At 58.7% G+C, this 227,743-nt stretch carries 209 protein-coding genes and 25 pseudogenes (2 of these 234 running past the window's edge); 138 read left to right on the forward strand and 96 right to left on the reverse strand.

Annotated features, from left to right (window positions below; all coding sequences use genetic code 11):
* Together ABIE40_RS29060 and ABIE40_RS29065 are read right to left on the reverse strand one after the other, a co-directional pair.
* Positions 1-987, reverse strand: partial view of a DUF932 domain-containing protein gene (locus ABIE40_RS29060; protein WP_199628464.1) — the 5' portion only. Its footprint begins 204 nt before the window's first position; the window shows 987 of its 1,191 coding nt (coding positions 1-987); the start codon lies at positions 985-987; its stop codon lies beyond the left edge, outside the window.
* Between the two features lie 365 nt (positions 988-1,352).
* Positions 1,353-1,778, reverse strand: a pseudogene (locus ABIE40_RS29065) (ParB/RepB/Spo0J family partition protein); the annotation flags it as partial.
* Between the two features lie 799 nt (positions 1,779-2,577).
* Here ABIE40_RS29065 and ABIE40_RS29070 point away from each other — a divergent pair.
* The gene (locus ABIE40_RS29070) at positions 2,578-2,874 is read left to right on the forward strand and encodes a hypothetical protein (protein ID WP_199628463.1); all 297 of its coding nucleotides are present in this window, start codon (positions 2,578-2,580) and stop codon (positions 2,872-2,874) included.
* A gap of 473 nt (positions 2,875-3,347) precedes the next feature.
* Here ABIE40_RS29070 and ABIE40_RS29075 read toward each other — a convergent pair whose 3' ends face one another.
* Complete coding sequence (locus ABIE40_RS29075; RefSeq protein WP_199628462.1) at positions 3,348-4,250, reverse strand: LysR family transcriptional regulator; 903 nt, start codon at positions 4,248-4,250, stop codon at positions 3,348-3,350.
* 88 nt (positions 4,251-4,338) lie between these two features.
* Here ABIE40_RS29075 and ABIE40_RS29080 point away from each other — a divergent pair, with 88 nt between their 5' ends.
* The 3 genes from ABIE40_RS29080 to ABIE40_RS29090 all read left to right on the forward strand — a co-directional run bounded on the left by ABIE40_RS29080 (position 4,339) and on the right by ABIE40_RS29090 (position 6,565).
* On the forward strand, positions 4,339-5,355 hold the full coding sequence (locus ABIE40_RS29080; protein ID WP_199628461.1) for an NADP-dependent oxidoreductase: 1,017 nt from the start codon (positions 4,339-4,341) through the stop codon (positions 5,353-5,355).
* 68 nt (positions 5,356-5,423) lie between these two features.
* Positions 5,424-5,726: a putative quinol monooxygenase gene (locus ABIE40_RS29085; RefSeq protein WP_199628460.1), complete on the forward strand. Its 303-nt coding sequence runs from the start codon at positions 5,424-5,426 to the stop codon at positions 5,724-5,726.
* Between the two features lie 572 nt (positions 5,727-6,298).
* Positions 6,299-6,565 carry a hypothetical protein gene (locus ABIE40_RS29090; protein WP_199628459.1) on the forward strand — a complete coding sequence of 89 codons (267 nt, stop codon included), beginning with the start codon at positions 6,299-6,301 and terminating at the stop codon, positions 6,563-6,565.
* A gap of 493 nt (positions 6,566-7,058) precedes the next feature.
* Here the strand turns inward: ABIE40_RS29090 and ABIE40_RS29095 are convergent, their stop codons facing one another.
* Both ABIE40_RS29095 and ABIE40_RS29100 read right to left on the reverse strand, forming a co-directional pair.
* Positions 7,059-7,427 (reverse strand): response regulator, encoded by a 369-nt coding sequence (locus tag ABIE40_RS29095; protein ID WP_148194932.1) that lies wholly within the window; start codon positions 7,425-7,427, stop codon positions 7,059-7,061.
* Complete coding sequence (locus tag ABIE40_RS29100; protein WP_199628458.1) at positions 7,420-10,209, reverse strand: PAS domain-containing protein; 2,790 nt, start codon at positions 10,207-10,209, stop codon at positions 7,420-7,422. The genes ABIE40_RS29095 and ABIE40_RS29100 overlap by 8 nt, the downstream gene beginning before the upstream one ends.
* Positions 10,210-11,738: 1,529 nt before the next feature.
* On the opposite strand from ABIE40_RS29100, the gene ABIE40_RS29105 reads away from it, so the two are divergent.
* Both ABIE40_RS29105 and ABIE40_RS29110 read left to right on the forward strand, forming a co-directional pair.
* On the forward strand, positions 11,739-11,999 hold the full coding sequence (locus ABIE40_RS29105; protein WP_148194934.1) for a DUF2188 domain-containing protein: 261 nt from the start codon (positions 11,739-11,741) through the stop codon (positions 11,997-11,999).
* Positions 11,996-12,370: pseudogene (locus ABIE40_RS29110) on the forward strand (GFA family protein). Before ABIE40_RS29105 ends, ABIE40_RS29110 begins: the two are co-directional and overlap by 4 nt.
* A gap of 638 nt (positions 12,371-13,008) precedes the next feature.
* Here the strand turns inward: ABIE40_RS29110 and repC are convergent.
* From repC to ABIE40_RS29150, 7 genes are all read right to left on the reverse strand, one after another.
* Positions 13,009-14,223 carry a plasmid replication protein RepC gene (gene repC / locus ABIE40_RS29120; protein WP_199628457.1) on the reverse strand — a complete coding sequence of 405 codons (1,215 nt, stop codon included), beginning with the start codon at positions 14,221-14,223 and terminating at the stop codon, positions 13,009-13,011.
* A 154-nt stretch (positions 14,224-14,377) separates the two neighbouring features.
* The gene (gene repB / locus ABIE40_RS29125; RefSeq protein WP_199628456.1) at positions 14,378-15,379 is read right to left on the reverse strand and encodes a plasmid partitioning protein RepB; all 1,002 of its coding nucleotides are present in this window, start codon (positions 15,377-15,379) and stop codon (positions 14,378-14,380) included.
* 4 nt (positions 15,380-15,383) lie between these two features.
* Positions 15,384-16,577: a plasmid partitioning protein RepA gene (gene repA, locus ABIE40_RS29130; RefSeq protein WP_112717235.1), complete on the reverse strand. Its 1,194-nt coding sequence runs from the start codon at positions 16,575-16,577 to the stop codon at positions 15,384-15,386.
* Between the two features lie 2,818 nt (positions 16,578-19,395).
* The gene (treZ, locus tag ABIE40_RS29135; RefSeq protein WP_199628455.1) at positions 19,396-21,297 is read right to left on the reverse strand and encodes a malto-oligosyltrehalose trehalohydrolase; all 1,902 of its coding nucleotides are present in this window, start codon (positions 21,295-21,297) and stop codon (positions 19,396-19,398) included.
* 90 nt (positions 21,298-21,387) lie between these two features.
* Positions 21,388-23,046 carry an alpha-glucosidase gene (locus ABIE40_RS29140; RefSeq protein WP_199628454.1) on the reverse strand — a complete coding sequence of 553 codons (1,659 nt, stop codon included), beginning with the start codon at positions 23,044-23,046 and terminating at the stop codon, positions 21,388-21,390.
* Between the two features lie 591 nt (positions 23,047-23,637).
* Positions 23,638-23,982, reverse strand: coding sequence for a hypothetical protein (locus tag ABIE40_RS29145; RefSeq protein ID WP_183794165.1), 345 nt, complete (start codon positions 23,980-23,982; stop codon positions 23,638-23,640).
* Entirely contained in the window at positions 23,982-25,061 is a 1,080-nt protein-coding gene (locus tag ABIE40_RS29150; RefSeq protein WP_199628453.1) for an IS5 family transposase, read from the reverse strand. The genes ABIE40_RS29145 and ABIE40_RS29150 overlap by 1 nt, the downstream gene beginning before the upstream one ends.
* 512 nt (positions 25,062-25,573) lie before the next feature.
* Between ABIE40_RS29150 and ABIE40_RS29155 the strand changes: the two are divergent.
* Both ABIE40_RS29155 and ABIE40_RS29160 read left to right on the forward strand, forming a co-directional pair.
* Positions 25,574-25,812 (forward strand): annotated as a pseudogene (locus ABIE40_RS29155) (BON domain-containing protein).
* Positions 25,813-26,185: 373 nt separating this feature from the next.
* Positions 26,186-26,329, forward strand: coding sequence for a hypothetical protein (locus ABIE40_RS29160; protein ID WP_199628452.1), 144 nt, complete (start codon positions 26,186-26,188; stop codon positions 26,327-26,329).
* 552 nt (positions 26,330-26,881) lie between these two features.
* Here the strand turns inward: ABIE40_RS29160 and ABIE40_RS29165 are convergent.
* The 3 genes from ABIE40_RS29165 to ABIE40_RS29175 are packed head-to-tail and all read right to left on the reverse strand — an operon-like array spanning position 26,882 to position 27,717.
* Entirely contained in the window at positions 26,882-27,109 is a 228-nt protein-coding gene (locus tag ABIE40_RS29165) for a hypothetical protein (protein ID WP_199628451.1), read from the reverse strand.
* 30 nt (positions 27,110-27,139) lie between these two features.
* Positions 27,140-27,454: a type II toxin-antitoxin system RelE/ParE family toxin gene (locus ABIE40_RS29170; protein ID WP_199628450.1), complete on the reverse strand. Its 315-nt coding sequence runs from the start codon at positions 27,452-27,454 to the stop codon at positions 27,140-27,142.
* Positions 27,455-27,456: 2 nt separating this feature from the next.
* Positions 27,457-27,717 carry a type II toxin-antitoxin system ParD family antitoxin gene (locus ABIE40_RS29175; RefSeq protein ID WP_199628449.1) on the reverse strand — a complete coding sequence of 87 codons (261 nt, stop codon included), beginning with the start codon at positions 27,715-27,717 and terminating at the stop codon, positions 27,457-27,459.
* Positions 27,718-28,031: 314 nt separating this feature from the next.
* Between ABIE40_RS29175 and ABIE40_RS29180 the strand changes: the two genes are divergently transcribed.
* The 6 genes from ABIE40_RS29180 to ABIE40_RS29205 all read left to right on the forward strand — a co-directional run bounded on the left by ABIE40_RS29180 (position 28,032) and on the right by ABIE40_RS29205 (position 31,415).
* Positions 28,032-28,244 carry an FAD-dependent oxidoreductase gene (locus ABIE40_RS29180; RefSeq protein ID WP_199628655.1) on the forward strand — a complete coding sequence of 71 codons (213 nt, stop codon included), beginning with the start codon at positions 28,032-28,034 and terminating at the stop codon, positions 28,242-28,244.
* A gap of 175 nt (positions 28,245-28,419) precedes the next feature.
* Positions 28,420-28,584 carry a hypothetical protein gene (locus ABIE40_RS29185; protein WP_199628675.1) on the forward strand — a complete coding sequence of 55 codons (165 nt, stop codon included), beginning with the start codon at positions 28,420-28,422 and terminating at the stop codon, positions 28,582-28,584.
* On the forward strand, positions 28,544-29,638 hold the full coding sequence (locus ABIE40_RS29190) for an ATP-dependent DNA ligase (protein ID WP_502944836.1): 1,095 nt from the start codon (positions 28,544-28,546) through the stop codon (positions 29,636-29,638). Before ABIE40_RS29185 ends, ABIE40_RS29190 begins: the two co-directional genes overlap by 41 nt.
* 93 nt (positions 29,639-29,731) lie before the next feature.
* Positions 29,732-30,322 carry an SOS response-associated peptidase family protein gene (locus tag ABIE40_RS29195; RefSeq protein WP_199628447.1) on the forward strand — a complete coding sequence of 197 codons (591 nt, stop codon included), beginning with the start codon at positions 29,732-29,734 and terminating at the stop codon, positions 30,320-30,322.
* A gap of 4 nt (positions 30,323-30,326) precedes the next feature.
* Entirely contained in the window at positions 30,327-30,854 is a 528-nt protein-coding gene (locus ABIE40_RS29200) for a metallophosphoesterase family protein (RefSeq protein WP_199628446.1), read from the forward strand.
* 69 nt (positions 30,855-30,923) lie between these two features.
* On the forward strand, positions 30,924-31,415 hold the full coding sequence (locus tag ABIE40_RS29205) for an alpha-ketoglutarate-dependent dioxygenase AlkB (protein WP_199628445.1): 492 nt from the start codon (positions 30,924-30,926) through the stop codon (positions 31,413-31,415).
* Between the two features lie 640 nt (positions 31,416-32,055).
* Here ABIE40_RS29205 and ABIE40_RS29210 read toward each other — a convergent pair.
* The 3 genes from ABIE40_RS29210 to ABIE40_RS29220 form a co-directional block, all read right to left on the reverse strand.
* Positions 32,056-32,733: a class I SAM-dependent methyltransferase gene (locus ABIE40_RS29210; protein ID WP_354541223.1), complete on the reverse strand. Its 678-nt coding sequence runs from the start codon at positions 32,731-32,733 to the stop codon at positions 32,056-32,058.
* 15 nt (positions 32,734-32,748) lie between these two features.
* A complete protein-coding gene (locus ABIE40_RS29215) occupies positions 32,749-33,057 on the reverse strand; it encodes a hypothetical protein (RefSeq protein WP_199628443.1) in 309 nt (102 codons plus the stop codon).
* Between the two features lie 139 nt (positions 33,058-33,196).
* Complete coding sequence (locus ABIE40_RS29220; RefSeq protein ID WP_354541224.1) at positions 33,197-34,726, reverse strand: PAS domain-containing hybrid sensor histidine kinase/response regulator family protein; 1,530 nt, start codon at positions 34,724-34,726, stop codon at positions 33,197-33,199.
* 256 nt (positions 34,727-34,982) lie between these two features.
* Between ABIE40_RS29220 and ABIE40_RS29225 the strand changes: the two genes are divergently transcribed.
* On the forward strand, positions 34,983-35,330 hold the full coding sequence (locus tag ABIE40_RS29225) for a hypothetical protein (RefSeq protein WP_199628441.1): 348 nt from the start codon (positions 34,983-34,985) through the stop codon (positions 35,328-35,330).
* A 471-nt stretch (positions 35,331-35,801) separates the two neighbouring features.
* On the opposite strand, the gene ABIE40_RS29230 is transcribed toward ABIE40_RS29225, so the two are convergent.
* Genes ABIE40_RS29230 through ABIE40_RS29240 form a run of 3 tightly spaced genes read right to left on the reverse strand, consistent with a single transcriptional unit; the run spans position 35,802 to position 36,493 of the window.
* A complete protein-coding gene (locus ABIE40_RS29230) occupies positions 35,802-36,077 on the reverse strand; it encodes a GNAT family N-acetyltransferase (protein WP_354541273.1) in 276 nt (91 codons plus the stop codon).
* 3 nt (positions 36,078-36,080) lie between these two features.
* A complete protein-coding gene (locus ABIE40_RS29235; protein ID WP_354541225.1) occupies positions 36,081-36,269 on the reverse strand; it encodes a GNAT family N-acetyltransferase in 189 nt (62 codons plus the stop codon).
* A 20-nt stretch (positions 36,270-36,289) separates the two neighbouring features.
* Positions 36,290-36,493, reverse strand: a complete 204-nt coding sequence (locus tag ABIE40_RS29240; protein ID WP_199628439.1) for a cold-shock protein — start codon at positions 36,491-36,493, stop codon at positions 36,290-36,292.
* Between the two features lie 189 nt (positions 36,494-36,682).
* Here ABIE40_RS29240 and ABIE40_RS29245 point away from each other — a divergent pair, with 189 nt between their 5' ends.
* The 5 genes from ABIE40_RS29245 to ABIE40_RS29265 all read left to right on the forward strand — a co-directional run bounded on the left by ABIE40_RS29245 (position 36,683) and on the right by ABIE40_RS29265 (position 40,604).
* Positions 36,683-36,847: a hypothetical protein gene (locus tag ABIE40_RS29245; RefSeq protein WP_199628438.1), complete on the forward strand. Its 165-nt coding sequence runs from the start codon at positions 36,683-36,685 to the stop codon at positions 36,845-36,847.
* Positions 36,848-36,926: 79 nt separating this feature from the next.
* Positions 36,927-37,550: a TetR/AcrR family transcriptional regulator gene (locus ABIE40_RS29250; RefSeq protein WP_502944837.1), complete on the forward strand. Its 624-nt coding sequence runs from the start codon at positions 36,927-36,929 to the stop codon at positions 37,548-37,550.
* A 77-nt stretch (positions 37,551-37,627) separates the two neighbouring features.
* A complete protein-coding gene (locus tag ABIE40_RS29255; protein ID WP_199628437.1) occupies positions 37,628-39,079 on the forward strand; it encodes an MFS transporter in 1,452 nt (483 codons plus the stop codon).
* A 44-nt stretch (positions 39,080-39,123) separates the two neighbouring features.
* Positions 39,124-39,537, forward strand: a complete 414-nt coding sequence (locus ABIE40_RS29260; protein WP_502944838.1) for an SDR family NAD(P)-dependent oxidoreductase — start codon at positions 39,124-39,126, stop codon at positions 39,535-39,537.
* Between the two features lie 206 nt (positions 39,538-39,743).
* Positions 39,744-40,604: a LysR family transcriptional regulator gene (locus ABIE40_RS29265; RefSeq protein ID WP_199628653.1), complete on the forward strand. Its 861-nt coding sequence runs from the start codon at positions 39,744-39,746 to the stop codon at positions 40,602-40,604.
* A 133-nt stretch (positions 40,605-40,737) separates the two neighbouring features.
* Here the strand turns inward: ABIE40_RS29265 and ABIE40_RS29270 are convergent, their stop codons facing one another.
* Positions 40,738-41,697 (reverse strand): LysR substrate-binding domain-containing protein, encoded by a 960-nt coding sequence (locus ABIE40_RS29270; protein ID WP_354541226.1) that lies wholly within the window; start codon positions 41,695-41,697, stop codon positions 40,738-40,740.
* A 449-nt stretch (positions 41,698-42,146) separates the two neighbouring features.
* Between ABIE40_RS29270 and ABIE40_RS29275 the strand changes: the two genes are divergently transcribed.
* Positions 42,147-43,166, forward strand: coding sequence for a TerC family protein (locus ABIE40_RS29275; protein ID WP_210341154.1), 1,020 nt, complete (start codon positions 42,147-42,149; stop codon positions 43,164-43,166).
* A gap of 487 nt (positions 43,167-43,653) precedes the next feature.
* On the opposite strand, the gene trpB is transcribed toward ABIE40_RS29275, so the two are convergent.
* The 3 genes from trpB to folE form a co-directional block, all read right to left on the reverse strand.
* On the reverse strand, positions 43,654-44,859 hold the full coding sequence (gene trpB, locus ABIE40_RS29280) for a tryptophan synthase subunit beta (protein WP_449099155.1): 1,206 nt from the start codon (positions 44,857-44,859) through the stop codon (positions 43,654-43,656).
* Between the two features lie 74 nt (positions 44,860-44,933).
* Entirely contained in the window at positions 44,934-46,259 is a 1,326-nt protein-coding gene (locus ABIE40_RS29285; RefSeq protein ID WP_199628434.1) for an ABC1 kinase family protein, read from the reverse strand.
* Between the two features lie 222 nt (positions 46,260-46,481).
* Entirely contained in the window at positions 46,482-47,093 is a 612-nt protein-coding gene (gene folE, locus ABIE40_RS29290; RefSeq protein ID WP_199628433.1) for a GTP cyclohydrolase I FolE, read from the reverse strand.
* Between the two features lie 143 nt (positions 47,094-47,236).
* Between folE and ABIE40_RS29295 the strand changes: the two genes are divergently transcribed.
* From ABIE40_RS29295 to ABIE40_RS29310, 4 genes are all read left to right on the forward strand, one after another.
* On the forward strand, positions 47,237-48,229 hold the full coding sequence (locus ABIE40_RS29295) for an NAD(P)/FAD-dependent oxidoreductase (protein WP_199628432.1): 993 nt from the start codon (positions 47,237-47,239) through the stop codon (positions 48,227-48,229).
* On the forward strand, positions 48,195-48,662 hold the full coding sequence (locus tag ABIE40_RS29300; protein ID WP_199628431.1) for a DUF3429 family protein: 468 nt from the start codon (positions 48,195-48,197) through the stop codon (positions 48,660-48,662). Before ABIE40_RS29295 ends, ABIE40_RS29300 begins: the two co-directional genes overlap by 35 nt.
* A gap of 169 nt (positions 48,663-48,831) precedes the next feature.
* Positions 48,832-49,332 (forward strand): fasciclin domain-containing protein, encoded by a 501-nt coding sequence (locus ABIE40_RS29305; protein ID WP_413709037.1) that lies wholly within the window; start codon positions 48,832-48,834, stop codon positions 49,330-49,332.
* A gap of 102 nt (positions 49,333-49,434) precedes the next feature.
* Positions 49,435-49,656 (forward strand): hypothetical protein, encoded by a 222-nt coding sequence (locus ABIE40_RS29310; RefSeq protein ID WP_130279741.1) that lies wholly within the window; start codon positions 49,435-49,437, stop codon positions 49,654-49,656.
* A gap of 269 nt (positions 49,657-49,925) precedes the next feature.
* Here ABIE40_RS29310 and ABIE40_RS29315 read toward each other — a convergent pair whose 3' ends face one another.
* Positions 49,926-51,218, reverse strand: coding sequence for a TadE/TadG family type IV pilus assembly protein (locus ABIE40_RS29315; RefSeq protein ID WP_112717556.1), 1,293 nt, complete (start codon positions 51,216-51,218; stop codon positions 49,926-49,928).
* Between the two features lie 328 nt (positions 51,219-51,546).
* Here ABIE40_RS29315 and ABIE40_RS29320 point away from each other — a divergent pair.
* Positions 51,547-51,973, forward strand: a pseudogene (locus tag ABIE40_RS29320) (aminotransferase class III-fold pyridoxal phosphate-dependent enzyme); the annotation flags it as partial.
* A 353-nt stretch (positions 51,974-52,326) separates the two neighbouring features.
* On the opposite strand, the gene ABIE40_RS29325 reads toward ABIE40_RS29320, so the two are convergent.
* A complete protein-coding gene (locus ABIE40_RS29325; RefSeq protein ID WP_199628429.1) occupies positions 52,327-53,055 on the reverse strand; it encodes an SDR family NAD(P)-dependent oxidoreductase in 729 nt (242 codons plus the stop codon).
* Positions 53,056-53,150: 95 nt separating this feature from the next.
* Between ABIE40_RS29325 and ABIE40_RS29330 the strand changes: the two genes are divergently transcribed.
* On the forward strand, positions 53,151-53,573 hold the full coding sequence (locus ABIE40_RS29330) for a winged helix-turn-helix transcriptional regulator (RefSeq protein ID WP_112717095.1): 423 nt from the start codon (positions 53,151-53,153) through the stop codon (positions 53,571-53,573).
* Between the two features lie 320 nt (positions 53,574-53,893).
* Here ABIE40_RS29330 and ABIE40_RS29335 read toward each other — a convergent pair whose 3' ends face one another.
* Positions 53,894-54,064 carry a hypothetical protein gene (locus ABIE40_RS29335; protein ID WP_354541227.1) on the reverse strand — a complete coding sequence of 57 codons (171 nt, stop codon included), beginning with the start codon at positions 54,062-54,064 and terminating at the stop codon, positions 53,894-53,896.
* A 28-nt stretch (positions 54,065-54,092) separates the two neighbouring features.
* Between ABIE40_RS29335 and ABIE40_RS29340 the strand changes: the two genes are divergently transcribed.
* From ABIE40_RS29340 to ABIE40_RS29350, 3 genes and pseudogenes are all read left to right on the forward strand, one after another.
* The gene (locus ABIE40_RS29340) at positions 54,093-54,929 is read left to right on the forward strand and encodes an alpha/beta fold hydrolase (RefSeq protein WP_354541228.1); all 837 of its coding nucleotides are present in this window, start codon (positions 54,093-54,095) and stop codon (positions 54,927-54,929) included.
* A 95-nt stretch (positions 54,930-55,024) separates the two neighbouring features.
* Positions 55,025-55,474: a Rid family hydrolase gene (locus ABIE40_RS29345; RefSeq protein ID WP_130279731.1), complete on the forward strand. Its 450-nt coding sequence runs from the start codon at positions 55,025-55,027 to the stop codon at positions 55,472-55,474.
* A gap of 73 nt (positions 55,475-55,547) precedes the next feature.
* A pseudogene (locus ABIE40_RS29350) lies at positions 55,548-56,278 on the forward strand (gamma-glutamylcyclotransferase).
* Here ABIE40_RS29350 and ABIE40_RS29355 read toward each other — a convergent pair.
* Positions 56,265-57,164, reverse strand: a complete 900-nt coding sequence (locus ABIE40_RS29355) for a LysR family transcriptional regulator (protein ID WP_199628428.1) — start codon at positions 57,162-57,164, stop codon at positions 56,265-56,267. The pseudogene ABIE40_RS29350 and the gene ABIE40_RS29355 overlap by 14 nt on opposite strands.
* 117 nt (positions 57,165-57,281) lie before the next feature.
* Between ABIE40_RS29355 and ABIE40_RS29360 the strand changes: the two genes are divergently transcribed.
* The 7 genes from ABIE40_RS29360 to ABIE40_RS29390 all read left to right on the forward strand — a co-directional run bounded on the left by ABIE40_RS29360 (position 57,282) and on the right by ABIE40_RS29390 (position 65,093).
* A complete protein-coding gene (locus ABIE40_RS29360; RefSeq protein ID WP_199628427.1) occupies positions 57,282-58,217 on the forward strand; it encodes a VOC family protein in 936 nt (311 codons plus the stop codon).
* Between the two features lie 281 nt (positions 58,218-58,498).
* Positions 58,499-59,188 carry a hydrolase gene (locus ABIE40_RS29365; RefSeq protein WP_199628426.1) on the forward strand — a complete coding sequence of 230 codons (690 nt, stop codon included), beginning with the start codon at positions 58,499-58,501 and terminating at the stop codon, positions 59,186-59,188.
* Between the two features lie 77 nt (positions 59,189-59,265).
* A complete protein-coding gene (locus ABIE40_RS29370) occupies positions 59,266-59,553 on the forward strand; it encodes a XapX domain-containing protein (RefSeq protein ID WP_112717083.1) in 288 nt (95 codons plus the stop codon).
* Between the two features lie 98 nt (positions 59,554-59,651).
* Entirely contained in the window at positions 59,652-61,529 is a 1,878-nt protein-coding gene (locus ABIE40_RS29375; protein ID WP_199628425.1) for an amidohydrolase, read from the forward strand.
* A 220-nt stretch (positions 61,530-61,749) separates the two neighbouring features.
* The gene (locus tag ABIE40_RS29380) at positions 61,750-62,187 is read left to right on the forward strand and encodes a DoxX family protein (RefSeq protein ID WP_199628424.1); all 438 of its coding nucleotides are present in this window, start codon (positions 61,750-61,752) and stop codon (positions 62,185-62,187) included.
* Positions 62,184-63,782, forward strand: coding sequence for an MFS transporter (locus tag ABIE40_RS29385; protein WP_199628423.1), 1,599 nt, complete (start codon positions 62,184-62,186; stop codon positions 63,780-63,782). Before ABIE40_RS29380 ends, ABIE40_RS29385 begins: the two co-directional genes overlap by 4 nt.
* 1,167 nt (positions 63,783-64,949) lie before the next feature.
* Positions 64,950-65,093, forward strand: a complete 144-nt coding sequence (locus tag ABIE40_RS29390) for a hypothetical protein (protein WP_162708699.1) — start codon at positions 64,950-64,952, stop codon at positions 65,091-65,093.
* 469 nt (positions 65,094-65,562) lie between these two features.
* Here ABIE40_RS29390 and ABIE40_RS29395 read toward each other — a convergent pair whose 3' ends face one another.
* The 3 genes from ABIE40_RS29395 to ABIE40_RS29405 form a co-directional block, all read right to left on the reverse strand.
* Positions 65,563-65,772 carry a hypothetical protein gene (locus ABIE40_RS29395; RefSeq protein WP_130279723.1) on the reverse strand — a complete coding sequence of 70 codons (210 nt, stop codon included), beginning with the start codon at positions 65,770-65,772 and terminating at the stop codon, positions 65,563-65,565.
* 513 nt (positions 65,773-66,285) lie between these two features.
* On the reverse strand, positions 66,286-66,690 hold the full coding sequence (locus ABIE40_RS29400) for an HWE histidine kinase domain-containing protein (RefSeq protein ID WP_354541229.1): 405 nt from the start codon (positions 66,688-66,690) through the stop codon (positions 66,286-66,288).
* Between the two features lie 156 nt (positions 66,691-66,846).
* Entirely contained in the window at positions 66,847-68,091 is a 1,245-nt protein-coding gene (locus ABIE40_RS29405) for a PAS domain-containing protein (protein ID WP_354541230.1), read from the reverse strand.
* A 154-nt stretch (positions 68,092-68,245) separates the two neighbouring features.
* Between ABIE40_RS29405 and ABIE40_RS29410 the strand changes: the two genes are divergently transcribed.
* The 3 genes from ABIE40_RS29410 (at position 68,246) to ABIE40_RS29420 (ending at position 72,942) form a co-directional block, all read left to right on the forward strand.
* Complete coding sequence (locus ABIE40_RS29410) at positions 68,246-69,013, forward strand: EAL domain-containing protein (protein WP_112717065.1); 768 nt, start codon at positions 68,246-68,248, stop codon at positions 69,011-69,013.
* Between the two features lie 177 nt (positions 69,014-69,190).
* Positions 69,191-72,358, forward strand: coding sequence for a PAS domain-containing protein (locus ABIE40_RS29415; protein ID WP_199628421.1), 3,168 nt, complete (start codon positions 69,191-69,193; stop codon positions 72,356-72,358).
* A 389-nt stretch (positions 72,359-72,747) separates the two neighbouring features.
* The gene (locus tag ABIE40_RS29420) at positions 72,748-72,942 is read left to right on the forward strand and encodes a hypothetical protein (protein WP_112717061.1); all 195 of its coding nucleotides are present in this window, start codon (positions 72,748-72,750) and stop codon (positions 72,940-72,942) included.
* Positions 72,943-73,007: 65 nt separating this feature from the next.
* Here ABIE40_RS29420 and ABIE40_RS29425 read toward each other — a convergent pair whose 3' ends face one another.
* On the reverse strand, positions 73,008-73,916 hold the full coding sequence (locus ABIE40_RS29425) for a LysR family transcriptional regulator (protein WP_199628420.1): 909 nt from the start codon (positions 73,914-73,916) through the stop codon (positions 73,008-73,010).
* 101 nt (positions 73,917-74,017) lie between these two features.
* Here ABIE40_RS29425 and ABIE40_RS29430 point away from each other — a divergent pair, with 101 nt between their 5' ends.
* Positions 74,018-74,941 (forward strand): SDR family NAD(P)-dependent oxidoreductase, encoded by a 924-nt coding sequence (locus ABIE40_RS29430; protein WP_199628419.1) that lies wholly within the window; start codon positions 74,018-74,020, stop codon positions 74,939-74,941.
* A gap of 67 nt (positions 74,942-75,008) precedes the next feature.
* Here ABIE40_RS29430 and ABIE40_RS29435 read toward each other — a convergent pair whose 3' ends face one another.
* The 4 genes and pseudogenes from ABIE40_RS29435 to ABIE40_RS29450 form a co-directional block, all read right to left on the reverse strand.
* Complete coding sequence (locus ABIE40_RS29435) at positions 75,009-75,449, reverse strand: carboxymuconolactone decarboxylase family protein (RefSeq protein WP_199628418.1); 441 nt, start codon at positions 75,447-75,449, stop codon at positions 75,009-75,011.
* Positions 75,355-75,552: pseudogene (locus tag ABIE40_RS29440) on the reverse strand (transcriptional regulator); the annotation flags it as partial. The gene ABIE40_RS29435 and the pseudogene ABIE40_RS29440, both read right to left, overlap by 95 nt.
* A 397-nt stretch (positions 75,553-75,949) precedes the next feature.
* Positions 75,950-76,156: a helix-turn-helix domain-containing protein gene (locus tag ABIE40_RS29445; RefSeq protein ID WP_148195358.1), complete on the reverse strand. Its 207-nt coding sequence runs from the start codon at positions 76,154-76,156 to the stop codon at positions 75,950-75,952.
* 57 nt (positions 76,157-76,213) lie between these two features.
* Positions 76,214-76,384, reverse strand: a complete 171-nt coding sequence (locus ABIE40_RS29450; protein WP_199628417.1) for a hypothetical protein — start codon at positions 76,382-76,384, stop codon at positions 76,214-76,216.
* 274 nt (positions 76,385-76,658) lie between these two features.
* Here ABIE40_RS29450 and ABIE40_RS29455 point away from each other — a divergent pair, with 274 nt between their 5' ends.
* The 3 genes and pseudogenes from ABIE40_RS29455 to ABIE40_RS29465 all read left to right on the forward strand — a co-directional run bounded on the left by ABIE40_RS29455 (position 76,659) and on the right by ABIE40_RS29465 (position 78,819).
* Positions 76,659-77,255: an alpha/beta hydrolase gene (locus ABIE40_RS29455; RefSeq protein WP_130279711.1), complete on the forward strand. Its 597-nt coding sequence runs from the start codon at positions 76,659-76,661 to the stop codon at positions 77,253-77,255.
* A 183-nt stretch (positions 77,256-77,438) separates the two neighbouring features.
* Positions 77,439-78,017 carry a TetR/AcrR family transcriptional regulator gene (locus tag ABIE40_RS29460; protein WP_199628416.1) on the forward strand — a complete coding sequence of 193 codons (579 nt, stop codon included), beginning with the start codon at positions 77,439-77,441 and terminating at the stop codon, positions 78,015-78,017.
* Positions 78,018-78,086: 69 nt separating this feature from the next.
* Positions 78,087-78,819, forward strand: a pseudogene (locus tag ABIE40_RS29465) (SDR family NAD(P)-dependent oxidoreductase).
* Positions 78,820-79,091: 272 nt separating this feature from the next.
* Here the strand turns inward: ABIE40_RS29465 and ABIE40_RS29470 are convergent.
* Complete coding sequence (locus ABIE40_RS29470) at positions 79,092-79,661, reverse strand: type 1 glutamine amidotransferase domain-containing protein (protein ID WP_199628415.1); 570 nt, start codon at positions 79,659-79,661, stop codon at positions 79,092-79,094.
* A 324-nt stretch (positions 79,662-79,985) separates the two neighbouring features.
* Between ABIE40_RS29470 and ABIE40_RS29475 the strand changes: the two genes are divergently transcribed.
* Positions 79,986-80,195: a hypothetical protein gene (locus tag ABIE40_RS29475; protein ID WP_199628414.1), complete on the forward strand. Its 210-nt coding sequence runs from the start codon at positions 79,986-79,988 to the stop codon at positions 80,193-80,195.
* 218 nt (positions 80,196-80,413) lie between these two features.
* On the opposite strand, the gene ABIE40_RS29480 is transcribed toward ABIE40_RS29475, so the two are convergent.
* The 3 genes from ABIE40_RS29480 to ABIE40_RS29490 all read right to left on the reverse strand — a co-directional run bounded on the left by ABIE40_RS29480 (position 80,414) and on the right by ABIE40_RS29490 (position 82,688).
* Positions 80,414-80,596, reverse strand: a complete 183-nt coding sequence (locus tag ABIE40_RS29480) for a hypothetical protein (protein WP_112717033.1) — start codon at positions 80,594-80,596, stop codon at positions 80,414-80,416.
* Between the two features lie 713 nt (positions 80,597-81,309).
* Positions 81,310-81,552, reverse strand: a complete 243-nt coding sequence (locus ABIE40_RS29485; protein ID WP_112717031.1) for a hypothetical protein — start codon at positions 81,550-81,552, stop codon at positions 81,310-81,312.
* 137 nt (positions 81,553-81,689) lie between these two features.
* Entirely contained in the window at positions 81,690-82,688 is a 999-nt protein-coding gene (locus tag ABIE40_RS29490; protein WP_199628413.1) for an alpha/beta fold hydrolase, read from the reverse strand.
* Between the two features lie 309 nt (positions 82,689-82,997).
* Here ABIE40_RS29490 and ABIE40_RS29495 point away from each other — a divergent pair, with 309 nt between their 5' ends.
* From ABIE40_RS29495 to ABIE40_RS29510, 4 genes are all read left to right on the forward strand, one after another.
* Positions 82,998-83,342: a Rap1a/Tai family immunity protein gene (locus tag ABIE40_RS29495; protein ID WP_148195353.1), complete on the forward strand. Its 345-nt coding sequence runs from the start codon at positions 82,998-83,000 to the stop codon at positions 83,340-83,342.
* Positions 83,343-83,636: 294 nt separating this feature from the next.
* Positions 83,637-83,780 carry a hypothetical protein gene (locus ABIE40_RS29500; protein ID WP_162708697.1) on the forward strand — a complete coding sequence of 48 codons (144 nt, stop codon included), beginning with the start codon at positions 83,637-83,639 and terminating at the stop codon, positions 83,778-83,780.
* A 47-nt stretch (positions 83,781-83,827) separates the two neighbouring features.
* Positions 83,828-84,118, forward strand: a complete 291-nt coding sequence (locus tag ABIE40_RS31085; protein ID WP_148195352.1) for an SDR family oxidoreductase — start codon at positions 83,828-83,830, stop codon at positions 84,116-84,118.
* A 114-nt stretch (positions 84,119-84,232) separates the two neighbouring features.
* Positions 84,233-84,988, forward strand: a complete 756-nt coding sequence (locus tag ABIE40_RS29510; RefSeq protein ID WP_199628412.1) for a sulfite exporter TauE/SafE family protein — start codon at positions 84,233-84,235, stop codon at positions 84,986-84,988.
* Positions 84,989-85,000: 12 nt separating this feature from the next.
* Here the strand turns inward: ABIE40_RS29510 and ABIE40_RS29515 are convergent, their stop codons facing one another.
* From ABIE40_RS29515 to ligD, 3 genes are all read right to left on the reverse strand, one after another.
* Positions 85,001-85,624: a hypothetical protein gene (locus tag ABIE40_RS29515; protein ID WP_199628411.1), complete on the reverse strand. Its 624-nt coding sequence runs from the start codon at positions 85,622-85,624 to the stop codon at positions 85,001-85,003.
* A 290-nt stretch (positions 85,625-85,914) separates the two neighbouring features.
* The gene (locus ABIE40_RS29520) at positions 85,915-86,160 is read right to left on the reverse strand and encodes a hypothetical protein (protein WP_148195349.1); all 246 of its coding nucleotides are present in this window, start codon (positions 86,158-86,160) and stop codon (positions 85,915-85,917) included.
* A gap of 342 nt (positions 86,161-86,502) precedes the next feature.
* Complete coding sequence (ligD, locus tag ABIE40_RS29525) at positions 86,503-89,166, reverse strand: DNA ligase D (protein WP_199628410.1); 2,664 nt, start codon at positions 89,164-89,166, stop codon at positions 86,503-86,505.
* Positions 89,167-89,953: 787 nt separating this feature from the next.
* Between ligD and ABIE40_RS29530 the strand changes: the two genes are divergently transcribed.
* Positions 89,954-90,691, forward strand: coding sequence for a prolyl oligopeptidase family protein (locus tag ABIE40_RS29530; RefSeq protein ID WP_199628409.1), 738 nt, complete (start codon positions 89,954-89,956; stop codon positions 90,689-90,691).
* Here ABIE40_RS29530 and ABIE40_RS29535 read toward each other — a convergent pair.
* Positions 90,618-90,971 carry a EutQ-related cupin domain-containing protein gene (locus ABIE40_RS29535; RefSeq protein WP_199628408.1) on the reverse strand — a complete coding sequence of 118 codons (354 nt, stop codon included), beginning with the start codon at positions 90,969-90,971 and terminating at the stop codon, positions 90,618-90,620. The genes ABIE40_RS29530 and ABIE40_RS29535 overlap by 74 nt on opposite strands.
* A 73-nt stretch (positions 90,972-91,044) precedes the next feature.
* Here ABIE40_RS29535 and ABIE40_RS29540 point away from each other — a divergent pair, with 73 nt between their 5' ends.
* From ABIE40_RS29540 to ABIE40_RS29655, 24 genes are all read left to right on the forward strand, one after another.
* A complete protein-coding gene (locus ABIE40_RS29540) occupies positions 91,045-91,380 on the forward strand; it encodes a hypothetical protein (protein ID WP_199628407.1) in 336 nt (111 codons plus the stop codon).
* A 614-nt stretch (positions 91,381-91,994) separates the two neighbouring features.
* A complete protein-coding gene (locus ABIE40_RS29545) occupies positions 91,995-93,272 on the forward strand; it encodes a GAF domain-containing sensor histidine kinase (RefSeq protein WP_199628406.1) in 1,278 nt (425 codons plus the stop codon).
* Complete coding sequence (locus ABIE40_RS29550; protein ID WP_130279693.1) at positions 93,273-94,013, forward strand: response regulator transcription factor; 741 nt, start codon at positions 93,273-93,275, stop codon at positions 94,011-94,013.
* Positions 94,014-94,124: 111 nt separating this feature from the next.
* A complete protein-coding gene (locus ABIE40_RS29555) occupies positions 94,125-94,340 on the forward strand; it encodes a tautomerase family protein (RefSeq protein WP_354541231.1) in 216 nt (71 codons plus the stop codon).
* A gap of 34 nt (positions 94,341-94,374) precedes the next feature.
* Entirely contained in the window at positions 94,375-95,205 is an 831-nt protein-coding gene (locus ABIE40_RS29560; protein WP_354541232.1) for an SMP-30/gluconolactonase/LRE family protein, read from the forward strand.
* 143 nt (positions 95,206-95,348) lie between these two features.
* Entirely contained in the window at positions 95,349-96,362 is a 1,014-nt protein-coding gene (locus ABIE40_RS29565) for an ABC transporter substrate-binding protein (protein ID WP_112716994.1), read from the forward strand.
* Entirely contained in the window at positions 96,362-97,843 is a 1,482-nt protein-coding gene (locus ABIE40_RS29570; RefSeq protein ID WP_199628650.1) for a sugar ABC transporter ATP-binding protein, read from the forward strand. Before ABIE40_RS29565 ends, ABIE40_RS29570 begins: the two co-directional genes overlap by 1 nt.
* Before the next feature lies 1 nt (position 97,844).
* On the forward strand, positions 97,845-98,822 hold the full coding sequence (locus ABIE40_RS29575) for an ABC transporter permease (protein ID WP_199628405.1): 978 nt from the start codon (positions 97,845-97,847) through the stop codon (positions 98,820-98,822).
* 1 nt (position 98,823) lies between these two features.
* Complete coding sequence (locus ABIE40_RS29580) at positions 98,824-99,771, forward strand: ABC transporter permease (protein WP_199628404.1); 948 nt, start codon at positions 98,824-98,826, stop codon at positions 99,769-99,771.
* Positions 99,772-100,648: 877 nt separating this feature from the next.
* Positions 100,649-101,680, forward strand: a complete 1,032-nt coding sequence (locus ABIE40_RS29585) for a GlxA family transcriptional regulator (protein ID WP_112716984.1) — start codon at positions 100,649-100,651, stop codon at positions 101,678-101,680.
* A 161-nt stretch (positions 101,681-101,841) separates the two neighbouring features.
* Complete coding sequence (locus ABIE40_RS29590) at positions 101,842-103,512, forward strand: ABC transporter substrate-binding protein (RefSeq protein ID WP_112716982.1); 1,671 nt, start codon at positions 101,842-101,844, stop codon at positions 103,510-103,512.
* 66 nt (positions 103,513-103,578) lie between these two features.
* A complete protein-coding gene (locus ABIE40_RS29595; protein ID WP_199628403.1) occupies positions 103,579-104,592 on the forward strand; it encodes an ABC transporter permease in 1,014 nt (337 codons plus the stop codon).
* 2 nt (positions 104,593-104,594) lie between these two features.
* Entirely contained in the window at positions 104,595-105,470 is an 876-nt protein-coding gene (locus ABIE40_RS29600; protein ID WP_199628402.1) for an ABC transporter permease, read from the forward strand.
* Positions 105,467-107,563: an ABC transporter ATP-binding protein gene (locus ABIE40_RS29605; protein ID WP_199628401.1), complete on the forward strand. Its 2,097-nt coding sequence runs from the start codon at positions 105,467-105,469 to the stop codon at positions 107,561-107,563. Before ABIE40_RS29600 ends, ABIE40_RS29605 begins: the two co-directional genes overlap by 4 nt.
* Positions 107,560-108,810, forward strand: a complete 1,251-nt coding sequence (locus ABIE40_RS29610; protein WP_199628400.1) for an MFS transporter — start codon at positions 107,560-107,562, stop codon at positions 108,808-108,810. The genes ABIE40_RS29605 and ABIE40_RS29610 overlap by 4 nt, the downstream gene beginning before the upstream one ends.
* Entirely contained in the window at positions 108,807-110,240 is a 1,434-nt protein-coding gene (gene hydA, locus ABIE40_RS29615; protein WP_112716972.1) for a dihydropyrimidinase, read from the forward strand. Before ABIE40_RS29610 ends, hydA begins: the two co-directional genes overlap by 4 nt.
* Positions 110,237-110,995, forward strand: a complete 759-nt coding sequence (locus ABIE40_RS29620; protein WP_199628399.1) for an SDR family NAD(P)-dependent oxidoreductase — start codon at positions 110,237-110,239, stop codon at positions 110,993-110,995. The genes hydA and ABIE40_RS29620 overlap by 4 nt, the downstream gene beginning before the upstream one ends.
* Before the next feature lie 24 nt (positions 110,996-111,019).
* Entirely contained in the window at positions 111,020-112,057 is a 1,038-nt protein-coding gene (locus ABIE40_RS29625) for an NAD-dependent epimerase/dehydratase family protein (RefSeq protein WP_199628398.1), read from the forward strand.
* Positions 112,057-112,965, forward strand: a complete 909-nt coding sequence (locus ABIE40_RS29630) for an allantoinase PuuE (RefSeq protein ID WP_112716966.1) — start codon at positions 112,057-112,059, stop codon at positions 112,963-112,965. The genes ABIE40_RS29625 and ABIE40_RS29630 overlap by 1 nt, the downstream gene beginning before the upstream one ends.
* A complete protein-coding gene (locus ABIE40_RS29635; protein ID WP_199628397.1) occupies positions 112,958-114,649 on the forward strand; it encodes a thiamine pyrophosphate-requiring protein in 1,692 nt (563 codons plus the stop codon). The genes ABIE40_RS29630 and ABIE40_RS29635 overlap by 8 nt, the downstream gene beginning before the upstream one ends.
* Before the next feature lie 16 nt (positions 114,650-114,665).
* Positions 114,666-116,000 (forward strand): dihydroorotase, encoded by a 1,335-nt coding sequence (locus ABIE40_RS29640; RefSeq protein ID WP_199628396.1) that lies wholly within the window; start codon positions 114,666-114,668, stop codon positions 115,998-116,000.
* Positions 116,001-116,010: 10 nt separating this feature from the next.
* Complete coding sequence (locus ABIE40_RS29645; protein ID WP_112716960.1) at positions 116,011-116,784, forward strand: SDR family NAD(P)-dependent oxidoreductase; 774 nt, start codon at positions 116,011-116,013, stop codon at positions 116,782-116,784.
* A gap of 43 nt (positions 116,785-116,827) precedes the next feature.
* A complete protein-coding gene (locus ABIE40_RS29650) occupies positions 116,828-117,613 on the forward strand; it encodes an SDR family oxidoreductase (protein WP_112716958.1) in 786 nt (261 codons plus the stop codon).
* 555 nt (positions 117,614-118,168) lie between these two features.
* Positions 118,169-118,582, forward strand: a complete 414-nt coding sequence (locus ABIE40_RS29655) for a helix-turn-helix domain-containing protein (RefSeq protein ID WP_162708694.1) — start codon at positions 118,169-118,171, stop codon at positions 118,580-118,582.
* A 153-nt stretch (positions 118,583-118,735) separates the two neighbouring features.
* Here ABIE40_RS29655 and ABIE40_RS29660 read toward each other — a convergent pair whose 3' ends face one another.
* Both ABIE40_RS29660 and ABIE40_RS31090 read right to left on the reverse strand, forming a co-directional pair.
* A complete protein-coding gene (locus ABIE40_RS29660; RefSeq protein ID WP_199628649.1) occupies positions 118,736-119,080 on the reverse strand; it encodes a hypothetical protein in 345 nt (114 codons plus the stop codon).
* Positions 119,080-119,318, reverse strand: a pseudogene (locus ABIE40_RS31090) (hypothetical protein); the annotation flags it as partial. The gene ABIE40_RS29660 and the pseudogene ABIE40_RS31090, both read right to left, overlap by 1 nt.
* A gap of 252 nt (positions 119,319-119,570) precedes the next feature.
* Here ABIE40_RS31090 and ABIE40_RS29670 point away from each other — a divergent pair.
* The 7 genes and pseudogenes from ABIE40_RS29670 to ABIE40_RS29705 all read left to right on the forward strand — a co-directional run.
* Positions 119,571-119,783: pseudogene (locus ABIE40_RS29670) on the forward strand (AraC family transcriptional regulator); the annotation flags it as partial.
* 147 nt (positions 119,784-119,930) lie between these two features.
* Positions 119,931-120,227: a type II toxin-antitoxin system TacA family antitoxin gene (locus ABIE40_RS29675; protein ID WP_112716952.1), complete on the forward strand. Its 297-nt coding sequence runs from the start codon at positions 119,931-119,933 to the stop codon at positions 120,225-120,227.
* Positions 120,224-120,721 (forward strand): GNAT family N-acetyltransferase, encoded by a 498-nt coding sequence (locus ABIE40_RS29680; RefSeq protein WP_199628395.1) that lies wholly within the window; start codon positions 120,224-120,226, stop codon positions 120,719-120,721. The genes ABIE40_RS29675 and ABIE40_RS29680 overlap by 4 nt, the downstream gene beginning before the upstream one ends.
* Before the next feature lie 152 nt (positions 120,722-120,873).
* Positions 120,874-121,110, forward strand: a pseudogene (locus ABIE40_RS29685) (aldo/keto reductase); the annotation flags it as partial.
* 643 nt (positions 121,111-121,753) lie between these two features.
* Positions 121,754-122,308: pseudogene (locus ABIE40_RS29695) on the forward strand (HNH endonuclease); the annotation flags it as partial.
* 149 nt (positions 122,309-122,457) lie between these two features.
* Positions 122,458-122,685, forward strand: coding sequence for a helix-turn-helix domain-containing protein (locus ABIE40_RS29700; RefSeq protein ID WP_112717548.1), 228 nt, complete (start codon positions 122,458-122,460; stop codon positions 122,683-122,685).
* Positions 122,682-123,944 (forward strand): type II toxin-antitoxin system HipA family toxin, encoded by a 1,263-nt coding sequence (locus ABIE40_RS29705; RefSeq protein WP_112716948.1) that lies wholly within the window; start codon positions 122,682-122,684, stop codon positions 123,942-123,944. Before ABIE40_RS29700 ends, ABIE40_RS29705 begins: the two co-directional genes overlap by 4 nt.
* Before the next feature lie 297 nt (positions 123,945-124,241).
* On the opposite strand, the gene ABIE40_RS29710 is transcribed toward ABIE40_RS29705, so the two are convergent.
* The 3 genes from ABIE40_RS29710 to ABIE40_RS29720 all read right to left on the reverse strand — a co-directional run bounded on the left by ABIE40_RS29710 (position 124,242) and on the right by ABIE40_RS29720 (position 127,881).
* Positions 124,242-124,403 carry a hypothetical protein gene (locus ABIE40_RS29710; protein WP_354541234.1) on the reverse strand — a complete coding sequence of 54 codons (162 nt, stop codon included), beginning with the start codon at positions 124,401-124,403 and terminating at the stop codon, positions 124,242-124,244.
* A 643-nt stretch (positions 124,404-125,046) separates the two neighbouring features.
* Positions 125,047-125,169, reverse strand: a complete 123-nt coding sequence (locus ABIE40_RS29715; RefSeq protein ID WP_354541235.1) for a hypothetical protein — start codon at positions 125,167-125,169, stop codon at positions 125,047-125,049.
* A 354-nt stretch (positions 125,170-125,523) separates the two neighbouring features.
* Complete coding sequence (locus ABIE40_RS29720) at positions 125,524-127,881, reverse strand: hypothetical protein (RefSeq protein WP_199628394.1); 2,358 nt, start codon at positions 127,879-127,881, stop codon at positions 125,524-125,526.
* Between the two features lie 207 nt (positions 127,882-128,088).
* Here ABIE40_RS29720 and ABIE40_RS29725 point away from each other — a divergent pair, with 207 nt between their 5' ends.
* The 3 genes and pseudogenes from ABIE40_RS29725 (at position 128,089) to ABIE40_RS29735 (ending at position 130,968) form a co-directional block, all read left to right on the forward strand.
* A complete protein-coding gene (locus tag ABIE40_RS29725; protein WP_112716944.1) occupies positions 128,089-129,195 on the forward strand; it encodes a Fic family protein in 1,107 nt (368 codons plus the stop codon).
* 191 nt (positions 129,196-129,386) lie between these two features.
* Positions 129,387-129,560: a hypothetical protein gene (locus tag ABIE40_RS29730; RefSeq protein WP_199628393.1), complete on the forward strand. Its 174-nt coding sequence runs from the start codon at positions 129,387-129,389 to the stop codon at positions 129,558-129,560.
* A gap of 350 nt (positions 129,561-129,910) precedes the next feature.
* Positions 129,911-130,968: pseudogene (locus tag ABIE40_RS29735) on the forward strand (nucleotidyltransferase family protein).
* 202 nt (positions 130,969-131,170) lie between these two features.
* Here the strand turns inward: ABIE40_RS29735 and ABIE40_RS29740 are convergent.
* Both ABIE40_RS29740 and ABIE40_RS29745 read right to left on the reverse strand, forming a co-directional pair.
* Positions 131,171-131,629, reverse strand: a pseudogene (locus tag ABIE40_RS29740) (hypothetical protein); the annotation flags it as partial.
* Between the two features lie 97 nt (positions 131,630-131,726).
* Positions 131,727-131,993 (reverse strand): annotated as a pseudogene (locus tag ABIE40_RS29745) (Na+/H+ antiporter NhaA); the annotation flags it as partial.
* A 444-nt stretch (positions 131,994-132,437) separates the two neighbouring features.
* Here ABIE40_RS29745 and ABIE40_RS29750 point away from each other — a divergent pair.
* Positions 132,438-132,854: a low affinity iron permease family protein gene (locus tag ABIE40_RS29750; RefSeq protein WP_112716942.1), complete on the forward strand. Its 417-nt coding sequence runs from the start codon at positions 132,438-132,440 to the stop codon at positions 132,852-132,854.
* A 272-nt stretch (positions 132,855-133,126) separates the two neighbouring features.
* Here ABIE40_RS29750 and ku (ABIE40_RS29755) read toward each other — a convergent pair whose 3' ends face one another.
* Entirely contained in the window at positions 133,127-133,936 is an 810-nt protein-coding gene (gene ku, locus ABIE40_RS29755) for a non-homologous end joining protein Ku (protein ID WP_112716940.1), read from the reverse strand.
* An 11-nt stretch (positions 133,937-133,947) separates the two neighbouring features.
* On the reverse strand, positions 133,948-134,865 hold the full coding sequence (ku, locus tag ABIE40_RS29760) for a non-homologous end joining protein Ku (protein ID WP_148195343.1): 918 nt from the start codon (positions 134,863-134,865) through the stop codon (positions 133,948-133,950).
* A 220-nt stretch (positions 134,866-135,085) separates the two neighbouring features.
* Here ku (ABIE40_RS29760) and ABIE40_RS29765 point away from each other — a divergent pair, with 220 nt between their 5' ends.
* The 8 genes and pseudogenes from ABIE40_RS29765 (at position 135,086) to ABIE40_RS31095 (ending at position 140,905) form a co-directional block, all read left to right on the forward strand.
* A complete protein-coding gene (locus tag ABIE40_RS29765) occupies positions 135,086-135,562 on the forward strand; it encodes a tyrosine-type recombinase/integrase (RefSeq protein ID WP_354541236.1) in 477 nt (158 codons plus the stop codon).
* Positions 135,556-136,359, forward strand: coding sequence for a tyrosine-type recombinase/integrase (locus tag ABIE40_RS29770; RefSeq protein ID WP_112716936.1), 804 nt, complete (start codon positions 135,556-135,558; stop codon positions 136,357-136,359). The genes ABIE40_RS29765 and ABIE40_RS29770 overlap by 7 nt, the downstream gene beginning before the upstream one ends.
* 347 nt (positions 136,360-136,706) lie before the next feature.
* Positions 136,707-137,524 (forward strand): annotated as a pseudogene (locus ABIE40_RS29775) (IS66 family transposase); the annotation flags it as partial.
* Positions 137,525-138,172: 648 nt separating this feature from the next.
* Entirely contained in the window at positions 138,173-138,439 is a 267-nt protein-coding gene (locus ABIE40_RS29780) for a hypothetical protein (RefSeq protein ID WP_112716934.1), read from the forward strand.
* Between the two features lie 905 nt (positions 138,440-139,344).
* Positions 139,345-139,704, forward strand: coding sequence for a hypothetical protein (locus ABIE40_RS29785; RefSeq protein ID WP_199628392.1), 360 nt, complete (start codon positions 139,345-139,347; stop codon positions 139,702-139,704).
* 27 nt (positions 139,705-139,731) lie between these two features.
* On the forward strand, positions 139,732-140,163 hold the full coding sequence (locus ABIE40_RS29790) for a pyridoxamine 5'-phosphate oxidase family protein (protein WP_148195380.1): 432 nt from the start codon (positions 139,732-139,734) through the stop codon (positions 140,161-140,163).
* Positions 140,164-140,214: 51 nt separating this feature from the next.
* A pseudogene (locus ABIE40_RS29795) lies at positions 140,215-140,533 on the forward strand (DUF1003 domain-containing protein); the annotation flags it as partial.
* Between the two features lie 33 nt (positions 140,534-140,566).
* Positions 140,567-140,905, forward strand: a complete 339-nt coding sequence (locus ABIE40_RS31095; RefSeq protein ID WP_502944839.1) for a hypothetical protein — start codon at positions 140,567-140,569, stop codon at positions 140,903-140,905.
* Between the two features lie 1,405 nt (positions 140,906-142,310).
* On the opposite strand, the gene ABIE40_RS29805 is transcribed toward ABIE40_RS31095, so the two are convergent.
* Positions 142,311-143,087: an SOS response-associated peptidase gene (locus ABIE40_RS29805; protein ID WP_112720140.1), complete on the reverse strand. Its 777-nt coding sequence runs from the start codon at positions 143,085-143,087 to the stop codon at positions 142,311-142,313.
* Positions 143,088-143,739: 652 nt separating this feature from the next.
* A complete protein-coding gene (locus tag ABIE40_RS29810) occupies positions 143,740-143,862 on the reverse strand; it encodes a hypothetical protein (protein WP_354541238.1) in 123 nt (40 codons plus the stop codon).
* Between the two features lie 899 nt (positions 143,863-144,761).
* Between ABIE40_RS29810 and ABIE40_RS29815 the strand changes: the two genes are divergently transcribed.
* A complete protein-coding gene (locus tag ABIE40_RS29815) occupies positions 144,762-144,992 on the forward strand; it encodes a hypothetical protein (RefSeq protein WP_112720139.1) in 231 nt (76 codons plus the stop codon).
* Positions 144,993-145,356: 364 nt separating this feature from the next.
* On the opposite strand, the gene ABIE40_RS29820 is transcribed toward ABIE40_RS29815, so the two are convergent.
* Complete coding sequence (locus ABIE40_RS29820; RefSeq protein ID WP_112720137.1) at positions 145,357-145,557, reverse strand: hypothetical protein; 201 nt, start codon at positions 145,555-145,557, stop codon at positions 145,357-145,359.
* 402 nt (positions 145,558-145,959) lie between these two features.
* Here ABIE40_RS29820 and ABIE40_RS29825 point away from each other — a divergent pair.
* The 5 genes and pseudogenes from ABIE40_RS29825 to ABIE40_RS29850 form a co-directional block, all read left to right on the forward strand.
* Positions 145,960-147,149, forward strand: a protein-coding gene (locus tag ABIE40_RS29825) for an IS3 family transposase (RefSeq protein ID WP_199630049.1) whose coding sequence is annotated in 2 segments (ribosomal slippage) — positions 145,960-146,212 and positions 146,212-147,149 — 1,191 coding nt in all. Because the reading frame shifts where the segments join, the coding sequence is not laid out codon by codon here.
* Positions 147,150-147,297: 148 nt separating this feature from the next.
* Positions 147,298-147,636: a hypothetical protein gene (locus ABIE40_RS29830; RefSeq protein WP_199629797.1), complete on the forward strand. Its 339-nt coding sequence runs from the start codon at positions 147,298-147,300 to the stop codon at positions 147,634-147,636.
* A 785-nt stretch (positions 147,637-148,421) separates the two neighbouring features.
* Positions 148,422-149,284 (forward strand): annotated as a pseudogene (locus tag ABIE40_RS31100) (IS110 family RNA-guided transposase); the annotation flags it as partial.
* Between the two features lie 110 nt (positions 149,285-149,394).
* Positions 149,395-150,914, forward strand: a pseudogene (locus ABIE40_RS29845) (transposase).
* Positions 150,915-150,984: 70 nt separating this feature from the next.
* Positions 150,985-151,239 (forward strand): annotated as a pseudogene (locus tag ABIE40_RS29850) (IS110 family transposase); the annotation flags it as partial.
* Positions 151,240-151,498: 259 nt separating this feature from the next.
* Here the strand turns inward: ABIE40_RS29850 and ABIE40_RS29855 are convergent.
* The gene (locus tag ABIE40_RS29855) at positions 151,499-151,789 is read right to left on the reverse strand and encodes a hypothetical protein (protein ID WP_354541241.1); all 291 of its coding nucleotides are present in this window, start codon (positions 151,787-151,789) and stop codon (positions 151,499-151,501) included.
* A gap of 1,709 nt (positions 151,790-153,498) precedes the next feature.
* On the opposite strand from ABIE40_RS29855, the gene ABIE40_RS29860 reads away from it, so the two are divergent.
* The 7 genes from ABIE40_RS29860 to ABIE40_RS29890 all read left to right on the forward strand — a co-directional run bounded on the left by ABIE40_RS29860 (position 153,499) and on the right by ABIE40_RS29890 (position 160,912).
* Positions 153,499-153,966: a GFA family protein gene (locus ABIE40_RS29860; RefSeq protein WP_199629808.1), complete on the forward strand. Its 468-nt coding sequence runs from the start codon at positions 153,499-153,501 to the stop codon at positions 153,964-153,966.
* 67 nt (positions 153,967-154,033) lie between these two features.
* A complete protein-coding gene (locus ABIE40_RS29865; RefSeq protein WP_112720128.1) occupies positions 154,034-154,972 on the forward strand; it encodes a FecR family protein in 939 nt (312 codons plus the stop codon).
* A gap of 1,126 nt (positions 154,973-156,098) precedes the next feature.
* Positions 156,099-156,926 carry a transporter substrate-binding domain-containing protein gene (locus ABIE40_RS29870; RefSeq protein WP_112720127.1) on the forward strand — a complete coding sequence of 276 codons (828 nt, stop codon included), beginning with the start codon at positions 156,099-156,101 and terminating at the stop codon, positions 156,924-156,926.
* Positions 156,927-156,995: 69 nt separating this feature from the next.
* On the forward strand, positions 156,996-158,276 hold the full coding sequence (locus ABIE40_RS29875; RefSeq protein ID WP_199629795.1) for an NAD(P)/FAD-dependent oxidoreductase: 1,281 nt from the start codon (positions 156,996-156,998) through the stop codon (positions 158,274-158,276).
* Between the two features lie 26 nt (positions 158,277-158,302).
* Positions 158,303-159,274 (forward strand): amino acid ABC transporter permease, encoded by a 972-nt coding sequence (locus tag ABIE40_RS29880; RefSeq protein WP_112720125.1) that lies wholly within the window; start codon positions 158,303-158,305, stop codon positions 159,272-159,274.
* Positions 159,264-160,148, forward strand: a complete 885-nt coding sequence (locus ABIE40_RS29885; RefSeq protein WP_199629794.1) for a DMT family transporter — start codon at positions 159,264-159,266, stop codon at positions 160,146-160,148. Before ABIE40_RS29880 ends, ABIE40_RS29885 begins: the two co-directional genes overlap by 11 nt.
* Before the next feature lie 17 nt (positions 160,149-160,165).
* Positions 160,166-160,912, forward strand: a complete 747-nt coding sequence (locus tag ABIE40_RS29890) for an amino acid ABC transporter ATP-binding protein (protein WP_199629793.1) — start codon at positions 160,166-160,168, stop codon at positions 160,910-160,912.
* Between the two features lie 66 nt (positions 160,913-160,978).
* Here the strand turns inward: ABIE40_RS29890 and ABIE40_RS29895 are convergent, their stop codons facing one another.
* Together ABIE40_RS29895 and ABIE40_RS29900 are read right to left on the reverse strand one after the other, a co-directional pair.
* Positions 160,979-161,791 carry a PfkB family carbohydrate kinase gene (locus tag ABIE40_RS29895; protein WP_199629792.1) on the reverse strand — a complete coding sequence of 271 codons (813 nt, stop codon included), beginning with the start codon at positions 161,789-161,791 and terminating at the stop codon, positions 160,979-160,981.
* A gap of 84 nt (positions 161,792-161,875) precedes the next feature.
* Positions 161,876-162,889, reverse strand: coding sequence for an SIS domain-containing protein (locus ABIE40_RS29900; protein WP_112720121.1), 1,014 nt, complete (start codon positions 162,887-162,889; stop codon positions 161,876-161,878).
* 225 nt (positions 162,890-163,114) lie between these two features.
* Between ABIE40_RS29900 and ABIE40_RS29905 the strand changes: the two genes are divergently transcribed.
* Positions 163,115-163,846, forward strand: a complete 732-nt coding sequence (locus ABIE40_RS29905; RefSeq protein ID WP_112720120.1) for a GntR family transcriptional regulator — start codon at positions 163,115-163,117, stop codon at positions 163,844-163,846.
* 102 nt (positions 163,847-163,948) lie between these two features.
* Here ABIE40_RS29905 and ABIE40_RS29910 read toward each other — a convergent pair whose 3' ends face one another.
* Positions 163,949-164,284, reverse strand: coding sequence for a hypothetical protein (locus tag ABIE40_RS29910; protein ID WP_130279654.1), 336 nt, complete (start codon positions 164,282-164,284; stop codon positions 163,949-163,951).
* Positions 164,281-164,640: a hypothetical protein gene (locus ABIE40_RS29915; RefSeq protein WP_199629791.1), complete on the reverse strand. Its 360-nt coding sequence runs from the start codon at positions 164,638-164,640 to the stop codon at positions 164,281-164,283. The genes ABIE40_RS29910 and ABIE40_RS29915 overlap by 4 nt, the downstream gene beginning before the upstream one ends.
* Before the next feature lie 500 nt (positions 164,641-165,140).
* On the opposite strand from ABIE40_RS29915, the gene ABIE40_RS29920 reads away from it, so the two are divergent.
* The 3 genes and pseudogenes from ABIE40_RS29920 (at position 165,141) to ABIE40_RS29930 (ending at position 167,186) form a co-directional block, all read left to right on the forward strand.
* Entirely contained in the window at positions 165,141-165,932 is a 792-nt protein-coding gene (locus ABIE40_RS29920; protein WP_199629790.1) for a type IV toxin-antitoxin system AbiEi family antitoxin domain-containing protein, read from the forward strand.
* Positions 165,919-166,836: pseudogene (locus ABIE40_RS29925) on the forward strand (nucleotidyl transferase AbiEii/AbiGii toxin family protein). Before ABIE40_RS29920 ends, ABIE40_RS29925 begins: the two are co-directional and overlap by 14 nt.
* A gap of 158 nt (positions 166,837-166,994) precedes the next feature.
* Complete coding sequence (locus tag ABIE40_RS29930) at positions 166,995-167,186, forward strand: hypothetical protein (RefSeq protein WP_199629809.1); 192 nt, start codon at positions 166,995-166,997, stop codon at positions 167,184-167,186.
* Between the two features lie 416 nt (positions 167,187-167,602).
* Here ABIE40_RS29930 and ABIE40_RS29935 read toward each other — a convergent pair whose 3' ends face one another.
* The 4 genes from ABIE40_RS29935 to ABIE40_RS29950 form a co-directional block, all read right to left on the reverse strand.
* Positions 167,603-169,126, reverse strand: coding sequence for an aldehyde dehydrogenase (NADP(+)) (locus ABIE40_RS29935; protein ID WP_199629789.1), 1,524 nt, complete (start codon positions 169,124-169,126; stop codon positions 167,603-167,605).
* 129 nt (positions 169,127-169,255) lie between these two features.
* Entirely contained in the window at positions 169,256-169,807 is a 552-nt protein-coding gene (locus ABIE40_RS29940) for a 3'-5' exonuclease (RefSeq protein ID WP_199629788.1), read from the reverse strand.
* Between the two features lie 251 nt (positions 169,808-170,058).
* On the reverse strand, positions 170,059-170,274 hold the full coding sequence (locus ABIE40_RS29945; protein ID WP_199629787.1) for a hypothetical protein: 216 nt from the start codon (positions 170,272-170,274) through the stop codon (positions 170,059-170,061).
* 160 nt (positions 170,275-170,434) lie between these two features.
* The gene (locus ABIE40_RS29950) at positions 170,435-170,665 is read right to left on the reverse strand and encodes a hypothetical protein (protein ID WP_112720112.1); all 231 of its coding nucleotides are present in this window, start codon (positions 170,663-170,665) and stop codon (positions 170,435-170,437) included.
* Positions 170,666-170,844: 179 nt separating this feature from the next.
* On the opposite strand from ABIE40_RS29950, the gene ABIE40_RS29955 reads away from it, so the two are divergent.
* The 3 genes and pseudogenes from ABIE40_RS29955 (at position 170,845) to ABIE40_RS29965 (ending at position 172,070) form a co-directional block, all read left to right on the forward strand.
* Positions 170,845-171,411 (forward strand): alpha/beta fold hydrolase, encoded by a 567-nt coding sequence (locus ABIE40_RS29955; protein WP_502944843.1) that lies wholly within the window; start codon positions 170,845-170,847, stop codon positions 171,409-171,411.
* A pseudogene (locus tag ABIE40_RS29960) lies at positions 171,338-171,508 on the forward strand (AraC family transcriptional regulator); the annotation flags it as partial. The gene ABIE40_RS29955 and the pseudogene ABIE40_RS29960, both read left to right, overlap by 74 nt.
* Before the next feature lie 271 nt (positions 171,509-171,779).
* Positions 171,780-172,070 carry a type II toxin-antitoxin system TacA family antitoxin gene (locus ABIE40_RS29965; protein ID WP_199629807.1) on the forward strand — a complete coding sequence of 97 codons (291 nt, stop codon included), beginning with the start codon at positions 171,780-171,782 and terminating at the stop codon, positions 172,068-172,070.
* A 636-nt stretch (positions 172,071-172,706) separates the two neighbouring features.
* On the opposite strand, the gene ABIE40_RS29970 is transcribed toward ABIE40_RS29965, so the two are convergent.
* The 4 genes from ABIE40_RS29970 to ABIE40_RS29985 all read right to left on the reverse strand — a co-directional run bounded on the left by ABIE40_RS29970 (position 172,707) and on the right by ABIE40_RS29985 (position 176,357).
* Positions 172,707-174,305, reverse strand: coding sequence for a DHA2 family efflux MFS transporter permease subunit (locus tag ABIE40_RS29970; protein ID WP_199629786.1), 1,599 nt, complete (start codon positions 174,303-174,305; stop codon positions 172,707-172,709).
* Complete coding sequence (locus tag ABIE40_RS29975; RefSeq protein WP_199629785.1) at positions 174,265-174,771, reverse strand: isoprenylcysteine carboxyl methyltransferase family protein; 507 nt, start codon at positions 174,769-174,771, stop codon at positions 174,265-174,267. Before ABIE40_RS29975 ends, ABIE40_RS29970 begins: the two co-directional genes overlap by 41 nt.
* On the reverse strand, positions 174,768-175,820 hold the full coding sequence (locus tag ABIE40_RS29980; protein ID WP_199629784.1) for a type III polyketide synthase: 1,053 nt from the start codon (positions 175,818-175,820) through the stop codon (positions 174,768-174,770). The genes ABIE40_RS29975 and ABIE40_RS29980 overlap by 4 nt, the downstream gene beginning before the upstream one ends.
* A 192-nt stretch (positions 175,821-176,012) precedes the next feature.
* Positions 176,013-176,357 (reverse strand): DUF2147 domain-containing protein, encoded by a 345-nt coding sequence (locus ABIE40_RS29985; protein ID WP_199629783.1) that lies wholly within the window; start codon positions 176,355-176,357, stop codon positions 176,013-176,015.
* A gap of 646 nt (positions 176,358-177,003) precedes the next feature.
* On the opposite strand from ABIE40_RS29985, the pseudogene ABIE40_RS29990 reads away from it, so the two are divergent.
* Positions 177,004-179,011: pseudogene (locus ABIE40_RS29990) on the forward strand (putative bifunctional diguanylate cyclase/phosphodiesterase).
* 285 nt (positions 179,012-179,296) lie between these two features.
* Here ABIE40_RS29990 and ABIE40_RS29995 read toward each other — a convergent pair.
* Genes ABIE40_RS29995 through ABIE40_RS30015 form a run of 5 tightly spaced genes read right to left on the reverse strand, consistent with a single transcriptional unit; the run spans position 179,297 to position 184,151 of the window.
* Positions 179,297-180,757: an aldo/keto reductase gene (locus ABIE40_RS29995; RefSeq protein ID WP_199629781.1), complete on the reverse strand. Its 1,461-nt coding sequence runs from the start codon at positions 180,755-180,757 to the stop codon at positions 179,297-179,299.
* A gap of 4 nt (positions 180,758-180,761) precedes the next feature.
* A complete protein-coding gene (locus ABIE40_RS30000) occupies positions 180,762-181,733 on the reverse strand; it encodes a branched-chain amino acid ABC transporter permease (protein ID WP_199629780.1) in 972 nt (323 codons plus the stop codon).
* The gene (locus ABIE40_RS30005; RefSeq protein ID WP_199629779.1) at positions 181,730-182,641 is read right to left on the reverse strand and encodes a branched-chain amino acid ABC transporter permease; all 912 of its coding nucleotides are present in this window, start codon (positions 182,639-182,641) and stop codon (positions 181,730-181,732) included. The genes ABIE40_RS30000 and ABIE40_RS30005 overlap by 4 nt, the downstream gene beginning before the upstream one ends.
* Positions 182,638-183,378: an ABC transporter ATP-binding protein gene (locus tag ABIE40_RS30010; RefSeq protein ID WP_148195235.1), complete on the reverse strand. Its 741-nt coding sequence runs from the start codon at positions 183,376-183,378 to the stop codon at positions 182,638-182,640. The genes ABIE40_RS30005 and ABIE40_RS30010 overlap by 4 nt, the downstream gene beginning before the upstream one ends.
* Complete coding sequence (locus ABIE40_RS30015; protein WP_354541243.1) at positions 183,375-184,151, reverse strand: ABC transporter ATP-binding protein; 777 nt, start codon at positions 184,149-184,151, stop codon at positions 183,375-183,377. Before ABIE40_RS30015 ends, ABIE40_RS30010 begins: the two co-directional genes overlap by 4 nt.
* Before the next feature lie 133 nt (positions 184,152-184,284).
* Between ABIE40_RS30015 and ABIE40_RS30020 the strand changes: the two genes are divergently transcribed.
* The 4 genes from ABIE40_RS30020 to ABIE40_RS30035 are packed head-to-tail and all read left to right on the forward strand — an operon-like array spanning position 184,285 to position 187,714.
* Positions 184,285-185,055: a GntR family transcriptional regulator gene (locus tag ABIE40_RS30020; protein WP_502944844.1), complete on the forward strand. Its 771-nt coding sequence runs from the start codon at positions 184,285-184,287 to the stop codon at positions 185,053-185,055.
* Positions 185,048-185,395: a TIGR04076 family protein gene (locus tag ABIE40_RS30025; RefSeq protein ID WP_199629777.1), complete on the forward strand. Its 348-nt coding sequence runs from the start codon at positions 185,048-185,050 to the stop codon at positions 185,393-185,395. The genes ABIE40_RS30020 and ABIE40_RS30025 overlap by 8 nt, the downstream gene beginning before the upstream one ends.
* Before the next feature lie 10 nt (positions 185,396-185,405).
* A complete protein-coding gene (locus ABIE40_RS30030; protein ID WP_199629776.1) occupies positions 185,406-186,458 on the forward strand; it encodes an aldo/keto reductase in 1,053 nt (350 codons plus the stop codon).
* A complete protein-coding gene (locus ABIE40_RS30035; RefSeq protein WP_199629775.1) occupies positions 186,455-187,714 on the forward strand; it encodes an ABC transporter substrate-binding protein in 1,260 nt (419 codons plus the stop codon). Before ABIE40_RS30030 ends, ABIE40_RS30035 begins: the two co-directional genes overlap by 4 nt.
* A 303-nt stretch (positions 187,715-188,017) precedes the next feature.
* Here ABIE40_RS30035 and serA read toward each other — a convergent pair whose 3' ends face one another.
* Positions 188,018-189,256: a phosphoglycerate dehydrogenase gene (gene serA, locus ABIE40_RS30040; protein ID WP_199629774.1), complete on the reverse strand. Its 1,239-nt coding sequence runs from the start codon at positions 189,254-189,256 to the stop codon at positions 188,018-188,020.
* Positions 189,257-191,358: 2,102 nt separating this feature from the next.
* Between serA and ABIE40_RS30045 the strand changes: the two genes are divergently transcribed.
* The 4 genes from ABIE40_RS30045 (at position 191,359) to ABIE40_RS30060 (ending at position 194,541) form a co-directional block, all read left to right on the forward strand.
* The gene (locus ABIE40_RS30045) at positions 191,359-191,706 is read left to right on the forward strand and encodes a hypothetical protein (RefSeq protein ID WP_246777685.1); all 348 of its coding nucleotides are present in this window, start codon (positions 191,359-191,361) and stop codon (positions 191,704-191,706) included.
* Positions 191,707-192,000: 294 nt separating this feature from the next.
* Positions 192,001-192,288 carry a hypothetical protein gene (locus tag ABIE40_RS30050; RefSeq protein ID WP_199629773.1) on the forward strand — a complete coding sequence of 96 codons (288 nt, stop codon included), beginning with the start codon at positions 192,001-192,003 and terminating at the stop codon, positions 192,286-192,288.
* 741 nt (positions 192,289-193,029) lie between these two features.
* On the forward strand, positions 193,030-193,968 hold the full coding sequence (locus ABIE40_RS30055; protein WP_354541245.1) for a CDP-diacylglycerol diphosphatase: 939 nt from the start codon (positions 193,030-193,032) through the stop codon (positions 193,966-193,968).
* A gap of 438 nt (positions 193,969-194,406) precedes the next feature.
* The gene (locus tag ABIE40_RS30060) at positions 194,407-194,541 is read left to right on the forward strand and encodes a hypothetical protein (protein WP_354541246.1); all 135 of its coding nucleotides are present in this window, start codon (positions 194,407-194,409) and stop codon (positions 194,539-194,541) included.
* Positions 194,542-195,833: 1,292 nt separating this feature from the next.
* Here ABIE40_RS30060 and ABIE40_RS30065 read toward each other — a convergent pair.
* The 7 genes from ABIE40_RS30065 to ABIE40_RS30095 all read right to left on the reverse strand — a co-directional run bounded on the left by ABIE40_RS30065 (position 195,834) and on the right by ABIE40_RS30095 (position 202,846).
* A complete protein-coding gene (locus ABIE40_RS30065; protein ID WP_199629802.1) occupies positions 195,834-197,168 on the reverse strand; it encodes a PQQ-dependent sugar dehydrogenase in 1,335 nt (444 codons plus the stop codon).
* Positions 197,169-197,175: 7 nt separating this feature from the next.
* Positions 197,176-197,619 carry a DUF2231 domain-containing protein gene (locus ABIE40_RS30070; RefSeq protein ID WP_199629772.1) on the reverse strand — a complete coding sequence of 148 codons (444 nt, stop codon included), beginning with the start codon at positions 197,617-197,619 and terminating at the stop codon, positions 197,176-197,178.
* 450 nt (positions 197,620-198,069) lie between these two features.
* A complete protein-coding gene (locus tag ABIE40_RS30075; protein WP_199629771.1) occupies positions 198,070-198,222 on the reverse strand; it encodes a hypothetical protein in 153 nt (50 codons plus the stop codon).
* Positions 198,223-198,499: 277 nt separating this feature from the next.
* Positions 198,500-199,987: an alpha-amylase gene (gene amyA, locus ABIE40_RS30080; protein WP_199629770.1), complete on the reverse strand. Its 1,488-nt coding sequence runs from the start codon at positions 199,985-199,987 to the stop codon at positions 198,500-198,502.
* 691 nt (positions 199,988-200,678) lie between these two features.
* A complete protein-coding gene (locus ABIE40_RS30085) occupies positions 200,679-201,005 on the reverse strand; it encodes a hypothetical protein (RefSeq protein WP_199629769.1) in 327 nt (108 codons plus the stop codon).
* Between the two features lie 244 nt (positions 201,006-201,249).
* Complete coding sequence (locus ABIE40_RS30090; protein WP_199629801.1) at positions 201,250-202,572, reverse strand: type II toxin-antitoxin system HipA family toxin; 1,323 nt, start codon at positions 202,570-202,572, stop codon at positions 201,250-201,252.
* Complete coding sequence (locus ABIE40_RS30095; protein ID WP_199629768.1) at positions 202,562-202,846, reverse strand: helix-turn-helix transcriptional regulator; 285 nt, start codon at positions 202,844-202,846, stop codon at positions 202,562-202,564. Before ABIE40_RS30095 ends, ABIE40_RS30090 begins: the two co-directional genes overlap by 11 nt.
* A 961-nt stretch (positions 202,847-203,807) precedes the next feature.
* On the opposite strand from ABIE40_RS30095, the pseudogene ABIE40_RS30100 reads away from it, so the two are divergent.
* The 3 genes and pseudogenes from ABIE40_RS30100 to ABIE40_RS30110 form a co-directional block, all read left to right on the forward strand.
* Positions 203,808-204,004: pseudogene (locus tag ABIE40_RS30100) on the forward strand (glycosyltransferase); the annotation flags it as partial.
* Between the two features lie 27 nt (positions 204,005-204,031).
* On the forward strand, positions 204,032-204,190 hold the full coding sequence (locus ABIE40_RS30105) for a hypothetical protein (RefSeq protein WP_354541276.1): 159 nt from the start codon (positions 204,032-204,034) through the stop codon (positions 204,188-204,190).
* Positions 204,191-204,196: 6 nt separating this feature from the next.
* On the forward strand, positions 204,197-204,682 hold the full coding sequence (locus tag ABIE40_RS30110) for a hypothetical protein (protein ID WP_246777683.1): 486 nt from the start codon (positions 204,197-204,199) through the stop codon (positions 204,680-204,682).
* Positions 204,683-204,869: 187 nt separating this feature from the next.
* On the opposite strand, the pseudogene ABIE40_RS30115 reads toward ABIE40_RS30110, so the two are convergent.
* A pseudogene (locus ABIE40_RS30115) lies at positions 204,870-204,987 on the reverse strand (conjugal transfer protein TraH); the annotation flags it as partial.
* Between the two features lie 27 nt (positions 204,988-205,014).
* Here ABIE40_RS30115 and ABIE40_RS30120 point away from each other — a divergent pair.
* Together ABIE40_RS30120 and ABIE40_RS30125 are read left to right on the forward strand one after the other, a co-directional pair.
* Positions 205,015-205,440: a chemotaxis protein CheW gene (locus ABIE40_RS30120; RefSeq protein ID WP_199629767.1), complete on the forward strand. Its 426-nt coding sequence runs from the start codon at positions 205,015-205,017 to the stop codon at positions 205,438-205,440.
* 258 nt (positions 205,441-205,698) lie between these two features.
* On the forward strand, positions 205,699-205,908 hold the full coding sequence (locus tag ABIE40_RS30125; RefSeq protein ID WP_199629766.1) for a hypothetical protein: 210 nt from the start codon (positions 205,699-205,701) through the stop codon (positions 205,906-205,908).
* A gap of 303 nt (positions 205,909-206,211) precedes the next feature.
* Here ABIE40_RS30125 and ABIE40_RS30130 read toward each other — a convergent pair whose 3' ends face one another.
* From ABIE40_RS30130 to ABIE40_RS30155, 6 genes are all read right to left on the reverse strand, one after another.
* On the reverse strand, positions 206,212-206,814 hold the full coding sequence (locus ABIE40_RS30130; RefSeq protein ID WP_199629765.1) for a hypothetical protein: 603 nt from the start codon (positions 206,812-206,814) through the stop codon (positions 206,212-206,214).
* Positions 206,815-206,932: 118 nt separating this feature from the next.
* Complete coding sequence (locus ABIE40_RS30135; RefSeq protein ID WP_199629764.1) at positions 206,933-207,172, reverse strand: hypothetical protein; 240 nt, start codon at positions 207,170-207,172, stop codon at positions 206,933-206,935.
* A 7-nt stretch (positions 207,173-207,179) separates the two neighbouring features.
* On the reverse strand, positions 207,180-207,539 hold the full coding sequence (locus ABIE40_RS30140; RefSeq protein WP_199629763.1) for a hypothetical protein: 360 nt from the start codon (positions 207,537-207,539) through the stop codon (positions 207,180-207,182).
* A 221-nt stretch (positions 207,540-207,760) separates the two neighbouring features.
* A complete protein-coding gene (locus ABIE40_RS30145) occupies positions 207,761-208,015 on the reverse strand; it encodes a hypothetical protein (protein ID WP_199629762.1) in 255 nt (84 codons plus the stop codon).
* 243 nt (positions 208,016-208,258) lie between these two features.
* Positions 208,259-208,510 (reverse strand): hypothetical protein, encoded by a 252-nt coding sequence (locus tag ABIE40_RS30150; RefSeq protein ID WP_199629761.1) that lies wholly within the window; start codon positions 208,508-208,510, stop codon positions 208,259-208,261.
* Positions 208,507-208,836, reverse strand: coding sequence for a helix-turn-helix transcriptional regulator (locus ABIE40_RS30155; RefSeq protein ID WP_199629800.1), 330 nt, complete (start codon positions 208,834-208,836; stop codon positions 208,507-208,509). The genes ABIE40_RS30150 and ABIE40_RS30155 overlap by 4 nt, the downstream gene beginning before the upstream one ends.
* Before the next feature lie 376 nt (positions 208,837-209,212).
* Between ABIE40_RS30155 and ABIE40_RS30160 the strand changes: the two genes are divergently transcribed.
* The 3 genes from ABIE40_RS30160 to ABIE40_RS30170 all read left to right on the forward strand — a co-directional run bounded on the left by ABIE40_RS30160 (position 209,213) and on the right by ABIE40_RS30170 (position 212,443).
* The gene (locus tag ABIE40_RS30160) at positions 209,213-209,440 is read left to right on the forward strand and encodes a hypothetical protein (RefSeq protein ID WP_199629760.1); all 228 of its coding nucleotides are present in this window, start codon (positions 209,213-209,215) and stop codon (positions 209,438-209,440) included.
* Positions 209,441-211,656: 2,216 nt separating this feature from the next.
* Positions 211,657-212,007: a hypothetical protein gene (locus ABIE40_RS30165; RefSeq protein WP_199629759.1), complete on the forward strand. Its 351-nt coding sequence runs from the start codon at positions 211,657-211,659 to the stop codon at positions 212,005-212,007.
* Between the two features lie 91 nt (positions 212,008-212,098).
* Complete coding sequence (locus tag ABIE40_RS30170) at positions 212,099-212,443, forward strand: gamma-glutamylcyclotransferase family protein (RefSeq protein ID WP_199629758.1); 345 nt, start codon at positions 212,099-212,101, stop codon at positions 212,441-212,443.
* A 498-nt stretch (positions 212,444-212,941) separates the two neighbouring features.
* On the opposite strand, the gene ABIE40_RS30175 is transcribed toward ABIE40_RS30170, so the two are convergent.
* Positions 212,942-213,166 carry a hypothetical protein gene (locus ABIE40_RS30175; protein ID WP_199629757.1) on the reverse strand — a complete coding sequence of 75 codons (225 nt, stop codon included), beginning with the start codon at positions 213,164-213,166 and terminating at the stop codon, positions 212,942-212,944.
* 249 nt (positions 213,167-213,415) lie between these two features.
* Here ABIE40_RS30175 and ABIE40_RS30180 point away from each other — a divergent pair, with 249 nt between their 5' ends.
* Entirely contained in the window at positions 213,416-214,681 is a 1,266-nt protein-coding gene (locus tag ABIE40_RS30180; protein WP_148194569.1) for a metallophosphoesterase family protein, read from the forward strand.
* A 1-nt stretch (position 214,682) separates the two neighbouring features.
* Complete coding sequence (locus ABIE40_RS30185; protein WP_199629756.1) at positions 214,683-218,189, forward strand: AAA family ATPase; 3,507 nt, start codon at positions 214,683-214,685, stop codon at positions 218,187-218,189.
* A gap of 653 nt (positions 218,190-218,842) precedes the next feature.
* Here the strand turns inward: ABIE40_RS30185 and ABIE40_RS30190 are convergent.
* A complete protein-coding gene (locus ABIE40_RS30190) occupies positions 218,843-219,220 on the reverse strand; it encodes a hypothetical protein (RefSeq protein WP_112719030.1) in 378 nt (125 codons plus the stop codon).
* Between the two features lie 83 nt (positions 219,221-219,303).
* Here ABIE40_RS30190 and ABIE40_RS30195 point away from each other — a divergent pair, with 83 nt between their 5' ends.
* Positions 219,304-219,657, forward strand: a complete 354-nt coding sequence (locus tag ABIE40_RS30195; protein ID WP_148194571.1) for a hypothetical protein — start codon at positions 219,304-219,306, stop codon at positions 219,655-219,657.
* Between the two features lie 2,063 nt (positions 219,658-221,720).
* Here the strand turns inward: ABIE40_RS30195 and ABIE40_RS30200 are convergent.
* On the reverse strand, positions 221,721-221,891 hold the full coding sequence (locus ABIE40_RS30200) for a hypothetical protein (RefSeq protein WP_199629755.1): 171 nt from the start codon (positions 221,889-221,891) through the stop codon (positions 221,721-221,723).
* Positions 221,888-222,271, reverse strand: coding sequence for a hypothetical protein (locus ABIE40_RS30205; RefSeq protein ID WP_199629754.1), 384 nt, complete (start codon positions 222,269-222,271; stop codon positions 221,888-221,890). The genes ABIE40_RS30200 and ABIE40_RS30205 overlap by 4 nt, the downstream gene beginning before the upstream one ends.
* Positions 222,272-223,608: 1,337 nt before the next feature.
* Between ABIE40_RS30205 and ABIE40_RS31105 the strand changes: the two are divergent.
* The 3 genes and pseudogenes from ABIE40_RS31105 to ABIE40_RS30225 form a co-directional block, all read left to right on the forward strand.
* Positions 223,609-224,019: pseudogene (locus tag ABIE40_RS31105) on the forward strand (NAD(P)-binding domain-containing protein); the annotation flags it as partial.
* Positions 224,020-224,160: 141 nt separating this feature from the next.
* Positions 224,161-224,655: a DUF1932 domain-containing protein gene (locus ABIE40_RS31110; RefSeq protein WP_502944845.1), complete on the forward strand. Its 495-nt coding sequence runs from the start codon at positions 224,161-224,163 to the stop codon at positions 224,653-224,655.
* A 141-nt stretch (positions 224,656-224,796) separates the two neighbouring features.
* Positions 224,797-225,054 carry a hypothetical protein gene (locus tag ABIE40_RS30225; RefSeq protein ID WP_199629751.1) on the forward strand — a complete coding sequence of 86 codons (258 nt, stop codon included), beginning with the start codon at positions 224,797-224,799 and terminating at the stop codon, positions 225,052-225,054.
* A 190-nt stretch (positions 225,055-225,244) separates the two neighbouring features.
* On the opposite strand, the gene ABIE40_RS30230 is transcribed toward ABIE40_RS30225, so the two are convergent.
* Entirely contained in the window at positions 225,245-225,436 is a 192-nt protein-coding gene (locus tag ABIE40_RS30230; protein ID WP_199629750.1) for a CsbD family protein, read from the reverse strand.
* Between the two features lie 356 nt (positions 225,437-225,792).
* Positions 225,793-226,281, reverse strand: a complete 489-nt coding sequence (locus tag ABIE40_RS30235) for a cupin (RefSeq protein ID WP_199629749.1) — start codon at positions 226,279-226,281, stop codon at positions 225,793-225,795.
* Positions 226,282-226,452: 171 nt separating this feature from the next.
* On the opposite strand from ABIE40_RS30235, the gene ABIE40_RS30240 reads away from it, so the two are divergent.
* Both ABIE40_RS30240 and ABIE40_RS30245 read left to right on the forward strand, forming a co-directional pair.
* The gene (locus ABIE40_RS30240; protein ID WP_199629748.1) at positions 226,453-227,352 is read left to right on the forward strand and encodes an SDR family oxidoreductase; all 900 of its coding nucleotides are present in this window, start codon (positions 226,453-226,455) and stop codon (positions 227,350-227,352) included.
* A protein-coding gene (locus ABIE40_RS30245) for a glycoside hydrolase family 15 protein (RefSeq protein WP_199629747.1) crosses the window boundary here: on the forward strand, positions 227,352-227,743 show its beginning. The gene runs 1,390 nt beyond the window's last position; only the first 392 of its 1,782 coding nucleotides appear in the window; it begins with the start codon at positions 227,352-227,354; the stop codon falls past the right edge of the window. Before ABIE40_RS30240 ends, ABIE40_RS30245 begins: the two co-directional genes overlap by 1 nt.

The following is a 227,743-nucleotide window of genomic DNA, read 5'->3' on the forward strand; positions in this document are numbered from 1 at the left end:
CCGATCCTCGTCCTTGCGCGCGACGATCCGCTCGCGGGCTGACTTGATGCCGGCGATGAAAGGCGCCGGCGAGGAGTTCGCGAAGCTCGTCAACGCAGGTGCCGCCTCATGGGCAAAGCGCTGGGCGGCAAACTTCGAATGGCGAATGGTGATCTCTTCAAAATTCTCAGTTCCCCAGAGGTTGCGGTTGGCGCAGACAGCGCGGAGATAGAATGAAGCAATGCCGAGCGTCTTCGATCCAACCTCGGAGTTCCAGGCGTAGAAGCCGCGGAAGTAGAGATCCGGCTCGCCGTTCGCCAACCGCCCGGCTTCGATCGGATGGGTGTCGTCCACCAAAAACAGGAAGACGTCACGGTCGCTGGCATAGAGCGTCGTCGTATCCCTGGTGATATCGACGAAGGGATTGTGGGTCATCGTCGCCCAATCCAGGACGCCCGGCACTTTCCATATCGTGTCGCCGGTCCCATTGCCGGCGATCTCCATTACCGCCGACACCAGCTCATGGTCCCAGATGCGGCCATAGTCGGGTCCGGTCACCGCTCGCAGTTCCAGCCGGCCATCGTCCATCTCCAGCGTCTTGACGAGCTCGGCGCGGTGATTGAGCAGGCCATGCTGCAAATTGATCGCCGCAAGCGGCGCCGGAAGCTGGCGCATATAGGTAGCGGGCGCGCCAACCAGGCTGCAGAGCTGGCCGAAGCTCCAGTGGGTCGGCGCGATCGGCTGGCGCTGGCCGGGAACAAGAAGCGCAAGCCGCTCAGCATTGTCGCGGGTTGCTTCGACCCGGATCGCAGCGCTTTCGATCGTCCGGGCATGGGCGTGCTCAGCGCGGGATCGAACGGTGTCATAGAGATCGCTCAGCGACAGGAAGCGTTCGTCGTCGGGCCGTGAGAACCATTCCGACGAAACGCGGCCGATCCGCATGCCGCGGGAGATATCGACCTTGAAGGCGGAAGAGGCGGTTTGGATGTTGGAAGGCAGGATGTGCATCGATTTGTCTCCATAAACGTAAAACCCGGCGCGATGGCCGGGCGAGGTTGAGGGGTGTTTTCGAAAAAAGCTTAGCCATGTGCCGGCCGGCGATGCGGCAAGCCGGATCGCCAAAAGCCGCGGCGAATTTTGCGCTGGCGATCATGCTGGAAAACCATCGCTCAGAAGACCCGACCGCACCGCGATCGGGTCAGGCTTTTGTGATGCTGGTGAACCGACTGGGCGGCCGTGAGATTCGCTTTCAAACTCACGTCCCGTATCGCTGGGGTCATCGCCTGACGCTTTCGGCTCGTCTTGGAGGTCGGCTTGCCGGTCGGGAAATTTCGAGACTGTCCAGACTCGTTCCCGCCAATGCAGTCATGGTCGGCAAACTCCTGCTCGCCGAGGCCCTGCTCGAGGCCTGCAAGGCCGGCAAATTGATCGAGCGGATGCAAGGCGATGCGCTGGAGGCCTTCAGCAAGCGGGTCCTCGACCTCCTGGGTGTCGCCTCTGCTGACGATGCAAGGAATGCTGGCGGTTCTGGTCAGTCGCTTCTGTGCCACAAGCGTTCGAAAGCGCGATAGCGCGCCGCCCGGCGGGAATGCGGTAGATGCCGGTCTGGTTGCCATCGCCGTCGAGTGCGGGCCGGACGTTGAGGCTGGTGAGCAATCCGCGATCGCGATGTCTTGCGCCAAGTCTTCGATCGACAGGGCCGCTCTGATCTTGCGGACGGTCTGCTGGCTGGGCACCAGCTTGTTGAAGGGAATATTTCGGGCTGCACTGAGGGTGAACTTCTCGATCGCGTTAGCCATGCCGTTTCTCCGTAGCGAGCCGGCCAGAAACTCTCTCCAGCCTCCCAACCCGCTACAAAACCCCTTCCCTCCTCTCCCTCTGTCACGCGCGGCTGCGAGCACCTTTTTCAGCGCACAACCTGGCCGACCCAGTTGTTGAGCGCCACCGTTCTCTTCGCGCTCCATTCGGCGTGGCTCGCCCATTGTTGATAAGGCCGAGCCCGGGCTTCTCTGCCTGTTGCGGAACGCCGCAGAGGGCAGACGTCGAGCTGGAGTTCAGGGCGTTCGCAAAGGACCGTTTCCTTCGGTAAAGAAGGCGCAGCCCCAAAGATGAACTTTGCGGGAAGACGTTTTCGATCTGCCGCAAGAAAGACCTCGACCAGGACCCTGACTGGATGCTGTCGGACGCGATCGGATGATGGTTGCGGGAAACGCATCGTGGGCAACCTGTCCCTGCACGCGACATGCCTCTGTCGCAACGTCCGTGAAGATGGGTCAGCGACCGGCGCTGGGGGCGCGGTTTTCTAGCCTTCGGCAAGGTCTCGATCGCGGAGTTTCGTCATGGGCTCAGAGGCTTTCAAGCTTTTACGCCGATGCGCTCGACGTCCGTTTCACCAGTTCGGATGTGCGATCCCTCATTATCAAAACTCGTAGCCTGAAAGACCAGCTTAGGATGACGCTCGCCATCCCTGACACATCGCGCCGCCCCTTACCGCTATTGACCCAGCGGGAAGAGGTCGTGATGATGGCGGCCGAAGCACATCACGGCATGTCGAGGGTTGATGATGAAAGACGAGTGTCTGATGGAGGACCATCCGCGGTGACGCTGACAACGCAGATGATTTCGGATTTCGTGCGCGCCGCAAACACCGTCCAGACCCTGACCCTTGCCGAGCGCAAGCGGCTTCTTGAACGCGGCATGACGACGTCAGGGGCGCTGCGCGGCTTATTGCTGAAGACCGGCAAGCCTGCTCCGTCGGACGAGCCGACCGGGCGGGTCATCGAAGACATCGCCCAGCATATCGAGGAGATGTCGGACGAGACTGTGGCGAAGGCGCTTCTCGCCCTGGCAAGCCAGATCCGGACGTTGCGAATCCTGAACCAGGAGCGCGCCTGAGAGCAAGACGGCCTGCTCAAGTTTTATGGTCAAGCTTCCCTTGAACCAGCACCTGCTTCGAACGCGCCACAGATGGTCGTGGCAGGTGAGCGGCGGTACAGTCGCGTTCAATGAGGGTGCGCCATTCCCCGGTCCCGGCATTACCACTCGGATCACCAAGATGCGCCCTTGTGTCCGAAAGCGGAGCGGTGTCTTACCTCGGCTCGGGCGGGGAAATGACCGGGTTTCGGATAGCGGCCGGCTCGCTCGGCGAGCCCGCGACAAACATGAAGCGTATCGGAGCTTTCAGCATCGCGCCGTGCCTCCGGCGCGGGAAAGCGGGAATTCGCGACGCAGGTCGGGCGCGTCGGGGCAGCCGTAGGAGCTTCAGCATAGCGGTCCGCAGGAGAAGCGGGACCGACTGCCCGCGTCCGGCATGCTCCTTGAAGGCCTTGTGCCGGCTTACACCAGATGCAGGCCGGGACTTTTTGGCGTCACGACAGCTCTACGAGAGTATCGAGGAAGGCGCGCACGGCGGGATTGGACCGGCGGCTTTCTGGCCACAGCGCTGTGATATTGTGCCGTTCCACCGCGTGGTCAGCCAGGACAGGGACAAGCGCCCCGCGGCTGACCCAGGCGCCGGCCATGAAGCTGGTTGCCATTCCGATGCCGGCACCGGCCGCGATCGCCGCAAGCACAGCTTCGCTCGCATTGACGATAATGCCGGAGGGCGGCAGGATCTCCACTTCCCTGCCCCCGACGTGAAATGGCCAACGGAACAACTGGCCGCTGTTCTGGTAGCGAAGGTTGACAGTTTCATGTTCTTCCAACTGGTCGGGACGGGTTGGTGGACTGCGCCCCGCCAGGTATTGTGGCGAGGCATAGCAGCACAGCCTGTATGGCAGGAGCCGGCGTGAAAGCAGGCTGGAATCTGGAAGGTCGCCGATGCGGACCGCCAGGTCGAAGCCGCCTTCGACGAGATCGACCATATGATCGCTCAAACGCAAATCGATGGTCACCTTTGGATGGAGCCTGCGAAATTCAGGCAGCGCCGGTGCGATGATGTGCAGGCCAATCGGCAACGAGGCCGCGATCCGCAAAGTGCCGGCAGGCTCGGTGCGTGCTGCTCTTGCCGCCTGCTCGATCTCGTCTGCGTCGTGCAAGAGCTTGAGCGCGCGCTCATGCAGGTCGCGCCCCTCGGCCGTCAGGGTGAGAGAACGGGTTGTGCGCGTAAACAGCGAAACGCCGAACTGCTTCTCCAGCCGCTGGATGCTCTTGCTGACCGCCGAGGGTGAGACCGACAGGGAGCGGGCGGCGGCGGTGTAGCTTCCAAGCGATCCGGCGCGCGCGAAAGCGATCAATCCCGTCAGCCTGTCAATTCCTATTTGTTCCCTCATGGCATGATTAAAGCGAATGATGCCACCATTATCAACCCGCTAAGATGCTCGTATCTTCTTTGCGGAGACAACCACCAGTGAGGCGATGATGACTAAAATGATGAAAGCCGTGCGCATCCACGAGTTCGGGGGACCGGATGTCCTCCTCTATGAGGATGCACCCCGACCGGCGATTTCGGCGGACGACGTGCTCGTTCGCGTCCATTCCGCAAGCATCAACCCGCCGGATCTCTACCTGCGCGACGGCTATCGCGCCCTGCCGCCGCAATGGCGTCCCAGCCCGGCTTTTCCGCTGATCCTGGGCACGGACGTTTCCGGCGTGGTTGCGGCTGTCGGCGAAAACGTGTCGCAGTTCCACTTGGGCGACGCTGTCTACGCGATGGTCCGGTTCCCGCACGACTTGATGACCGGAAGCAGCGCCTACGCAGACTATGTTCGCGTTCCGGCATCGGACCTGGCGCTGAAACCATCCGGGATCGACCATATCCAGGCGGCGGCTGCGCCGATGTCGCTGCTGACAGCCTGGCAGTTTCTGGTCGAGCTTGGTCATGATGCGCCGAACCCTTTTCAGTCCTTCCCCCATGCCCCGGTGCCGCTCGCCGGCAAGACAGTGCTGGTGAACGGCGCCGGAGGCGGCGTCGGTCATCTCGCGGTGCAGGTCGCAAAATGGCAAGGAGCAAAGGTGATTGCCGTTGCTTCCGGCAAACATGAGGCGTTGCTGACCGACCTCGGCGCGGATGGTTTCATCGACTACACGAAGGTGGCCGCCGAAAGGGCAGTGGCGAATGCGGATCTGGTGCTCGATGCCGTCGGTGGCGCGAAGATGGAACGCTTCCTTTCCACCATCAAGCCGGGTGGCGCCCTCTTCCTCGTCAACCCGCTTGGCTTTTCCGGCCATGAGGAAGCTGCCCGGCGCAAGATCACCGTCTCGACGACGCAGGTGCGCTCGAACGGCAAGCAACTGGCCGACGCTGGCCGTCTGCTTGATAAAGGCTCCGTTCGGGTGGTGATCGACAGCACCTATGCCCTGGCCGAGGCATCGGCAGCCCACCGCCGTGCTTCTGCAGGAAGCATCCAGGGCAAGATCGTGCTGGTTGCCACGTGATCATCGCTTGACCAAACACCTGGCCGCCGCGGGCGGCCGGTCGGGTCTTCTTGATGGAGAAAGTTCTCATGCTGATCATTACGGGTTACGCGCATGTCGATCCAGCCGACCTGGCGCAATTCATGGCGGAACTGAATGTACTGGCATCCACCACTCGCGGGCGTCCTGGATGCATCAGCTATGATGCTGCCGTGGTCGGTTCGCGCACTGGGCGACTGCTAATATCGGAACGGTGGGTCGACCAGAATGCGTTGACCGCTCATCTGCTGGCAGCTGATACCATTGCGTTTATCGGCCGGTGGAGCGGCAGGATGCGGGGCGAACTGCAAAAATATGATGGGTGTAACGCACGCGACGTCATGGATTGCTGATGCCGTTCCGGTCCAAAGTCCTGTCTGCTTCACCGAGAGGCAGACGCACGCCACGCCGCCGTCCGCTTTACATCGATAGAACGGCAAGCCTCGCCGCAATTTTCCGATTGTCTCCGACAAGCATCATCTGCCGAGACATCTGCATTGCCTCAAGGCCGGCGACTGAAGTTGCGCTCAGTTTCGATGGGTATCGAATGTTACGCTTCATGGATCGAGGACAACACGGGCTTCTTCAAAATCTGGGATATTGCGGGTTACAACCGCGAGCGCCTCACAACTGGCATCGTGATTCAATTCACGGCTCGTCAAGCGGGTGGTGCCTATAGCTGCCTCCATGCAGAAACATACCCACATGAACATACCACATAAGCGTCCGGGCGTTTCTGACGCCATGGAAGTTAGATGTAATGCTCTGCGGCAGGGCTGAGATGTCGCAGCCGCGAACCGATTTATATGGGATACGCCGGCGCCTGTCGCTGCGCGTCGATGAGCTCTACGAACGCAGGCAACACCGTCTTGTCGTGATAGGAGGTCTCCCTATCTTCCTGGAGACTCATCATCGGGAGGAGGTCATGGTGAATATCATAGACTGGCTTGACGACCGCGTTCAGGAGATTGTCGATCTGTCCGGCCACCACGCAGAAAAATCCGACTTTCGGGACCAGGCGAAAGCTCTGGTCGAAGCGGGCGTGGCCGAAGGTTTCAGCATAGCCGAGATAAAGGACGCCTGTGCGGGCGATGTCGAGCGCTATCTGCTTGATCATCAAAACGCCATGTCAGACGTATTGGCGCAGCAACGGGACGACGGCAGTGCGGGGCGAGGTTATGGCCCGCACTGAACCCGATCGTCCGCGGCAACGGGCTGCGGCTTGCGCGTGATCCTGACGTCGCATTTGTCAATCCGGCGCTGCTGTGACCGCTGACGATAGGGGAACCTGGCGTCAAGTGGCCATACGTCTGATTGTAAGATCCGTATGATGGCGGCCATTGAGCGCGCAGAACCTCGGTGTCGACGCCGTAAAACGCCACTACCAGGCCAGCTCCGTCAATCTTGTCAGGAAACAGACGGACCGGGACTGTGGAATCCAAATGGTCATCACGGACGCGAAATGGTTTTGATGGCGAAAGGTCGATTTCGCCGAATCGACACCGAATAAATCCGGAGTTCGTGCGAGGTTTCATCATCGCCCACGACTTTCAGGGCACAGGCACCGGACCGCCTCAGGCACTCCTAACGACGGTTCCAGGCATGAACATAGCGATGATCTTGCAGGAGCGGTGGCTTGAATATAAAGGTGGAAGGCAAGTTTAGACCCTGCTTCTTTGCGATCATCAGGCTCCTGCCCGCCCCAGGGCACGGATCGCTTCTGCCATGTTTACCGGCTTCATGATACACGGCACGGCGGCATACTCTTGCGGGAGCGCGGACGTCTCGTATCCGGTGACAAAGACGAACGGAATTCCGCTCCGCGCGAGCAGATCCGCGACGGGGTACACCAGCTCGCCACCAAGATTGACGTCCAGGATTGCTCCATCGATAGCGCCACTCTCCTGGATCAGAGCGGTTGCTTGATCGACGGTCGCAACAGGCCCAACGACGACTGCACCCGCGGCCGAAAGCTCGCTGCTCATTTCGGTGGCAAGCATGTACTCGTCCTCAACGACGAGAATCCGGCTGGTTGGCACGCCAAGATCAATCATGCGGATCCTCCAAGCGGTTGGACACCGGAATTGATATGGTGCAGCGGATACCACCGGCGCCGAGGCTGTAGGCCGTCCGCGCACCAAGTTGATAGGGCAGCGCCTTTTCGATCAATTCACGGCCTTGACCTGTCCCCCGCGGCACGCTGCCTGCCGCAGACATGTCTACACCGCTCTCCGCCCAGTTGATGTGGAGCCACCGCCTTCCATCATCTTCGTCGGGATCGAGCGACCACGTGACTGACAATCTCCCGCTGGGCCGCCCGAGAGCACCATACTTGACCGCATTGGTGGCCAGCTCGTGGATGGCCATGGCGAGCGTCTGAACCGTCGAGGATCGAAGCCTTACTCCAGCTGGCCCTTCTACGGTTGTGCGCTCGGAACTTGCACCGACTGCCGAAAGTTCCATATGGATCAGATCATCGAACGTGACGCGATCGACGTCGTCCTTCAGCCGGGATAGAAGACCTTGCACGCGCGCCAAGGCGTCAAGACGGTCGCGATAGCGGACACGGAAGTCAGCCAGATCGATGCTGGATCGGGCTGTATTATCCGCCACCGAGCGGACGACGGCGATGAGATTTCGCGTCCGGTGCTGCAGTTCGGCGACAAGCACCTTCTGGCGTTCCTCCCAGGCGCGTCGCTCAGTGGTCTCGACCATTGCGCCGACCATGCGCAGCGGCCGGCGGGCGTCGTCGTAGAAGAACTTTCCGCGTCCGGACAGCCAGTGGACGGAGCCGTCAGGATGAACGGTTCGAAACTCGTGAGCGAATTCCTCCCGGCCCTCCATCGACCTTCGGACGGCCTCCTCCGCCGCAGACGTGTCATCCGGATGTATGCGCGACACCCATGCATCGTAGCTGGGCGTGATTTCGCCTACCTCGTATCCTTCCATGCGGAAGTGCTCGTCCGACCAGTGAATGGCACCGGTTCGGACGTCCCAGTCCCAGAGGCCGAGCTTTCCGACCTCGACAGCGCTGCTGAGCCTCTCCTCGCTTTGGACGAGCCGCTCTTCGGCAAGCTTGGATTGGGTGACGTCACGCCGGATACCGCCAATCCTCTGCACTCGCCCGTCCGAACTTCGGATCGGAAAGCTGGCGTCGCGCAGCCAGCGTATTTCGCCGTCCGGTCTTCGGATTCTGAAGTCGACGCTTCGTTCATCGCCTGCGCGAACCCGATCGAGATGATCGATGACGCGTTCGCGGTCGCTCTCAACAATCATCTCACGCCAGGTGTCGATGTTGTCGGCTGTGAGCGCCTTTTCGACGGCAATGCCGTACACCGTCTCGAAAGCCGGGCTTAGATACTCCCATTGCAGGGTCTCGGCGTCGCGTATCCATATGACGTCCGACGACGCTTCACCGAACTGACGCAGACGAGCCTCGCTTTCCCGACGTCCGCCTTCCGCCCTCGCCCGATCTATGGCGACGCGGAGGCGTTCGCCGACCTCGCGGATGATGAATTGATCAAGACTACTCCAAGTTCTCGGCGATGCGCTCTGCACACCGAGAACGTTCACGATCGAACCATCGTCGAAAATGACGAGATCGGCGAACGCCGCGACCTGTCTGTTCAGGAGGCTTTCCTTGCCCGCAGCGTTGATACCGGCTTCCGCGGCGACGTCATTGGACGTCACAAGGTTACCCGCCTTGTATCGGCCAAGGAATTCCGCGCCCAAAGAAGTCAGGTGGTGACGGCCGAGGAGCGATCGCACACCGGCAGTATATTCGGCCGAGACGTTCATTTCGCTATCGTTGATGGCACCGTAGATAACGCGATGCGCGTTCAAGACAGGGCCTAGGCGCTGCGCGGCTTCAAGCGCGATTTCCTCGACCGTTGAAAGCGACCGGAGCGAATCCGACAGCTCCAGGAGGAACGCCTGTTGATCTTCATTGCGCTTTCGCTCTGTCTGATCCTGACCGATCTTGTAGTAGCCCTTAAGCGTATCACTCGCGTCGCGAAGAGCGATGGTCTGGCCATCCAGAAAGACTTTCGAGCCGTCCTTGCGAACATGCCAGCGGATGTCGGCGGAGTGCCCGCATTCGCGTGCATTGGCGAGTTCGCGTTCGGGAACCCCGTTGGCCCGGTCGTCCTCCGTGAAGATCATGTCGGCACCCTGCCCCACGGCTTCCGCGGCTGTCCAACCAAGAATTTGCTCGGATCCACCCAGCCAGTCGGTAATCTTGTCATCGGCGTCGCTAACAATCAGGACGTATGCACGTGCGTTGTCCACAACCAGGCGAAGACGCTTGTCGGTGGCCCTGAGCTCTGCCACGGTCTTGAGACGATCGATCACCGGTCCGAGCACCATCGCATATGTCTTCAGGAACTCGATGTCGGCTCTATCGAAGCTGCGGGGATGGCGGGCGTCCACCTGCAGGATGCCGAAAGGCTTGCGGCCGGGGAGGAGAATCGGAACGTTGACCAGCGCCACGACCCCGTGATCACGCAGAAATCTCGGGAATACGAAGCGACCTTCGTCAGAGATGTCGTTGGTGATCACCGGTTCAGATTTCTCGATGGCGTAGGCCTCCGAGGACCGATCGTTAAGGTTTACCCGTGCCCCAATGACGCCGTCGTGCCACCCGACGCCGGCACGCACGATCGCGGTGTTGCTTCCTCGCTCGATCTCCATAATTTTTGCGAGATCTGCTCCAAGCGTCGCGGCGACGAGCCTGCATCCTTCGGTCAAAATCTCGTCGAGATCGTCGTGATCGAGCACAAAGTCTCCGAAGTCGGCAAGCGCCCGCTGGCGGTCATTGCGGTCCGAGTGATCGCCCATCGCGCTCTCCTCCTTGCTTACCGAACCTCCGTCCTGCCCCGAGGTCAAAGGCCGGCGGGCTGCTGACGGCCCGACTACGTCGTGGCAGAGGCCATGCGGAGGACTGAATTCCAACGCATGCATTTGTTCAGCTTGAACAGGTAGAGCACGGCTGCCTTGCGGCAATTGCAATAGGCCGCCTCAAAAAGTGCTAAAAGCGGGCCATGGCATCCGGGAACAATGTGGCACCACCTTGGACGTCAGATCGGTCGTAAGAGGCCCGCCTCCAGGCGCGCTTCTACTTAAGACGCAGGCAATGTCTTCCCTATCGTCCGCGACGAATTCGGGAATAACCCGGATACACTCGCCGACGAATTGAAGGTGATGCTAGGACACACCCGCGGACAGATGATCTGAGATATCATATTACTTTTCAAACGCAGTGCACGGTGCGTGTTCTGTGGATATTTACGGTTCGTGCACCGGCTGTTCGCACGTATTTTGAAAAAGTCTTGTTTAGCACCAGCTTGTTGCTGATGTTCTTATATCGTTCCACAGAAATCGATGGCATCGCGCTTGCGACGCGTTCGCTATCGTTTCTCGCCGCGCCGATGATAAACTCTTGTCGTGCTGCTCGATCAGCATGACATCTGCCCGCTTTTCTCTTTTCTCATGACCTCCCGGCAGCAGCACTGTTCCGGCTTGGCTAACTTGCACGCGGGTAATGGCGGCCCAGGCATCATTTACGAAGACGTCATCGTTTTCTCCCTGCGGTCCGGCGATGACCTCACCTAAGTTTGCGACGTGGCGATTGCAGCCCCGTTACGCGTGGGGGTGCTCGTTTAACCTGACCCTCGCCGGGCAGTCCTCACGTATAAAAAAGCCACCGTGGCGGGCGATGCGACGGTGGCCTTTTTGGCTAATTGCAGTCAGCCTTGAACGTGCGTGCTGGGTTAAAGCGATGACGTTCACGGCACAAACGAGTGTGGGCCTTGTCGGGTTCCATCAAGACGAAAAATTAGCGCCAGTGTTTTCACCCGCGCTAAATTGGATCATCCATTGGCAGTGCCACCCGACATAGGATGCGGGACATGAATGGCGGCCAGCCATACTCGCGACGAGAGAACCTGCGAAGGGCCTTCCTCGTCGAGGGACTGCCCGAGGAGGCGCTGTCTTGACGTCCGTCCACTGTCGTGCTCGACCAGACCCCGAGCCACTTTAGACGCCGCTGAGGAGGACCTTGGAGGATAAAACGGACGAGGGCTCGCATTAGGCTCATCGCCGATATGGGGCTAAAGCGGAACTGGAGGTTATCGGCCGCGTTTCTCGCATATGGAGCACAGAGTGAATCAGATGCGCCCCTATCCCGCAAGGTGCAGAAGAACGACTTGGTGGACGCCTTCGACGCTGCCTTGGGAAGAATTACAGCGTCGAAGACCTGGCAACTGCCACCGCAGCCTTGATAGCGCCGATCAAGGACGCCCATCTGACTACGCTCTTTATGCTGAGCGAACCGAGCGCTTTCTTTGATAGTCTCAAAAGGATGACACATGACCAAGATCACCTATCATGTCGCAGAGCACGACGGAGGTTTCGCGTATCGACTAGGCGAGGTGTGGTCCGAGTCCTTTGCCGACCATGATGAGGCGCTTGCCGCGGCAAGATCTGCTGCAGAGCGACAGCACCTGGAAGGCCGCGACGCCGAGATTTCATATCAGCTTGCGGACGGACGCTGGCAGACCGAGCATGCATCTGGCGGAGACCGTCCGGAGACCGACGTCGTCGATGATGCAGCGGAGAAGTCGGCATGAGAACGCTGGTTGGTTCCTGCTCTTGTGGCGATGTGAAGGTTGCGGTGCGCGGCGAACCCCTGCGCACCGGCGTCTGTCATTGCACTGACTGTCGTCAAGAAAGCGGATCGGCGTTCATGTTCTTCGGCGTGTGAACCGCGAGCAGGTTCGAATTGAAAGGCGAAACACGTGAGTTTCGCGGTCGATCATTTTGCCCAAAATGCGGGTCGCGGCTGTTCTCGGCCAACGAACAGGAGGCCGAGATCAAGCTCGGCATTTTGTCCGACGCGCCGACGCCGCTAAGGCCTGCGTACGAACTTTGGGTAAAACGCCGGGAACCCTGGCTAGCTCCGATCGCGGGGGCAGAGCAATATGACGAAGATCGACCATAACCGGTAGTGTGCGTAGGACAAGGATCGATCATCGTGGCTTCCAGTTGCCGGACAAGATCACTTGTTTTCGGAAGCGAGTTCGCCCGGCTTGAAGCTTCCCGGCTCGTTCGAACGGATTGCGTCCGAGGAAGTCTCGCTTCGGTCCGGCGGTACGACCCCGGCGTCTTGGTCAACGAGCGAATCGATCAGTCCGATTGCGTACTGAGTTTCCCTACTTGCCGAGTTGGATCCACTTTTTGCGGGAATTGCCGAGCTTTACGGCGTCTTTTAAAAACCTTCTTTCTTCGCGTTGTAGTGGACTTCGTGATCCTGTCCGGCGGCTACCTGGGCGCGGCCTCTCGATGTCTTTTCCATGGTCGTCCTCATTACCGCCCAGAAACGACGTCGATTAAAGTTCCCGTTTGTGTCCAGCAAACGTGCCCTATCGCCGGGGTGGAAGCAGCGCGTTGGTTTTCAGGTTGAGGAACCCTCCAGAAATATCTGTATCGTAGGGATAGCCCTCTGAAAACAAAACATATCTTGGCGTGCGGAGAAGTGAAATGGCACTTAGTTTCCGTCATCCCTTCCTCAAGGTATAGGACTGCTTTTTAGTTTGCGTGGGCTTTCACCATCGGGCCCCACGGTCTGCATTGCGACTTTCAACTGTTCTGACGGCTACCTCGCAACAGTGCCTGGAGCATGGGGCCCGGCTGGAAGGAGCGATGCCGCGCTCGAAGGGTGAGGCTGCGCAGGTATCCACCCGGCGAGTTTATCCGCTCTGCGCCTTCAAGAATGCACGCCGTAACGATTGCCGCCCCTTCGGCACCCATAGCGAGGACCGCATCATGATAGGCCGAACGACTGATGCCAAGCATGGTGCGCACGACCTCTGTTGCAGCAGCGAGATCCTGCCAGTTTCGGACGGCTCCGTTCGGGCCATAGGAGTTCACTTGCGGGCATGCCTTCAAGACAGCGCCGAGATTGATGGCTGACGCCGCATCTCCGCCCCCCGTCTGAGTGACGAAGGTCTCCGGACCTGACTGCTGGATTTCTCCGTGGTGATTTGCGGCTTCAATTTCAAAAAGGGATTCTGGATCTGAATCCTGTATGTGGCGCTCACTCTGCGATTCATTGGCGCCTGTATTTTGTGCTTTTACATGATTTTCCAATTGGTTGACGACACCGGAGCGAATATCTTCGAGCTGACGCAATGCAGCCTCGACCTCCAGGAGAGTGGCCTGGCGAGGCAATTCATCGACAACGCGGCGGAACGCCCCAAAAAGCGATGTCCAGTCACCGGGGACTTCCTCAAGCGTAGCTGCAGCAATCAGTTTGCCGATATCACGGCGGCAGATCGAAAGACGTTCCTTGGCAAGGCGCAGGTGTTCCCGCTCGAGGCGCAGACGTTCGGCGACAGCTTCGATCTCATCGGCGCGGGCAAGCAGCGGGGCCAGGTTGAACCCGAAGGCCTCATCGATTTCCCCACCCTTTCCCCGCCGCGCATAGCGCTTTCCATTGGGGCTGTCCTTGCGGGCAATCAGTCCGGCGTCAACGAGCATGGCCAGATGCCGGCGTAGGGTCGCTGGCGTCATGCCCCGGGCCCGGATAGAGAGCTGTACATTTGAGGGAAACACAACGAGGGAGGCACTGCCGGACAGCTCATCATCAGGCAGAAACGTCAGCAAGGCATCAAGAACCGTCAGCGCCCGGTCGCTCACGCAGAGATCACGGCGCGCCTCGCAGACCGATCTGAAGAGCTTCCACTTGTTGCGCCGGTGGTCCTTTTGCAAGGTACCGGCCTTGTGCTGTGCCAACATCATGGCAAGCGTCATCTGTCGCCGCCCAACAGGCGTCGTCACATATGTCGTATCCATTTTTCTTTCACCTACGTTGAGGCAAAAGAAATCCGCTCACCAAAATGGCGCCAAGACTCTTGACTGTGATTCGGGGAAATGCGATTCTTGATTTGCTTAGGATCGAGAAGGGCTTCCACGACGGCGACGTTTGGGGGCCTTTTTCTTTTGCGCGTTACGCTCCTTGTTGCTGTTGGTATTCGGCGAAGAGCTGCGAAAGCCTCTCCTGCACAAATCGGTCGAATCCAGGTGCGGCCTTGTTGTTGAAGACAAAGGTGGCACTCTTTGCTGACGTCTTCAGGGTGACGGGCAGGCCTGGAATTTCTGCCTTGGAAGCGGCCGAAACAGTACGCTGCTCCTTGTTTTGTGCAATTTCGAGAGCTCTCTGGAACCGTTCCGGACTGCTCAAGGCACGCCAGTTGTCCGCGGACAACTCCGTCGCAATGGTCTCGCAAATGCTTGGGATCAGTCTTTCTGCCAGCTCTGCCCAGCGTCGCCGGCCGACATCTGGAGCAGCGCCGATTGCCGTAAGGACGGCCATCGGAACCTGCGAAATGACCGACATCATCTTGGACAGCGCAGCCTTGTCGACGCCGAGAGACGCCATGATCACGTCGCGACCGAAGCCGCGTTCCTCCAGGCGTGCAGCAAACAATGCCCGCTCGATGAATGACAGGTTGGTGCGGGCGCTGTTTTCCTGGCCTTGGCTGACCACCAGCTGTTCGTCGGTCAGTTCGCGAATAACGGCACGGACCTTGATACCGAGCATCCGCGTTGCCGCCAAACGACGATGACCATAGGCGACCTGGTATCTCGATTTGGCCTCGGGATGCGGCCTGAGCAGAACCGGAACCTGCTGCCCGTGTTCGCGAATCTGCTCGACGAGTTGTGCAAGTTCAACGGGATCGATTTCAAGGCGGTCGGCAACGAATGAGGCGTCAACGAGAGCCGGATCGATCTCGACGATTGTCTGTCCCTGTGCCAGCTGCCTTTCAAGGTCGGTGGCGCGCTCCATCTTCTCGGTTATGTTTCCGAGGGTCTTGGTAATGCCCCCGACAGGTGAGCCTGAGCGGACCGTCGGAGCAAGGCCGGCCAATGGCCGGCTGTCACGATGAGGTGCCGGTTCGGGGCGTTCCCCGTTCGGGCTCGAAATCTCAAGCAGGTTCTTTCTCGACATTCACTTACCTCCTTCCCCAGGTCGACCGGATGTGGGCCTCGATTTCGCTGTTGACGAGATTGAGGGAATCCAGTGCACGATCGTAGGTCCCGCGGGTAAATTGCGCGCGGTCCACCTCATAGAGTGTCTGCTTCGTTACGCCGGCATCGGAGACAGCCGTCGATTTGAGCATCGCATTGTGAAGCATGCGATTGCCGAAGATCGCGCGCATGAAACCGGTCATCTGGCTCTGCGGTCCATCATTGGGCTCGAAGCGGGTCACGAGATACCGCATCCAGTCGTAGCTTGTGCGGCCACCTGCCCTTTCGACCACGGACATCAGCTCGCTGGTCATCGTCAGGAACTGCGACATCGACATGACGTCGAGCATCTGGGGGTGAACGGTGATCAATACCGATGTCGCCGCGCAAAGGGCAGACATCGTCAAAAATCCGAGTTGCGGCGGGCAATCGATAATCACCAGATCATAGTGGCTTTCAATGTCCGTCAGTGCTTCGCCGATACGGGCAAAGAACATCGTCTCGGCGTTGCCCGATGCCATGGCGCGCGGCGTCTCGTGCTCGAATTCCATCAGTTCGAGATTGCCCGGAATTAGATGCAGGTTCGGCGTATAGGTCGCGCGCACGATTTCGGCGATTGGCCGTGGATCCTCGTAGCGGATAGCGCCGTGGAGGGTTTCCCCCTCGCCGACGTCCAACTCGGGCTGATGACCAAACAGCGCCGACATCGACGCTTGCGGGTCGAGGTCGATCGCCAGAACACGGTAACCTCGTAGTGCCAGATATTGCGCCAGATGCGCGGCGGTGGTTGTCTTGCCCGATCCGCCCTTGAAGTTCATGACCGAGACCACCTGAAGTTTCTCGGAGGCCTTGCGGGCGGGGATATATTTGGTGTTGCCGTTGCGCTGGTCGAGCGCATGGCGAATACGATCCATGTCCTCGGCGCTGTAGAGGCGGCGGCCATTGGCCAGGGGATCGGGGCCGTGGCCCTCGGCTGCAATCTGGCGCAGGTAGCCCTCGCCGATGCCGATGAAGCTTGCCGCTTCGGCCGGCGAGAAGGTCCGCAGGGTCTTGCGTGCCAGCGGCGAAAAGATCTTCGCCTGGTGCTGCTGAAGCTGGTATGAGAGTTCCTGCGCATCTGTTGCCAGAAGCGAGGGGAGGTGCTCTTGATCATCCTGGAGGGCGAGACTCGGCTGCATAGTGTTTTTCCAATCAACTGCGCAAATGTTCGAATAGGGTGGAAAACTGCGCAGTTAGAGTATGCTCCGATTCGTTACCAATTTACAAACGCTTAACCATGACCTGTGGAGAGCCGATTTGATGGGCCTTTCGGGCCAAGAAACGGTGTTCGCCACGCCCTGATTTGCGAGTTGTCCGCGGACAACTCGGCGGGTTGTCCGCGGCCCCCGTGAAGCGGAAACTCTGCGACAGGTCCGTTCCAGCCGGCGCCAGCGGCGATGCACCCCGTTCATCAATGTTGCGGTGGGCCGCGAGACTCCTGTCCAGTTCGCCCTGCGGAAAGGGCCGGTCCCACACGGGCGGCGAACGCTGGTGCCAGGCATGGCGAGCATGCCAGTCAGGATCAACGATTTTGCCGCTGAGCTTGTAGTCAGTTCTGCCCGGCGGTCGGCAGGAACTTTTCAACTGCATTGGGTTGGTCCTGTCGTGGCCGATGTGTGGCGCTGAGTGCTGTGCGTCGCGACGTCGGCGCGGCGGTGCGGCTCTCACCCGCGGCCTTGTCCCACGAAATTGATAGGCGGCGACAGCACATCGCATCATTCGAACCTGGAGCCTTACAGCTTCAAACGGGCACCGCTCTCGCCGCTCCGTCAATGTTCCGGATTGTGGTGCGCAGTCCAATTTGAGATCCGTCCCAGAAGGGCTTCCAGTGAGACAGTATGACAATGGTTGGTGGCGGCGCCTTGCGTGGGGTAGCCACCTAAAGATGGTGAAGATAAGCCGCGCCAACGATCTCCATCACGCGCTGGATGCAGCAGCGGTCCGTGTCAATCGCCAGCAAGGGATTGGGAGCGACGCATCCCAGCGTCAGGCGATTGCGAACGCGCGACCTTAATGAGACGTCGGTTCGCGTTGGGAGTTTTGTATCGAGGCGGATAGGTGATTGCGCGGCCTGTTTTCTACCAGCCGGCCAACCCGCCCCTGTGGCAAACCTCGGCTAGCGCTCGGAGCTTACTGTAAGAAGGTCACGCTCGAAACGGTCCCAGAACCTTGCGAAGCCGACTTGTCGGGAAGATGGCTCGCCCGTTCCCACCCTTCCGAGCGCTAGTGGACTGTCAGCGCCGATGTCCACCCGCCAAGATGTAAAAGCAGCACAACAGTTGTCCGCGGACAACTCCAGTGCCCCAGTGATTGCGCTCATCTTGCCGATGCGACACCCACAATAGGCCGTGCACACCGGCGCCACTCAGGATACGATCTCTTCCGCGCCGGCGCTTGTCAGGGTCCAGTTGCGATCGCCATGCGCGCCGAAGCTTCTTCCTGTCTCAGTCGCGTCGCCAGAGGCCGTTGACGATCGCGACGCAGCTTTTGCGACTTTCCTGCGTCGCGCCGGAAAACAGAGGGCGCGTGAGACCGGCGAGGGGGCTCCCCTGGCATCGACGCGAGGATCGGTTCGCATCAGACCCGTCCGATGCTCGCAGCTGGATTGGCAGATCCAGAGCCTTCCGGCGGATGCCAATGCCCGTTCGGGGTTGACAAGCTGCGCTGGATGAACATTCAGGGGAGGGGATTTCCTGCGCGGGGGCGTCCGGCCTTGGAATAAGCCGCGATAAGAGATCCTGCGGCGCACCTCCATTGTTTGGCATCCGTGATGCGATCACGGCGTGCAGCGCGGGGGCTGAGGCAGGGTCCCGCGCGCAACGTCCCGCCGCGGCCCCTAAAGGGGTGCCTCGGCAGGGGATCGTGCTCTGCGGCTTAATTCATGCTGCTCCGAACCATCCCACCTCCATCTCCTGGAGCCCGGCAGGCCGCCCCTTCGCCCTTATCCCTGCCCGGTCGGTTCGAATGCCAGGGACATACCGCTTGTCACTGACAATTCCGAGGTCACTTAACTTCCTGCCGACGCTGCCTCACAGGGTTGCCCGCGGGAAACATCTGGCGGACGCTCGATTTTCTTCTTGGAAGGACTCCGGCTTGGTTCGTCGATGACACCGATATCTGCCTTCTTGATCGCAACGCCACCCGGCACCGGCCTTGTTGTTTCCCCCTGTTGATCTGCGCGCAAAGCCAATTCGGGCTAGGACTCTGCCCGGGATCTCGAACCCATTCCTCGCCGGGTCTTCATGGCAGACGCCTGCGGGGAGGTCGCCATAGTCGCTTTGCGTGCCGTTTGAAGACGTCGCCCATCTTTCGCGACCGGCACCTCAATCCTGCTGACGCCATTGGGTCGGGGGCTATCCTTGGCAACGCGTGGATCGGAAATTGCGGACATTGGCCCTCTGTTAGAGGCCTTCGGCTTGATAAATCCGTCGCCAACGGGTATGTTTGCCAGGTGCCAGACTGGTTGGCCACGTGCGCCGCATGCCATGCACAGTACTCTCCAGCGATCGACTTCCAAGGCCCGGACATAGTGGCTACGTAGGCTGTACGGGCAGCGGAAGAAAAGGCCGATATTGCTTCCGGCACGGAAAATAATGTCATTTCTTCAGATGGTTAACAGTAGAATAATCTAGGCGGCGCAGGATGGAAATCCAGCTGTCGTGCAGGCGTGGGCTGAGAACAGCAGATGGGGGATTATGCGGAGCACATTGCACTTTCGCAAAAGACCCCGGGCGGTAATAGTGGCAAGCGAGTTGTGCAAACTTCCCCTGTTCCGGCTGGTTTTTTCCACCCCTTTCGGAGCTTGCCCGCGCTGACGATGGAGTGGAGACAGAGGCGAAGTAGGGCCGTCAGCCGAGACTTCAGGCACAGGGTGAGGAGGGGCGCCCGCACATTCGGTTTTCGCGGGCTCCCTCAGGCGAGAGGTATGCCTCTCGGCTAATAGTACGGTCGGCTGTCTTATCGTGGCGCCGCCGCGACAGGGCGAAACAAAACGGCGCTGTCTGCGCATAAGGTCCAGCGATGAAGCAGGTCGATCGGCCTTCTGCCGGATCCGCCGTAGACAAACTCTTCGCTCGCCCACTCCACTGACCATCGTGTTCCCGAAGGCGCCGCCAAAAGCGGATCTGCACGGCTCATGACTGGGAGATCCTGGCCCAAGTTAACGATCAGCAGTCTCTCGTCCAACGGGTCCGGGGAAAAAAACCGCAACAGGAAAGCCGACTGAGCAAGAACGCTTCCATCGACGTCGCCGTTGCCGGCTATAGCTGGCGTCTGCTGACGCAGAGCAATGAGATCCCTGTGCAACGCTATGACATGCCCGTTGGCGTCGACCTCCGACCAGTTGAGTTTCGAGCGGTCAAATGTGCTCGGTTGAGCCGGATCGGGCATCCATTCGACGAAGCTATCGTCCTGCAAGCTCGGAAACTGTTTGAGGAAGTCGATCCGCCCGTTGCGCACAAGGTTCGCGAGTTCGCCCGACTGGTCGGCGAAGTAAAAGAACGGACTTGAGGAGCCGAACTCCTGGCCCTGAAACAGCATCGGCGTCTGCGGACCCAAAAGGAGCAGCGCCGTCATCGCGCGGACCCTTGCGGGTGACGCAAGCTTGTCCATACGGAGGCCCACGCCGGAATTGGCGATCTGGTCGTGGTTTTGCAGAAAATGGACAAAAGCGCTCGGGCGCAGGTCGAAGCCTGGCTGCCCTCGTGGCGCGTCCTGCCAATCATATCGTTGACCCTGGAAGAGATAGCCGTACTTCGCAGCAGAAACGAATTCTTGTGCGCAGCCCTGATGGTCGTGGTAATAGGCTTCATTGCGTCCGGTCAGCACGACGGTCGCGGAGTGGTGGAAATCGTCATTCCAGAGCGCATCGAGACCGTAACCGCCCTGTTCCAGGCTGCGCACCAGACGGGTCTGCTGAGGCTCGTTCTCCGCCACGAGGTATATCGACTTGCCTTCGCCGGCTCGGCGCGCCTCCCGGGCAATCACCTCCAATATATGCTCGTCGCCTTCATCGAAGAGCGCCTGTGTCGCATCCAATCGCAAACCATCGAAATGAAATTCATCGATCCAATAGGCAGCATTTTTCGCGAAATATTCGCGCGCACCGGCACTGTTGGGACCGTCGAAATTGATCGAGCTGCCCCACTCGTTGGCGTAGCGATCCGTGAAGTAGTCCGGCGAAAAATCCCCAAAACGGTCGCCGGCACCAAAATGGTTATAGACGACATCCAGAATAACCCCCATTCCGTGTTTGTGGGCCGTCTCGACGAAGAAGCGCAAGTCATCGGGCGATCCGTATAGGCGTGTCGGGGCATAGGCCAGAACGCCGTCATAGCCCCATCCGAACGATCCGCAAAATTCATTGACCGGCATCAGTTCTAGGCAGGTGATGCCGAGTTCTTTGAGGAAGGGAAGCTTCTCGGCCGCTGCCCGATAGCTTCCCTCAGCCGTGAACGTTCCAATATGCATTTCATAGAGCACCTGACCGCCCGGGCTGAGGCCCTTCCAATCGTGATCATGCCAGTCAAAGTCTCCCGGATCGACGACCATCGATGGACCGGTGGGCCCGTCGGGTTGAAACCGCGACGCCGGATCTGGGGCAAGTTTCTCACAGCTTCCCAGCTTGAATCGGTAAAGGGCGCCCGGCCTGAGGTTATCGACTTCGATTTGAAAGTAACCGTCATGCTGACGACGCATGTCGAACATCTGTCCCTCGTCAAGCACAATTGTCATGCTGTCCTGTGCCGGTGCCCACACGCGAAAGGACACGCACGCGCCGATCGGTTCAGCGCCGATCGGATATCGTCGGTTTTCACCGATCTTTTCGTTACCTGCCAAGACGACTTGATTGGCGCTCATGTTTCACCCTCCAACAATGGACCACGAGCATCAGACAGCCATGCGCGGGCGTTGGTCGTAACCATGTAGCCCGGTCATTGTTCCATTCGCCTAGGTTCGCATGGCAAGAATGGCAAAGGCCTCATATGGCTGGAGTTCGACGACACCGGCTAAACGTGTGACGGGCGCATAATTGCTGATCAGGCATTGACCGGACACGAGCAGCTCGTCCGGCAGTTCGACGGTTATAATTCGGGCGGAAAAACTGGCGACCACCACCATGAACTCGTCTCCGAGCCTGCGCGAATAGACGAATACATCAGGTTGGTGGTCCAAGTAGGACTGGTAGCGCCCGTGTACGATGACGGGATGGTTTTTCCTAAGCGCGATCAGCTTCCGATAGTGGTTCCAGATGGAGTGTTCATCAGAAATAGCCTGTTCCGCGTTGATCACCGTGTAGTTCTGATTAATTTCAATCCAAGGGATACCAGTGGTGAAGCCGGCATTGGCCTCAGGCGTCCACTGCATCGGCGTGCGGGCATTGTCCCGGCCATTTTCGTTGGCACCCTTGATGAAGTCTTCGGGCGAAAGGCCGGCTTCCAGGTGCAGACGGTGCATGTTGAGGGTTTCGATGTCCCGATACTGTTCGATCTTCGAAAACGGCACGTTGGTCATGCCGATTTCCTCGCCCTGATAGACAAAGGGCGTTCCTTTCATCAGATGCAGAACCGTCGCCAGCATCTTGGCCGATTCGACGGGATAGCCTTTGACGTCTCCATATTTCGACACAGCCCGCGGCAGGTCGTGATTGCCCCAGAAAAGGGAATTCCAACCGTCGTCGGCCAGCGCATATTGCCATTTGTTGAGAACGGATTTCAGCCTGATCAGATCAAACGGCCGCGAGCGCCACTTGCCGTAGACCTCATCCCATTGCTGCGTCACATGCTCGAACTGGAAAACCATCGAAAGTTCATTGCGGTCCCGGCCGGAGTAAAGAAGTGCGGAGCCGGGTGTCGCGCTCCATGCTTCGCCCACAGTCAATATATCGCGCTCCGCAAAGGTCTGGCGGCGCATTTCCTGCAGATAGGTGTGCAAATGCGGTCCGTCTGTGACGACTTCGCGATCCACCTGCTTGCCGATATAATCGATGACGTCCATGCGGAAGCCCGCAATGCCGCGGTCAAGCCACCAGTTCATCATCTTGTAGATCTCGTTACGGACTTGCGGATTTTCCCAGTTCAGGTCGGGCTGCCGCCGTGAGAAGAGATGAAGATAGTATTCGCCGGTTGCGGGATCGAGTGTCCAGGCGGGGCCGCCGAAAGACGAGGTTAGGGAATTCGGAGCGCTGCCATCCGGCCGGGGCTTTCTCCAGATGTAGAAATCACGGAAGCGATTATCGACCGATTTTCTCGCTTCAACAAACCATGGGTGTTCATCAGAGGTGTGGTTGACGACCAGATCCAGTACAATACCGATGCCGCGGCGCCGCGCCTCACTGACGAGCCGGTCGAAATCTGCGAGCGTGCCATATTCCGGGGCGATGTCGGTGTAGTTGGAGATGTCATAGCCGTTGTCGTCCATCGGCGACGTGTAGATCGGGGAAAGCCATATGATCTCGATACCCAGTGTCTTGAGATATTCGAGCTTTGAGATGATGCCGCCGAGGTCGCCGACGCCGTCACCATTACTATCGGCAAAGCTGCGTGGATAAATCTGGTAGATTGTCGAGCGTTCCCACCACCTGTCGGTCCGTTTGCTGTCGTCGGCCATGGAAGATCCCCGCGGTGTCAGAGTGATTGCTGAACAAGGATCAGACGCGAAGAAGGTTCCGGCCACTCCGGCAAAACCTTGCCCATCGCTCTGTCGCCAGCATTCTCTGTGCGCGATCGCATAAGCGGGTCTATCTCAAGAGCCGACGACGGTGGCGCTTTGCGTCTGCAGTTGAATGAAACTTCGCGAGCGATGCCGGGCGGTGAGTTCACGATCGGCCTCGTCGGCGCGGTCCCGCGATTTAGCTCCCCCTGTCTCTTCAAGCAGCAGGCGAAGCTCGCAAGCGCGATTTGAGAAAACTCCCGAGGCTAGCTCCGGCCGCTGCGTCAAGTTTTCCACGACCTCGATGACGAGTGTCCGAAGTGAAGCGTCAACGGTGGAGGTGAAGGCAGACAACAAGGCTTCTGAGGAATGAGAAGCGTCAGAGAACCGTGAGCCTATACTTCACCCAGAGCGGCTACGAATAAAGCGTCGCCAAAAAGCTATTTTAGAGTTGCCGCTAGGCATCTCGCCATCCGGACGAGCCGTATCGGTCTCAGCTTGTTGCCGATCCTGCTCTTTTGTTATGTCTCTAGCAGGGTGTTGAAGAAGTCAATCGCGTTCGCACACGAAGCCGGAATCGTCTCCGTTGTGGATATAGATATGCCCGACAAGGCGTCCAGCGGAGCCAAGTGCTGCCCATCCGCGACCACAGACCGGGTCATTCTCGTCTTGTCCTTCCCACGAGAACTCCGCACAGGCTGATCCACTGCGCGTGCTGTAGCGGACATCGAGAAAGCCCTTAAGAGCAACGAATGCGATTTCGCCGTCGGCCGGGCCCTGGAATGTTAGATGCGCCTCTTCGACGAGATCGAGGGCGTCATTGTCCCAGTTGTCCATCTCGACGATGCGCCAACGACCGGCGAAGGCCTTGGCGAAAGCAGGAACTCTCGCCATCAGCCTGTCTCCGTCATGAGCTTCGGCAGCCGCACCAGATTGTAGGCGGCGGCCGCGAAGGTGAAAGCCCATCCCACCCTGTCGCGACCGCGGAACTTTGTCTTGTCCTGCCCGGCGACGGTTTTGATCCAGCCGAACGCCTCTTCGATACGCTTGCGAATGCGTAGGCTGACCTTATAGCCGGGATGGCGTGTCGTGCGTCCGTCGATAGCCGAGCGGCGACCATTGACGTTCTGTGCCACGTGGGGCGTCACCTTCATCGACCGCAAATCTCTGACGAAGTCTTTCGTGTCATAAGCCTTGTCGGCACCAAGCGTGATTGCCTGTGGCCGGTCGCAGAAGCGTTCAATCATGTGAAGAGCCGCGATGCGTTCGGCATAACCGGTTGCTTTTGTCAGATAAGCGTTGACCAGAAGACCATGGCGGTTCTCCATTAGACCATGCCCCATGAAGGACAGCTTGGCCTCCTTGCCCTTTCCCTTCCTGTACAGCTTTGCATCCGGATCGGTCGTTGATGCATGCGTCTCGTTGGAACGCTTTTCGCCATGGAAGTCTGCTTCTGCGTTGCGACCGCTCTCCGATGGCGGTTCGTCCGAACCGTCCTTCGGCTTGAAGCTCTTCATCGACGCCCAGGCTTCGATCAGTGTGCCATCGACAGAGAAATGCAGCAGCCGCTTTACCTTGGGCTGGGAAAGAATTACACCCAGAAACTTCGCAGCGATGTCACCATCAAGCAATCGGTCGCGGTTCTTCGAAAACACTGAATGGTCCCAGGCGGGATCGTCAATGCCGATGTCGACGAACCAGCGGAAGAGAAGGTCGTATTCCAACCGCTCCATCAGAAGTCGCTCAGAACGGATCGAATAGAAGGCTTGCAGAAGCATGGCGCGCAGAAGCTTTTCTGGCGCGATCGACGGTCGCCCGATCGGTGAATAAAGCGCTGCAAAATCTTGTTCCAATAAAACGAGCGCTTCGTTCACGATCTGCCGGATGGCCCGTAGGGGATGATCTTCTCGAACACGAGCCTCCAGATCCACATAGCTGAAGAGTTCGCCTGTCCTCACATCGCCGCCGCGCATCCATCAGCTCCAAATCGCCATACAGCGAGTGAATCACGACAACAGCATATGTGCCAGCGCCTTTTTCAACGGCCTGCTAGAGGTGCCTTTTTAGGGCCCTTTTTCGCCTGGCTGGTCCAGCGTCTGCCGGTACGGAAACTCGGCCTGAAAGCAGCGTCGCCGCATCAGTGTGGACGCCATCGATTGGCTTCCACCCGATCAAGCTCCCCGCGAATGAGCAACGATGTCAGCGCGATTTCGGATCCCGGTGGCAGTCTGCCGGCGAAGATTTCCTCCAACGCCAAAGTATGTGCACACTGCTTCAGCGTACCACGTTGGTCTGTGCGTCCAGCCTGAGCATCCCTCCCTCTCAAGCTAAAAAAGCGCCGTCAGAATTGCTCCCTTCGACGCACCAGCTATGTGAAGCTCAAAAAACGCCAGATCGCTTTCTGTGCCAGCGCACGAAATGTCGAGCGCGTTGGAAACCAATTATTTCGCTGTCCGAGTGCGACGGATATGTTCTCGGTCGGAAGATCGTCAAGCTGGGCACTGGCTCCGCACACAGTTCAGCGTCGACCATCGCCACCATCCAGGCCGCGCTTGCCGCAGATATCGACAGCAGTGCGATCACGATCCAGATGCTTGGTCCGCAGCGGTTCTTGAGGGCTACATTTCGACCGCTCACGATCGAGACAAGGCGATCTCGATCGCCGCGATGATCGTGGGCCACGGTAATGTCCACCATCGAATGTTGAGCCGCTTTGCGTCTTAGTAAACCGGTTTATCGCGCCGATCAGGTCCTGCGGCCCCGGATTGGGTCCGGTTCTCGCGATCCCGGCCTAAGGCCGCTGCGCCTATTCGATGTTTCGAACTGAGACCACCTCGTGACGGTCGAGGTTTTGATCTGTACGGAAACGCACGGGACCTAAGTCGGGCTTACACATGTTGAGAAGCTGGCATAGCGTGGGGCGTCCAAACCCTGAAGGACATCAGAAGGCCTTGACGGGTGTGTTTTGTGTCCCTCATGGCCTTCTACCCCTTCGGCGAGGAACCACCCTGGCCCTCAAAGAAGATTTGGCGGCCATGGAAATGTACTCCTCGCGATACTACCCAAAACCCAGACCTCGACGCTGGTGCGCTATTCCGTGACCATCGCGATTGTGGGTGCGGCTACGCTCCTCGCGATGGCGCTCGACGAGTTTCTGTGGAAATATCCGCTATCGTTGTTCGTGCCGGAAGTCTCCCTCGCCGCTTTGTACCGGATCAGGATCGGAATGTCTTGCGGCTGAGACGAGGCAAGATCGTCATGCGGATGGACTAGCGCTACAAGGGTCTACGAGCGGCGCGGTGCCAAAAGGATTCGCGACGTCATTGCAAGCATCGCTCACAACTTACGAAACTCTAGTTTGGGAAATCTCACGCGGTTGCGGTCCTCATCATGCGCAATGCGATTGGACACCTTTAGAACGCAAAGTACTCCTTCCTCAGTGCAGCCCGAATTCACGAAGCTCGGGCCAATGAGGATAAGTCTGGCGAGCGTCTCGTTGCTTCCCCTCAGCCCCGCATGGCCCAGTAAAGTAGTCGCGGGTTTCATCAGCTGGATCTGGAACGAATTGAGAACGTCGTCAAGAAGCCGGTGCTAAACAAGACTTTTACAACATATGCGCGGATAGCCGGTGCACGAACCGAGGATATCAACAGAACATACACAGGGGGCGCTGCCCCTCACTCCCGCAAGAGGGCCGAGCCTCGGCTAAGCCTGCGGCCGCACCAACCCTCTTGCTCTCGCTTCCCCGGACCTCGCCGGTCAGTCAGGGTTGCAGGGGCCTGCAACCCGCAAACTACCGGCCACGCGCGGCCTTCCATTCGTTGTAAGACATCATCATCCGGCTGAAGCGTGAATGGATGGTGGCTTCGGTGAGGAGCTGATTGCGGAGAACGCGGCCATCTTCCATGGTGCCGCCGTTGGCGACACGCTGTTCCGGTCTCCAGCAGCTCATGCATAAGGCGGAATAGTTCCTGCTCAATGCGGCAACGTTAAAGGCGATGTCGTTGTGAGGCTGAACCATGCACACTCCCAAAGTAGCCGTGGCGGCTGCTTATTGATCGCGCCCTTCCAGAATTTCATCGGTGACATCGCGGCCGCGTGCAAATACACCCAATATGAACACGTCGTCGCCCCTGACCGAAAACGCCACGCTGACGCTGCGCCGATAGCCGATGATGCGCAGCCCGGTAATCCGGCTTTCCCTTACGGTGCCACGCTCGGGGAACGTCTCCAGCCCTTCGATGAAGCTGATCACGCCGTCGACGTAGTCGCCGGCTGTCCAATCGCCGGCTTCCAGCGCGATATCGGCATAAAGCCGGTCAAGCTCGGCTTCTGCCTCCGGGTGGTAGATGATGCGGTATGCCATGCCTATTTGGCGCTTGCGGCCCGGCGCTTGGCGTCGAAACGCGCGCGGACGGTCGCAGCCGGAATCCCCATGCCCGGATTGTTGACCAGATCGTCGAAGCGCGCCGGGATCTCTTCGTTCAGCCAGCGTTCGCGGGCAGCCTCGTGGTCTTCCAGCATGCGCAGGCCGGCGCGGACAACCTCGCTAGCATTGCTGTAGCGGCCGGATTCCAGCTGCTTCTTCACGAATTCTTCGAAGTGATTTCCCAATGCGACGTTGGCCATAAGCGTATCCTTCCTTGCTGCCGATTATGCGCCCGATGCACATTTATAGCAATAGATATCAGATTTGGACCTGGCACCAGAGCAGTGCGGCGTCGGATTTTGCCAACGGATCAGCCGCTGCAGGAACTCGACCGGGGGCTTGCTTCCGAGATTGATGGCCACCACCGACATTTCCATGCCTTCGCAAGGACGAAGCTTGGTATCCATCTTGAGAAGCGGGCCGCTCGAAGTTGAGGTCGAACACGAGGCAATCCTTGTTCGGGCGGCAACGACAATCCATCGCTTTGATTCGATCTACCCGGCTTTCGGCTCGGATGTACGGTCGGAACTGGTTTCCTGTTGGAGCTGCGCTGTCGAAGGAGGGGTGCATCCGCGTCGACGATCATCAGCGCACGAATGTTCCCGGCCTTTACGCCGCTGGGGACGTGGTCGGCCTCGATCAGATCAGCCATGCCATGGGCCAGGCAGGCGTTGCCGCCACCACGATAAGGAATGATTTGTGCAAGCGGTCACCGCTCGTGCGCTGACCTACCCCCGCTACATGAGGACAGTCAGCAATGCGATCCGACTTCCATCGAAGGAAACCGGAACACCGAGCGCACCTGCGCCCATGGTGTGCCCTTGTGCGCGAGCCGGTACAGAGGAACTTTCCGTTCGAGATTAGGTTGTGCCTCAATAAGGAGAACCGCAAGGAGAACCGCGATGATGAATGATGACAAGCACCCAGAGCAAGATCCGGCGGAAGGTAGCAGGGAAACCATCGAGCGGGATTTAAAGCGGCAGGACCAGGCGTGTTCGCATGAAAATAAGGAGCCGAGACGCGAGAGTGTCGCGGGCTCTGAAGCGGCCGAACCGTCGCCAGAGTAATCTCTTGAAGCGGCGTCCCGCGAAAGGCAGCGATGTGCCAAAGGCAGCTACTAAGGTTTCCACTTTGGGCCTCTCCCTTGAGATCGAACCAATGGAAGCACGGTCCGCAGCTAGCTTGCCGGCGGGCGACGGTTGGCAATACGAGCCGAAATGGGACGGCTTTCGTTGTCTGGCGTTCAAATACGGTACTGACATCGATCTGCGGGCAAAATCGGGGAAGGCCCTTTCCCGGTACTTCCCGGAGGTGGTCGATTACCTCTCTAGGCTACGCGCCGAACGTTTCGTGATCGACGGCGAGTTGGTCATCGAGCTCAATGGAAAATTGTCGTTCGACGCTTTGCAGGCGAGACTACACCCTGCAGAAAGTCGCATCAGGAAGCTTTCGCTCGAAACCCCCGCGCGGCTCGTCGCGTTTGACATGTTGCTGAACCCAGAAGGCAAGCCGATCCTTGACCAGAGCTTGCGCGACCGTCGCGCGGCGCTTGAGGACTTCGCGCAGGATGCGGCAAGCGCGGACCGCCTGATCTTGTCTCCTTTCACACGCGATTTAGCCGAAGCAAATGTTTGGTTGTCGGATTCCGGTGGCGATACCGATGGTGTCGTATGTAAGCGACTGGACGGACCATACATGCCCGGCGAGCGGGCAATGACCAAGGTGAAGCGGCTACGAACCGCCGACTGCGTGGTTGGGGGCTTCCGATATGAGAGCGACAGCGAGCTTGTCGGCTCTCTGCTGCTCGGTCTTTACAATGAAAGGGGCCAACTTGACCACGTCGGTTTCACATCGACGATCACCAACGCGGAAAAGCCTGCGCTAACGAAGAGGTTGGAGGCGCTACGAGGAGGATCCGGGTTTACTGGCAAAGCTCCGGGTGGTCCAAGCCGATGGAGCACGAGGCGCTCGTCAGAATGGGAGCCTATTGTGCCTGCACTTATTGTTGAAGTCCGCTTCGACCACGTCACCGGACGCCGCTTCAGGCATGGTACAAAGCTTCTCCGATGGCGTCCGGACAAGGAGCCGCTGCAATGCGATTACCGGCAGATCGAAAGATAAGACCACGGAGCTTCATTCCATGACACCATCGGCTTCCGTCGAAGGTTGCAATCGGCGCGAGGCTCCACGTCTCTACCATAAGAGCATATGAATATGTGCAACGACTATGAGCAACACATCCGCTATGCCGAGTTTTGCAAGAGGATGCACAACGTTGGCCTTGGGATACCTGGACATCAGAGCGAGGCGGACCTGCCCCAGGCAGATGACATCCGGATTGGCGACCAAGGCACAGTCTTGCGAGCGAAGGGTAATGTGGTCGAACTCACGCAAATGACGTTCGGATTTCCGCCGAAGGGCCGTGGCGGGCCTGTTTTCAACTTCCGCTCAGAGGGGCGAGACTTTTCCGGCAGTCAACGATGCCTTGTTCCTGCTAGCGCGTTTTTTGAGTTCACGGGGAAGAAGTATCCGAAGGCAAAACATCGCTTCACGCTTACCGACAGTCCGGTGATGGCGATTGCCAGTCTTTGGCGCGAGGGAGAAGGCAATCAACCGCCCACGTTCACGATGCTGACGACGTCACCGGGTCCTGATGTGGTGCCAATTCACAACCGGCAGATCGTCGTCCTGGCGCCTGACCGGTGGGCTGACTGGCTTTACCTTTCCGGGAAGCAAAGCGGCACACTTGCGCCCCTGCCAGCCGGCAGCCTTCGCGTGGAACAGGTCAGGTCGGGCAGCGATTGAGGCCATGATCTACTTCACAGGCGATACCCATTTCGGCGATGCCCGCGTACCACGCATCGACCGGCGTCCGTTCTCCGATATGTCTGACCATGACACTGCTCTGATCTCGAACTGGAATAGCCGCGTTTTGCCGGAAGACGAAATTTGGCATCTCGGAGATTTCTCGGTCAATCGAGCCGGCTATGCCGAGCAGCTCCTTTCACAGCTCCACGGAGAAAAGCATCTGATCGTCGGGAACAATGATCCGGCCGAGACCACTCGTGCTACCGGATGGGCGAGCGTTCAGCACTACGCTGAACCGACGATCGACGGCCACCGGCTAATTCTCTGTCACTATCCATTCCGTACCTGGAACCAGATGGGCAAGGGGTCGATCAATCTGCACGGTCACTCCCATGGAAGGTTAAAACCCACGCTGCGCCAGTTCGACGTTGGTGTCGACCCTCGCGGCCTGCGTCCGACAACCCTGCCAGAGTTGCTGAAAAAGCAGTCAGGCAGAATTCGATTAAAGGACACCGCGCATGCAGAGTGATCTTTCGGCGATCTGCCGCATCGTTTGCCGGAGGGTTTTCGCTACAAGACGGATGCCATTTCGCAGGCAATGCAAGACGAACTGCTGGCGTGGATACCGAAATTGCCTTTCAAGGCGTTCGACTTCCATGGTTACGAGGGCAAAAGACGGACCGTCTCTTTCGGCTGGAAATATGATTTTGCTCTCGGCTCGCTCCGGAAGGCCGATGACATACCTGACATCCTGTTTCCCTTGCGTGACATCGCGGCTGATTTCGCTGGATTGACCCCGGAGCGTTTTCAGCAGGCTCTCGTGAGTGAATATGATACCGGAGCACCAATTGGCTGGCATAGAGACAAGGCCGTCTTTGGCGTTGTGGTCGGCATATCGCTGCTGTCGCCCTGCATATTTCGCCTTCGGCACAGGAACGGCGCTCATTGGGAACGTGCTGCAATCGAGGCAAAGCCAGGTTCGATCTATGTTTTATCCGGTCCGGCAAGGACCGTTTGGGAGCATTCAATTCCACCGGTCGACCGGTTGCGGTACTCCATCACCTTCCGTCAGCTGGTAAGCGTCAAATGACTGCTCACTTCGCCTGTAGCGCTCAGGAGATAATCAAGCTCACGCTCATTAGAAGCCAACTTTCCCTTGGTTTGCAGGGCGTCGGGTCGCTCCGCGCGATTTCAAAGCGCGGACCGTCGCCACCAAGACTACGGTAGAGCACGGCAGACATCGGCGTTTCGCTTTCAAGACGGACAAGTGCAGCGTCTTCCGGTGGGCAAGGTCCATTCTTCTGCGATACGCGTGGCTGCTCCCGCTATGGTCGGGTGGCCTCTCATAACATGGATACCGCCCCGCTGGGTTCTGCCGAAACTCCTGGACCTTCTTCGGCTCCACCTCGTCGAGCCATGTAATTCCATTGAGCGCCATGCAACGGGAAAGTGTTCCACCGCATTTTCAGCAGAAACAGAGACCGCGAACAGCAGCGATGGCGCTGAATCGTAAAGTTCAAACCGTCAATCTAATGACGGGGGCTAATGCCCTTTGCATGGAGCCAAACGCGCTGCAGCACTAAGCGGCCGTACCGAGCACAAGCAAAGCAGTCATGGCACCCTCTGGTCGGGCGGCGAGATTGGCCCTGATGACCTTTTCTACCGCAGCGACCGTTTCCAAAAGAGGGCCTGGGGATCGTTCCTCGATCTCGCTTCGAAGCGGCGTGCCCTCACAGAATGCCGCCGCGATCGTGCCGGCGTCCGGTGCTGTCGATGTCAGCTCGACGCGATCGCAGGAGACGGCCGAGAATCCTGCCGCCGACATCTGCGCTCGGATGACATCCTGATCGTAGTATGAATATGGCAGCCGGCGCAGGAACGACGGTGGGTCTGCAGGAAACAGCCTCGCCAAGGCCTCGTCCACGGCCCTGGCGAAGTCGTTGTCGTGAAGCCAGTCCCAGGTGCAAAACAGGAACCTGCCGTTCTTGGCGCAGGACCCGCGCAGCTTCGCGAAACGCTGCCACCTTGTTCTGATAGAACATGACGCCGAACTGCGAGACGACCAGATCGAACATCTGTGGCCCGAAGGGCAGCTTACCAGCGTCGGCCTCCAACCAGTGGATCTCCAGCCCTTCGGTCGCCCTGCGCCCCTCAGCTGCCATGGCCGGGCTGATATCGGTCGCCACGATTTCAGCGGTTGGCATGCGAGAGCGAAGCGCGCGTGTCAGGACGCCGGTGCCGGCTGCGACTTCGAGGATGTTTGCCGGACGGGATCGGGCGGCATAATCGACCATGTGCACGGCATAGGGATCGAAGAGGATCGGAGAGAGTAGCGTTTCGTAGCTGGAAACGAGGCGATCGTTGAACGTCGGATTCAACCAGCCGGAGGTCTGCTGCGTCTCGATCATACCAAACCTCCGCGATCAGTGGAACGTGGGCACTGCGACACGAGAAGCGCTGATTCCGTCGAGAACCGCAATCAGTTTCTCGAACTCGATTAAGATGCCGAGGAGCTCTGCTGTGTCCATTGATGCAATCTCGTCCAGAGACGTCTTGACGGACGCAATGAGGGTGTCGATCCAGAAGCGTTTGTCCGGTGGTACGCCCTCAAGCGCCGTCGTGCGGTAGGCTTCAAGCTGTCCGAGTATTCGCTCGATCAGGCCCAGGCGGCTCTGACGATCAAGCTGTGGCAGAACAAGGCACGCATCACGGATATCGGTCGCCAGCGTCATTCGGGTCCTCCCCAGGGCAGATCAACAGCTAACACAACCGTCGCGTTTGATCATCCGGACTTTGGTCCGGGATCGCAGCTTGGTCCGCATCCGTACAAAGCGCGACCGATCAGGTCCCCGAGCCGCAATCGTCTATCCGTCAGAAGCACCGTCCCGCATTACAGGCTTCCGAAAGTGCCCGCGACAACTGGGCCTGACTGAACGGCTTCGACAATCGGACAACATCGCTCAGAAGCTCGGCCCCTTCGGGAAGCTCGGCGTAGCCTGTCGCTAAAATCAATGGAAGGCTCGGATACTGCTGCCTTACGCGCCTGCAGAGCTCTGCGCCGGTCATGCGGGGCATGGCATGGTCCGTGATCACGACAGCCGGGAGCTCACCACTATCCAATATCGCCAGGGCCTCCTCCCCGCAGCACGCCTGCATGGTTTCCATGCCGAGATCCTCAAGCAAGAGAACTGTGTTCATGAGTACCAGCGCGTCATCATCGACCACGAGGACCGTCATGGCGGTTGGCGCGGGATCAAAAACGGTCTCGGGGGTAGAAGCGGCCAATGTCGACGGCTCCCCTGACACCGGAAGCCAAAGCTCGGCTGTCGTGCCGACACCCGGTTTAGACTTCAGCACGAGTTGTCCGCCGCACTGTGCCATGAGACCCTGGACCATCGCGAGACCCAATCCTGTGCCCTTGCCGACGCCTTTCGTCGTGAAGAATGGTTGGGTGGCATTTGCGAGTGTCTCTGTATCCATTCCCTCTCCCTGATCGGCAATCGAAAGGCAGACGTAGTCGCCTGTCGCGAGCGAGTTAGCACTGCCTGTTGTCACATACCGCCGCTCCGCCGTGATGGCGATTTCGCCACCACCCGGCATTGCATCGCGCGCATTCACGACGAGGTTGAGGAGCGCACTCTCCAACTGATTGGCGTCGGTAAGCACGGGGGGAAGATCAGCTGGAAACGTGGTGTTGATGACAACCTCCGGGCCGATCGTTCGGCGCATCAGGTCTGCCATCCCGCCGACAAGGTCGGGAACGCGTAGCGAGTCGATCTTCAGCTCTTGCCGCCGTGCGAACGCCAGAAGCCGTTGCGTCAGCGTTGCGCCGCGCTGGGCGCCCTGAATGGCATTTTCGATGAGGTCTAGGACGTCCGGCCTGACGGCTCGCTTCCTGGCAATCTCGAGGCTGCCCAGGATCGCCGTCAGGAGATTGTTGAAGTCGTGGGCCAAGCCGCCTGTCAGCTGCCCGACCGCCTCCAATTTGTGGGCCTGAACCATGGCCTCCTGAGCCGCGCGCTTTTCGCTGATATCGCGCGTGATCTTGGCGAAGCCGATCAGGTTCCCGTCAGCGTTTCGGATCGGATCGACGATGACGTTCGCCCAAAACTTGGATCCATCCTTGCGCAGCCGCCATCCCTCACGCTCGAAGCGACCGTCGGCTTCAGCGATCCTGAGCGCCTCTTCCGGGAAACCCTTTGCGCGGTCTTCCTCGGTATAGAAGGTCGAGAAGTGGCGACCGATGATCTCGGCCTCGGAGTATCCTTTTAGCCGCTCCGCTCCCGGGTTCCAACTCGTGATGTTGCCTGCCGGGTCCAGCATGTAGATTGCATAATCGGTGATTGCTTCGATCAGCAGGCGGTAGCGCTGCTCAATGCTGGGGTCTGGTTCCTGTATCATTCGACTGCAATCTTCCCGGCAAAAAATCGTGAACTGTAAACCCGTGGTTACCCTATCTAGTGCGTCTATTAAAATGCGCCACGGACCTTGGTCGAATTGGTGCATTTTAATCATTGGAAAGAGACTTCATTTGCCATTGGATAGCAGGACGCTGGACAAATGGGGCGCACACACCAGCTTGTAGCTACACATAGCCGAAAAGGGCGAGGATGCCTGTTCAATTCGATAATGACCTAATTAACATCTGCGACGAAAAATGAGCACGGACCTTCTTGATAAGCTGGAACGCCTCAGGGCTCCCGCACTACTGGTTGGCGCGGACGACCTGATTATCTTCGCGACCGCAAGTGCGCAGGATATTCTTCTCGACGTCGATGTGACGGACATGCCGGCAGGAAGCTTCCTGTGTGACTGGGATCGCTGCCGTGAGCTGCGCGCCAATCCGGAAACGAAGACCGTGGAAGTGTTTCTCCGGAGTGGGCAGTACCGGTCGATGTCGGCTGCCGTCTTCAATACGAAGTTTCGCAGGAGGCCGGTGTCGGGGGTCGTGCTGTTCCCGGATAGCCAGAACGCCTCGTGCACTCCGTTCCGGAGGCGCTCTTAACGACCCAATACGTGCTTGGTCGCACAGCCGACCTGGCGGGCAAGACCGCTAGATCATCATCCTCCGACATCAGCTCGCCCACGAGACGTTTCCGTTCGTCTTCGCGAAGACCCGCCGTTCATGTTCGACGTGAACCTGCCGCACATGCTCTTACGCTCTCCCGTTTCTGAGGCCCGCAAGATCGCGGTCCAGATCACGATTTGCGAACACCGAAAGCATGAGGTTGTTCGCCAGCTCCACGAGTGCGGCCGCGACGTCTTCCGGTTTCCAACCCGCGCCAACGGCCGCCAAAGCAACCGCGGCCACGACGTCGTCAATGGCCTCCTGACACCGCATGAAACGGTCGGGATGCCCGTCGGCGGGAGGGGAAGGGATACGGTCCATGGCGGTGAACTTTCTTGCCCGATCTCGGCGTCAAGGGACCCGTCTTGCGAACGTCGCCGGCATCTTCGTGAGACGATCGCTTGTTCGTCAACTCTCCTGGCGCGTCCAGACCTTGCAGATGGCCGTTTCCGTTTGCCGGTACGTCGTGAAGCCCATGCGCTCGTAGTAAGCCTGGGCGACAGCGTTCGCGTTGCCTATGAAAGCTTCGATTTTCGTCAGTCCCGTACTGATCGCAGCCTGCTCACTCGCCGCAAATAGTCTGGTTCCGACACCGCTTCGCGCGGCATCCGGTGAAACGTGCGTACCAATGATACCCCAGGCGGCCGGCGTGCCGTACGGATTGCCATCGACGGCGCGGATCAGGGACTAGAACCCGAGGATGATACCGTCGTCGTCTTCGGCAAGAGTGCAGCGTATGCTCAGCGGATTGTCGACATAGTGCTCCCGAACGTAGTCGATATCTGCCGGCATCGTTCGCTTGCCGGCCGCGACCAGATTTTCGAGAAGTTCGCTCATCGCGTCCACGTCGCTGCTGGTCGCTTCCCTGACTTTCATCGGCACGCTCCAGCGCTAAGTCAGGCGCCGCGGACGCCGTCGGCCCGTGACTTGCCGGTCCGGCGATCCTGGCCCACCTCGTAGGAAACCCTCTGACCATCCCGCAGAAGTGTCGAACCCTGCACTGCGCTCACGTGAACGAACACGTCCTGACCGCCTTCGTCCGGTGTGATGAAGCCGAAGCCCTTTTCCTGGTTGAAAAACTTGACCGTGCCGTAAACCACTAGCGATCCCCCTGATGTCGCGCAGACTTTTCATAGCCTCTCAAAAAGTGGGCCGCAACAGGGGTGCAGTCGCGTCCCTTCACGCTGAATTTTCGTCTCCCTATCTGGTACCGTTCGACGACCGAATTGGAACATCTGTGCTTTGTTCGCCATTGCCCAACCAAACGAAAGGAACACGGCATAGTCACGATGCTCGGCAAGGCAGGAAGAATCGAGAAGCTCGTGAACGATCTTCTCGATCTCGAGCACGATGCCATCGCGGCATATGACTCCTGCATCGAGAGGCTCGACGAGAAGCGCCGCGCACGGACGCGAAAGGTGGAGACGACATTCAGGAGAGAGAACGAGAGTTAATCAAGGCTGATGTAACAGTGGCCTGATATCTGAGAGAAGGAAGATTTCATTTGCATTAGGAACCGTTTGGTTCCATAGTATGGTCATGGTAAAGCGCAATGAGACATCACCGTCAGTTGGACGGCCCCGCGAATTTGAACTCGACGATGCTATTCGCAAGGCGATGAGCGTTTTCTGGGACCGCGGATACCACGATGCATCGCTTCCCGACCTACTCGAAGGTATGGAGCTGTCGAGAGGTAGTTTCTACAAGGCGTTCGTTGACAAGCGGGGAGTCTATCTGCGAGCGCTCGATGTCTACATCGAGGACGCCGTTTACAAGACCGGTGAAATCCTGCATTCCAACCCATCGCCTAAGGCTGCCATCAAGCAAGCTTTTTCGCGGCAAGTTGAAGAGTCTTCCGGCAAAGAAGGACTGCGTGGATGCTTTGTCGTGTTGTCGGCTGTCGAAATGCTTCCTGCAGACGAAGAGGTTTCCAAACGTATCGCGCGCCTGTTTCGGCGTCTCGAGGATCTTTATGCGGCAGCGGTTATTCGAGCCCAGGCCCTGGATGAGATCGATTCCGGTCTCGACGAGCGAACACTCGCGAAATTCCTCGTATGCCAAATCCAGGGAATGAGAGTGCTCGGGAAGACCGGAGCTGATCGCGACGCCACCCGAGCGATGGTTGACTTCGCGCTGAAATCGCTCGACCGAGCCTAAATAGGAACCAAAAGGTTCCAAAATACGTGTGTTTTCACAAGCTGATCGATCGGTTCCGCATCGACATGGAGAGTTTCATGGAACATGTCCGTTCCCTTGAGCAAAGTCCTGATCCGCGCAGGTGGATCGCGTTGGCAATCCTGTTGACAGGAGCGTTCCTCCCACCACTCGATTTTTTCATCGTCAACGTGGCGCTGCCTTCCATACGAGAGGACTTCGATGCCACCGCCTCGACGATGCAGCTGATAATCTCCGGCTACGCCACCACCTACGCGGTTATGCTCATCACCGGTGGGAGGCTTGGAGACCTATACGGTCGACGAAATGTCTTCCTTGCTGGGATGATGGGGTTTGCTGCCGCTTCCGCCCTTTGCGGCTTCGCATGGTCTCCACTGGTTCTAGTCGTCGGCCGGGTACTTCAGGGCTTCACCGCCGCGATCATGGCGCCTCAGGCTCTGGCGTCGATAAACGCCATCTTTCCCGATCGAGAGAAATCGAAGGCGCTGAGCTTTTATGCCCTCACATTCGGAGTGGCGTCGATGGCCGGCCTGTTCTTGGGCGGGGCGCTTATCGCGCTGAATGTCTTTGGTCTCGGGTGGAGAGCGATATTTCTGATCAATCTTCCAATGATCGCAGTAGCCGCGCCGTCCGCGATGATGACCCTGCGCGAAACCCGTTCGGACCATCCTAGCAAACTGGATCTGGGAGGAGCCGTGCTGATTGCGCTGGCGCTTTTCGCGCTGATATCGCCGCTGATCGAGGGCCGTGAACAAGGGTGGCCGATCTGGTCGCTTGTGATGCTTGCCGCGTCCCTGCCACTTCTCCTCCTGTTTTGGCACCATGAGCAGAAACTGGAGGCGGCAGGAAGAGATCCGATCCTGGCACCGCGCCTTCTGCAGGCCCCTGGATTGAAGCGCGGCCTGCTCGCCGCCTTTTTCTTCTACGCCTTCGCTGCGTTCTGGCTGACGTTCTCGGTCTTTCAACAAGCGGGCCTCGGCCGGACGCCTTTGGAAGCTGGGGTAGCGATACTTCCAGCGGCTGTCGGTTTCGTTCTCGGCCCATTCGCTAGTGGACACATATTCCGGGTCTTTGGCAGGTACTCCACTGCCGCAGGCATGTCCTTGGAAGCGGCGGGTCTATTCGGAACGGCGGCTCTGATCTTGCTCGGGGCGCCGTTGCTCATGCCCGTCGCATTGTTCTTCGTCGGCGCCGGGCAGGGCATCGCGTTGCCGAACCTGGTTCGGACAGTCGTGCAGCGCGTCGACCCGACGCAGTCTGGTTTGGCCTCCGGGCTGGTCAACTCGATGCTTCAGATCGGTGGAGCCTTGGCGACGGCTCTTATCGGTGGATTGTTCTTCTCGATCCTGGGATCGTCCACCGACGCGACATCCATCGGCCATGCCTACAGCATCGCAGCGATTGCGATAGCTATCTGTCTACTTGTCGCAGCTTGGCTTTCCGTCAGCCCCCCAATGAACGACGACGCTCGCCGCCAAAGCGATACGCGCCCTCCGATGCGGGCGCCATGAGAAATACCCCTTGCAGGTCCAACATAGAACCGAGGTACACAACGATGCTCAAGACAGATAACTCTGCGCTCGCCGGTAAGCGAGCACTCGTGACGGCGGCCGCTCGCGGGATAGGTGCCGCCGTAGCGTTGAAGCTCGCCGACGATAGCGCCGACGTTGCGATAACTTACGAGAAGTCCTCCGAATACGCCAATGCCGTTGTCGCCGAGATACGCGCGATGGGCCGCAAGGCTGTTGCCATTCAAGCAGACGCCGCGCTTGCCGGATCTGCGAGGGCTGCCGTCGAGCAAGCAGTCGAGGAACTTGGCGGGCTCGACATTCTGGTCAATAACGCCGGAGTCCTATTCGCAGGCTATTTCTCGACGCAGCCGCTGCAAGAGATTGACCTCGTCGGCGGGCTCGCAACGAGCTACAAGTCGACCGACCGGGCGTGCGGATTCCATTGCGACGGACGCTAAGCGCTCATCCAGATGGCTTGTGCGAGCCAGCGTATCACTGCGCTGAGCCACAACGCCTAGCAGCCAATATCAAGCGCGCCTCCGACAGCCTAGGAGTTGCCGATGTTTCTCTAAGGCAATGGCTCCGCCATCTCGTTCAACTGCCGCTGCAGGCGTCCTCTGGCATCGTTGGCTGGTCAACGTCAGATCCCCGCAAGGATTGATCACTGACTGATCTCTACTTCTGGGCCGTTGCACATGAGGCAAACCTCACCCGTGCCGCCTCGCTCCTCAATGTTTCCCAGTCGGCCCTGTCTCTCCAGATCAAGCTTCTGGAGGAGCGATTGGGCCACGCTTTGTTCGAGCGGCGGGGGCGTCAGCTCCACCTCACCGAGGCGGGACGTATCGCACTCGATCATGCAGATACCATCTTTGCGGCAGGCGACGAACTGATCGCCACGCTTCGGGAAAGTGGAGCAACCAGACGCACTGTTCGCATCGGGGCATTGGCGACATTGTCGCGCAATTTTCAGATGGAGTTCCTTCAACCGATCCTGGGTCGTCCGGATGTAGACCTGGTTCTTCGATCTGGCAGCTCGCGCGAGCTAATCGAGGCGTTGCAGACACTGAGCCTCGACATCGTCTTGTTGAACAAGTCTCCCGCGGCTGATCCGATCTCCGGCTTGATCGCCCCGCACGTATACGAGCAACCCGTTAGCCTTGTCGGAAAGCCGTTTCACGCCCGACCCGGCGCATCGGTAAAGGAGCTTCTGGCTGCATATCCATTGATCCTCCCAACACCGGAGAGTGGCGTTCGCTTCCAGTTCGACGCCATCGTCTCCGGCCTGGGCGTCCAGCCGCAAATTGCCGCCGAGGTCGACGATATGGCAATGATGCGTTTGCTGGCGCGGGCAGGGGCGGGACTTGCGGTTCTTCCCCCGATCGTCGTCAAGGGCGAGCTTCAGACCGGTGAGTTGATCGACTTTGACGTCCTGCCGAGCATCATCGAAACATTCTATGCGGTTACTGTAAGAAGGCGGTTCCCAAACCCGCTGGCAGCGCTGTTGTTAAAGCGAGATCATGATTGACGCCGGGTTAGTCATTGGCGGAAGCAAGATCGGGCGGTAACCTGGCGGCGTGGCGGACAACAAATGACACTCCACAGACCGCATCGCAATCGAGGCCGTGACAGCACTATTCAGTTTTTCCTCTCATTGAGGCTCAGGCGTCAAGCAGCCCGAGCGCTCGCGCAGCTTTCTTCCCATGCCGTGCGAGCGCCTCGAAGTGGCTTTTTCGGCCGCTGCCATCACGGAAGTAGAACCCGATGGTCCGCGTCTCCTGCCAGTCCACGAATGGCAGCAGCAGGACGTCTTCAGATTGACGAAACTCTGATCGAGCGTAGAGCTCGGGAAAGAGCGAGCAGCCCATGCCGATCGACATCATGTGCCGAATTGCGTCAAGGCTCGTTCCCTCATAGTCGTCGACGATTTGGGCGCCGGAGGCGTCAGCAAGATGTCTGACATTTTCGAAAAGCCTGTTACCGCTGCCCAGAGCGAGCAATGTCTCTCCTCGAAGGTCCTCCACCCGGACGACCCGCGCCCCCGCAAGCCGATGCTCCCGGGGTATTCCCAGATAAAGCTTTTCCCGCCCGATCGGAATGAATGTCAGCGTGTTGTCGGTCAGAGCCGGTCCTATCCCGCAATCGAGAATACCCTCGACCACCGCGCTCTCGATCGCTGCAGGGCGATCCTCCGTGATGTATATCCTGAGCTTCGGAAATTCCGCATGGATCGTGGGAAGAAAGGTCGGCAAAAAATAAGGACCAAAGCTCGGGGAGGTTCCAAGCTTGATCAGACCCCCGAGGGTTTTGGCGCTTTGGCCAACGGCGTCAAGGAGATCGTTGATTGCCGCGAGGGTGATACGGGCGCCATGGACGAATTGTTCACCGGTTTTCGTCGTGATTACGCCGCTGGATGTCCGCTCGAATAGCTGGATCCCCAGGCCGCCTTCCACCGCGCTCACCTGTACCGAGAGCGTCGGCTGGGAAACATGACACCGACGCGCAGCCGCACCGAAATGCCGAGCTTCAGCTACCGCAATCACATATTCCAACTGGCGAAAGGACGGACGAAAAGGCATTGCCTGATAGAAGCATGCTATCGCGATTATTACAACAATCAATTGGCGCTATCATGAACTGCTCTCCACCTCTGTCCTGAAAAAAGTGTCAGGACGCGAAGATGAACGATGACGTTACATTCCACGACAACAGCCCGTCACGCCGGGAGGCTCAGCGCAAGCTCATCTCAACTGGGATCCAGCGTTCGAACGGAAAGAGGTCGCGCGCGCGAAAGCGTGACCGTGTCGACTATATCGAGCGGCGCAACCGAGATGGACATTCAGTGACCGTTCCGGTCGTCCGCCGCCGCAGCATGTCCCGAGTTCTTCTGCTCGAGGATATGTAACGGACCGGCGACCTGGTCAGAAACGCGTTAGCGCTGGGCGTGAACCGAGTTGAGACGGCTCGCTAAACCAAGTCGCCAAACAGACGTGCCTTATCCGGCACATCCCCACGAGCCCTGCAGTCCGGGCCCCTCTGGCGAGAGAAGCCGGTCCTCTCGCGATGTCGGATGTCGTATTCCGTATCGAACGACCGGTCGGAGAGAAATGTGGATTACGGCTTCCTTCTTGTCGATTGGCTCGGCAAGCCACTTTGGATGTGGCTGACGTTCCTATCTATTGTCTTGGCGCTTCTCGTATTCGACTTGGGCGTTCTGCATCGCCACGACCGGGAGATTTCGGTACGCGAAAGCTTTATCCTGTCGTCGATGTATATCGGGCTGGGACTCACTTTCGGAGGGTGGGTCTGGTGGCAGCTCGGCGCCGAACCGGGGATCAATTATCTGACTGGCTTCGTCGTCGAAAAGACGCTGGCGCTCGACAACGTGTTCGTTATCGCCTTGATTTTTTCATTTTTCGCCGTCCCCCGGATCTATCAGCATCGAGTGCTCTTCTGGGGCGTCCTCGGCGTTATAGTCCTTCGCGCGATCATGATCGGCCTCGGTGCGACGCTTGTATCGCAATTTTCCTGGCTACTCTATGCATTCGCGGCTTTTTTGATCGTCACTGGCGTCAAGATGCTGCGGGTGGGCGATAGCCTACCCGAGATGGGCGACAACCCGGTGGTCAAGCTCCTTCGTCGCCGCTTTAACGTCACAGATGAGCACCATGGCCAAAACTTCTTTGTCAGAAAGCCCGATCCGAAAACGGGCAGGCTGGTCTGGTTCATGACGCCACTGTTCATGGCGCTCGTCATGGTGGAACTGGCCGACATAATTTTTGCGGTCGACTCGGTGCCGGCGATCTTCGCGATCACGACAGATCCGTTTATCGTCTACACGTCGAATATATTTGCCATTCTCGGCCTTCGCGCCCTGTACTTCGCGCTGGCTGCCATGATCCATCGGTTCAAGTACCTCAAGCCGGCTCTTGCGATCGTGTTGATATTCATCGGCTCGAAGGTCTTCGTGGCCGATCTGCTCGGTGTGGAAAAATTTCCCGCAGCAGTATCGCTTGGGATCACGTTCCTGATCATCGGAACAGGCATCGTCTGGAGCTTGCTGCGGACGAAGACCGCGCACAGGACATAGCCGAACCCGACGGAGCAGCTATAGTTTTGTATACGCGCCGGACGGTGTCCGGCGCGGTCGTCCGCAAATCGCCTGGGCTGACGCAGGACGAATACGTCTGGCACTGCCCACGGGGCGTCGAGGTCCTCTCCGGCAGTAGTCTGCTATATCGACAGAAGAGACAACGCTTTCGCAAGGGGCCTGGTGGCCCACGCCTTTATTCTGCTGGAAGAATGAGAATAAAGCTGGCGGTCGCCCCTCAGTCAGCATGGAACCGCCCTCTGCACTTGCACTTGCGGCGCCAGGACCGTTGCTATTCCGGTCCCGCCAACGTTTGATCGGAAGCGTGCTTGCTGACCGCATCATGTGATTGCCGGATAGACGTTGCGAGGGTCGATTAAAAAACTCAGCCTTGCCAGTCCGGACTGCCGGCCAAGGACGGAAGAGTTTTTGCAGTCCCAATATGAGGTTTCGGGACGGGGCAGATCGTTCTTACCATCGATAGCTGCTATTCCAGCTTCAGAAGGCCCGACACAGTAAAAATATCCTTATCGCCGCGGCCGCAAAGGTTGACGATTATGATCTCGTCGCGCTCCATGCGCGGCGCGATCTTCATCACCTCTGCAATTGCGTGCGAAGGCTCCAGGGCCGGAATGATCCCCTCGATCGTAGACAGGAATTGAAAGGCATTCAAAGCCTCAGCGTCTGTCGCGGAGCTGTAGAAAACGCGCCCTGTGTCTTTCAGCCACGAGTGCTCCGGGCCGACCCCGGGGTAGTCCAGCCCAGCGGAGATCGAGTGTCCTTCATTTATTTGACCCTCTTCGTCCTGCAAGAGGTAAGTGCGGTTGCCATGCAAAACTCCAGGACTTCCCCGTGTCAGTGAGGCGCAGTGTTGCGACGTGTCCAAACCTTTTCCGGCGGGCTCGACGCCAAGCATCGCCACATCGCGGTCGGCTAGGAAGGGATGGAACAAGCCGATGGCATTGGAGCCACCACCGACAGCGGCCACCAATAGATCGGGAAGCCGTTTTTCAAGTTCTACGATCTGCTCGCGTGCCTCCCGCCCGATGACGGATTGCAAGGTTCGGACCATCTCTGGATAGGGATGGGGACCGGCGGCTGTGCCGATGAGATAGTAGGTGTCATCGATGTTTGAGACCCAGTCGCGGAGCGCCTCGTTCATAGCGTCCTTCAGGGTCCCGTTTCCAGAGCGGACCGGGCGTACATCGGCTCCCAGCAGCTTCATCCGAAACACATTGGGAGCCTGCCGTTCGACATCAGTTTCGCCCATGTAGATCACGCATTCGAGACCGAACCGCGCGGCCATCGTCGCAGTGGCCACGCCATGCTGGCCTGCACCGGTCTCCGCAATGATCCTGGTCTTGCCCATGCGTTGGGCAACCAGGATCTGGCCGAGACAGTTGTTGATTTTGTGCGAACCGGTGTGGTTCAACTCGTCTCGCTTCAGATAGATACGAGGCCCTCCCAGTCGGCCTGTCAGTCTTTCCGCATAGTAGAGTGGGCTCGGTCTCCCAGCATAATGTCGAGACAACATGTCGAGCTGTTGCCAGAATGATGCATCTGTTTTCGCTTTCTGCCACTCTTCGCTCAGGGCGATCAGGAGGGGCATCAGCGTTTCGGGCACAAAGCGTCCCCCGAATCTTCCAAAAAATCCGTCATCATCCGGTAGCGCGTTGTGTGTGAGCATTTGCATCATGATCTCCTTGATGCTCTTACGCCACTGGCTGCATTTGGATGGTGCCGACTGACTGTTTTATGCTTTAGATCTCAGCCATTCATCGGATTGTAGCGGTCAAGCATCACCTCGAGTGGCACTTTGGCCTGCAGGGTTACCGCCAGCAGAACCGTGCCGCTTATCTTGCGCTGTACGAACAGCTTGTCTGGTGGCGGCACGCGCCACGTATTTCGATCTGCAATGATCGGTTCCGCCTTTTCCCGAATGGCTTTGACGAAGTCTCGATCTGAAAAATCGAACTGGTAACGGTCGTGTCTTGCCAATTGCCGAAGGACGATATCGATTATTTCATTGAGCGCGGCGCTGTGGTTCGCAATCTGCGCAGAAGAAACAAACTCCATGGTCAACAGGGCCTGTCGGATTTTGGTGCGATCGCGAGCAAGGCCGGCACCAAGCAAAGCCTGGTATTGCTCGGCGGTATCAGGTGCAAGCTGCCGCGTTGCGCCAAAGTCGAGTAAGACAATCTTGCCTTCATTGGCCTGAAACCGATAATTGGCGAAATTGGGATCAGTCTGCATGAGTTTGAACTCGAACAGTTCCTTAAGAACAAGATCAAGAAGCGCAGTTACAGCGAGATTGCGGTCTTGCTGCGGGGCATCGGTCAAGGTCTCGATCTTTGAACCGGCCATGTAGTCCATCGGCAAGACAGTCTCATGAAGCAGGTCATCGACCGGAGCCGGTACCAGAAATCGTGGGTCGTCTTCGAGCAGCGCCCTGTAGTGTTTCATCTGCTCCGCCTCGCGCAAATAATTGGCCTCCTCCCGTAGCTGACGTTTTGCCTCCGCGAGCAGGGGGCCGAGATCCAGATTTGCCGGAACAAGGCCGGACATGCGCAGGATCGCAGCAACGTTATCAATATCGGAATCGATACTCTTAGCGACGCCGGGATACTGAACCTTGACAGCGAGCTCGCGACCTGTCGCAAGCCGGGCGCGGTGAACCTGACCGATCGAGGCAGCCGCGATCGGGGCCATATCGAAGCGAGCAAACCTGGATCGCCAGTTGCTTCCCCAGGCATTCCTGAGCACGCCCTCGAGTTGACGCAGCGGCATCGTGTGAGCATTTTCACGAAGTTGAGCAAGGATCGCGGTAAGTTCCCGAGGCAGGATGTCGCCGGTGTCAAGCGACAACATCTGGCCTAGCTTCATTGCTGCACCTCGCAGTCGCGATAGTTGCTCTGCTGCACGCAAGGCGTTTGATGGTGTCAGAACAAGGTCTGAAAGATGCGGCCGTTCACCCCGCGCCAGAGGCCCCAGCCCCTCTCCCACAGCTCCGGCGGCAACGCCGCCGGCGAGCTTTCCCAAAGCAGCAAGTCGGCTAAGACGGCTTTGAGGTACCGGGCGAGTTCGGTCGGTCATTGGACGATCCTTTGCAAGCGGACGTTCGAAACATGAGCCGGTTGGAGGCCACAGGTTTCGCAACGTGGCCCGCATGCCGGTGGTGAGGCCGGTGAGGTGCAGGAGTGCCATAGAACCGTCAAATGCACCTGCATCCTGATCACGATTTCCAGCTGCGCTACCGCTTGGAGCAGGGCTAGTCGCTGCGCATGCTGCAATGTTACGTGCGCCCCAAGACCCCCTCTATCGCTGGCGCGCCAGCTGCATGAAGCGCGCCTGATCTGACGCAAACATCTGGAACTGGCCGGTGAAGAACGTGGTTATGGTCCTGGCGCCGTTTTTCTGGATCCCGCGCATTGCCATGCACATGTGCTCAGCTTCAAGCATCACGGCGACACCTTTGGGTCTTAAGCTCTCGTCCAGGGCTTGCGCAATCTGAGCCGTCATCGTCTCCTGCGTCTGAAGCCTGCGGGCGTAGAGATCGACCAGCCTTGCAATTTTTGACAGTCCAAGAACTCCATGATCGGGAATATAAGCAACATGGGCAACCCCATGAAACGGGACCATATGGTGCTCGCAGTGCGAATGAAACTCTATATCCCTGACGAGGACCATGTCACTGTACCCACCGACCTCTGAGAATGTCTTGGCCAGAATGTCTTCAGGTTCAACATCGTACCCCGAGAAGAGCTCGCGATAAGCCTTTGCCACGCGTCTTGGTGTTTCCATTAGCCCTTCGCGTGACGGATCATCGCCAGCCCAACGGATCAACGTACGCACGGCCGCTTCTACTTCCAATTGGGTCGGCCGTTCCGGATCTGGCGTAAGCTCGCTTTTGGTCACCACCGCGTCCATTTCACTTTCTCCTCAATCTGTCAGGCTGGTGTTACGCTGACCAAGCACAGGTGGATCAAACAGGCGTTGAGCTGAACAGTGGTTTCTGATCTGTTTCGGCGCAGAACCGTACAGTGAACCGTCATTGATCACGGCGAACGAATATGGTCGCGATGCAACGCGTTGGTATTATTGGTGCGGGAATGGCCGGTCTTGCTGCTGCCCGATCGCTGTCGAAGTCCGCGAACGTAACGGTTTTCGAAAAGGAAAGAGGCGTCGGCGGCCGGATGGCGACACGTCGGGTCGATAACAGCTCGTTCGACTATGGCGCACAGTATTTCACAGTGCGTGATGCAAGTTTTTCCAGGCAGGTGAAGGCAGCTTGTGAGGCCGGCCTGGTCGCTGTTTGGACCTGCGCTCCCATGACCTTACCGGACAATGGTTTACCGAAGACGGCTGCCTTGGACCCCACACGGTACGCTATTCCAGAGATGGACGCTCTCGCAAAATCAATGTCGGTCGGTCTTGATCTCCGGCTGCATACGTCTGCGGGCAAAATTACAGGCAAACCCGGTAGCTGGTATGTCAACGCTGGTCATGCCTCGCATGGGCCATTTGATTGGGTGGTCGTAGCAGCGCCTGCCCGACAGGCGGCCATGCTGATGCCTGAGCTGTTCTCGCACCATCGAACATTGACGGGGGTCACAATGAGTGGCTGTTTCACGTTGATGATGAGAATGCTGGACGATGCCAGATTGCCATTCAAGGCTGCCTGGCTGTCGGATCCTGTCATCGGCTGGATCGCTCGTAATCACACTAAGCCAGGTCGCGCATCGTCCCCGACCCTGGTCGTCAACGCAACGGCGTCATGGGCGGACGCCAACATCGATGTATCGCTCGATATCGTGCGCCGGACGATGGTTGAGGCTTTAAAGCGTCATATGCCCCTGAAGCCGGCCGAAACTCGAACAGTTGTCATTCACCGCTGGCGCGATGCCGACGTCATAGAGGCTGCCGGCCAGCCTTTTCTCCTCGATGAAGGCAATCAGCTTGGCGCTTGTGGCGACTGGTGTATTGGAGGTCGTGTCGAGGCAGCATTCATGAGCGGCTCGAAGCTTGCGGATGCCATCCTCGCAGCGATTGGAGAACAGAAATGAAAGCGACGGTACGCGGCGTTTCGAGGTCCTCACCTATCTGGGTGCGCTGCCATTCTGGTTGCTCGTACTGCCAGTAATCCTTCAAGTCGGCGCGGCCTCGCAACTTTTTGCTGCTTACGGGTCCATTATTGCAGCGTTCATGGCCGGAGCGTTGTGGGGCGGCGCGCAGGCTTCGGCGTCTGGTCTCGGTATCATTGTGCTGAGTAACGTGTTGGCGTTGGCTTCCTTTGCAAGCGTTTTGATCGGATCACCCGCGCTCGGTCTTTCGATCCAGATGGCGCTCTACCTCGTGCTTCTCGCTTGCGATTTCTCGCTTTTGTCTGATCGTGCAGATCTCCGCTGGTATCTACGGCTGCGCTTAAGAGTCACGGCACTCGTTGTTCTGTCCTATGTTGTCGTGCTGATACACGCGGGTTTCAACATATCGAGGTGATCGCATCGCTTTATGTGGCGACCGGGACGCGTCTTGAAAAAAATCAAACCGAAATCGTGAGGATGCGTAGACAGGCGACCGGGCAAGAGACCGGCAACGAGAGGAGACCATCATGAACAGGCTTTTGGTAACTTCGGCTGTCGCACTATCAATCGGTTTGGCGGGAGTTATGGGTGCTAACGCTGCCAATCCTAAAGTCGGCGGTGCGGCGATGTATGAAGACAAGAATATCGTCCAGAACGCTTCCAATTCGAAAGACCACACGACCCTGGTCGCTGCGGTCAAAGCGGCCGGGCTGGTAAAGACGCTGGAAGGGAAGGGGCCCTTCACGGTGTTCGCGCCGACCAACGAAGCTTTCGACGCCCTTCCGAAGGGTACTGTCGAGACGCTGTTGAAGCCCGAAAACAAGGAAAAGCTGGCAAAGGTCCTCACTTGTCATGTGGTTGCTGCCGAAGCAATGGCAAGCACGGTCGCGAAGATGATCAAGGACGATGGCGGCGAGCATGACATCAAGACGGTCGGAGGTTGTGTGATCAAGGCCAAGGAAAACATGGGAAAGATCACCCTCACCGATGAGACCGGTGGCACTGCGACCGTGACCATCGCAGACGTGAAACAGTCAAATGGCGTCATCCACGTTATTGATAAAGTTCTGCTTCCGAAATCCTGATGTGAATTGCCGGGCTGCGTGTCGCAGCCCGGCTACCGTCCCTGTCGATGTCCGCGACGGTCTGCAAACGGCCGCCTTATGCCCGAGGAGACGGGATTGCTCATGGGAGATGGCGACGATCGCAACCGGACCAATCATTGGATAATGTACGGCCTGCCGGCCGCCACCGTTGTCGCAATTTTGGTGTTCCTGGGAGGGACAGTGTTTCTGGGAGCCGATGACGAGACGTCAGTTTCGAGCGACGGGTTGTGGCAGCTGGCATCGCTCTCGTTGATGCCGATTGTCGTTTTTACCTTCTGGCTACTCGGCCGACACCGGCTTTGAGCGCCAAACTCGAAGGCGGCTTACGATCTCCGCTACACCCGGCAAAAGTTCGATCGCATACTCAAGAACACGGTCGGGCTCCATCGTCGATAGCAGGGAAGGTCTAAAGGTTCTTCCTCTGCCAAGCCTTGAAATACACGCCACTAACAGTCGAGCTGTCTCTCGTGACCTTGGCGACTGACATGCGCACTAAAAGACACCTTTGATCGAGCAAGCTGCATGGCAAAGCGGACTTAAGGGGATCGACCATCAGACATGTTGCGCAATCACTAGGACGTTAAGCGCGGCTGCCTGATAACCCTGAGGAACAAAGCTTTCATTGCATCCGCGATGCCGTCGGTCGGTGTCACTTCGAAATAGAGGCCAGGGGACGCACATTCCGCCATTTTAGCAGGAATCTGGCTCTGGAACGGCGAGATCCAGGTATTGTACCAACTGTTCTTCGGAAGCGGTAAATAGGTCGTGTAGAGGACAGCAATCTTGACGCCGCGCGCTTTTAAAGGAGCGCAGAAACTCGTGTCGATCGGCTCCTGGCAGCGACCGCCGGTGGTTTTCTTGGTACAAGTGGATGGCTTGTAGCTGTCGCCGACGCCGTCCGCCACGAAGAACAGGATCTTCTGCGGGTCAGCGGACGTGTTGCCGCTGCCCGGCGTGGTGATGATGGTGTTCATCTGCGTCAGAGCACTGTCAAAGCTTGTTGTCTGATCACTGTTGTATCCCTGACTTGGAATGGTCATGAGATCGACGGCATCTGTGTATGATCGAACTTGATCCAGATCGTAGGTGGGATCTGAAATGGTGGTGAGCTTCGCATCCTCGGCCTTGGTGCCAAAGGTGTAAACTCCCATTCTGAACTGGTTGCTCGTGACGCGCGTGCTCTTTGCCGTCGTCGTCAACTGCTGGGTCGCCTGGCGGACCGTGTCGATACGCATGGTCACTCCGAGCGACTTTGCCAGATTGTAGTAGCTCTTGTTGCCGCTTGCGATATCGTGGCAGGCAAAGGCGCAACTGTCGGATGTGTTGGCTTGCATCTTGGTGACATCAGCTGCCGTAGCGCCGACACCCATTGAAGGTGTGTTGTCGATGAGGATATAGAAATCCATGAAGGACGCGGTTTGATATTCGGCGCTGGCGGTACCCGACACCTCAATACTGGTTTTACCAAATATCGCCATGAAGGTCGTCGGGATTGATGTCTTGAAGGCGATGTTGGAGGTGACCTTGTTCAAGTTGCGCGTTACTGTCACTGACAGGTCGATCGGTAGCGACGCGGCTTCTCCCGACATCTGTCCCGTGAACAGTTTGCGCGCTTCACTCTCGCCGACAGATATGGAGCCGTCAGCCGGCATTGCCATGGCCTGAGTAACGGCCGAAGACTTTTCCGCGACTGCCCCGACCGCTGCAGCGTCGGCAGCGTCAAAGAGTTGGGTGCGAATCTCCAGCGCGTGCGAAAAATCGATAGCCATGCCGGCGGCCCCGACCAGGGGCGTGATCAGGATTGCCGTCAATAACCCGAAATTTCCCGAACGGCATGCGAAGATGCGCCTAACTGTCTTTATCATGCACAAAGGTACCAAAGAGGACATGTGCGACTTCTAGCACCCTGCCTTTAAGGTCCCGCTAACCGGCTTGGTAAAGCAATTTCAGATGCTTACATCTCATACGCGAAAGCCGGAGGCGTCGCAGCCCGCGATGGTCGTGTGGCCGCCGTTACGCGGCAACAAGAATGTCATCACCTTTGCATCGAGCCTGATGATCAGCCATGACGAGATCGAGCTTGCAATATCACTGCTCGACCAGCTTCTCACTCACGCGAACGGAGATAGTCCGGTGCAACTGCTTCCCCTTCATCTCGATGATGCGTTGGAGTTGCAACCCCACTTTGTTCAATCCCCTTTTTCTGGCGTATGGGCCGAGGAGGAGATGATCAATCCCACCATTTCCCGCCCGGTTCCACCCATTGGACGTTTGCAAGCAACCCGATGGGCACGTCCGTCGCGTTGGAGACGCTGAAGATGTTCTCGAAAATGACTTTGGCGCCAGCGTCATGGAAAAGGGTGCGCATTTCCTTGAGGTCTCAAGGACCTGCAGTCGCAACATGCGATCGTTGGCGAGGTGGATGACCTAGGCTGGCCTTGCGGATGGAAATGTGCAGGGAAGATGCTTTCACGCCTGACAAGGCGACGCTCGACTGGATGTGCGACGAAGGCATGAAGGGCAATCCCGTCGTTGTCGGTCGTAATACGGGTTGGTGCTCGGTGTCGGCGGCTACCAAATCGATGCTGGCGCCGAGCGTCACGACCCAGCTGTCCGGTGATGCAACGGCCGCTTTATCTCCAGCAAATGCCCTTACCGTGGCAGCCGGAAGAAGGAGTGTGAGAACAAGACATGTTTGAACCAATCGACTGATGCCGGTCATGCCTGTACCAGATACTGGCGCACGCACTTGATAGTGCCTTCCTGCTTGCGGGAGTCAAGCAGCAGGCGGGCGACGAACCCAAAGCCTGTCTGTGTTTGGCTTGTCCCGCAGGAAAAAGCCAGAGCAGACAGCGCCTCACCTGGGCCTTGCTTCCCAGTGATGATGCACGCATCATCACTAGAAGAGGCCTTTTGATGGCTCGCGCGCTTTTTAGCGCCGAGTTTCTCGCCGGCGGATAACAGGGATGGGCATCAGACCTGTGCCATGCCTCCGTCTACGGCTATTTCCGCGCCTGTCGTAAAGCTGCTTTCGTCGCTGGCCAGAAACAGGGCCGCGGCCGCCACCTCCTCAGGTTTGCCCATCCGCCCAAGCGGTATCATCCTGGACAGTGCCTCTCGAACATCTTGGGAGGCTGCGGCCATCATCGCGGTATCGGTTGGTCCCGGACTTACGACGTTGACACGAATTCCCTTTGAAGCAAGTTCGTTGGCCCATGTGCGTGTGAGCGAACGGACTGCAGCTTTCGTGGCGCCATAGACCCCATAGCCCTTGGTGCCGATATCGCCCGCAATCGAGCCAATCAGCACGATCGTTGCCCCGGGCTGCATCAAGCTGATGGCACCTTGCGTCGCAAACAGCAGGGATCGGACATTCAGGCAGAACGTTCGATCATAGTGATCCTCGGAAATTGCTCCGAGAGGCGCGTGTTCTGAAAGCCCGGCGTTGACGACAAGCACGTCGATATGGCCCTGCTCCGATCGGATCTGCTCAAAGACGCGCTGGAGATCTGCATTGTTTCCGGCATCGGCCTTAAGGGCGTGGATGGTGCCGGTGCCGCCAGGCTCCGTCTGTGTCTCTGCGCTCTTACGGCTCGTTGCGTAGACCGTTGCGCCCTCGCTGGAAAACCTTTGCGATATGGCCCCGCCGATACCGCCAACGCCGCCGATTACGAGGGAAATCTTGTTTGCTAATCTCATCACATCAACTCCATCAATAGTGATGGGCAGAAGATATAAACTCTATACCTACGGTCAATTACGCACTATATGTAAAGCAGATATCGTGGAGTATATCCATGCAAAGGACCGACGAAGGTTTTCCCGCTACGCCTTGTTCTGCTGAAAGACACAAAGCTGCCGCAGCCGAGGCACTATTGAACGTAGAAAAGGCGCGCCCGGTGCTGGAGCAGATCGCCAACAAATGGTCGGTGCTGATCCTGACGGTTCTGTGCTCAAGGCCGTCGCGGTTCAACGAGATCATGCGGCGTCTGGACGGGATCACGCACAAGGCGCTCGCCGACGCATTGAAGCGCCTGGAGCGCAACGGTCTGATCCGTCGTGAAGTGCTGACCACGACGACACCGGTCGGGGTGGAGTATACCATCACTTCGCTTGGCCGTTCCCTTCAGCAACCGTTCGAAGCCCTTTACACATGGTCCATGACCTACGGTCCCGAGCTGGAGCAAGCGCAGCACGACTACGATAACGGCAAACGTTGATCGCTTGGCGCCTTGTATCGCCGACATGCCTTGTATCGCCGACATGCCTTTTATGGCTGGCAGGGCCTTGAGGAACGCAGCGCTTTCACAACCTGCCTCGCGCGAGCAACGAAGCCAAGCCCAGCTGCCTGTGTCGTTACGACGGTGCGCGCTCGCGTCCGGCCGGTGCATCGCAGATTCAGGGTCGGCGGTGACGTTTCTGACGTCGGGTCTTCCACGCATGATCTGGCCAAGGCTGCGGATTGTTTCGCCAGACGCAACAAACTCAACACTATTCAATCAATTGTTGATCCGCGGTTCTGGCAGCAATATCGCACCTGTCAGACGAAGACGTCTTCGCCTGAGAGTTTCAAAAAGGAAATCGCAGGACGCACGATGACGAAAGCCTTTACATCGATCACACGCCGGAACGTGTTGATGAGCGCAGGCGCCGCAGTCACGCTCGCAGCCATGTCACGCGCTTCCGGCCTTGCAGCCACCATCGATCCCACCACAGTCTCCAGCAAAGGACACGAGTTCATGAGCACTATAACCACCAAAGACGGCGTCGAAATCTTCTACAAGGACTGGGGAGCGAAGGATGCCCAGCCGATCATGTTCCACCATGGCTGGCCGCTTTCATCCGACGACTGGGACGCGCAGATGCTGTTCTTCCTCTCCAAGGGTTTTCGCGTCGTCGCCCATGACCGCCGCGGCCACGGGCGCTCTGCCCAGGTGTCGGACGGCCACGACATGGATCATTATGCTTCCGACGCCTTCGCAGTCGTCGAGGCACTCGACCTGAAGAATGCCGTCCATATCGGTCACTCCACCGGCGGCGGCGAGGTTGCCCGCTACGTCGCCAAGCATGGCGAACCTTCTGGTCGTGTTGCCAAGGCAGTCCTCGTTTCCGCCGTTCCGCCGATCATGGTCAAGACCGAGGCCAATCCCGAAGGCTTGCCGACGGAGGTGTTCGACGGCTTTCGCTCGGCGCTTGCCGCAAACCGTGCGCAATTCTTCCGCGACGTGCCGGCTGGTCCATTCTACGGTTTCAACCGCGATGGCGCGACTGTGCATGAAGGCGTGATCCAGAACTGGTGGCGTCAGGGGATGATGGGCGGCGCAAAAGCGCATTACGACGGCATCAAGGCATTCTCGGAAACTGACCAGACCGAAGACCTGAAGAATATCAGCGTTCCGACGTTGGTTCTGCACGGCGAAGACGACCAGATCGTCCCGATCGCAGATTCCGCCCACAAATCCGTCAAGCTCCTGAAAAACGGCACGCTGAAGACCTACCCGGGCTTCTCTCACGGGATGCTGACTGTCAACGCCGACGTTCTCAACGCTGATCTGTTGGCTTTCATCCGGGCCTGATCGGCATTGACGGCGGGTGCGGGCTCCCTCGCATCCGCCGTCTTCGGATTGCTGGTCCACACGCGCGAGCGCGCTGCATATCGATAGGAAACGTAATGACGACGACAAAGACAATCGCAAACCTTGGCGTTGCCTGGGAGCAAACCTTCGGCTACGCGCAGGCTGTCCAGGTCAAGGATACGATCTACATTTCTGGACAGTTAAGCCATGACGGCGACGGCAAGATGGTCGCGCCAGCCACCCTTGACGCGCAAGGCCGTCCTGTCGACTTCGAGCCAATGGAGGCGCAGATACGTCAGAGCTATGTGAACGCCAAGAAGCTTCTTTCTGAGTTCGGTGCCACTCTCGACGACGTTGTCGAAGAGACGCTTTTTGTCCTCGACGTCGCGAGTGCATTCGCAGCCGGATCAAAGGTCCGCAAGGAGATGTACGGCACGGACACTCCGTCCGTCGCAAGCAACCTGATCGGAGTGAGTGCGCTCGCCTTCCCCGAACAGATCGTCGAGATCACGTTCCGCGCGGTGCTCGACGCCACGGTCGCCTGATTAGACAACAGTCGCTCGAAGCGTTGCCGGGGTGATGCACTGCCGCGGCAAATCTATCCTCATGGGTGTCCTGATGCCAAGACCATATTCAGCGACGATGAGATCGCCATCCGCCTTGCATCTCACCACGGATCTCGTCGCCAGGACCTTGAGGACTGTTACGGACGAAGGTCCGGAGCCTAACTGGACGCCCATCTCGTCCAACCAGCTCGATGAGCTCGTCCAGAGGGTCGATGAGGAAGCGCGCGATCAAGAGATTTGGGTGTTTGCCTATGGCTCGCTGATGTGGAACCCGGGGTTCGACGTGGCGGGCTTCGAAAGAGCCGTCGCGTTCGGATGGCACCGTGCGTTCGCATTGAGGATCGAACGGCTGCGGGCGACCTCGGATGCGCCGGGTCTTATGCTTGCCCTTCAGCCGGGAGGAAGCTGCACCGGCCTGACCTCAAGCTTGCCTGCGCGTCGAAGAAGGAAGATCTACGTAGGCTCCTGGCCCGCGAAATCCGCTATGTCGAAGTTTGCGATATGGTCCGTTGGGTCACGGTCCGGACACCGGCAGGACCCCGTCGCGCATTGACATTCTGGGCAAGCCCGACGCGGTCAGCACTGACCCAAAAGGTACCTCTCGAACAGGCGGCGGCGCTGATTGCCCAGGCCTGTGGACCGGCTGGGTCTTGTGCGGAATACCTGCATCGCACCGTCGTTGATCTTGCAGAACGCCAAATCTTCGACCGGAACCTATGGCAGTTACAGGAACTTGTGGCAACGAAGCTTCAGGCTCTCCCGCTACCTGTCAATCCAGCATGACCATATGCGCCGCCACCTGCTCTTCGAAGAATTTCGAAAAGGAGGCGATACGCGGCGGCAGAGCCTGGTAAGGCGGATAGTAGAGGGTGAGCCACAGATCTGGCGGCGCCCATCCCTTGAACACATGCACGAGCCGTCCACTGCGGATGTGTTCGGCGATGTTGAACCCCGGAAGCAGGGCGACACCTGCCCCGTCTGCGGCCATGTCCGCGAGCACCTCGCCGCTATTGGCGCTGAACGCTCGTCCCGCCGATATTGCGATGCTTGAGCCACCGTCCGACAGAACCCAGTTCTCCCGCCGGCTTTCTCCACTGTAGGCAAGGCAATCGTCCAGCGTCAGTTCGTTTGGATGCGACATGTCGACGAAGCGGCTGCCGGGCGCCGCGACGAGAATGCGCGGTACGACGCGGATCTTCCTCCAGATCGTGAATTTGTCGGAGGGCTGCGAGGAGATGCGGATCGCCAGGTCGTAATCGTCGTCGACGATGTTGACCAGGCCGTCAGACAGGGAGATTTCGAAGCTAATCTTCGGATAGCGCTCCTTGAATCCGGAAAGGATCGTCGGCAGCACGACCTTTCCGAACCAGGTCGGTGCGCTGATCCTGAGGCGTCCTTCCTCGGCTTTGTGGGCGTTCATCACTTCGCGTCGGGCATCCTCCAGCGTCTTTACCGCGGGTTGGATCTGCGCAGCAAAGATCGCGCCGTCGGTGGTGAGGGACACTTGGCGCGTGGTGCGCACGAAGAGCTGAACGCCGAGCTCTGCCTCCAGGGCGGCGATGGCTCGCGTTACGGCAGCGGGCGTCATGTCGAGTTCGCGGGCAACCTGGGCGAAGTTCCGCTTCTCAGCGGCGAGGAGGAAGGTGCGGAGTGCCTTGTAGTCGTTCATATCATTATTTCAAAAATCGCAATTCGTTCAAAACAAGTATTGCAATTCCGCCTGGTCATCAACGGGCCTAGATTGCCTTCACACAACAATCATCCGTGCTGAGAGAAAGGCATCGACATGATCAAGGACATCAAGGGACTGCATCACGTAACTTCTATGGCGTCGGACGCACGCCAGAACAACCACTTCTTCACAAATACGCTCGGCCTGCGCCGCGTCAAGCAGACGGTGAACTTCGACGATCCCAGCGTCTATCACCTTTATTACGGCGACGAGACCGGTAGCGCCGGGACGGTGATGACCTACTTTCCCTTTCAGAACATGATGCTTGGCCGCCCCGGGGTCGGCGAGGTCGGCGAGACGCAATTTTCCGTGCCGAAAGGTTCGCTGAAATTCTGGCGCGACCGCCTGGCCTCGCAAGGCGTCGATGGGCTGGAAGCAGACACAATCTTCGGAGCCAGGCGGCTTCGCTTCATGGGCCCGGACGGCGACAGCCTGGCGCTGATCGAAGCGGCCGACGACCGCCGCTCGTCCCCCTGGCTTGGTCGCGGTATCCCGGACGATGCTGCTATCCGCGGTTTTGCCGGCGCTCGCTTCCGCCTGCACGATACGGCTGCGACGGAAGAACTGCTCGGCCTCATGGGCTACCAGCGCGCTGAAAAGGAAGGCGACGTCACGCGCTTCATCATTCCGGGCGGAAACGGCGCCGACACGATCGACCTTCAGCTCCTGCCAACGACGCCCTTTGCCCGGCAGGGCGCCGGATCCGTTCACCACATCGCCTTCGCCGTCGACAACCGTGAACAGCAGCTCGAAGTGCGCAAGGCTCTGATGGATACAGGCTACCAGGTCACGCCTGTGATCGACAGGGACTATTTCTGGGCCATCTACTTCCGTACGCCGGGCGGGGTATTGTTCGAGATTGCCACAAACGAGCCCGGCTTCAATCGAGACGAGGACACCGCCCATCTCGGAGAGGTGCTCAAGCTGCCCAGCCGTTATGAGGAATTTCGCGCCGAGATCGAGTCCAACCTCGTTCCGCTGGCTGCGTAAGCACAGTACCGAACCTGTGTCAGCAGAACAAGGGCCGCGATCCGAAAGGATCGCGGCCCTTGTTGCCACAGGGAGAACTTGTTCGGCCGCGCCAGCCGATCGTTGCATTTTCCGCAATTCAATCGAAATACTTATTGCAATTCCTGACGGGCCACCATGCCGATAGGTTTGATTTCAGCAGCCAGGACGGCGAGCGAAACGGCCTGCGGGCCAGGAAGCTCCCGCCCGCCGCTATCGATTTTCAGGCACCCCATGCGGGCCGCAACCACGAGGAAAGTACCATGTCCAAGCTCCAAGTCCTGACCCCGGCAAACAGCCAGCTCATCTTCATCGACCAGCAGCCGCAGATGGCTTTCGGCGTCCAGTCGATCGACCGCCAGACGCTGAAGAACAATGTCGTCGGTCTCGCCAAGGCTGCCAGGATCTTCAACATCCCGACCACGATCACCACGGTCGAGACGGAAAGCTTCTCCGGCAACACCTTCCCGGAACTGCTCGGCGTCTTCCCCGAGAACGACATTCTGGAGCGCACGTCGATGAACTCCTGGGACGACCAGAACGTTCGTGACGCCCTTGCCAAGAATGCCGCCGGCGGCGCTAAGAAGATCGTCGTCTCCGGTCTCTGGACGGAAGTGTGCAACACGACGTTCGCGCTTTCCGCTCTCAACGACGTCCCGGACTACGAGATCTACATGGTCGCCGACGCCTCCGGCGGCACCTCGCTGGAAGCCCACAATCGCGCTATGGACCGCATGGTGCAGGCGGGCGTAATTCCGGTGACCTGGCAGCAGGTCCTGCTTGAGTGGCAGCGCGACTGGGCACGCAAGGAGACGTATAACGCGGTCACGTCGCTGGTGAAGGAACATTCCGGCGCCTACGGCATGGGCATCGACTACGCGGTCACGCATGTCCACGGCGGCGCCGAGCGCGTCAGCCACGGCAAGCGCATCGGCCCGAACCCAGCCAAGTAATCACCCATCACCGCCGCTTCCGCAGGATCGCACGTCCGGATGCGGAGGCGGCTTCATTCACAGTCGAGGATGCCCCCATGAAACTCTACATTCTTTCCATCGGCGCCGGTCTTCTGGTCGGTATCGTCTACAGCCTGCTCAATGTTCGCTCTCCCGCGCCGCCGATCGTGGCCCTTGTCGGCCTGCTTGGCATTCTGGTTGGCGAACAGCTCATTCCTTTCGCCAAGACGCTGATCGCCAGGGAGCCCGCAGCCGTCTCCTGGATCAACCAGATCAAGCCGCACATGTTCGGCCATATGCCGAAGGGCGAGAGCCGCAACGACGTTGTCCTGTCTCGCCACGATCAGCACAAGTCTGATAGCTGACACCGCAAGAGGAGATTCGCTTGCGGTAGGCCCCAGCCCGGCGATCCCGGCGCAAGGCGTTGAAATCAATCTTAATAATAAAGCCAGGAGCATTTCCCATGTTCGCCGACCTCATCCTCCACCACGGTCTGATCACCACGCTCGATCGTACCAATCCAACTGCCAGCGCAGTCGCTATCAAGGACGGGACCTTTCTTGAAGTCGGCACCGACGCCGAGATCATGGCGCTCGCTGGCCCCGACACTAAGATCGTCGACCTCAAGGGCAAGCGCGTGCTACCCGGCCTGATCGACAACCACACCCACGTCGTGCGCGGTGGTCTGAACTACAACATGGAACTGCGCTGGGACGGCGTTCGTTCGCTGGCTGACGCGATGGACATGCTGAAGCGTCAGGTAGCGATCACGCCGGCCCCGCAATGGGTTCGCGTCGTCGGCGGCTTCACCGAACACCAGTTCGCCGAAAAGCGCCTGCCGACGATCGAGGAGGTCAATGCGGTTGCGCCCGATACGCCGGTCTTCCTGCTGCATCTCTATGACCGCGCGCTTTTGAACGGTGCTGCGCTCCGCGCCGTCGGCTATACCCGCGACACACCGAACCCGCCCGGCGGGGAGATCACGCGCGACGCCAACGGCAACCCGACCGGCATGCTGCTTGCCAAGCCGAACGCCGGCATTCTCTATTCGACGCTGGCAAAAGGCCCCAAGCTGCCCTTCGACTACCAGGTCAATTCCACCCGACATTTCATGCGCGAGCTCAATCGTCTCGGCGTTACCGGTGTGATCGACGCCGGTGGCGGCAATCAGAACTATCCCGATGACTACGAGGTCATCCAGAAGCTCTCCGACGAAAATCAGCTGACAGTTCGTCTCGCCTATAACCTGTTCACCCAGAAGCCGAAGCAGGAGAAGGAAGACTTCCTCAACTGGACGTCTTCGGTCAAATACAAGCACGGCAACGACTACTTCCGCCACAATGGTGCCGGCGAGATGCTGGTCTTCTCCGCCGCCGATTTCGAGGACTTCCGCCAGCCGCGCCCGGAAATGGCGCCGGAGATGGAAGGCGAGCTCGAGGAAGTCGTGCGCGTTCTCGCCGAAAACCGCTGGCCCTGGCGCATGCACGCCACTTATGACGAAACCATCTCGCGCTCGCTCGATGTCTTCGAGAAGGTCAACAAGGACATTCCGCTCGAGGGCCTCAACTGGTTCTTCGACCATGCCGAGACCATCTCGGAGCGCTCGATCGACCGTATCGCGGCACTCGGCGGCGGTATCGCCACCCAGCATCGCATGGCCTATCAGGGCGAATATTTCGTCGAGCGTTACGGCCACGGCGTTGCCGAGGCCACGCCGCCGATCCGCCGCATGCTCGACAAGGGCGTCAATGTTTCGGCCGGCACGGATGCGACGCGTGTCGCCTCCTACAATCCGTGGGTATCGCTCTCCTGGATGGTGACGGGCAAAACGGTCGGCGGCATGCAGCTCTATCCGCGTGCCAATTGCCTCGACCGCGAGACCGCGCTCAGGATGTGGACGGAAAAGGTCACCTGGTTCTCCAACGAAGAGGGCAAGAAGGGCCGCATCGAGAAAGGCCAGTTCGCCGATCTCGTGGTGCCAAGCAAGGACTTTTTCACCTGCGCCGAGGACGAGATCTCGTTCCTGACCTCCGATCTGACGATGGTCGGCGGCAAGATCGTCTACGGCTCGGGTGACTTCGCCAACTACGACGAAAGCAATATCCCGCCCGCCATGCCGGATTGGTCTCCGGTGCGCAAGTTCGGCGGCTACGCTGCCTGGGGCGAACCCGAAGGGGCGGGCGCACGCTCGCTGCGCCGCACGGCCATCTCCACCTGCGGCTGCGCCAGCGACTGCGGCGTTCATAGCCACGACCATGCCGGTGCCTGGACGTCGAAGCTGCCGATCGCGGATCTCAAGGGCTTCTTCGGCGCACTCGGTTGCTCCTGCTGGGCCGTTTGAGGCTGACGCGATAATCGAACGACGTATCGGCCTGGGCAGCGGCAGACCGCTGCCCAGGCTTGTTTTATAGGAGGGGAAAACTCCCACGAATAATTGCGTTTGTCGCAATTAAATCGAAACTATTGATGCAATTGTTGGCGGCAATGGTTCCCGGCAATATCGCTCCATCAGACGAACACAGCGCCGCTCGAACCGACCGGCCCAGATCGCAGGAGTAATGATGACCAGCCACTCTCCTTCAAACTCGCGCAGGCTTCTGGCCGATGTCGTTTCGGCGCCCGCCGTGCGAACGGCCGCGCTGCTCGCGCTTTGCGCCGCCTATATCCAGGGCCCGCTGACCAAGATCTTCGATTTCGGCGGCGCGATCGCCGAGATGGAGCATTTCGGTCTTCACCCCGCTCCCGTCTTTGCTGTCGCCGTCATCGCCTTCGAGCTGACTGCGTCGGCCCTGGTTGTCTCGGGCATGCTCCGGTGGGTAGGCGCTCTCGCGCTCGCCGGCTTCACTGTCCTTGCGACCTTCATCGCGCTCCGCTTCTGGGAACTGCCCGCCGGCATGGAGCGGATGATGGCAACCAACGCCTTCTTCGAACATCTCGGCCTCGCGGGCGCCTTCGTCCTCGTCACCATTTTCGATATCACCAAGGGAGCTGAACAATGAGCACCACAAACTCGCCCGGGGGCAGCTTTGCGCCGCTTGCACAACCGGTCTTCGCGGTCCTCTGGGCTGCGACCGTTCTCGGCAACACCGGCAGCTTCATGCGCGATGTCGCCAGTTCCTGGCTGATGACCGATCTTTCGGCCTCGCCGGCGGCTGTCGCCATGGTCCAGGCGGCGGGCACGCTGCCGATCTTCCTGCTCGCCATCCCGGCCGGCGTCCTGACCGATATTCTCGACCGGCGCAAGTTCCTGATTGCCGTCCAGCTGCTGCTCGCCTCTGTCAGCATCAGCCTTATGGCTCTTGCCCAGACGGGCATGCTCTCGGTCAGTGCCCTCATCGGTCTGACATTTCTCGGCGGTATCGGCGCTGCGCTGATGGGGCCGACCTGGCAGGCGATCGTGCCTGAACTTGTCAGACGGGAAGATGTCAAAAGTGCCGTGGCGCTGAATTCGCTCGGCATCAATATTGCGCGGTCGATCGGGCCGGCCGCAGGCGGTCTTCTGCTTGCCGCGTTCGGCGCGGGTCTCACCTATGGTGCTGACGTCGCGAGCTATATCATCGTCATCGCAGCACTTGTCTGGTGGCCGCGCGCCAAGAATCCGAATGATGCTTTGCAGGAGAATTTCTTCGGAGCCTTTCGCGCCGGCCTTCGCTACACCCGTGCAAGCCGCCCGTTGCATGTCGTGCTGCTGCGCGCTGCAATCTTCTTCGCCTTCGCCAGTGCGGTCTGGGCCCTTCTTCCTCTGGTAGCCCGCCAGCTTCTCGGCGGTGGTGCAAGCTTTTACGGTATCCTGCTTGGCGCGGTCGGTGCCGGTGCGATCGGCGGAGCACTCGTCATGCCGAAGCTGCGCGAACGTTTGAGCGCCGATGGCCTGATGCTTGGCGCAGCCATCACCACCGCTATCGTGATGTCAGTCCTGGCCCTTGCGCCTTCGAATTCGATTGCCATTATCGCTCTGCTTTTTCTGGGCGGGGCCTGGATTACCGCTCTGACAACGCTCAATGGTGCCGCTCAGGCTGTCCTTCCGAACTGGGTGCGCGGTCGTGGTCTTGCCGTCTATCTCACCGTTTTCAACGGCGCGATGACGGCCGGCAGCCTTGGCTGGGGCGCCGTCGGTGAAGCAGTTGGCGTTTCCGGCGCGCTGGTGATCGGCGCGGCCGGTCTGCTGGTCGCCGGGCTCATCATGCACCGCGTGAAGCTGCCGACCGGGGATGCCGATCTGGTCCCGTCGGCCCACTGGCCGGAGCCTCTCGTTGCCGAGCCCGTCGCTCATGACCGTGGACCGGTCCTGATCCTGATCGAATATCATGTCGAAAAGCAGCACCGCAAAGCGTTTCTGCACGCCCTCGACACGCTCTCCCAGGAACGTCGTCGCGATGGCGCCTATGGCTGGGGCGTGACGGAAGATTCCGCCGATCCAGAGAAGATCGTGGAATGGTTCATGGTGGAGTCCTGGGCCGAGCATCTTCGCCAGCACAAGCGCGTTTCGCATGCCGATGCAGACCTGCAGGGCAAGGTGCTCGGGTACCATACGGGGACCGAAAAGCCGGTTGTACGCCACTTCCTGACGATCGACAGACCAGGTGCAGCATGATCAGCTCGCCCGCCACATACATCTGGACCCGGGGCATTGCCTTAAACGATTTTTCGTTGCCCATTATGCGATCCTGGTCTGACAAGACCTCTATGTCAGACTGGCACAATCTGGGTTCCACGTAGCTTTAGAATGTGTTGCAGCTAGTTCTGGACAATGAAAAAGCGCAGTCAAAGCTGCGCTTTTCTAACTCGCCGACCAACGCAATTTAGTCTTTCATTTTATGGGGGTCTCGTAGACCTGCCGCGACGATCTACGTCGACCCGGTCGCCGGCCTCGTCCCGGAAAAGTTCAACATATCTCAGCTCGAAGAGACCTCCGAGAAGGGAGCCGCGAGTTCAAGGTGATCGATCTTGACTAACGGGAGCTCGCCTCGACAAATCGCTCGTGACCGGGATAAAGACGCCAACGCCAAGGAGATAGAGTGGGGTGCGCGTGATAACTCCGCCCCTCAATAAGCATGTTCGAGGGCCGACCGCTAAGCGGCCTCTCGCCGTACGCGGGGCTCGGTTTTTGACCGGCTCGCACGGGGTATGCATCAGGCGATAAGCCCACCGAAGACTGCCGACGAAAAGACGAGGTCCAAAGGGCTGCAGCTCAGATGGGCCCCGCCCGTCGGCGGCGACCGCGTCGATGGCGTCGGTCCGCTTCCCGTCCTTGATAAACCTTGAGGAAGACGCCGAGGATCATGTTCATCTTCTCATGAAGCGGCGCGTGCATTTGAACGGCCGCAGATTTTTCATCGGCTGCCGTGACCGCGTTGGCACGATCATATGAAAGCTGTCAGATGGTGTTAGACATGCGTGAAGATGGGATCCGCGCTACCCAATGGATGATGAACGGGTTGCCGCGCTCTTGCAGATGCCAGTCAATGCCAATAACAATATCGCATTGATGGCAAGCCGTTCTCCATCAACGACTTGGCAGCCACCACGAATTAAGCCTTGTGGTGGCTTTTTTCTTGGAACCAGTAAGGTCACCGCAAGTTGTTACGCTGCCGCTCGGCGCTCTTTCAGTCGATTGTCAGAGTTTCTTCCTGCGTATGCCGAGCGGCAAACTTCCCTATACTACCCACGCGGCATCAAAGGCCAAAAATAGTCTACCCATGGTAAGCTTCGCTTAAGATTCATTAGCAAAGATGAATATGCGAGCAGTCAGGAGGTAGATATGTCGCAAGTTCATCTCGTCGATCATCTCGAAGCAGCAAAGAAGTTGGCGGAATTGAGCGACAAACCTTTTGTCGCGTACATGATCCAAATGGCGAAAGATGCGGCCTTGAGACCAGAAACAGAGCGAAAACGCGTAGCCTAGGGAACCTCAAGGCTCCACGCAGGTTGACTCTATGCCGCCCGGCGCTTTGTTTACCTGTTCGAGCAAGCTACCCCAGTTCTTGCTAAGTCGGGCGGCAGTTCTCAACTGTATGACCCAACTGCGCCGGTGGAAACACCGGCGTCTTTGTGCAAAAAAAGACCCCGGAACCACCTTTGCCCTGGATCCCGGGGTCTCTTCATGCGCACCAGCATTTCTCGTGATGGTTATCTCAGGTTCATCACGAGCGGATTGCTAAAATAGGGCGCAGCGATTTGTCAACATGGGTACAATCCATTTTTCCGAGATTCGATGGAACCCAACGTTACCCCAGTCGTTTAATCAGCGAACGTTATGGAAACCCAACCGCACGCGTTCAATCTCTGCTCCCCTCAGAACCCATTGGCAGAGATAATGAAAGCCCACGCGCCGCCCTCGCGTGGGCTTTTTCTATGCGGGAGTGCGATGAAGCTTAGAAGTTCAGCCGGCGATACATTCGATCTAGCTCCTTTTTGATCGCTTCAATCTCACGCCGCTTATTCTGCATTAGCCAGATGAAGGTCCACCAGAACCAGGTCAGCCCAAGCAACCCGCCGATCACTTCATGCCGAAGCCCGGCCATGCGGACGGTGATCATCCCCAGGAGGAAGGATGCAAGGCTAGCGATCACTGCAACTGCCATCGGCGAAACCCACTCGAACTGATTGAAGAGACCGCCCAAGGTGAGAGTTAGAGGCAGCTTGGACGGCCTCAATGGAGCGCGGTGGAGGTGCGCTCCCGGAAACAATTTACACGATCGATGCGCGTTTCTTCAAGCGAGATCGTCCCACGGAGGGGGCTGGGTTGAGCCTTGGGTTGCGCGACGATCTCTTTGTGCGACGGGGTCACCGCCGTACCTGAAACAGTGGCGAGGCCATTTGGCGGCTGCGAGCAGCGTCGGGATGGCGGCGCGGCTGCCGCCTTCATGTCACGAAAACCGACCTGGAGTAGCGCGGACCGAGCAGCGTCGTCACAGTCGCCTCCTTCAACAAGGCTGCGTTAGTGCATCTTTTGAAGTCGCAACGGTGAACGACAGACCCTCCGGGCGAAATTCGATGTCGGCCTCGCCACGCAGGCTCGCGCCGAGCATCTGAATAAGCTTCGTTCCGAAGCCTCGTCGTCTCTGCTCCACGACAGTCGGCCCGCCGGATTCGCGTCATCGGAATTTGAAGTCGCCTCCACCGACACTCCAGTCGATATCGACGTGGCCATCCGGCACGGAAAGAGCGCCGTACTTTACCGCGTTTGTCGCGAGCTCGTGCAGAGCCAGCGAAAGGCTTGTATTCGACCGATGTGAGACCTCGAGGTCAGGCCCGTCGGACGCGATGCGGCCGGCCTCGTTGAAAGGCGCGACTGCCTGCTCGACTATCTCGCGCAAGCCGAGCGTCTCGAACTCTCGCCCGCGCAGAACGTCTGCGGAGCGGGACAAGGCTGCTAGACGCTCCGATATTGTCGACCTCATCCTCTCGATCGACTGGTCTGCACGCAGCGACTGATTGACGATCGACTGGGTGGTCGCCAGCATGTTCTTCATCCGATGGCCCATTTCCTGGGCCATCATCGCGCGATAGGCGTCTTAGCTCTCCGATACCAGCTGGGTGTTACCTTATAGTCGGCATCCAAAATCATAAGAGGGGCACACAGCCTTGCCCCTCTAGTGCGCCCGGCGATCGGATCCATGGCCGTCGGAATGAGAACGATCGCGGATTAGTCTGCCTTACGGAGTTGCAGGCGCGAGACGCTCAACGATCGAACGGCTAAACCATGACGTATCGGCCATGACACTTTCGATCGCCTCGACGAGCTGCGCCTCGCTGCGCCGGCGTTTTGTCACATCCTGAAGCGCCCAGACAACACACTGCTCGTCATTGATTTCGACGCGCTCGGCGGAAACCAGACAGTCTGCAAGATCACCGTCTCTCTGTTTCAACCGCATCGGTTCTTCCCGAACGAAGATATTGTCACGCAGCTTCTGCTCCAAAGCGCGTCTGGCGGCAATGTCCTGCCAAAGGTGAAGCTCGCCGGCAGTCCGGCCGACAACTTCCGTCAGCTGGTATCCGGAAATCTGCAGAAAAGCGTCGTTTGCTTCTGTAAATACGAAGTCGTCGAGCCGTAAAATCGCTGCCGGAGCGGGGGACAGCCGGAACGATTTTGAAAACCGCTCTTCGCTCTGGCGAAGTGCGTTTTGGGCCTTTCTCCGGGCATCGAGATCGGCGAAGGTAAACAGCATGCAGGGTTCTTCGACCACGGAAATCGGCTCACCGGCGACGATCACAAGCCGGTCGCCACCGCCAGGCAGAGGCACCAAGGCCTCGCGGTGGCGTATCACCCGGCCATCGTTGAGTTTCGAAAGGGCATCATCGGCGGTTTCGCAGTTCGAAAACAGTCCGATCGCCTTGACGGTTCTGCCGATGACATCGTCCTTGGTGAAGCCGGTCATCTCCAGGAATCCCTCGTTGACACGAATGAAGCGCTGATCGTCGAGCCGGCAGATCAGGCCAGGGGCCGGATTGGCATTGAACGATCGCTCGAACCGCTCCTCCGCTTCAAAGCGTGAGGTCTCGTCTTTGATGATCAGGGCCAGTGCGTCAGGCTTGTCGCCAGCGTCGGTGATGAACATCGTGCGAACGGTGTGTACCCAGACCAGGTCAAGGTCGGCTGCCGGCGATATCTCGACTGTCACATCGTCGATTGTTTCGCCAGCGGGAAGCCGCTCTATCGGGTATTGGCCTGCCTCCAGAAGATGATTGTTACGATACCGCAGGGTGAACGTTCGCCGATATCCTGCTGCGTCGCCTCCGAGTTCCTCAATGCTACTCACTCGATGCATGGCAAAGGCTGCTGCATTGGCCCATGCTATCCGGCCTCCCTGTTCTACAAGGATGATGCCGTCACTGAGGCCTCCGATCAGTTCTTGAAGGCTACCCTTGTTGATCTTTGGCGGCTCAGGATTTTCGCTCATGTCGTCCCTCAAATGTATCGTGGACCATAGGTCGCGTCCCTGGAAGCGATGTAAAGGGTGAGTGTTAAGCAACGACCGCGATTTATCGTATTGCCGAGCAACGAAAGTTTAATCGGCGATCCGGTAAGGCTTATCATCTGATGGAGGGCTCTATATGCCAACGCACTGTGATGGCTGCCGCGATGGCGCTGCTTTCGAGGTTCCTTTCTCGATGGCGTTTCAGCCTATTGTGAATATCAGGACTGGCGCTGTTTTTGCGCACGAGGCCTTGGTGCGGGGGCCGAATGGCGAGGGGGCTGGTTCGGTTCTCAGCCAGATCAAGGATAGCAATCGTTATGCTTTCGACCAGCAATGTCGGGTAAAGGCGATCGAATTGGCCTCGGGCCTTTACGATCCGGCTGATGACGTGAAGCTTTCAATTAATTTTATGCCGAACGCCGTTTATGAACCGCGGGCTTGTATTCGACTTACACTGGCCACCGCGATGAAGACGGGCTTTCCTCTCGATCGTATTATTTTCGAATTTACCGAGAACGAGCAACTCGATACCAAACACGTCCTTCATATCCTTCGCACCTACAGAGACATGGGATTTAAAACCGCGATCGATGATTTCGGGGCGGGTCATTCGGGTCTTGGGCTTTTAACCCATTTCCAGCCTGACATCGTGAAGCTGGATATGGATCTGATCCGTGGGATCGATGTTGATCCGGTGAGACGCAAAATTGTAAAACACACGCTCGATATGCTCGAGGATCTGGCAATTGTCCCTCTGTGCGAGGGGGTCGAAACGGCCGATGAGCTGGCGACGCTGAAAGATCTCGGCGTATCGCTCATTCAGGGCTATGTACTGGCAAAGGCGAGCTTTGAAACCCTGACAGTGCCTGCAGCCCCTGGCGACCAGGTCTTAGCCGTAGCTTAGCAACGAACTGCAAGCAATCGCTATCACTGGAGCTGTGCTGAAGGCGCTCAGCAACGGTGCTGTCGTTTCCGATTATCGAGATCCAAATATTGGCGGAAAGCCGGGTCATCGAGAGCAAGAATCCCTTGTGGAGCGCCACACGTTGACACATGCAAAATTCCATGAGACGAGCCAATTATGGCCAAACGTCTCACACGCAATTTCACGTTGACCCCCGAACTCGAGGGGTTCATCTCCGAATGTTTGTCGTCCGGCGACTACAGTAACGCCAGTGAGGTTGTCCAGTCGGGGCTACGATTGCTTCGCGATGGACTGAGACCGGCGGCAACAGTCGCATCAGCGTGGCCGATCGGAGGCGGGGTCTGCGGAAAAATCATTCGGGAGATGGACTGGTCTGCGACTGCCCTTGGACCGATGAGCGGTTGGTCTGTCGAACTCCGCACGACTATCGCCAACATTGTGAACTCTCCGGTCGCGAAAGTGCTGATGTGGGGACCGGGCCATGTGATGGTCTATAACGACACTTACGCGAAGATCGCAGGTGATAAACATCCAGGCGCTCTCGGCAGCAACGTCGCGGAAGTCTGGCCTGAGATCTGGGACTGGAACCGCGACATGCTTGAGGCCGGCCTTGGCGGGGAGCTTCGTTCCTATCACGATCAAAGCATGACGCTCATCCGAGATGGGCGGCCTGAGGAATTTATCTTCGATCTCTTTTATACGCCGGTATATGAGGCTGATGGCAAAATCGGCGGCGTGATGTGCACGGTCGTCGACAACAGTGACCGCGTCGCGATGGAAAAGCGCATGAAGGACAGCGAAGGTAAACTCCGCCGCGTGACCGATGCTGTGCCGATGCTGATATCGTATGTGGACCGTCAGCACATTTATCGCTTCGCCAATCATGCCTACGAGACGTGGTTCGGGATGAAGCCTGATGACATGATCGGTAGACACATCGGCGCAGTGATTGGCCAGGGGCCGTACGAAAACCGGCGGCCTGACATTGATCGCGCATTGGCTGGTGAAGTCGTGACAGGCGAGGCCGACATGCCGGTCAACGGCGGCGCGCCGCGTCGTCTCGAGATCCGTTACGTACCCCATGTCGAGGCCGACGGGTCAGTACCGGGCGTCTACATCCTTGGCATCGATATCGAAGATCGTGCTGTGCGCGAAGCCGAGCTGGAAATGAGCAATAGCCGCTTTCGCACGGCTATGAACGCGGTGCATGGTGTCCTCTGGACCAATAGTGCCGATGGTAGAATGGTCGGAGAACAACCGGGGTGGGCAGCACTCACCGGTCAGACTTTTGCTCAATATCAAGGTTTCGGTTGGGCGCAAGCGGTGCATCCGGATGACATGGATGCCTCAGTCGCGACCTGGAACGCGGCTGTCGAAGCCAAATCCATGTATGTGCATGAGCACCGCGTCCGCCGACACGATGGCGCCTGGCGCCAGTTCGCCATCCGGGCCTTGCCGATCATCAGTTCAAATGGCGATATCGTCGAATGGGTGGGCGTACATACCGATATCACCCATCAGCGCGCGGCGGAGGCCACTTTGCGCGATCAGGCGGACGTGCTTGCTCGCCAGGTCCGTCACCGAGAACGGGCCGAAGAGCAGCTCAAGCAGCTGAATGAAAATCTTGAGGCGCGGGTTATCTCCGAAGTCGCCGAGCGCCGTCAGGCCGAAGTAAAGCTGGCGCAGGCCCAGAAGATGGAAACAGTCGGGAAACTGACCGGCGGCGTCGCGCATGACTTTAACAACCTGTTGCAGGTCGTGAGCGGCAATCTGCAACTCCTGTCGAAGGAGGTCACCGGCAACCAACGCGCCGAGTCGAAGATCGCAAACGCCATGGCGGGCGTATCGCGTGGCTCCAAGCTGGCAAGCCAGCTCCTAGCCTTTGGGCGCCGTCAGGCGCTAGAGCCTAAGGTGGTCAACATCAGCCGGTTCGTCCGCGACATGGATGATATGATCCGCCGCGCAATCGGCGAAGCCGTTGAGGTCGAGACGGTTGTTGGAGGAGGGCTTTGGAATACATTCATCGACCCGACGCAGATCGAAAATGCTCTCCTTAATCTCGCGATCAACGCACGCGATGCCATGGAAGGACGGGGTAAACTCACCATCGAGCTGTCGAATGCGCATCTTGACGATGCCTATGCGCGCTCGCATGACGAGGTCACCCCCGGTCAATATGTAATGATGGCGGTGACCGATACTGGGTCGGGAATGCCGCCTGAGATCATCGAGAAGGTGTTTGAGCCGTTTTTCTCGACGAAGGCAGAGGGCAAAGGCTCCGGTCTCGGCCTGTCGATGGTCTACGGCTTTGTCAAACAGTCGGGCGGGCATGTCAAAATCTACTCGGAAGTTGGTCACGGCACGACGATCAAGCTTTATTTGCCGCGCGCGATGGAGGCGGAAGATGTCGAAGTCGCCGTCGATAATGGGCCGATCGTCGGGGGCACGGAAACTGTCCTTGTCGTCGAGGATGACGCGCAGGTCCGCGAGACTGTCATCGCCATGCTGACCGACCTCGGATATCGCACGCTGAAGGCGGTTGATGCATCGAGCGCGCTCACGGTGATTGATAGCGGCATTCCGATCGATATTCTTTTCACTGACGTCGTGATGCCAGGCACACTCAAAAGCCCCGAACTCGCCCGCAAGGCGAAAGAACGACTGCCGAATATCGCTGTGCTGTTTACGTCTGGCTACACCGAAAACTCGATTGTTCACGGCGGTAAGCTCGATGCAGGGGTCGAGCTGTTGTCGAAGCCCTATACCCGTGAGGCGCTTGCACGGAAATTCCGGCATGTTTTGGCCAATCAAGCTCAGCGTAAAGATCAAAAGTCAACGGGACTTCCGCCGGAGCCCCTGCCACAACTGGACACGCCGGTGACGTCCGCCAAGAGCGCAGCGGCGGTGACTGCGGAACACGTCGCACGCATAACTGTATTGCTGGTCGAGGACGATGCGCTCATCCGCATCAATACGGCCGAGATGCTGCAGGATGCCGGATTGATTGTCGTCGAGGCGGGAAGTGCTGAGGAAGCCAAAGCGGCTCTGCAGACGATGAAAGTCGATATCCTCATGACCGACCTCAATCTACCAGGCGCATCGGGATTAGAGCTGGCGGCTGAGGCCAGGGCTCTGAACCCGTCAACGACGATCGTATTCGCCACCGGGGATCCGACGGCTGTGCGCGGTGAGACAGGTGCCATCGTTTTGGCAAAACCCTATGACGCCGCGAAACTCGCTGAGGCCTTAGCCACTACTGGGGCATATCGTTTCGCAGAAGGAAATCCGGCGCGCAGCGGCGCCGTCGAAGAGGACAAAGTTTAGGTGCAGTAGCCGCTCCCGAGCCTGAAAATTCCCTTTCGGAGTGCTTGGTTGCGGCGCCGGTGACGTTGGCCGCCCATGCTGGTCATGGAAGTGATCTGCGGATGACATCGACGGGGCGATGAATTGCTGTGCCTGATGCCTCCATCGGCCTTCGACGAAGGAACGGTCGACGCATCGCGGGCTCGTGAAAGCTTCTCGAAACGCGGGCGCGGCATCGAGCGTCATCGGCTACCTGCTTTCCATTGGCTTCGTTGTACACCATAAGGACCTGCCGCGTCGGCGCGGTGTTGCGGTCCGCACGCGTGTTGCGGCAGCGCTCGACATCCCAGAGCAGATCGTGAAGATCCACGAAGGCCGGCCATTCATGCTTGAAGGAAAAGCGTCCGCACATGATCAGTCTTTCTTCAGAAGGCAAAATTGCGTTCAACGTCTCGGGTCGCGAGGACTGCCAGCATGGCGTTGTCCGCCAATTCGACGAGCGCGGCAGCTATCTCTTCGGGACGCCAGCCGGCCGCACTGCCCGCAAGTGTGACCTCCGACATGCGATCGGCCAACGCTTTCTGGCATCTCGGGAAGCAATCTGAGTGAGCGTTGGGAGGAGGGGGCGACAGCTTTCATGCCCGGGAGAATGGTGCCGCTTGGGTCGTCGTCAAGGCGCAGCTCGTAACGATCCTTCGGCTTTCAGGAAATTAAGGAAGGCGCGCATGCCCGAGCCGAAATGGCGGTGCCGCGGGTAGTAGAGACAAAGGCCCGGGTAGGGGGGTGTCCAATCGTCCAGCACCTGCTGCAGCTTGCCGTTGGCGAGAGCGTCGGCCGCCATCCATCGCGTCACATAGGCAAGACCGATACCGTCCAACGCCGCTGCCAAAAGAAGTCTGGACTGGTCGACGACGAGATTGCCGGGCGTTGTCACGACGACGTCCTCGCCGCGGCGCTGGAACTCCCAGCGATAGATCGACCCGCTCGCCATACGAAGCTGGACGCACTGGTGCAGCGAAAGGTCCGACGGTATCTTGATGGCGGGCGCGCCATCAAGATAGGCAGGCGACGCCACGACGATGTGCTGCTGGTCTGGACCGATAGCGATCGCGACCATCTCGTCGGGTACAAGTTCGGCCGCCCGGACCCCACAGTCGTATCCTCCTTCGGCGATATCGACCAGTCTCCCCTCGGAGCGGATTTCGAAGCGCATGGTGGGCTGAAGCTTCATGAAGCGGGTCAGAAGGGGCATCAGGACCTGCTCGGCGGCATTGGCGTCGCAGTTGATCCGTATCAGCCCGGACAACGAGGTGCTCTGTTCGTGCAGCTCCTCGACCGCGAGGCCAATTTCCGAAAGCGCCGGCATAAGCCGTTGCAAAAGTCTCCGCCCCGGTTCCGTCAGCGATACGTTCCGGGTCGAACGGTGAAAAAGCTTCACCTTTAGACGCCTCTCCAGTCCGGCAACCGCGTGGCTCAGCGCCGACGGCGTCTGGCCGAGCATTCGCGAGGCGGCACGAAAGCCGCCGTGCTGGGAAACGGCAAGAAAGGCCGCGAGCTCGCCGGGCGGGAGCGAGCTCACTGTACGAATTATCTCATCATTGCGTGTAGCCTCTGCCATCTAGTTCACGAATGCCACGCGCTTATGTTCCGGGCAAGTCGAATGTTCGAAGGAGTATGACCATGACTTCATCCATCCCATTTGGGTTCTCGTCGACCGCCGCTGACGTTCTGGAAGGCGTGGAGCTTGCCGGACGAAATGTCATCGTCACCGGGGGCGCCGCGGGCATCGGGCTGGAGACGAGCCGCGCACTCGCGGCGGCAGGCGCGGCCGTAACAATCGCGGCGCGCCGCCCGGACGAGGCCGAGAGAGCTGTCGCCGAAATGAGGCAGGCAATGCCCGCCGCTCGGCTAAGCGTTCGTCGCCTCGACCTCTCCGATCTGTCCTCCGTGCAGGAATTTGCCGAGTGCTGGGACGAACCCCTTCACGTCCTCATTAACAACGCGGGCGTGATGGCCATTCCCGAACTGCAGAGGAGTGCGGAAGGGCGGGAGATGCAGTTCGCCACGAACTATCTGGGGCATTTCGCGTTGACGCTTGGCCTGCGAAGGCATCTGGCCAGCGCGAACGGCGCCCGCGTCGTTTCCGTCGCCTCGACGGGCAACCTGTTTGCCCCGGTATTCTGGGACGATCCAGACTTCCGCTTCATTCCCTACGATCCGCTGCTTGCCTACGGGCAGTCGAAGACGGCCTGCATTCTGATGTCCGTTGGTATCAGGCAGGCGTGGGCATGCGACGGCATCATGTCGAACGCACTCAACCCCGGAGCGATCGCAACCGGGCTCCAGAAGCACACTGGCGGCCTTCGCACGCCCGAGCATCTGCGCAAGACGATAGAGCAGGGGGCATCCACGACGGTGTTGCTTGCGGGGTCGCCGCTTGTGGAGGGAATTTCCGGCAAATATTTCGATGACTGCCAGGAAGCCCCTGTCGTCGACGAGCGCGGAGCCTTGGCGTTCAAGGGAGTAGCAAGATACGCGGTTGATGCACAGAACGCTTTCCGTCTTTGGGAGATGGCGACGCGGATGGTCTCGTCGCCGCTGTAGTCGGCGCAGCCTGCCGGACCTTTGCGCAGTCCGGCGGGCCACTTTCTTCCGAGTGCTGCGGGCCAAATCAGGCCTTTGCCGCCACCGGAAGGCGAAACGGCGCGCCGAGGCGGTTGAAGGCGTTCATAGCGGCGATCGCGATCGTCAGATCGACGAGGTCCTTCGGGTCGAAGGCGGCCGCAGCGGCAGCATAGGCCTCGTCCGACGCATGGGTCTGGCTGACATTTGTCACTTCCTCTGCCCAGGCGAGAGCGGCGCGTTCCTGGTCGCTGAACAGGTGAGGCACCTCGTCCCACACCGCAACCAGCGTGATCTTGTCGATGGACATCGTCTTGCGCAGATCGCGGCTGTGCATGTCTATGCAGTGTGCGCAGCCGTTGATCTGGGACACGCGCAGAAAGACGAGGTGGATCAGCTCTGCCGGCAAGTTTGTCTTGGCCGTGACATAGTGGTGGACACCGAAGAGCGCCTTGGCCCCCTCGGAAGAGGTAGCTTGTGGACACGCCATGCAGTTCCGCCAGGGCTGCCGCCGAAAGCACGCCGTCTTCCGACAGTCCCGCCAGGAACGCCACGCAATGAATTGCCTGTTCGACGCCTTCGCTGAGTTTCATCCCACCCTCCGAATCATAGATACAAAATATCCATGATTATTCCGGTCGTCAATCCGCAATGTGTGGACAGTGCATTCGACGCCCCTCGAGAGAGACCGACTGCAGGTTCTGGGTCGACGCTTCGGCCGGCCGCCGATTGCGGCAGCGGAAGAAGGTTCCCGAACATGGGTATCAGGCCGCCTTGCTTGCCGGTCCTCGAGTTTCAGTGGCGGAACGCTTCTTCGTGTGATCGGCGTGCTTCTTCTCGCCGTCGCCGGTAACCACAGAAGACTGAGCGAAGGTGACGGTGGAGGAAAGAAGAGCAGGCAGAGGGGCCGCAGCAGTGACGGGACAGCACTGGTTTATATGGAGCTCTGGAGTTCTTGAGCGGCCGAATTTAGAGTGGGATCGAACGCTCCTAGCCGAGCGCGTGCTCGATGCGTTCGATATGAAGAGCGTCGATGGACGTCCCGACCTCGATGGCTGAAATCTCCGCTTCGGTCAGGCCGGTGGCGATCGCAAGATCCTCGAGGCTGTATGATCGTGCGATACGGGCTTCGCGAAGGCGTGAGCCGACCGCCTTGCCGGCATCGTCCGAGGACGTTTCGATATTAACATGATCCATACTTTCCTCCGATGTGCTGCAAGCACGTGTTTGTTACGTTCGGGTCTGCACAACGGTTTATTCTGAAGATGGGTTGGCGGCCGCAAGCCGGAGCTTGCGGAGACGCTCATTCTTCTCTTCGCGGAGACGCCGCTCTTCATCTGCAGCGTCGGCTGCAATCTTGTTCGTGTGTTCGAAGGCCGCCGCGCGCTGTTGCACGGTCAGGGTCTTCCTGATCCTGCTTACCATGACAATCATCCTTGAGGGTTTCCTCATATATGGGGTAATTGAGCAGGTCCTTCAACAGCTTGAGGCCTCCCGTCCACTAGCGTACGGCAACGCGTCCTGCAGCTTGCAAAGATGCATTCTCTACACCATCTACAGTGGGCCACCCCATTATCACGTGAGCTTCCGCAGCGGCGTCCGCCGGCGTCTGCGTGACGGCTTGCGCGTGGGGTGAGACGGCCGCTCCCTCTCTTGAGGTCGAGCGCCGTCGGGCCATTTCGAAACATTCAGGATCGTCATGTTATCCCTCGACCACCTCGTCATCTTTCTGCACGGCATCGGCGCGTCGGGTGCCCAGCTCATGCCGCTGGCCTCGTCCTGGCGTGATGGCCTTCCAAGCACCCGGTTCGCTGCCCCGGACGCCCCCATGCATCACTGGCGCGGCCACCAATGGTTTTCGACGGAAGGCAATCCGCTTGATCCAGCGAAGGTCATGGCCGCCCGTGAAGCATTCGACGAACTGATCGACGATGTCGTCCGGCGCGAAGGTTTCGCAGACGCGCACGACAGGGTCGCCTTCGTCGGTGTCTCGCAGGGTGCTGTCGTCGCTCTCGATGCGGTCGCCTCCGGCCGCTGGAAGGTCGGCGCAGTCGTTTCCTTCGCTGGCCTCCTTCCGCCCCAGAAGATATCGTCAGTCAGCCGGCAGACGCCGATCCTCATGGTGCACGGGCAGGTCGACACGACGATCCCATACGCTGCGTCGACCCTTGCGGCGGCACAATTCCGAGCGGCTGGTTTCGACGTCGAGCTCGATGTTGAGCCGGGCGTCGGACATACGATTTCGAGCGCCGGCGCCGCGAAGGCACTATCCTTTCTGCGGAAGTCTCTCTCGTAGGCGAAACACACTACTTCCGACCGTCCTGCCATGACCGATCTTGCGGAGGCGATGTCCTTATGCGGAGGTCGAGGAGGTGAGATAGGCTGCGAACGTGATACTTCCCGCGATATTGCCCCGCCGTCATCAAAGTTCGCCAAAATAATTATTGACTGATCTGTCCGTAACTCGTACTGATACCTCATGGGAAGACCAAGAGAGTTCGACCGCGACGCGGCGTTGGAAGCGGCTTTGAGGGTGTTTTGGGCTAAAGGTTTCGCCGCGACATCGACGGACGATCTGCGCGCAGCGATGGGCATAGGTCGACAGAGTCTTTATGGCGCATTTGGCGACAAGCGGACCCTGTACCTTGAAGCACTTGATGCATACCAGCGTCGGACAACGTCTGGTCATCTCAGACGCCTATCCGAGGGCGATCCGCTCGAAGGTATCGAAAACCTGCTTTCAGGTCTCGTCGCCGAAGATGACCAGGAGCGGGTGCTGGGATGCATGGGCGTCGGATCGGTCGGCGAGTTCGGGGTGACGGACCCGGAACTCAATGCCCGCAGGAAGGCATCCAGCGAACGTCTCTACAGGGGCATTGCCCTAAGGATTGGCGAAGGGCAGGAGCAGGGGAAGATCGATGGAAGCCTCAACCCGGCGGAGGCGGCCTCGTTCGTACTGATGACAATGACCGGCCTCCAGCTGGCGGCACGCGGCGGCGCATCCAGCGCAGAACTGAAGGCAATGGCTCGCTTTGCGACGCGACGCCTCGAAAACTAATCGGTCCCTCTAGCAAGAGGGATTTCTTTTGGCCAGTTATGGATCGACCTGTCAAAAATGGAGAAAATCATGACGATCGAAGAACGCAGAACCGCACTCGTCTTCGGAGGTGCGCGTGGAATTGGAGCAGCAGCCGTACGCAAGCTGGCCGAGGATGGCTTCGCCGTTGCCTTCACCTACGTGTCGCGACCGACAGCGCATCGGAGCTTGCTTCCTCAATTCGAGGAGGAGGGGGAAATGCTGTCGCCATTCGGGCCGACAGCGCCGATCCCGAAGCGATCCGGGCGGCAGTGAGCAAGGCGGTGGACGAACTGGGCAAACTTGACGCCGTCGTCCTGAACGCCGGGGTCCTTCGCCTTAACACTGTCGATGTGGTCACACTCGAAGAACTGGACCTGATGATTGACGTCAATATCCGGGGCGTTTTCCTCGCCATCCAGGCCGCGGTCGCACAGATGAAGGATGGTGGTCGGGTCATCACCATCGGTTCCAATACGGCTGAACGAACCGGATTTCGGGGAAGCAGCGTGTACCAGTTCACGAAGGCGGCAGTCGCGGCTATGGTCAAAGGGCTCGCGCTCGACCTGGCGCCCAGGCGCATCACGGTCAACAACGTCCAGCCCGGTCCGACGAATACCGATATGAATGCCGGGTCGATCGAGTTCCTTGCGGATCGGAGCCCGTTGAAGCGCGTCGCCGATCCGGCGGAAATCGCCGAACTCGTGTCGTACCTTGCCGGCCCTGGTTCTGCCTATATGACCGGCGCAAGTCTTTTACAATTGATGGAGGATGGATCCTTTGAAGGCGCTTGTGGCGACGGGACGCCAAGGGGCATCGACTTGAACCATAGCCGCAGCGGCGGCTATGGTTCCGGCACGATGGACCGTAGTCTCTCGGCGTCCGGTACGTTCATCATCCTTGAAATCGTCGTGGGGACGCTTCGGCTTTTCGCTCTGCCTGAACGACGCCGCCAGCAATTTAAAGAGATCCGTTCAAGAAATGCCGTAAGCAGTGGGCTGACGGCCGCTCGAAGGTGGTGAAGCGCCGAAGAAGCCGACGCTTCTTTATATCCGATTAGGCGCTGCGTGCCTGTTCTGGATGTCTGCCTTCGCCAAACTCCTCGACGATCTTTGCACAGAATGCTGGCAGGTCATCGGGCTTTCGGCTCGTGACCAGCCCCTGATCGGTCACGACCACCTGGTCAACCCAGGTTGCGCCGGCGTTCTCAATGTCCTTCCGGATCGACAAATAGGACGTGACCGTACGCCCCTTCAGAACGTCCGCTTGCACCAAGAGCCAGGGGCCGTGGCAGATCACACCCACCGGCTTGCCTTGCTCGAAAAAGGATTGCACGAACGAAACGATATCGCCGTCCGCCCGCAGCTTGTCGGCGCCGACGGTCCCGCCAGGAATCACGAGTCCGTCGAAATCGCTAGCCGACACGTCGTTTACGGCCTTATCCACGGGGTAGCTGCCGCCCGGATCAAGATCGCCGTTGTTGGTCTTGGCCTCACCGGCCTCGATCCCGACGACCGTGACAGTCGCGCCGGCAGCTTCGACTGCGTCCTTGGGCTGCTTGAATTCGGGTTCCTCGGTGCCGCGTGGTGCAATGAGGATAGCGATCTTCTTCCCTTCTAGGGTCATGGTCATCTCCAGTTGGGATGGGATTGGGACAGGAACGTCCTGATTGTAACCCGCCTGTACCGTAGAAGTTCCGGCCGATATGCCCTCAATTCTGAGGACGGTACGATAGAGGACGGTTTCGGCGCAGAAAGAACCACTGTTGTGCCCCGATCTCCTTCAACCCAAGAAGGAGAACGACATTGGTCCGTTGGCAACAATCCGACATCAAGGATCTACAAAACTGCTCTACCTCGCACATGATGCGACCGCCGCATAAGATCTCGCATCGAGCGGCTCAATGGCCGGGAACCCGCAAGCCAGATTGCCTCTTCAAGGAAGACCTACATGTGGCACGTCCAGGTGCTCAACGGCATTGGCCGCGAACTAGAAGTCAAAGCTCCGGCTCAGGGCGACATGAAGCAGACGTTCACAAGTTGCAAGATCGCGTTCGGCGACATGCTGGGCAACGCCGCCTGGAGGCATGAAAACGAGCGCGGGGCGACACGGTTACCGCCTGCGAGCGGGCAATCCGGACGCGATCCCGGCGTGGTCTGAGCGTGGAAGCGCTGCGAGAAATAACCTACGCGGTGGGCGCGCTGGGAACTACCTCGTATTAAACGCTGTTCCAATCTTGCCCGTACAACTTTCGTTCATCGCCCGCCTGCTAGGCCGACCCGGGCTCGCACGGCATTCGTCCAACCACTCCGGCCTCCGCCGCAGTCGTAGCCGAGAGGGTTCACCCGTTCCCAACCGGGGAGCATCCCTTTTTATATTCAGCCGCTGCCTGGTGAAACGCTGTCGTCGTTCTTGTCTGGAAGCAAACCGGCGCCAGGCGTCTTGCTCTCGTCCTGTAGGTGCGGCTTGTCGTGAGGGCCGGCTGCCGGGAGATCCGCTGCTTCAGGCGATTTCTTTCCTGTCTCTTCGATGGCCTGCTGGGCCTTTGTATCCTTGTGCATTCGGCACTCCTTTGTTGTGAGGGAAAACCCGCGTGAAGGTTTGGAGTTCCGTGCGAGCCGTAGCGAGACCTTCCTGAAAAGAAAGGACCATAGCCGGCGTGACCTCGCCGGATCCTAGCCGTGGACGACGACTATCTGGCCGGCGACGCCGCGGCAGCGTTACGGGGAGCTGGGGCGGAAGTCCTTTGTCCGTGTCCAAGCGAGGGAGCCGCTGCGCGGTGGTGGCCCCGCTTCGAGATCGCCCGGTCCATGAAGGCGCGCGGCGTCGCGTTTGTTTTCATCACCGGCTACGATCCGGACGTCATCCCACCTGAGTGCGGTGACGTTAAGCGGCTACAAAAGCCAGTCCCCTTCCGGTTGCTTGCCGAGGCGGTAAGAGAGCTTCAAGCCCTGCTGCGCCGCTGTGCTAACAGTCTGTTCCACCCTTTTGCGCGTCCCAGGCTTCAGGCCAAACAGCATTTCCATGCACCATTCTGGACGCGAATGCGCCAGTCGTTGGCAACGGGAGCGGCACCTCGCAGCCGACTTTGGACAAGCAGGCCCGGGCGCGCCCGGCAACTTCGCAGCGGGCTGTCGGAGTTCTGCTGCTGACCGTTTAGAATGCGGGAGCCATCGACCGCCAATGTCAGCTGATTTAAAGGGCTTCAGGGATTGCCTGTAGTGGCAATGGCATCCTTGTGACGCGGCTTCAGCAAGGCTTTGTCTCATGGACGTCAGTCGTTGTCGCTGTCGCGTGTTCCTCGTGCCAGATCATGCAGCGCCTGTGTGTCTTCGGGGCTGAACTCGGACGAGAGGATCACGCTTAAGAACGCAGCGCGAGCGATTTCTTTCTTCGATGCATCCGGATAGCGCGCTTTAACGGCATCGATCAGCGCCTTGGGCTTCATGCCCGGTACTGCCAATTCGCGTATCGTAGTGGCCATGCCTTCGATCTGACGTAGCTTCTTCTCCCGCATTTCGCCTCCTATTGGGTCTCAGGCGACGGTGTCATACGCGCATCAAAACTAGATGACTGCTGCAGAAAACTGTGTGCGGGTGCCACGACGGGTTTTCCACTGGCTGTCCGCGAGTTCAAAGGCTAGGAATATCGTGATCAAGCAACAGCACGGGGGTGCTGGAGAGCGGGATCGGCAATGGCTTGGCAGCTGACGAGTTCTTGAAGCGCCTCGAGCGCGATGCCAGGGACCGAATGGTGCGGTAGGTGCCCCACCCCTTCAAGGACCCGAACCGTTGGATTTCCGTGCACGCGTCGAAGCCATTCGATGTGACGGGCAGGCTTGATGATCCGGTCGCCGGATCCGAAGATGATCCGCAGCTCCAAGTCGCTTGGCAATCTGGACAGTGTGGCCATGTCGCGGTTAAAGAGCCTCGCCTCGTTGGCCATTGTCACGATAGCGCTGCTATTGACGAAGCGCTCAGGCGCAAGCGCAGCAAGTTCAGTAGGGACTTCGTTCGGAAAGGCTGACGCTGTCAGCCCCTTCCTTGCGAGCAAGGCCGCGTATCGGGAAAGGACATGTCTACTTATGAAGGTTCCAACGATTGGAGCCGTTGCGATACGCAGGTCGAGCATCGGCTTGTCGTAGATCGGGCTGCAGCAGGGAGAAAGCAGCAGCAGGCGGCGGGCAAGATCGGGCCTTCGCGCGGCAAGATGCACAGCGATCGCGCTTCCAATCGAATGCGCGACGACGACTGCTCCAGTGATCTTCAAACCCTCCAAGACGTCCTCAAGCCAGAACGATTGACCAAGCGGGCCGTGTTCAGGGCCGTCCAGGCTGTCGCTGTAGCCGTAGCCGGGCCGGTCGAGCGCGATAAGACGATGGCTCGTGTCCCGGAAGGGCAGCAAAACTTCTTCGGCGAAACTTCCGCACCCATGAAGTAGAATAACCGGGGCGGCCTCACTCGGTCCAGATTCTAGATAGTGAACGCTTGTACCTTTGGAAGTGCGGAAAAACCTAGATTTGGCGTGCATGCGTGCCTCTGTCGATCTGAGCGCAAAAACGCCCCAAAAAGCTTCTTGTTCCGTTGACGGATTGGCCCTTTGCTTAGCCGTTTTCGCGGCGTCACCGGTGAGCTCGATGTGCTCTCCTGTCATCTTGAGTGACCTACGCGAAACCATTCTCGGCGTAGCGCGCTTTCTTTGCTCAGGGCTAACGAACGGCCTCGGTGCGGACGCCCGGCGATCCTTGAGGTCTTGGCCTAAGCGGCTCGGTTCCTCGGTCGTTACCGGGATTGGCGATATGAGGTGTTGCCTCAGACGAGCGACTTCGGCTCCGTCGCCCCGGCGAGGGCTGGGTCAATCGTCGCGAGATGCCAGCTGTGCGTCTAAATTACGATTGCACATTGCAGAAGGCGCTATTAGCTCTGGCTTCAAACAGCAGAGAAGTGAAAGAGAAGGGATAATATGAAGCTTCACTTGGCCGCAGCATTCCTACTTTTTTCGACCACACCCTTGATTGCAGGTCCATGGACGGGCCAGGATCTCCATGATGCTTGTCAGCGAACACCAAGCTTTGTGACCGGTTACGTGACTGGATGGGTCGACAAATGGTCGGCGGATAACTTGAGCGGTATGGAAAGCTCGAAGGTCGATGGCGCGACGAGGCTCTGCTTGAGCCGCAACCTCTCCGCCAATCAAATGACGACCGCTTACTGCCAATATCTCGCTAATCATCAGGATGCGCTGTCGCAAAGCTCAGATGAACTACTGACAAAGGCTCTGGGCGAAGCATTTCCATGTCAGCAATAATGCACTCTTGCGTTGCTTTTGGCATTTGATGGCTGCTCGCACGCAGCGGCTTTTCCGCTGCGCCTTCGACCGCTGCAGCAGATTCAGCCACGTTCCAAAACACCTCGCCGGTGACTTTCGGCCATCCAATCTCATCTGCATTGATGCGGCCCGATCCTTGCGGCCAATCCCAGCAGTCGCTCTTCGATGAGGTCGGGGCTCAACCATTTCGGCTACTCGTTCGAACCGGCATTACCAGCGAGGATCGGGCCAGTCCGCATTTTCCCAGATGGCGAACGTCGCCGGAGAGATCAGATGTCTATCGCCGGTCTGCGATCGCGTTGGGAGTTCACGTTCCAGTTCCGCTATGCGGGCACGATTTCGGCCAACTCGCTCAGCCAGTGCCGGTTGGCTCAGCCGACGATTTTTGCGGGCTGCGAGCAGTTGTTTGCTCAATGACTGAAAAACGGTAGTGATCATTCGGAATTTCGCAACCTATTCCACAAATGGACGGAATTCCGTTCGCGGTCGGCTTGATTGGCTGCGCCCCAGCGCGCGCTGGTAACCTGATCCTCGTTCGCGTAACGAGAGCCAAGCTTCGAACGAGCAGCGCTGGGTGCACGAGGCCGCTCTGGTCGGTTCCGCAGAGCGAGGCGAAGATTGCTGACCGGTCAGCTCTCAGGCGCTGGGGCACGGCCGACGATCTGGTCGGGCCGATCTTGTTCCTCTGCTCGCCGGCTGCGAATTTCGTCACGGGTGTGACCTTGCCTGTCGATGGCGGTTATAGCGTCGGCTAGTGCTCCAGAGCCAGTCGAGGGCAGGACTGCACCCACGCGGTCTCGCTTCGACGCGCCTGCGATGATAGACCATCATCCGTACGACGCGCCCACATGCAAATCCTGGCAGTTTCGATGAATGATATCTTGCTTCTGTTGTTCGCGGGGATGCTGGCGGGCAGCATGAATGCGTTGGCCGGTGGCGGGTCCTTCGTGTCCCTGCCGGCGCTGATTTCGGTCGGAGTACCGTCGGTCGCAGCAAATGCGACGAGCACATTTTCCCTTTTCCCTGGCGGATTGGCGAGCTCCTGGGTCTATCGCGAAGGGTTCGGCAAAGTCTGCGGTGTGCCGGTCTTGCCGATTGCGCTTGCAACGGTCCTCGGAGGGCTCTGCGGCAGCGTGCTGCTGCTATTGACGCCTTCCAGTGTGTTCGACGCCTTCCTCCCCTGGCTGCTGCTGATCGCTACGCTCATGCTGGTTTTCGGGCGCCGGATCAGCGCGGTCTTCCGGAGCCGTGCTTCAGCCCAAACCTCGACCATCGTCCCCGTCCAGTTCTTACTCGGCGTCTATGGCGGCTACTTCGGTGGCGCGGTCGGCCTGATGATGCTGGCGGCCTGGAGTGTCTTCGGCGGAGGAGAGATCAAGGAATTGAGCCCGATGCGAATGCTGATGGTCATGGCCGCGAACGCGGTGGCCGTCATCGTTTTCGTCGCAGCCGGAGCGATTGCCTGGTCTCAATGCCTGCCGATGTTGATCGGGGCGCTTCTCGGCGGCTGGTTGGGAGCGCATATCGGCCGGAAACTGCCGGCTTCTGCGATCAGGGCTCTCACCATTGTACTTGCCGTCGCGACAACGGCGGTATTCTTTGCCCGGGCGTATTTCGTCGAGTAACCTGGATTTGACCTATTTCAAGAAACCGTCGCGTCCGAATTCTTCCCAGCCTTCCAGCTTCGGCGAATTGGCGTCGGTCGTGGTCTCAGCCTTCTTTGCCTTACTCTTTTTCAGTGATCGGGTCAGCTTCGCCTGATATGCGGCGCGGCGCCGATTTTCGGCTTTGGCGATCGCGTCTTCCTCGCGCCATTCATCCACTGCACCTCGATCCAGAATGTCCACGACAACCTTCGGATCGAACACGTGAAAGGTGATCCGGCGGGCGCGGCCGTTCAGCCGGACTGTTCGTGTTCCAGCACTCGGCAGCCGGCCGTCCGCCAGCCAACGATGGCGCTCGCTGGTCGTGATCGTCAGGATGTCCTGGATCTCGCGCGGGATGACCGGCAACTGCTCGATGCCGTCGAGCACCTTGCTGACGATAGCCGATACAGCGTGGAATTCGTTCTTCTGGCTGGCGGGCATCACGAGGGTGATTTCGCCCGCATCGAGATCAAGCGACTTCTTCACGGCGGCCGGAACCCGTGCCCGGAGTTCCAGAAGAATACCCTTGGCGCGAACCGCCGATCCCATGGTCGCTGCCGACGCGAGCCGCCACGTCTTCAGGAGTTCGACGTCATTCTTCTGTTCTTTTCGCATGGCATTGAAATGGGTTGCTAGCGATCCTTCGTCAACACGTATCGAGAGCGATAACTGAAAGCAGCGGTCAAGAGTAATACCTCTGACCTACCGAGTTACGGGATTAAGACATGACGACCGTGACGGCGAAAAGCTAAGAGACCATACCGAAGGGAGTTCGCGGACTGCTTGGGTTTGGACACCGATTCCATGATGGCAAGGACACGTGGTGATGCTTTACACGGTCGATACCAAACTCGGCAACGCTGGAACAGGCATTTGTCGGGTCACTCTGTCACCATCGTCGCTCCTTAGATATCGAGGCGTCGCTGCTGCCAGTCCTTGTATGGCGCCAATAGCTGTCCTGGGAATCGCTCTTCGATCGCGGTTTCAACCATGGCGATCCTTACAAAGACCTCGCTGCTGTCGCGGTCTTTAGAAGGAATGTCTCCGCTTTCGTCTTCGAGCTTCTGCATCAGCACAAAGAGTTCTTCGTCGGTCATCGCGGAAAACTGGTCCGCGAACGCCGCGGTATCAAAGTCTTGTCCCTCCGCCATTGTCTGTCTGCTCCTTTGTCATCAATGGTTTTGGCGATCGCGGCCTAATCGTTATCCAGTTCGATAGAGACCGGGGCGTGATCGCTGGTGTGCTCCCCGGCGCGCGAGCTTGTCGACGCCGCAGGTTTGTAGTCGTTCCGCAGCGAGGGACTGAGCAGGAAATGGTCAATGTGAGGGCCTGCGTCGCGGGCGACGGCGTTGCGGAAAGCGCCAAAAAAATCGTATGCCGGGAAAGTGGAGTCCCGGGTCCATGAGCCGCGCTAACCGACGCATGTGGCGAATGCGGACGCAGACGGTCGACATTGTGGAAGTCCCTGCACTGACTATGTCCTCGCCCGTATGTCATGCCGCCACATTCATCATCTTGCCAAGACGTTTGATGGCCTGCTCCAGCGAGCGCTGTCCATCACAATAGTCCTGCCAGGCGATCGTCTTGGACAAGAGCGCCGGTACCGTGCGGATCGTGAAGCGTTTCGGATCGAGATCCGTCTTCACCTGGCTCCAGGTGAGCGGCATCGATACCGTTGCTCCAGGCCGGGCGCGTGGCGATAGGGGCGCGACCGCCGTCGCCATGCGATCGTTGCGCAGGTAGTCGAGGAATATCCGGCCATTGCGCTGGTTCTTGGCCATCTTGATCAGATAGATGTCAGGGTTGTCGCGTGCCATCTGCAGGCAGACATCGTGTGCGAACGCTTTTGCCTCCGGCCATGTCAGCTTCTTGCCCTTGGCCACGGCAAGCGGGGTGACGACATGCAGACCCTTGCCTCCGGTGGTCTTGCAGAAGCTGACGAGGCCGAGTTCCTCTAGCCGATCGCGCATTTCGCGGGCGGCTTCGACCACGGTGGAGAAGGGTACGTCCGGACCGGGATCAAGGTCGAAGACAAGACGACCGGGAACCTCCGGCTGGCCGGGTTCGCAATTCCAGGGATGCAGCTCAACGCCGCCGATCTGGGCGATGGCGGCGAGGCCCTCGACCCGATCGATCTGCAGATAGGGTTTCTTGTCGCCGAACACCTTGACCAGTTCGAGGAGGTTCGACGTTCCAGGCATTGCGTGCCGCTGGAAGAACTGCTCGGCGCCGATGCCGTCTGGCGTGCGGATGATCGAGCATGGCCGCCCCTTTATATGGTCGATAAGCCATGGTCCGACAGCTTCATAATAGTGGGCGAGATTCTCCTTGGTGACCGGCACCCCGTCATTGGCATCCGGCCACAGGGCCTTGTCCGGGCTGGAGATCATCACGCCCATCACCTCGGCCTTGGCGTTCTTGCCGCGTGCCGGCCTTGATGGCTTTGTCGCGGCCGGCGCCGGGGTCTCTGTCTTCGCCGGCGATGCCGGCATTTCCGCCTCGACTTCGGCTGCGGGTTTATCTTCGCGCAATCCCTTAAAGGCGGCCTGACGGACCAGGCCGTCCGCCGTCCAGCCGGCGAACTGGATCTCGGCGACCAGTTCGGGTTCAACCCAGACGATGTTGGGATCCTTCTTCGGCGCGCCGATGCCGGTGAACGGTGATTTGTCGGTCTCGATCTTCCGAAGCTTCGGCAAGATCGCGTCGACCGTTTTGGCCCCGTAGCCGGTTCCGACCCGGCCGACATAGACGAAGTGGTAACCCCTGAACACGCCGACCAACAATGAGCGGAACTTGCCGTTGGTCTTGGCATAAGCACCGATCACGACTTCATGGCCGGCGCGGCATTTGGACTTCGCCCATGTCTTGGTGCGGCCCGACTCATAGAGACCATCCGCCTGCTTTGAAACAATGCCTTCCAGCGAGAGCTTGCAGGCCGACTTCAGGACGGCGTCACCACCGGTTTCGAAATGCTCGACGAAACGCAGGCGTGAATCCTCACCGGCACCATCCAGCAATCTCTGCAGCCGTTCCTTCCGCTTGATGAGCGGCAGTTGCCGCAGATCTTCGTCGCCTTCGAACAGCAAGTCGAAAGCGAAATAGACCAGCGCGTCGGTCTTTCCCTCCGACAGTGCTGCCTGAAGCGCTGCGAAATCTGGCGCCCCGTTTTCGTCGAGGGCGCAGATCTCGCCGTCGATGATGGCATCTGGCAGGTTCGCGGCCGATGTTGCAATCGCCGGATATTTTGCCGTCCAGTCCAGGCCCTTTCTGGTCTTCAGCGTCACCTCGCCGTTTTCGATGCGAGCCTGGATGCGGTAGCCGTCGAACTTGATCTCGTGGACCCAGCCCCCGGCCGAGGGCGGGCGTTCCAGCGTTTCGCAAAGCTGCGGAGGGATGAACTCGGGCATTACGGACTTCGCTGGCTTGGCACTTTTGGCTGCGGCTGATGTCCGTTTAGTCTTGGTTTCGGCTTTGCGTCCTTCAGCAGCAAGGCCGTGGTTGCTGTCCCAGACGGCATCGGCCTGAACGTCGCCACTCTGGACCATGAACGGCTTCGGCTTCCTGCCCTTGCCGGCGGCAATCGCCTCCATGGTTCGGCCGGAGGCGACCGACGTTGCGTTGTCCTCAAGGACGGCCGCGCCGTCCTCCTCGACTGAGAAGTCGTCATGATGTTTGATCAGTAGCCAGTTGGTCCGCTTGCCGCCGTCGCGGTCGCTGCGCATTCGCACCAGGACAAAGCTACCGTGAAGCCTCTCGCCCTCCAGTGTGAACTTGAAGTCGCCCTTGGCCAGGGCCTGCTCAGGCGTCTTGTTGCCTTCCGGCTCCCAGTAGCCGCGATCCCAGAGCATGACCGTGCCGCCGCCATACTGGCCCTTGGGGATCGTCCCTTCGAAGTCGCCATAGTCCAGCGGATGGTCTTCAACCTCGACCGCCAGACGCTTGTCGTGCGGATCAAGTGACGGTCCCTTGGTCACCGCCCAAGACTTGAAGACACCGTCGAGTTCGAGCCGCAGGTCATAATGCAGGCGCGTCGCATCATGTTTCTGGATCACGAAGCGCCTGCGGGTCGATGCTTTCAGCTTCGCTGCGCCGCTCGGCTCCTGCGTCTTCTGAAAATCGCGCTTCTGCTTGTAGGTCGAGAGCTTGTCGCTTGCCATGGCCGTCCCCGGTACAAATCCGCCTCCCGCCTCGGATGAAGACGGGATTAGGCGCGGGCCAGACAGGTGAGACGCTCGACTGCCGTTTCGTTGGCGCGATGAGAAACCGGAAAATCATCGCGTTCATTATCCCTGTCACGTTCGGTTGACTGAGCACGCAACCTCGACAAGCAAAAGGCAATACATGACGATTTGTTCCGTCGCATTGGAGAGCGGAGGTGGCAGACGCGGAATTCGGTTTTGAATAATCGACCGAGGCTCCCTGGAGTTGGTATGCGCCTTGCGCATGACTGCGGTGCAGCAAAGTCTATTTAATAGGCGACGGGGATCCGTATGATGTGTCCATCGAAGCGATGCACCTCCTCCCGCATCGGTTCGATATGCAAGCGCCTTACTCCTCCCAGAGGCGTTTGCGGGAGCAGCAACACTCCTCCTCCCAGTTGCTGTTCGGTTATTGCTGAAAGCCTGCCGCAACTCCTCCCGCGGCAGGCTTTTTCGTGTAGTCCTGCGACAGCGCGGATGCCGGAGAAGGAGGCGTCGGCAGCTAAAGACATTACGCGTTGGGGACGTTTGATTTGCTTTTTCGCGGGGCAACTTTCTCAACGTAGTTTTCGCCCAGATCAGTTGCTTGAGCTGTCTGGAGCATCAGTTTCACTTCTGTTCTGTCGCATAACTGTCGCCACCCGGGTTGACGGCCGGAACAAGGTAACCAGGCGCTATCTCCACACGCTTCCCGGCCGCGATATGCTGGAACGGCGTATGGGAGCCGAATGGTTCGTCATCGGCAATGACGAAAGAAAGCCTTTTCTCGTCACCCGATGGCGCAGAGGGCGGGCTTGTCGTGTCGCTCAACACGGCCGAAGAGCATCCTCGTCTCCGGGAAGTCGTCGCCGAGGACGCAGATAGGGCGGTTCTCAACGAGGCTGCGGTCATGGGCAGAGGGCTCTTCATCGCCCATCTCGTCGATGCCAAGACGGAGATACGCCGCTTCGGCATGAGTGGCAGACCTGCAGGGATCGTCACGTTGCCAGGTATTGCGACGGCGGGCGGATTTCAGGGCCGACCGCGCGACAGCGAAGCATTCTTCGGGTTTACGGCGTTCGCTGCGCCGACCGCGGTCCATCAGCACGATACGGAGATCAATGCGGTGGAGCGGAACGCTTCCAACAAGCCGGACGACATCACTGTCGAGCAACGCATCTACCGCTCGAAGGACTGGACGGAGGTGCCGATCTTTAACGTGCGCCGAAAGGACGTTACGATCGCTGCCCGATATTGCTTTGTGGCTGCGGGGGCTTCGGAATTCCTCGGGTTCCTATGCCAACCCGATCCACCTCGCCTGGGTGGAGCAGGGCGGGTTTTGGCAATCGCCGGCATCCGCGGTGGTGGAGAGATAGGGCTCTACGGCTGCAAAACCGGGCAGGCCCTGTCGGCAGGGCAGGAGGTCTTCCTCATCTGTCTCGAGCCTCGGCCCAGTGCGGATAGGTCACATAGGCCGTCGTCGCGCCTTCGCCCTCAGTCGTGATGGTGACGGATTGACCCTTAGGCATGTAAACAATGTCGCCCGGTCCCGCGGTGACCGTTCCGTCGCTGGTGGATACGGACAGTCGTCCCTCAAGCACGATCATGGTGTCGTCGACGGCCATCGTTTCGGTCAGCGACTGACCGGGTGCGTACCGCCCATAGCCGATCGAGACAGGGCCACCGTTTCTCTCGTCCACCAGGTTTCCGACATAAATGTCGGCATCCTGTCCGGGTGATTTGACGAGTCCCGCGTCCGACATGCTGAACTTTCGGACCTTCATCTACAACCTCCTGCGTTTCCCCATCAAATAGTGCCAACGTTCGTAACGCCAACCTGATCCTATGGAGAAAAGTATGACTGAAAAGACCTGCTCCGCGCCGACGCCCGAACAGCGGAAATACCTCGAGATCCGCAATGCGGCGGAGCGTTCGATGTTAGACAAGGTCTTCAAGGCAATCGACGTCGCGGCTGCCGAGGTCGCAGACGGTTTCAAGGAGGCCGGCCTGGAATTCGCGCCGACCAGCAGGGAGTATTTCATGTTCACGGTTCAGCAGGTGACATTCGTCCGTTTGTGCGGTGGCGATCCCGATACGCTGAAAGGCGGCGATCCAGAGCTGGGTCAGCGGGTCGTCAACAATGGCCAGCATATCATCGACAGTTATTGGCGAGAAGGCGGCCGCGCCCAGTAAACCGATCCAGGACGTCGTTATATCGCTCTCCGCTTGAGCAGGACCGGACGGTCGCTGGCACGGACTTTTAGGAGGCAACAAGCGCTCGCAGCGCCGCCGATTGATGACGGCGGCTTAGGAGATAGAGGTAGAGCGCTTCCATCGGGGAAGACCATGAAGGCAAAACGTGCAGAAAAGTACCCGCGATCGACATGGTCTTTTACCATTGCGCTCTTTGTCTCGGGATCAAATGCGAATGCCGCGCGCCGCTCCCCATCAGCGGCTTCAAAACGGAGCTCTTTCATATTGCCGTAGTTGGCCCCTCAAGGCATCGGCCGACGGCCGACCAAGCTTTGGGCCTTTGTCGGCCCATAGCAACAATGCCGCTCGAACCTCAACTTTCACGTCCCGGTCGGCCGCTTTGAATTCGGCCGCAAAGTCGTCATGCGTGCGGCGAACATTCGTGATGGGCCGACATCGAGTGGCCGATCGCGCGTTGGGCGGCTTTAGGGACGAAAGCCCAGCCTTCTCGCCGGGCAATGTCACGACCCGGAAAATCAACCTGATGCAATCTCGATAGAAAGGTGCCATCATCGGCCTGACTTCGCCGGGAGAACGGAGTTGGAGGATAATGCATGATCGGAAACGACGCTGAACTTGTCGATCGGCTGCTGGCGATCTCCAGGGCCTTTGCCGGACACATGGATCCGGGGACAGCGTTTCGCGCAACGGCAGTCGAGATCGGCAGGCTGTTGCCGCACGACCATATCGACGTCGCGGTACTTCTGAACGAGGGTCGCAGTCACATCTGTTATGAGACCGGCTGCCAGACGAGTTGGAGCGAACTGGTGCTCAGTCCGCCACCGGTCGAGCTGAGCCCGGTACGCGCGGTGCTCAGAGGCGAGCTGCCCTTTCTTTTGACCGACGACGCGCTGCACGATCAGCGGTTTCATTTCGTCGGTGCGCTCGACGAACCAATCTTTGCCGCGAAGCTCCGCAGCCGTATCATCGTGCCGTTGCGCGCACGGGGCGACATCATCGGCGCGCTCAACATCAGCCGCCATGAACCGGGCTGCTACACCTCCGCCGATCTGGAGATCGCCCAGCAATGTGCGGAATTCATTGCTCCCTATATCTTCGCCCTGATCCAGAGCGAGGAGGCGCACCGCGCCATGCTGGCCGAAAGCACGGCACGCAATCGCGAGGAACTTTTACGCGTCGGGGCTTCGCGGCTGACCGAAGGCATGGAGCGGGAACGGCGGCGCATTGCGATGGACCTGCACGACCAAACGCTTGCAGACCTGTCACGGGTGGTGCGTCAGGTGTCGGCGCTTCATCGCCATGGTGTTGCCGGAGCCGGGCAGCTTGCCGAACTCGAGCGGGAAATCGTCAATTGCCTGACGGAACTGCGCCACATCGTCGATGACATGCGGCCGAGCGTCCTCGAACTGTTCGGTCTGCGCGATGCGATAGAGGCGCATCTTAACCGGAGCGTCAGCCGGGCCACGCCATCGATTGCAGTGAACATCCATGATACGAGCGGGGGTGCCGCCGATGACCTGCCTGAGCGGACACTGACGGCGATATACCGTATTGCGCAGGAAGCGATCAACAATGCTGTCAAGCATGCAACGCCCGGCCGCATCGAGGTGCGCGTCGAATCGACACCGGCGCTGCTGCGGGTAATCGTTTCCGATGACGGATCGGGCTGTTTCAACGTCGATCCGCAGGCGAGCGGCGGCATTGGCCATATGCACACGCGCGCCGACCTGATCGGCGCGCGGTTGCGTATCGGCCGCTCCGGCCGTAAGGCCGGCACACGGGTGGCGCTCGAAGTGCCACTTGTCGGCGAATCGGTCTTTGCCGGAACGCTGCCGCCCGAAATCGCGCCAGCTGCGATGGAGAGCCTCTAAATGCTGGTGATGGTCGCTGAAGATGACGGGCTACATCGGGCCTTCGTGCGCAATATCATCGAACACCTCTGGCCCGGCAATGTCGAGGTCATCGAAACAGGCCGCGGTGATGTGGCGATGGATCTCGCCCGTAACCGGGAGCCGCCTTATGTCGTGCTTGATCTGCAGTTGCCGAAGGCAACCGGCATCGAGGTCGCACGCTCGATCTGGCACCGGCGCGCCGATACTCATATTCTTTTCTGGTCGAACTTTGCCGACGAATCCTATGTGCGCGGTGTCGCGCGCATCGTGCCGCCCGGCACGGTCTACGGCTATGTGTTAAAATCGGCCTCGGAGGAGGGCATGCGGTCGGCGTTGCGAGGGGTCTTCGCCGAGGGACACTGCATCATCGACCGGGAAGTGAGAGGCATTCAGCATCGGGTGCAGGATCGGCTAGAAGGGATCACCGACAGCGAATATGAGAGCTTGCTCGACGTCGCGCTCGGGCTGACCGACAAGGCGATCGCCACGCGGCGTGGCCTCTCTACACGCGGCGCGCAGGCGCGCATCCGTCATCTTTACGAAAAGCTTGGCGTCGCTGTGCCCGAGGAGGGCGCGGGTGAGGGCGGTTCTCTGTTCAACTCGAGAACGCGGGCAATCTGCCTCGCGCTCGCGCGCGGCCTTATTAATGCCGATGCGCTGCGGCGGGCCCAGGAAAGCCTTGATGCGTGGCTCGCACAGACCGCAACCCGGAAAGAATAGCGGGTAGACTGTGCGAATACACACTCCGTTCTGCGTCTTCGTGCGTAGCGGGATATTCCCCATCCGTGGCTTACTGTCGGCACAATGATAAGAATGTTGGGAGAACACCTTATGCCCTTCGTCAATATTCAGATACTCAAAGGACATTCTCAGGACCGCAAGAACGAGATCGCGCGGCGTGTCACCGAGGCGGTCAGCGAGGTGGCGGAGCTGCCCAAGGAAGCGATCTGGGTCGTTTTCGAGGATGTTGCCGACACGGATTGGTACGTCGCCGGAAAGACCGTCAAGGCGACCAAGAGCTTGAGATATGGCGAAAAGCGCGCGTGATCCCGGTTTTGCGGATGTCGTCGGCGATGGGGCTTTGGAGACGCTGGCAAGCGGGCTCGGCTTCACCGAAGGTCCAGTTTGGCATCCCTACGAAAAATGGCTTGTCTTCAGCGACATGCCTGAGAACCGCATGTATATCCGCCGGCCCAACGGCATCATCGAGGATTTCCGGCGGCCGAGCCACAAGGCGAACGGCAATACACTCGACCGGCAAGGACGTCTTCTCACCTGCGAACATGCAACGAGCCGTGTTTCGCGCCTCGAGCGCGACGGTTCGACCAGCATCATTGCCACGCACTACAAGGACAAGGAGCTGAACAGCCCGAACGACATCGTCGTCGCGACGGGCGGAGCGATCTATTTTACCGACCCAACGTTCGGGCGCATGGAATATTACGGCGTGCCGCGGCCGCAGGATCTCGCCTTTCAAGGCGTGTATCGGGTCGACCCCGACGGTTCGAACCTGACCCTGCTTATCGACGATTTCGCCCAGCCGAATGGACTTTGTTTTTCCCTTGATGAATCGCGTCTCTTCATCAACGACACGGAGCGCCAGCATATCCGCGTCTTCAACATCTCGCCGCGGGGTGAGCTGTCGGGAGGCGCCGTGTGGGCCGAGACCAAAGGTGAGGAACCGGGCGCGCCCGATGGCATGAAGATCGATAGCTGCGGCAATATCTACTGCTGCGGACCGGGCGGCATCCACGTCTTTGACCCGTCTGGCCATGCGCTCGGCATCATCCGCACGCCGGAGCCGACGGCCAACTTTGCCTTCGGTGACGATGATTTGAAAAGCCTTTACATTACTGCTTCGAGTTCGCTGCATAGACTGAGGGTGCGCGTGCCGGGGTTGAGACTGTTCTGAAGTCCGGGGAAACCGGCTAGCAGGAATGGCCGTCGATGGAGGATCGGCGCCACGGATGCCTCGGCATCCGGATGACGGTTGCCGGAGGGCCGGAACCGGGGGAAGAGCCTTTCGCTCAATGCGAACAACTTGGGAGGATTGAAATGCATAAAATTTTCGTACTCGCCGGCCTTGCAGCGCTGCTTGCATCGGGCACGGCTCTGGCTGATACCAGCGGAAAGAAGATCGCGTTCTCGAACAACTACGCTGGCAATTCCTGGCGACAGGCGATGCTGAAGAGCTATGACATCGTCACCAAGAAGGCCGTTGCCGACAAGATTGTCGGCACCGCCGACGTCTTTACGACGGCGGATCAGGAGGTGCCGACCCAGGCAGCGCAGCTACAGAATCTGATCCTGCAGGGATATGATGCCATCGTCATCAATGCGGCTTCGCCGGATGCGCTGAACGGCGCCGTCAAGCAGGCTTGCGATGCAGGTATCGTCGTCGTTTCCTTCGATGGTATCGTCAACGAGCCCTGCGCCTACCGTGTCGTCGTCGACTTCGAGGACATGGGCAAGCAAGAAATCGAGCAGATGAAGAAGCTCCACCCTAATGGTGGAAACCTGCTTGAGATCCGCGGGCTGGCAGGCACATCCATCGACGATTCCATTCACAAGGGTCTGCAGGAGGGCGTCGCCGCTCATCCGGAATTCAAGATCGTCAGCTCTGTGACGGGCAACTGGGACCAGACCACCGCGCAGAAGGCCGTGGCGACCGTCCTGCCTTCTCTGCCGGACATCATCGGCGTCGTTACACAAGGCGGCGACGGTTATGGTGCCGCCCAGGCCTTTGCGGCAGCCGGCAAGCCGCGTCCGACCATCATCATGGGCAATCGGCAGGACGAGCTGCAATGGTGGAAAGAGCAGAAGGCCAAGGATGGTTACACCACCTGGTCGGCGTCGATCGCTCCCGGCGTTTCAACGCTGGCCTTCTGGGTAGCCCAACAGGTGCTCGATGGCCGCAAAGACATTCCGCACGATCTTCTAGTGCCTTATCTCGCCTTTACTCAGGATGATTTTGAGAAGCATCTGGCGGATATCCCGGCTGGTAGCGTCGCCACCACCGAATACACGCAGGACGATGCGATGAAAGCTATCAAGGCTAATATCAAGTGATGGTGCCAGTACCGGCTGAGGACATCCGGCCCATTGTCAGCCTGAGCGGCGCCGAAAAGCATTTCGGCGCCGTGAGGGCACTTGATGGCGTGGATTTCCAGGTCAATCCCGGCGAGTGTGTCGGGCTTGTCGGCCATAACGGCGCCGGCAAGTCGACGCTGATGAACATGCTTGCGGGAACGTTGACGATCGACCGCGGCCGGATGACGATTGCTGGGACGGTCGAGGAGCATTATTCGGTTGCCAGGGCACAAAAGGTTGGGGTCCGCTGCGTCTTCCAGGAGCTTTCGCTTTGTCCCAATCTCTCGGTGGCTGAAAACACCCGGATCAGTCATCCTGCGTTGCGTGGCTTCGGCTGGCACCGGCGAGCTGCTTCGCTCATTACCGCTAGCCTCGACGAGATATTTCCCGACCATGGCATCGATGCTTCCGATGTCGTGGCGGATCTCTCGATCGGCCGACGCCAGATGGTCGAGGTTGCCCGGGCTTTCACGGTAACGGAGGATCCGCTGAATCTCGTCATTCTGGACGAGCCGACCTCTTCGCTCGACGCCCACACTGCCGGACAGCTGCTTGCCTTCGTCCGGCGGTTTGTGGCGGGGGGAGGAAGTTGCATCCTGATCTCCCATGTGCTCGGCGAAGTGCTGCAGAACTCAGACCGGATCGTCGTCATGCGCGACGGCAAGGTCGTCGCAACTGATCTGGCCGGTGCGTACGACCGGGATAGGCTGGTTGCCACCATGGGCGGCGCCGCGCACCGGGGAAAGATTGCGGCGCAGGTGGTTGCATCCGTCCAACCGGCAGGCGCGCCGCGTGTGAGGGCGAAGCCCACCCAGCAAAAGGATGGCACGCAACTCGTCGCCCAGGCCGGCTCGATCATCGGCCTTGCCGGACTTGCAGGTCATGGGCAGACCGACTTGTTGCTTTCGATATTCAAAGCAGCCAACCGCGGAACAACAGGTGTCGAGGTGACGGCACCTGTGGCGCTTGTTGCCGGAGACAGGCAATCGGATGGCATTTTTCCGCAGTGGTCGATTGCCGAGAACATCTCTATCCGCTCGCTGAGGCGTCTGTGCGACCGGTTGCTGATCTCGCCGAAACGCGAAGCCGAGTTGGCGGAGATCTGGAAGAGCCGTATTGGCATCCGCACGCCGGACATGAGCAACAATATCCTGTCGCTTTCAGGCGGAAACCAGCAGAAGGCACTGTTTGCGCGTGCTCTCGGTTCCGATGCGGATATCATTTTGATGGACGATCCGATGCGCGGCGTCGATATAGGCACCAAGCTCGAGGTCTATGATCTCATCCGCCGGGAAGCGGCAAACGGTCGTACCTTCATCTGGTATACGACCGAGACGGAAGAACTCGACAACTGCCATCACGTTTATGTCTTCAAGAACGGTCGCATCGTCGCTAACCTGACGCGTGACGAGCTGACCGAGGAGAAGATCATTCAATCCTCCTTCGCCGAGGTGCATTAGGATGACTTTCGTTTCGCTCGACCGTTCCGTCACGCGTGCGGCCCGCAATAGCGCCGGCAGGACGAGGGCCTTGCGCGCCATGCTGCCGGCACTGTCGCTCGCGCTCGTGCTGATGGCGATCGCTTGGCTCAATCCGCGCGCGATTTCCTATTTCGGCTTCAGTCTCATGCTGAACCTCGCTATTCCGATTGCGCTTGCGACCATCGCGCAGATGTTCGTGATCGCCGGCAACGAGCTCGATCTTTCGATTGGCACTTTTGTCGGTTTCGTCGGTTGCGTCACTGCGACTTGGCTGCGCGATGCGCCGCTTCTCGGCATCGCCATTCTGCTTGGATCCATTGGTATCTATGCATTACTGGGGGCATTGATCCACCTGCGAAACCTGCCATCGATCGTCGTGACGCTGGGCATGAGCTTCGTTTGGCAGGGGCTGGCGATCCTGGTCCTGCCGAAGCCAGGTGGCAAGGCGCCGGACTGGCTGCAGGCGATCACATCCTTCAAGCCGCCCATTGTTCCCTTTCCAATCGTTGCTGCCGTGATCATCGCCCTGATCGTCTATTTCGGGCTGATGCGCACCTCCTATGGCGTGATCTTGCGCGGATCGGGCGGCAATCCGGCAGCGCTTGCACGCGCCGGATGGTCTCTGTTGCGCACCAAGGTCACGCTTTTTGCGCTTGCCGGCTGCTTTGGCGTCCTCTCGGGGCTGACGCTGATCGGGATCACCTCGTCGGGAGATGCCAATATCGGGAATGGTTACACGCTCTTGTCGATCGCAGGCGTCATTCTCGGCGGAGGCGAATTCATGGGCGGGCGCGTATCGCCGATTGGTGCCGTCATAGGCGCGCTGACGCTCGCGCTTGCGGCGTCATCGCTGCTGACCTTCATGCATATTCCGCCGGATTGGCAGGTCGCGGCAAACGGTGCGATCCTCATCATCGTGCTTGCAGCGCGTGCTCTCATCAGCCGCAAGGAGGCGTAATATGGCGCGTTTGAAGGCTCTTGCTGCAAAGCCCTGGATCTGGTCCTTTATGGGCGCATTGGCCGCCTGGGTGGCGACGATCGCCTTTACCGGCGGCTACGGTGCCGGCGGTATGATCACGGCAGCACTCTCGCTCGCCGTGTTCATGGTCATCGTCGGTATCGGCCAGATGTTCGTCATCACACTTGGTCCCGGCAATGTCGATCTCTCGCTGCCGGCCAATATCGGTCTCGCCAGTGCCGTCGCCATGAAGACGATGGACGGGCAGGACAGCATGATCGTGATCGGCCTGCTGGCGGCGCTCGCCAGCGGCGCTGCGGTAGGGGTTGCGAACTATCTGCTGATCTGGGCCTTGCGCATCCCACCGATCATCGCGACGCTGTCGGCAAGCTTCATCATCCAATCGATCGACATCAGCTATGGCCGCGGGCTGCAAATCAAGCCGCCGCCTGGCTTTGCCGAGTTCACCAACATCCAGATTCTTGGCTTTCCGGTACTGGCTATGTTCACGGTGCTCTTCACGGTGGGCGCTTCGATTGCCCTAAACCGCATGATCTATGGCCGGTCCGTCCTGGCAATCGGGCAGAATATCCGCGCCGCATGGCTCGCCGGCGTCAATGTCGGCCGCATCCGCTTTTTGACATATACCCTGTCTGGCATGCTCGGGGGATTGAACGGCGCACTGCTGGCCGGCTATTTCCGCGGTGCCAATGTTGATATCGGCAATGAATACCTGCTGTCGTCCATTGCGGTGGTCGTCATCGGCGGCACGTCGGTGGCCGGCGGCAAGGCGAATGTTCCCGGCATCTGGGGTGCGGCGCTTTTTCTCGTGCTTCTGCTGACGATGCTGAACACCTTTGGCGTCAGCGCAGGCATACGCCTGCTGCTCACAGGCCTCATCATTGTCGGTGTGATTACCGCAGCGGGAGGCCAGAAGCCGGCGCGGTAAAGGGCTGGTGTCGTTTGTCAGTTAACCGTGAGAGCGCGGCCGTTGTTTCCGGTTATCACCTAAGCTCCTGTTCGGCACTTTGCGTATCGATAATCAAACGGCGCTGATTGACAGCCTGACTATCGTCACTGTGTGCGTGCAGGAGGGCGAGGTTTGTGCCGTTTCTGGCCTCGAGTTCAGGGCACGTTGCCAGCGTGATCGGAGGCGTTTGCCGGAAACGTTCAAGTGGGTGGTTGTCATCGCCTTGGACGGCAGAAGTCGGTATCGTCGCCGCTGGCAAACACGTTGCGCACGGAAGGCCAGCGGGCTTGAACTGATGCCCTGTACTTGGGCCGTCACAAAGAACCTACCTACCACTCGAAGAACAATAACGGGTGGCGGCTAACATAAGGCCGGCCGCAATGGATCCGTGTGGTAAGAGGATTAAGCACGGGTGACACGCGCCGTCGAATGGGCGCAGCGTCAGGCGCGACGAAAGTTCGTCGTGATTTCCGTGTCATTGCGTGATGGTTGCAGATAAGAGCTGTGCCAACGCATCTCATAAACTGTCCGCAATGCTGCGACGCACAGTTAATTCGATACTGTCATCGCTGGTGCGCAGTAACTGCACCGAAGTGTGATCGAACAGGGTCATTGCCGACTGATCTTCAACTAATGTCGCCGGGTTGGGGTCTACCACAGTAGCCTTGAGAGCAGCTCACGATGAGAAGCAGCTGATCGCCCGCGTGACGTTCGACGAGTCGGCGTCTCGCAGGTGCTTAGACCGGCACAACTGGCGGGGTATCGACGCCTCACCGACGACAGGCTAGTCTTATCTGCGGGGGCGGGGACACGTGCCCCTCAGTGTTGTCGCACCGCGCAGTAAGTGGACCTTTCGATGAGCGAGCAGGCTTACTCTCTCAAACAGCTGGCCCAGGGCGACCGTCCGATCCGGATTGGCTTCTATCTTGTCCCAGATTTTCCGTTGATGACCTTCGCTGCGGCACTGGATTCATTGAGGCAGGCCAACAGATTGGCAAAAGCTAGACGGTTCGAGTGGATCGTTCTCTCCGCAGATGGATCGCATGTCAGGTCCAGCAGCGGGCTCGGCTTCGACGCCGAAGCGGCAATCGGAAGGGGACCGCGATGCGATGTCGTTATCGTTTGTGCTGGGATCAATTACGCGGATGCCTATGATGGCATCGTCTTCGCCTGGTTACGCCGAATATATTCTGAAGGCTGTATCCTTGGTGCCGTCAGCACCGGCGTCTTCTTCCTAGCCAAGGCTGGTTTACTCGAAGGCCGACGTTGTGCAGTCCATTGGGAGTCACTGGCGAGCTTCCGCAGTGAGTTTCCAAACTGCTTCGCGACCGACGATATTTTCGCGATCGACGGACGGTTTCTGACGTCCTCTGGCGGTACGGTGACGCTCGACATGATGCTATATCTGATCGCCGAAGTGGAAGGTCGCGATCTGGCATCATTGATTTCCGATCAATTCAACCATCCTCGCATTCGCAGGCAGGACGATGTGCAGCGCATGGCGCCGGAAGAGCGTTTTGGCATTAAGAATGCCAAGCTCGGCTTTGTCGTTCGCCGCATGGAGGCGACACTTGGCGATCCGGTTGAAATATCAGAGCTTGCCGAGAGCGTCGCACTGTCCCTGCGTCAGCTTGAGCGTCTGTTTCACGCATCTCTGGGTAAAAGTCCTTCAAAATTTTACATCGATCTGCGGATGAGCCGGGCACGTGAGCTGCTCATCGATACCGAACTTTCGGTCGCGGAGATCGCTGACATCTGCGGCTACGAATCTCCTTCGCATTTTGGCCGTTTCTATCGGCGGATTTTCAAGGAAAGCCCCGTAGCAACGCGCCGAGCAGAAAAGAAGCGAGAACCGCTCGCGTTAGGACGTACGTCGATTGACGCATAGAAGATGTCGGATCGGTGCATATAACGCGGTGTGACCTGGGCATAGGTTTCAGGTGACGGAACGGTCGACGGGCAAAAGCCTGCAGGTCGGGCAGGCGACACATGCCTGTCGGTCCTACCGAAAAGATTGGAACAGCTAGGCGCCAACAGGAGACCACTGCAGTGGACAAGAATCAGCATTCCTTTATCCCGACCTTGGTCGAACAGATGTCGAGCGGCACGATCGGACGGCGCGAATTCCTGCGCAAGGCGACCCTGCTCGGCGTCTCGGCCGCAGCCGCCTATTCGCTTGCCGGCGTCGCGATGCCGGGCGATACTGCCCGCGCCGAGGATCTGCCGAAGGGCGGAAATCTTCGCATCGGCATGCGCTGCATGGAAATCAAGGATCCGCATCTGGCCGATTTCGCCGAGAAATCCAACGTCATCCGCCAGGTTTGCGAATATCTTACCCTGACCGACCGCAACAACATCACGCATCCGTATCTCCTCGAAAAATGGGAAGTAAGCGATGATCTGAAAACCTGGACGCTGCATCTTCGCAAGGATGTGAAGTGGCGCAAGGGCCGCCCGCTGACCGCAGACGATGTCGTCTGGAACCTGAAGCGCGTCTGCGATCCGGCGATCGGTTCGTCGATGCTCGGTCTCTTCACCGGCTATCTCGTCCAGGAATACGAGACCGGCGAAAAGGACGAGAAGGGCAATCCGAAGAAGTCGAGCAAGCTGTGGGCCGACAACGCCATCGAGAAGGTCGACGATCATACCGTTCGCCTCAACTGCTCCTCGCCGCAGATCGCTGTACCCGAGCACCTTTACCACTATCCGATGTTCATCATCGATCCGGAAGAAAACGGTGCCTTTGGGGCGGATGCCAACGGTACAGGTCCCTTCGCCATCACTGAATACGTCGTCGGCAAGGGGGCCAAGTACAAGGCTCGCACCGACTACTGGGGCACCGGGCCCTATCTCGATACATTCGAATATGTCGATCTCGGCGATAATCCGGGTGCCGGTATCGCCGCCATGGCTTCCAAGCAGGTGGATGGCCTTTCAGAAGCCGATGCCGTCCAAATCAATGCCATGAAGAACTTTCCGCATGTCGCCGTCTATCAGGTCGAAACCACCCAGACGGTCGTCGCCCGCATGCATCCCGATGTCGAGCAATTCAAGGACAAGCGCGTACGTCAGGCGATGCGGTATGCGATCGACCGCGACAAGGTTATCCAAACCGCGCTGCTCGGCGCCGGCGTACCCGCGGAAGACCATCATGTAGCTCCCTCCCATCCGGAATATGCGGCCCTGCCCAAATATCCCAGGGACGTTGAGAAGGCGAAGAAGCTCCTAGCAGACGCCGGCTATCCCGACGGATTCGAATTCGACATGACGACGCGCCCTGATCCGATCTGGGAGCTCAACACAGCGCAAGTTCTTGCTCAACAGTTCGCCGAGATTGGCGTGAAGGTCAACATCAAGGCGCTTCCGAGCGCCCAGTACTGGGAAGTTTGGACCACATCCCCGTTCAGTCTGACCGCCTGGGGTCACCGCCCCTTGGCGATCATGACGCTCTCGCTCGCCTACCGTTCGAATGCCGCCTGGAACGAATCGAACTACAAGAACGCCGATTTCGACAAGCTGCTGACCGAAGCCGAGGGGATCCTCGATCCGAAGGAGCGCAGCAAGGTGATGGCGAAGATTGAAGCGATCATGCAGGACGATGGCCCGATCGTCCAACCGTTCTGGCGCGTCTTCTCGACGGTGATGGACAAGAAGGTCAAGGGTTTCGAGCTCCATCCTTCGCAATACATCTTCGCGCATCAATACGCCATCTCGGCTTAACCTCCCCCCAGCACCCGTCCGCCTTCGGGCAGGCGGGTGCTGGGAGCAATAATCGGGTTTTCCGATATGGTGAATTTTCTTTTCAAGCGTCTGGTAATGATGGTGATAACGATGCTTTGTGCTTCGTTCCTTGTCTTTGCCGTATGCGAGTTCACTCCAGGCAGTGTGGCGCGCAAGTCGCTCGGTCCCTTCGCAACCCAACAGCAGGTCGATCTGCTCTCGCAAAAGCTGAAGGCCAATGATCCGTTGCTAATCCGATACGGCCGATGGCTCGGCGTCCTCGTCGGCGCCATTGCCGACCCTCTCCAGGACCCATCGACCGGCCTCAACTTCAAGGATGTGCGCGGTGCGCAGTATTTCGGCAATTTCGGCTACTCGACGCTGAACAAGGTACCGGTCAACGATGTCATCTGGGACCGTCTCGGCAATACCGCTATCCTTGCCGGACTCGCATTCCTGCTGATCGTGCCACTGTCGATCATATTCGGTATCCTGTCTGGACTGAAGGAAGGCGGGGCCCTCGACCGTACCCTCTCTGTCATCTGCATCACCTTCACGTCGATTCCGGAGTTCGCCTCCGGGGTGTTCCTGGTGACGCTTTTCGTGATCCTCTGGCCGGTTCTTCCAGGCACCAGTCCGCTCAATAGCGATGGCGGCTGGGCGGTACCCTACCAATTCGTCCTGCCGGTCGCTGTGCTCGTGATCTACGACTTCGGCTACGTCGCCCGCATGATCCGCGTCTCGATGATCGGCGTGATGGAGCGCCCCTATATCCGCACCGCGATTTTGAAAGGGATGAGCACGCGCCGCATGGTTCTCGGCCACGCACTGCGCAATGCGATGATCGCGCCGTTCACCGTTCTGCTGCTGCAGATCAACTTCCTGATCAGCGGCGTCGTCGTCACCGAACTCGTCTTCGCCTATCCGGGTTTCGGACGGCTGATCCTCGACGCCAGCCTCTTCGGCGATATCGCAACGCTCGAGGCGGCCACACTCATCACCGTTGCCATTGCCGTCGTCACGCAGCTGCTCGGCGACCTCGGCTACATGCTGCTCGATCCACGTATCCGGGTGAGGTAATCATGGCTGTTCAAGACAATATCGTGGCAGTTCCCGCTGCAGCGCCCAAGCGGACAGCGCGCCCCACCTGGATGCGGATTTTCCACTCGCGTACCGCGGTGGTTGGCCTTTGCCTGGTTCTCTTCTGGGTCCTCGCCGCACTTCTGGCGCCGATCCTGCCGCTGCCGTCGCCGACCGATTCAGACGTGATGGCGATGGCGAATCCTTATCCCTCAGCCGCTCACTGGCTGGGAACGGATGTTCTTGGACGGGACGTTCTGGCCCGCCTGATCTTTGGTGCGCGAACCGTCCTATCCGTCGCCCCGTTGTCGGTGGCGGTTGCGATGCTCGTCGGCATCACGATGGGGATGATCGCCGGCTACTATGGTGGCTGGATCGACGTGTTGATCAGCCGCTTCTCCGATATCATCCTGGCCTTTCCGGTTCTTGTCATCTACGTGATCCTGATCGCCAATATCGGCCCGTCGGTGCTGAATATCGTCATCGCGACGACGATCGCGTCGGCACCCGGGATCGGCCGCATCACGCGCGGCCTCGTGCTTGGACTGAAAGAACAGGAATATATCGCCGCCGCTAAGCTGCGAGCCGAAAGCACGCTCTACATCATGATCGTCGAGCTGCTACCGAACTGCCGCAGGCTTTTGATCGTCGATGCCTGTCTGCGCATCGGCTACACGATCATCACCATCGGTATTCTCGGCTTTCTCGGCCTCGGCCTGCCACCACCGAACCCTGATTGGGGCGGCATGGTCAAGGAAAGCGTCACGGTTCTGAACGTCTGGCCGCATATGTCGCTGATCCCGTCCTTTGCGCTCGTCAGCCTCGTGCTCGGCTTCAACCTACTTGCCGATGGCATGCGGGAGGCGTGGAAACCATGAACATCATCGCGTCCAGGCTTCAAGGAGCGGCCATGTCCATCACGCCATCGACGGATCACGAGCCCGTCCTCGATATTGCCAACCTCCGCATCGAGTTTCGCGGTAAGAGCGAGACGGTGGTCGCGATCCCTGACCTTTCCTTCAAGGTCATGCCGGGAGAAAGCTACGGCCTCGTCGGAGAGTCCGGCTGCGGCAAGAGCACGACGGCGATGGCGATCATGAGCTATCTCGGCAATACCGGTGTGGTTGCCGGCGGTAGCATCCGCTTCAACGGTAAGGAGCTGGTCGACGCGACCGCCAAGGAATTGCGCTCCATCCGCGGACGGCAGATCGCCATGGTCTACCAGGACCCGATGAGCGCGCTCAATCCAGTCAAGACGATCGGCGCGCAGCTTGCCGAGGTGCCGCTTCTGCATATGGGTGTCAGCAAGAAAGACGCGATGGCGATGGCGGAGGCAATGCTCGCCGACGTCCGGTTGCCGGATCCGGGAGACATGTTGCGGCGATATCCGCATCAGCTGTCAGGAGGCCAGCAGCAGCGTGTCGTCATCGCCATGGCGCTGCTCGCCAAGCCGTCGCTTCTTCTGCTCGACGAGCCGACGACCGGCCTCGACGTGACGGTCGAGGCTGCCGTCATCGATCTCATCGCCGAACTGCGCCAGAGATATTCGACAAGCCTCCTGTTCATCTCGCATAATCTCGGCCTGATCGCGGAAAGCTGCGATCGCCTCGGCATCATGTATTCCGGGGAAATGGTCGAGGAGGGGCTCACGGGCGAGGTTTTCCGCAGGCCCAAACACCCCTACACCCGCGGCCTCATCGATTGCATTCCCGATGTCTCCGGCGACAAGCGCAGCCGCACGCTTGCCGCCATTCCGGGTTCGATCCCGCTGCCGCAGGAAAGGCCGCAAGGCTGTCTGTTCGGGCCACGCTGTTCGAGCTTTGCACCGGGCCTGTGCGATCGCCCCGGCCTGGCATTGGAACAAGTGGCAGACGATCATCTCGTACGCTGCGTCCGCTGGCAGGAAATCCCGGCGGCGGAGGTGGCGACCGTTGCCGTCAACGCGGGTACCGTCGCCAGATCGACCGCAATTTCGCTTGTCGATGTGAACCGTCTCTATCCGGTGGGCTACCAGAAGACGGTGAAGGCAAACGAAGCGGTGACGTTCGAAGCCGCAACGGCCGAGATCGTTGCCCTTGTCGGCGAATCCGGCTGCGGAAAGTCCACGCTTGCGCGCATCGTCACGGGCCTCGACAAGGCGACATCGGGCGAAATCCGGATGGCCGGCGAAAACATTGCCGAGCTGCAGGCGCGCGAGCGGCCACGCTCGCTGCTGCAGCAGGTCCAGATGATCTTTCAGAACCCCGACAGCACGCTCAATCCATCGCACTCGGCAGCCTTCTCGATCCGCCGCTCGATCAAAAAATTCGGCATTCGCAAGGGTAAGGCCGAGATCGAGCAGCGCGTTCGTGAGCTGCTTGAAATGGTCCGGCTGTCCCCGGCTGTCGCCGATCGAAAGCCGAACCAGCTCTCGGGCGGCCAGAAGCAGCGCATTGCGATCGCCCGAGCCTTCGCAGCCGAACCTTCGCTGATCGTTGCGGACGAACCGGTCTCGGCGCTCGACGTCTCGGTGCAGGCAGCCGTCGTGACGCTTCTTCTCGACATTCAGCGCGAAAAGCACGCCACCATGCTGTTCATCAGCCATGACCTTGCCCTTGTTCGCCACGTCGCCGACATGGTCGTCGTCATGTATCTCGGCAAGATCATGGAGCAGGGCACTGTCGAAGAGGTGTTCGGCGAGGGCGCGCATCCCTATACCGAGGCGCTGCTGTCGGCGATCCGCAGTCCGCATCCCGACGAAGCTCCGCGCGAGCGTGTTCGGCTCTCCGGCGAGACGCCAAGCCCGGTCAATGTACCGGCAGGCTGCCGCTTCTCGACACGCTGCCATCGCAAGCTTGGCAACGTCTGTGACACCGTCCCGCCGCCACTGCGGAAAATGTCGGCGACACACGAGATCCTCTGCCACATCGATGAGGCTGAACTCGCCGCACGCCCCTCCGTGCTCGCGGCCGAGCGTAGGACTGAACAATGACCGGAACGGACCTGCCGATCGGTGCGCACAAAAGAGCAGCGAGGCTTCGCGCCATCGTTCACGTGCTGGCGAGCATCTGTATCGTCGCGACCGGAAATTCACTGTTGACGACGGTCGTTTCGCTGCGGCTCAGCGATCCCGCAATTGCCCCAGATGTCGTGCAGTTCCTGCTGACGGCATTCCCGATAGGCTTTTTGGCAGGTTGCCTGTCGTCACGCTTCCTGGTTGCCAGGTTCGGACACGAACGTACCTTTCTGGCGGTGGCTCTGCTCGCGGCCTTCGCTGCCGTCGGCTACATGTTGACGGCATCTTCGCCCGTCTGGTTCGGCCTTCGTCTGCTGAATGGCTTTGCCATAGCCGCGCTATTCGTCGTCTCCGAGAGCTGGATCAATCTCTACGCGGACGAGAAGAACCGCGGAGCCTACTTTTCGCTCTACATGCTGATGACGTCGCTTGCGACCTTGTTCGCGCAATTGCTTGTCGAAGTTGCCGGCCCTGTATCTCCCTATCTGTTTCACATTGTGTTCGTTGTCATTGCTGCAGGTCTTCTTTATGCGCGCCTCGTCGCAGGTTCCTGGCCGCCAATAAATCTGTTGCCGCCGGCCGCCAGGGAGATCACGCCTTCTCGCCATCGCTTCGGCATTATCAAGCTTGCACTGCTCGCGCCCGTCACCGTCGTCGGCGTCTTCCAGGCCGGCATGACCAACATGAACGTCTATACGATGACGCCGATCTATGCGGAGCGGGTCGGCCTCAGCGCAACAATGGCCGTATCGCTCGCAACCGCCTTCAGTCTCGGTGGCATGCTGGCTCAGGCGCCAGCAGGCTGGCTTTCCGATCGCATGGACCGGCGCATCCTGCTTTTGCTGCAGGGCCTGGCGGCAATGGCATTCTGTGCGGTAATTGCGTGGCCCGGAATGCGCCCGGATGGGCTGCTCTACGGTCTGTTCTTTGCCTATGGCGCCATTGCCCTGACGATCTATCCCGTTGCGATCGCATTTGCGAATTCGCAGCTCGACAGCCACCAGATGGTGTCGGCGTCCGGTGGGCTGCTGTTTCTCTATTCAATAGGCAACATCATGACCCCCGGCGTCGCGGCTGGACTGATGGAGCACTATGCGCCGCATGCATTGTTCCTCCTTCTCGGCACCGGTGCCCTGCTGGTCGCAGCCGCTGCCTGCGTCAATCTGCTGCGCCGCGCATCACCCGCCAACAAGCCATTTCTCGTCTCGGGAGAACAGCAATGACCTCCGCCAAGCCTTATGACATGGTAATCCGCGGTGGCGACGTCGTGCTGCCGGATACCACGCTCAAGATCGATATCGGCATTTGCGACGGCGTCATCGTCGCCTTGGAACCGGATCTGCCTGAAGGGCAAGACGAGGTGGCCGCGAACGGCCGTATCGTCCTGCCGGGTGGTGTTGACAGCCATTGCCACATGGATCAGCAGCCATGGGAGGGCAAGGCGACGGCCGACGACTTCAACACCGGCACCTTGTCGGCACTGTGTGGCGGCACGACGACCATCGTGCCCTTCGCGATGCAGATGCGCGGCCAGTCGCTGCGCGATATCGTCGAGGACTATCACGAGCGCGCCCGCCCGAAGGCCCGTATCGACTACGGCTTCCATCTGATCGTCGGCGACCCCTCGGCTGCGGTGCTGAGGGACGAAATTCCCGGCCTGATCGCCGAGGGCTGCACGTCAATGAAGATCTACCTCACCTATGAGGGCCTAAAGCTCGATGATTACGAGGTTCTGAATGTGCTCGACCTCGCGCGTGCCCAAGGCGCCATGGTGATGGTGCATGCCGAAAACGATGCGTGTATCCGGTGGCTTACCGAGAAGTTCATCGCCGCCCGCAAAACTGAGCTTCGCTATCACGAGAAGGCGCATTCGGCGATCGGCGATCGTGAAGCAACCTTCCGGGCCATCAGCCTATCGGAATTGATCGAAACCCCGATCCTGGTCAGTCACGTTGCGGCCGGCGGGGCGGTCGAAGAGATACGCCGGGCAAAGGCGCGGGGCCTTCCGATTTACGCCGAGACCTGCCCGCAATATCTGTTCCTCTCGGCCGAGGACATCGACACGCACGATCTTTCGGGCTCCAAATGTGTCTGCACACCACCGCCGCGCGACAAGTCCAACCAGCCGGCGATCTGGGCCGGTATTCTCGACGGCACGCTCGAGGTCTTCACCTCGGATCATTCGCCATGGCACTACGCAGACAAGATCGCCGGCGGTCCGGGGACGCCGTTCCACCGCATTCCCAACGGCATTCCCGGTATCGAAACGCGGCTGCCGCTGCTGTTTTCAGCAGCTGTAAACGGTGGGCTGATCTCGCTGCAGAAATTTGCCGACCTGACGGCTGCAGCGCCGGCCCGGCTCTTCGGACTGCATCCCCGCAAAGGGCGGATTGCCGTCGGCGCCGACGCCGACCTGGCGATCTGGGATCCGCAGCGGCGCGTCACGATCACCAATTCCCTGCTTCACCATGCAACGGATTACACGCCCTATGAAGGACAGGTCGTCACCGGCTGGCCGATCATGACCATCTCGCGCGGCGACATCGTCTGGGACGACGGAAAGGTCCTGGCCGAGCCGGGCCGTGGCCAGTTCATCGCTCGGCAGCGGCCGTTCCCGCCGCAACAGGGTCTCTCCAAGGTGCTGGCGTCATGAAGACCATCTCCCGCCTTGACGGCAAGGTAATCCTGTTGACGGGTGCCGCCAGTGGCATCGGTGAAGCGATCGCGCGCCGCTTGATCGACGAGGGCGCTGCTACTATCTGCGTCGATCGCTCGGTGGATGCCGTTACCGCGATAGCCCGGTCGTTGGGCACAAGAGCGATTGGCTTCCAGTGCGATGTTACCGATAGTGCCTCCGTCGAGCGCGTGGTCAATGCGGGCGTGAAACATTTCGGGCGTCTCGACGGTCTGGTGCATAACGCCGCCGCCCCTTCGCTTGACGGCACTGTCGTTGATCTTGAGGAACAGCAATGGCGCCTGGAGATCGATGTGATCCTCACCGGCGCATTCCTTTCCAGCAAGTTTGCGCTTCCCGCTATGATCGGCGGCGACGGCGGCTCGATCGTGTTCATCGCGTCGCAGTTTGCCCATGTCGCGACGGGAAAGGCCGCCGCCTATTGCGCAGCCAAGGCCGGGCTTGTGCATCTTGCAAAGGCCATGGCCGTCGATCACGCGGCAGATGGTATCCGCGTCAACAGCCTGTCGCCCGGCGCTGTCGCAACAGAGCGGCTCCTGCAACGCTGGCCGGATCTCGACGCTGCAAATGTTGGGCTCGGGCCGGCGCATCTGCTTGGCCGTATCGCCGAGCCAGACGAGATCGCTGCGGCCGCTGCCTTCCTCCTTTCGCCTGACGCGTCATTCGTGACCGGAACAGATCTGCTGGTCGATGGTGGCTATGCGACACGCTGATGAAACACCAGGACGGATTTTAAAATGACCCTGTTGATTACCGGCGGAACCGGCTTCGTGATGAGCGTGCTTGCGCGGACCTGGCTTGAGCGCGACCCCAAGGCCCGCGCCGTCATCCTCGACCGTGCCGGTCTTGATGACTTGGCGGCGCGCTACTTCGCTCCCGTTCGCGACCGCCTTACCGTCATAACGGCCGATATCTGCGATCCCCGCGAATGGCAGGCAACACTCGACAGCCACGATATCCGCTACGTGGTGCATGGTGCAACTGTCACGCCGATCTCGCGCGGCAGTGCTGCTGAAGCCAAGCGACAACCCGAAGCCGAGGATCCGGCCAGGATCGTCGACGTCAACTTCATGGGCACTGTCCGCATTCTCGAATGGGTCAGACAGCGTCCTGATGTCGAACGCGTGGTCTTCGTCAGCTCCGGTTCCGTCTATCGCCATCATGGGCCCGACTGGACGGGTGAGCCGCTTCCCGAAGATGGCTACGTGGCGCCGCTGACACTTTACGGCATCTCGAAATATGCCGCCGAGATGGTGGTCAACCGCTACGCCGACCTCTTCGGTCTGTCGGCGGCGTCCGTGCGTCTTGCTTCGGTCTACGGGCCGATGGACCGTGTCACCGGCAGCCGTAATTTCCGGCATGTCCCGAACCGGGTCGCCCATATGGCGCTGTCGGGCGAAACGATCCGTCCAAACAGTCTCGAACCCGTCGGCGACTATGTCACCTCGACCGATGTCGCGGATGCGATCATCGCCCTGCTTTCTGCGGAGCGCCTGCGTTATCGGCACTACAATATCGGCAGCGGCGAAACCTCGACCATCGGTGACATCATCGGCTGGGCGAGAGAGCGTATTCCTGGCTTAGAGGTCGAGCTGAGCTCGGTCGAAACAGCCAACGTCATTCAGGATGTGTCGCTGAAAGACGGCATGTGGGGAGCCTATGACATCGCTCGTATTGCGATGGACACAGGCTGGCGCCCGCGGGGCGCCCGGCAGTCGTTCCACGGCTACATGGACTGGATCGTCGAAAATGAAATGCGGAGTGAGGGGAAGTGATGAGCGCTATCGTCAATGATCAATCGCGCGATTTCGTCGGCTATGGACCGAGGCCACCGGTTGTCACATGGCCGGGTGAGGTGAAGCTGGCGATCAACCTCGTCCTCAACTACGAGGAGGGTGCGGAATATTCCTGGCTGGAGGATGGGCGAAACGACAATTGGGGTGAATATAATATTCCCAACAGCCCGCCCTTGCGCGACCTTGGCACCGAAACGCATTTTGAGTATGGCAGCCGCGCCGGGGTCTGGCGTCTGGCACGCCTGTTCGATCGCTACGACATACCGGTGACGGTTTCAGCCTGCGCCGTCGCACTGCAGAAGAACCCCGCAGTCGTCGAGTGGATGAATGCGCGTGGCCATGACCTGCTTGGACACGGACTTCGTTGGAGCGAATATTCCGCCATGCCGCGCGAAGAGGAGGAGCAGCAACTGCACCAGGCCGTCGCGCTATACGAAAAGCTTACGGGAGCGCGGCCACTGGGCTGGAATTGCCGTTCCTTTCCGAGTGTCAACACTCGCGATCTGATCGTCCGGGAAGGGGGCTTCCTCTATTATTCCGATCCCTGCAATGACGATCTTCCCTATTTCCTCGACCATGAGGGCACGCGGCTTCTCGTCGTTCCCTACTCAAAGACCTTGAACGACAGCCGCTACTTGATCGCTCCAGGCTACAGCAACCCGCGCGACTTCGCCGAGGATTGCCGCTCGGCGATCGACTATATGATCGGCGAAGCGGACGAGACCGGCGGACGCATGCTGACGATCGGTGTACACGCCCGCTGGATGGGCCAGCCGAACCGCGCCTCCGGCCTTCGCGATGTCATCGAGCACGTCAAGAAGACACCAGGCGCCGCATTCATGCGCCGAGCCGATATTGCCCGCTACTGGATCGATCATCATGGCTGATAGTGTGTATGCGATGCCCGACGATCATCTGCTGCCGGAAGCAGGGCGGATGAGCGGCGCCGAGTATATCGCCGGGGTCCTGAAGGAGGAAGGCGTCAAGCAGATCATTGGCTTTCCGGCGAGCGAGCTATTCGACGCGTCTGCGGCGCTCGATATTCCACCGGTCATCGCGCGCACGCAGCGCGTGGCCGTCAATATCGCCGAGGGCTATGCGCGTACGACGGCGGGCAAAGAGCTTGCTGTCGTCACCGTGCAATACGGGCCGGGAGCAGAAAGCGCCTTTGCCGGCATTGCGCAGGCCTTCAACGACCGAGTGCCGATGCTTTTCCTACCGACGGGCTATCCGCGCGGCGCTGAAGCCGTGGCGCCGAACTTCGAGTCCCGCCGGAATTTCCGGAACATCACCAAATGGTGTGAAGCTGCAACCCAGGTCCGGGATCTGCCGAAGCTGATGCACACGGCAATATCGCGCGTCAGAAACGGGCCGCAGGCGCCTGTGCTTCTCGAATTGCCGGTCGATCTCCTCGCCGAGAGCCTGGAGGCCCGGCCAGTTGATCATCGCCGGCCGCACCGAAGCCTGCCGCAGGCCGACACCGCAGAAGTTGCTGCACTGGTGGGCGCGGTGCTGGCCGCAGAATATCCGGTTATCCTCGCCGGCCAGGGTGTCCTTTCCGCCTCTGCCACGGAAGATCTCGTCGAGTTCGCGGAACTGCTGAACATTCCGGTTATGACGACGCCGAACGGCAAGAGCGGCTTTCCAGAAAACCATCCGCTGGCGCTCGGAACGGCGGGCCGCGCACGTCCCGCGACCGTCGATCATTTTCTCGCCAAGGCCGATCTCATTCTGGCGCTCGGTAGCAGCCTGACCCGGTCCTATTACATCCTTCCCGTCCCGGAGGATAAGACCATCCTTCATGTTACGCTCGACGATGCGGATCTCGGCAAGGACTATGCGATCGCGCAGGGCGTGGTCGGCGACGCCGCCGCCGTGCTCAAGCAGATGATCGCATGCGTCAAGAATGGCTCGGAGAAGCGCGAAGGCCGTACCGATCCCGCGCCGGAAATCGCTGCCGTGCGCGCGGCGTTCATGGCAAAATGGATGCCACTTTTGACGTCGAACGAGCGGCCGATATCGCCCTATCGCGTCGTCTTTGAGATCATGCAGGCGATTGATCCTGATACTTCGATCGTCACGCATGATGCCGGCAATCCGCGCGATCAGTTCTGCCCTTTCTATGTTGCGACGACGCCGGGGAGCTATATCGGCTGGGGCAAGACCACGCAGCTTGGCAGCGGCCTCGGATTTGCGATGGGGGCGAAGCTTGCCCGTCCCGAGGCGACGGTCGTCAACCTGATGGGAGAATCCGCCTTTGGCATGGTCGGCATCGATTTCGAAACGGCGGTGCGCTGCAATCTACCGGTCCTGACGATCGTCATGCGCAACAACGTCCTCGGCGGCTATGCCAAGAGCATGCCGATCGCCACCGAAAAATACGGGGCAAACCGGATCACCGGCAGCTATGCGCCGATTGCCGAAGCCCTTGGAGGTTACGGGGAATGTGTGAGCGAACCGGATGAGCTTCGTGCGGCGCTGTTGAGAGGCCTCGATCGCGTTCGCGCCGGCCAAGCCGCCCTCATCGAAGTGGTGACGCATGAAGAACCACGGCTGGCAGGCCTTTGGTAGGGGAACGGAGGCAGTCGTGTTCGATACCGTGATCAGCGGCGGCACCGTCGTTAACGCAAGTGGTACGTCGCGTGCGGATATCGGCATTCGCGACGGGCGGATTGCTGCCATGCTTGCTCCTGGCGAGATCGCACGCGCACGGGATTTTTTCGATGCCAGCGGCATGACGCTTTTGCCAGGACTGATCGACGCACACGCACATTTGCGTGATCCCGGGCTGACGCACAAGGAAAACTTCGAAACTGGCACCCATGCCGCGGCTCTCGGCGGAGTGACCACAATCCTTGATATGCCGACCGACGATCCCTGGACGGCGACCGCGCAACAACTCTCCGACAAGATGACGTTGGCCAGCGGTCGACTGAATGTCGATGTTGGATTCCAGACCGTCATTTCGAAGAGCTGTGAAGACCTCGATGGTTTGCTCGCCCTCTCTCCGGTTTCGCTGGAGCTCTTCACGGCGGATGTCGCTTGCGACTACCGTTTCGATGATCTTGATGCAGTCACGCAGGTGCTGCGGCGGCTTTCTGGTTCCGAAATCACAATCGGCATCTCGCCGGGCGATCAGACGATTCTTGAGGGTAGTGGCCTGCGTGATCGTGATGGCGACATCTCGGCATTCCTTAAAAGCCGGCCGCCGCTCGCCGAAGCCGGTGGCATCGCGCGGGCGGTTCTGGCGGCTGCGGAGACTGGTGCGCGCGTTCATGTGCGTCAGGTCAACTCGAAACTTGGGGTCGATACGTGGCGACGTCTCATGGACATGGCCGACGTCTCGGTCGAAACGACGCCGCAAAACCTCTTCTTCACATCTCATGACTACGCAGCAGCAGGTGCCAGGCTGAAAGGATCGCCTCCGTTTCGCGGCAATGACGATGTCAGGGCCCTGCGCCAAGCGGTTGCAGACGGCCTGATCACTGTCATGGCAACGGATCATGCACCACATAGCCCGGCCGAAAAGTCCGCGCGATATTCGTCGTTTGCCGACATCCCGGGGGGGATGCCCGGCCTGCAGACGTTGCTCCCGATCATGCTGCAGCTCGTGGCGGAGCAACTGATCACGCTGCCCGACCTGGTCAGGATGTGCGCCTACAGCCCTGCGCATCGCTTCGGGCTAGGGCGTTCGAAAGGCGCGATCGCAGTCGGATGCGATGCCGACATACTGATCGTCGATATGGACGGCGTGTCGCGTATCGCCGACGCCGACCAGGTCTCACAGGCCGCCTATACGCCCTTTCACGGGCGGCAGGTCTGCGGAAGGTTGACGGATGTTTTTCTGCGCGGCGAAAGGATCGTCAACGACGGTGTGCTGATCGCGCCCTGCCGCGGTCAGATCGTCCGCAATGCTTACTAAGGATCGGGCTATGTCTTTACTGTCTGGGAAAATCGCGATCGTCACGGGTGCCAGTTCAGGCCTCGGGCGCGCAATTGCTCTACGCTATGCCAGTGAGGGAGCGACGGTCGTGGTCGCTGACGTCTCCGAAACGCCGATCGAGGGCGGCGACCCAACTGTTGCCGAGATCGTGGCGGCGGGTGGGACCGGCCGCTTTTTCAGAACCGACATATCCACATGGGATGACGTCGATGCGCTTGTTGGAGAGACCGTGCAAGAATTCGGCCGGCTCGACATCATCGTCAACAATGCCGCGATATATACGTCGACGACCCTCCTCGAGACATCTGTCGACCAATGGGCCCGGGTAATGTCGGTCAACGTCACTGGCTTCTTCTACTGCTGCAAGCGTGCCGCCATGCAGTTCCTGACGCAGGACGTCAAAGGCGAGGCGCGAGGCCGGATCATCAACATCTCCTCACAGCACGGGATGGTGGCGAGCCCCGGTGACTTCCCCTATGGGGTCAGCAAGGGAGCCATCGTGCAGATGACCCGGCAGATCGCCGTCGATCACGCGGCCGATATGATCCTGTGCAATGCCATCGCTCCGGGAAAGATCATCACCGGCAAGCCTGGGGTGGCAAACGAACCCGAAGCCCTCGACTACTCACGCCGCCGCACACCCTGGCCTCGCCTCGGCGAACCGCGCGATGTCGCGGGTGCCGCGCTTTTCCTCGCGAGCGACATGGCGAGCTTTATCACCGGCGTCAACCTGATGGTCGATGGTGGCTGGATGGCTGGGTGAGCCGAAACCTGACAAGTTTACCAACTAACGGAAGGAAACCGCCATGGATCTGGGATTGAAAGGCAAGACCGCCCTCGTACTGGGAGCCGGCGGGGGGCTTGGCAGTGCCATCGCGCACACACTTGCCTCTGAAGGCGCGCAGGTAGCGGCCGCCGACATCAACAAGGACGCGGCAGAACAGGTGGTTGCGACCATCCAGGCTGCTGGCGGGTCTGCGATGGCGGTTCAGTGGGATCTCGCCGATCTCGAGGTGATCGCGCCGAACCTTGCCGTCATCGAGCAGCAATTCGGTTCGGTCGATGTTTTGGTCAACATCACTGGTGGGCCGCCGCCGACGCTCGTCTCAGGTCAGAGCGCGGAGAACTGGCGCAAGTATTTCGACAGCATGGTCCTGTCGGTTATCGCCACCAGCGATGCCGTGCTGCCAAAGATGAGAGAAAAGAAATGGGGCCGGATCATTACCTCGACGTCGTCAGGGGTCGTTGCGCCGATACCGAACCTCGGCCTGTCCAACGCCTTGCGCATGTCATTGCTCGGCTGGTCGAAGACCCTCGCAAGTGAAGTCGGCCGCGATGGCGTCACCGCCAATGTCGTGCTTCCCGGCCGCGTTGCGACACAGCGCATTACCTTTCTTGATGAGCAGAGGGCCAAACGCGAGGGCAGATCGGTCGAGGAGGTCTCGGCGGCGAGCACTGCTTCGATCCCGGTCGGACGCTACGGTGACCCGCAGGAATATGCCGATGTTGTCGCATTCATTGCAAGCACTAGAGCGGCCTATCTTACGGGCTCAGTCATCCGCGTCGACGGCGGTATGATCTCCAGCGTGTGAGGGCGTTAATGTCATCGATTGGAAAAAGTCTGCTGGCCGTCGCCGGACTACGGAGAGTTAACCGCGGCGCGGAATCTACGCCGGCATGATCTCAACTGCAAGGATAGAGACTGCGCCCGACGCAGCCTTTGATGGCACAACGTACTCACACGAGAACGAGCAGATCCTGTTGGAGATCTCAGGGCTCTGAAGGTTCGTGATCGAAGCCGAAGAGGTCGAAATACATGCGCAAGACATGGTGTTTTTCCTGGCAAACTCGCGTCACGCAGCCATTGGCAGCTGCGCGCAGCAATGCGTTTGGCAGAAGATATTTGCACCGGCGCGTCAGGACCACCTTCCCCGCTGCTTTGCCACCAGTGTTGAAGTCTCGTGACACGTTGGGGCGGGGTTCGTCCCCGCTCCGGACGTAACCCCCGAGTTTCCATTGCCGTCCCGTCAACAACGCACTCTCAAATGCCAGCCAATACGCACTCTGTGTGCTCAGGTGATGCCATAGGCTTTGCATCGCGACTTTAACGTGACATATGCAAACGTTAGCGAAACGGGATGAATGGTATGGAGACGACTGACCTTGGCAGCGGCAAGCGCCAGACAACGGACGTTGACCAAGTGATTGGAGCACGGCTTCGCAGCCTGCGCCTTCAAGCCGGCTGGTCGCAGCAGGAACTTGCCGTCAAGCTCAACGTCTCCTTCCAGCAGGTTCAAAAATATGAACGTGCCATGAATCGCCTTAGTGCCGCGACCCTGAGCAAGGCAGCGACGATCTTCGATGTTCCAATGGAATTCTTTTTCGATGATGTCGCCGCTGGCGCACCTTCGCAAGGTGAGGCAGTAGATCAGACAGTCGACAATCGGTTGGAGGCGAGATTGCTGACCCGCTACAGGAGAGCCTCGCCGAAGTTGCGAGCCAGCCTGCTGGGGCTCCTGCAGGCGGCAATCCCGCTCCAAGACGACATCGAGGAAAACTAGCTTCGTGAGGGTTCGACAGCGCAAAGCCCATATCATGTGGAGGCTTCCTCCACGCCATGCGGTTCCGTGAGCCACGTGAGAGCCCGGCGCGGCAGGTCAATCACAGCCGTCCCCTCACGGCGCTAGCCGAGGCCTGGCAAGCTGCTCAAGAAGTCAGTCGCGTTCGCCCACGAAGCCGGAATCGGCTGCGTTGTGAGTATAGATATGCCCGACAAGGCGTCCAGCGGAGCCGAGGGCTGCCCATCCGCGACCACAGGCCGCGTCGTTCGCGTCTTGTCCTTCCCGAGAGAACTCCGCACAGGCTGATCCACTGCGCGCGCCGTAGCGGACATCGAGAAAGCCCTTGAGAGACACGAATGCGATTTCGCCGTCGGCCGTGCCCTGGAATATCAGATGCGCTTCTTCTCCGAGATCGAGGGCGTCATTGTCCCAGTTATCCATCTCGACGATGCGCCAACGACCGGCAAAGGCCTTGGCGAAAGCAGGAACTCTCGCCATCAGCTTATCTCCGTCATGAGCTTCGGCAGCCGCACAAGATTGTAGGCGGCGGCCCGCAAGGTGAAAGCCGATCCGACTCCCACGAAACTTCGTCTTGTCTCGCCCCGCGACGATTTTGATCCAACCAAACGCCTCCTCAATGCGCTAGCGAATACGCAGGCTGAGCCCCGTAGCCAGGATGACGTGTTGTGCCTCCGTCGATAGCCGAGGGCGATGAACAACGCCGTGTTGCTTTGGCTTGACAGGGCGCCAAGCAGCGTCTTGATGCTTGAGAGCACCAGTTTTCTTCCAAATTACGGCGTTGGGCTGGCGTATCCTCTTGGACGGAGGCTCAGCAGTTCGTGTCCCTCGAGACCGAGATACTTCGGGTTCCCGCACATGAGGCAAGAGAAAACGCCGAATTGCCGCTGCCATCTCGAAACATTTTCTCACTCGGATTTTTGGGAAAACTTAGGCACGGTAGGTGCCATTGGAGGCTCTCACGACCAAATTGTTGAGTGGTCCGCATGGCGGCGAGATCTGCAAGCTTTCCCGTCCGGAATCAAACATCGAACGGGTACTCAGGGCCGGCGCCCTTTTGCACACTAGCTTCGCGGAAACATTGCGCGTCGATAAGTTGGCTGTTGTCGCGCGGATGAGCCCGTCGTCGTTTCACCAGCATTTCGAGTCACTGACCTCGATGACGCCGCTGCAGTTCCAGAGATAGCTCTATTACGACTGGGCCGGTGGTTCGCACCCCGTCGAGAGCCCAGTTTACATGTCAGCTCGTCACCCCGTAACGACACTGTCGTTACGGGCTTGTAACGATAATGTCGTTACGCTATATAGCATTATCACATTGGAGTTGCCCATGCCGACGTCACGTACGAGCAAAAATTTGGATTCAAGCGTTCCATTGAATATCCGTATCAAGCCCGCAACGCGCAATCTTATCGACCGCGCGGCTGAACTGCTTGGCAAGACACGGACAGATTTCATGCTGGAAGCCTGTGAACGGCGTGCGGAGGAAGTACTGCTTGACCGTATCGTCTTCACGGTAAGTCCTGAGGTGTATGCCGAATACGTTACCCGACTTGACGCGCCCGCGAAGTCGAATGCGCGTCTGAAACGCACAATGTTGACCAAAGCTCCATGGGATGAGGCGTGACCCTCACTTCGCCTGCCCCTTTGGCCGAGCATCATGAACTTGTCGAATTTGATTCCGGCGTTTCAGAACTAGATGATTGGCTGCGCCGACGAGCGCGAGCCAATCAGGCCAGCGGTGCGTCTCGCACTTTCGTGGTTTGCGACGGAAATCGTGTCGTCGCCTATTACGCTCTCGCCTCCGGCGCGGTGAGGACACCAGAAGCTCCAGGCCGGTTTAAGCGAAACATGCCAGATCCGATCCCTGTCGCTGTACTTGGTCGCCTGGCTATCGACCGGACCTATCAGGGCCGCGGTATCGGTCGGGCATTGGTGCGTGATGCAGGGTTGCGCCTGCTCAACGCAGCCGAAATACTTGGTATCCGCGGCGTGCTGGTGCATGCGATTTCAGATGACGCACGTACCTTCTATGAGGCCGTTGGATTTCTCCCATCTCCGTCTGACCCGCTGATGCTGATGATCGGATTGAAAGATCTCAGCAACGCGTTGGGCGCGTAGACGCTATCATCGAGTGCTCGGTTTCAGCAACGCTGAGCGGCATCGCTGCGCGGGATGTTCGTTCCATCCAGAAGGTGCAAGTGAACAGAACAAGTGCTGCAATCAGCCAGTCAAGGAGGTGCGGCAGGATGGAGATAAAAATCGGTCACGGCCCCGCCGTCACGAGCGTCCTCTGCGGCACGTCCAATTCCGACCACATGAGTTACGATGTCCAGGCGATGACAGGACCTCTTCCGGACGAGCGCATGCGGGCTCGTATGGTCGCGCACATGAAAACAATTCCCGGCTTCGGCTCCATCGGCACGATGCCGTGGTATATCGGCAAAGAGAATATGTATTCCGGCCTGATCCGAGAGGCACAGACAAATGCCGCGCAGCGCCTGCAGTAACGGCGCATTGATTAACCCGCCATCACGTTGGCACAATCACGGGAAGGCCCGCCTTGCCTTCCACTAGACGCGCGCTTCTGACGGCCTTTCTGACGCTGCCGCTCGTTGAGGTGGCGAGAATGAGGCGTTTGCGCAGGCCGTTCCCGAACTGCCGCTCACGCCCGCATATAACGATGGAGACGGACCGACCCTTGAACGGGAAGGCGGCCCCTTCTTCAAGCCGAACTCGCCGCTGAACCGGGATCTCTATTCGGATGCACCCGGAGGCGAGCGAATAACGGTCGCAGTTCGTACTCGACATTCGCTGCCAGCCGCTTGGCGGCAGCCGCGTTGAGATTTGGCATGCGGACGAAAACGGCGACTAGGACACCGTGGGTTTCCGTCTGCGTGGGCACCAGTTCGCCGACACCAAGGGGCGCTGGTGGTCCACCACCATCATGCCGGCGCTTTATCCCGGCCGAACGCGTCATTTTCATTTCAAAGTCCAGCGTCCGGGTAGGCGCGTTCGCACCACCCAGCTCCATTTCCCTGGAGAACCCAGAAATGCTTGGCAGAGTGCTTCCGTCTTTCTGGGGCGGCGGATCGGCAGTTATGGTCTCCGCGGCCTGGTACATCCAGGCTGGGATGGCGTGGATGTTGAAGAGGGCCGTATTCCGACAGGGCGCAGGCTGCAGTCCGGCCGATGTCCGCAGCAGATTTCAGCCGCATCGTATCGATTGGCATAGACGAGCATGAGCCTGAACTGCCTCGGCTGGATGAGCCGGGGGACGCATGCGGCCGATGGATTTGCAGATGAAGCTCAAGCGCCGTTCATGTTCGAGCAGGAGCGCGACCGGGTTATGCAACTCTCGTCGCGGATCGTTCGAAATCGGCTGTTTCGCCGGCTCGTTCTTCACGCCTATGACAAACGATCCGCCATCGGAGGTCGACGCCGCACATATCGGGCCGGTGGAAGCGAGCGGACCCGACATTCTTTCCAACGGAATTGCTCTTTCGGGCACCGCACACTGGATGTTTGATCGCGGTCTGATTGGTCTTTCGGACGATCTTGATATCCTGATATCGCGTCAGGCGAATGATCCTGACAGCATTCAAGGACTCCTCAACAAGACTGGGAAGGCGACCGTGCCTAGCATGGGTCTTCGAGCGGCCACATCCCCAGTTCCTGAGATGGCACCGTGAGAACTGCTTCAAGTAGTGAGCGCCAGGGTAAGTCGTGCGATGTAGTCTCATCCCGAGCGGGTCTATTTCGGTCAGCTGGCCAAAAAAATCCGAAAATCATCCCGATCGGTTCTTTTGTTTTCTTTTGCACCCTCCGATGATATAATCATCCCGATAGGGGTGATTATGGACAAGATCAAAGATACAAAAACTCTCGGCATGCTGATCCGTCAGGAGCGCAGACAGCAAGGGTTAACCCAGGAGCAATTGGCCGGGGCGATTGGTGTGGGCGTACGGTTTCTGCGTGAACTTGAGGCCGGCAAAGAGAGCTGCCAGATTGGCCGTGCGATGCAAGTCTTGGCCGGTCTTGGTCTTCTTGTTTCCGTTGGGCGTCGCCAGGGCCCGCGATCATGACCCGCGTCTTGGACGTCTATTTTCGCGACACCAAGGCGGGCGTGCTCGGCCGGCTTGACGACGGCCTACTGATCTTCGCCTACGATGGCGCGTATCTCCTGGACCAACGATCGCGAGCGATCTCGTTCTCGATGCCCCTGCAAGAAGAACCCTTTGGTGATCAGGTCGTGCGCCCGTTTTTTTCCGGTCTCTTGCCGGACGAAGGCGCGCGGCAACGCCTAGCTGGTGCGCTCGGCCTCTCGGCAGGCAATGCCTTCGGGCTACTGGAAGTTATCGGCGGCGAATGCGCAGGTGCCTTGTCAATCTATCCCACCGGCACAGCGCCCGAACCTCCCGGCCAGTCCCAAGCCGAAATTCTCACTTCGGAACGTCTGGACGAGGTTCTCAGCAGGCTGCGGACCCGGCCTCTGCTTGGCGGAGACGAGGGCATCCGCCTGTCGCTCGCCGGCGCGCAGGACAAACTGGCGGTCATTGTCGATGGAGATTCTATCGCCTTGGCAAGAGACGGAAGACCAACGACCCATATCTTGAAACCAGTCATCCAGGCGTTGGAAGGCACGGTGGAGAACGAGTATTTTTGTATGCAGCTGGCCGCCCGCCTCAAGCTGCCCGTACCCCATGTTCAGATTCGCCTGGACGGGGCGACTGCCTTTCTCCTGGTTGAGCGTTATGATCGAACGAAAGCTGCGGACGGCATCATTGAGCGCCTACACCAGGAAGACTTCTGCCAGGCCCTTAGCGTACCGCCAGAGCTGAAGTATGAGGCCGAGGGAGGACCGGGAACAGAACGATCTCTCGGGCTGATCGACAACGCCTGCGCGAGGCCCGTCGCGGATCGGTTGCAGTTCATCCGCATGCTGATCTTCCACTATCTCGTCGGCAACGCTGATGCCCACGGCAAGAACTACGCCCTGCTTTATGGCTCCGATGAACCGGATCTGGCGCCGATCTACGATGTCGTTTGCACGGCTGTTTATCCCCGCTTGTCAAAGAGGCTCGCCATGAAGATTGGTGGCCGCGATGTGCCCGACACGATCCAGTTGAAGCATTGGGCGACACTCGTGCCCGAAACCAAATCTTCTCAGCGCATCCTTGTCCGCGATCTTGCCCAGATGGCGGAAAGGATTGTGAGCGAGGCCGACGCCCTTGTTGCAGAACTGGCCCACGAGGGGATCAGGCACCCCATCCTGAGTGCAATTCGCAAGGTCATCTCAAGTCGGGCTGGTTTGCTACAGAGAGCCGCGGAGCATGTATCTTAAGCAGTTAGTGGTCGCGGATATCCAGCGCCTTGTCCTTCGATCAAAGGGTCGGTGGTTCAAATCATTTCCTTCGGCTCCGGAAACCGCTTTCCTCGTCTGAGATGCAAGACCACCTTCGTTTCGAAGGGCCGGAGTGTACGCTTTGTCGTGACCAAACTCCTTGGTAGATATTCAAGCGAGGAGGTTGGCCTGAAACGACTACGCGTCGCTGTATGAGGTGACAGCATAATGCGCATATGCCTCTAGCAACATTTGCAGGTATTCGGTGGTGCTTGAGGTCTGCTCACCCAAAGCTGGTCAGTGAAAAGGTATCTTCGACCACATGGTCTCCCACTCAATTTCGATACCGCGCTGTGCTGCAACGTTGATCGCCTGAGTTGGGGCCTTATCATCCGGCCACAAATCCTCTTCGAGCGAGATCCAAACGTCGTTGTCTTCATCGACGGTGATTTCGGCCAACAGCGCCCCAGTCGTTCGCTTACGTTCGTCGAGTCATCTAAGAGTGCGCTTCTCATGAGAAGAACGATGTTGCGTTCGTTCAACTCAAGTTTTGGACGGTCATCGACTACGTGGAATTCAGGTTTGCTAGTGTCTGATTTCGCTTTATCGCCGATCGGCTGGAGCGATTTGCCTTCATCTTCGCACCAGAAAGCAGCGTCGAAAATGTCGACTGGGGCAGCGCCACATGCGGGGCAATGCCACAGATTTTTAGCGATCTGAACGCCCGTGATCTTCCCATCGCAATGCAAGCAAAACCAGGTGTCGGAGTCGCGGTCCCATAGCGGATGGCGAGCTTTGCCGTCCCCATCAGGTTTTGTCGGCCTCCTTGGCCACTCGGACGAGATCTTGCTGCGAACCTGCGACATCCGATTGTTGCCCAGGCTCAGCGCTTCTTCGAGTAAGTCGGCGTCGAACACGGGGCACTGGTCGTCGGCTGCAACACTCGTCCTTGTTCAAGATACCCCCAGCGACGCGCACTTGCGTCGGTACTTCCCATCGTAAAATCCGCCGGTAAAACGTGCTTCGCGACCACTGCTTCGATGGTCGCCACCTGCTCGGAGCTTGGGATCCACCCACTCTTGTTGGCGGTGACGAGTTGTGTCTAATTCGCAATGCCGAGGTGTATGGCAATGAAGTTCAGAGCTTCATGTAGCGCCACCCTGGTGACTCGGGCGGGACGTTTTCCAAGAAGCTTGAGGTGGCTAATTTCTGCTGCTTCGGTCATATTCAGTTCCTGAATTGATCCGACCATGTGCCCGCTAATGGCCAGACCTGCCGGCACAGTGTGACAATTCAGAGATGGAACGCTGACATAGCTTTGCGTGGCGGGCACACCGGCCTGCGTGTAAGGCCGCCTCATGTATGACAAGCGGCACGCCATCGGTCAAGTGAAGACCATAACAGACCAGTTAGTAGCACGCGTTTTGAGGCCCGTAATGATGTGAAAAGGTAGCCAATTCAGCACAGCGGGAAAATCCGCTCACTGATCGTAGGTTCGAATCCATTCAAGGCGGAGACGAGGACGCTCGGCCCAGATGCAACATGTTCTGAGTGTCCGAGCCGAGCATCTCATTCGATCTTACGCAGCTTCCCAAACCTGATTGAGGGTCTTGGCGGCCAGTGCGGCCTTGTCTTGCGGAAGGAAGCGGCCGTAGTGCTGCTGCACGACATCGGGCGTATCTTGAATGGCATAACTCGCCTGCTCGTAGGATCCAGTCTGCTTCAGAATATGCGTCGCCAGAATGTCCCGCAGGTTATGCGGTCCATGCGGCAGGAGGCCCTTGATCGCACCCCGTCCGGTATAGGGATTATAGATGCCGTAACGTTGGATGACAGTCCGCCAAGCCTCGTAGAATGTGGTCGAATTGTAAGCAGCATCAATACTGGTCGTCTTCACCGTCTTGACGAATAGCGTTTGGGGATCTTTCGCACCGCCAAGCAGAACTCCACGATGCCTGTCGATGTAAGCATCAAGGTATTTGTAGAGATCGAGAAGGTCGGGCAAAATCAACCGGAACGGCTTCTGTCCGAAGAAGGATGAACCGGAGTTTTTGAATGCGACCGACGGGATAAGGACCTCCCACCCCTGGTCGCGATCACTCCAGCGCAGCTCACCGCATTTCAGATCCTCCAGCCGGCGTTCTGACGTCGGATAGTGTCCACGGGGGCAGACACGAAGTTGGCGAAGGTTCTTTTGCCTGAGCCCAAGGTGCAGGCCCAGGCGAAGTAATAGGAATGATCTAACGGCTTCGGCGGCCGGTCGTGGATATCTGTTCTCATCCGGCATACGTTTCACAATCTCGTCTGTGATCTTGCGATATTCCGCCAACGGGCTGTCCGCTTCGAGTACACACATGATCGGTTCAAATGGATCGCGATGCACGCGCATCACGCGCTGGATCTCCTTGGAACGGTTAGCGGCATGTCGGTGAAAGGCATCGCAGGCGCCATGCCAATCGCGAGCCGCGAAATCGATTTCTTCCTGCTCAATCAAGCCCGCAATGGGCCTGACATTCCGAAGCAGCTCCGGATGCTGCCGGATCCAACCGACTTCCGCGCGAGATAGGGCTTGGGCGACCATCAGCATGTCTTCTTCCCACTTGGTGTAGAAGCCACGTCGCTGTTCCCGCCACTGCAGATACCAGTCCCAAACGCCAGGGAAAACGAGAAGGCCGAAGCTTAACTGGCTGACTGGCACGCCGAAACCCTTCACGAGACCGTTTGGCGAGGCAGCAAGCGCACCAAACATCAAACCGAGGTGCTCAATCTTCTGGGAGGCCGTTTCTTCACCCCAGACGCCGTTCCGTTGGAACCCAATCGCCGTCAGCGTCGAAGTCTTGAAGCGGATGAGATCAGCCATTTCCATGGCAAGTCTCGGCGGTGCGTCGATAACGCCAGAAAGCAGATCAGGATCATCAAGTTCTGCGGCAACGTTCTGATTGGCGCCGGCCGCCGAGGCCAACGATCGAGAGGAAAGAAAGCTGCTGCCATAGGTGACGCCGGGAAAGCGGATTGCATATCGCCGCTTGCTGGCCGCCGCCTGATAGCGGCGATATTCTGTAGAGCCAGAAATGATCACCCGGCGCACCCAATCGAGGATCTCCTCGCGCTTGGTAAAGGGCAGGCTGTTGAAGTCTTCGGGCAGGTGCAATGAAATCCGTCGACGCTCAGCTGGGCAGATGTCACCGAGATCGTGACCATACAGGGAGCGCGCCTGATGCGGCAGTTTTTCTTTGAAATATCCCTCTGAAAGTCGATATCGTCGCTCCATACGGCGGAGGATGTTGAAACTGGCAACAGATCGGGGCACGCGCTCTCCCTGGATCCAGGATAGCAGCGTCTTCTTGTCGAAGGTCTCATTCAGATGAACAACGGCGCGGTAAAGCTGCCAATAGGTGTCGCCGAACCGACGCATATGGTAGACCAATGCGTCCTGAAAGCTCGCCGGATCTTCTGTCGCTTCAAATAGTGCTTCTGGGAAAGGGCTTATCGGTTTTGGTGCTGGGCCGCGCGATGTTGACGCAGACCGGACAAAGGCGCCATCGATCGTCGCGCGTTGTTGCTGTCGGGCGGGGCGTGCGGAAGCTGCCTTCTTGGCGGGAGTCATTTTACGCGTGCTAACTGCCGGCTTTGGTGGTCGTCGTTCTTCGGTCGCTGGTGGTGCGCCGAGCCAGCGGATGATTGCATCCAAGCCTGGCCGGAGCTGCTTTTTCAGTTCTGCCGTCAACTCGGCTTCGATCCCGCAGGCCTGACCGATCATCTTCCAGTCTATATGGCCATTCAGAAGCGGGGGCGATTTGCGGTAGATAATCAAACTGGCCAGGTAGGGCCGTATATTTTCGAACACCCGCCTGGATGCGACTGGAGCGATACGAAGCTCGCAGAATTCCGAAATTTTTCGCTGAAAATGTCGTGATGAAAGGTCGAGTTTGGTCATACTTATTCCTTTTTGCTCGGCACCAGTGCCGAGGGCGAGCGGAAATAGGGGGCGCCCATTAACAAAATATGTTTAGGGCAAGAGGTTAGCTGCCGATCGCTGCCTCTTGAATGGAGAGCTGCAGATTGTGGTGCTGAGCGATAGAAGGGCTTGCAATAGCTCATTTATGGCGATATTCATGAGTTATAGAGAGAGATTCTATAACTCATGACATGGAACTGGCAAAACACTGACTGGCCAAACTTCAGATACGACACCGCAAGCCTGGTACCGTTGGAGCAGAAATTCCTGCAGTCCGCCGGCGAGGTTATCGGTGCTGTTCGACATTTCAACGATGACGACAGCAACCAACTTCGCATTGAGTTGCTGAGCGACGAAGCGGTCAAGACCTCAGAGATTGAGGGGGAATTTCTGGACCGCGTGAGTGTCCAGTCATCACTCCGCCGGCAGTTCGGGCTAAACACTGATGATAGACAGATCCGCCCCCAAGAGCGGGGGATCGCCGAGCTGATGGCGGATGTCTATAGAAGCTGGCATAGGCCGCTGGGCCATGAGGGACTGTTCCATTGGCATTCAATGCTGATGGCCGGAAACCGATATATTGAAACGGTTGGTGCTTACCGCACGCATGAAGACGCCATGCAGATCGTATCAGGTCGATTGGACAAACCCACCATCCATTTTGAAGCGCCCCCATCTCGCCAGGTTGCCGCTGAGATGGAAACCTTCATCACATGGTTCAATCAATCCGGGCCAGATGGTCAAACGTCGCTTCAAGCTCTGACGCGCGCAGCAGTAGGACACCTTTACTTTGAAAGCATACATCCATTTGAGGATGGCAACGGCCGAATTGGACGCGCGCTCGCCGAGAAATCCCTGGCGCAAAACATAGGGCAGCCAAGTCTCATTTCACTCGCTTTCACAATCGAGAAGCGCCGGAAGGCCTATTACTCAGAGCTTGAGCGACACCAGCGCACGCTTGATATCACCGACTGGGTCATTTTCTTTTCAGAAACTATTCTGGATGCTCAACAGGCGACGCTTGAGCGCGTAGATTTCTTCATCCAGAAAGCAAAGTTCTATGATCGTTTTCGGGACAAGCTGAACGAGCGGCAAGAAAAGGTAGTCGCGCGCATCTTCAAGGAAGGCACGGCTGGCTTCAAGGGAGGTCTAAGTGCCGAAAACTATATCTCGATCACAGATACATCCCGCGCTACAGCAACACGCGACCTTCAGCAACTCGTGGAGATCGGTGCACTGACGCGTACGGGTGAACGTCGGCATACTCGGTACTCACTGTCCTTGCAGAAATAATTCGCTACCACTCCAATGAACACCACCGAAGTCATTATCTAGGCGAACGGCTGTTCGAGTCCCTTCAAGGCGAGGCTGTCTCCTTCGGCCCGTTGCATTCAGTGCTGCTGTCGCTGGCACCTGGCACAAGCTATATTTGCAGCCGACGGCCTGTCGCATTATGTTATGGAAGAATGGAAAGGAGATCGCTGATGCTTTTGCAGAAATACCGCGAGAACAGGCAAGCCTTGAAGCAGATCGGCCGGGAAGCCATCGCCGAGAGCCGCCGTATGGGCCTAACGATCACTGCCAAGGATCGGCAGAACGAGGCGAAGGATAAGGCCCGGCATGAGCGCAAGGAACGTGCTCCGGCTACCGTGAGGTAGCAATCGCTTCATGCCCGAGTTGTCGTGTATCCTCCTCGCAGGGCCGAACGGCTCCGGCAAAACTTCCGCCTTCGCGAAGCTGATAATCGCCGGCGGCGATCGCTGGAGGTCCATAAAAAGGCGTTATGCAACAGGGACGTTAGATCAGTAGCTTAGCATGTGAGGGGCGATAGTTCGGATCCGTACAAGTCGGGCATCTCGACACCGGCCTTATATTATGTCCGAGAAGATAGTATAGTGAGGATCACGGTAGGTGGTGTCTTGCACTGGCAGAGGCGGGCAGCGTTCACTGGGGAAAGCCGCAAAACTTGCTATACTAGATTTGCAAAAAAGATATAGAGAGTGGCATGATTAAGCAGATTGATCTCATGTTTCGCACCATGGTCGCGGAACTCCAGCAACGGGCATTTGATGATGATTGGGCGGAAGATTTCCCTCCATCGGGTAGATTCGTGCCAGTAGCAGTTGATGGCCGGCGTTACTGGTATTTCGACCAGCCCGACGGAGAGGGTGGGCAGAAACGCCGTTATGTCGGGCCTGCCGACGACCCCCTGATTTCGGAACGGGTCGAAACCTTCAAGGGTGAGAAGTGTGACTATAAGGCTCGCCGCAAGTACGTTTCTACGCTAACGCGCGAAGCCGGCTTAATTGCCGCTGATCGCTTTACCGGTGATATCGTACAGGCGCTTGCCAAGGCCGGTCTCTTCCGGCTGCGCGGTGTTCTCATCGGCACTGTCGCTTTTCAATGCTACTCGGCATATCTTGGCATCCGTCTGCCTTCGGCGGCGATCCTAACAGGTGATGCAGACCTGGCCCAGGATTTCGCGATCTCCGCCGAGGTGGCAGATTCGCTGCCGCCGATCCTCGATCTCCTGAAAGGGCTTGATCCAACGTTCCGCGCAGTGCCGCATATCAGCGGCAGCTCTCGATCTCATGCCTTCCGGAACCAGAGCGGTTACAGGGTCGAGTTCATGACGACAAACAGGGGAGCCGAAGAATATTCGGACAAACCCGCCAACATGCCTGCTCTCGAAGGCGCGTCAGCCGAACCGCTAAGATTTTGGATTTCTTAATCCGCGATCCCGTTCGTTCGATCCTGCTACATGGTGCCGGTATTTCAGTTGTTATCCCTGATCCTTGCAGGTACGCGGTGCACAAGCTTATCATTGCCGGCCGCCGTCAGAATGACGCCGGCGGCCAGGCCAAACGGGATAAAGACCTTAGACAGGCAGGAATACTATTCGAGGTCCTGCCGGTCACGGGCCATGGGCCATCACTGGCTGACGCTCTGGAAGAGGCATGGGATCGCGGACCTGCTTGGGAGCTGGCCATCTCGGAAGCAGCCGAAACCATGCACAAGGAATATGGGGACGCTATCAATCAAATGGTTGGCATTCTCAAGAGATAAAGGTTAGGCCTTGCTCAAAAAGAACCGCTATGACAATACTCATTCGCATCAGATTGTGCGGCCCCACCTGAAAAGCAAATAAAATCAATAGACCGCCGCGACCTTATAGGAAGCGATGGTTCACATCCCTTAAGAGCGAAACGACGAGCTCGGCTCGGACGTAGGGTGTAGCCGACATCCAAGGCGAGCATCTCATTCGATTTTATGCAGCTTCCCAAGCCTGATTGAGGATCTTGGCCGCAAGTGCGGCCTTGTCTTGTGGCAGGAAGCGACCATAGTGCTGTTGCACGACGTCGGGCGTGTCCTGAATGGCGTAGCTTGCCTGCTCGTAGGATCCGGTCTGCTTCAGAATATGCGTCGCAAGAATGTCGCGCAGGTTATGGGGTCCATGCGGCAACAAGCCCTTGATCGCACCCCCGTCCGGTATAGGCATTATAGATGCCATAGCATTGGATGACCGTCCGCCAAGCATCGCAGAAGGTTGTCGAGTTGTAGGCCGCATCAAGGCTGGTGGTCTTGAGCGTCTTGACGAACAGGCTCCGTCGAGCAGAACACCACGATGGCGGTCGATGTAAGCGTCGAGGTATTTGTAGAGATCGAGCAAGTCGGGCAGGATCAGCTTGAACGGCTTCTGTGCAAAGAAGGAGGAGCCAGAGTTTTCGCGGACCCGGACTTAACCTGAAGCGCCAGATTCCAAGTGCGCCTGCGAGCTTCCCGAGGTTAAGTCCAGAGGTGACGCCGAAGTGACTGGCTCCGCCAGCACGCTTGCGGACGCGCCCATGAAGGAGACAACGGCACTTGCGAAGCGCAGTACCGACACGATGAAGAAAGCCACCGGCTTCTGGAGTGCGTGCTCGGGTTTGTGGAGCGAAGACTACTCGTGCCCAGCTTCGATATCGCCGTGTGTGACTTTCAGCGGTATGAAGCGCCTGGACGACGCCTGCGAGCGTGGCGTGAGTCACCGACAGGAAGACGGCGTACCACAGAAGAGCCCCAAGCCCGAGATAGGCCCAGATGTACTTCACGCCTGATCGGGTCAGAGACTGTCCTTCACCTTACGAAACAGGAAAAATTGAACATACCATCGCCATTATGGCACGTTCACCTTCACGGATGATTAAAGGTCATTGCCTCTTTAAAGCAGCAGTGTAAGAAGCCGAATAAATGCGACACGCTTGAAGTTCATCTTGCCGGCAAATGCGAGCTCAAAGCCCTCCTCGTCTGCGCCGCGGGGTCGCCCGTATCGGCAGGGATGCAAAGGGCAAAGAGCTCGCAAAGTACGTCACCCTCAATTCGAGTACCGGGGCAAGGGAGTGTGGGGCGTTCCATTCGACGCTGCGCTGGACACGGAGGAACGGTCTGCGACGTCGGGTGGGTCCGAACCCAGACTAAAGTCCCAAGACCTGCTCCAACTGGAACAGCTCTGCTCCTGTTTGCGTTATCATTGGCCGGGCAACAGCGAGATTTCCATGAGCGATAACGTTATATCCAGAGGCTTTTCGAAATTTGCCACCCTGATCGCGGATCTGTCTGGCAAGCCGGCAACGTTCGTACTTGCGGTCGCACTTGTTGTTGTCTGGGCCGCCTCGGGTCCGGTCTTCGACTACAGCGAAAACTGGCAGTTGGTGATCAATACGAGCACCACGATCATCACCTTCCTAATGGTGTTTGTTTTGCAGAACTCGCAGAACCGGGACGGCAAGGCGTTGCAGGCCAAGCTCGATGAATTGATCCTGACATCGCAAGCGCAGAACAAGTTCGTCGGCATCGAGAAGCTAGACGAGCAGCAGCTTAGGGAAATGAGCCAGAAGCTGGCGGAGAGGGCTCAATGCGTCGAGGAAGTCGCAGAGGACAAGGCCGAAGAGCGTGAGCGTCGGCCCGTTTAAAAGAACGGAGCTGCATCAAGAACGCCGACGCTCTCGACGGACGTTTCGCCGGGTCGCTGAGCGCCGGATTCTTGCAATGGCGACGCCGAGACCACCAACCGTTGCTCCCGCCAACGCGCCGGAGGCGGCGTCGAGGTCATAGAGCTGTAAGGTGATCATTCCCTCAAGCGCCAGAGCAGCACATACTGTTGAGACTGCAATCTTTTGCATTTGGGCCTCGTGAAGCTCCAGAGCGATTTCAGCTCGCTTGGACGTGTTATGAACGCAGGTACCTACCCGGCTTTCCTGCTCTTCAACTCCTCCGCCACCGACTTCTTCAGCGCGTCCATGATATTGACCACGTTCGACTTCGGAGACGCCTCGGACGTCTTGCCTTTAGCAGACTTCTTCGGCCTCAGCGCCTTCTTTTTCTCCTCGATCAGTTTCAGGAGGCTTTCCTGGATCGGATCGCTGACCATGTCAGGTGACCAATGCGATGTCTGCTGCTTGATCAGCTTCTGCACCAGCGGCACCAGGTCGGGATCGCCTTCGTCTTCGATATCGTCGAAGTAGTTCTCTTCCGGGCGGACCTCATCTCCGAACCGGAGCGACCAGAGGACGATGCCTTCGCCGCGCGGCTCCAGGATGACGGCACGCTCCCGGCGGCCCATAACGAGTTTGGAGAGCCCGACGACGCCATCGGATTTCATGGCGTCGCGAATGACGGCGAACGCTTCGTTGCCGACCGGGTCGTCAGGCATGAGGTAATTCGGCTTCTCCAGATAGACCCATTCGATGGATTCGGCGGGTACGAACTTCTCGATATCGATCGTCTTGACCGTATCGAGCGTCACGCGGTCAAGGTCGTCGTCTGTCAGGATGACATAGTCGTTCTCGCCACGCGCGTAGCCCTTGGCTTCGTTCTCGTCCTTCACAGGCTTGCCGGTTACGCTGTCGACATACTGGGAGACGACGCGGTTTCCCGTCGATTTGTTGAGCGTATGAAACCGGACTTTCTCCGATTCCGATGTCGCAGAGGTCATCGAAACCGGGCACGTGACCAGCGAAAGCTTCAGATAACCCTTCCAACGAAACGGGGCCATGGTCGATCTCCTCAGCTTGCCTTCCGGTGCGACGTGGATCTCGATGACGGGGCGGTCTTCGAGGCCGTTCCACGGGCAGCCTTTCCGGAAGACCCCTGATTGGCATTGGCCGCAGTGCGCGTCGCCTTGCTTTTGCCGTTGGCGCCGGAGGCTAGCAATCCTGCACTCTCGCGAAGAGCCGCAAGCAGGTCGTTGGGTTTGGAGATCTCGACCTTCTTCGGCTTGGGCAGCGCCTTGCCCTCGATCTTGGCCTTGACCAGTTCGGCAAGGGCGGTTTCGTACCTATCGTTGAAAGTCGCTGGGTCGAACTCGCCCTTCTTGGTGGAGATGATGTGTTTGGCGAGATCCAGCATCTCACCCTCGATCTTCAGCTTGGGCATCTCCTCGAACGCCTTGGCGCTTGAACGCACCTCGTAGTCGTAATTCAGGGTGGTGGCGATGAGGCCCTTGCCGTGGGGACGTATGAGGACGGTCCTCATCCTTCGGAAGAGGACTGCACGCGCAACGGCCGCAACCTTCGACTTTCTCATTGCGTCACGCAGCGCGACGAAGGCGTCTCCGCCCATCTTTTCAGGCGTGAGATAGTAGGGCTTGTCGAAATAGACATCGTCGATCTCATCGCAGGGTATGAAGGCCTCGACTGATAGCGTCTTGTTGCTTTCGGGAATGGTGGCAGCGATCTCTTCCGGATCGATCTGCAAATATTGACCGTTGTCGATCTCGAAGCCCTTGACCTGGTCCTGGCGCGGCACCGGATCTTCAGTCTCGCTGTCCACATAGATGCGGTTGACCTTGTTCCCGGACGCCTTGTTGATCATGTTGAACGAGATCCTGTCCGAGGTGCTGGCCGCGGTGTACAGGGCGACGCCGCAAGACACCTCGCCAAACTTCAGGAAACCTTTCCATTGGGCACGCTGACCACCTGCCATGACGCCATACTCCGAATCACCCAGTTGCGACTCAAGTCCGAAACGGGTGATTCGTTCCGACTCGAAACGAATCATTTTTCAAAGGCTTAGGGCGTTTCGCTCTGAGATTGATTCATTCGCCTGTCACCGTCTGACAATTTGAAAAGGCTTCGTTCAGCCGCGCCTCCGAGCCCTGCTTCGGCCTTCATCTCAAAAAGACAGGGATTCCGCTCATCTTGAGTTGCTTGCGCGTCTTGGCCTGCGCGCCGGCGACATCTCTCGCATGCGCCTCGACGACATTGATTGGCGCGAAGCGACCTTGTGTGTCCGCGGTAAAGGACGCGGCGAGATACGGCTTCCGCTGCCCCAGGAAGCCGGTGACGCGATCATCGACTATTTGCGAGACGCCCGTCCACCTGCCGACAGCGACTGCATTTTCCTGCGAACCATAGCACCGTTTCGGCCATTGGCCGGCGCGAGCGTTTCGGGCATCGTCAGTCTTGCGCTCACGAGGGCTGGCATTGATGCACCATCGCGAGGCGCGAATCTTCTCCGCCATTCAGCCGCGACTAGCATGCTGCGGGCTGGCGCTACTCTGGACACGATCGGAGCCGTGCTGCGCCATCGGTCGGTCGATACGACCGCCCATTATGCGAAGGTTGACGTCGACATGTTACTTGAAGTCGTTCAGCCCTGGCCGGGGAGTGTCGCATGCTGAGCCGGGACCTCGCACACCACGCGGAACTGCAACATCAGCTCGGCTTCAAATTCCGCGTCCAGCATACACTATTGAAGAAGTTCGTTGCCTTCGCTGAGCGGCATGGTGATCGACGCGTCCGAAGTGCGCGCGTGCTTGAATGGGCGATGCTCGCTCCGTCGCCGCAGCAGAGCCGCAACCGCCTGCTGGCGGCCCGTCGTTTTGCTTTGGCGCTGTCCGCGGAGGATTCCCACCACGAGGTCCCGGCTGCCGATACCTTGGGGCGCGGCCTTCTTGAGCGCCGAATTCCACATATCTACATTGCCGGTGAGATCACTGCACTGATGCAGGCTGCTGCCTCCCTCAAGCCGGCGGGTTCGATCAGGCCGCTTATGTACGAGACCCTGTTTGGTTTGCTCGCCGCCGCCGGCATGCGCATCTCCGAAGCCCTCGCGCTTCAGCTCGATGACGTGACAGACGATGGTTTGATCATCCGACAAACCAAGTTCAAGAAGAGGCGATTGCTGCCACTCCACCGCACGACATCGCATGCATTAGATCGATACTTGGCGGCCAGGCGCGGAGGCCTCGGCCAACGGGGGCCCCGCATTCACGATTTGCGGCATACATTCGCCGTGCGCTCGCTGGAGCAATGCCTCCATGATCGCGATGCAGTTGCTCGCCATATCGTCGCCCTTAGCACCTACCTCGGCCACGCGCACGTCACCGATACCTACTGGAACCTGCAGGCGACGCCGATTCTGATGACGCAAATCGCGGCGGCCGGCGAAGCGCTGCATCAAGGGGCCATAGCATGACTACGCTCGCTCTGCATCTCACTGCCTTCCTACGCAGGCACCTGCCGCATGAGCGGCGGGCAAGCCAACATACCTGCGCGGCCTACGCCTACAGCTTTCAACTGTTACTCACCTTCGCGGCCGCTCGATTGGGGATCACTCCGTCCGGAATTGAGGTCGAGCAGCTCGATCCGCCGTCTGATGACCTTGGGGCATGCCCAGTTCGAGGCGCTGTTTGCCGGGCTCGATTGGCGTCGGGTCCGTTCTGTTGAGGCAGGAGCCCCGACCGCGATTGAATAGGTGCGCCACCATGGCTCGGGTCACAAATGCGAGGGGCCAGACAAGGCAGAGTTTGATAAACTTCCGGCATGTTGGACGCCGCCGATCTTCCAGACGACATTGCTCCCCTGAAGGCGATGCTGATCGCAGCGCAAGCGCGTGAAGTTCGCAAAGATGACCGGATCGAACGGCTGGAGAAGCTGGTCGCTGCTTTCAAGCAGGCTACCTTTGGCCGCAAGTCAGAAAAAGCCGATACCGAGCAATTCGATCTGGCATTGGAGGACCTTTAGACGGTCATAGCGTCCATCCATGCCGAAGATGAAGCCGATAGCCCCTCAGGCAGACCGAGCCCCAAATCTCGCACCGCTAATCGCGGCTCTCTACCCGCTCATCTTCCTCGCGTCGAGGAGATCATCGAACCGGAAAGCATCATCTGCGCATGTGGCAGCGGCCTGCATTGCATCGGCGAGGATGTCTCCGAGCGGCTGGAGATCATTCCGGCGTAATTCCGCGTCATCGTTACTTGTCGTCCCAAACATGCTTGCCGTGCCTGCACCGACGGCGTTCCCCCAGCACCAGCTCGATTGATCCAACCGGATTACCGACAGAGGCGACCTCGCGGACTGTGTCGGTCGGGCTGGCTTCGAACTGCGCCCGGTCTTCGATGCCTTGCTTGCCGATCTGAAGCGATCGTCAAAGCTCTTCATGCACGAGACCCGTGCGCCGGTGCTGATCCCGGTGTGCCCGCAAAACCAAGACCGGCTATTTCTGGGCGTTGGCCCGTGACGACCGACCATGGAGCGGAGGCGCTCCGCCTGGTGTGGCCTTCACCTATGCTCTGGGTCGCGGCGGTCACCATGCCGAGCGGATATTGCAGGGGTTCACGGGCATCGACGGCTATGCTGGAAGCGAAGGATTTGACGGTGCTTTATTTACAGCTGCGATACTCACGCGAGACCGTGATTTCGGCGGCGATAGGACACGAACGCGGCATCGGCAGCAGACACGTCAGATCCCAAGCGACAAAGCCGTAAACCGTCGTGCAAGGAGGGGCGTCACTGCACTGCGTCAGCCAAGTTAGCGGGTTAAAATGCTGACCAGTTTTTTGACGCTGGAGGGGTGTCAACGATATGTTTGGGCGCTTCGCTGGAACACCGAGCTAACTTGGGATGATCGCAGTTCCCGTTCATCAGGCTCTATCCATTATTCTGCAATGAGTCGTTTTTCGCCTTGCAATTGCGTCCAGCCTCCCCATCTACGATATAGTAGCAGCCACGGAACGGGCGCTGCTTTTTAGAGCCCCAAAGAAGCTCTAGCCCCAACCGGGAGGACGCGATGTCTTCCGTAGCAAGAAATTTCAGACACGAACGCGCAATGCGATCCCTCCGCGGCTTGAAATACGGGGATGTCGTCATGAAATCGATCCCGCTCATGGCGGTCGCATTCATTCTGTACGTTATACTGCAAGGCACGTTCTGGTAGCGTCCGGATTGCAGTTACAGAAATTGCGTGGTTTCCGGTGAGCGTTGGTCCAATCGACCAATTGGGGTTCCTTATGTCAGAACGCACAACAGAATCTGAGATTACCTTTTCTCGTCCTTTTGCCCTAAGCGCTCTGGTCGTGCCGCTCGATGCGGGCACTTACCGGGTGATAGTAGATGAAGAATTGATAGAAGGACTGTCATTTCCCGCTTACCGAAGAACTGCAACGCATATCGAAATACCGGCCCTTGGCGTCAGTATCGGGACAAGGCAATTGTTGCAGGTTCATCCGCAGGACTTGGAGTCGGCAATCAAAAAGGATGCCGAGGATAAGGAATAGCGAGCGGCCCATAACGGTAGCTTATTTACAAAGGATTGCGGCGCGATGGTTTCTCGGGCTGGTCGACGGATAATGGTGGCCGCTTTGGCAATTGGGCTCGCTCTCGCGGTCTTTTATGGATTGAGCAGCCCGTACGATGCTCATGGAGAAACCAATGGCGCACGCCCCTGGATCTCGCGTGCGACAGGACAGGTCCCGGCCACCGCGACGTTCAAGTGACGGCCGCAACTGAGGAGAGCAGCAAATGACTGCCGCAAAGGCTCAACAGTCTCGTTCGTCCAGATTGGCGAGGGTCTGGACCATAAGTGATTTTGCCAAACGCTTCCGGCTTGACCCGCTTGAAGAGAAACGACTGCTGAAGCTGTTGGGGCCAACTGCGACAGAGCGCCAGCTTCTTCTCAACACTGGAAGAAGGCCGCTGAACCCCGCCGGGGACCTTGGATGAAGAAGGCACAAGCGTGCATGCGATGAATATCGCGTCGGCAACTTCATCCAAGCCGAGATGGACAGCAATGTCGCATGTGCTCTCAATACTTGCTTCGCCTAAGTCTGAAGGATCAGAATCGATGTGCCCCACGTCCGAGGAACGAAGAACACTTAGACGCGTCCTCAAGCGGGCTGACTACGCTACTTCAGAGATGCGAGCGACCGAAGGTGATCGGCACTTGCAGGAGGTCGCTGTCATCCGTCGGATTGAGGCCGCAACTATCCCGACCGTCAATTATCCGGCCTCCAAACGGCAAAGACTGAACGCGGACTCTGCGGCTGTTTCAGCTTGGGAAAATGAGGGAGGGTCTGTGCTACGATCGAAGCCGAAAACGTCCACAAGAAGGCTAAGCGGTTCACGCGGAGTAAATTCGGATGAACCGATACGATAAGCCGAACTTCACGAAAGGATTCCCGAAATGTACAATGCCAAGCGCGATGGTTACGGGAACGGCGCGAACCTTGCCATTCCGTCCATGGGCGAGATCGAAGGCCGTATGACGGTACTGGAGGTTGTCGCAATGACCTCGTTGAGCCTCCTCATCAAAGATGGTGACAAACATGCAGCCCAACAGGCGCTGTCAGCCATTCGCCGTGCGATGCGGTTGAAATGCGAAGGCATCAAGCTGTCGTCCTTGGATGCCGATGCCGCGATTGCATATGCGCAGGAGCTTTTCGAGGCAACTTTCGAAAACATGGGCCGGGAAGCAACAAAAAAAATTGCACCTTCGAGCAAACGCCGAGGTTCGCGCCGTTCCATACCCGCGTTTCAGAGCTAGGAGGATCATAACTTGGGCGTTCGTGAAATGACTGAGCGCGAAAGTCGGGAGGTTGTTGCCCACCAAAATGTCGGGCATCTTGCCTGTGTCCACGATAACCGACCATACGTCGTGCCTGTCCACTATGCGTTCGATGGGGAAAAGCTTTATGTCTTTTCCCTGGCGGGGCAAAAGGTAGATTGGATGCGGAGCAATCCGAACGCATGCCTTCAGGTGGACGAAGGCGGCGAACATCACCGTTGGAAAAGCATCCTCGTTCAAGGCACCTACCGAGAACTGCCGGACACTTTGGAACGGCACAACGAACGTCTTCACGCCTGGTCCCTCCTGCAAAAGCGGCCATTGTGGTGGGAGCCCGGCTCCTCCAAGCCCGGCGCCGACTCGGAGGGAAAGGAAACTCCGATCTTCTTCAGTATCTCTATTGCTCAGATATCTGGCAGAGAATTGGATGCGTCTTGAAAGGCGCTAACGCGCTGACGTCGCAGCAAGTTTGTACCTCTGGAGGAGATCATGTCTGCAGAGACAGAACACGAATTATCTGCGCTGAAAAATCTCGCTTGGTGCCAATCGTTACCTGGGAAAGCTCTTCGAGTTGGTGACACAACGAGAGCAAGCGGTATTCCGGCGGCTGGTTTTACGAAGGGCAATCACCCGCGGACCAAATCAGTCATTCGACGAGAAGCTTACCTCGGTTCAACGATTGGCAGACCAGGTAGCGAAATTCGGTGGTTCTTGGATATTCATTGCAATATTCGCCGCTGCGCTCCCCATCTGGGTAATTGTCAATTTGATCGCAGCCTCGCACGCCTTTGATCCCTACCCGTTCATATGAACTTGATCATCTCCATGCCGGCGGTCGGCATTGACCAGCGAGCGCCAGGCCCCGTTCCTCAAGCGCTCGCGCTTCAAGCCCGCACTGAATTGGTGGACCCAGCAAAAACTTCCTGCGTTTGCTGACAACCGTTTCACCCGCATCAACGAGGCACCCTTGTCCAATGTTCCGGAAGATCACGTCCTGATCTCAAAGGCCGTCAGCGCCTGGTATCGGCACTATGGTGTCAGTTGGGACGACAATGCGTCCTCGTTCCTTTGCGCGAACGGTTGCCGATCCCCCGAAATGCTGGCCGCCACTCTCATCTCAGACTTCGTCGGGATTGCAGCAACCCGTGTGAATGCTACGTCGTCCTATGCCGTCCACTGACGCCCGTTGGGTGCTCGGGGCGAAGCCGCATTCGTTCAATCGCACTGTGAGGCGCTCGGCCGCCGACATGCGCCATTGCCAGTAGCCGAGCCGTGATCCGGCCTCGATTGCGCGGAGGAGGGAGGACGCTCAACCGTTACGAGGCTTGTTCCAGGTCCCAGTCGGCATAGGGCGTCGTCTTCGCCGCGCCTGTTCAGGTCCGGGGCTCCATCCGACCACCAGACCGCCCCTCGCTCCCGAGCGAGACCTTTGCGGCATCGATTGCCCTCCTGGCTTCAAGAAAACGCGCGGGGTCAGCAGAGGCTTGTCTGACTTCCCTGAGTGCAGACAAAAGCTCTGCCGCGAGACGCCTGAGTTCACCTTCAGTCAGATCTGGATTCGACGTCCGCCAAAGGCGACCGCGAACGATGATGTAACCGCTGTCGGAGTGGTGAGCGCGCCATGGCTACTTTGCACCGGGCACCTCCCTTGCCGCTCGCGATGGATGGCTTCCGGTAACGGGACGTATCTTCCGCGCCTTCGTGCCCTCGGCGTACTGCTGGAGAGAAGAATTCAGTCGCCCGCGGGAATGGCCGTGAGGGATGACGGATTTTCCCGTCTGGTTCCGTGTCTGGAAGCGGCATGCTATAGCATGAGGTCATGGCCGCCGTGCCTAACCGACGTGGTCCCGCACACCCCGTTGCCCGGAGACTCCCGGTTGTTGTTACGTCCGTCACTCGGCGCGGGTTTGCACATCTGCATGTGTTAGAAGAAGGCCTCGGAACCACCATTGCCCTAATGGCCCGAAGCCTTCTCATGCACACCATCATTTCGTGTTGTGGGTCTCTCAGGTCCACAACGAGCAAATTGCTAAAGTATGAAAGCCCGTTTTGTCAACGCGGATCGCAGCCGAATTTTTTCGCGAGCCGGTCTAACCTGCTGCTGACATTAAAGTTAGGACGGCGGACGTTGTCGGTAACCTACCGCACGCGTTCAATCTCTTCTCCCTCGACTCATTGCAGAGATCATCAGAGCCCTCGCGCCGCCCTCGCGTGGGCTTTTTCATCGCTGTGCTCTCTTAGGATCTGCTCACCGCTCCGGAAACGCGTTGGTCAAGAGGATGCCTTTCCGCTCACGGAGCGAGAATAAAATTCGGCACAAGCCGGGAAACAAATCTGTTCCTTCCGTCGGTTGCGGGACATCGCGTCGTGGAGATATTCATCACCCGTTTACCCACAAAATCTTGGAGGATGGGACCGGGTTCAGGGTTCGGCTTGCGCGTCACCGCCCGCGAGGGCTTTTCAACACTTCCAAAGATTGCTGCCCGCCTTTTTCCGTCGGGACTGAGCAGAGTTTGCTTCGAGCCGCGTCAGCAGGATCAACAGCCCATCGGTCACTGATCCTCATGGACGTCGCTCGCGTTCCTCTAGCCGAAGAGATCAGGCTCCGTCAGCATTTCGCCGGCCACATCGACGATCGTCGAGCCGTATGGCTCCCTTGTCACGATGCGGATCGCATCGTTTGGCGCGGGACGTGCGAGGTGCTGGGCTTCGTCCCAGGGTGCGCGCATCCAGGCGTCGGTCTCGTCCTTAGTCAGCAGCAAGACCGGCATGGCTTTTTCATGGACTGGAGCGACCACGTTATTGGGATCGGTTGTTAAAAAACCATAGAGATCATCGGTCGTCAGCCCGTCCTTTACCTTGCGAACGCTCTGCCACTGCGGGACATGAATGCCTGCAAAGAACATAAGATCCGTTCTATCGGCGCGGCCGAACCAGGCATTCGGCGTCTTGCCTCCAGGCTCTTGGCTGATAGGATCGGGCTCTGCGAATGTGGTCACCGGAACGAGGCAGCGATGCTCGGCTCCGAACCATCGCCGCCAATGCGGCAAGTTGAGCTTGCGGACATTCGTGACGCCGCGATCCGGCTCCATTCGAAGCAGTTCGTTCATGTCTACGGGCTTGCCTTTGGCAGCAAGCTTTGCTGCGCGCGTCTGCGCAGCCTTCTTCTGGACGAAGACGGGTGAGGGCAGGCCCCACCTCGCATGGACAAGCTGCTTCCTTCCGTCATAGGTGTTGCGGATAATCGGTCCGAGCTGATCCGGGTTCATCTGGTAGGCTGGCATGAGGTTTATCAGGCTCTCAGCATCTGCAGCCCATTTCGAAACCCAATCCCGGTCTTCCATGCGATACAAATTGCACATTGCTCGCCATCCTCCTGCATGAGCGGAACCGTAAACCAACGGCACTGGTGTGCCAACGTTTCATTCCAACGGGCGAGGGCGCAAGCCAGGCGATCCCAACCCGTATTCCGAGGACAGAGCATCAGGGAACGGATATGGTTACGGGCCCTCCCGCACCCACCATCGATTACCGTAAGCTCTTGTTTTCGTATCATTTCGTTGGCTTCTAAGTTCCACTTTCAAATTTGGTCTTCCAAGGTGAGACCTCTTGTTCCAGTTCCGGTCCAGCATATGAAGCTTCGCGCCGTCCGCCGGCAAGCTTCCTTCTTCGCGCAGCGCGGCTGTACACATCGGCCTGCTAATTCGTCGGCCAGCCGAAAATCGCCTTCAGCTGATCGCTCGTCGCGCCGTTCTTTGCGGCGTTCGAGGCGCCTGCCCGTTGCGGTGTCTTCCATGGATCGTTCCTTGATTTTGGTCGTAGCCAAAAAAAGCGGCGCCTACCGGTTACGGGAGACGCCGCTGATGGCCCGTCGTAAAGGCGATCGGAGCCTTACAAAAGCCGTACCGCTGTAAGCAGTTGGTTTCCGGCGGGGTGACTTGGAGCCGCCCCTCCATCTGGATAGACCCATCCAGCTTAGGGCCCGCTCCCGTAACAGGATGCGGGCCTTTTGCGTTAGCTGTAAAGCAGCTGAACGGTCAGCGCGAGCACGACAAACAGTCCAGAGCTCACCACGCTAGTCTCGATCATGAAGATGACAATCTGCCGGGACGACAGGCCGGGGAAAAGCGATTTCATCACGGCAGCTCCAATCCGAAAACTTATTTAAGTCGTTGTCTTACCACAGGCTGATTTGGAATAATTTTTTAATTAGCAATTTTAGATCAATTTAATTCACTCGCCATTGCTCCCTATGTGTGAGCTAGTGCTAATCGCCCGGTGCGGCCCTTTCCTGGAGGCCGACCTTCTGAGCTTTTTGGAGCCTGCTTTGCACCCCATAGCGGGCTCCTTCTGTTTTCAACAAAAAAGGGAACCATCCCGGGCGGCCAAGGTTCGACCTCTATGCAACCTCTTGTATCATCCCGAATGATGTCTCTCCTGCGCGGTCTCGATACCCGAGGCTTTACGCACATCCCTCACGGCGTCGGCAGGAAATCAGTGAACATCGCCATGTTCAACGGATGGATTCAAGTCGAAGATCGAAGCTTCAAACCTCGCTGCAAACTCACCCCTGCCGGCGATGCTTACCGGCGAGAACATGACCGCCATCGGTCTCGAAACACGAGCTGATCCCAATCGATGATGGGGCAGTGGGTTTTGCCGTCATAGTTGGTGGCTTGATAGAAAGTCGCATCTAGGCCCTATTGTGGACAAATGCATTGATGGCTTACTGACTTGCCGCTGAACTTCCATCCAGCGGCGACTAGAGTCCCGGCGCTTCTGAATACGCCAACAGTCGCGATGTGAGCAACCGACGGAAACGCGAAGCTTTTGGCTGCGCTTACGCCGTTGCCCTTCTAGCAATCCTGGCGAGGTGGCTCCTCGATTGGCTCCCATCACAGCATGAGCGCGATTAGGCAAGCCGAAGGGTCCGCTATCGGCCCGTTGCGGACATCGATGATGGGTCGGTTGGGGTGTTGGCTTGCTAATTGTTCAGCGGTAAAGTTTGGCCTCACTTCAATATGGGAGGCCTTCTCATGTTTGCGCTGAAAGATAATCTGATGTTGTCGCCAGACGAGCTTGCCGTCTGCCAACGGGTGTTCGATCATATCTGCAACGTCAAGCAGCTCACGCTCGATATGCATCGTGAGGAGATCGCAAAGCAGATCCTCATGGCGTATCGCGACGGTGTGAAAAGCGAAAACTCTCTGATAAGATTCCTACTTCCGGGCGATGTTAACGGCGGCACGCCTGACCGAGCCCCATAAGAGCCACACCGATCTGAAGATGAAGAACTGCACCCGTACGGTTGACACAAAACGCTACTCGCCTGACGCAATTGGTGAGATAGCAGCCCGTTGCAAGGTCGCTGGCATCTCGTTCTACCCCCCTGAGGATGGCGGCAGATATGGGATCATTAGCGGCGACAAGGATCAAGAGATCCATATCGATGAGATACTTCGCGATGCTGGCCGGATCGCCGTTCGACCCTTCACTGAAGGTCAATGATGGGGCGGTGGGGTCCTTGCTAGTGCGTGACAGTCCTATTCACGGAATTTTTCGGATCCGGTTGCGGATCAAGATCGAATGAGCGACCAAACAACTAAAAAAACTGGGCAGTTCTTCCATTAACTACCACCCCTTTGAGATCTCGGCTAAGATCTTCTCTAAAGCGTCGGTTACCGTGAACGAAAACGGTGTTCCCTTCTCGTTTGGAAGGGCAAGGTAAACGATCGTTCCGTCGCCATAGGGCTCAAGAGCAGCCAGATGTTTCGTGTTGATGACGATGCGCTGTCCTGCCGGGCGCACCTTCGTTAGGCTTATCATCGCCATCCTCAAGGCCTCCCACGCTGAGCGAGTAGGTTTTTAACCTGAACCTCTTCTTCAACGCTCAGCGGACCCTCTGCTAGCCATTGCAGCAGCGCACGCACGCGAGCGAGGGACTCACCTGGCGTCAGTCCGGACTTGAGATCTGTGGTGATTTGTTCCCAAAGGAGTCGCTCAATTCTATCCATTTTGGCGCGTCCCATTTGATGACGGACAACCTGCTCACAGATGAGAACAATTAGCGAATGAATTCCGCTGACAGTAGACCGCACTTTGCCAGGTCTAATTGTAGTGCAGGTAGTCTCGCAACGGTCTATGCTAGCGAGCAGTCAAGATAGGACGCACCTGACCTGCCACTGAGAATTTCCTCCAGAATGGATTAGAGTTCGGCCCATTGAGGACGGACTTATGAAGAAGCAGCGATTTACGGAAGAGCAGATCATTGCAGTGTTGAAGGAGCAGGAAGCCGGAGCGAAAGCGGCTGATCTTTGCCGTAGGCACGGGATTTCCGAGGCGACCTTTTATAACTGGAAAGCCAAATATGGCGGCATGGAAGTGTCTGAGGCCAAGCGTCTCAAGGCTCTGGAGGACGAGAATGCCAAGCTGAAGAAGCTGCTTGCCGAACAGATGCTGGATACAGCCGCACTCCGCGAGCTTCTTTCAAAAAAATGGTAGGGCCTGCCGCCAAGCGTGACGCTGTCGCGCACCTGAAGGCCATCATGGGTCTTTCGGAACGGCGGGCCTGCCAGATCATATCCGCAGATCGAAAGACGATCCGTTATCGATCCTCTCGGCCGCCTGAGGTCGAGTTGCGAGCGAAGCTGCGCGATCTAGCCAACGAGCGACGACGGTTCGGCTACCGACGGCTGTTCATTCTGCTCCGGCGAGACGGAGAGCCTTCCGGGGTCAATCGCATCTATCGGCTCTATCGCGAGGAAGGTCTTTCCGTGCGCAAACGGAAAGCCAGGCGGCGTGCCGTCGGCACGCGTGCGCCGATCCTCGTCGAAGCAAAGGCCAATGCCCGCTGGTCTCTGGATTTCGTCCACGATCAATTCGCCTGCGGCAGGCGCTTCCGCATCCTCAATGTAGTCGACGATGTCACGCGCGAATGCCTGGCGGCGATCCCGGACACATCGATATCAGGTCGCCGTGTCGCGCGAGAACTGACGACGCTTATCGAGCGACGAGGTAAGCCTGGCATGATTGTCTCAGACAACGGGACCGAACTGACCTCGAATGCCATCCTTGCTTGGTCGAAGGATCACAAGGTCGAGTGGCACTACATCGCGCCGGGAAGACCGATGCAAAATGGCTATGTCGAGAGCTTCAACGGCCGCATGCGCGACGAGCTGCTCAACGAGAGCCTGTTCTTCGGGCTCGATCATGCCCGCAGCGCCATCGCAGAATGGGCCGACGATTATAACAATTTCCGGCCGCACTCATCGCTCGGATACCAAACCCCGGCGGACTATGCCGGGATCATCGCCGCAACCGGCTCCAACGCTACGCAATATGGAAGCTTCGCGTTTCCGCCGGTTGCTAACACACCGCCATTTGGCGTATCAAAAACCGCCGAGGCTCTAATCGCAGCCGGATGAAACTTCAGTGGCAGGTCAAAAGGGATCAATCTCGGCGATTTCATTTGCTATAGTGCATGATTAAGCGCAGGTTGAACGTCTCGGCAGCCATGGAACGGGCGCTGCTGATTGAAGCTGTTAGCTTCGCCCTGACCGAAAGGAGGACCTCATGTCTTCCACGATTGACACAACCAGTCTCGCAACCAAAGACATGAAGATGCTGAACGGCGTACTCGCTAGCAGCGGCTACAGCGGCAACATAACGAGGAGCGTGACGGGTGAACTGAATGTTGCGTCTAAGCTGATAATCAGGCTTTTTTTCCAAGGCATTCGTGAGCCGGCGCATCTGGCTGGTGCCCTGGAGCGGAATTTTGGCAAGCCCATGAGGGCGCCGCGCTCGATTCACGTCACGGGCCTGCATCGATATGCGACCCAAGGCATAACGCCCCTCAAGGGACGCAGCATTCACGGAACTCCTCCGTCTGCTGATGACACGTCCCAGCATTGAGAACCGTTGACTTGGTGCCGGATTGCCGCTCCGGCCTGTCGGTCGCATCGCTAATCCTTAGACGCTTCGGCACGGGTGGTGATCAATGCTGCTCTTATAAGATCCCACCGAGCTTCGAGCGGTGCCTGCTAGGTATGGAGCGATGGGAGCCTTACAAAAGCCGTACCGCTGTAAGCAGTTGATTTCCGGCGGGGTGACTTGGAGCCGCCCCTCCATCTGGATAGACCCATCCAGCTTAGGGCTCGCTCCCGTAACAGGACGCGGGCTTTTTGCGTTAGCTGTAAAGCAGCGCGAGCACGACAAACAGTCCAGAGCTCACCACGCTAGTCTCGATCATGAAGATGACAATCTGCCTCGACGACAGGCCAGGGAAAAGCGATTTCATCACACACCCCGGCTGGCGATGCTTACCGGCGATAACATGACCGCCCTCGGTCTCGAAACACGAGCTGATCCCAATCGGTGATGGGGCGGCGGGGTGCCGAGACGTTCCGGCAGGTGCGGAGCTGTTCTGAAACCGTCTGCTACCGTACGCTTTTGGCGATGATGGGGCGGCGGGGTTTTTTGCGAAAATTGGCGGCGCTTGCTACAAATCTTTGGCAAGCAAGTCGCGTAATCGTTGGTGAATGGATCTCCACCGATACCGATCGATTTCCCGATCGGCCTCTAGACCCCATCATCGGGCTGTGAGCTGACTGGGTCGGCGGCCTCTCCCGTGACATTCTGTGTTCGAGGGTTACGCCAGGTTGGCTGGCGCCGAGCCTCAAGAATGGGGGAGAGACCAAATGCAGCATACCATCTTCATCGGGTTGGATGTCCACAAGGCGACGATTTCCGTTGCGGTCGCGGGAGGAGAGCGTGGCGGTGAGGTTCGTCACTGGGGGGCGATCCCGCATCGTCCTGACCATGTGCGGAAGCTGGCCGAACGGCTGGGGGCAGATGGGTGCCAGCTGTATTTCTGCTATGAAGCGGGACCCTGCGGATACGGCCTGCACCGTCAACTCGTCGAACTGGGACACGACTGCATCGTGGTCGCGCCCTCGCTCATTCCAATGAAAGCCGGTGATCGCGTGAAGACCGACCGCCGCGATGCGGTGATGCTGGCGGAAGCTACACCGGAGAGCTGACGGCGATCTGGGTGCCCGATACGGCTCATGAGGCGATGCGGGATCTGGTCCGGGCAAGGGCGACGGCGGTGCGCGTCGTTGGCAAGGCGCGGCAACACCTGCAAGGATTCCTGCTACGCCATGGCCGCATCTATGCGGGGAAGAAGGGCTGGACGGTAGCCTATCGGCGCTGGCTGACGACGGTGCACTTCCAGCACCCCGCGCAACAGATCGTATTCCAAGACTATGTCGATGCCGTTGCCGATGCCGAGGCCCGGGTCGAGCTATTGACCGGGCAGATTGCAGAATTGCTTCCGACCTGGAACCTGGCACCGGTGGTGGAGGCGGTGCAGGCCATGCGTGGCGTTGCCTTCATCGTCGCTGTGACGGTGGTCGCTGAGGTCGGTGACTTCCACCGCTTCGACAATCCCCGCCAGCTCATGGCCTATCTCGGCCTTACACCGACCGAGCATTCCAGCGGGGCAACTGTGCGCCGAGGCGGGATTACGAAGGCCGGCAGCGGACTTGCGCGGCGGGCTATAGCGCGGCAATCAGGATGAGACGCGCATTGCCTCGCGAGAAATGCTCCCTGATTGTTGGCCGTTGCCTCATCTGATTTGCTCCCGGCATTTGTGGGTGCGGAGCAAATCAGATGAGGCTGATCAGTGTGACGACGAAAGAGGAATTAATTGCTGCTTTGGCAAAACGCTATGCAGCCGGAAAGCGGGAGGAAAAATCGCAGATCCTCGATCAGTTCGTTTCGATCTTTGGGATGCATCGCAAACATGCGATGCGTTTGCTGCGGGGGCGGATAAGCAACGGCAGTCGCGAACGCGGGCACAGATTTATGACGAGGCGGCCCGACAGGCTCTGATCGTTTTGTGGGAAGCATCCGACCGAATCTGTGTGAAGCGATTGAAGCCCTTGCTGCCGATTCTGATCTCCTCGATGGAACAGCATGGCCATTTTAAATTGGACGATCAGGTCCGTACACTTCTGCTTCAGATGAGTGCAGCCACCATCGACCGCGCGTTGAAAAGCGTTCGCGAAACTGCAGGCGGCCGGCGACGCAGACGTTCCGTTGCGTCATCGGCGTTGAAGCGCAGTGTACCAATTCGGAAATTCTCCGACTGGGATGATCCCGCACCTGGCTTCATCGGGGCCGATCGTCTCGCACTCCGGTCCCAACGCACGTGGCAGCTTTATTCAAACCCTTGTCCTTACCGATATTGCGACCGGTTGGACCGAATGTGCGCCTCTGCTTGTTCGCGAACAGAAGCTTTTGACGGAAGTTTTGACCGAGCTTCGCCGATTAATGCCGTTCCCGCTCCTTGGCTTTGATAGGGACAACGATAGCGTATTCATCAACGACACGATTAGGGACTATTGCGTTGATTCAGATATCGAATTTACTCGCTGCCGGCCATATCGCAAAAATGATCAGGCGTATGTGGAGCAGAAAAACGGACCGGTCGTGCGCCGCATTGTTGGTTATCATCGGTATGAAGGTGTTGAAGCAGCGGCGACACTCGCGGAGCTTTATCGTTCGGTGCGCTTGTTCATGAACTTCTTTCAACCATCGTTCAAATTGCTGGAAAAGCAGCGGAATGGCGCGATGGTCAAGAAGCTGTATTCTTCTCCTGCGACGCCACACCAACGGCCTTTGTCGGATGCAAGGACGGCGGTGGAGGTACGGGACCGCGTAATGCGCATGAGCAAACCACTCGACCCTGTGAAGCTCCTCCGCGACATTCGTGCAGGGCAACAGCGGCTTGCTGACATCGCGCACCAGGGAACACCCTCAACCGAGGCTCCCGATATTGAGAGCTTTTTGCGAAGCCTGCGTATCGCGTGGACAGAGGGCGAAGTCCGTCCGACTGCGAAAGCGAAGCCGAAACTGAAACGCGAGCGACGGCGCCCCGACCCGCTGATTAAAGTGACGAATGATCTTTACCGATGGTTTGAAGATGAGCCATGGAGAACCGGCCGGGAGCTACTGGAGCGGCTTCAAAGCATTTACCCAGATGAGTATCCTGTGGACTAATCCGTACGGTGCAACGACGGGTGAAAGGCTGGCGCCGCGATCGCGCGCATAGAATGATCTTCGGAATCGAACCTGGCGAAGCCGAACGGCTACCAGAGCTCACTGAAGGTCAGGGAGCATTCAAGTGAGGCAATATGTTATCCGTTCGGGAGCATTCTTCGGTGAGGCAATACGAATCTCACCTAGATTGCCGCTATGCAGCGGGCACTGATCGAAGGGGCCTGGAGCTACCGGATGCAAGCGCGGGTCAGCCGGAAGCTGCACGACCGGCTCGAAGCCCTGCCAAAGGCCATCCGCGACATCGCTTGGAAGGGACAGTTGCGGATGTGCCAGCGCTACAGGCATCTGGTGGCCGCTGGCAAGGCGAAGGTCGTGGTCACGACCGCCATCGCCAGCGAGATGGTCGGCTTCATCTGGGCCATCGCCAGAGCAGTGACGGCGTCTCCAGCCTGACGAGCCTGCCGAGGCTGACAAGGAGCGCCCAGACCCTGCCGATGCACAAGGTTGGGGACGGAACGCGGTGGGGAACCCTCGTGCCTGTTATGAGCCGATCGGATCGACGCTCGCCCCTAGAACGAGGCAGCCCCAGGACGAAACCACGGTCATGCGGTAACCAAGCCGCGCATGAGAGCTTGCTCAACCGTCGTCTCAGTTCCGTCTCCTACCTTGCGCATCCACATCACTTTGCGCCCGGCACATTGCCGGACATTTCCTATGAAACAAAGGCTTGACAGCGATCATGAGAGCAGGCTGTTGAAAAAGTCTGCGGCATGGCCTTGAGGATGGCCTCGTCGCCGTTGTTGTATGCGAACGTGATCTCGACCGAGCCATCGTCGAGTAGTTCAGCATGACCGTCGCCCGAGACTTCGTCCATCTCGTCAGATCCATACCATGTGAAGGAAACGGATGATGCGCCATAGCCGATGTCGAGGTTGGCTTGCATGGCACCGAAGGCATTTTCTCCGGAGCCATCTGGGCAGGCGGCAGGATCTGTGACTACCACTCGACCGTTGCAACTGATTTTCTAGAACTTGCCATCCATACCTCTGGCGGCTTGAAGTCATGTCCAATCAGGCCTAGCGCTTCGAGCGCGACGAGGTTTGTGGAAACGTTGGGAACGCGTTTCAGTTCTTTCGTATCTGCGAGCATATCGAGCAACTCAAGCTGCTCCTGTGTCAAATGGATTATCGGGGCTCTTAGCCGGTTGGTCTATCAGTCGAATTCATTCGCTAATCCCTCGGGATTGTGACCACGTAATATTGCCCGGCGGTAGTTTGGTTCCTGGGGACCGTTCCCGACTGCATCTGAGCTTTATGAGGCCCGCAAAGCAAAGCGTCTTTGCGGGCTTCCGCATCGGGAGGGCAGAATGAACAGAATAGACCGCATGCTGAGAGACCAGATCGCCGCAGATTTGAGATCTGGGAAGACACCGCGCGAATCGCTCCAGCGGATAGGACTGCTTCTAAGCTGGCTTGCCGCCGGACCACTTACCAGCGAAGAGGAGGCGCAAGTAAATGATCTCCTTGCCCGACGTGAAAAGCGGTGATGCGGCGGTCCGGCTTTTATATGGGTCGCTCGATCTAGCCGGCGAACAACTGCGGTCGGAGTCGGTATAGGAACGTGGATGGGCGGGGTATTAGTGGATAGTAGATGAGTCGGGTGGACGGCCGATCTCAAATTTCGCTAAAAGTTCGATAGCCTCTAGGACCACCGTAGACGCCGCATCGCAAGTGTCATTAGCGATCTCTGCGCCATCCCGACGGAGCCTCTCGCTGAGCGCGCGCAAGACTCGCCAATCAGGGTCACCGTCGTGATTTGCAATGGAGGCAGAGAAGCTAAGTCGCTCTGATAGAGCGCTGAGTATTGCTTCTCGCTCCTCGACACTCATGTCTGCAACAGTTTTTACGTTTGGCATTTTATGCTCCTGACAGCGGAGCTTTCCGAAAATGACCGAGAAAACGGCAAACAATCACTGTCCGAAGAGCTAAGTCTTTAGATAGCGTGCAGCGCTTCACATTCAATCCCGCCCACCGCCCTGCTTAGGGATAGGTGATGGCATTCCGACAATCCCAGCACAGTGATTGAAGCTGGCCTTCATTGAGGAAAATGGCCTCGACGCCGTCATGGCGCTGCCTGTGGAGGACGACCGCGGACGGCTCGACCGTTTCGGTTTCCAGGCAGGTCTACCATAGCGGGTAAAGCCGCAGGTGGCGCCGACGCAAGCGCCCACTTTGGATCCCGATATAGGCGGACCGCGTGCTGGTACTCCGGCGGCCAAACGTCGCTGCCGTCCTCGTTGACCACTTGTAAGTCTTTTACGTTTCGGCTCCACCTCACCGCTCTCGCAGGCCGACACAAGGACAATCTTGCCGAGTCCACCGCGGCATCTCCTGGTACATCCATGTCGAACACGTCCCTCACCACCGCTTCCGCCGCCTCGACTTCCCATGTCGGTCATCTTTTCGAATTTGCGCCGACGGCGCTTCTTCAACAGGATGCCCTTGTTCTGCCAGATGAAGTTGATAAAGGAGGAGATTATCTCGTCCGGCATTCCATTAAGCTCTCTATCCGCCCTTGCCTCGCGTGCGAGATATTGGATCTCCCTCGGGAGGTCGTGCTTTATCGTCCTCACGACGCATTCGTACAGGAACTCCGTGATCTAGTGGGCGGTGCCTCTGCGCAACAGTGAGGTTCAAGTCGAGCGGATAGGTTCTGGCGAGTCGATCATGCTGGTGCCGGGATTGCCAGTATCTCGCGTGCGGGAATGCGTCCGTCAACATCATCGTCGAAGCGATTGGTGTTGCGGTCGAAGGTGATCGTGCCACCTACGAGGGCAGAAGCGACAGCGGAAACGTGATCCGGCGTAGTTTCTGTCTCAACTGCGGGACGCCCATGTTTTGCGAAGCCGTTGGAGAGCCAGATTATCGGGTCATCCGCGTCGGGGCGCTCGATGATCGGGATAATTTGGGACCCGACATCGTGTATGGACAGCGTCTGCGCCTTCGTGGGCTTTATTTGGCCATGATGCCGAAATCTTTGTCGGGCAGCCTTAGAGTTTGCAGCTTTTCCGTCATCGAGGACTGGGTGAGCGCCTGGGCTGTCGTCGATGTTTCGGCCGACCGCGGGTCTCGTTTACGCTCTGTCTGGTATCGTACCGAGGGTCAACATTCCCCCAAATGACATGGTGATTTAAAACCATTCTTAAGTTCGGTCGTGATTAGGTACCCTCAATATCTGGGGGGTCTCCATGTCTTTCTTCGCTCGAATGCTACTCTTCGTCTTTCTTCTGGCACCGATTGGCGCCCATGCGTCCGGAGATGACTGGCAGGTTGCCAAGGCCACGAGCCAGGTTCGGTATACCATTGACCAGAAACAGTGGACCGACCTGCGTGCTGGTGATGTGGTGCCAAATAAAGCTTGGATCTCCACAGGCCCTCGCGGGCGTGCTCAGCTCGTGCGTGGGGTCGAAAGTATCGGGTTCCAGCCGAATACAATGGCTGCGATCACGACCAAGGCGGGCGGCTTCCTGTCACCTCGTAAAACCGAGATCTTCCAGCAGGTCGGCGCGCTCGATCTTGAGATTGAAAAGCGGAGCCAGCCGCATACAACAGTTCAGACGCCATACCTGGCTGCCGTCGTGAAGGGTACGATCTTCCATGTCACGGTTGGCAAGAGCAAGGCATCGGTCGCCGTCGACCGCGGGCTTGTACAGGTCACATCTTTCGCAAGCGGCCAACAAGCCAATGTTGGACCCCGACAGAGCGCGACTGTGGACAGGAAAGCCGGTATGGACGTCGCAGGAGCGGTATCGAAGCCATCCATAACGTCCGTCGCGCCATCCGTTGCGGTTGTCCCAGCTATCGGGGCCACGAAGCTGTCCGGCCAACCGGATGCCGCGCCTGACGGCAAGGGCAAATCGAAAAAGGGCGCTGACGACACCAGTGCAAACACTGCCGATGACAGCAAGGGGAAGGGCAATTCTGGCAAGGGTGGCAACTCCAACGGGAATGGAGATGGCGGCGGAAACGGCAAGGGCGGTGGCAACGGCGGTGGAAATGGGAATGGTGGTGGCAAGGGCAATGGCGGTGGAAATGGCAACGGTGGTGGCAATGGTAACGGCGGCGGCAAGGGCAACGGCGGCAATGGCGGCGGAAACGGGAACGGGGGAAAGGGTGGCGGTAAGTAACGCCCAGGCAGGCTACGCTGCTATTGCCGCATGAAGACCGCGAACTCTAGCACGGCTCCGATAGACGTTGCATTCTGGCTCCACTGTGGCGGGCGGCGCATTCGGCTTCCGGAGATGGTCGATGCCTTGTGACGGCATAATGTGGCGCTGGCGTCGCGACAGTCTCCGAGGACCTGCCGAGAAGCAGCGCCTGAGGACGGCGAGGTTCAGGTTGCTGAGGATGTCGATAAGAACGAGACTGTAATCGGGTTCGTTTTATCGTCGCCGCGATGAAATGACGGCATCGCAGTTGTTCGCCGGTCAAGCGCATACGAAGGCCGCGTTTCTTGGGTGGTAGCCGTATTTCGGGTGGTGATCGCTGCCTCGTTATCAAGCCTGCGCAGTTAGCCGGCGGGTTCTCAAAAAATGCGGCGCAGTTCTATGGCTCAAAAAAAACCCACGTGAGGGTCAAGCGTACGCGCCAACCTGCAGCAGAACCGGCTCAGAACTTCTCCAATGGGCCCACCTCATATCGACGATTTGCCGGGCATCGTCATAAACGGCTGGCCCCCTGAAAGGCGCCAAGCACACCGACCGCGTCACCGTACACGGACACACTCTCGGAGGACAACATCCCCGAGCGCCGACTGGCTCAGGTTACGCCTTTTGCTGCAAGAAGTGTTTGTCCGAAATATGGAAGACACTCAAGGTCATGCAAAAAATCCGCGTCAGACGCCGGCACATGTGGACCTTCTCTCGAGGGTGTTTTGCGCTTTTGAGCTACAAGCTCCTACCTCGCTACAATCTTACGGTTGCTCGAATTGTCGAGGAACCCGTTAATTGTCGCCGGCGAGCAACATCCGATCGAATGCATTACGATGAGGCCTGGGCCAGGCGGACTACGGCCGCATATCGACATTAGCCGTCGAGGTAATCTGCAGAAGGCGGCGGTTGTCCGATGACCGGATATATGGCCCCGGTGACCAACATCGGGGTGTGCATTCCCATTCGTAAGCGACATGGGGTAGTGCTCAAGATTCATCAACTCGGGGAAGGGGAGGTCTTGACACCCCATAACCGATGCCATCTAGTGGTGTTGTCAGACATCTTACATAAACGGAACGAGGGCTGACGTCTTGGAGGAAATATGAAAAAATCGTTGAAGAGCATGGCGATCGGCGCGGTCGCGCTCGCCATTGCTTCCGTTGCTCATGCCGGTGCGACGCTCGACCGCGTTATGTCGAAGAAGGCCATGGTCGTTGCCACTAACAGCGGCTGGCCCCCGCAAAGCTATCTTGATGATAACAATCAGATGGTTGGCTTCGACATCGACGTGTCGCACGAAATTGCCAAGCGCCTTGGCGTCGAGGTCAGTTTTGAGACGCCTGATTGGGCGACGCTTACCGGTGGACATTGGCAGGGGAGGTATGACGTCGGCGTTGGCTCCGTTACCCCGACCAAGGCACGCGCCCAGGTCATCGACTTTGCCGGCATCTACTACTACAGCCCCTATGTCTACGTTGTCCACAAGGACAGTCCGGTCAAGACCGTGTCTGACCTCAATGGCAAGGTGATCGGTGTCGAGACCGCCACCACTTCCGAAGACTTCATGCGTCACCAGTTGCAGATCGATGCCCCCGGCTTGCCGCCGATCGAGTACAAGGTCACTGCTGGCGAGATCCGCACGTTCGCCGATTCCATGCTGCCCTTCGATGACCTGCGCCTTGGACCTGGCGTACGTATCGACGCCGTGGTAGCGCCGGAGCAGACGGCGAAGAACGCCATCAAGAACGGCTACCCACTGCGCGTCATTGAAGGCGAGTACGCGTTCCGCGAGCCGCTCGTCGTGATTGCCGAAAAGGGCGACGCCGAATGGACCGCCAAGATAGGCGAAATCATCAAGGCGATGAAGGCCGACGGCACGCTCGGCACCTTGACCAAGAAGTGGTACGGCGCCGACTACAGTGCTGACTAAGCGAGACTGGGCCCGGGCGATCTTGCTGCCCGGGCCCCTCCATTTGCCGTTCGTCCTGAAAGAGCCACCATGTCCTACCCTGACACCTACTACCGCCGCACCATGACAGACACCACCGTTCGCCCTGCGCTGAGCGGCCCGACAGAGTGCGACACGGTGATCGTAGGCGCGGGCCTTGCCGGCCTCACCACGGCGCTGCAGCTTGCGCGCGCTGGCGTTTCTGTCCTGGTGCTCGAAGCTGAATCCGTGGGCTTCGGTGCTTCCGGTCGCAACGGTGGTTTCGTCAGCGCCGGGTTTGCCACAGACAATTCAGCGATTGCGCGCGTCGTCGGCGACGAGGCCGCCAAGAATATCCATCGTCTATCTGTCGAAGGCGTCGAGTTCGTTCGTGACACCATCTGCGATCTCGACATCATCGATGCCAACCCGCAGCGCGGCATCATCAGCGCACTGCGCTACGACGGCGGCGAAAGCCTCAAGCTGTATGCCGAGGAAATGAACCGCGACTACGGCAGCGAACTGGAATTCATGGATCGCGATCAGGTTCGCACCGTGCTGAAGTCTGAGCGTTACTTCCAGGCATTGCGCAGCGAGAAATCCTTCCACATGCATCCGCTCAATTATCTGAGGGCCGTGGCGGCGGAAATCGAGCGGCTGGGCGGGCGCATTTATGAGAACTCGGCCGCAATTGACTGTCAGCTTGCCAGCGCCGAAAAGATTGTAACGACGGCCGGCGGGCGGGTCAGGGCGCGTCGGACCGTTCTGACCACCGGCGGCTATACGGGTCGCCTCGTGGGCAGGCTCAAGCGCTCATTCCTGCCGATTGCAACCTACGTGATGATCTCCGAGGAAAACCCGGAACTGATCTCCACGGCAATCGCCACGTCCTGCGCAGTGGGCGACAATCGCCGCGCTGGAGACTACTACCGGCTCGTGGACGGAGGCAAGCGTCTGCTGTGGGGCGGTCGCATCACAACGCGCGCCGCATCGCCTGGCGCCCTCGCGCGTCAATTGCGCCATGAGATGGTCGGCACCTATCCGCAGCTGAGCGGACTGAAGACAGAGCTCGCCTGGTCGGGCCTGATGTCCTATGCCCGCCACCTGATGCCCCAGATCGGCGAGATGATGCCAGGGGTCTGGCATTGTACCGCGTTTGGGGGCCATGGCCTCAACACCACGGCAATCGGCGGCAAGGTGGTCGCCGAGGGCATTCTCGGGCAATCCGACCGGTACCGCCTCTTCCAGCCCTTCGGACTCGTCTGGGCCGGCGGCGTTGCGGGGCTGGCGGCGGCACAGCTTACCTATTGGAAATTGCAGGCGCAGGACTGGTGGCGAGAGAGAGCCGCCTGAAGAAAACGCCGCGGGAGAAAATCCGAATGTTTGGAAGATTGATACTGAACTATCCGGATGCCACGAGACGCACGGGCATCCTTCTCATGCTGGCGCTGCTGTCAGCACTTTTCTATGCGCTCGGCGTCAGCTCGGCCTGGATCGGCAAGCTCCTTCCGGTCGCCATCGGCTGGGTCTCTGACAGCCCTCAGACAAGCCGCGTCGTTTCGGCAGTCCTACTCTCGCTCATTATCGCCGTCAACGTCAGGCTTCTGCGGCTTCTTTCTCGGCGCCACCAGATCGTCGGTGTCTGGGTAGAGCTTTTCGCTTTGCTGATGATGTTCTTTTACTCATTCGATCTGTCCTTTGCTTTCATCGCCAAGAAGATTGGCTTCCTGATCACCCAGGGCGTCACGACAACACTCTACATCTCGGCGATCTCGATCGTTATCGCTACGGTCATTGCGCTTGCCGGTGCGATCGCAAAACTCTCGAAGAACGGCGTTGTGTATGGTCTTGCGACCTTCTACACCTCGCTCTTTCGCGGCCTGCCGCTCCTGATGCAGATCTATATCATCTATCTCGGCCTGCCGCAGGTCGGATATGTCATCGGCGCCGTTCCAGCCGGCATTCTGGCGCTCTCGCTTTGCTACGGCGCCTATATGACGGAGATCTTCCGCGCCGGCATCGAGAGCATTCCGCGCGGCCAGTCGGAAGGTGCTACCGCCCTTGGCCTAAGTCCCAACCAGACGATGTTTCTCGTTATCCTGCCGCAGGCGATGCGCGTCATCATTCCGCCGACGGGCAACCAGTTCATCGCCATGCTGAAGGACTCGTCGCTGGTTTCCGTCGTCGGTGTGTGGGAAATCATGTATCTCGCCCGCACCCAAGGCCAAACGGAATTCCGCCACATCGAAATGCTGATCACCGCCTCGATGATCTACTGGCTCCTGTCGATTAGCCTTGAGTTCCTCCAGGCCAGGATCGAAGAACGTTTTGGCCGCTTCAATGTCCGATAGCATCCGGTCGGCGTCGGCAGTTGGGACCGGCGCCAACGCCAACTTGCGGGCCGCAGCCATTGTCATCACCGCCTTTGCAGCCTTTTCCGGCACCGACGCGCTCGTCAAACTTTTGAGCGCCGAGTTCCGGGTTCCGCAAGTCACCTTCCTCATCACCCTGGCGGCGCTCCTCCTCGTCAGCGGCCGCGCAGTATTCACCCGCCGGCTGGGCGAACTCGTACCCCGGCAGCCGGGACTGGCGCTGATACGCGCGCTGTTGCTTGCTGGTGATACGCTGCTGATCCACTACGCGTTTGCAGCGCTGCCTCTAGCTGAAGCTTATGTCCTTGCTTTCCTCTCTCCGGTTCTTGTTGCCATTCTGGCCTTCGTCTTTCTTGGCGAACGGCTGTCGCTGATCGGATGGCTTGGTGTGGGGCTCGGCTTTGCAGGCGTCGCGGTGGCGCTGCGACCGGGTGCCGGTGCGCTCAATTTGGGCCACATGGCGGCAATCGGCTCCGCTCTTCTCTTTGCGCTCTCGCTCGCGTTGTTGCGGAAGACGAAATCCGAGGAATCCGACGATGCGCTCGTTGCAACAATGCTGGTGATGCTGACCGTCACGGCCTTCATTGTTGCGATGGCGACAGGCGGGTTCGATGCCATCGGACCGGGCGCGCTGCTGGTCGCTGTTCTCGCTGGAACCCTGCTTTACGTCGGCCATGCTCTGTTGGTGCGGGCCTTCCGTATCGGCGACGCGTCGGTCGTTGCAGCCTTCCAATACAGCCAGATTGTCTGGGGCTGCCTCTACGGAGCAGTGCTGTTTGGTGCTCCGATTGAAACTTACACCATCGTCGGAGGTGTCATCATCATCTTCTCCGGCTGGCTTGTGCTCAAATAGTCTAGGGAGAATATGACTTGACGTTCAATCCGCGGCCTGAAATCGAGCTTACCGGTGTCAACAAATGGTACGGCGAATACCACGCTCTGAACGAGATCAACCTGACGATCCGCAAGGGTGAGCGCGTCGTTATCTGTGGCCCCTCGGGGTCGGGCAAGTCGACGCTGATCCGCTGCATCAATCGTCTTGAGGTGCATCAGCGAGGCCGTATCGTCGTCGCAGGTACCGAGCTTTCGGAAAACGAGAGGAATATCGGCGACATCCGCCGCGAAGTCGGGATGGTGTTCCAACACTTCAACCTCTTCCCCCACCTCACGATACTTGAGAACTGCATTCTGGCTCCCGTCTGGGTTCGGAAGATGGACAAGAGGAAGGCGACGGAAATCGCCATGCACTATCTCGAGCGTGTGCGCATTCCCGAGCAGGCGGGCAAATATCCGGGCCAGCTTTCCGGCGGTCAACAGCAGCGCGTCGCCATTGCCCGGGCTCTCTGCATGCAGCCGAAGGTCATGTTGTTCGACGAGCCGACCTCGGCGCTTGATCCGGAGATGGTCAAGGAAGTGCTTGAGACCATGGTGTCACTCGCCGAAACGGGAATGACCATGGTCTGCGTCACCCACGAGATGGGTTTTGCCCGTCAGGTCGCCGACAGAGTGATCTTCATGGACCGCGGTGCGATCGTGGAGGAGGCAGCGCCTGCTGCGTTTTTCGACAACCCGCAAAACGACCGCAGCAAGCTCTTCCTCAGCCAGATCCTGCACTGAACCTGAAAGGTGCGGCAGATCGAATGACCTGCCGCCTTCTTGTTGTTGTCGCTGTTTGCGGAGAAGCTATAGCGGCAGCGGTTGCTGGGGAAATCCGCCAACATGGGTGCAGGTGATGGCCGCGCAGTCGCGGCCTTGCTCCAGGCAGGCGACCAGCGGCTGCTGTGCCACGAAGGCCGCCAGAAATCCAGCGATGAAGCTGTCGCCCGCGCCGGTCGTATCCACGACCGTGACCGGCGCGATTGAGGATTCCCCGAATTCCTCTCCGCGACGCGCCAGCGCACCGTCACTCCCGCAGGTGACGACCGCACAAGCGGCGCCATTCGCAAGCAGATAGGAAAGCAAGCTGTCGGCCGGCGCGCCGCGTGCGCCAGCCGAGGCAAAGGCCACGGTCAGGCCAGCGACGCCGAGGTTCTCCGGGTTAGCGTTGACGGAAATATCTTGGGACAGGCTCACGCCTTCGCTCGAAAGCCTGCGTCGCAGTTCACCGGCGTCATCCAGCCAACCGAGATGCACGTGGTCCATGGTCTTGAGGACAGCGATGTCCTCCTCGCTCGGCCTGTAACCGGCGCAGGTGCCGAAATCTTCATAGGCAATAATCCGGTCGCCGGAGGGGGTCTGCTCAATGTTGGTATAAGCGGTGTTGCCTGGACGCAGCTGCAAACACGACGTTTCGACACCGTTATCTTTCAATGCCCTCGTCGTGCGCTCACCATCAACGTCTTTGCCAACCGCTCCAAAATAAAAGGAACTGTGTCCAAGACGAGCAAGCTGTACTGCGACGTTCACGGCATTACCGCCGATCAGCGCCTGGTTGATCGGCGGCTGGAAACGGTCCACGCAATTGTCGCCAACGGCTGCGAAACGAAAATGCGCCATTCTAGGTCTACCTTTGATGCTGGGCTTTACGCCGACGAAAGCCGCGAACACGATCGTGTCGCGGCTTGCGCTGAGCTTAGCAGATCAATAAGCGACGCGCTTGTAGTAGCGGCGCGTCGTCAACGGATGATTGCGCATGACTTCAAGATGCGCGCTAATCCGTTCCAAAACGGTTGCAAGCAGGATCGGCGATACGAGCGCCCTGACATCCGCCGATATGCCCGGGAGCTCGAATTCGGCGGTATCCAGAACCGTCAGTTTATCCGTATAGTTCGGCACGAAATTTTCGACGCGTTCAGCCAACGCACGATAGGCATCCTCGCCCTTGAAGAGGATGACACTGACATCCTTCTCGACCAGCTCCAGCGTTCCGTGGAAGAAATCGGAGGCGTGGACCGGGCGGGTACGGATCCACTGCATTTCTTCCAGAATGCACATGCCGTAATAGAAGGCTTCAGGCCAGACATTTCCTGCGCCGGTGACGATGTGGTAGTCCGAGCCGGCGAAGGCTTTGGCGTAAGCCTCCGCCTTGCTCTCGAAGGTCCGCTTCACTTCCAGAAGCAAGGCTGGCAGCTGCGTCAGTTCTGCTTTGAGCTGATCATAATTGGCGATCTCGCCACGGTGTTTCATGATTGATAGCGCGATGAAGAGCGACTGCAGATAAAAGGATTCGCAGGAAGTATCGTCCTCGGCGAAGTTCACGAAAACATGGTCCCCACCCTTGCCGAGAGGCGTCTCCTCGTGGCCGACCATCGTCAGCACCGTCGCACCCACCTCCTTCAGCTTGGCCAGCAGCGCGACACTTTCCTTCGTCGTACCCGAAAGCGAAGGCATGACGACGATAGATTGTTTGGTGAGATTTGCCGACCCGCCGACGAAGAGTTCGGCGGTGAGATCAAGGAATGCCGGGAAGCGCGACCTGCGCTGTAGCAGCTGGGCAGCCGGTTGCATCAGGATGCCCGCGCCCCCAGTGCCCAGGAAGAAGATGTTGTCGGCTCCGGCCTCAAGGCAGGAGGAGATCACATCGTCGATGCGGGGGGCCAGGCCTACAGCGCCATACTGGATACGCAGGAACCGCTGCTCGTCGAAATTTAACATGTAACTCTCATCGGTTGATGACGCCGTATGGCGTCGTTTCGGAAGCGCGCTTTCAATGTTGTAAGACAACTGACATCTTCCGTTGCGGGTGTCAAGCGAGCTCCAGGGTCAGGTCAGCCGCATTAAAGTGATTGGCAGCCCGCGCGGCTCGACAGGAACGCCTTGACCTGGCAAAATTCGTCAGACAAGAAAAAGGACCATAATGGAACCAAGTGAGGCATTGGATTGGACGATTCCATTCGCGATACGCGCACCATTGTCATCCAGCTGCGCGACCGCATCGCCGAGCTTATCCGTGACAAGGGCTTGAAGCCCGGTGACAGATTGCCGACCGAAGCCCAGCTGACGGCGCGTTTCAATGTCTCACGGCCAGCCCTTCGGGAAGCTTTAAAGCTGCTCGAACAGGAAGGGGAGATATACGTCGAGCATGGCCGCGGCCGCTTCGTTTCAGCGATCTCCGCAGTTCAGGTTGACCGTCCGATCACGGTCTTTGAAAGCGTCACCGACATGACGCGAGCCTATGGCTATAAGACGATCAATAAGGTCCTGTCGATTTCGGAGGAGGAGCCGCAAGCGACAACCGCAAAGCACCTGCAAATTGGCGACAAGGATCGCGTCATCCGTATCGAACGCCTGCGCCTCGAAAACGATGAGCCCATCATGTACTGCGTCGACTACGTGCCTCGCAGCATCATTCCGATGCGTCTCTATGACATCGACTGGAGCGGCTCGTTGCTGTCGCTGCTCGATCAATACAAGCAGCGTCCCCGCATGTCCTCGGCTTCGGTTAGTGCCGTCATGCTTCCCGAACATGTCATCGAACGCCACGATCTGAGGGATTTCGGGCCTGCGCTGCTGATCACCGAGACCTGCTTCAACGCTTCCGGCGTGCCGGTGATCTACGCGATTGACTATCACCGGGGCAGCCACTTTTCCTTTAGCCTCGTGCGAAAGTAGACAAGCTCTTTCGAAGATCACCCGGGCATGTCGACATCGTCCAGCCGGTTTTTTGCTTTGTCTCCTGCAAGGGTTTCCCAGGCCTTGCGAGCGGCAAATGTTTCAGCTTCTCAGGCCTTCGAACCAGTCGGCGTAAGGAGTGTTCTTGACCAAATGTCGATTTAAGTCCGGCGCTCCATCTGTCCACCAGACGGGTCCGCGCTCCCCTAGCGCAATCTTTGCGGCGTTAACTGCTGTCCTTGCGGTGTGAAGCTCATCGGCTCGTCCGACGGCTTCCTTAACGGCCCTCCTTGCCGACATCAGTTTTGACACGAGGAGCTTTCGCTCTTCTTCAGGCAGACGGGGATTTGTCTTTCTCCAGAGGCGTCCGCGAACGATGATGTAACGGCCGTCGGGCGTCTCAAGGAACGCCTTCTCATGAACCTGTTTTGCCGTCATCCGTCTTGTCCGCGAAGATCGACGCAGCGCAGCCGGTAGCCTCCAGTGACCATCGTTCCGAAGACTTCGGTTTCGTCGGCGCGCCTGAAACGGTCGACGCTAGACTGCGTTCGCAGACCATCGCGCCAGTTTCTATGTGTGGTGAAAGCATTGGCGTCATCCCACGTGCGCGGTATGCCGTCTGAACGGACAAGAACCACGTCCTGGCAGCAGAACTCAACGGGCCCGACGTGTAGACGATCGTCGATCATGTGAACTCCGGCAAGAAGAGGTGAGGCGATGCCGGACAGGTGGGGCGCTCGGCTGCCATTTCGTTGGCCATCACGGGAAATCGGAAAAACCGTGATGTTCACCATCCCTGTCACGTCCGATTGACACGGCCCGCGCTCGGAAAGGGGAATGTCGATGAGCCGACATGGTTCCGAGCAAAACAATTTCCACGGGCAAGAAACAAGGAAGGGCCCTCAGGGTCACCCATGACCGTGAGCGCTCATATGTTTCATTCGGACGCCCCCGAGTGGTCCACGTCTTCGGCACCAAGCGGCTACGACCGAAATGGTTACACGACTTCATCCCGTGCCTCAGAACCCGCTAACAGCAATCGCAGTTGGCTCGTGACAGCGGGCACTCGGTCGGTAAGATGCAGAGGTTAACGGGTCTTGAGAGAACCTTAGTTGATTTTGCTCTCCTCGCGTATAACGGCTTGTAAGCGGCCCGGCTCGGTCGGCTCGCTTGTTTCTCGTCGGCCGTGCATTGCTAGTTTGAATATTAGGTTTTTTTGCCTACCGTTGATGGGTCGAAAATGCGAAACTTCGAACTTGCCCGCAGTTTGGACTCATGCTAATTTTACCTACTAATGGTAGGTCAAAAAAACGAAAAGATAAACCAACTTCGCCGCCTGGTCCCCGAGGGGCTGGTGGTTGACACCGCGTGGCTGGAAAAACACGGATACCGTCGGCAGTGGCGCGAAAAATACGTGGCGCAGGGCTGGCTGGAAGGTGTCGTTCGTGGCGTCTATCAGCGACCGACCGGCAACGTTGATCAGGCGATAGCCTGGCAGCGCGTGATCATCTCGCTCCAGCGACTTCTGGGCAAATCCGTGCACGTAGGCGGCCGCAGTGCCCTCGAGCTACAAGGCCTGACGCACTACCTCCGCTTTTCAGGCAAGCCAGAAATCCACCTCTATGCCTATGGCAGTCTGCCTGGCTGGGTAGAGCGGATACCGACCGACGCTCAGTTCGTCGAACATAAGGCAGACAAGCTCTTTGATGCCGACGCACCTGGAAGGACGCGCCTGGCATGGGGACACTGGGGGTGGGAGCTTCATGTCTCCGCGCCGGAGCGAGCATTTTGCGAGCTTCTCGACCTGCTCCCATCCCGGGAGACGTTTCATCAAGCGGACGTCCTAATGGAGTCGGTTCGCACTCTAAGCCCGAAGCGGGTTCAGGCCGTGCTGGAAGCGTGCCGCAGCGTAAAGGTGAAGCGGCTGTTCCTCTGGTTTGCCGAGCGGCACGCCCATCCATGGCTCGGCCGGCTCGATCTCAAACGTATCGACCTCGGTCGTGGCAAGCGCCAGATCGTGGTCGGCGGGCGGCTGGACAGCAAGTATCAGATCACTGTGCCGGAGACACTCGATGCCGGCGTCTGAAGCCGATCGCGCGCAAGTCTGCCTCCTTGTTCGAGTTCTTCCGCTCGTTGCAGAGGAGAACGTCTTCGCAGTGAAGGGTGGCACGGCCATCAATCTTTTCGTTAGAGACCTTCCACGTCTGTCGGTCGATATCGATCTGACCTATCTGCCGGTCGAAGATCGCGCGACTTCTCTCGCCAATATCGATGCCGCCATACGGCGGATTGCTGCCCGAATAGCCGAGAATGTACCGCGCAGCCGCACCCAGGCCGTGCCGCTGCACAGCGAAGGCGCTGCAACAAGGTGCTGGTTACCTCCGACGGCGTACAGATCAAAATCGAGGTGACGCCTGTCATTCGTGGCTGCGTCTACTCTCCCGAGACACGGGCGGTTTGCGACCGGGTTCGAAGAGCTGTTCGGATATGCCGAGGTGCCTGTTGTGTCCTTCCCGGACCTCTACGCCGGCAAGATCGTCGCAGCCTTGGATCGGCAGCATCCACGAGATCTGTTCGATATCAGGCGTCTGCTCGCGAATGAGGGAATATCCGATGAGCTGCGGCGTGCCTTCATTGTCTACATCCTGAGCCACAACAGGCCGATGGGCGAGGTCTTGGCGCCGACGCGCAAGGATTTGCGCCACGAGTTTGACGCGGGGTTTGCCGGCATGACGGAAGAGCCCGTGACCCTGGAGGCGCTGTACGATGCTCGTGAAGCTCTAATCGCAGAGGTCGTTGGCAAGATGCCTGCCGAGCACCGGCGCTTTCTTCTTTCCTTCAAGGCTGGCGAGCCAGAGTGGGACTTGCTAGGCGTGCCTGGAGCCGCGGACTTGCCGGCGGTGCGCTGGAAAGTCGACAACTTGGCCAAACTTTCGGAGGGCCGACGCGAAAAGCTGTTGTCTGATCTCGGGCGGGTGCTTGCGACATGAGATACGGAGGAGGGATGGGGAACGCCGAAGTGAAAAGGAACAAGACCACGATCTGCAAGCTATGCTCTGCAGTAGCTGGCTCTCGGGCTGCAGCACTGACGATGTGGATTGCCAGAACGTCATAGCTTGCAAACACAGCCGAGATGAGAGGATAATCCATGGTCCGTCTCTTCGTCGGCGTTACGGACAAGGCCTGGTTCGATCAGTTGAGCGCCTCTGTTCCGCATGACGAAGTCGGACAAGCGGTTGAAGATCCGTTGATTGCCTCCCTCAATCTCGCTGACAACGTTTCAAAGCTTTCGTTCAGCGAAATACTTAGTGCGGCGGCTAGAGTCCTAGCCCGGAAATGACAGATGGTTTGCGCGATCTGATAGTTGCGAATAGGTAGCGAACTCCTCGCCCGAGCAAGAACTCCGCTATGTGCTGCACGATCACTCCGCGGCCTTGCGGTCGTTCATTGGCAAACTCGACCGAGCTTAATCACCTTCGGGCCATACGTCTGCATGGTGGGCAATTGCAATTAACCGCGGATCTCGACCTGTCGAGCGCAGCCTCGTCCTTCTACGCTTTTCGATCCCGTCCTCTCTCAAAGCAGATCTTCCCCAGGGCAAGCAGAATGGTACCGCGCCGACCTTGGTAAAGTCTCCACGACGATGGACTGCGCATTCTTAATCATGGGTCACGATAGTTTGTCTGCGCGTCCCGCGCCACAGCAGAGCGCTTCAGAAGGTTGGCGCGCGGTCCCACGGGGACCGCGCCCAGATCGTTACCGCAAGGCGATCGGGCGGATCGCTTTTGGAAAGTCTTGATAGGACACCGGTCGCAGAAACCGATAAATTGCGAGTGTTCCGACCGAGGTAGAACGGCCATCGGCCGTCGCCGGATAGGGGCCGCCGTGCACCATGGCAGGCGACACCTCAACCCCGGTGCCGAAGCCATTGACGAGCAGCCGCCCCGCCAGCATCTCAAGCTTCGGAACAAGACGTCGAGCGTCGTCGATATCGCTATCGTCGACATGCAACGCGACGGTGAGCTGGCCCTCGAGAGCGTCAATCACCTTCTCCAGCTCATCGAAATCCTTGCAGCGCACGACTAGCCCGGCCGCGCCGAAGACTTCGTCCTGCAGTTCGTGATGTGCGAGGAGCGAGGCGGCCGACGTTTCAAAGAGCGCGGCCACTCCGTCGTATTTGCCGCCGGACTTTCCCTTGGCGAGCATGGAAACCTCGGCATGTCGTTCGAGGCGGCCGACGCCCTCTCGAAACGCCTTGGCGATGGCCGGTGTCAGCATCGTCTGCGCCCCGGTCTCCGGCAGCAGTTCCCTGGCCCTCGCGATAAAGGCGTCGAGCCCCTTACCGTGTACGGCCAGGATGAGACCGGGGTTCGTGCAGAATTGGCCGGCGCCGAGCGCCAGTGACGAGACAAAAGATGTCGCGATCTCCTCGGCACGATTAGCAAGCGCTCCCGGAAACAGGATGACCGGGTTGATGCTGCTCATCTCGGCGTAGACGGGGATCGGCTGCTTGCGTTCGGATGCGATCTTCATAAGTGCGGTCCCACCTTTGCGGGAGCCGGTAAAGCCGACCGCGCGGATCCTCGGGTCGGCGACCAGCTGCTGCCCCACGTCGAAGCCCGTGTCGAACAGAAGAGCGAACGTACCAACGGGCAGGTTGGCTTTCTGGACGGCACGCTGGACTGCGCGCCCCACGAGTTCGGACGTCCCTGGATGCGCCGAGTGGGCCTTTACGACGACCGGGCAGCCGGCGGCCAAGGCTGAGGCTGTGTCGCCGCCCGCAACCGAAAAGGCCAAAGGGAAGTTCGAGGCGCCGAAGACGGCGACAGGCCCGATGGGAATGTTGCGCAGGCGAAGGTCCGGCTTGGGCACCGGCTTTCGCGAGGCATCGCCCGCGTCGAAGCGGAGCTCCTGAAACCGGCCTTCGCGGACCTCCTTTGCGAACAGCCGAAGCTGGGCGGTCGTACGGGCTCGCTCCCCCTCCAGCCTCCCGCGCGGAAGGCCAGTCTCGGCCATAGCGCGCTCGACCAGCTCATCGCCGACGCCTTCGATCTCGGTCGCTATCGTCTCGAGGAAGGAGGCTCGCGCTTCGAGGTCCGTTTCGCGATAGATGCTGAAGGCCTCCCACGCCAGACGGGTAGCATCCTCGACGTCGGCAGGCGCGGCGCCCCCGAAAGAAACGGCCAGGGACCTTCCGGTCGCAGCTTCGATCCCCGAAAACTCGCCGTTCGAGCCGCGCTTTTCTGATCCTGCGATCAAAAGGTTCCCTTTAATTGCCATTGTAAACACCTCCGATGAAAAGTATGACTTTTCATATAGTCTTGCTCATTGGACATTTCGACCCGCATCGATCATCGGAGGGTGTTTTCCGGGAATTTGCGGGGTCCGGGTTTTTCACGTCAGGGCGGGTCAGGTGCGCGCCTGCGCGATCGCCAAGCTCTCGATAGCCTCCCGCACCAGACGCAATCTTTCAAGTTCTAGGGCGGCGTCCTGAAGCGCGCGGTGGGCCGGTCTAGCAGGCTCGCTCCGCGCAATGACTTTTGCAACGAGCGCAGCGGCGTCAACGCCACGCACATTTCTGTCTTCAATCAGCATCAAGGCAACCTCCACGAAGAGATCGTCGGACTTTCGCACCCGCAGACTATGTCTCGGAACCCCTCCGGCGCGAAGCAGGACGCTGAGCCATTTTCCGTCCCATGACGGCGAACTCGCGTAGAGATCATGATCGGACAGCGTTGCCATCATCTCGTGGACCACCAACGAAACCGGGACGCCTTGATCAGCAAGCTTTTCTCGGGAAATGCCATGAATGCCTTCTGCGGTTTCCGACCAGTCCGTCCAGTTCGGCTCCGGAGCGATGAGCAGAGACCGCGACCGGCCGTCCTCGAACACCCAAGCAATTTCGATCGGATAGCTATGCTTGCTGAGCGAGGAAGCTTCGAAATCCAGGAATACGATCATGGTCGATCTCTAGTCGAAGTCGCCAGTTCTCCCAGCCCGGAAGACGACCACGGGGTCGCCCTCTTCTCCGACTGCGGGACGGCCGTCTCGCCGCACGACTAACACTCCAGCGTGGCGGCTCGCAGCTTCTTTTGCCTCGGCAATGGCCTCTTCTTCTGTGCCGCTGACGACGGTCTCCCATGCTTGTATGGGCTCGCCTCGGTCATCGAGATCGTAGGCGAATATGCTCAATGCAGAAAACGTCCCCGGCATCATGCGGTGCCGTGTTTAGGTGGGGCAAGCTGCGCCGCAGTTTCGCGGACGTCATCCTTGCATTCTTCGTCGTCCGAGCGGTCAAGCTTAGCCCTTATTCGGAACGCCTCCCCCTCTGTAACTCCGATAGGCTGGTCGGAATCATCAGGACGGCCTGCGCTGCTTCGTTTGATCGCCGCATCCTTCGGGGCGCCGTTGGGATCGATCTTAGACATCTCTTTCTCCTATTCGTACATCGCGGAACGGAATCCGTCAGAGGATACGTCTCCCCATGCCGGTGGACGAACGTCATTTCCCTAAGGACGGCCTCGGGTAGATATGATGGTCCGCCTGCCGTCGTTGGTGTTCGTGTAACGCTTACGCAACTACACGAGACTATTCCCGGTTGGCGGTCTGCGGGGCAGGGATGCGGTCCTTCGCATCAGCACGGCCTGTGGTGGGATCGGCGTCCGTCACGCCGTCACCGGCCTCGCGGCTGCTGCCCATATTTACCGGCGGCGCGCGGCGGTCGTCGGCGTTTGTCTCCGGCAGCTCGTTGTCCTGGGTGTCTTCGCTCAAAGACTTCGGCGGAAGCTTTGCAGAGCTTGGGATTGAATTGTTGGTCATGCTCTTACTCCTTATGGAACGGAACTCGCAGGCGCGGAGCAAGTTCCCGGTAACGGCGTCGTTGTGCTTCATTCTTGTTTACGATCACAACACGCCCGTTCAATGCAGATGCTCGTTATGTGGCTCGTCACCAGGAACGTGTCGCCAAAGCGGTACTGGTCGCATCATTGACGCCAAACATGTACCGGAGCGAGGAAAACCCGACGGGCCAGGCGCCGGAATGGTTCGAAGCGATCCGGGCAGGCGTATTGGGCAACCGGTCGCAATTCTACCGTTTCGTCGCTGAGAATCCGTTCTACGGCTATAAACTCGATGGTACCAAACCCTCGGAAGCCGTCATTGCGAACTGGTGGCGCCAGAGCATGGCTGGCGGCGCTCTTGCCCATTACGCGACAGTCGACTCCTGGCTCGAAGACTATTCCGAGGATCTTAAAAAGATCACCGTGCCGGTGCTGGTGATGCATGGCGAGGCTGATGAGGTCGTCCCGTTCGCGAGTTCAGTGCCGCGCGCCGTCAACCTGCTCAAGAACGGCTCGCTAAAAACCTATCCAGGCTACCCCCACGGCATGCTAACCACGCATGCGGATGTTCTCAACCCCGACCTGCTCTCGTTCATCAGGCACAATAATGGCCCGAGGCCAGAGGGGGCTTATGTCGAGCTTCAGCCGTTGACGACGCCACCTCCATCTCGTCATCGGGCTCCGGCGTGCGACGGTTCATCGGGTGGCAGGCGACCTGGGGTATGAATCGACGACGGCCTTCATCGTCGTGTTCAAGAAGGCGCTAGGTATCACGCCTGCGCGCGACCATGCCAGTCGATTTTTGGGTGCCGACAGCGTCTAAGGCCCTTGGCCTATTCGAAGATCAAGTGCAAAAATGCAAGGAGCTGGGCAGGTTCTACGCAACTCAGCAAGTATTCCTTGATTGGGGGTCCTGTTCTTGCCCAGCGAATGCCGTTCGACCTTGCTTGGTCGAATCCAACGCTTGGACTATCTGCAGACTTCACGCCCTGAGGTAAGCCAAGAAGATATAGAAATGCGCCTGGGTGACCTGTACGCCTTGAAGGCGCACAGCATTGGCGACGAGAAGATTTTCGCCTATATTCCGTCGAAAGATGGAGGCTGACGTGCCTAGCATAGCAAACGAGAACAGTGAGCGTATGAGTTTGAGGGTGGCTGCCACGGCCAAGGCTAAACTCTTGCGTGCTGCGGCGCTTCGTAATACCGATCTGAGGGATTTCGTGACGCAATCCGCCCTGCGAGAAGCAGAGGCTGTGATCGAGGAAGCCGAGACGATAAAAGTGTCGAAGCGCGATCATGTTTGCATCCTTGAGCTTCTGGAAAATCCGCCTAAACCTAACGCCAAGCTGCGCGCGGCGATTGCCGGTTTGCCTGGCAACCGATGACTTTACCTGCATGGCATGGGAACCGATCGCTAAGTCACAGGGTCGGGCAGTCTTCGATTGCGGCGACCGTCAGATGAACGAGTTTCTGCTCCGTTTTGCCCGACAGAGCCACGGACAGAATGCCTCAAAAACCTTCTGTGCTACCGACGATGCGGTGCCGACCATATTCTTACATTCTATACGATCGCGCCTTCGGCAGTCGAGCATGCGGCTGTGCCTGATGCACTGACACGCGGTCTTGCGAGCCATGGTGTGCTGGCTTCAGACTTGCTCGAGTTGGCTACCGATCGCGCGGTTGCTGGACAGGGACTGAGAGGCCGGGTTCTTCCCCCCGCAGCGCTTTGCTGCCCGTGTCTTACAGGAGAGGGCGGGGGCTTCCATTGATCATCTTCAGGATGAGCTATACCACCAGGGAACATATAAGGAGCCGGCGCCTGCGGAGGCCCGGCTAGAGAGGAAAAGGCCGAAGCGGCCTTCATCAGCCATTCCGGCGAAATGAACGACCCGATTGCCGAGTTCAGGACTGCTCAGCCGTCATTCTGTTCAAAACGAAATGCCACCTCACAAGCCGCGAACCGAGGTGGATGAGCCGGCGACCTCGGAGTAATGCTCCCAATCTGGCTCTGACCACCATGATCAAACCCTCTCAAGGTGGTTCGAGCTTGCATCAGGATGTGATGCAACGCTTCTCGCGAAGGGTATAATCAAAATAGCTACGACAGTAATCAGGGCAATCATTGCCCAAGCTTCGTTGAGCGCTTCGACCGTCGCGGCGGTTTGAACGAGCGGATCGAGCGTTGATGTCGCCTGTTCGTCAAAGGACCCGTTATGGCCCGCTATCATGGCGGTCGGTACGCCGACGAATTGCGCAACTGAGAGATTTCCTTTCTCCAGACCGTTCCAGATCTTCTGACCGAGCAGTTCCGATCGGGTGTAAATTACGGTGTCTATCAGCGCGATACCGATCGCGCCGCCAAGGTTGCGCATGAGGTTGAATAGTCCGCTGGCGTCTGGGACGTGGTCCGCTGAAAGGTTGCCGAGTGCTAGCCTGGTGGGGGGTAAAAGGCAGAACATGATGGAGACTCCTCTCACCACCTGAGGCCAGAACATCGCATCGAAGTCCGATGTCGGATTTTGAAATGCGCTCGCACCTATTCCGACGGCAAAGAGGGTGAAGCCTGCAGCGGAAAGCAGCCTCGGATCCATTCGTTTTTCCAGGGCGACTGCGATTGGGGCGGTGAAAAGCTGCGCAATACCGGTTACCAGCATCGTCATACCGATCTCCAGAGAATTGTGTCCCCTGACAAAGGCAAGAAAGACAGGCATCAGATACACGGACCCAAAAAGTCCGATGCCGAGCACGAAGCTCAGCGCCGAACCGATTAAAAAGTTTCGATCCTCAAAATTCCGTAGCTCTACCAAGGGAGAGGCAATGCGGAGCGACCGCCAGATAAAAAACGCGGCAGAAATCGAAGCGACAACAAACAGCCCGCCGCTGGTTAATGAGAGCCATCCACTGGTAGGCGCTTCCTTTAATCCGATTTCCAGACAGATCAGCGCTGTAGCCATGGAAGCCAGTCCCGGAGCGTCAAACCCTTTTATTGGCGCAACGGAGGTGCGCTCGCGGGGAAGCGATCTGGCAGCCACACCGGCAGCGAGGATGCCGGGGATGACGTTGATGAGGAAAAGCCAGTGCCAGGAATAGCTTTCAGTCAGCCAGCCCCCGACGATCGGCCCGACCGTTGGTGCAAGCACCGCCAGCACGCCAGCGATTGTCGTCGCCAGCGCCTGCCGATTGTCCGGGAAGAGCAGGAACACCGCGGAGAACACGGACGGGATCAGCGTGCCGCCTGCAAAGCCCTGGAGGACCCGCCACCCGACGAGTTGGCCAAAGCTGATGCTCGCCGCACATCCTGCCGAGGCGATCACGAAAACCGCCAGCGAGACCACAAACAACCAGCGCATGGTCAGAACCCGTGTCAGAAAGCCGGTCAAAGGGATCGCGATGACCTCCGCAATGAGATAGGCCGTCTGGATCCAGCTCATCTGATCCGGATCAATATCGAGCGCAGACTGGATGGACGGCAAAGAGGTCGCCACGACCTGCACGTCCAGGATAGCCATGAACATGCCCACGCACATGGCGATAAAACCTGCCCAGACCAGGCGCGGGCGAGCTTTGATGGGATCGGCGTCAGATTGTATCGGCACGCGGCAACCCTCTGAGGGCGGCATTTTCCGCCTTGATACGGATATTCAGAACGATGACATTGGCGACCGAAAATACCAATGCGTAAAGTGGCATGCCGAAACATAAAGGCAGGACCGCGATTTCCCCGATCACGACGACATAGTTGGGGTGTCGCAGGAAGCGATATGGGCCCGCGGATACGAGCGGTTCTCCGGGGACGACGATGATGCGCGTCGTCCACCGCCAGCCAAGCGTCGCAAGTGTCCAGAACCGAAGGATTTGCAGAAAAGCGAAGACGCTCAACCAAGCAAGGGACACTTGCTCATCCCACGCGAGCATCCACAATCCGACAAGCCAGAGTCCATGCAGCAGTACGATCAGTGGGTAATGCTCGCCTGCGACCTCGCTGGCGCCCTTCGCCAACAGCCGCTTCGTATTGCGCCTTGCCAGCCATAGTTCACCAAGCCGCTCCAACGTGACCGCCGCTAGCAGAAGGATGGAAAGGATCATGCGGCCGCCTTCAAAGATACGCAGCTTGCCGTAAAACCGGGTCCCATAGCTGTCAGTACAGTGCGAGCGGGAAGTCCCGCGCCAATCAAGCGTTCGAGGACAAATATGGCCGTCGGTGCGGACATGTTGCCGTAGTCAGACAATACTTCTCGTTCGTGATTGAGTGTCCCCTGACCCAGTGCAAGGGCGGATTCGAGAGCGTCGATGACCTTGGCGCCGCCGGGATGGCACGCGAACCGATCGATGTCCGACAGCGATAGACCTGATCGAGCTAGAATAGCGCTGATCGCCGGTCGAATATTAGCCTCGGCAAAGGGCGGGATAGCTCTGTCGAAGATGACACCTAAGCCTTCGGCGTCGACGCTCCATCCCATGATGTCGAGCGTGTCGGGCCAGCTATGCTGCCCACTCATTTCGACCTCGGCGATACCGTCACGGGCGGCGCTGATGACGCAGGCTGCGGCGCCATCGCCGAAGAGTGCGGTCGCCACGATATTGGCCTTGGTCAACTTGTCCATCCGAAAAGCGAGTGTGCAGGTCTCTACGGCCACCATCAGGACGACGCAGCCCGGCTTTGAAGACGCCAGCTGCGACGCGATAGCTAGGCCGGACACTCCGCCCGCACAGCCCAGCCCAAATACCGGCACCCTCACGATATCATCACGAAAACCGAGCCTGGTGCTGACGCGAGCATCGAGACTGGGTGTGGCAATACCGGTCGATGAGACTGTTACGACAAAATCGACCTGCGATGCGGCCAGGTTCGCGGCCTCTAAGGCCTTGCCGGCCGCGTCAAAGAAGAGCTCGCTGGCACCCTCGATGTAGGCCGCGTTTCTGTCCTGCCAACCGGACGTTTTCAGATACCAATCTATCGGCCGAACTCCGTAGCGGCGTTTGATACAGGCGCTCTCGAACACTTTCGAAAGCCGATCGAAGTCGCCGAAGCGTGCGGCAAAAGCGCTGTGTGAGGCGACAGCGGCGTCGTGCTGGTCGATGACATGAGGAGGAACAGCTGTTCCGATGGATATCAGCTTAGCGGTTTCAAACATGAAGGCTTTCAAAAGTTGACAGCGAAAGCCCTCTCCACCACGGGTCGAGCCTAGATTTACAACGATTCTAAGGAAGAATTAGTTTCGTGGCGGCCCCATCATTTCAAAATCAGATGTCAGAGACGATCGAATGCAGGCCTTCACGCGAAGAGAAGCAGGACGGAGCGCGGAGGAGCACTTACGCTCGGGGCACTATTGGGAAGCGCGCGTCCAAGTCTCAGTCTTGCAGAGGACGCTCGTTGCACAGCCTTGGAGTTTCAACCTATCGCCCGAGACTGCGAGTTTGCCGCTGTAGGTCGCGTTGTTTCGCGGGTCAGTAAGTCGACCCTTGTACAAATCGCCATCGGGCTGAAACGACCCCAGCTTTTGACCGGCATACTTGCCCGATTTGGCGACGATGCAGTATTGGGAGCCGCAACGATCGATGACGGAGAGTTCGCCATTCTGCGTTTTCCAGCTGCCCACTATTGGATCGGCGCCCGTTGCCGCACCGGAAAGAGCTATAGATACAGCTGCGACCGTAAACGCGCGAAACATAGTACGCTCCTTGTTTTCAACCAATCAAGTATGTAGCGGCAACGAGCTTAGGCAAGGCCGAATTGTGGAGCCCCTCAGTTCCGTCCGACACGGCGAGCGCAGTCAGGCGTGATCATCCTCATTGCTTGGTTGGACAGCAAACAGTCAGCTTATTGATCAGATTCATGACCTCGTCGCCGCACGGTGGGTATCGTACGGGGCAACGAGCATCAGGATCACAAGCACCCCATCACGAGAATGGGAAAGCCAGCTTGGTTGGACACCCAGCACTCCAAGGGATAAGCGACCCCCGCTAAGAATGGTCCGCCCCCACCGAACAGCCATCCGCGAGGAGCTTATGGGCGATACGTCGATCAATTCGAGTTCGAAAGTCGGCAGGAGAGCAATTGTTTTGAGTACGGTATCATACATGCGGCTTTTTTCATGTTTTAACCCGCGCAGGCTATCAATCTGGGTCGTACCCATCGTGCTGGATCATTAAATGCCCCACCTGAAGCCTTCTCTTCCGTTCAAGATCATCTTCGCGACCCTGTTTGCGGCGATCATTATCGGCACCGTTTACGGGACCATGATGTACGCTGTGGTGCAGTCGGATCGGTCAACCGTTGAGCGGCAAGACAGCTTGCTTGCCCTTGTCGTCGGTAAGATGCAGGACTCGATCGCGCATGACCAAGAGAGTGCGACCGTCTGGGACGACGCTGTCACGCATGTTGCTGAGGGTGATCGAGAGTGGATGGCTGCCAACCTCGGGCGGTGGATGAACAGCTACTTCGGTCACGACGCCGCATTCGTGTTGGGTCCGACAGACCAGCTGGCGTATGGGTACTCGGCAACGGAGACGAACGACCAAGTTGCTTTCGCCTTCGTCGCCGCCGATGCGCTTAAACTGGTGAAGAAGCTGCGAAAGCGGCTGGCGGACGGGGATTCAGCCGGAACGTCCGACAGAAGTCTGAGCATCGGCGAAAGCGACATTGTCAAGATCAGCAACCGGCCTGCGATATTGAGCGTCAAGCCTATAGTCTCGGACAGCGGGGAGATTGCTGTCGATGAACAACATCAGTTTGTCCATATCGCCTTGCGCTATCTTGACGGGGATTTCGCCGATACGTTGGCGTCGGAATATCTTTTCAACGATCTCCGCTTTGAATGGAGGAAAGACGGGCGGGCGGGGCGAAGTGTATTTCCTCTGACCTCACGATCGGGCCAGGTCTTGGGCTACTTTAGCTGGGTGCCTTTCCGGCCTGGCACTGAAGTGCTGCGGGCAACAGAGCCCGTCCTTGCCGTAGGCGGGCTTCTTGTGCTTGCTGTCATGTCGGCATTTGTTTTGCTTCTTCAAGGAAGGTCCAGTCGGCTGCGCGAAAGCCAAAGCCGGCTGCAGCATCTGGCTCATCACGACGTCCTGAGTGGCTTGCCGAACCGAGCTGCCTTCAATGCCGCCGTGGAAGAAACATTGGTAAAGTCTCAAGCGGCGGTCCTTTTTGTTGATCTCGACCGCTTCAAGAATGTCAACGATACGCTCGGTCATCCCGTCGGCGACAAATTAATCGCCGAGGTAGGCAGCAGATTGCGTTCTGCTGTTGGCACTGGTGTCCTGGTGGCCCGTATCGGTGGTGACGAATTTACCATTATAATCCCGGACCCACAGATGAACCTCGTCGAGAAGTTGGCCGAGGACATCGTCGCTGCAATACGCAGCCCATTCGAGATCGATGGGCAACCAATCCTTATTGGTGCAAGTATCGGTATTGCTGTGTCATCAAGCGGCTCAGATGCTCAGGACCTTATCCGTCGGGCTGATATCGCGCTTTATCACGCCAAGGAAGCAGGCAGAAACCAGTTTGCGATTTTCGGGCAACACATGGACGACCTGATCCGGACACGTCGAGACCTTGAGCGCGATCTTAGAACTGCATTGGAGACCGGTGATGAGATCGCCGTTCACTATCAGCCAATTTACGCTTCTGACGCCCGATTGATCGGCGTGGAAGCTCTAACAAGGTGGCATCATCCTACCAAAGGTCTTGTTCAACCCGATACATTCATTTCCATTGCGGAAGAAGCGGGTCTGATTGACAGGTTAGGCGAGATTGTTATGAGCACCGCGCTGACCGATGCAGAAAAATGGCCAGAGCTGATCGTGGCCGTCAATGCCTCCCCAAAAGAGCTTCGATCAGAAACCTACGCTCTGAGGGTGATCGGCTTGCTGGGCAAGTTCGATTTCGACCCGCGCCAACTCGAAATCGAAATCACCGAGCGCTGTCCTGGAGGATGAAGAGGCGTGTCGCCGAAACATTCGGGCTCTTCGCGAGATTGGTGTCCAGATCGCGCTCGATGATTTTGGCACGGGCTTCTCGTCGTTCGGACGCCTTCAAAAGCTGGATGTCGATCGGATCAAGATAGATCGCTGCTTCGTGGGCGAATACGGCAAGCCGGGCAGCAATGCTGGGATTGTCCAGGCCATGATTGAGCTAGCTCATGCTGGTGGAATGAGAGCAACGGCCGAGGGCATCGAGACCCCTGAACAGCAGGCTTGGCTCATCGACGCCGGGTGTGACGAACTCCAGGGATTTTTCCTTTCACGGCCCGTTGTGGCGTCCGAAATCGAACGTTTAAGGTCAGGCGCTGTTCATGAAGGCGGAGCAGCAGCAGGTTGATAGGCGTTCGTTCGGCTCTGGTGATGACTTGCCTATCGAAGTGGATCCCAGTGAGTTAAGACAATCGCCGGCGGAGGGCCTGTGGTCGGCCCTCGGCCGGCTCTTCTATTGCGGGGCAGCCGCGACCCACAGATTTCCGCCATTCTGGCGGTTGCGCCGCGACGACGTTCGACGAGGTCTCAGCGTGCGAGACTTAGCCTGCAAATGGCTTCCCAGCAAGATTCGGTACGCAAATAGACAGAACCATCCAACAAAGGGTTGCCCAGCGTGACACTGTTGCTGTCGTCAGTCGCAGATTGCTTCCGCCTCGATTTCAACCTCATAGTCTCCGATGAGGCCTCCGGCCTCGATAAGCGTATTTGCGGGCAGAACGGTTGCAAAAGCGCGGCCGTGGGCCCGGGATACCGGTTCCCACTGGTTTGCGTCACGCAGATAGATACGCGTGCGGATCACGTCTTCCATGCGGGCGCCAAGCGCAGAGATCGATGCCGCGATCTTGTCGAGAATGTAAGTGGCTTGCGCACCTGCATCGCCTGGTGCGACGCAGCGGTCTGCACCATGGGTCGCGGTAGTGCCGGAGACGACAATACGGTTGTCGATCCGCACGGCGCGGCTATAGCCGGCGATCGGCTCCCAGACGCTGCCGGACGAGACGCGCAGCCGGCCCGGACGACCGGGGACGGGCTGAGCACTGTAGACCGAGGCTATGGCATCGAGATGGTGGCTGAGATCGCCAGAGGCGGTAAGGAAGGGCGGCTTGCGATATTCATCTCCGCAGTCGCCAGGAATAGGCTGCGTCTTGGCAAATGCAGCACTCAATGCAGCGTGATCCTCGGCGTCGAGCGCGAAGGAGAAGACGTTCAGGTTGTCGCCGCGGTGTTCGTTCTCGCCGATGCGCGCGCCGACGATGGTGGCCGCAACCGACTGATGTTCCAGAACCCAGCGGCTCGCGACGTTCGAGATCGAAACACCATGTTTGGCCGCAATGGTTGAAGCAGCGCTCAGGATGCCCTGAAAGGGGCCCCATCCGCCGGCGGTATCGATGAAGCGCTTATATTTCGAGCGGCTCCAGTCCGCGACCGATACCGGCTCGGGCTTGCCCAGCCACTTCTCAGAGAGAAAGCCGCCGCACAGCGTCCCATAGGCGAGAAGCTTGACGCCGCTTTCGGCACACAGCGTCGAGAGCGCACCCGCAGCCCGGCGGTCGACCAGCGAAAACGAAACCTGGTTGCTGGCGATCTCGATGCCATCGGCAATCGCCAGCGCCAGATGTCCGGCGTCGAAGTTGGTGACGCCGAGCGCGCCGATCAACCCTTCCTCGCGCAGTCTCTGCATCTCGTGCAGGGCATCGAGCCATGCCGGATGCTCGAAGCTCCACCAATGAAATTGCAGGAGATCGACCTTGGCGACACCAAGCCGCGTCAGCCGCTCCTCGACGCCGCGACGCACGACCTCAGCCGACATCGGTCCCGGCTCCGGGCACCATTTGGTAAAGGCGGCCGGCCGCTGACCAATCTGATAGCGCGACAGCAGTCGCCCGGCGATGAGCTCGGCCGAACCGTAGTGGTCTGCCATGTCGAACGTGTCAAAGCCGTCGCGCGCATAGGCCTGCAATATGTCGGCGCCGCTGTCCGGGTCTATCACTGTGCCGTTCTTTTCGATGTCGGCCACCTGCCAGAGACCGCAGACGATGCGGCTGATGGAAAGGTCCTTGGTGAGGGCAACGCGTGGGGGCTTGGTGGACATGATGTTATTTCCCAAAGATCTGGTGGCGCTTGCCTCGAAGCGAGGCCAGCGCGTTGGAAGCGCCGAGAATGCCGCGGGGGCGCAGGAGAAGGATGAGGCAAAGCCCGACGCCGATCATGACGATCTGCAGCGACGACGCACGCGCCTGCTGTTCGGGCGGCACGAAGGCTGAGACGCCGGCTGCCGACAACGCCCATAAACCCCAGACCACCACCGCACCAAGGATGGCGCCGCGATTGTTGCCGGAGCCACCGACGATCAGCATGGCCCAGACCTGGAAGGTCAGGATCGGGAGATAGTTGTCGGGCGCGATGAAGCCGATGAAATGTCCCTGCGCGGCACCCGCCAACCCCATAATGGCCCCGCCGATGGTAAAGGCCTGCAGGCGAAAGTGGGTCGGTCGCTTGCCGAGCGCTTGTGCTGCGCTTTCATCTTCGCGGATGGCGCGTAAAACACGGCCCCAGGGGCTGTTGGCAAGATGCTGAAGGCCAATATAGAGCCCGAGCACCACGGCCGCCATCAGAGCAAGATTGGAAAGCGAAAATGCTAGCGGACTGCCGGCGAGGCCTGCGAAGGGACGCGGAATGAAGCCGATGCCGAAAGCCCCGCCGGTCAGCGGCTCCAGGTTGAGAACGCAAAGCTGCACGGTGACCGCAACGCCGAAGGTGGCAATGGCGAGATAATCGGATCGCAACCGTATGGTCAAAGCGCCGACCAGCCAAGCGGCCATTCCCGCAAACAGAGCGCCGCCAAGCCAGCCGATGGCGATAGGGAGGCCGAAGCCGCCGAAGCGGCCGGGTGCATCCGGGGTTGTCAAAAGTGCCGAAACGTAGGCGCCGATCGCGACGAAAGCGGCGACACCGACGTTGAAGAGGCCGGTCTGGCCCCACTGCACATTGAGCCCAAGGCACATGATGGCATAGGTCAGTGCCATGGTGAGGAAGAAGGCGGCGTAGGAGATCAGATCAAGGCTCATGCCGCCCTCCCGAATAGGCCCCGCGGGCGAAGAAGCAGAACCGCCACCAGAATGACGAAAGAGACGGCGGCTCGCCACTCTGCGCCGACGATCTGCACGGCCGCTGCCTCTGACAGGCCGACGATCATCCCAGCGATCATCGCGCCGGGGACGCTGCCGATGCCGCCAAGGATCGCCGCAGCAAAGAGCGGCAGCAGCAGGTCGTGGCCGAGATAGGGGCGGATTTGCACCAAGAGGCCGGTCATGATGCCGGCAATGCAGGCAAGGGCGGCACCGACGAACCAGACGACGCGGATCACGCGCCTGACGTCGACGCCGGCGATGCCCGCCAAGGCCGGGTTTTCGCTGACGGCGCGCATCGAGCGGCCGATATCGGTCCGTGTCATCAGCAGGTGGACGGCGACAACCGCCACCGCCGAAAGGGCGAGCGACAAGAGCTGATCAGGTGTCGCCCGCAGCCCGGCGCCGATTTTCACGGCGATCTGCAGCGTTTTGGTGTAATAGGCGGGTTTGGACGTGAAGATGAATTCGAGGAGGCTTCGCAGCGCAAGTGAGGCGCCGAAACTCGCCATCACCAGGATGATGATTGCACCGCCGCGCGCGCGCAGGCGCCCGAACAGCGCTCTATCCACTCCGAGCGCCAGCAACCCGGTCAGCAGGATCGCGACGGCGGCTGCGATCGGCAGCGACCAGCCGAAGGAGAAGGGTCCGATTGGCTTCGTCAATGACGTCGACACGAGCCCGAGGCCGCCGCTGACGGCGAGGGCCAGGTAGGCGCCCCAGGACAGCATTTCGCCATGCGCAAAGTTGGCAAAGCGCAGGATTGAATAGGTCAGCGTCACGCCAATGGCGCCAAGGCCGATCATGGCGCCGGCAATCAGGCCATCCATCAGAAATTGCGGGTTCATGATGCTTTTGGCGCCTCGTTGGTGGTGCCGAGATAGAGCTTTGCGATCAGCGGGTCGCCGAGCAGCATAGAGGCCTCGCCCTCGTGCCTGATCCTGCCTTCGACAAGAATGACGGCGCGGCCGGCTATCGCCAGCGCCGCCTTGACGTTCTGCTCAACGAGGATGACGGTAACGCCGCTGGCGTTGATCTTCTTCAGCATCGAGAACACCTCGCCGACAATCTTCGGCGAAAGACCGGCGGACGGTTCATCGAGGATGAGCACGGAGGGATCGACGATCAGCGCGCGGGCAACCGCCAGCATCTGCCGCTGTCCGCCAGACAACGTCCCGGCGAGGCGCGACGGCTTGCTGGCGAGATCGGGAAAGCGACCATAGAGTGCCGCTATCCTGTCGGCTCGCTCCTTTTTTGGCAGGACGGCTGCGGCAAGCTGCAGGTTCTCGTGAATGGTCATCGTCGCGAAAATGTTTTCTGTCTGCGGCACGAAGGCCAGGCCTTCGCCAATCTTGCGGTGGGGCGCGACGTTGGTGATGTCCCGCTCTCCGAGTGTGACGCTTCCCGAGTGGATGGGAACCACGCCAGCGACCGCCTTGACGAAGGTCGACTTGCCGGCTCCGTTTGGCCCGAGCAGCACCAGCAGTTCTCCCGGCGCCACCGAGAGATCGACGCCGCGCACGATCGGCAGGTCAGGCTCGTACCCGGCGATGAGGGCACGGGTTTGAAGTGCTGGTGCGGTCATGCCGCCGCTCCGAGATAGGCTTCGATGACATCGGGGTTGGAGGCGACGGCGGCAGGTGTGCCCTCGGCAAGCGGCTTCCCGAGCGCCATGGCGACGACACGCGAACACAGCCGCGATACCATATCCATATTGTGCTCGATCAGCAGGATCGACTTGCCTTGCGCATTGAGCTCCAGCACGCGTTCGATGATCGTTTCCAGGAGTGCCGGGTTGACGCCGGCGGCCGGTTCATCGAGCAGGATTGCCTGCGGATCGGCCATCAGGATGCGCGCGAGTTCGAGCAGCTTGCGCTGTCCGCCCGACAGCACCTTGGCCGGCTGTTTTTCGAGACCCGACAAGGTGACGAACTCCAAGAGCGCGCGCGCCTTGTCGACCGCCTGACGTTCCTGCCGCCTGACATGACCAAAGCGCAGGAAGTTGGCAAACAGCCGTTCGCCGTCCTGCGCCTGTGCGCCGACGAGCACATTCTCCAGCACGGTCATCTCGGGAAAGGGTTTCGGAATCTGGAAGGTGCGGCCGACGCCGCGGCCGGTCCTCTGTTCCGGGTTTTCCTGCGAAACCTCGCGGCCGCCGATCCAGATTTCGCCCGATGTCGGCCTCAGGCTGCCGGCAATCAGATTGAAGAGCGTGGTCTTGCCGGCTCCATTCGGGCCGATAAGCCCGAGCATCTCCCCTCCAGCGAGCCTGAGCGACATGCCGGAGACGGCGACGTTGCCCTGGAACGACTTGACCAGAGCGCGTGCGTCAATCACCGCTTCAGCGGATTTTGCCATTTTCGATGGAGCGTCTGGCACGGGCAACGGCATGGAAGTAAGAAGTCTCTTGATTTGATTGGTGATGTTTGATCAAACTTTACTGTATGATGAAAAGCAACCGAAAAAAAAGCAGTCTTCTGGAGCAGGCGGGATGGTAGTCTCATCTGCGCGGGCCCAAGCCGGCCGGTCAACCGATGGTGGCCACGATCGGGACGATCAGTTGTCGCCGGTCGGGCGCGAAACGCTGCACGACAGGGTCTACGCACAATTGCGCAATTCGCTGATCAACGGCATGTTCGATGCAGGCGATGTTCTGCGCATCGTCGATCTGGCCGAACGACTGCAGACCAGCACAATGCCGGTGCGCGAGGCGCTTGGCCGGCTGGTGTCCGAGCAGGCGCTGGAATCGCTTCCCAACCGATCGGTACGTGTGCCGCTGATCACGCGCGAGCGTCTCGATGATCTTGCCCGCGCCCGGATCCTGATTGAGGGCCAGATGGTTGCGCTGGCACTGCCCAGATTGACGGATAACGATTTTGCCTTCCTGAGGCAGATCAATGTCGATTGCGATCTGGCTTTCGAGGAGCACGGCAAGGATATCGGCCATGTGACCTCGGCGCTGAACCAGCGGTTTCATTTCCATATCTATCACGCGGCGCGCTCGCAGGTGCTGATCCCAATCGTTGAAAGCCTTTGGCTGCAATCGGGTGCGATCATCCGCAAGGCCGCCCATATTCACGACGAACAGGGCGGGCTTGCCGCTACCAATCATCATTGGGCGCTGATCGAGGCGCTTGAAAAACGCGACACCGAGGGGGCGATGCGGTCGCTGTCGAACGACATCAGTCGTTCCTTCGATCTCATTCGTAGGCGCCTGGATGGCGACCCTGAAGGCACCGCGTCGGGAGACAGCGATGGCTGAGCCCAAAGACGACGGCTTCGACCTCTTTGATCTCAGGGTCGACGTGATCATTCCGGAGGGCGGCGCCGTCTATTGCGGCGCCAAGCCCGGCGATCATTTCGAGCTCAGGGGCGAGATGCTGCACCTGCCGGACGGGCAGGGGATATCGATCTACTCGCTCTCTTCGGTGCTGCCGCTGCTCGCGGCCAAGCAGCGTGCGACGGATCGCAACGACTGGATGACGACGGACACCGACATCGCTTGCCCTGATCCCAACTGCTCGACACGGCTCAGGATCACCCGCACGGGTTTGCGCCGTTTCAGCCATGCCGCCACCACGGCGGTTCCCACCGACGAATAGGCACAACGACATGCAGCGCATCACCATCGCCCCCGATTATGAAATCTCCCGCGTCATTCGCGGCGGCTGGCAGCTGGCGGGCGGGCATGGCGCAATCGATGGCGACAGTGCCGTCGAGGACATGATCGCCTTTGCCGATGCCGGCATCACCACGTTCGACTGCGCCGACATCTATACCGGTGTCGAAGAGCTGATCGGCCGCTTCCGCGTTACCTATGGGAACCTGCGCGGGCAAGAGGCGCTGTCGCGTATTCGCGTCCACACCAAGTTCGTGCCGGATCTTGCCGTGCTGCCAAGGATCAGCAAGGCTTATGTCGAGGGCGTCATCGACACCTCGCGCAAACGGCTCAACCTCGATTGCCTCGACCTCGTTCAGTTCCACTGGTGGGCCTATGATATCCAGGGCTGGTTGCAAACAGCAGGCTGGCTGAAGGAACTGCACGAGGCCGGCAAGATCGGCCAGATCAGCGGCACGAACTTCGACACCGAACACGTTCAGGCGATCATTGGCTCTGGCGTGCCCTTCACCTCGCTTCAGTTGCAATACTCGCTGCTCGACCGGCGCCCGGAAAAGCGCATGGTGGCTCTCTCTCAGGAGAAGAGTTTCGCCCTGCTTTGCTATGGCACGGTGGCCGGCGGCTTCCTCGGTGATCGATGGCTCGGCCAAAGCGAGCCGGAGCACCCGCTCGAAAACCGATCGCTCACGAAATACAAGCTTATCATCGATGATTTCGGGGGATGGGACTTGTTCCAGGCCCTGCTTTCAACGTTGCGGCGCATTGCCGACCGGCACGGCACCGATATCGCGACCATCGCGAGCACCGCCATGCTGACCAAGCCCGGGGTCGCGGCCGTAATCGTTGGCGCTCGCAACAGGGATCACTTGCGTTCAAATCTCGCCATAGCCGATACCGCGCTCAGCCAAGGCGATATGGCTGAAATCGATGCGATCCTCGCCCAATCAAAGCCGCTCGACGGCGACGTCTATGCGTTGGAGCGGGACAGGGAAGGCCGCCACGGCAGCATCATGAAGTACAATCTCAACAAAGGGGAACAAAAATGAGAACGACAGTCCTGCTTTCCGCCATGGTCGCGGCGCTTGCTGCGTCCACGGTGCCGACATTTGCCGCCGACTGCGACATTACCGTCGGCCTGGTCATGGAGCTGACAGGTCCGGCCGGTGAATATGGCCAGGCGGGTGCAAAGTCCGTCGAGATGGCTTTCCGTGACTTCAACGATGCCGGTGGCATCAATGGCTGTAAGGTTTTAGCGGACACCCGCGACAGCCAGAGCCAGGGCAACGTTGCCGTTGATCAAGCCACACAGCTCGTCAATATCAAGAAGGTTCCCGTCATCATCGGTGGCATCATCTCCTCGGTCTCGATTCCAATCCTGACATCGGTGACGGCGCCGGCCGGCGTCGTGCAGGTATCGCCCGCATCCTCTTCACCGACGCTGACCGAGCTCGGCCGTAGCGGCAAGACGAACGGCGTGTTTTTCCGCACCATCACCTCGGATGCTCTGCAAGGTACGGCGGCCGCAAAATTTGCCATGGATCAGGGCTTGAAGAGGATCGCCATCATCAACGTCAACAACGATTTCGGCGTAAACATGGTCAAGGAGTTTGCCACGGCCTATCAAAAGCTCGGTGGCACGATAACCTCGACTACGCCCTATAACGAGAAGCAGTCGAGCTACACCTCGGAAGCCAGCACTGCCATGGCCGGCGACCCCGACGCACTCTATCTCGTCAGTACGCCTGTGGATGGAGCCACCATTGCTCGCGCCTGGGTTTCCGGCGGCGGCAAGCAGACATTCCTGCTAAACGACGGCATGAACTCCAAGGACTTCATCGAGAGCGTCGGCGCTCAGTATCTGGAGAACGCCTATGGCACCTCCTCCGGCACCAGTCCGACGGCGTCCACGGAATATTTCAACGGCAACTATGAAGCCTTCTCCGGCGGCATCTCGCCTTCTGCTCCGGCTGCCGACCGCTCCTACGATGCCGGTGCGATCGTCGCACTCGCCATTGCCAAGGCGGGCAAAGCGGATGCCGCCGCCATCAAGGCTGCGATGCCGGAAGTGGTGGCCGATGGCGGTACGCCGATCCATGCGGGAAAGGAAGAATTTGCCAAGGCCCTGCAGCTCATCAAGGATGGCAAACCTGTGAAGTATGAGGGGGTCATCGGTCCAGTCAGCTTCGACCCGTACGGTGATATTACCGGTCCTTTTCGTCTCTGGAAGATCAGCAATGGTGAAGTGACGACCGTCGGCGAGCTGAGCGCCGAAGAGGTCAACAAGATCAAGACTGCGAAATAGGCGAAAGGGCTCGGGACCCAAACCCGAGCCTTGCTACCTGTTGCTGGGTTCGCAGCCTTTCGCTTGACGCCCGGATACTCGTGAGCCTGGAAGGTCAAAGCTGCGTTGCAAAACAGCGTCCTACTCTAGGACTGGATCGTTCCGCCATCCATCGTCCAGGCAGGCCGGCAGCTTCCACGATCGCTCCAGGCGGACCGAATGACGGGCTTCACAGGACCTAGACGCCCGGCTCTCCATAACGAATATTGTGACGGAGGGCGCTGGCGCTGCCATCGGGGTAGCCGGCCGCAATCGCTTGCGCTGTTAGTAGACCAGTCTCGTCCGTATTGTTCCTGGTATCGCGCGCAGCGCATGGAGGATCTCGTCCGCCGTCTTGGAAGCGCCTTCGGCTTCGATGACGACATAGCCGGTATCACCGTGGGTTTGCAGAAACTCGGCGACGATGTTCAACCCGCGCGAGGCAAAGATCTCATTCAGCTGGATAAGGATCCCGGGGCGATTTTCGTGAACGTGCATGAAGCGGGTGCCATTTGGGCGCTCGGGTAACTGAACCTGCGGGAAGTTTACAGAACCCATGGTCGAACCGATATCGGAATACTCGACCAGCTTCCTCGACACTTCGCCGCCGATGCGCTCCTGGGCCTCCTCGGTCGAGCCGCCGATATGCGGCGTGAGAATGACATTACTGAGACCCTGCAGGGGTGTTTCGAAACGCTCACTGTTGGATGCCGGCTCCCTGGGAAAAACGTCGATGGCGGCACCCGCAAGATGACCGTCCTTGAGAACCCTTGCGAGTGCCTCGAGATCGACCACGGTTCCCCGCGAGTTATTGATGAAGATTGCGCCTTTCTTCATGCGACGCAGTTCCGGTTCGGAAATCATGTTGTTGGTCGATGCGGTCTCAGGGACATGCATCGTCACATAGTCAGAGATCTCAAGCAGTTCGCCGAGTGAAGCCATCGATTCCGAGTTTCCGCGACGCAGCCGGTCTGAAAGGTCGAAATAGCGTACGACCATTCCCATGCTCTCGGCCAGGGCGCTCAGCTGCGAACCAATGTTGCCGTAGCCGACGATGCCGAGGGTCTTTCCACGGACCTCGCGGCTGCCGACAGCCGATTTCTCCCAGCCGCCCTGATGCGCGGACGCTGAACGCGGGAAGATCTGCCGGGTCAACATGATGATTTCGCCAATGACGAGCTCTGCGACCGAGCGGGTATTTGAATAGGGCGCGTTGAATACCGGGATCCCGCGCCGGCGAGCAGCTTCAAGATCGACCTGGTTCGTACCGACAGAAAAGCAGCCAACGGCGATGAGTTTCTTGGCGGCGTCAAAAATCTTTTCGGTCAGCTGCGTGCGAGACCGGATGCCGATGATGTGGGCCTCGGCGATATGTCTTTTGAGCTCGGCATCGTCGAGTGCCTTGGGCAAATGAACAAGGTTCGTGTAGCCGCTGGTCGAAAAATAATCCACGGCGCTCTGGCTGATGCCCTCAAGGAGAAGGACGGAGATTCGGTCGCGCGGAAGGGAAAGGTGTGGTGTCATGTGGGTTTCACTTTGTTAGCCAGGCCGGGTCGAAATCCAGTCCCATCATGGGCTTTCCAGCACAGACGTTATCTGTATCACCTGAACGGGTTTTCTGCATCCGCCCGGTGTTTGCTGGTATCGAGCTGTCATCGGGCTTCGCTCAAACATTGACAGCTGTCAAGGTTTGCCCAGGCCTTCGTCGTCCTGGTTCTCACGGCCCTCGTTGGGATCATAAAGTCATGCGCTGGGCGAACGGCTGGTCCCTACTCGACCTAAGGTCGAACCCTGACGAAGCACAAGCCACCATGGGAAGCGTTCGATCAGCTCTTATCCTTGAAGGGGGACCAACCAATAACCGGAGCCGTCCTGGGGCTTCGACATGCCCGGCCATATGCCCAGGGCGCTGTCGCCGCATTCGAAACGTTGATCGATAAGGTCGTGAACAGGCAACCGCTGGAGCTCGAACATTTCAGGAGCCGCTTCGGCGGGGCAGGCCGTTGCTATCCGCCGAGCTGGGCGCAGCTCGACCATTGGGAAACGTGTAGGCGCCAGGAAGCATCCTGAGTTTGACGATGAGAATTTTTGGCTGTCCCTTGATATTGGCGATCTGCCTGTCGCTCCTCATGTGGGGCGGCATTATTTCCGGCGCGGTCTGGATGTTGAGCGACGGAACCGACTACGGATTCACTGCCGGCACAAAGTGATATGACCGTTGTCCACTGCACTTGCGGTGCCCGTGGGAGCGAGGTCGTCCTCCTGATGGAAGCGGTACCCGGTGCATTTCATCAGGAAGCCACCCAATCAGCCGACGGCAAGTGCCTGGACAGCATTGACACCGTCAAATTGGTCTAAGATCGCTCCGATTTCGAACTCCAGCGCCGCCAACTGGAGGCTTGTCGTGGTGGATAACATGCAAAGGTGCATAAGTTCCCGTGAAGATGTTCGCCACCCCGCCAGCCCTGCATGCTATTCGTAAAACGACGGGAGCCGGAGAGTTTGATTACTCCCCGGCTCCGTGAGGCCAACTTGGCTTCGGTTAGCGGCAAACCTTGGTCGTCCGCGAAACTCGCTCGCCATCCCGATAGGTTACAACTCGTTTCGTGAAGCAACCCGCCGGGTGTCGACGATAATCTTCCCGTACCAGCCGTGCTCTCCGATTATTATCCCAGCCACGGTGGTGGCCACGTTCCCAGCCGCGATGCAGTCGAGGACCGTCATCAGTGCGAATGACGACGGTGTCAGCATAAGAAGCTGCCGGGACCGCAATAATGGACGAGAAAGCGACAGCGACAGCAAGAATAATTTTCTTCATGGGGCCTTACCTCAAGTGCTCAGACCGCAATAAAATGATTGTCAGGTTTTTAGGTTCCACAAGTAATCTCATATAAGACTTCAGTCTGAGCAGGCGTCAGACCATTGGCGGACCTTCGATTGAGCGAATGGCGCTCCTGTTTCCTTTTGCTGATTTGCAATGTTTCGAACCACTTGCGGCGATCCCAGTTCCCGCGTGATGATGAGCGTCAACGGAACTGCGATATGGGCTTTTTGTAGCAGGCGTTTGCAAAGCCGGCTGACACGGCCATGCCCATAAGTTTGCATCCGACCGTGCCATCATCATCTGTGCGCGGTTTCTTCAGCCAATGAAACCCGATGCATCAGTGCAGCGGGCCCCGCAAGAACTCGCGGCGTTCGCGCGCTGCTCCTGTGATTTCCGCAGCTTTGGCTCGAGCATCGGCCAACGGCTTAGGGACCCAGTAAGCTGCCACCTTTGCTGCGGGCCAGCTTCGCACAGACTTCAAGATGATGAACAAAGGGGCGCCTCATTCAATCCTCTAATGTGACTTCCCAGCACATGGCTAATATATCAGGAATGAAGCCTTTGGCGTGATGCGTCCGTGACAGTCATTCACCGGACTAGCCCACCGCCGCAGCCCTTTGTCCCTTCCGACCGTGAAGGTGACGTACACTTCGCGATCCCCGATAAGTCATATGCCGATTGATCAGGAGATAGAGATGCTGGAAATGCTCGCAGGAAAACGCGGGCCCGAGTCAAACTTCTGTTCGCGGCTCTGCTTTCGGCGGGGTAGATCGACGCCGACCATGGGCTTACGGAGCGTGGCTTGGCCGCATTGGAGGATGACGAACCGACGGGCAAGGAGACTAAAGGCCGTAACGAAGGGCGCTTCGCCGCCATCATTCGGCGTATCAGATGTGATCCGCGAGAAGTGGGTTTTGACACGGTAAACAATCAAGAATATTTCACGAGCATGACGCATCGTGGCAGACCAAAAATGGATCTGGAACAGCTTATGGTCCGGCTTTTCGCCGGTCAGAAGGAGCGCATCGACGCCGCCGTCGGAACGAACAGGCGCTCGGAATTCATCAGAAAGACCATCGAGGCAGAATTGCAGCGGCTCGAAGCTCGCCGGCAGGATGCGAAACCTCGTCAGCGTACAACCATCAAATAACGTGATAGAAAATGGCCCCCAGCTTTACCAATTTGCCGATCGAACAGCTCACGGAGTATTGCCAGTTCATCTCTGCGATTAGGTCGCACAAAATTCGAAGCATCAGGTGAAAGTTCGATCGAGAGAACATGAGCAATGACACCAAAATTACCCTGCTCCGGCATAAGATGAAGCTTTCGCAGATCTGGATAGAGCAAATTGATCTCGGCGTTTTGTCCGGTGATAGCGACCTTCGCAGCCTATACAAACATCATTTCGTCCATCTCAAGAAACCTCAGTTGTAGGAGGCGTTCCATGACCGACGTCGTTAAGGTCCCATCCATTTATGATCGCGATCACAACGATTGCTGCGTTGTAAAGCACCCGTATCCGGATCTGCACGCTGAATGGCTTGCGGTTTACAATGAGAGAACCGGCAAGTTCAAGTTGGACGACAAGGGCAAGGTCCGGCGGTATTCGCAACAATTATTGTCCTCCGCTGGCTTTGACGCTGCGGATGATAGCGCCTGGTTCCGCGAGATGCCGCACCTGGCTCATATTAAAAAATACGCGCCGTTGTCAGCAAATGGGGATGAGGCATGATCGGCACCATCATTCTTCTCGAAAGCTGCAGCCACGCTGCATAAGGCCGATTCAGCGGCGCTGAAGTCGGAAAGCCAGATTGATTCCTTGTAGACCAATCCAACGGTAACGAGGCAAACGGCGGTCTCGCATGAAAAAGCTGACATGGCCGGGGAACGCCGCCGATGCGTTGGACTACCCCATCCTTTTGGCGCTCCCGTCCAGGATGATGATGATAAGGGCGCTCTTTTCAGCCGCTCGGCTCTAGACCGGCTTCCACCGCCCCAATCAGCGAACCAAAAGACCCGCTGGCGTGTGCCAGCGGGTCTCAAGCTGATGGGTATCAGGGGAGGCGGTTGGTCTGAAAGCCGCCATCCAGATTCAACCACGATGCCGAGATATCGTCCAGCCTGGGGGCGGCTCGATCATCCGAGTGGTTACCAATTTCTACCGACGCCACCGCCTGATCGTCCCCTTTTGGCCGTATGTGAATAATAGGCAACGTTGGGATCAAGGGCGGGTTATGAGCCTCGGTTGGGAAGTGCCGTCTTGCCGACGACGCCACCTGCGGTGAAACTCAACGTTGCTGACCTCATGGCCTGAATATCTTCTCTCGATGGCAAACGCGCTGACGCAGCGTGTCCCGGATAGCGCTATCAACGCTGCCTTGTCCTTCCATGCCTCGCAGCGATGAAAGATGATCGTGAACACGCGCCGATCGCTCGGAAGCTTTGCCTCCTGCGGCTCAATAGGAACGTGCGCTTGCGTTCCCAATCTCCTTATGAAGAGGCAAGTTATAATATTACCAGGCTGTCAACCGCGGAAGAGACTACCGAAACCGGTATCCGGATCGACGTCACGAATTTGAGATTGGACATTGGCCGTTCCCACGATAAGAGCTTCAGGCGACCAGCTCTTTGGATCGGTGGTGGTCATTTCACAAACTTACTCGGCAACCTCATGACGTTCCGACTTCTGCCTCTTACAATTGCGCTGACGCTCGTCGCGGCCGGGAGTATGTCGTTCTCGAGCCGGGCGGCACTCGGGATCGTGCTCAAGACTTGCGAGGTCAGCTACGAGCTGTCGGGAGGAGCGTTTCCCTGTCTTAAGGTAGTGGAGGGGAAGGTGCCGCTGTCCTCATACGCCGTCCTGCGTGAGCCGACGGCTGGCGAGCGCACAATCTTCACACCGCTTTCGGCGCTAAGCGCTATAGAGGACCCGCGGCTTTTGGATCCTGCCACTCCCAATTACTTCGCTATGGCGTGGCAAGAGAGATCGCTTGGCATTCCCGCAACGCGGCAGGCTTGGGACGACGCGGCACTGGCGATCAATGCCGCAATCTTCCGCACACAAGACCATCTGCACATTCATATCGGATGTGTGAAGCCACGCGTAAAAAACGCTCTCGCCAGGTCGACCATTAGCGCCGTGCGGTTCGAGCGCCTGAAGCTGAAGCTGGAAGGACAGCTCTACTGGGCACTTTTCGTTCCCGGCGACGGACTAGCTAGCGTCAATCCGGTTCAGGTCGTCGCAAGCGAGATCCCGGGGGCGGCGCGCAACATGAAGGGTGTGACAATCGGAGTTATCGGCGGTGAACACCCCGATGGCACAAGGGGCATCTACATCCTAGCCAATGTCATGACTTCGTTGCCTCGCCATCCTGCGGCGGCGGAAGATCTCGTCGACCCAAAGTGCAGTTAAGTGGGCTACTCGCGCTGGTGAACACGGCCGAGTGCCGATTTCGATGAAGCCGCAGCTTTGTTCCGAGATGATCACGCCCTTTGATTCCGTGAGGACCGCGCTCCTTTTCCAGGAGGTCTGCAGGTAGGTATCGCCGTGAATACGCTGAGGCGAAGCGTCAAGCGCTCGGGGAAAATCTCTTAATAATCTGATTGACGACCACCGGTGGGGCCACACAAAAGCCGCATCATTATAAGCATTTGGCTCTCGGCAGGGCGACTCGAGACCGGCCTGCCATCTGGATCGACCCATCCGCTTTAAAGCCCGCAACCGTGACAGGACGCGGGCTTTATCGCGTTGAGCCGCGATGATATGGCGGGCCAGAAAATCTCATCTAGCCATAGGATGTAGTCCATATAGCAAATTGCGGTTCACCGGGTTCACCGGCATGTTCGCGCCATGGAAGCAATGCCTCTTTACATGCGCCTGTCGTGGGCGGCCGCCATCGTTCTTTTCACACTGATCGGCATGTGGGTGCTCGATGATTTTCTCATCAACGTCGAGCAAGAGGTCGAGTATCTTCAAGATGGCTAGCCGAATGGATGCTCACACCAATGAGGAAGGCACTGATCATCACCTCTACCGGCATGGGGCTCGCGGTATCGATACTTCGAATTCGGACCGACCTCGCTTATATTCTGATCAGCCGAAAGGCCTGAGGCTGGCGGTCTTTACGCTCTTCCTCACGGTACTGGCCCTGGGCGCCGTCGCCTTATCGTTCAGTGTCAGCGTTTTTAATTAAGCAGCCTTCTGGCTGCACTGCAGCTGGATTATCTGGTGCCGGCCGTGAAGGTGTGATCCACGCCGTCTGACAGAAGCAAGATGCCTCCTCCGATGATCCCGCCCCACATCAGGAGCGAAATCGCGGTTGCCAGAAGCAGGAACTTGGCGCGATTCGTCATGCCGTATAGGTTACCCTTAGGGCGAAGGCCAGCAACCGATGGTTCGCTATGGTACATATTGGCCGGTATGCCGTACCTGATCCCGCCAGCTTCAGAACCGCTCACCCACCATTGTCGCCAATAGGCATGGGTTAGAGGTGTAGCGTTTGCGATTTAAATCGGACCTAAGTCCGATAGGCGCACGGAATAGCTATCCCATCTCCCTTAGCGTCAACGGAGTGCAAAGCATGCTTTGGTGGGTTCTGACGGTATATCTTGTTCTTCAAGCGGCCATCTTCGCGGTCGTGGGCGCGATGGTGATTAAACACGTCCTGAGCAAGCGGCGAGAAGAAAGTAGGGTAACTGCAAATAACAACGTTGCCGAAGAGCAGGGAGCCAGGACCGCCGCGACGTCTTGAACCGTGGAAAAATTTACTTTTACGCAACGGCAGTTCCATTGCATCAAACTGATTGTGTACTAAGCTTTTTCCATGGCGTTGGAGGACGCTGCGGAGGGATCGACATGAGCATAAGCGACGCTGCTGCAGCCATCATTGTTTCATTCGAGCTTTCAGCGCTGATGTGGCTTTCCGCGTGGCATTTGGTGATCGGATAGCGGCGCAGTTCATGGGCGCTTTCGGTGGCATCTGAGATGGCTCGAACCGCACTGATTGTGTAGTTGTCTGTTCAGCCGGCAGCGTCCAAATCTCCAACTCTGTCCGCCCCATCGCCGCTCCTTCCCGGACCGCATCGATAAATGCTCGAAGAGCCGGTGCCACCTGCCGTTGTTGCCGATAGCAGATGAACCAGCCAGGAAATGGCGCGGGCCGCGCATCGAGACAACTTACCAGTCACCCATCCGGCCCTGGCCTGATTGCCGATCTCGATGCCATAAACACCAATTGAAGCTGATGCAGCCGGGCGGCAAAGCCCGGCTGAAGACTGCTATTGCGCGGAAACGCGCCAGACGGTATTGCCGACATCATCGGCAACCAGCAGCGCCCCCGATTTATCGAGTGCCACGCCAACCGGGCGGCCGCGGGCCTGCTCTTGGTCATCGAGGAAACCAGTCACCACATCCTTGGGCGAACCGTCAGGCTTGCCGCCATTGAAGGGCACGAAGACCACCTTGTAGCCGTTGAAGGCGTTGCGGTTCCAGCTTCCATGCTCACCGACGAAGGCGCCGCTGGCATAGTCCTGCGGCAGGCTGGTACCCTTGCTGAAAGCCATACCGAGCGGCGCCACATGCGAGCTCAGCGCATAATCGGGCGCGATCGCCTTGGCAACCATATCCGGCCGCTGCGGCATGACGCGCGGATCGACATTCTGGCCGTAGTAGCTGTAGGGCCATCCGTAGAACGCGCCGTCCTTCACCGAGGTCATATAGTCCGGCACCAGATTCGGCCCGAGTTCGTCTCGCTCGTTGACCACCGTCCACAAGGCCTTGGTCTGCGGCTCGATGCTCAGCCCGTTCGGATTACGCAGGCCACTTGCATAGATGCGATGGCGGCCGGTCTGCCGGTCCACTTCCCAGATCGCAGCGCGATCCTTTTCGGCCTGAATGCCATTCTCGGTGATATTGCTGTTCGAGCCGACCCCGACATAGAGCAGAGAACCGTCCTCGTTGGCCGTCAGGCTCTTCGTCCAGTGATGGTCGATCGGCCCGCCGGGCAGTTCGGTCAGAACTATGCCGGGATCGTTGATCTTGGTTTCGCCGGGTACATAGGGATAGCGCACGATCGCATCCGTGTTGGCGACGTAGAGATCATTGCCGACAAGGACGACGCCGAAAGGCGAGTTGAGGTGATCGAGGAAAACGTCATGAACCTCGGCGACACCGTCGCCATCGGCGTCCCTCAGGAGCGTGATGCGGTTGCTCGCCTCGTTTCCACCACCGCTTCCCCCCGTCGCGAATGACTGGACGAAGCCCATAATGAGGTCTTTGGGGCGCTTGGCGGATGCCTCCGGCGGTGCGACAGATTCGACGGCTAGGATATCGCCGTTCGGGAGCGTATAGACCGAGCGGGGATGCTTGAGGCCGGAAGCGAGCGCCTGGATCTTCAGCCCGCTTGCGACCTTCGGCGTCTCGCCATCCTTCCAGCCGACGACCTTTGCCACATGCATCGGCGGGATGAGATATTGCGATTGCTCCGGCAACTTCGGATTGGGGCCAATTTCGCTGCCAGGATCAGGCTCGTCGCCGCTGCATCCGGCAAGGAGCAGTGCGGTGGAGGCAAGCAGGACCGCAGCGGGAATCGCGTGGCGCGCAACGGAGTGCATGGTCATCTCAATATCCTCCCGCTATGCGCCGTTCTGTGATCGATCCACAGACGGCGACGACGATCATCAGCACGAAGGCGATCACCGACAGCGCCAGGCCTGTCGGAACAACGGAGGTCCAGGCGTCGCGGCTATGGACGAAGGCGTTGAAGAGCGAGACGACGAATACGGCAATGTTGCCGAGCACGTAAAGCAACGCCGCCCCACCCGCAAGGCGGAAACGGCCGCGTGCGAGATCGACAAGGCCCGCAAGCAGAGCTAGCCCGCCAAGCAGCAAACCGGCCGTCAGCAGCCAGGCCGAGAAATTCGCCCAAGTCATCTCCGCTGTCTGCGAATAGGCGATGTCTGTGATCAAAGCGCCGGTGAAACACGCGGCGGCGAAATGCAGTGGGATGGCGCGCAGCGACGCGCTGTAGCGCTGAATTGGAATTCCTGAAGTTGAATATGTCATGGTCCTCACCTGAGCGGGGCCTTGCCCGCCGCGGATAAACCTTGCGGAATCCAGTTTGTTCCGGCGTTCACGCGATTGAGACGAGAGCGCAGACACCCGGGCCGGATGCCGGCGCCGCCAGTCTTCTGCCGCCTGCAGCGCGGTGGTGTTCCGCTTGTCGCTGAACGGCTTTCCGACAATGGCAAGCCGCTATAAAACCTTGCGGTACGGCGCGCGGGCGCGCCAGCAGCGCTTCCGCCGCCGAGCACCCCGTCGAAACGAAGCAGGTCGCGGCCTCTGCCCTGCGCCGCTGCTTTGTCGAAGGCTCCATTGTCGGCATCTGTTTCTCCTTCTTCTTCAGGGTAAGGAGCTTACCGAGCTCTTCCCATTGCGCCTTGTGCGTGTCAAGGTTTCGGAACCGAGCTTCTTCAGGTTCAGCAGCTTCCAGCGCACAGCGGGACGTTCTGCCGCCTATCGCAAGGCGATGGCTTCAATGTCCGGATCGCCGTCATGTAACGTCGTCAGGAATCGTTGGGCAGTCGCGACGAGGCGGGCGCCGACATCAGCGATCAGGCAATCCTTCGTTTCGATGAGATCGTCGGGAGTGAAGGGTATGGTTTTCATGCCGACGAATTCGCGGGCGCAGGTCTTATCGAGACTGCTGAGTGACGGCCGGAGCAGTTCGTGCGCCGGGCGGGGAGAGCTGGCAACAGGACAAAGAATGTGCGGAAGAGCTCGTCGGTGAGCCCTCCGTTCTCATAGAGGAGCTTAACGTCGAACAGGGACACGCCTCGCCGGCTCCACCGCCGCCCCCCAGTGGCGGATGATTCCGTCGCATCCGCCATTTCCTGGAGTGCGTGTAAACAGACGTTTGCAAGGGTGAGGGGGCTGATCTTTTGTCCTAAAGGCCGTCCCGGCACACCCAGACACTAACGCTTCCACCGTTTGTGGGGAAATCGCCGCGACCGTGTCGATCCGTAGTCACCTCAGCATCGTGATGACCGAGAAAGTCGACGAACGCCATATTTGCCTGGTCCGGACCAAGCTCAAGAGACAGATTTCCGGCGTCACCGTTAGACATGATCACCGCGCAACCGGGATCGGTATCAGTTCCCTGGCGGACGAAACCGATAACGTTGGGGCTTTCGAAGCGATCGATCTGAACGCCGTTGGCAAACCGCCTTCGGGCCTCAATTAGTCTCGGCAAGCAGCCGATCAGGGGCATCTGCACCTCCTGGTGGCTGCCGTCGTCTCCCGCATCGCTGTAATTGGCACCGTATAAGTCGGGATAGAAGACGCAGGGCGTTCCTTGTTCGCGCAGGAGGATCAAGGCATAGGCCAGGGGCTTGAACCACGGTTCAACCGCCGCTTCGAGCGACTGGAGAGGCTGCGTGTCGTGATTGTCGACCAGTGTCACCGCGTGCTCGGGAATGGAGGAAACGAGTGAACCGTCGAAGATCGTTCGCATGTCGAACTCTGCGCCCGCTTTGGAGGCCTCATGGAAGCGGTGGTGAAGCGCGACGTCAAAAAGCATCAGCTGACTGTCCACGAGGTCAAGATAGTTTGCGAGCGTCGCCATCTCGGGGTGCCAGTATTCAGCGACCACGAACAAGTCTGATCCGACGGTATCGCGCATATGGCCGACCCAGTCTTTGAAGAACCATGCCGGGATATGTTTCGCGGCATCCAACCGGAACCCCGATACAGGAACCTGTTCGGAGAACCAACGGCCCCAGTATTTCAGCTCCTCGTAGACAGCCCTGTTGCGGAATTCGACATCAGCGCCCATCAGATAGTCGAAATTGCCCAGCTCGTCATCGACTTCAACGTTCCATTGACCCTCGCCATACGCGTTCATAAGCCGGAACACTCCGGTCTCATCGGGCTCTTCGATGACGTCGACGCCGCTAAAACACTGCTTGTCCCATATGAACTCGGAGTGTTTGCCGGATCGTCCCGGAAACGTGAACCGGGTATGGGCGAGGGCCTCAATATCGTCTTCTTCGATCCGTGTCCGGTCGTCGGAATTCACGCGTCGGACGACGACGCGCTCCTTCTCGTCCGCTCCCATCTTGTGGTTCAGCACGACGTCATGGATCGGACGCAGGCCGTGGTCATTCAAGGCTTTGCAAGCTTTCTCAAGTGCATTTCTGTCGCCGTATTTTGTCGCGACGCTTCCCTTCTGGTCGAATTCGCCGAGGTCGAAGAGATCGTAGGTGTCGTATCCGACCGATTTTGCGCCGGAGGCGCCTTTGTAAGCTGGCGGCAACCAGACGTCGGTAATGCCCAACGCCGAAAGTTCGCCAGCTTTCTCGGCTACCTCATTCCAAAGAATGCCTTCGCCTGGCAAGTACCAGTGGAAAAATTGAAACAGCGTACGTTTGCTCATGTTGTTTCCGAGGTAAGAGCGCTTTGTTCGTGGAGCATCACAGGCGCGATGACAAAATAGGATCGGCCGCCAGTGGGGCTATCGGATTCGATGGGGAAGACGGCAGTTGGTCAGTAGTTCATGCAGTGTCGCAAATTGTCCAAACAATGCGAGAAGATCGCGCTCTTGCTTTTCGTCCAGTCCGTGTCGAGCAGCAAAGTCGAGTACTCGGAAAACCCGCCGATCTCGATCTGTCGCAATTGATTTTGTTTGGAAATGACTACTCATCAAATGGCCCCCGCTGAATGCGCCGTAAAAACGCCCACCCTGGCGATTGGTTCCGAACGACGTGATAAGGAGGATATTACCGAGCCGTCACGGCAGGGTAGCGTCCAGTCTGTGACTATCCGCAGCGCAGTGGCGCTTGCAAACAAGCTTGCCCGTATCGCTTGGGCAGTACAGCGGAAAAATCGCCCGTTCAATCGAACTCCTGGCATAGCGCAAGCATGGCAGGACCGGCTGCGCTTCACGCACAGCCCACGGGAAGGATTATAGATGGCCTGACAGTTGATCGGCGCGCGGAAAGGCGTTGGCGACGATGTCTTGCCTGAGCCGGGGCCGGCGAGGACGAGTGTTGCCTCCTCATCGGTCACGACGACAAGGCGCTGCTCCGGCGTCAGCTGGTTTTTCTCGATCGTGTCGAAGACGCCTTTCATGCCGGCGAGGTCTGAATCGATGATGCGCTCGATGGCAGCGCGGAGTACGTCGTCGGGATGTCTTGGAACGCCCGGACGGCGATGAGCTGTTGCGGCTCTTCTGAAAGGACGCCGTCAGGGATGGTGGCTGGCAAAGCGTTGATGATGGCTGTGGCCCGCGAGAGGAAGGGTGAGAGAAGGCAGGCGGCGGGGTAGCGGCGGGGCTGGCCAAGGCGCGCTATCACTTCGGACAGCGCAGTGAGTTCGCCTTGTGCCTCTTCGAATTGCCTGAGGAAGTGGGTGCGGAAGGCTTCTTTGGCCCGCAGAAATAAAGCCGGCGGCATTGTGCGGCGTGACGCCCGCCAATCTTGCGCTCCGGCCGCGGCCAGCGGTACGTCTATCGTGGTGAACCCCGATATGCGGTGATTTGCGCCGGGCCTGCCCATGATGAGAACGGCGCCTGGCGGCGGCTGCCGAGGAAGGTGATGCCGGAGGCGGTCTGCTCGGCAGCCCATGAGGCATGGCCGAGGGAGCGGAGGAATGCTCCCGGCCGGGCGCGTGTTTTGAGCTGCTTTGGCGCTGTCATCGTCAGGCGCCTGCGCTTGTGAGCAGCGCGTTGTGGGCGGTGCGGAAGGCGTCCTGCAGCGCCTTGTGGTTGGCGAGTCCTTCAAGGGCGTAGCTGTTGAGAAACTGGCGTCCGGCGAACAGCTTGCGGTCGACGGGGCTGAGGTCTGCTTCATCGCAGATCTCTTGCCAGAGCTTGGCGATGGTTATGATCTGTTGTTCGATGAGCGCGGCGGCTTGGGCCTCTTTCAGGTGATAGTCGGGCGCGGCAGCGAGCAGAGTGGCGAGCGTGCTGGCACGGCCCTCGCCCTTGATGAGCATGGCTTGGGTGGCTTCACTGCCGGTGCGGCCTTGCGGGCAGATGTCATAGGCCGGCGTGAGCGTGAGCATCTTGCCGTCCCAGAAGGCGGCGTGGTTGCGGGCGTGGTCGTCGGTATTGCCGCACAGCACGTTGAAGCAAATCCGCCCGTAGAGTTCCCTGAGCGTGTCTTTGGGGTTACTGAAGCGGTGGCGGATGAGTGCGGCCAAGTCTTCGTAGGAAGCGTAGCGGGCCATCATCTCATCGAGACCCAGCATGGTCAGGGCCGAGACCATGGCGCGGCGCGTCCAGCCGTCCTTTGTGTGGGTGCGGTCAAAGCGTTCGATCAGCAGCACGTCCTTATGGGCGGCGCTGGTCATCGACACGGGCGCGGCGTTAAGACCGCAGGCGGCTGCCAGCTTCATCGCGATGAATTCGGCCTTCGCAACGCTGTAGGTGTCGTTAGCGGCTGAGAATTTAGCGATGAATTTCCTTGTGCCGTCGTCGATGAGCGCCTTGGGACGCGCGCCGCCGATCGACGTGCCGTGATTGAGGGCCTGGTCGAGCGCCGGGGTCAGGGGGACGCCTTTTTCGATAAGGGCGGCTGCCTCCATGAGCTCGTCAAGCGATGCCTGTGCGGCAAGGCGGGGGACATACTCCGTGGCCGACGCCTGGAAATCGAGGGCGCCAATCCGGTCGGAGCCTGACTGGAGCAGGAAGGTCAGCTCGCTGATCTCGGGTACGCCGGCAGCATCAGGTTTCTTACCCGTCAGCCTGTTGATGATGACGCGGCGGCCCCACGCATCCGGCGAGCCGTCGCGAATGCAGCTCGCCATCGACAGGCCGTTGATGGGCGCAATGACGCCCTCCTGAAGGGGCAGTTCAGGCTCGTAGATGGGGATGGCGCTCTTACGGCGGCGGTAGCTGGCGCCGTAGGTAAAGAGCAGGCGCTCGCCATCCTGGTCGAGGCGGCCGGCGACCACTGGTTCCGTCGCCCCGGGCAGCCACATCCAGACAAAGGCTTCGGTAGCGTCCGCCTTAGAAGTCATCATCGACCTCCTTCACGGCGTGGCGGACGCTCTTGGGCAGCAGGGTCAGTTTTTCGTCAAGGCGGGCATTGTGCATCTGAAGCATGCGCTCGTCATAGTCGAACAAGCGCACGCCGACGATTGAAGCGACCTCGAAAACGATGCCGATCTCGGGGCCGGGAGCGCCTTTTTCGATGCTGGATAGGGTCGTGCGGCTGATGCCGGCGCGGTCGGCCAGTTCCTGCGCGGTCAGGCCGCGCCCGGCCCGGCCGACGCGGATCAGCTTGCCGAGCATGGCGAGCGCTTGGTGCGTGACTCTGGAGTAGCTTCTCTGACGGGGCACGGCTATACCTGCTTGTTCATTTGAGTGGACATGAGGCTTCTCCTCGCGTCCAGAATTTTGTACATTGTGCCATGAGCTCGGTGGACAGTCAAGGATTGTTCATTTGATTGGACATAAGGCTATCTCGTGAACAGGATTTTGAACAAAATTGGGTGCCGGGGGCGGTCAGGCTATCCGCGTTCGGGTAAAGCGCCTGAGGCAGCCGTCGCCAAAGCCTGCGCTTTCTGCAGAGCAGTCTCAAATACTGGTGAAGGCCCGTGATGTAGGTGATGGCCTGTGACCTGCGCTTCACCCCATTTATCAAAAGTGTAGCGCCAGATCTTATCCTGGGCCGCGTCTGCGCGGGGATAAAAGCGGTAGTCCCCATGACCAGCGCTGCGTATTATGGTGGATCACATCCTCTGCCGTCACGGACAGAAATTCGCTGTCATCGGCATGCATGGCCGGACCAAGCTGCTTCTGCAGGCTTTCCCAGGCTTCTTCACGGCTCTTCAAGTCGCGCCGTATCAGAGCGCGAATGTATTCGGCCCGAAAGCTGCCGGACGTGGAAAGTGGTGTAAGAAGGACCCGATCCGGTGGCAAGAAGCGGTCGCCCTCAAGCACAAGACGCGACCCAGCGCGCCCAATTAGTCAACAATGCAAATGCATAGAAAAAGGTTACAAGCACGATGGCAAATCCCGGGTCCAGGAGCATATCATTGATCTCTCATGCCGAGGCCAGCGCGGCTATTTGGCCAAACATATCGTGCGCGGCGGCGCGTGCGTGACGAACGTAGCACTGGGCCCGTTCCCGATCATCGTCGGTCCAAGCAGCCAGCCGGCTGAAGGTCTATTTCGGATCGGACTCATGCAGATGGCCGAGTCCGGCAGCGTCGAGCAGACGCTTGAGAGTGTGGTCCGAAACAAAGCCGACATGGACATCATCGTCGTTGACGATGCGTCAACGGACAATACGTGCGAAGTCGTCGAGCAATACATGCATGTCCATCAAAACATCAGGCTGCTTCGAAGCGAAACCAATACCGGCCGCGGGGCGCCCGCAACAGGGCGCTCGCGCTTGTCGATAGCGAATATTGCCTGTTCCATGATGCCGACGACCTTCTTGGCGAAGATGACATCAATACAGTGCTGCCGCTGATGGACAGCTCCGGTGTGGATGTCGCTGCCTTCAGATACAGCGTCCTCAGAACGGCCGACGAAATCCCCGGAGGGATGCCGCCGGTCGACAAGAACATATGGGACGGCGTGCTTGGCGATCGTGAGAGTGCCATTGTCGAACTGGATGAGGCCGCATAGTTCCTGGTGACGATCAACTATCCCTGGAACGAGATCATTAGGACGTCATTCATCCGGTCGACGAACTGGCAATTTTCGACGGCGCGAATTAACGAGGACATCCTGCCGCATTGGGCTGCCTATATGAATGCCGGCAGGTTCCTGGCCATCAATACCAGCCTCACCACGCATCGGCTCGTTCCCGGCCGTGAGCAGCATACCAACACGTTTGACGAGCGCCGCCTCGAAATGTTCAAGGCACTTGAGGATGCCGAGAAGCTATTTGCCGAGAACCGGATTTTCAGGGCGAAATACTATCCTGTCTTTGTCATTTTCAAAGCGGGCCTGCTCGAATGGGTCAACCGGCAGATCAGGCAGGATCTGCGTAGCCTGTTTAGGGAATATGCCTCCTATTCCTACCGCAATTTTACGGACGAAGATTTCGACAGGGTCTATCGCATCAATCCGGGCATTGCACTTGGGAGCTATAGAACTAAACACTCTCACAGGTAGGTTTCGATCGGCTCGGGCCGATAGAGTACTGTGAGATTTTGTGGCGGCCTAAACTACCGAGACGGGTAGGCACTGACGGCTTCCGGTTCTCCGCTCGAGAAGCTTTCAGACATCCCAATCATCGAACTCAGGAGTACCTTCCTTTGAAGGACGAGCGTCTCGTTTGTCGTCGGCAACACGGGTGTGACTCGAACTGACCTGTGTTCCAGACGTAAACCGCATCGTCGAAAATTTTGTGGAAAGACCTCTGCGCTCGTGGGGTTTCCGTACCATTTTCTCACGATCCGAAGGATCTTGGCGAACAAGGGCGGCGACAGCTGGGAGGAATTCTGATGTCCAGCATGAGCACGAACCTGAATGAGCAGACGACGCTGGACATCATCTCATTCCAGCTTGACGCACAAACATTCTGCATCGAGACGACGTCCGTCCGCGAAATCCGCGGATGGGGAGCCTTGCCACATACGTCGCCCGAGGTTCTTGGCGTCATCAACCTGCGCGGCACGGTTATTCCGACGATCGATCTTGCCCGTAAACTGGGAATGCGCCCGTGCGAAACCACGGAAAGTAGCGCGATTGTAGTCGTGGAAGTCCACGGCAGGCCATCAGCGGCGTCTCCCGTAACCGGCAGGCGCCGCTTTTTTTTGGCCACGACCAATAATCAAGGAACAATCTATGGAAGACACAGCAACGGGCAACCAGCCGACCTATTCGACGTGGCTAGACTTTCGGTCCGCAACCGGCGGGACGACGAATAATGGCTGCAACTAACCTCGAAAAGCTAGTCGTCCAGCAGCCAGCAAATCGAGGGGCTCGTTGAAACCGTACAAAGACCGCATGGAGATCCTGACGGACGGCGCGCGCTACCTGCCAGATGGCACTGTCGTCGAAATCACCAGCAAGGTTCGGGCTTCGGCTTTCGCACCGCTGGCAATCACCGGCAGCGGCTCGGTTGCCGCGATCGATCGGCTGGCGCCGCAGAGGCAACCGGCTCCGTTGATGCCACGCTGGCCGTTTTGGAGACCTCGCTTGCAACGATAGGCGGGGAGGGCATCGCCAGCGACAGCCCGGTCAATATCGCCATCGGCGCGATTTCGGACACCTATCGTCCCGTGACGCTGTATTTCGCCACTTTCGAAGAGACCGGAGCGCCGGCGCCGTTTGTGCTGCACAAGATGCCGTTGGGCTTCGGTCAGGCGAGTACCCGCTGCATGAGAAGATGCTAGCTCAAGACTGGTTATCGCTCGGGATGTGCGGGCCGTTCATGTTCGAGTATATGCGAGCTCGCAAGCGGCCGAACCCAGCCGATCCTGACGCCGAACAGATCTATTGCGTCGGCGGTCACCTGGATCTGACAATTGCCCGCGCTGACGCGAGTATGAGCAGCGCCGCTTGGTGACTTGAGCAGATGCTGTCGGATGTAAGATCGATCCGTTGTCGGCCTAGCCATCAAAGGGCTCGCCGGTGTTTGCCGGCGGGCTCGTCCTTACACCTCGACAGGTCAAGCGGCTTTCAACAACCCAGACAGACTAGTGCGCGGCGGCTTCCGTCGGTGCGGACGAGGCGCCCGCATCGCCGTTTGCGGCGGGAGTCTGATCCGATGCGCCAGCGCCTGCTTCATTAACGCCACCATCGGCCGCCGAACCGGTCTGCCCTGCATCATCACTTTCGGTCGGCGAGGCCGAGCTGCCATCGGTATGTACGGTCGTCTGCTGATTGCGATCGTCTGTCATTGAGGTTGGCACATCGGTGGCAGGCGCGCTTCGGAGTGATCGAGCCAGGGTCGTTCGAACATGGGGCTTGGGCGCAGCTCTCTTCGATGGATCGGTCAACACAAAAATTCGTCCTGTTCGGTCCCGAACCTTGAGGTGACCGTTGTTGTCGTAGGCTACAATCACGCCAACACCACCCGAAATGCGGCTATCGACGACAACCCGCATGCCCCCAACACTTTCGACGTGCAGGCCGGGCCATCCGTACGCCGGCTTAGCCTGTTTGGGCTTGGGCGTGTCCGAGCGGTTGGTGTCGGTACGAGAGTCATTATGGCGGCAGGACGCATAGGCCATGTTACAGGCGTTTGCGGCGACCGGCAGCATGATCGCCAAGATTGCCGCTGCGAAGGTTTTGTGCATCGAATTTCCTCTAATGATTGAGGAAATCAGTAGCGGAAATCGATTTGTAGGCTATAGCTAAATCTTACGATTGCTATCGCTCGTCGCTCCATCCGCACCCAAACTCGAAGGGCGCAACCTACTTCTCCCTACGCTTGCTGATTTCTCCCAGGGTGCCGAGCATCAGTGCGGCAAGGAAGCCATAAACGCCTCGATCTATGATTGCTCCGGAGCTCGCCGCCGTGCCGCCGTATCGGCGCAGCGCTTCCTCGTACGGGCCCAGGAACTCGGTCGCGATGCCGAGGCCGGTGATGATTCTCAGGACGCTGCCAACGAGGACGATCCACGCCGCAATGGTGATTAGCTTGGTGAAGATCATTCGGCGCTCAACTCTTTTTGGCCGATGGCTTTGACGGCTTTTCTTCAAGGTTCTTCGGTAGCGGCGTGCTTGAACAACGCAGGTGCATCTCTCGGGCGAATGCCTTACGCTTTTCCTCCTGGCTGGCATCCGCCGCAGCGGCGAGAGGAAGGCCGAACGGCCCTAACAAGATACCAGATGCCAGGCCGATAGCCATGCGGCCGCCGACCTTGTCGTCGTAGTTAAGCGCTTGCAGGCGGATCTCTTTGCACTCCGCGCTGTTGAATTTCGGATCGGTGACGGTCAGCGTGCCAGCGTATTTTTGCGGCGTAGGCGTGCACGACGACAGGACGGCAAGGCTTGCCGCTATTACAACCAGTTTCTTCATGATGTTCCCCAGTTCCTGCTTGAGATCTAGCAGCAACTTGAGGACGCGTTTAGCAGCGAGATAAACAACCCACCGACTTTTTGGGTGTTTGGGCGGTAACGCAGAAAGCCCGCCGAGGTGGTTGCTCAGCGGGCTTTCTGGTCCCTCAGTTGGTGGGCGTAGCGACACACCGGTGTCTGCGGCGCGCGTTTGCCCAAGGTCGTCCGCCACCTGCACAGATATCAGCGCCAATAGCGGCGATAATCGTAGTCCAATGCCGCAGATTTGCGGCCGAGAATGTAGCCGATGCACAGGCCGATTGCGCCGACCGTCAGCGCGAGGCCAGTTGCTGTGTGCGGATGTTCGGCTGCGCCGACAGCCACTGCGCTCGTCTCGCGGCGGACAGCGTCCACAGCATCAGATGCCGCTTTGCGAACGCCTGTCGGCGGCTCAGTGGGGGTTCCGGTGAAGCCGGTTGTCAGATCGTCCTTAGCCATTGTCTTCCTCCAGGAGTTTGAGTTGGTGGAAGAACTGGGGAAAGGCAGGGATGGTTCCGTAACTGTTTCAACCATGTTGCCTTATCGTGTCTGTGTCGAGAACGTGAGATGTCCCGACACGAAGACCAAAGGCATGATACCCTAGAAGCCCGTTGCCACCCCCGGCGGCGGGCTTCTTATTCCGAGCGACATCCAGCGTACTGCTGCGCTTCACGGCACAGACGCAATCGTGTGAGGGATGCCTCATTCCGCAATGAGAGCAGCCAGCACGGCCAGATCCTTCCGCTTTATCTCGTCGTCGACGTCGTCGTTCTTGTTGGCGTGGAACCAGTCTGCAACGGCCTTGACCCGTGCGCCTTGCGGCTCGGGATATAAGCCGAGGCGGGTTGCCCACTCGCGGACCGTCTCGCGCTCCATGCGGCCGGCTAGATACCGGTCGTGGACAGTCTTGGCGGATGCTAGGAGGTCAGTGGTGGCTTTGGGTGTGTGGTTCATCCGCCGGCACCGGGAGGCGCGTCGTTCTCAAACATGTCCTTGTATTGAATGGTCTCGTCTTCGTTAGTGTCGATAGAAGCACCGGCCGGCGCGAAAAGACGGACACCAGGCCCGCCGCTTCCGCTGTAAGTACCGTCAATGAAGGTGACGCCGGCAGCCTGGAGGGCGCGCGCTATAGCAGCGAGATTATTTGCGCCAGGCGTCCGCCGGCCTTTCTCGAAATCGATAATCACGCCACGCGATACGGAAGCGCGAGCTGCGAGCTCGTTTTGGTCTAATTCCAATAGGGCACGAGCGGCTCTGCACTGCGACGGAGAAATCGACATAAAGTCCAACGTTGGATCTAGTGCTGACAGAAAGGCTGATATCTGACATAAAGTCTTACATTGAACTTCCGCACTTGGCAACGAGGAGCCGCCAGGACGGCCTAGTCGAAGTACGCTTCTATTTCGGTGTCAAAGGAAGGAAGAAGGTCCAGCTTCGCGAGAAGCAGGGCACGGCCGCGTTTCTGCGCGAATATGCATGCGCCGAAAAGGGCATCCCCTATAGCGACGCTTCAGTCATCGCGGACTCGGCCAAGCCCGTTGTCGCGCGGTCGTTCCGTTGGCTCTGCCAGCAGTATTTCAAGCGAGCCGATGAGTCGCCGGCGCCATTTGCATCAAGCATGGCGACAAGCCTTTCGAACTCCTCGAGAGAAAGCATGTGACTGCTATTCGAGACACGCGGATCGACAGTCCGGAGGCTGCCAACAACATCGTCACGGCGATCAGCGCTCTCTATGCGTGGGCCATCGAGGTGGGCGAGGCGAAGGTCGATCCGTGCAACGGCATCAAGCGGCTCAAGTCAGGCGAGGGATGGCATTTGCTACCTAATTGCGGACCTTATCATGAAGGACGTCGGACCTGCTGGGCGAACAGGATTATCGGCTGATTTGTTTGGACGGGTGCCTGACGAACCGCGTCGGTGCTGATGAAATACAAGTAGGGCGCTCAACCCGAAGACGGGGAGCGCCCACACGTGTTGCTCGAAAACGCGAAAGCCGCGCGATGCAGCAGGCGTCTCGAAGGGCCTGCTCATTATAGGCTCGCCTCAGGTGGAGAAAGATAAGCTGGCGCATAGCAGCTATGCGCCTTCCATCGCTAAGTACTCATGCGAGGCGATGGAATTTGCATGAGGGACGTCAGGTGATGGGCTGCATCATAAGGGTCGCGAAAGACCTGTCGTGCTGATCCTACGGTCCTGGTGGAGCCACTTCGCACCGCGAAGTCTCTGTAGAGACGCCCGGTGCCTGGTTCTTGCTTCAGCCAAGCATGCGGAACCGGTTCGCCATCTGCCCGGCGGCAAACAACGAGCGCCGGTTCGGGACCTTTCAACGTCTTGACGACGTGGTGCTCCAAGAAGCCCGTCAAGGCTTCGAGGAGGCACGTGATCTCTGCGAAGACATCGACATCAGAGGCGCCATCGTCTGAGTGTGGGATGTGCCGGCCTGTAGAGCGGTAAGTGGTCATGTCCATCTTCGCGAATTGTGGGTCTGCTCCATGTCGCTGCACACAGCATTAGTCAATGCTCGCATAGCCCGCCGAGCGCGGGTTTCAACGACCCAAGACGAATCCGATGTTGGAAGCTCCGGCGGCCTCGCTGTTGTTCAGTGCATTCTGGCATCAATGGAGCTGGTGACTGGAATTGCTGGCTGAGCGATGTCTGGAACCGGGTCTTGTACGCTATCGGACGAGACTGTTGCCTTGTCCTCGATCCGACGCAGTTATGCGCGCATGAGTGAGCAAGACGATCCACCCAAAATCCGTCACCGAAATGCGATAACAAGGGCCGAGCGGCGATCGCGCGAAGAAGAGACGCATCGCGTTGCCATTGCGGCGATAGAGGCCGAAGCAGAGGCCCGTCGCCGTAAGACCGAGCGACTCAAAGCGGCGCGCGAGGCAACGAAGCCTTTCGGCTGAGGTCGTCCGCACCGTTCAGGGGAGGGTTCTCGAATGGCCCCTGGATCCGACATCAACCGGCCCAAACCGTGGCAAAGCGGCCACGCAAGAATCACCGTAGAAAATCCTTCGAAGATCACGTGCCGATTCAAGACGCCCGGCGCGTGAGATCGCCTCACTCATGCGGCGGGTTAGGCCTTGGACTTGTGAGGCGATCTCTGTGCGGCGGAGCAGTGACGAGCCGCCGGACCTGGATTTCGGCGAGGTCATTGCCAGAGAGTGATGGGAGAAGCAATGACCTCTAGGCGGGAAAGTGTCTGATGCTTTGACGCCTGAGGACCAGCATGCACGGAAACGACAGCAATGTCGAACGTTGTGCGAAACACTGCGAACTGAGGCAGGGTCGAGTGCCGGGCGCCGGTGCCCTTCGCTTTACATAAGCGTTCGCTTCTCCCTCCGTCGAGAGCCCAGGCTTTGAACGGCGTGGGCTGATGGAGACGATGGTGGCGAATTTGTTCTCGTCGCGCCGGATAGCGGGATTTTCACTGAGAACGCTGAACGCAATGCTGCTTTCGCCGACGCCGCCCAGCTGCTTTATCTTGAGGCGCAAGACATTCGCTTGAATACCGATAGAGAAATTCCTGGACCGCGTTGACCGAGAGGATAGGCCGGAGCCAGAGAAAATGCTGTGCGCTACTATCGTCGTTGCGATTCCTCAGCAAAATACCGATCGTGTGAAAAACAGTCCGGGAGAGTAGCGGACGGTGGCAGCATTCTGTCGTGCGTTGCGAACTCCTGGAGGGTCACCTGCGCTGTGTTCTGGCTCGTGCCGGCGAGTGAGGAGAGTAGCGCCGGTACGCCAGCCAATCGAACCTCGCAGACGGCGACGTAGTGCGGCCGCCGCGTCCCGACAGGAGACTGCGGGAGGGGGGTGCGGCGGCCATAACCTTTCGATCACGATCGAACTACGTCTCGGCAGCCCAGAAAGTTTCAGCCAATGCCTCCGCCCTGAAGAGACAGGCTTCCCGTTCGACAATGGCCTGCGCATTCTGCAATGGGAAACCTGTCGCCACTATTCGGCCGATGCTGCACCGATGATGCCGACGTCGGCTTCGTGGAACTGCAACGCGTAACCCGAGTTATTCGCAGGAAATGACTTTGGAGGCTGCAATGCAAGTGCGAGACACCCGGATCACGCCGGAGGGGAGGATGCTGACCGTCGAGTTTGTGGGACAGGGTGGCGAGCTTGTATCCATTGCTATGGATAACTCCGATAACAACATTGATGCACAAAATGCGGTGGAGCACGCGAAAGCAATCATGGTTGAGCTCGTGTCGTCGGGAGGCGAGGGTGAAGATCCTGGCGTCAATCGAAATGACGCCCTCAGCGACGGCAACTTCGACGAGGGCGGCTTGGGGTTGCAAACACCATCGAGCGTGCGTCACGGGCAAGATCACGAGACCCTAAAGGGAGAGGTCGACGAAGGTTTCCAAGCCTGGCCAGCAAGCGAGGCGGTGTCTGCCACAGCCACAAGCGTTTCCCAAAGGCCGAAGAAGTAGCCGGCCTTTCAAGCGACTTGGCGATCATTCGCAATTCCTTTCCACTTAGGCGTTATCAGAACGTCTGGTTTTAAAATACGGCACAGTAACAATGACAGTTGAACATCGCCTCGCGACCTATGGCAGCCTTGCACCTGGAAAGCTCAACAATAACCAACTTGACGGACTTGCAGGCTTCTGGCGGTCTGGCAAGATTTTCGGGCGCCTCGTGGACGCTGGCTGGGGCTCGGACTTGGGCTTTCCCGGTCTTGTGCTCGATGACCAGGCCTACGCGATCCCGGTGTCGGTCTTCGAATCCTCCGATCTTCCACATCACTGGCAGCGGCTGGATTCGTTCGAAGGCGAGGGTTATCGTAGGGCGCCGGTCTCCGTCACCATCGATGGCGAACAGGTTGAGGCTCACGTTTACACCTTGGCTAAGATTGCAAGGCTGTGAGATCCAACGTTCCAGCGATCCGGTTTGGGTATAGATCGGTTCGTTCGAGGCTACACCTACCTGCATGCGGCAGGCCGTGTGAGTTGCGCGCCGGCCGGAACAGACGTGCAAAAACCTGCGAACACCGGCATCCGCGTGTCCTCGGCAAATACCCGCTTTACCTACACAACGAAGAAGCCACATCAACTACGGGGGTTGGGCTTCGCACCGGAGTTGAACGCATGCTCTTCAGCGTCGCGTTGAAGCGGCTGGCCTCATGGACAAGCGTTGATGATCACCGCCGTCAATACTGATAGGGCCGAATGCTGGCTTCGTCGTGGTCTTTGCTGAAGAGCGAGAGCCCGCTCGCCTCTTCCGCTTCACCGCGATAAAGCACCGTCGCCGAGACGTGCTGATGAGAAAGTACGTGATCCAGCGCGCGCAACGATAGCCATCGGAACTGGACTTGTCGCTCCGGTCGGCCGGGAAAGGGCGTACGACGCGATGGAGAAGCCGACTTCAAACGGCTGTCGGGTGACGCTTGATCTGCCTCTGAGCCGTGACGCCCTTCGAGGTCAAACTGCATTTCAGCGATGTTTTAAAACCGGTCTGGATTTCGATATACCCCGCCTGCTTGGCTGCCAGCGCGGTTTTCAAACCGATGTTATGCGGCGGATAGGTGAAATGCTTGTCCGTCAAGCTGGCGATAAGCCTTTGCATCCTCATCCCTATATCGGTGGTCATGCCTTCCTCTCGCATTCTGCAGCTTCCGCGTGGCCTAACGTGCGTTTTAAAGCCGAGATTTAGCGATCGCAATCCTCCTGGTGGCGCGCCCAGAAGAATTGGGGCCCATCGAAGAAGCCGGCAAAACGCGCAGCCGCGGGTGAGGATTTGACCTTGCGGAAAGTTGGGGATAGCAGAACAAAACAGGAATTCGAACTGGCATTTTGAACCCAGAAAGGCTAACGAGGCTGACACGGACAAGGGCAGACCATGGCATTCCGATTCGTCCACACCGCCGACATCCATCTCGACTCGCCGCTGAAGTCCCTTGCGCTTCTCAACGGCGAGCTGGCAGATCTCATCGGGCTTGCTACCAGGCAATCGTTCATCCAGACGATCGAGCTGTGCCTCGAAGAGCAGGTCGACGCTCTGATCATCGCTGGCGACCTCTACGACGGTGAGCAGACGTCGATGAAAACGGCGCGGTTCCTTGCCGAACAACTCGGGCGCTTGCATCAGGGCGGTATTCGGACCTACATCATCCGCGGCAACCACGATGCCCTCTCAAAGATCACCGCACAGCTTGTGATGCCGGACACGGTCAAGGTGTTCGGTGAGGTCGCTGAACTGGTCACCATCGAGCGGTCCGCCGGGGATTTCGACGTTGCGATCCACGGAATGAGTTTTGCTAAGCCGCATGCGCCAGAATCTCTCCTCCGACACTTCGCCGCCCCACTGCCCGGCGCGGTCAATATCGGGATCATGCATACCAGCCTTGGTGGCTCAGCAGGACACGATCTTTACGCGCCCTGCAGTGTTGCCGAGCTCAGACAGGCAGGGTTTCAGTACTGGGCGCTCGGCCACATTCACAAACGATCCGCTCTGCAAGACCAAAGCTGCGCTGTCGTGATGCCCGGAATACCGCAGGGGCGTGACATCAATGAGGACGGATCGAAGACGGTGTCACTGGTGACCGTGCGTGATGACCGCTCGATCCTCGTCGAAGAACGAAGAACTGCCGTCGCCCAATTCGAGCGGCTCCAAATCGACGTCTCAATGGCCGCTGACTGGGACGACTTGGTGGCACTGTGCAAACTTCAGCTTGGCGAACTGGCCTCGGCGATACCGAAAGGCCAGATCGTGGCACGGGTGGAGGTGATAGGGACGAGTGAGCTTGCTTGGCGCGCTCGCAGGGACATCGATCTTCTGAGGACGGAGTTCGAAACACATGGGTCGTTGATCGGAAATATCTGGATCGAAAAAGTGAAAGTCTCGTCGTCGCGGCCGCGGCAAAACGGCGGGAATCCGGGAGCGCTGGGCGAGCTTGCGACTATCATTGCGCGAGAGATCCACGGCTCGATCGATTTCAATTCGGAGGTCAAGGCGATTGCCGACGAATTGCGCGGCCAGTTGCCGGCGGAGCTCAGGGACATCATCGGAAAAGATCAGGCGGCGTATGACGGTTTGATGGCGAAGTTTGCAAAAGAGGGGACAGCGCATGTGCTCGCGCTTCTCCAGGGGGCCGAGGGAGAGTGACGTGCGGATCAATCGTCTCGACCTGACGCGCTACGGCAAATTCACGGACGCTGTTGTTGATTTTGGGCAACGTCCGGTCGGATCGCCCGACCTGCATGTCGTTTACGGCCCTAACGAGGCAGGCAAGTCGACCACTTTCAATGCGATCCTCGATCTCGTCTTCGGGATCGGACACAGCACCAAATACGGATTTTTACATCCTTATTCAGCAATGAGATTAGGCGGCAACCTGCTTGTCGCTGGACGGGATCGTGAGTTCGTCCGGGTCAAGCGCCTGCAAAATAGCCTGCTGGACGGCGATGAGCGCACTGTTGCGGAAACCGAGATCATGGCTGATCTCGGTGGGATCGATCGCTCTGCGTTCTCGACGATGTTCTCGCTCGACGAAGAAACCCTCAAGAGCGGCGGCGAGAGCATCCTGGCCAGCAAAGGCGATCTCGGGCAGCTGCTTTTTTCTGCAAGCGCGGGTCTTTCAGATCTCAGTCGACGGCTCGGCGAAATCCGGGGCGAAGCCGATCGGTTTTATAAGCTACGGGCTCGCAACACGGAACTCGGAGAGCTCAGGTCGCGTCTCGCGGACCTTAAGGTGAAGCGTGACGAACTCGATCTGCTGGCAACTGATTTCGCGCGGATGAGGATTGAACTTGCGGCGCATGAGGAACGATACCAGAAGGCGGTTGATCAACAGTCGGCGATTCAACGGCGGTCAAACGAGATTAACCGCATCCTGCGAGCTCTTCCAACGATGGCGCGGCTGTCACTCTACCGGGAAGAACTGCGGGCGACGATTGCCGTACCGGAGCCCCCAGGCTCATGGAAGAATGAACTCTCGGCCATTCGCAAGGAAAGCATCGAACTGCGGGTTAAGATTGACGCCGTTGCGCATTCGATCGCCACCATCGAGAGCGAGATCGAGAGAGTTGCCGATCCATCGGAGGTTCTCGCCTTCGCAGGTAGGGGGGAGGAGCTCCTAAAGACACTGGAGCCACGCTATGTCACGGCGGTGGTCGACATTCCGAAATTGAAAGGGCGGATCGCAGACCTTTCAGTTGACGCGCTGCTTCTCCAGCTTGGGCAGCCGGGAGAGAAGAACCCGGCTCGCCTGATTCTTGACGCGACCACAGTCGGCAGACTGAGGGGCCTCATCAACGCGAGGTCAGGCGTTGATGCGCGGTTGGAAGCCGCCAGCAAAGAGCTCGCCCGAACCAATCGCGCTCTTGCAGAGGAGGGCGGAGCCTACGAGCGCCTAGTTGAATACAGGCAGCCAGATCGCCGCAGAGCGTTCGAGGCTTTAGCCGCGACTGTCAACGCGATCGAGACGCTCGACGACGAAACATCGCTTCGGCTTCTGACGCGGCGCAGACAAGCCGCTGAGGCCAGCGTGCTGGAAAGCATGGCCCAGCTCGTGCCGTGGCGAGGCACGTCGGCTGAGCTGGCTGCGATCCCGGTTCCGTTGACGACCACCGTCGAAAAATGGAAAGCCACATATGCAAACTGCCGCGATTCTGAAAAGTCCGCGGCCTCGGACAGAGATAGATTGCAATCCGAACTCGACCGTGTGGATGCCGAAATCGCGGATATTCGGGGACGTTCCGGAAAAATCGACGAGACGTCGGCGATCGCCAGCCGTGCTGCGCGCGATGAAGCATGGCTATTGCATCGACAGACGTTAACGATCGAGACCGCGCTCGACTTCGAACGCACCATGAGGGCAGACGACCAGGCCGTGTCGGCGCGTCTTCTGCATTTCGCCGATAGCGGAATGCTGGCGCAACTCAGCCTCACGCGCGCCGTTGCCATCGCAGAGCTTCAGTCCGCGGACCAGCGCCTTTCAGACGCGCGCTCTGCGCTGGCAGCGTTGACTTCGGAGATGCTCACCAGTTTCTCGGGCGTGGCGGCGGCCCAGCTCCTCGTGCGTGACCCAAACGAACTTCAAGAATGGCTCCGTCGCCGGACAACGGCTCTGGCGGCCCGCGACGACTTGGGTTCGATCGACCAGGAGATTGCGGATGTCCGAGATCGATCTGTCTCGGCGAAGCTGCGCATAACAGCAGCGCTCAAAGCCGCCGGCATTAAGGCCGTCGATGTTGACGATACCGTCTCACTCATCGCGCTGGCCGAACGTGAGCTCGATCGGTTCAATTCGGCGATGGATCAAGCCGACCGGCTTGAACGCCTCAATGCTGACCGCAACGAGCGGACAAAGCTTCTGGCCGAAGCGCAAAGCGACGATGCCGAGTGGAACGCTAGGTGGGCGGAGCTATGCGCTGGTTGCTGGCTCAAGGATCAACAATCTGTTCCGGATGTCGACGCCGTCAATGTGATCATACCGATCCTTGAAAAGCTGTCGTCGGCGGTCGAAATGAAAGAGAGCCTGGTAGACCGCGTTCAGAAGATGGAGCAGGACGCCATTATCTTCGAGCAGACGGTCTTTGCTCTGTGTTCGGGCCTCGGTATGGACCGGTCGGGATCGCTCGGCGATATGACGCGGGCAATCGGAGAAAAGATCAAAATCGCCGAGCGGGACCGGGATCGGGTCGAGAAGCTTGAAGAAGCACTCGATCAGGCGCGGGAGCAGGAGAAAGAGCTGTTGGTGACCCGACAGGTTCTTTCCGCTCGCACTGACGAGATGACGGCATTCTTCGGCTGCACCACCATTGATGAGGTGGAAGCGCAAATTGATCTTTGCTTGAAGCGGCAGGCAGTCCGCGCGGCCATTGATGACCTTGAGCGCGAACTCCTGGAGATCACCGGCGTCCAGGACATTCTCGAGGTTGAACACCGACTTTCGCTTGCCGACAGGAATGCGCTTGAGGTCGAGCTGGAGGGCATGAAGCCGCTTCTTGCACACCACGAGCAGGCGTGCCGAGATGCGTTTCACGAGCTCTCCACCATCCGCAAGGCATTGGACGCGGTCGGAGGCGACGCAGCGGCCGCTCAGATCGAGGAACGGCGTCGGACCACGCTGCTGGACATTGAAGAGCGGGCAGAGAGATATCTCGAGCTGAGGATCGGTATCGTTGCTGCCGAACAGGCGCTCAGGCTTTACAGGGATCGTCATCGGAGCGGGATGATGTCCAGAGCGTCGGAAGCGTTCCGGACCATCAGCCGCGGCGCCTATTCCGGGGTAGCCGCGCAGCCCGGCAAAGATGGGGAAGTGTTGATGGCTCTATCAGCGAGCGGCGGATCTCTATCGGCAGACGCGCTGTCGCGGGGAGCACGGTTTCAGCTTTACCTGGCATTGCGAGTGGCGGGATACCACGAATTCGTGACCGAGCGGCCCGGCGTCCCGTTCATCGCCGATGACATCATGGAGACGTTCGACGACTTTCGGGCGGAAGAAGCCTTCAGGCTGTTTGCCGGGATGGCGCAACATGGCCAGGTGATCTACCTCACGCATCACAGACACCTAATCGATATTGCGAAAAAGGTGTGTCCATCGGTACGGGTACATGATTTCGACCACTTCCAGCGGCAGGCAACAGTGAGCGGAATAGCGGCGGAATAAGATATAAACGCAGCTATCCCTTTTGCTCGTGCGGTACGATGACCTTTTCGGTCTGTTCCCGATCACGCCTCTGTCTCGGCGGCTATAAGGCTGGTTTTAATTGGCTCTCTTGAATTGGGGAGATCATGCCATCCGCACGGAGGCTGCATTGCGGACTGGCGAGCCGTCCTGGTTATGAAGAGTACGCTTGGACCCGATTGTCGGCCGGCTCGTTGCAGGCCTGGGATTGACGCCACGTGGGTGACAAGGAAGCGGACATGCGCGATTGGCCGTGTGTTCGTCCCCTGTCGGTTTCGATCCCACAGGCTTCCTGCCGCGGGCTAGCTGTTCGGATTAACAACCTCGGACACAGGCTCCTTCGCGGCCTCACCTGGTTTTGCGATAACGACATAGGTCCCCGCTAATGCGAGCGCTGCTGCGAAAATAATCGCCACGAAGATGTACATATGGTGGCGAGCTTTGCTACCCGAGGACATGTGATCTCTCTCTAAAGACGACGGAGAAAACGCACACACGACGACTTGAGTTCCCGGTGCTTGCGAAAGATATCAACCGGGGATCCCTGGTCGCATGCCCTCGGAGTTGAAGACGCGACCATCAACTTGAACGGTGGTGGTTCAGATATGGTGGGGGCTCTTCACGCCCAAACATCTTCAGTCTGCTGCTCTAACGGGGCTTTCCGCGGTTCGGGTTCGAGCGGTCTGCCGAAGCAAAAGGATCGCCTCACCATATATCTCCCGGCGGCGCGCTTCGCGCATTGCCACCAATCGAGTCCGGGTCGCAGGCGAACGATGATCGTCCGGTCTCCGCACTGCCAGTTCCTCGTTTTCGACGAGATCGGCCAAGATATTGCGCATCACACCATTGAGTTCACGCAGTTCGCGCATCTCGGACAGCACCGGAGACGTATGGAGCCTCCGGGCGATTGCGGCGTCGATCGACTTTTCCGTCAGCCGCGTTTTCGCGAGCAGATATCGAGCGGCCAGAGTGGCAACGAGCGTGATGACCGCGGCTGAGATGATGACAAGCATGACGTGGCTCCTGACCCCACTTACATCGTGCTCGCACGGGCATTGTTCAATGCCTGATCGGCATAGAACTGGAAGTGGATTGGATGGCGGCTGCTGCCCCAAATTTCGCGGCCGAAGGACTATGTGCCGCCGAGCTACCGCTCGCAGAAGAATCCGATATGGGAAGGGGTTTGCTGCAGTGCTGCGATCAGACGCTAAACTCTCCGCGAGGTGTGCCAAATGGCGTGCATGTCGGGGGAGCTCAGGCTTCAATGCAGTTATCGGAGATTGCCGCGGCGGGCACAATCGCCGATTTTGAAGACATCGGCCATCCTGTCTGCCTCCTCGGCCTCGAGCGTATTAAGCAGCACGCCGTCAAAATCGAGCGGCCAGCCCGTAAAGATGTCGATGATCGACCAGCACTGGTGGTCAACATTCTTGAAGACCCAATATCGTAGGTGCGACATACGCGAAAGGTAGCGCTCGCAACATCGTGGGAGGCGCGCACTGCGATCGGGTCATTGCGATCTTTGGCGGACCGCAGCCTCGTTCTGAGCAAGTTGACCCTTGGGAGAAGTCGGAACATCCTCGCTCGCCCATATCAAAACGGCCAAAGCCGCGACCGACAGATAGCCAAGCTTGTGTGTCAGGACGCTGCGCGCGGCTTGCGAGCGCGTGCAGCAAGTTCTCGTAACTGAGTTCATTCGTCTCGCCCATTGGTGGTTTCCGCGGAGCCTAAGGCCTTGGTTGAGCCGAGCCAATCCCCAGAAATGGGCTACCGAGCTCTGCATTTGCGTGGCGTTGCCAGCAGCCGCCCCGCGTAAGCGACCGGATCGCGACAGGCTGTCGTCAAGCTAGAACCCCGGCAGATCCCTGTATTGCGCAGGCGCCTCCAAGATACAGTGGGCAGCTACAGCGGCCTGGATTGGCGTTCGATGCGGGCAGGGGAAGAGACGTAATGTACGACAATGGCGGCAAACGCTCGAACGCTTTGGTCGACGGCCCGGCGGGATTAGGGCGGGAGTGGCATCAACAGCAAAACGAATGTGGCATGTCCATTGGATTTCAGTGATGTAGCTCATTGGCTCCCTCACGACATGGGAGTGAGCCCCTTGATCGCCCGCAAGGGTTGGTGCAATACCGTCGACGTTGGATAGCTTAGGAGTTTCGGAATGCCCGATGAACCCTTCGAAAAGCTCAAGGACTATATGTACACCCTGATAATCGTTGCAGTTATCTTCTTGGTGATTGCGGCCGCAGGTGGAACACCCATAGGGTTTGGGCCGCGATAAGGCTGAAGGGTCATTGCCAATGCCATAGGCTTCTTGATTATGGCCTTGGCCTCGATGATCGCGTGCGCGTTTGGCCACCAAGTTGTGTGTGAGTCCCTCCTGCAGGCCACTATGACGGATCTATATTGAGCCACCTTGAGGCTATCGCGGGATTGCCGCGACATGGAGAGCACGATAGCGTCGCGGCTATGTAAACCCGGCCGCCATTATCCCGTCGGATATCCGCGTTCGCGACGATATGATGCGCCTGCTTGGGTTAGCTTGCAGCGGGGACGTAGCCCAAGCGAACCCTCCCGCTGAATGAGGCCTGCCTTCTCGGCGAGGATGACCGTTTTGATGCCGACGTTATGCGGGGGGGGGCGAAACGCTACGTCACTCATCGAATTCAACAGCAACATAAGACGAACAGAGGAGTTGAGCTGTATTCCCGGCATGCGAGGCTCCAATTCACCTCGCTGAAACGACACCGCTGAAAAGTTGTTCGGGAGGGATTGTTCAAAACCGTACAGAAGCCGATTTGCCCTTATATCGCGAATAGGAGGAAGATCTGCATTCCCATCATTACGAAGTTGGAAAGCTTTGTGCGGCAGTGGACAGGAAAATTGCGATCAAGTAGCAACTGCCACCAACAGCGACGTTTTGGAAAGATGGGCTACACGACAGACCTCACATGGCCATTGTGTATGCCGGGTCCGTTTCTTCGTCTACAGGTTCAGTCAGCACGACCTCCTCTGGAAGCGGTGTCATACCCGTGCGGATCTCTTCCGCATGCCACCACATCGCGTCGCGGGGCATGCGCGCCCGACGAAGAGGCTCCATTTCCGTGAAAATGAATCGGCGCCTGCAAGCGCTGGGGCTTTCGGCAATGTAAAACGGCTTCATGCGCTCTTGTCCAAGGAACCATGGCTTCTTTAGGAAGCGTTCCGGCGCGTCGGTCCAAAGCGGAGCCGGTCCTAGCCTCCACCTACGGCAGAGGTGTTCCCCAATAGCTCTCACCAGCGCGTCAAAACGCTGGTCAACCGTTAAATCGGGTGTATCAAGGAGCCGCTCTCGTCTCCGGCGACTTGAGGGATCAATGTAAAAACCGTCAAGAAAACTGGCAAGGTTATCGAAACTCGCTACCCGTCTCAAGGTGCGAGTGGACGGCCGCGGCCAGCGATCCAGGTCGGACTCGCTGCATTTGCGCCATTATATTCATCTACCAAACCCTTGATCTTCGCGCTCAATTGCTAGGAGACGGTGGGAACGACGATTCCCGGAATGTTAGGATAGCACTGCTCCATGAGTTCAACAATCTTCTCGTAGGTGTTGATCCCGGTGAGTTCCATCAGCGCCACAGCATCTGTCGCGTCAGTTAGGTTTTTGTCATCATCAGGCGCTCTGTTCGCCAGTACCTTCATTGCCAGCAAGTATTCTGGCGTCGGCGTAAAAATTCGAGCCCCAAGACCGACCCATCTCTCGGATAATCTCTGAATTCGAGGAGGTGCGGTTCAGGATTTCCGCGAGGAGGCGCGAATCGCTTGGCTGCCTGGTTCATCCATCCTTCAGGCAGGCGCTTCCGCCGGGTAACGGCATCTACAATCTTTTGCGCTTGCTCTTGATGGTTGAGATAGACAGCGTCAACGTCCTCCGACGCCGCACGAATGTCGGAAGCCAAGACCAAGCATGATCCGCCATAAACGGCCATGTCCAACACGATGCCGCGTTGTGATGCCAGCTCCGCGATCGCATCGAAGGCGTCTTCGATCGTTTGCTTATCAAGTTTCCTGTCAGCAACCACGCGACATCTCCAAATTCGTTCGTATTTAAGTTCACCGGCGGCAACCAGTCAAATAATTGATCCTCCTAAACATGATCTTCGCCGCATGTTCAGGATCATACGAATACCAAAACGCTGACTCTACTGGCAGGTCGACATCCGCCCGACCTGGTCTGGGACGGTGAAAGAATCCCGATGCCTGCGCATGCGCTGCCCAGAGATAGCGATAGCCGTCGGCCTTTCCGGCTCTTCGGACGCGATCGGCCTTCGCAAGCTGGTCGAGCGTTTGGGAAAATCGGTTTGCGATCTGTCCGACCCGGATGTCGTTCTCGGCGAGTCCAGTCTCGCGTGCGAAGGCCTGAGCGCGCTCCGCCGGTCGTGATCGAACTTACGGCTTCGCGGAGCATGCGAAGGACAAAGAGCCACCGCGATCGATAGCCTTCAGCAGCTCCGAAAATTCACGACACCCTGGCACATACGCCTTGCGGTGGTCAGCGGCGCCCCGGCTGGCGAGTATTCCGGCTCGTAGGTCTGGATGACCATGTCGAACGCAGCTTGCTGCCGTTCCACCGACAAGAGCTGCGTCCGCAGCCCCTCGATCTTGGTGCCGGTCTCGGGCGGCCTCCGCTTCAACTCGTTGAATGAGAACCATTCGTAACCACGCCATAGGATCACGGCGATCCTGTGCGTCCAAGTCTGGTGGCAGTTGCTACCTAGTTGCGGAAAATCGAGGAGACCGTCGGAACCAGACGATAGCGGGACCGTTCGTCCCTTTTGAGCGATGAAAAAAGCTATGGACAGAGAACCAGCCGAAACCGAGAAAGGCAAAGACGCTAGCCGCGGCCTGATGGAACAGGCAGCGAAGGAGGAAAAGGAAGTCGAGGCGCGGAAAGGGTCCGACCTTTCCCAAGGCGCAGATCGGGTCGCGGAACGATCCCGAAGCTCCGAGGGAAAAGGGCCGGTGAGAAGCAGGGTTTTTGAACCGAACCTTGTATGGCTACAGGGGAGTTCCTAACAGTTTGGACGTTCGCCGAACTGGAGCGTGCGCGCGATCGAATGTTCTCGATGAGGTTTAGGTTAAACGCCCGCAGCGATATGGAAGATGTCGACTCACCTGACGCGTCTCAAACGTGTTTGAAGATGCCTGTTGCTCATAAGGACAAGCAGACCAATCGCAAAAGAGACGAGTGATGCCGGCCGTTGATCGAGAAGCGATCGCACGGCCGAGATCGTCTGCTGAGTCTCGCGCTTAAAATTCCCAAGTGACGGTCATCGTTGCTGGCTATCTCGGCAAAGGTAACTTGCATCGGCGCTCGTCGCCACTAGTTCCGACTTCAATATCATAAAGGCAAATGTTAATGTCAAAAATCGCTGTGATCGGAATGGGAGCTATGGGTAGCGCTGTCGCGGAAGCCCTTATGTCCTCCGGAGCGGAAATCAGTACCACCTTGGAAGGACGCAGTTCAGCGACACGGGATCGGGCTGCGGTTGCTGGCATCCGTGAGGAAGACCTGATGTCGTTGGTCGACGCCGATATCATCTTGTCGATTGTCCCGCCATCTCAGGCTTTAGCGGTGGCCGACAAGGTCGCGACGGCGGTTCGCTCTTCCAAATCTTCTACGACATTCGTTGACTGCAATGCCGTTTCTCCACAAACGATGGAAAAGGTCTCTGAAGTCTTTAAGGACGCTGCTGCGACAGTTCTCGACGCCTGCATTATCGGTGGTCCGCCACAGGCAGGCAAACCCGGCCCCCGCTTCTATATCAGCGGAGATGCAAGAGAGACCGTAGCGGTTCTTACCGAATTCGGCTTGGATGCGCGTCTTCTTGAGCGCGATGTCGGTGCCGCATCGGCACTCAAGATGTGCTACGCCGGTGTCAACAAAGGCCTGATTGGCCTCGGCACCGCGATGCTGTTGGCAGCCGCTCGGAATGGAGCTGACAAGGCCCTTATGGCGGAGCTATCCGAAAGTCAGCGGCAGCTGGTCGAGAAGCTCGGCCACGGCATTCCTGACATGTATCCCAAAGCGTACCGTTGGGTTGCGGAAATGAACGAAATCGGCGCGTTTCTGGGAGCGGATGAGCCAGCTGTCGAAATATTCGCTGGAATGGCAGGTGTCTTCCAGCAAGTTGCGGACGACCAGGCCGGCAACAACGGTCTAACGGCCGTTTTGAGCGGCATGTTAGCCCAGCGACCGGAAGGAAGCCTCAACCGATACGATGCCTTGAGCAATGGCAACTTTGACGAAGGCAGTAGAGGTCTGGAGCCGGTCCCAAGCGCTCGCGAAAGTCACGACGAAGTCGAATTGGAGGCCGAACTGGAGGAGGGGCTCGAGGATAGCTTCCCTGCCAGTGATCCGGTATCGGCGACCGTGACGAGCATACCGGGGACGACGAAGAGATAGAGGCTGCAGCTTTCGCCGGGCTGCGCCAGCTTGGTGCGTGTCCTGCTTCTAAGAACGCGGTTGGAACAAAGTAGTGGTCGGTAGATTTAACCTGCGCGGCTGCTGCGGGGGTCGCGTCCATGAAGTGGAGGGAATTTCGGAATGCATCTGGTGCGGACAAATGTTGCCAGGACGACAGAGGCGACTGTCACGGTGGAGTTTCATGGGGAGGGCAACGAGCTTGTGGCTGTCCGCATGTCAGCCGACAGCGTTTCCAGCGATGACGACGCTATAGCGTTCGCTGCGCAGATGTTGGAAGACTTGCGTATTGCTGCGACCACGCCCGGACCAGCAACGACCTGCGAGGGAGCAAGCATCGCTGAAATGCTTGCTGCCGAGGAAGCGATGAAGTCCAGCTGATTGCAGCGATGGAAGATCGCTCATCTGAAGATATCTGCCTGTCTGCTACACGCTGTGGGTTCCCTGGCATGGGCTTACGAAGACGGGGGTCAGGACGGAGATCTGGCACTAGAATCTAGGGAAGCGCGGCTATGAGAGCCGGCCCGCTGGGGTAGCACTACCAGCGGACCACCATGTCCTGCCGAAGGCGTTATGCCTTATCGACGACCTTCTTTACTGCGTCCTTAGCCTGGCCTTTCGCCTGCTGAGCATCGCCCTTGGCTTCTTGCGCCATGCCCTTTGCCTTCATATCACGGTTATCGGTTGCATCGCCCACGCTTTGGCGGGCTTTGCCAGCCAGTTCATTGGCTTTACCGGAAACCTTGTCAGCTGTGCTTCCCATCGGAAAACTCCTCTCAAGAGACTTGATTGCCTCGAAGGGGTGAACCTCTGTCCGAAAAGTTCGTTCCGCCGCGACCGCCTGATTGCGCCTTGAGCGATATCGCTATCGGCGTCACGATTGGCAGGCCTGGCTTGACCTTTCGCAACCGGAGGCCGAGCTTATCAGACCGCTGCCGGCGGGCAGCCTCGCTGTAGAGCTGGTTCGTCAATGCCGTGACATGTTGGGGGCCACACACCTAGAGGCGCGGGCGCACAGCAAGCGTGTGCCCTCCCCAGATCCTCGAAGGACATTGCGCCACTTTACTGGGAATTGCCAAAGCGTCGAACCGCGCGATCAGGCATTGGCAAAGGAAAAAATCATCGCCAAAACTCTTTCAAGCCACCGGTCGCGCCAACGACCGGATCGTTGCCTGGTATTGAAAGCGACGAAATGATCGCAAGCAGCTCGGCGCTCGGTGCCTGCGTCTGGATATCTGCCTGCTGGCGCGGAGGGTAAGCTCCGACGATCTCGAAGTCGCTTGATGCCTCTATTTTCTTGTGGCCCGTTCCTGCTGGTAGGAGAAGGCAATCTCCCGTCGCGAGTTCGATGATTTCGCCACCAGGTCCGCCGAGTTGAAGCTTGGCTGTACCGCGCCCCACGCCCAACGCCTCATGCGCTCCCGAGTGGTAATGATGATAATCGAACACGCCATCGCGCCAGATACCGGTCCAGCCGTTCTCCTCGAATGCCTCCTCGAAATCCGACGAGGTGGCATGGAAAATTGCCTGGCGGTAGATCAGGACTGGCAACCGAGTGTTGTTTGGGACCCAGTCACTTGGTCTAAAAGATTTGTGCTCGATGTTCATAGGAGTTGGCCCGTTGAGGATAGGGCGGCGGCAACGGCCGTAGCCCGCATTCGACCAACCACCGAAAGCAGAAACAGTTCCGAAATTAAGTGCCCTTTCTGCGCTGGCTCGGGAACAACTTCCTATCACGGAGCTTTTGATCTCTCCTTCATAAAAAAGGGTAGATGATCAATGGCTTCCGCCGACCAGTTTAATATGCAGAACCCGCTCACGCAGTATCCTCAGCCGAAATTTCCTGAGCAACCACAGCCAGTACCCGGCTTGGCGAGCAAGATGCAGCCTGTGCCCGATCACGGTGAAACATCCTATAAGGGTACCGGTCGACTGAACGGTCGCAAAGCACTCGTGACTGGTGGCGACTCCGGGATCGGCCGGGCAGCCGCGATTGCCTTCGCCCGTGAGGGAGCCGACGTCGTCATAAACTATCTGCCTGAAGAACAGAGCGACGCGGAGGAGGTGATCAAGCTCATTGAGGCGGAAGGCCGAAAGGCAGTCGCGATCCCTGGCGATCTCAAACGCGAAGCGTTCTGCAAAAAGCTTGTTGAGACAGCGAATGACGAGCTGGGCGGTCTCGATCTCCTGGTCAATGTGGCTGGTCGCCAGAAAGCCATCGCCGACATTTCGCAGCTGACAACCGAACAATTCGATGAAACCTTCAAGACGAATGTCTACGCCCTGTTCTGGATATGCAAGGCGGCTGTCCCGCTCATGCCTGAAGGCTCATCGATCATCAATACCGCTTCCATTCAAGCTTACCAGCCGTCTGCGACACTTCTCGACTACGCGCCGACGAAGTCGGCAATCGTCGCGTTCAGCAAGGCGCTCTCCAAGCAGGTTCTGCCAAAGGGGATCCGCGTGAACATCGTGGCACCTGGTCCATTCTGGACGCCGCTGCAGACATCCGGAGGCCAAACGCAGGACGTCATCACGGCGTTCGGCAGCGAGGTCCCGATGAAACGTCCCGGTCAGCCAGCCGAATGTGCGCCAATCTACGTTTTCCTGGCCTCCCAGGAATCGAGCTACATCACGGGCGAGAGCTTTGGCGTGACCGGCGGCAATACGCTACCCTGATGCTGGGAACCCTCGTTCCAGTCAGGATTGACGGCTATCTCCCACTGGAGCACTACGCTGCAGTGGGAGATGGTCGCTCAGTTGCCCTTGTCGGCGCTGACGGCGCCATTGACTGGTGGTGCGCCCCCGACATGGACTGCCCGCCGCTGTTCAACCGTCTGCATGATCCAGCGGGCGGTCAATTCACCATCACGCCGACCGCAGAGTTTCACATCGAGCGGCAATACCGGCAAGACAGCAATGTTCTGGAAACGATCTTCATCACCGACACCGGGTCTGCCCGGTTGACCGAGTCCCTGAACAGCGGTGTCGCTGGACGGCTGCCGTGGTGCGAACTGGCTCGTCGAATTGAAGGTTTGAGGGGTTCTGTCGAATTCAAAATTACGCTGGA

Origin of the sequence: Rhizobium sp. OAE497, from assembly GCF_040546565.1 — a bacterium.
In the GTDB taxonomy this organism is placed as follows: Bacteria; Pseudomonadota; Alphaproteobacteria; order Rhizobiales; family Rhizobiaceae; genus Rhizobium.

Coding starts and splice junctions, on each gene's coding strand:
- ABIE40_RS29075 (WP_199628462.1), bottom strand. CDS start 4,250: ATGAGGGAACAAATAGGAATTGACAGGCTGACGGGATTGATCGCTTTC.
- ABIE40_RS29080 (WP_199628461.1), top strand. CDS start 4,339: ATGACTAAAATGATGAAAGCCGTGCGCATCCACGAGTTCGGGGGACCG.
- ABIE40_RS29085 (WP_199628460.1), top strand. CDS start 5,424: ATGCTGATCATTACGGGTTACGCGCATGTCGATCCAGCCGACCTGGCG.
- ABIE40_RS29090 (WP_199628459.1), top strand. CDS start 6,299: ATGGTGAATATCATAGACTGGCTTGACGACCGCGTTCAGGAGATTGTC.
- ABIE40_RS29095 (WP_148194932.1), bottom strand. CDS start 7,427: ATGATTGATCTTGGCGTGCCAACCAGCCGGATTCTCGTCGTTGAGGAC.
- ABIE40_RS29100 (WP_199628458.1), bottom strand. CDS start 10,209: ATGGGCGATCACTCGGACCGCAATGACCGCCAGCGGGCGCTTGCCGAC.
- ABIE40_RS29105 (WP_148194934.1), top strand. CDS start 11,739: ATGACCAAGATCACCTATCATGTCGCAGAGCACGACGGAGGTTTCGCG.
- repC (WP_199628457.1), bottom strand. CDS start 14,223: ATGGATACGACATATGTGACGACGCCTGTTGGGCGGCGACAGATGACG.
- repB (WP_199628456.1), bottom strand. CDS start 15,379: ATGTCGAGAAAGAACCTGCTTGAGATTTCGAGCCCGAACGGGGAACGC.
- repA (WP_112717235.1), bottom strand. CDS start 16,577: ATGCAGCCGAGTCTCGCCCTCCAGGATGATCAAGAGCACCTCCCCTCG.
- treZ (WP_199628455.1), bottom strand. CDS start 21,297: ATGAGCGCCAATCAAGTCGTCTTGGCAGGTAACGAAAAGATCGGTGAA.
- ABIE40_RS29140 (WP_199628454.1), bottom strand. CDS start 23,046: ATGGCCGACGACAGCAAACGGACCGACAGGTGGTGGGAACGCTCGACA.
- ABIE40_RS29145 (WP_183794165.1), bottom strand. CDS start 23,982: ATGGCGAGAGTTCCTGCTTTCGCCAAGGCCTTCGCCGGTCGTTGGCGC.
- ABIE40_RS29150 (WP_199628453.1), bottom strand. CDS start 25,061: ATGCGCGGCGGCGATGTGAGGACAGGCGAACTCTTCAGCTATGTGGAT.
- ABIE40_RS29165 (WP_199628451.1), bottom strand. CDS start 27,109: ATGGTTCAGCCTCACAACGACATCGCCTTTAACGTTGCCGCATTGAGC.
- ABIE40_RS29170 (WP_199628450.1), bottom strand. CDS start 27,454: ATGGCATACCGCATCATCTACCACCCGGAGGCAGAAGCCGAGCTTGAC.
- ABIE40_RS29175 (WP_199628449.1), bottom strand. CDS start 27,717: ATGGCCAACGTCGCATTGGGAAATCACTTCGAAGAATTCGTGAAGAAG.
- ABIE40_RS29180 (WP_199628655.1), top strand. CDS start 28,032: ATGTACGGTCGGAACTGGTTTCCTGTTGGAGCTGCGCTGTCGAAGGAG.
- ABIE40_RS29185 (WP_199628675.1), top strand. CDS start 28,420: ATGATGAATGATGACAAGCACCCAGAGCAAGATCCGGCGGAAGGTAGC.
- ABIE40_RS29195 (WP_199628447.1), top strand. CDS start 29,732: ATGTGCAACGACTATGAGCAACACATCCGCTATGCCGAGTTTTGCAAG.
- ABIE40_RS29200 (WP_199628446.1), top strand. CDS start 30,327: ATGATCTACTTCACAGGCGATACCCATTTCGGCGATGCCCGCGTACCA.
- ABIE40_RS29205 (WP_199628445.1), top strand. CDS start 30,924: ATGCAAGACGAACTGCTGGCGTGGATACCGAAATTGCCTTTCAAGGCG.
- ABIE40_RS29210 (WP_354541223.1), bottom strand. CDS start 32,733: ATGATCGAGACGCAGCAGACCTCCGGCTGGTTGAATCCGACGTTCAAC.
- ABIE40_RS29215 (WP_199628443.1), bottom strand. CDS start 33,057: ATGACGCTGGCGACCGATATCCGTGATGCGTGCCTTGTTCTGCCACAG.
- ABIE40_RS29220 (WP_354541224.1), bottom strand. CDS start 34,726: ATGATACAGGAACCAGACCCCAGCATTGAGCAGCGCTACCGCCTGCTG.
- ABIE40_RS29225 (WP_199628441.1), top strand. CDS start 34,983: ATGAGCACGGACCTTCTTGATAAGCTGGAACGCCTCAGGGCTCCCGCA.
- ABIE40_RS29235 (WP_354541225.1), bottom strand. CDS start 36,269: ATGAAAGTCAGGGAAGCGACCAGCAGCGACGTGGACGCGATGAGCGAA.
- ABIE40_RS29245 (WP_199628438.1), top strand. CDS start 36,683: ATGCTCGGCAAGGCAGGAAGAATCGAGAAGCTCGTGAACGATCTTCTC.
- ABIE40_RS29250 (WP_502944837.1), top strand. CDS start 36,927: ATGGTCATGGTAAAGCGCAATGAGACATCACCGTCAGTTGGACGGCCC.
- ABIE40_RS29255 (WP_199628437.1), top strand. CDS start 37,628: ATGGAACATGTCCGTTCCCTTGAGCAAAGTCCTGATCCGCGCAGGTGG.
- ABIE40_RS29260 (WP_502944838.1), top strand. CDS start 39,124: ATGCTCAAGACAGATAACTCTGCGCTCGCCGGTAAGCGAGCACTCGTG.
- ABIE40_RS29275 (WP_210341154.1), top strand. CDS start 42,147: ATGTCGTATTCCGTATCGAACGACCGGTCGGAGAGAAATGTGGATTAC.
- trpB (WP_449099155.1), bottom strand. CDS start 44,859: ATGCAAATGCTCACACACAACGCGCTACCGGATGATGACGGATTTTTT.
- ABIE40_RS29285 (WP_199628434.1), bottom strand. CDS start 46,259: ATGACCGACCGAACTCGCCCGGTACCTCAAAGCCGTCTTAGCCGACTT.
- folE (WP_199628433.1), bottom strand. CDS start 47,093: ATGGACGCGGTGGTGACCAAAAGCGAGCTTACGCCAGATCCGGAACGG.
- ABIE40_RS29295 (WP_199628432.1), top strand. CDS start 47,237: ATGGTCGCGATGCAACGCGTTGGTATTATTGGTGCGGGAATGGCCGGT.
- ABIE40_RS29300 (WP_199628431.1), top strand. CDS start 48,195: ATGCCATCCTCGCAGCGATTGGAGAACAGAAATGAAAGCGACGGTACG.
- ABIE40_RS29305 (WP_413709037.1), top strand. CDS start 48,832: ATGGGTGCTAACGCTGCCAATCCTAAAGTCGGCGGTGCGGCGATGTAT.
- ABIE40_RS29310 (WP_130279741.1), top strand. CDS start 49,435: ATGGGAGATGGCGACGATCGCAACCGGACCAATCATTGGATAATGTAC.
- ABIE40_RS29315 (WP_112717556.1), bottom strand. CDS start 51,218: ATGATAAAGACAGTTAGGCGCATCTTCGCATGCCGTTCGGGAAATTTC.
- ABIE40_RS29330 (WP_112717095.1), top strand. CDS start 53,151: ATGCAAAGGACCGACGAAGGTTTTCCCGCTACGCCTTGTTCTGCTGAA.
- ABIE40_RS29340 (WP_354541228.1), top strand. CDS start 54,093: ATGAGCACTATAACCACCAAAGACGGCGTCGAAATCTTCTACAAGGAC.
- ABIE40_RS29345 (WP_130279731.1), top strand. CDS start 55,025: ATGACGACGACAAAGACAATCGCAAACCTTGGCGTTGCCTGGGAGCAA.
- ABIE40_RS29355 (WP_199628428.1), bottom strand. CDS start 57,164: ATGAACGACTACAAGGCACTCCGCACCTTCCTCCTCGCCGCTGAGAAG.
- ABIE40_RS29360 (WP_199628427.1), top strand. CDS start 57,282: ATGATCAAGGACATCAAGGGACTGCATCACGTAACTTCTATGGCGTCG.
- ABIE40_RS29365 (WP_199628426.1), top strand. CDS start 58,499: ATGTCCAAGCTCCAAGTCCTGACCCCGGCAAACAGCCAGCTCATCTTC.
- ABIE40_RS29370 (WP_112717083.1), top strand. CDS start 59,266: ATGAAACTCTACATTCTTTCCATCGGCGCCGGTCTTCTGGTCGGTATC.
- ABIE40_RS29375 (WP_199628425.1), top strand. CDS start 59,652: ATGTTCGCCGACCTCATCCTCCACCACGGTCTGATCACCACGCTCGAT.
- ABIE40_RS29380 (WP_199628424.1), top strand. CDS start 61,750: ATGACCAGCCACTCTCCTTCAAACTCGCGCAGGCTTCTGGCCGATGTC.
- ABIE40_RS29385 (WP_199628423.1), top strand. CDS start 62,184: ATGAGCACCACAAACTCGCCCGGGGGCAGCTTTGCGCCGCTTGCACAA.
- ABIE40_RS29390 (WP_162708699.1), top strand. CDS start 64,950: ATGTCGCAAGTTCATCTCGTCGATCATCTCGAAGCAGCAAAGAAGTTG.
- ABIE40_RS29395 (WP_130279723.1), bottom strand. CDS start 65,772: ATGGCAGTTGCAGTGATCGCTAGCCTTGCATCCTTCCTCCTGGGGATG.
- ABIE40_RS29400 (WP_354541229.1), bottom strand. CDS start 66,690: ATGATGGCCCAGGAAATGGGCCATCGGATGAAGAACATGCTGGCGACC.
- ABIE40_RS29405 (WP_354541230.1), bottom strand. CDS start 68,091: ATGAGCGAAAATCCTGAGCCGCCAAAGATCAACAAGGGTAGCCTTCAA.
- ABIE40_RS29410 (WP_112717065.1), top strand. CDS start 68,246: ATGCCAACGCACTGTGATGGCTGCCGCGATGGCGCTGCTTTCGAGGTT.
- ABIE40_RS29415 (WP_199628421.1), top strand. CDS start 69,191: ATGGCCAAACGTCTCACACGCAATTTCACGTTGACCCCCGAACTCGAG.
- ABIE40_RS29420 (WP_112717061.1), top strand. CDS start 72,748: ATGATCAGTCTTTCTTCAGAAGGCAAAATTGCGTTCAACGTCTCGGGT.
- ABIE40_RS29430 (WP_199628419.1), top strand. CDS start 74,018: ATGACTTCATCCATCCCATTTGGGTTCTCGTCGACCGCCGCTGACGTT.
- ABIE40_RS29435 (WP_199628418.1), bottom strand. CDS start 75,449: ATGGCGTGTCCACAAGCTACCTCTTCCGAGGGGGCCAAGGCGCTCTTC.
- ABIE40_RS29445 (WP_148195358.1), bottom strand. CDS start 76,156: ATGGATCATGTTAATATCGAAACGTCCTCGGACGATGCCGGCAAGGCG.
- ABIE40_RS29450 (WP_199628417.1), bottom strand. CDS start 76,384: ATGGTAAGCAGGATCAGGAAGACCCTGACCGTGCAACAGCGCGCGGCG.
- ABIE40_RS29455 (WP_130279711.1), top strand. CDS start 76,659: ATGTTATCCCTCGACCACCTCGTCATCTTTCTGCACGGCATCGGCGCG.
- ABIE40_RS29460 (WP_199628416.1), top strand. CDS start 77,439: ATGGGAAGACCAAGAGAGTTCGACCGCGACGCGGCGTTGGAAGCGGCT.
- ABIE40_RS29470 (WP_199628415.1), bottom strand. CDS start 79,661: ATGACCCTAGAAGGGAAGAAGATCGCTATCCTCATTGCACCACGCGGC.
- ABIE40_RS29475 (WP_199628414.1), top strand. CDS start 79,986: ATGTGGCACGTCCAGGTGCTCAACGGCATTGGCCGCGAACTAGAAGTC.
- ABIE40_RS29480 (WP_112717033.1), bottom strand. CDS start 80,596: ATGCACAAGGATACAAAGGCCCAGCAGGCCATCGAAGAGACAGGAAAG.
- ABIE40_RS29485 (WP_112717031.1), bottom strand. CDS start 81,552: ATGCGGGAGAAGAAGCTACGTCAGATCGAAGGCATGGCCACTACGATA.
- ABIE40_RS29490 (WP_199628413.1), bottom strand. CDS start 82,688: ATGACAGGAGAGCACATCGAGCTCACCGGTGACGCCGCGAAAACGGCT.
- ABIE40_RS29495 (WP_148195353.1), top strand. CDS start 82,998: ATGAAGCTTCACTTGGCCGCAGCATTCCTACTTTTTTCGACCACACCC.
- ABIE40_RS29500 (WP_162708697.1), top strand. CDS start 83,637: ATGTCTATCGCCGGTCTGCGATCGCGTTGGGAGTTCACGTTCCAGTTC.
- ABIE40_RS31085 (WP_148195352.1), top strand. CDS start 83,828: ATGGACGGAATTCCGTTCGCGGTCGGCTTGATTGGCTGCGCCCCAGCG.
- ABIE40_RS29510 (WP_199628412.1), top strand. CDS start 84,233: ATGAATGATATCTTGCTTCTGTTGTTCGCGGGGATGCTGGCGGGCAGC.
- ABIE40_RS29515 (WP_199628411.1), bottom strand. CDS start 85,624: ATGCGAAAAGAACAGAAGAATGACGTCGAACTCCTGAAGACGTGGCGG.
- ABIE40_RS29520 (WP_148195349.1), bottom strand. CDS start 86,160: ATGGCGGAGGGACAAGACTTTGATACCGCGGCGTTCGCGGACCAGTTT.
- ligD (WP_199628410.1), bottom strand. CDS start 89,166: ATGGCAAGCGACAAGCTCTCGACCTACAAGCAGAAGCGCGATTTTCAG.
- ABIE40_RS29530 (WP_199628409.1), top strand. CDS start 89,954: ATGACGAAAGAAAGCCTTTTCTCGTCACCCGATGGCGCAGAGGGCGGG.
- ABIE40_RS29535 (WP_199628408.1), bottom strand. CDS start 90,971: ATGAAGGTCCGAAAGTTCAGCATGTCGGACGCGGGACTCGTCAAATCA.
- ABIE40_RS29540 (WP_199628407.1), top strand. CDS start 91,045: ATGACTGAAAAGACCTGCTCCGCGCCGACGCCCGAACAGCGGAAATAC.
- ABIE40_RS29545 (WP_199628406.1), top strand. CDS start 91,995: ATGATCGGAAACGACGCTGAACTTGTCGATCGGCTGCTGGCGATCTCC.
- ABIE40_RS29550 (WP_130279693.1), top strand. CDS start 93,273: ATGCTGGTGATGGTCGCTGAAGATGACGGGCTACATCGGGCCTTCGTG.
- ABIE40_RS29555 (WP_354541231.1), top strand. CDS start 94,125: ATGCCCTTCGTCAATATTCAGATACTCAAAGGACATTCTCAGGACCGC.
- ABIE40_RS29565 (WP_112716994.1), top strand. CDS start 95,349: ATGCATAAAATTTTCGTACTCGCCGGCCTTGCAGCGCTGCTTGCATCG.
- ABIE40_RS29570 (WP_199628650.1), top strand. CDS start 96,362: ATGGTGCCAGTACCGGCTGAGGACATCCGGCCCATTGTCAGCCTGAGC.
- ABIE40_RS29575 (WP_199628405.1), top strand. CDS start 97,845: ATGACTTTCGTTTCGCTCGACCGTTCCGTCACGCGTGCGGCCCGCAAT.
- ABIE40_RS29580 (WP_199628404.1), top strand. CDS start 98,824: ATGGCGCGTTTGAAGGCTCTTGCTGCAAAGCCCTGGATCTGGTCCTTT.
- ABIE40_RS29585 (WP_112716984.1), top strand. CDS start 100,649: ATGAGCGAGCAGGCTTACTCTCTCAAACAGCTGGCCCAGGGCGACCGT.
- ABIE40_RS29595 (WP_199628403.1), top strand. CDS start 103,579: ATGGTGAATTTTCTTTTCAAGCGTCTGGTAATGATGGTGATAACGATG.
- ABIE40_RS29600 (WP_199628402.1), top strand. CDS start 104,595: ATGGCTGTTCAAGACAATATCGTGGCAGTTCCCGCTGCAGCGCCCAAG.
- ABIE40_RS29605 (WP_199628401.1), top strand. CDS start 105,467: ATGAACATCATCGCGTCCAGGCTTCAAGGAGCGGCCATGTCCATCACG.
- ABIE40_RS29610 (WP_199628400.1), top strand. CDS start 107,560: ATGACCGGAACGGACCTGCCGATCGGTGCGCACAAAAGAGCAGCGAGG.
- hydA (WP_112716972.1), top strand. CDS start 108,807: ATGACCTCCGCCAAGCCTTATGACATGGTAATCCGCGGTGGCGACGTC.
- ABIE40_RS29620 (WP_199628399.1), top strand. CDS start 110,237: ATGAAGACCATCTCCCGCCTTGACGGCAAGGTAATCCTGTTGACGGGT.
- ABIE40_RS29625 (WP_199628398.1), top strand. CDS start 111,020: ATGACCCTGTTGATTACCGGCGGAACCGGCTTCGTGATGAGCGTGCTT.
- ABIE40_RS29630 (WP_112716966.1), top strand. CDS start 112,057: ATGAGCGCTATCGTCAATGATCAATCGCGCGATTTCGTCGGCTATGGA.
- ABIE40_RS29635 (WP_199628397.1), top strand. CDS start 112,958: ATGGCTGATAGTGTGTATGCGATGCCCGACGATCATCTGCTGCCGGAA.
- ABIE40_RS29645 (WP_112716960.1), top strand. CDS start 116,011: ATGTCTTTACTGTCTGGGAAAATCGCGATCGTCACGGGTGCCAGTTCA.
- ABIE40_RS29650 (WP_112716958.1), top strand. CDS start 116,828: ATGGATCTGGGATTGAAAGGCAAGACCGCCCTCGTACTGGGAGCCGGC.
- ABIE40_RS29655 (WP_162708694.1), top strand. CDS start 118,169: ATGGAGACGACTGACCTTGGCAGCGGCAAGCGCCAGACAACGGACGTT.
- ABIE40_RS29660 (WP_199628649.1), bottom strand. CDS start 119,080: ATGGCGAGAGTTCCTGCTTTCGCCAAGGCCTTTGCCGGTCGTTGGCGC.
- ABIE40_RS29675 (WP_112716952.1), top strand. CDS start 119,931: ATGCCGACGTCACGTACGAGCAAAAATTTGGATTCAAGCGTTCCATTG.
- ABIE40_RS29700 (WP_112717548.1), top strand. CDS start 122,458: ATGGACAAGATCAAAGATACAAAAACTCTCGGCATGCTGATCCGTCAG.
- ABIE40_RS29705 (WP_112716948.1), top strand. CDS start 122,682: ATGACCCGCGTCTTGGACGTCTATTTTCGCGACACCAAGGCGGGCGTG.
- ABIE40_RS29715 (WP_354541235.1), bottom strand. CDS start 125,169: ATGACCGAAGCAGCAGAAATTAGCCACCTCAAGCTTCTTGGAAAACGT.
- ABIE40_RS29720 (WP_199628394.1), bottom strand. CDS start 127,881: ATGACCAAACTCGACCTTTCATCACGACATTTTCAGCGAAAAATTTCG.
- ABIE40_RS29725 (WP_112716944.1), top strand. CDS start 128,089: ATGACATGGAACTGGCAAAACACTGACTGGCCAAACTTCAGATACGAC.
- ABIE40_RS29730 (WP_199628393.1), top strand. CDS start 129,387: ATGCTTTTGCAGAAATACCGCGAGAACAGGCAAGCCTTGAAGCAGATC.
- ABIE40_RS29750 (WP_112716942.1), top strand. CDS start 132,438: ATGAGCGATAACGTTATATCCAGAGGCTTTTCGAAATTTGCCACCCTG.
- ku (WP_112716940.1), bottom strand. CDS start 133,936: ATGGCCCCGTTTCGTTGGAAGGGTTATCTGAAGCTTTCGCTGGTCACG.
- ku (WP_148195343.1), bottom strand. CDS start 134,865: ATGGCAGGTGGTCAGCGTGCCCAATGGAAAGGTTTCCTGAAGTTTGGC.
- ABIE40_RS29770 (WP_112716936.1), top strand. CDS start 135,556: ATGCTGAGCCGGGACCTCGCACACCACGCGGAACTGCAACATCAGCTC.
- ABIE40_RS29780 (WP_112716934.1), top strand. CDS start 138,173: ATGTCAGAACGCACAACAGAATCTGAGATTACCTTTTCTCGTCCTTTT.
- ABIE40_RS29785 (WP_199628392.1), top strand. CDS start 139,345: ATGTACAATGCCAAGCGCGATGGTTACGGGAACGGCGCGAACCTTGCC.
- ABIE40_RS29790 (WP_148195380.1), top strand. CDS start 139,732: ATGACTGAGCGCGAAAGTCGGGAGGTTGTTGCCCACCAAAATGTCGGG.
- ABIE40_RS29805 (WP_112720140.1), bottom strand. CDS start 143,087: ATGTGCAATTTGTATCGCATGGAAGACCGGGATTGGGTTTCGAAATGG.
- ABIE40_RS29810 (WP_354541238.1), bottom strand. CDS start 143,862: ATGAAATCGCTTTTCCCCGGCCTGTCGTCCCGGCAGATTGTCATCTTC.
- ABIE40_RS29815 (WP_112720139.1), top strand. CDS start 144,762: ATGTTTGCGCTGAAAGATAATCTGATGTTGTCGCCAGACGAGCTTGCC.
- ABIE40_RS29820 (WP_112720137.1), bottom strand. CDS start 145,557: ATGGCGATGATAAGCCTAACGAAGGTGCGCCCGGCAGGACAGCGCATC.
- ABIE40_RS29830 (WP_199629797.1), top strand. CDS start 147,298: ATGTCTTCCACGATTGACACAACCAGTCTCGCAACCAAAGACATGAAG.
- ABIE40_RS29865 (WP_112720128.1), top strand. CDS start 154,034: ATGTCTTTCTTCGCTCGAATGCTACTCTTCGTCTTTCTTCTGGCACCG.
- ABIE40_RS29870 (WP_112720127.1), top strand. CDS start 156,099: ATGAAAAAATCGTTGAAGAGCATGGCGATCGGCGCGGTCGCGCTCGCC.
- ABIE40_RS29875 (WP_199629795.1), top strand. CDS start 156,996: ATGTCCTACCCTGACACCTACTACCGCCGCACCATGACAGACACCACC.
- ABIE40_RS29880 (WP_112720125.1), top strand. CDS start 158,303: ATGTTTGGAAGATTGATACTGAACTATCCGGATGCCACGAGACGCACG.
- ABIE40_RS29885 (WP_199629794.1), top strand. CDS start 159,264: ATGTCCGATAGCATCCGGTCGGCGTCGGCAGTTGGGACCGGCGCCAAC.
- ABIE40_RS29895 (WP_199629792.1), bottom strand. CDS start 161,791: ATGGCGCATTTTCGTTTCGCAGCCGTTGGCGACAATTGCGTGGACCGT.
- ABIE40_RS29900 (WP_112720121.1), bottom strand. CDS start 162,889: ATGTTAAATTTCGACGAGCAGCGGTTCCTGCGTATCCAGTATGGCGCT.
- ABIE40_RS29910 (WP_130279654.1), bottom strand. CDS start 164,284: ATGACGGCAAAACAGGTTCATGAGAAGGCGTTCCTTGAGACGCCCGAC.
- ABIE40_RS29915 (WP_199629791.1), bottom strand. CDS start 164,640: ATGGTGAACATCACGGTTTTTCCGATTTCCCGTGATGGCCAACGAAAT.
- ABIE40_RS29920 (WP_199629790.1), top strand. CDS start 165,141: ATGGTAGGTCAAAAAAACGAAAAGATAAACCAACTTCGCCGCCTGGTC.
- ABIE40_RS29930 (WP_199629809.1), top strand. CDS start 166,995: ATGGTCCGTCTCTTCGTCGGCGTTACGGACAAGGCCTGGTTCGATCAG.
- ABIE40_RS29935 (WP_199629789.1), bottom strand. CDS start 169,126: ATGGCAATTAAAGGGAACCTTTTGATCGCAGGATCAGAAAAGCGCGGC.
- ABIE40_RS29940 (WP_199629788.1), bottom strand. CDS start 169,807: ATGATCGTATTCCTGGATTTCGAAGCTTCCTCGCTCAGCAAGCATAGC.
- ABIE40_RS29945 (WP_199629787.1), bottom strand. CDS start 170,274: ATGTCTAAGATCGATCCCAACGGCGCCCCGAAGGATGCGGCGATCAAA.
- ABIE40_RS29950 (WP_112720112.1), bottom strand. CDS start 170,665: ATGACCAACAATTCAATCCCAAGCTCTGCAAAGCTTCCGCCGAAGTCT.
- ABIE40_RS29955 (WP_502944843.1), top strand. CDS start 170,845: ATGTACCGGAGCGAGGAAAACCCGACGGGCCAGGCGCCGGAATGGTTC.
- ABIE40_RS29965 (WP_199629807.1), top strand. CDS start 171,780: ATGGAGGCTGACGTGCCTAGCATAGCAAACGAGAACAGTGAGCGTATG.
- ABIE40_RS29970 (WP_199629786.1), bottom strand. CDS start 174,305: ATGCCGCCCTCAGAGGGTTGCCGCGTGCCGATACAATCTGACGCCGAT.
- ABIE40_RS29975 (WP_199629785.1), bottom strand. CDS start 174,771: ATGATCCTTTCCATCCTTCTGCTAGCGGCGGTCACGTTGGAGCGGCTT.
- ABIE40_RS29980 (WP_199629784.1), bottom strand. CDS start 175,820: ATGTTTGAAACCGCTAAGCTGATATCCATCGGAACAGCTGTTCCTCCT.
- ABIE40_RS29985 (WP_199629783.1), bottom strand. CDS start 176,357: ATGTTTCGCGCGTTTACGGTCGCAGCTGTATCTATAGCTCTTTCCGGT.
- ABIE40_RS29995 (WP_199629781.1), bottom strand. CDS start 180,757: ATGTCCACCAAGCCCCCACGCGTTGCCCTCACCAAGGACCTTTCCATC.
- ABIE40_RS30000 (WP_199629780.1), bottom strand. CDS start 181,733: ATGAGCCTTGATCTGATCTCCTACGCCGCCTTCTTCCTCACCATGGCA.
- ABIE40_RS30005 (WP_199629779.1), bottom strand. CDS start 182,641: ATGAACCCGCAATTTCTGATGGATGGCCTGATTGCCGGCGCCATGATC.
- ABIE40_RS30010 (WP_148195235.1), bottom strand. CDS start 183,378: ATGACCGCACCAGCACTTCAAACCCGTGCCCTCATCGCCGGGTACGAG.
- ABIE40_RS30015 (WP_354541243.1), bottom strand. CDS start 184,151: ATGGCAAAATCCGCTGAAGCGGTGATTGACGCACGCGCTCTGGTCAAG.
- ABIE40_RS30020 (WP_502944844.1), top strand. CDS start 184,285: ATGGTAGTCTCATCTGCGCGGGCCCAAGCCGGCCGGTCAACCGATGGT.
- ABIE40_RS30025 (WP_199629777.1), top strand. CDS start 185,048: ATGGCTGAGCCCAAAGACGACGGCTTCGACCTCTTTGATCTCAGGGTC.
- ABIE40_RS30030 (WP_199629776.1), top strand. CDS start 185,406: ATGCAGCGCATCACCATCGCCCCCGATTATGAAATCTCCCGCGTCATT.
- ABIE40_RS30035 (WP_199629775.1), top strand. CDS start 186,455: ATGAGAACGACAGTCCTGCTTTCCGCCATGGTCGCGGCGCTTGCTGCG.
- serA (WP_199629774.1), bottom strand. CDS start 189,256: ATGACACCACACCTTTCCCTTCCGCGCGACCGAATCTCCGTCCTTCTC.
- ABIE40_RS30050 (WP_199629773.1), top strand. CDS start 192,001: ATGACCGACGTCGTTAAGGTCCCATCCATTTATGATCGCGATCACAAC.
- ABIE40_RS30060 (WP_354541246.1), top strand. CDS start 194,407: ATGGAAGCAATGCCTCTTTACATGCGCCTGTCGTGGGCGGCCGCCATC.
- ABIE40_RS30065 (WP_199629802.1), bottom strand. CDS start 197,168: ATGCACTCCGTTGCGCGCCACGCGATTCCCGCTGCGGTCCTGCTTGCC.
- ABIE40_RS30070 (WP_199629772.1), bottom strand. CDS start 197,619: ATGACATATTCAACTTCAGGAATTCCAATTCAGCGCTACAGCGCGTCG.
- ABIE40_RS30075 (WP_199629771.1), bottom strand. CDS start 198,222: ATGAAAACCATACCCTTCACTCCCGACGATCTCATCGAAACGAAGGAT.
- amyA (WP_199629770.1), bottom strand. CDS start 199,987: ATGAGCAAACGTACGCTGTTTCAATTTTTCCACTGGTACTTGCCAGGC.
- ABIE40_RS30085 (WP_199629769.1), bottom strand. CDS start 201,005: ATGCCGCCGGCTTTATTTCTGCGGGCCAAAGAAGCCTTCCGCACCCAC.
- ABIE40_RS30090 (WP_199629801.1), bottom strand. CDS start 202,572: ATGACTTCTAAGGCGGACGCTACCGAAGCCTTTGTCTGGATGTGGCTG.
- ABIE40_RS30095 (WP_199629768.1), bottom strand. CDS start 202,846: ATGCTCGGCAAGCTGATCCGCGTCGGCCGGGCCGGGCGCGGCCTGACC.
- ABIE40_RS30105 (WP_354541276.1), top strand. CDS start 204,032: ATGGACAGCTCCGGTGTGGATGTCGCTGCCTTCAGATACAGCGTCCTC.
- ABIE40_RS30120 (WP_199629767.1), top strand. CDS start 205,015: ATGTCCAGCATGAGCACGAACCTGAATGAGCAGACGACGCTGGACATC.
- ABIE40_RS30130 (WP_199629765.1), bottom strand. CDS start 206,814: ATGCACAAAACCTTCGCAGCGGCAATCTTGGCGATCATGCTGCCGGTC.
- ABIE40_RS30135 (WP_199629764.1), bottom strand. CDS start 207,172: ATGATCTTCACCAAGCTAATCACCATTGCGGCGTGGATCGTCCTCGTT.
- ABIE40_RS30140 (WP_199629763.1), bottom strand. CDS start 207,539: ATGAAGAAACTGGTTGTAATAGCGGCAAGCCTTGCCGTCCTGTCGTCG.
- ABIE40_RS30145 (WP_199629762.1), bottom strand. CDS start 208,015: ATGGCTAAGGACGATCTGACAACCGGCTTCACCGGAACCCCCACTGAG.
- ABIE40_RS30150 (WP_199629761.1), bottom strand. CDS start 208,510: ATGAACCACACACCCAAAGCCACCACTGACCTCCTAGCATCCGCCAAG.
- ABIE40_RS30155 (WP_199629800.1), bottom strand. CDS start 208,836: ATGTCGATTTCTCCGTCGCAGTGCAGAGCCGCTCGTGCCCTATTGGAA.
- ABIE40_RS30165 (WP_199629759.1), top strand. CDS start 211,657: ATGCTGACCGTCGAGTTTGTGGGACAGGGTGGCGAGCTTGTATCCATT.
- ABIE40_RS30170 (WP_199629758.1), top strand. CDS start 212,099: ATGACAGTTGAACATCGCCTCGCGACCTATGGCAGCCTTGCACCTGGA.
- ABIE40_RS30175 (WP_199629757.1), bottom strand. CDS start 213,166: ATGACCACCGATATAGGGATGAGGATGCAAAGGCTTATCGCCAGCTTG.
- ABIE40_RS30180 (WP_148194569.1), top strand. CDS start 213,416: ATGGCATTCCGATTCGTCCACACCGCCGACATCCATCTCGACTCGCCG.
- ABIE40_RS30190 (WP_112719030.1), bottom strand. CDS start 219,220: ATGCTTGTCATCATCTCAGCCGCGGTCATCACGCTCGTTGCCACTCTG.
- ABIE40_RS30195 (WP_148194571.1), top strand. CDS start 219,304: ATGGCGGCTGCTGCCCCAAATTTCGCGGCCGAAGGACTATGTGCCGCC.
- ABIE40_RS30200 (WP_199629755.1), bottom strand. CDS start 221,891: ATGAAGGTACTGGCGAACAGAGCGCCTGATGATGACAAAAACCTAACT.
- ABIE40_RS31110 (WP_502944845.1), top strand. CDS start 224,161: ATGCTGTTGGCAGCCGCTCGGAATGGAGCTGACAAGGCCCTTATGGCG.
- ABIE40_RS30225 (WP_199629751.1), top strand. CDS start 224,797: ATGCATCTGGTGCGGACAAATGTTGCCAGGACGACAGAGGCGACTGTC.
- ABIE40_RS30230 (WP_199629750.1), bottom strand. CDS start 225,436: ATGGGAAGCACAGCTGACAAGGTTTCCGGTAAAGCCAATGAACTGGCT.
- ABIE40_RS30235 (WP_199629749.1), bottom strand. CDS start 226,281: ATGAACATCGAGCACAAATCTTTTAGACCAAGTGACTGGGTCCCAAAC.
- ABIE40_RS30240 (WP_199629748.1), top strand. CDS start 226,453: ATGGCTTCCGCCGACCAGTTTAATATGCAGAACCCGCTCACGCAGTAT.